Origin of the sequence: Nitrosospira briensis, assembly GCF_900115125.1 — a bacterium.
Classification (GTDB): Bacteria; Pseudomonadota; Gammaproteobacteria; order Burkholderiales; family Nitrosomonadaceae; genus Nitrosospira; species Nitrosospira briensis_A.
The window spans coordinates 797,719-1,028,404 of record NZ_FOVJ01000001.1 but is presented as its reverse complement, the minus strand read 5'-3'; the positions used below and the strand labels follow the sequence as shown (position 1 = coordinate 1,028,404).

The window sequence follows — 230,686 nt, the reverse complement described above, 5'->3', positions numbered from 1 at the left end:
ACCGTAATCATTCCAGCATTCACAGGTCTCGCAAAGGGTACGTTCCCACTCATACAGTTGCGCCTGGATTTGGCTCTGAGGTTAATTACAAATTGAAATTTCCCAAGACAGAAATTGCGCAAGTGCTTCTAAGTTTCAAAGGGGCATTCAGAACGGTAGGGGTCTTTAGCGCCATTATCAACTTGTTGATGCTGGTTCCAGCCCTGTACATGTTGCAAGTGTATGACAGAGTTCTAGCGAGCCGGAACGAAATGACCTTGCTGATGCTGACTTTGATGGCGCTTGGAGCCTTTATGTTCATGGGCGCTCTGGAGCTTGTACGAAGCTTGGTTCTGATCCGCATTGGAGCACAGCTTGACATGAAGATGAACAAACGCATTTATACGGCTGCGTTTGAACAAAATCTGAAGTGCGAAGGGGGTGCTGCCGGACAGGCGTTGCAGGATTTCACCACCATCCGTCAGTTTTTAACAGGTCAGGGCCTGTTCGCTTTTTTTGATGCCCCATGGTTCCCCATATATCTGGCTGTCATTTTCCTGTTTAGTCCGCTGCTAGGCTTATTTGCCTTGGCTGGAGCTACGGCGCTCATCGTTTTGGCCTTTGCCAACCAGGACTTGTCCAAAAAACCACTCGAGGAAGCAAATGTGGTAGCGATTACATCAAGCAACCTTGCAACCAACAACTTGCGAAATGCGGAAGTGATCGCCGCCATGGGTATGTTGGCTGACCTGATGGCGCGCTGGCTAAAGTTGAATGACCGCGTTCTGCAACTGCAAGCGGAAGCCAGCCAAAAAGCGGGAACGATCAGCTCAATTACAAAATTCGTCCGGGTTTCGATGCAGTCGCTCATATTGGGTCTGGGAGCCCTGCTTGTCCTGGAAGGGAAAGTTACGCCTGGAATGATGATTGTCGCCATGATTCTGCTGGGCAGGGCATTGAGCCCGGTGGAGCAGTTGATAAGTGTATGGAGAAGCTGGAGTAGCACGCGGAGTGCTTACCAGCGTCTGAACGAACTTTTGGTGGCGAACCCTGTTCGTGAAACAGGAATGCCGCTGCCAAAACCACTTGGGGAAGTGTCGGTGGAAGCTGTGACCGCGGCCCCCCCGCGTTCTCCAGTCAACGTTCTTAAAAACTTGAGTTTTACGATTGCGCCCGGTGATGTGTTGGGAGTCATTGGTCCCAGCGGTTCGGGAAAATCGACACTAGCGCGATTGCTCGTGGGCGTCTGGCCAGCCGCAATGGGTAAAGTAAGCCTGGATGGGGCAGATGTCTATTACTGGAACAAGGATGAACTGGGTCCGCACATTGGCTATCTGCCTCAGGATATCGAACTGTTTGCAGGAACGGTTGGGGACAATATCGCCCGGTTTGGGGCGGTCGATTCAGAAAAAGTGGTAATGACAGCTCGACGCGCAGGAATCCATGAAATGATCTTGCGCCTCCCCCAAGGTTACGACACGACTCTTGGAGACGGCGGAGCGGGATTATCGGGTGGTCAAAAGCAGCGCATCGGGCTGGCGCGCGCAATGTACGGTGATCCATCGTTCATCATGCTGGATGAACCCAACTCGAACCTGGACGAAGTGGGCGAGCAGGCATTGATTGAGGCAATCGATGAACTGCGCAAGCAGGGGAAAACCATTGTAATAATCAGTCACAAGAACAGTGTACTGGCTGCCACCACCAAGCTGTTGGTGTTAGTGGATGGAAAAGCACAATTGTTTGGCCCCACTGCTCAAGTCCTGGACAGGTTGAGGAGACCTCGCCCTCAGCCAGTGCAGCCGGTACAGTCAAGATAAGCCGGAAATAAAGAGGGAGTGTCTATCAGGGGACCCAAGTCCTGCTTTACGAGTTTGAGGCCATGGAGGGACAAAATGGAGATGAAGTTGCAGAGCAGCGGCAGTACCTATGGCTGCCCCCAGGAATCGCCGCTTTCAGGAGTAGACAGCGATGCTGTCCGGTACATCCGCCTCGGTTGGGGAGTCGTCATCGCGGGTATCGGAGGTTTTTTATTGTGGGCTTCATTGGCTCCGCTCGATAAAGGGGTGCCGCTTAGCGGAACTGTTACGGTGGCGACCAGCAGGAAAGCCATTCAGCATCAAACCGGTGGAACGATTGAAGACATTTTCGTGAAAGATGGAGATGTGGTTGACGCGGGTGCCGTACTGGTTCGCATGAATAGCGTGCAAGTCAAAGCCAACGCCGAGACAACGCGGGTCCAATATTTTGCCGCGCGTGCAGCAGAGGCCCGTTTGATTGCCGAGCGTGAGGGAAAAAAGACCATTGTTTTTCCCGCGGAGTTGGAAAAGATGAAAAACGACCCGATTGTTTTCAACTATATCGCGATGCAGCAGCATCTATTCAGCTCCAGACTATCGGGAATACAGAGCGAGTTGTCCGCAATGGATGAGAGTATTTCTGGCCTGAAGTTGCAAACCAGTGGTCTGGAGAAATCACGGGATAATAAAAAACAACAACTGGAATTTTTACAAGAGCAGTTGGGCGGGATGCGTGATTTGGCCTCTGAAGGTTACGTGGCGCGCAATCGATTGCTGGAACTGGAGCGAATGTACGCGCAGATCAGCGGCGCGATGTCTGAAGACATTGGCAACATCGGGCGCGGGCAGCGGCAAATTGCCGAATTGAAGCTGCGGCGTATCCAGCGCCAGCAGGAATACCAGAAGGAAGTGCGCTCGCAGTTGCCGGATGTACAAAAAGAAGCGGAGATGCTTGCCCACAAGCTAAGCGGTCATGATCACGACCTCGGAAACGTGCTGGTCAAAGCGCCGGTGGATGGCACAGTAGTCGGCTTGAACGTCTTCACTCGAGGCGGTGTAATTGCCCCCGGTTTTAAGATGATGGATATTGTTCCTCGAGATGATCCATTGATGGTTGAGGGTCGCCTGCCAGTGCATCTGATCGATAAAGTCCATCTCGATCTTCCGGTAGAACTTATATTTACCGCATTCAACCGCAATCTGACGCCTCATATGCCAGGAATAGTGACTCAGGTGTCGGCGGATCGCTTTGTTGATGAAAACACAGGAGAGCCTTACTACAAATTGCATGCCAAGGTGGCGCCTGAAGGGATAAAAATGATCGCTGGCTTGCAGATCAAACCGGGAATGCCAGTTGATCTGTTTGTGAAGACGGGTGAGCGTACGATGATGAACTACATCCTGAAGCCGATACTGGACCATTTAAAAATGGCTATGACGGAGGATTAGGATGGCTATTCGTGCGCGCCGTCTGATTATTCCAGCCCTGGGCCTACTGGCACTGTTTCCACCGAAGCAGGCAATGGCCGTAGGATTGGTGCAAGTCTACGAAACAGCGTTGGCGAACGACTCCGCTTATCGAGCAGCGATTCACGAAAACAGGGCGGGGCAGGAACTCGCGGCGATTGGACGATCTGCGTTGCTCCCCTCCCTCTCAGCAAGTTTTTCTATAAACCAGAACCAGCAGGATTTTACCCGTCAAGCCATCAACCTCCAGCGAAGCTATGAAAGTCAAACCGCTACCATTCAGCTAAGACAGCCGCTTATCAACCTGGGGGCATTCGCCGGCTATAGACAAGGCATTTCAAAAACGAACCAAAGCAACGCCGAATTCTCCAACCAGGCTCAAGAGCTTATCCTGCGCCTTGTAGGGGCCTATATTAATGTGAAGTACGCCGAGGATCAGTTGGTGCTAGTCACTGCACAACGGACAGCCTTGGAGGAGCAGCGCCGTGCAAACGAACGTTTGCTGGAAAAAGGTGAGGGTACAAAAACGGATGCCCTCGAAACACAGGCGAGATATGATCTCTCGGAAGCACAACTACTTGAAGCGCAGGACAATCTTGCAAACGCACGTTATGTGTTGGCCTCCATCATTGGCGAGGATGTCACGGAACTTGATCCATTATCGGATGATTTTCGGGTCAAGCCCCTGCAGCCGGGACGATTTGATGACTGGAAGGAAATCGCCCTGGAACATAATCCCGAGATTGCCACTCGGCGTCACGCGGTGGATGTGGCGCGGGAGGAAGTTAGCAAGCAGCAAGCAGGCCACTTCCCGCGGGTGGACGCTGTGGCAGCGATCGCGCGCAACAAATCCGATAACCCTCTTCTGGTTGGAATCGATGCGCTTACGCAAAGCATAGGCGTTCAAGTAAGCTTGCCTTTGTATTCCGGTGGTAACGTCAGTGCCATGACGAGCCAGGCAAAATCCGGCTACAAAAAAGCGAAAGCTGATCTTGAGACGAAAACGAATCAAATAACCGTGGAATTACGTAAACAGTTTAATCTTGCTTTGACAAGCACTTCTCGTATTGCCGCCCTTGTAAAGTCTGTCGATTCAGCGAGCTTTCTGGTGGAAGCCACCATGAAAAGCATCAAGGGTGGGGTGCGAACCAATCTGGATTTCCTTAATGCCCAGCAGCGGTTATTTGAAGCAAAGCGGGATCTGGCTGAGGCGCGTTATGGCTATCTGCTTGCCTATCTTCGGTTACGGAAGGCCGCAGGAATAGTCGGGATCAGCGATTTGCATGATATCGCCATCCATTTCACCTCCAGCGATACCTCACCGGTATCAATAGATGTGGCGTCAACCACGGGAAACAAAATGGAAACGGCTAATAGCGCAATTACGTATACTTCCAGGTAAAGGGAGGCAATCTAGTGAAAGAACCGCTTATCGCGTTAACCATTCACCATTTTTCCCAGACTGGTCATATCAAGAATGTGCAGATCACGCCCTGTCCGGGCTATCACCTTTTGTCTGGCTAATTCATTTAATTCGCGTGTTACCGCCTCACGATGGGTGCTGAGGCGACTAGCGAGCTCCGCGTGAGTTGGTATCGGGGAGATTACGCCTCGATTCGGTGCTGCTGGATGCGTTTTCGCAAGGCGTAGAAGCTCCGTACGAATACGGTCCGAAACTTTCAGTGTGCTAAGACTATAAACCCTGTCTATAAGATGCCTTACCTGACTTGTCAATCGCTTCAGAACAGCTAAATATACCTCTCTGTTTGAATGAGTGAGATCCAGGAAAGATTGTGTCGGCAGGGAGGCCAACACTGAATCTTTTTTAGCAATCACAGTTGCCGAACGAGTATGACCGTCAATTGCCGCCAGTTCTCCAAACATGTCTCCACTCGATAAGTCGTACAAAATAACCTCATGACCTTCCCGGGAATAATAGATAACCTGTATCATGCCTTGCACAATAAAAAAAGTACTATCATGCGGTTGCCTGATAATGACTTTCCCAGCCGCATATCTGTGCCAGTGGCAGTAGACAGCCACTGCTTCCAGCTCCGCAGGCGATAGATTTTGAAGTTCTTCGATACCTGCAAGTGGCCTGCCGCCTCGTTCAGCTGATGTATTTGCCGCGGCCATTCCCAACTCCTATTTTTTTAAATCGTTGAGTACACTACCGCCGCAGCCAACACAGCAACTTGTCAACTCCTCCATCGACGCGGTCCCTGATAGATTTTCAAACATTGTATGAGCGCAACGGTGAGGTCCAGATTCAGTCCTTCGGTAGAGGTCGGACGATGTTGCCCAGCAGCGCCCCCGCACTGGGATCTTCATTAGCCGCGCGCTTCTCTTTCGCCGCTGATTCATGTCGTTCTCCTTTAGAATTAAGAGTTATCCCTATACGGGCCTTGGTGAGTCCAGATCACGCATACAGTCGCGGCTCGGATTGAGGTATTGCACTCCTGAACCAAAGTGCGCAAAAGCGCAGGAATCAGTACGCCATCTACGCAGAACTATTAATGAGCCCGCCGGTATAACCGGAATTGCCGATGAGAGGGAAACCGCTTTTCTGGCGGAACGGATAATGAAAAAGAAAGGAAACCACACATGTATGCAGCCCATCTACTTAGCGCTATGGATGCGCCTGTGTCTGCTTCACGCATAATGCAAGCATGAAGCTCCGGCGAAAACTCATCCTGTTGGCTCTGGCGCCGCTCCTGCTGGTGCTTTGCACAGTTGCCTTGATGGTCAATCACCAGTCGGTCGACCTGGCTCGGGAGCAGCGTGAAGTAATCGAGCCGGCGTATCTCGCCAGCAAGCAGGACGAACTCAGGAACTACCTGATGCTGGCGCAGCATGCCATCGCCCCGCTGCATGGATCAGGCCGCACGGATGAAGCGGCACTGTCCGAAGCGAAGGACATCCTGCACCGGCTGGACTATGGAAATGACGGTTATTTTTTCGTGTACGACCTGCAAGGAAATCTGCTCGTGCATTCGCGCAAGCCGGAAATGATCGGAAAAAACAGGCTGGATTACCGCGACATCAATGGCTACCCGACCATCGCGATGTTGATCAGGAAGGCCCGCGAGGGGGGCGGCTTTGTTCAGTATGCAACGGAAAAGCCATCCACCGGCAAACCCGCCGTCAAGCTTACCCGCGCCGTCCTGCTCCCCAATTGGGGATGGGTACTCGGCACGGGCATCTACCTGGATGATGTGCATGGCGTGTTGGCGAAGGTGGATGAACAGGTGGCCGTCAACAACTACGACACTCTGCTGTGGATCGGCGTGGCCGCATCGCTGAGCATGGCAGTCATCATCGTCTGCGGCCTCATGCTCAACATCAGGGGTCGGCGCGAGGCGCAGGAAAAGGAGCGAGCCTGGCTGTCGCGCGAGCTGCACGACGGGATCTGTCAGCGGCTGGTGGCTGCCAGGCTACAGGCGAGTACCGGCCTCATCCAGCTTGCGGATGTCCCAGCGCCCTATACCCGGGCGAAAACAACGTTCCGGTATCTGGAGAGGGATTTGAGAGATGTCCTGCGGGAGACGCGGGAAATCTCCCATGGCCTGCATCCCATGATCCTGAAGGACCTCGGACTGTCGGCAGCGCTGCGCCAGCTTGTACATGACATGGATGACATCGTCACCCCTATGCACTTCCGCGCTCGCGGCCGGGTCGAAGGTCTTCCCATGGGCGCTATTCTCGCCTTCTATCGCCTCGCCCAGGAATGCCTGTCAAACGTCAAGCGGCATTCGGGTGCCAGCAGGGCAGTGCTGCGCCTGACAGGGAGCAGGCGCGCGGTGAGACTCATCACATGGGACAACGGCATCGGGTCCGATCCGGAACGCATAACTTCTGGTCACGGCTGCGGGGCAGGTTTGCACAACATGAAAGCCCGCGTGGAAGAAGCGGGCGGGTCGCTGACCATTACCTCCAGGCCAGGCAGCACGAAGGTCACCGCCACCATTCCCCGACCCCTTTTACAACGACTGATACCCAAAAATCATGCCCAACCTCCCCATTAAGATAATGATCGTCGACGATCACCCCATATTCCGGCACGGCATGCGAGGCCTGCTCGAAACCCAGACTTCCTTTAGGGTGATGGCGGAAGCCAGAAGCGCCAAGGAAGCGTGGAGTCTTCTGGAGAAAACGGATATCGACCTCGTACTGCTGGATATCAACATGCCAGGCACGGATGGCATCGAACTGGCCTCCCGGCTTCGAGCCCGTTATTCGCGGCTCCTCATACTCATGGTCACGATGCATAAGGAGGATGCGTACATCCGCCGGTCAATAGCGGCAGGAGCAAATGGTTACGTGATAAAAGATGCTGAATCGCGGGATATTTTTAAGGCGATTCGTACGGTGGCGGGGGGAAACAGGATTTTTCCAGATAAATACCAACCCGAACCGGATCTGACGCTGAGCGAGAAGCGGGTGCTGTGGCTCACCGGCCACCACAAATACGATACCGCCAGGATCGCAGCCAGAATGGAGATAGTCGAGGCCACCGTAAATACCCACCGGCACAATATCTGGCAGAAACTGAAGGCGGTCCTCCCGGAAGAGGAAACGAGCAATCCCAATCTGCTCGTCATCCTGGGGGTGGAATATCGCTTTCGCTGCCCAGAGTATCCATCGGAATGATCCTTGCTGCCGGAAGCAGCAGACAGCAACTTTCGGTCGCCCTGGGCAGGCACTGACGGGCGCATTATCCAAATAGTTGAGGTTTTTTTTAAGGAGAACGAATCCTGGAGGCCTGGTATCAGTGAATATTGATTGGAATATTCATATATTGATATCAACAATACCCCTGCTACATTTGTGCCCACTGCGGGTTTTAATAAATCCCTGTAGACTTGTCAGGACATGAAAAAAGAGCACAAACGTTATAGTTACTACGTTTGTGGCCTTCTTCTTTGGATACTTTTGGTGGGCGGTACTGGGATCGAACCAGTGGCTTCCACCGTGTGAAGGTGGCACTCTACCGCTGAGTTAACCGCCCATCGGTTAGTCGACAGATAACCGGTTGGGGAGGCGCAATTAGAGCATAAACACGCGCTTTCGGTCAACGCGACCCGGCCCCTGCAAGCGATGTAATCCGACGGCGAGCGACGTAAGTCACGGCTGACCCGGTATTTCACGTAAAATAGCGGGCTTTCACCTCGGCAAGTCCATCCCCTCATGATCCGCACCCGTTTCGCTCCCAGCCCCACCGGCTATCTCCACATTGGCGGCGCACGTACCGCGCTGTTTTCCTGGGCTTATGCCCGCAAGCACGGCGGCAAATTCGTTCTTCGGATAGAAGATACCGATCTGGAACGCTCCACGGCGCAATCGACTCAGGCGATACTTGATAGCATGGCCTGGCTGGGGCTCGATTATGACGAGGGGCCGTTTTACCAGATGCAACGGTTGGCTCGCTATCACGAAGTGGCGGAACAGTTGTTGCGTTCAGATAAGGCGTATTACTGTTACGCCAGCAAGGAAGAGCTGGATGCCATGCGCGAGCAGCAGCGCGCGGCGGGTCTGAAGCCGCGGTACGACGGGCGCTGGCGTGATTCAAGGCAAACGCCGCCCGCAGGGGTGAAGCCGGTGGTGCGGCTGAAGAGTCCGCAGGAAGGGGAGGTGACATTCAGCGATTTGGTGAAGGGTGACATTACCGTAGCTAACAGCGAACTTGACGACCTCGTGTTGTTGCGCGCCGATGGCGTGCCGACTTACAACTTCGGCGTGATGATCGATGATCTGGATATGAATATCACCCATGTGATTCGAGGCGACGATCACGTCAACAACACGCCGCGCCAGATCAATATCCTGAAAGCCCTCGGGGCCCCATTGCCGCAGTACGCCCATGTGCCGATGATACTGGGGCCCGATGGCGAGCGGCTGTCCAAACGCCATGGCGCGGTTTCGGTAATGCAGTACCGCGAAGACGGCTATCTGCCCGAGGCGCTGATAAATTATCTTGCCCGTCTCGGCTGGTCGCATGGTGACGAAGAAATATTCAGCCGCGAACAACTGGTCGAATGGTTCGATCTTTCGTCGATCAACCGTTCGCCGGGCAAATTCAATCCGGAAAAACTGCAATGGCTTAACCAGCAATATCTGAAGATGGCGGACAGTGCGCGACTGGCTGAATTGGTGGCGCCCTTTCTTGAGGAAAACGGTTGCAACACTTCAGCGCCCGGCTTGCCAGACCTGCCGAACGTGGTAAATCTGCTCAAGGAACGGGCCACTACCGTCGCAGAGCTGGCGGATGCCGCGGTATATTTCTTCCGCCCACTGGAGCCTGCTCAGGAACTTAAGGCGCAGCATTTCACCCCGGAAGCCAGGCCCGTCATTCTCGAACTGAGGGAGAAGTTTGCCGCAGTCGAATGGGAAAGCCACGCCATTCACGACGCAATCAAGGCTGCCGCCAGCGCTTCCGGCATGAAGATGCCCAAAATAGCTATGCCGTTGCGGGTAATGGTGACAGGGACAGCGCAAACCCCGTCCATCAATGCAGTGCTGGAGGTACTTGGCAGGGAGGAGACGCTGAAGCGCATGGACGACCAGTTGACAGGTTTTCCAGCCTGATTTTGCGGACTCAGCATATGGCCGCACGCAACCCGCGTTTTATGCGTTCATACTATACTGACGCTTTACGTTGACTGGGCTGGGACGGCTCAGTATAATTCGCGTTCATTTTGTCGGGGGTATAGCTCAGCTGGGAGAGCGCTTGCATGGCATGCAAGAGGTCAGCGGTTCGATCCCGCTTACCTCCACCAGTTTCAGGCACTCGCAACGGTAGCAAGCAGTTTTATTAGTCTTTTTGTCCCCATCGTCTAGTGGCCTAGGACATCACCCTTTCACGGTGAGTACAGGGGTTCGAATCCCCTTGGGGACGCCAGTTCATCCTCAACTGCTTGAGTAGAAATTATACCCGAGCAATCAACAGGTTCAGTTTTCATGTGTCGCATACTGTTACACGTGAAGGGTGGACACGGCTTCTCAAATTCACGTATTCAGCCGCAACGGGACATACTATTTCCGCAGGCGCGTTCCTAAAGACCTCCTAAGTCTTTACCCCTCCTCTCAAATGATTTTCAGCCTTAAAACCAAGGACCGGAGGGAGGCGGAGAGACTTGCACGCATTGAATCCATTAGGCTCGTTCAGGAATTTCAACGGCAGAGGAGTTATCTCGCTGCCCATGCACTGGGCAATCTGCCCACAAAGATATTGAGCGTATATGCAGGTCACGCGGGAAGCAATGTTGGGAGCACCTGTGGTTCGGGCCCTTGGTTGCGCGATTAGCTGAAGAGATGGAGCGGTTAAAGCACGAGGTATTGAAAGCTGTAAACCTTTGAAGCCGCCAGCCGTAAAGAAGTTGGAACAATTTCTATTGAGAAGAAAAATGATACCGGATTATCAGACATTGATGCGCCCTGTGCTTGAGTGCGTCGCAACCGGGGAAAATTCCAATGCTAGCGTTGTAGAGAAACTGGCAGATCGGTTTAAGTTAACCGGCGAAGAGCGCGCCGAACTTCTTCCTAGTGGCAAACAGACAAGATTCACTAATCGAGTCCATTGGGCGAAGAGCTACCTCAAACAGGCTGGGCTGGTTAGCAGTACGCGCAGGGGATATTTTGTGATTACTGACAAGGGACGTGCTGCCCTTGCAAATACTTCCAACGTAATCAATAACGCATTTCTTGAGCAATTCCCGGACTACCAAGATTTTAAAAACCGAGCTAGGGAAGCAGATATCGATTTAACTTCCCCTCTAGCAGAAATTTCGGAATCACTGGCTGAGCCTTCGACGCCGGATGAAACCCTGCGCGAGGCTCATCGGAAGATTACCGCCACCCTCGCAAGCGAATTACTAGATCGTCTACGGAACAGTCCCCCAGCTTTCTTTGAAAAACTGATTGTTTCGCTTCTCTTGGCAATGGGATATGGGGGGACTTCTAAAGAGGCGGGGCGAGCACTAGGAAAGAGTGGCGATGATGGGATCGATGGTGTGATCGATCAAGACCCGCTGGGAGTGGATCAGGTTTACTTGCAGGCTAAACGCTATGCAGAGGGGAATAATATTGGAGCAGGAACTATACGGGATTTTTACGGGGCTTTGAGCCTCAAGCGTGCCCACAAGGGAATTTTTGTTACTACCTCAGCTTTCAGTCAATCCGCAGTACAGACCGCTCGGGATCTCCACTCGCGCATCGTGCTCATTGATGGCATTCAGTTAGCTCAACTAATGATCAGGTACAACATAGGCTGTAGAAATGAAGAAGTGCTGTACCTAAAGAAGGTTGATGAGGATTTCTTTGAGTAGATTCCTGTCACTTACCATCCAAATTCTTTGATGTTCAGGCATATTCCATATACGCATTTCTGGCCGTTACGGGTTCGGCCGCCAGTGACGTAAGCGTTGCATGCAGTTGTTTTGTTGACGAGCTTCTTCGCGCCGAGGCGTCGTCTAAAACTTCTTGCGTCTTCACGGCTCAGGTAACCAACAACCATCCCCTCTATATCAACCCGGATCGCCTTGTCATCGTAAGGATTGTCATTCTCCGGAATGAGGAATGCACGATATTCCTTGCTGCGAACATGCTCGTCATTGGCTCCAGCCAATAACTTTATCGCCGACTGATAATGCAGTTCCCCAACGATGTCGAATTCATCGGAATGCTCCGGCCACTCATAAACATTCTGGGGAATCGGGTTTTTGCGCAGAGGCATATGGGATGAAACTCGGGATTGATACAAAAACCAGCAGACGGCAATAAGAATGACGGCTACGAAAAATTCAAACACTCTTGGCTCCTTATCGGGGGAGTGGCAATAGCGCCACTGCAAGACCGATTTTACGAGCCTGGATCGTCTGCCGCCTACTGTACCAAGGTACACCGGCGAGAGAATGTAATTACTAAAATCTTTTGCCTTGATAAGGGCGGAACAATTCGAAATTTTTCGTCCAATAAAAAACCCGCCGAGGCGGGTTTTAAAAGGCGGAGGATAAGCTGGTAAATCAGATCTACAACTTGTCAACTGCATCCTTGACCGCTTCCTTCGCGTCTCCCACTCCTTTCTGTGCTTTGCCTTCCCCTTGTTTGGCGAGGCCCTTTATTTGCTGTTCTTCACTTCCTGTTAACTTGCCGACTTCTTTTTGTACTTTACCGGCGGCATCCTTCGCTGTCCCTTTGACCTGATCTTTATTCATGATAAGTTCTCCTTTGAAGGAATTGAGTAACAAGGAACTCAGATTACCAGATGAGCTTTACTCAGACTGTTCGGTAGGACACACACTCATTATCTTTCGCAGCTTCTGAAGCCGGCAGGATTCGCGTGACGCGGGAATTCCTTCAGTTCGACAAATGAAAAACCCGCCTGATCGGCGGGTTTTTATTGTAGAGCGAGTATTCTCAGGCCGATTCTGCTACTTCTTCACCGGCTTAGTAAGATCTTTTTAATCATCTATGACATTCAAGGTGCCCGGCAGGTGGATATTCTTGGGATGGAGTTGGCACCAAATGACGAAGGCACCGACTTTGTCAGCCTTGAATGTGATGGTTTTGGTTTCCCCAGCCTTGATCACTTCCTTGATTCCATATTCATCGATCGAAAATCCCTCGCTGATAGGCGATTTGTTGTTTATGGTAATCTTTACGGAATCCCCTTTTTCTACAACCAGGGTCTCGGGCTCATTGAGAACATTAAAAGCGCGAATGTTCTTGACAGTTACCCCTTCAACGTTAAGCTCGGGAATCGTGGTGTCATAGGCATTGATAACAACCGTGAATTTCTGGTCCTTTGCCTGCGCAGTTCCTACTAACAACAACCCTAACGCAAGACCTGCAAACACTGTTTTGGTTATTTTCATCATTACTCTCCTTTCCTCAAGGTTACGTTTTAATTAATTGGCATCGAAGGAGCAATACTCTAAATGGGATAATCGCGGATGTCAATCGCAAGCTGTCCCAGGAAATATGGACTCGAGGTGCGATTTTCTGCCCGCTTGGTCAACCAGGGCACTCGAGCGTATCCGGCATCCAAGATTGTCGAATTGGCTGCCCGGATAAATGTTGAAGACGTCAGGCGTGCCGTAGAGGCGGTCTCTTTCGACGCCGCCTCAACACAAAAGTCCGTCATCAGCGGGTTTGGCAGGGGCAGGATAGTACGCCGGGCTGCCGGTATATTCCGTGTATGTTCAATCGTTCTTTGCGCTCGGCAATCTCCTTGGCGAGCGTACCGTCGGCCCTCGTGACCGGCATTGTGAAGAAGAGGGCCGACCTGTCCAGCTGTGGTCCAACTTTCCGAATTCCCGAAACCACTTCTATGGGCGGGGCACGCATATCCCTTTGCAGTCAAGGCCATCTTTGGTGGGATCGCAATTGTCAGAGGTATCATCCACGCATACCATGCCACCAATACATTCAATTCTGGTCGGTCCACCACACGGTTGCTTGATTTTGCTCTGCTCGCCACCACCCGCGACACACTTGCCTGGACAGTTGAGGCCGTCTTTGGTGGGGTCGCACTTGTCTGCGGGATCATCGACGCACGACATGCCGCGCGGACAAGTTATGGCGCTGGGTCCGCCACAGGGCAATTGTTTCATTTTCCCGTCAGCGGATTTTGCCGTGGATTTTGATGTATCCGGCTCAGACATTCCATCCTGAGCATAAACAGCGCCGCTAAAACCGATCGTTATGGCAAGCAAGGCTATAAATCTGGCAGTCATGCTGAAAATCGAATAAGGTTTCATAGATGGCTCCAATTAAGAAATGGGCGTCGGAAATTCCCTCTTCTTGTTCGCTATCGTTAACCAGTTTTATCCAGAGGGATATTAAAAACAGTAAAAACAGCATAAGTCCCAAATAATTTTAGGAATGGGGGTTGCATGGTTCTGTGCGGTGCCGCACCATTTGCAGAGTTTTCATTCGGGTGGAAGCAGCTTCGCAGTTATCTCTTGACGGCCTTTGATGGTCGTGAATTCAAGGAATCATCGGCATGAAGTTATTGACAGCACTGAGCGAGGGTTGGAGCAATGAAGAACTGAAAGCTTCGGTTGAAGCTTACGTCGAGATGCAGCGAAACGAGCGGGCAGGGCATCTCATCATAAAACAACACTACTACAGTAAACTGGCGAAGACGTTCGGCCGAAGTGAAAAGGCGTTCGAGCAGCGCATGCAAAACATTTCGTATGTGCTCTCGCTAATGGGGCGCAGTTGGCTGACGGGTCTGAAACCGGCAAAAAACGTGGATGCCGATATCGCGGATCAGATCGAAAAATTGCTTACCCAGCTTGAAGGGCAAAAAGTGGCGCGCATTGCTGCTTTCGAGATTACGGTGCGAGAGAAAGCCCGGCAAAAGAACGATCACAAGCCAAGCGGCAATCAGAACCCGAAGCCCAGGCGTGTACTGGTCACACAATTTCAACGGGACGCGGCAGTTAAAGCCTGGGTTTTACAACAGGCGGAAGGTATTTGCGAATGCTGTGAGAAACCCGCGTCGTTCAGGGGAACCGACGGCCTGCCTTACCTGGAATTGCACTACGTTCGGCAATTGGCGGAGGGAGGGGCGGACACGGTGTCAAATGCGGTTGCGCTTTGCCCCAATTGTCACCGGGAAATACATTACGGCGCCAACGCTCAGGCATTGGCAGCCTGGCTATACGATAACGTCCCCAGATTAAGCCTGGACTGAGCTGGATAGCGTGCTTTTACCGCTACATTTTCTTGCGAGAATGGGCTATATGATTTATTGTAGAGTAACTTATGCAAAGTAACTGTGGCGGCTGTTTTGTAGCAACATCGTGCAGGCGTAGTCAGATCAGGCTGGAGGATTAACTCGAATAACACATTCATCCAATTCAAGGATACCCCATGACAAAAAAAATCAAACCATTGACATTAATTACGGCAGTATTGGCTTCGATAGCATCGATTTCTACTTATGCAGCGCCGGTCGCAACGCCTGGAACAGAAGGTTTGCCGATCTTTGCCAGCACGGCGGATACTGTGGCGACAATCTACCAGGGACATTCCGCAACTTACGGTAATGACCTCTATCTCATGCTGGATTCCTCGGGGAACCCAGGTAACGATGGCGATCTCTCCAATGATCTGTTTGTCTTCAACAATTTTGGTTCGACTGTCGGCGAGACCAAAAACCTGGGGCCATTTGCAAGCGGAACAGAGTTGATGTTTCGCTTGCATGTAAACAATACAGGTCAGGATTTTTTTACCGGGCCGGCTTCAAGCAACGCAGATGGACAAGTTCATGCAAGGGTTGAGCAGAATTGGCTACCGAATACAACGCTGGTGAGTTTCGAAGATCTGTACGATACCACTGGCAATTCGAGCGAATATAACGATTTGAGTTTTTCCCTGACCAATACCTCTACATCTCTGGTACCGGAACCTCATGTTTATGCAATGATGTTAGCGGGTCTCGGTTTTGTAAGCATGGTGATCAGGCGCCGTAAAAACGATGACGTTATCGGCGGGTCGCATTGCAACTCATAGCAACCCTCCGGATTTAGAGGCGTTTCCAAGATGAGTGGGCCGCAGCCTGTGTCTGCGGCCGCTGCTTTTACGGTTCTACACCAGTTGAGCCGGAACTCACTCGCCGTATAAGCGCATCGCTGAGGGCTTGTTCAGAGACCTGAGTTCACATACAGCGTCTTGCAGCGCATTTCGAAAATCCATATCCAGCAAATGGCGGATTTTCAATGCTACGATGAGTTGATTGTCGTTCTTCGTCCTGCTCCAGTGCTCCATTTGCAAGCTTTTCTCTATTGCGTCCGCTCGTCTCTCATCGGAAAGGTAAAAGAAATCACAGCAGCATTTGCGTTCCGAAGCGAGAGCGGGGGGTGTTCTGCAGTAGGCGCAGGCGGCGAAAAGTGCAGCTGAGGGCGTCGAGAGAGGTTCGAAGCCAATCTCCACGGTATTTACAGCCGAGTGTTCATTGGCCGGTTTTACACCGATAATCAGCGCTGCATAGCTTCTGTTCGTGCTACTGTCACGAACCTGGCCGAGAGTCGCAGCGCAAATCCGAATTTGCAAAAGGAGTGTTTGCAGTCCAAAGCCGCGCCACTCCTTTTTTACATAACACATTCCCAGTTCTTTCTCGCTTGGATCGGCAAGATCAAAAACGCCTGCGCCAGCCATGAAATTCCCGACAGCATTCTCCACTACGAAAAAAAGCCCATTCTCAACGGCTGACTTGAACTTGTCATAGGGTCGCGATAGCAAATTTGCCGATTCTTCCAGCGGCAGATTTCTGATCGCCTCGCCATATTCCGCCAATATATGTTCAAGATCGCCGAGGCAGGCGGCCCTGATCGTTGCATGCATTGTCACCATGTCCGGGCTCCTGTTGCGCTGTTTGCGCTCTTAAGTTCCGCCAATCCACTTTTACATATCGAATCCCAATCCAGTTCAACGTTCCCGCCCCTTCCAAACGCCGGCACGCGGTATCTTCATTCGTACACCCGGACACACGCGCGGCTTTTGAACGGAAGAGCCCGGTCTTTGTTAATCGCCAGGTAGCGACAGCGCTATATAAGGGCGACAGGACGAAAAATCAATTCAAGGTACGGAGGCAATTCCGCTATTTTAATGAAGTGGCATTGCGTTTATTAAAGTAATGAATTGACATACAAGAGAAATTCATCTAAATATAACTCCATCATGCAAGCAATAGTATGATGTACGTTTGACGAATGGAGGCGTTTGGATAATGGTTACCATAGCGCAGTATCGGCAGATTTGCGGAGAGTGGAACGGTGATTTTGCGGAATTTTCGTGGATTGTCGAGCACGGCGATATTGCCGGGGTTTCGCAGCGCGCAATCGCGGATGAATTCGAGTTCGCCTCCTCGACGGTTTGCCGATGGGCGGCAGGCGAGGCGCTTCCCCACAAACGCATACAGAAACTGGTGGTAGCAAGCCTGGAGAAAAAAGCTCGGCGGCTTGAAAACGCTGCCGCCAACGCCGTGCCTTTACCGCGAAAAACCGCTGGTCATGAAGAGCCTCAAGGAGAGCCTCAGCCGCAGAGCTGAAACCAGGGCACTATGGGAAACGTAACCAGGCGAGCCGGTTTTATCATGCTTTCATGAGTGCATACGAAGTCAATTTTGATGGGCTGGTCGGGCCGACGCATAACTACAGCGGACTGGCAGAGGGAAACGTTGCGGCAAGGAAAAATGCGCTGACGGACTCGAACCCGCGGGAAGCGGCTCTGCAAGGCCTGGCAAAAATGAAACATCTTTCCGACCTGGGAATCAGGCAGGGCGTATTGCCGCCGCAAGATCGTCCCGCGGTCGATATGCTCAGGAAGCTGGGCTTTTCCGGTGATGATGCGAACGTCATTAACTTGGCGTCTGCGGCGGCGCCAGGGTTGTTGCGTGCATGCTGCTCGGCCTCCAGCATGTGGGTTGCAAACGCTGCAACCGTTTCGCCTGGCGCGGATACGGAGAATGCAAAAGTACACATAACGCCGGCGAATCTGCCATCCCAGTTCCATCGAAGCATCGAGCCATCGGCCACGGCCGGGGTTTTGCAACGCGTATTTAACGACGAGCGCTATTTCGAGCATCACGATCCCCTCCCGCCCAATCTTTATCTTGCCGACGAGGGTGCGGCCAACCACATGCGCCTGTGTCAAAGTCACGCCGAAGCGGGGCTGGAAATATTCGTGTTTGGCCGATCCGCGAATCGCGAAATGCCAAAACCGCGTAATTTCCCTGCGCGCCAATCCCTGGAAGCGAGCGAGTCCATTGCCAGGCTCCACCGCATCAGGCATTCAAAAGCACTGTTTGTACAGCAGAACCCTGTTGCGATCGATGCCGGCGCGTTTCACAATGACGTGCTTGCAGTGACGAACTGCAACGTCCTGCTCTATCACGAAGCGGCATTTTACGACCGGCTGGAGGTGGAGGAAAAAATAACAAGGGCTTGCGATTATCCGGTGCACTTCATAAGGGCGAACGAACCGGATATTACCCTTGCCGAGGCAATAAGCACTTATTTGTTCAACAGCCAGCTGATCAGTCTTGCAGACGGAAAAATGATGATCCTGGCGCCGTCCGAATGTCAGGAATCCGATTCGGCGCGGACTTTTCTCGAACGTGTCGTCCGGGATGCAGCCAATCCCATCACTCGCGTGGAATACGTGAATTTACGCCAGAGCATGAAGAACGGCGGTGGGCCGGCTTGCTTGCGGTTGCGTATCGTACTCGCCGAGCCGGAAATGGAGCGGGTAATGAAGAACAGCAGGGTTATTCTCGACGAGAATCTCTACAATGAACTTAAAGCATGGATCGAGAAACATTATCGTGACCACATCTCGCCGCCGGATTTGGCAGACCCCTTACTGCTTCGGGAGAGCCGAACCGCGCTGGACGAGCTTACTCGTATACTGGCGCTTGGGCAGATCTATGATTTTCAGAAACCATAGCTTGATCTCATGATAGGGTTGTAGACTGGTCTCACAAGGTTTTCCGGCAGGATTTCGCTGGTTGGCCGGATTTCAACAACGAAGCTCTGCAGGGGAGAAATTATGGCCATCACACTTAATCACACTATCGTGCCATCGCACGACAAGGTGGGGTCCGCAAGATTCTATTCGAGAATATTCGGTTTTGAATATGTCGGCGATTTTTCCCATTTTGTAGTTGTGAAGGTAAATGATACGCTTTCCCTCGATTTCGATAACAAGGAAAAGTTCGAATCGCTTCACTATGCATTCAAAGTATCGGAGCAGGAATTCGACGAGATATTCGATCGCCTGAAAGCGGAGAATATCAAATACGGCAGCGGTCCTTTCACTCCGGAAAACATGAGCATCAACCATAACGATGGCGGGCGCGGCGTCTATTTTCGCGACCCCAGCGGGCATCTTCTGGAAATGCTGACCGTGGATTATAAAATGCCCGAGAAGGCATGAACGGAAGGACGGGAAGAGCTTTCTATGGAGAACAAATACTGCCGCGTCTACAGCGACGGATTTGTCCGTTTTATGCTATCCCGCGGCCTCGCCTGCGCGTTCCATGCTGTTGCTTTCCTCGCGTTGTCCGATCACCTGAAATGGCTGCGTATCAGGATAATGCTTCCGACTCCAGGAAATGATGGCCGTCAGTACAGGCGACAGGCTCTCTCCCTTCTCCGTCAGGAAACACTCATAGCGTACAGGGCTCTGTTGGTAAGGCTGTCTGGTAATCAGTCCCGCGGCTTCCAGTTTCTTCAGCCGATGCGCGAGTATATTGGACGCGATTTTTTCCGGCGAGGACAAAAACTCCTGGTAGCGTCTCTTGCCTAGAACCAGATCCCGAATGATCAGCAGCGTCCATTTATCGCCAAAAATATCCAGCGCATTCGTAAGCGGGCAGCAGGACCGTTCAAAAGCTGAATTTACTTCCACCACCCCAGGGTCTTTCATAAGCTTGCTTACCAGGAAAAATTGTCGAGTAAATACTATAGTATAGTTACTTGCAATTTGCAATATATTAAGATAAGCTGCGTTCGCTTGCTTATTGAAAGTCATTTGATACTCAAAAAATCAGGATTGCGCCCGTATTTTTCTTAACGCGCTGGCATATTACCGGCGTTATTGGAGTAAAAAATGTCAGACAAATCATCTTGTGCCGGCCGTGAAGGACCCATAGACAAATCCCTTCAGCCGCTATTGATCCACGGCTTGAAAGGCATTGAAAAAGAAGGGCTTCGTATCACGCCGAGGGGATCGATCTCGCTGTCGCCTCATCCGGTTCAACTGGGCGCTGCATTGACTCATCCCCATATTACGACAGATTATTCCGAGGCACTGCTGGAGTTGATTACGCCGGCATTATCCGACGAAAGCAAAATGTTGGGTTTTCTGACGGACCTGCACAAATATGTGTGTGTAAATATCAATGACGAACTGCTGCTGGCAGCAAGCATGCCTATAGGTGACCTAGGGGAAATTTCCATCGCCCGCTACGGCACATCCAACGTGGGGAGGATGAAGCATCTATACCGGCAGGGCCTCAGCTACCGCTACGGCCGTTGCATGCAAATTATCGCCGGAATTCATTTCAACTACTCACTTCCGGAAGCCTTCTGGCCGCAATACCAGCAAGTCATGAAGCATAACGGCGACCTGCAATCGTTTACGGCTCATGCCTATATGGGAATGATCAGGAATTTGCAGCGTTTTGGCTGGCTTATTCCTTATTTGTTTGGTTCGTCCCCGGCGGTCAGCAAAAGCTTCATGGATAGCCGCAACTCCGCCTATTCCGCTGCATTGGAAAAATTTGACGAGACCTCGTATTACAAGCCTTTTGCCACCTCTTTGAGGATGAGTGAGCTGGGCTATGCAAGTCCCGTTCAGGCGATGTTTCATATCTCCTTCAATAATCTTGACGAGTACATAGGTGACCTGAGCAGAGCCACATCGATTCCTTATCTGGATTATGAAAGAGTGGGAACCAAGGTGGGCGACCAGTACCGTCAACTAAATACCAATTTCCTGCAAATCGAGAACGAATATTACACGTCAGTGCGGCCCAAACAGGTGACAAGGCCCAATGAGAGGCCGCTGCAGGCATTGAGAAGCAGGGGTATTCAATATATCGAAGTACGTTCGTTGGATATCGACGTCTTCGAGCCAGCGGGAATCTCCATTGAAACCGCCCGGTTTCTTGAAGCCTTCAGTCTGCTCTGCCTGTTCTCCCGAAGTCCCGCTCATGGCGTGAAGCAGTATGAGGAGATTAACCACAATACATTGTCTGTCGCCAACAAGGGACGAGATCCCGCATTGAAGTTATTGAATAACGGACGGAAAGTTCTACTGCGGGACTGGGCATCGATGCTCTGCGAGCAAATGCAGGAGATCTGCGAGGTGCTGGATAATGGCAATAGCGATAAACGTTACACGAGAGCGCTGCATAAACAAATGGAAGTCATTCGCTATCCCGATTTAACTTCTTCCGCAAGAATGCTGGCGGAAATGAGGGACCAGAGGCTGTCGATTACCGACCTGGTATTGCAGAAATCCCGCGAATACAAAAGTTACTTTCAGAATTCCGGACTGGATGCTTCGATAAAGAAAGATTTTGATTTGCAGGTTGAAGCATCGCTTGAGCAACAGGAACGATTGAACAACGCCACCGAAATTCCTTTTGATAAATACCTGAGCGATTATTTTTCTCAGGACGGCGCGGCCAGCAAAATTTACTCGCCGGAGCACGTTTCTCCTGGCTCGGGGTATGGTAATAATGGCCATGCTGCAAAGCGCTCTTGCTAACGGCTTGAGCAGGGATTACCTGAGAAATTACGTTGAGCGGGTCAAGCGGCAATATTATCCGGATTTGCAGCCGGCCTGATGTGGACTAAAGCCTCATCGAAAGCTCACAAGCGGAATTGTTATGATCGCGCACGAACGTTTGCATTACCACCTATACTGTTAATGGCGCGTGGCTGATGCTTTCAGATCTGGTAATAAATAAGAATAAAAAATAATAGCTCAGCCAATGGCTCGTTAAAATTTAAAGGCTATCGCGTAGCAGGAGACATTTTATGTTCGGCATGTTCAACGATACCCCTGTAGTCGGCAAGGCCAATGCATTAATCGAACGCCCGCCGCAGGACATATTCAATTTCGTTGGCGCAAATTTCCTGAAAAACTATCCCCGGTGGTCGCCGGAAGTCGTTGAATTGAAACCGATTACCGAAGGACCGGTGAAAGTGGGAACCGTTTGTAAGCAGGTTCGCGTTGATCAGGGTAGACGCTCGGAGTCGACATTCAAGGTCATGGCTTTTCAACCGAGCAAGCGCATTTGCTTCGAGGGGGTATCCAACCCCTATCGCTGTGATTATATTTTTGAAGCAACCAGCCCTGCATCTGCAAGCCGTATTACCTTTACTTTCGAACTGCTTAGTCTCGACATGTTCATGAGGCCTTTCGAGAAGCTTATCCGGGTTGCGGTCCAGGAGGGTACCGAAAAAACGGTAAAAAATATCAAGAAACTGGTTGAAGCAGAGGTTGCGGCTCCTGACCATAACTGATCCTGTCCATTTAATTTATTTTTCTATTGGCATCGGTTTACTAAACTTAAATGGAATATAGGAGAGAATAATGCTTTTCGTGGATCATAAGGACTCCGGATTAATCCCCAGAATTCTGTGCGCTATTCTGGATTCCTGCGTCAATGGCGTAACGCTGGCCGATCCCGACATGGAAGATATGCCGCTTGTTTATGCCAACAGCGCATTTACCATGATGACGGGCTATACGAATGAAGAAACCATCGGAAAAAATTGCCGTTTCCTGCAGGGCGCGGACCAGAATCAAGTGGAGAGAATCCAGCTGCACGAAGCGATAAAAAATACGCAAGCCGCCGAGGTTACGCTTAGAAATTATCGAAAAAATGGGGAGTTGTTTTATAACCGCCTGTCGATTACACCATTGTTCGATTCCAGTGGGCGCGTGCTCTATTATCTGGGCGTGCAATATGATGTAACCAAACAGATTCTTGCCGAGGCGGAAATCAAACGGCTGAATGATCGTCTGGAGGCCTTGGCGAAATAAGCCATGATTTTGACCGTACGGTAGTCCTCAAGCTCCTTTTTTATTCCATTGCATTCTTGCCCGGCTCCATCTTTTAGCCGCTACCGAGAAGTGGCTTTCAATGTGGGCGCTTCCTTATGCGTCTCCCCATGCTTTAGTGCCTGTCCCCTGGATATTACCGAGTCGATAGCGGCGTCGACATGGCATTCACTTTCGTATAAGGTTCATCCCGGCAGGTACCGGAAAACCAGGGTCAATGCCGGGAGATGTTAAAATAACCGTCATCTGCTTATTGCTGAGCTTCCGCATGATCCCTTAAAATTCGTGTAGCGCTCGGAAGACCGGGTAGGACCGCGATGACAGACGAGTGTCCGGACTCATCGCCAGCGCAAGGTCGTCAGTTCATTCTGATTCATGTCTCAAGAAGAACCTGAGTGCTTGTTATGTATCAGTAAAGCAATTTATTCCAAGGGAGGCGTTCGTGAAGAATAGCCTGGTTGCGGGCATCGTTATGATTACAGTGCTCGCAGGATGCAGTAGCGTACCCGAAAGAGGTGGCGCTAAGGTCGTGCATGTGCCAGGGGCTCAAGTAGACCTCGGCAATACGCCAATGGTAAAAAAAACTCTGTATGCCCAGTACAATCAATGGAAAAATACCAGGTATCAAATGGGTGGCTTGAGCAGAAGCGGTATTGATTGCTCCGGTTTCGTTCACGTGACGTTCAAAACGAAACTTGGCGTCGTGTTGCCGCGATCGACAGAGTTTCAGGCACAGTTGGGCGAGAGTGTACACAAAGATCAGTTGCGGGCAGGTGATCTGCTTTTTTTCAAGACCGGCATAAAGGACAGGCATGTAGGCATATATCTGGAGGACGGCAAGTTTCTCCATGCCTCAACGAGCCAGGGCGTCACCATCTCCGAACTGGATGAAAGCTACTGGAAGTCCGCATACTGGAAGGCGAAGCGGCTAGATATCTGATGCGTTATCTTTCCGCAGATCTCCCTGGTCGCGCTATGATGCGCTGAATCAGCCTCACTTATCGCCGGTGCCCTATTTTTCCCTGCCTTCCCGGTATTCTGCCGCGATTTACTGCATCTCATCGCATTTAGCCGTATTTGAACGCATCCGTTTGTGCGTGACCTTTTTGCCGGGTGGCGGATGAAGCGGGGTCGGCCGCTGCTTTCCAGAGTAAACAATATCAGGGCATCATGTCATTAGCCTGGCTCGTCATTCTGCCGTTCGCAGGCAGCCTCTGTGCCGCATTTGTCCCATCGCATGCCCGCAATGCGGCAGCCTGGCTCGCGGGTACCGTCGCGGTTGCCTGTATTGCCCTCGGGATACAGTTCTACCCCCAGATAGCCGAAGGGGAGGTGGTGCGGGCAACATTTCAATGGGCGCCGGCGGTGGGACTGGATTTCAAGCTGCGCATGGACGGCTTCGCATGGCTCTTTGCGATGCTGGTAACCGTGATGGGCGCGCTGGTAATACTGTACGCGCGATACTACATGGCGGCACAGGATCCGGTACCGCGTTTTTTCTCGTTCTTTCTCGCTTTCATGGGCGCGATGCTCGGCGTGGTGCTATCGGGCAATCTGATTCAACTGGTTGTGTTCTGGGAATTGACCAGCCTGACATCGTTCATGTTGATAGCATATTGGTATCACCGTTCCGACGCGCGTCGCGGCGCCCGCATGGCGCTGACCGTCACTGCGACGGGCGGACTGTGTCTTCTGGCGGGAATGCTGATACTGGGGCGCATTGTGGGCAGCTACGATCTGGACGTCGTGCTGGCTTCGGGTAATCTTGTCCGTGCCCATTCCTGGTATCTGCCGGCGCTGATCCTGATTGCGCTGGGCGCGCTGACCAAAAGCGCTCAATTTCCGTTTCATTTCTGGCTGCCGCATGCAATGGCGGCCCCAACACCCGTATCTGTCTACCTGCATTCCGCGACCATGGTCAAAGCGGGTGTATTTCTGCTGGTACGGTTATGGCCGGTGCTCGCCGGCACCGAAGCCTGGTTCTGGATTATCGGCAGCGCAGGTCTTTTCTCACTGGTGCTGGGCGCATATGCGGCGATTTTTCAACAGGACATGAAGGGCGTGCTGGCTTACTCGACCATAAGTCACCTTGGCCTGATTACGCTGCTGCTTGGTCTCAACAGTACGCTTGCGTTGATTGCAGCCATATTTCATATTATGAACCATGCGACATTCAAGGCTTCGTTGTTCATGGCTGCGGGCATGGTCGACCACGAAACCGGGACGCGTGACCTCTCCCGGCTGAGCGGACTGTATCGGGCGATGCCTATTACCGCCACGCTTGCCGTGGTTGGGGCGGCATCGATGGCGGGCGTGCCATTGTTCAATGGCTTCCTCTCCAAGGAGATGTTTTTCGCTGAAACCACATTTGTAAGCGGTAATGTGATTACGCGTATTGGCTTGCCTACGATGGCTGTGATTTGGGGTACGTTCAGCGTTGCGTATTCGCTACGGTTTATCCTGCAAGTATTTTTTGGACCGGCAGCCAAAGATCTGCCAAAAAAGCCGCATGAGCCGCCACGCTGGATGCTGCTTCCCAGTGGGCTGCTGGTGACAGCCTGTCTGGTGGTGGGGATGTTTCCCGCAACCATTGAGCCTTACCTGGATATAGCGTCGCGATCCGTACTGGGACCGGGCATACCATTTCATAGCCTGGCGGTATGGCATGGCTTGAATCTGCCACTCATCATGAGCCTGCTGGCAATGGCCGGCGGCGTCGCGCTATATCGGGCTCTGGGCAAATACCAGCAGGGCACGGCGGTGGTGCCGCTGATCAATCGTTTCGATGGGCAAAGCATTTTTCAATTCCTGCTAAAAAAACTTGAATCATTCGCCGGGACCTTGACGCGATGTTTGTCCACCGAGCGCCTGCAAGTGCAATTGCTGCTTCTGATTTGCGCGGTATTTGCGAGTGCGTTGATACCATTCTCAAATGGGGGATTGCCGGCGGGCAACCAGCCCGTGGCGCCGGTCCATCCCGCATTCGCGCTCATGTGGCTGGTCGGCGGGGCTTGTGCAATAGGCGCAGCAACGCAGGCCAAGTATCATCGCCTGGCAGCGCTGAGCCTGTCGGGTGGCGCCGGGCTGGCCACCTGCATGACTTTTGCCTGGTTTTCCTCACCTGACCTGGCGCTGACGCAACTTATTGTGGAGGTGGTAACGCTTGTCCTGCTCCTGCTTGGGTTGCGCTGGCTTCCGCCGCGTTATAAATCCGTTGACGATAAAGTCGTTCCGCTCCAGACGCGTCTCCGCGCCCGAACCCGGCGGCTCCGCGACATGGCGCTGGCCCTTGTTGCCGGGGCAAGCTTATCCGCGTTGAGCTATGCAGTGTTGACCAGGCAGGCGGGGGAGGGCATTTCGAACTTCTTCCTGGAAAATTCACTGCCGCTGGCCGGCGGCTCCAACGTGGTCAATGTGATCCTTGTCGATTTTCGCGGCTTTGATACGCTCGGCGAGATCACGGTACTGGGCATCGTGGCATTGACCGTCTTCGCGCTGCTGCGGCGATTCAGACCGGCTCCCGAGAGCATGGGGCTACCGGTCCAGCAGCAGGTGCAGGACGCGCAAATCCCCGGGTGGACGCCAGATCCGCGTGCCTTGCTGCCCGAGGGACCGATGATGCTGCCCGGTGTGCTCGTGCAGTTGCTGCTGCCGATTTCCGGCATGGTGGCGGTTTTTTTTCTACTGCGTGGGCATAATGAACCCGGTGGCGGGTTTGTGGGCGGACTGATCGTGGCAACGGCGGTTATTCTGCAGTACCTTGTGGGAGGCACTGCCTGGGCGGAATCCCGTACCCGCATTTTCCCGCAATACTGGATCTCCGCCGGGCTGTTATGCGCGGCGGGAGCAGGCTTGTCAGCCTGGCTGGTATCGCGCCCATTTCTGTCAGCCATGGCTTGGCATGCGCGCTTGCCTGTGATCGGGGAGGTGCATCTTTCCACCGTATTGCTGTTTGATCTGGGTGTCTTTCTGTTGGTGATTGGCGCCACGGTGCTGATCCTGGTGGCGCTCGCCCACCAATCGCGGCGCGGACACCGCAAGCCAGCCACTGCTCATGAGGAACCTGAGGCCGCGGTGCCGGCAGCTACGCCCCGCGTGGCGGAGATTACAGCCGACCTTGCGCAGCCACACCCGATCTCGCATGCCTGGGCCCCGGCCCCAGCCCCTAAGGAGGGCTAATGGAAATTACCTATGCTTTGGCCATCGGTGTATTGACAGGGTCGGGCGTATGGCTGCTGCTGCGTCCGCGTACTTTCCAGGTCATCATGGGCCTCTCTTTGCTTTCGTACGCGGTAAATCTGTTCATTTTCGGTATGGGACGGATCATGGAAGGCGGCGCCCCCATCATCGATACGCTCAAGCAGATCGATCCATCCCTTTACGACGATCCAGTGCCCCAGGCGCTGGTGCTGACAGCGATCGTGATCGGCTTTGCTACGACAGCGCTGTTTCTGGTCGTGTTGCTCGCTTCTCGCGGCTTGACAGGCACCGATCACGTTGATGGCGATGAGTCGGAACCATGAACGATTGGACGCAGCTGCTGCAGCATCTTCCCGTATTTCCGATAGTCATCCCGCTGGTGGCGGGTGCGTCGATGTTGCTGTTCGTCGAAGCGCGGCGCACCACACGCACCATTATCGCGCTTATTGCCACACTCGCAAATCTGGGGGCGGCGGCTGGGCTGGCCTATGTGGCAAGCGGAGCGATGCCCGGGCTCTGGCCCGAGGGGATCGCCGTTTACCTGCTGGGTGGCTGGGACGCGCCGTTCGGCATCGTGCTGGTGCTGGATCGCTTATCGGGGGTAATGCTGCTGCTCAATGCAGTGTTGGCGCTGACGTCACTGGTGTACGCGCTGGCGCGCTGGAAGAAGATGGGGCCGCATTTTCAATCGTTGTTCCAGTTCCTTGTCATGGGGATAAACGGCGCATTCCTTACCGGCGATCTTTTCAATCTGTTCGTGTTTATCGAAGTGCTGCTGGCTGCTTCCTACGGCCTGGTCCTGCACGGGCTGGGAGAGGTCCGGGTCAGGGCAGGCCTGCATTACATCGCCATCAATCTGGCTGGGTCCTTTATCCTTCTGATCGGTATTTCCTTGATCTACGGCGCAAGTGGAACGCTGAACATGGCGGACCTCGCTGCCCGCCTGCCGGCACTGGCGGAGGGTGACCGCATTTTATTTGAAATTGGTGCGGCGATCCTGGGCGTGGCGTTTCTACTCAAGGCTGGCGCTTGGCCGTTGAACTTCTGGCTTCCGTCTGCTTACGGCGCTGCCGCCCCCCCGGTGGCGGCAATATTTTCGATCATGACCAAGGTCGGCGTCTACGCGCTGCTGCGGCTGGGATCCTTGCTGGCCGGCCCATCCGGTGCCGGCGCGCCGGCTCCCTTCAGCGATGGCTGGCTGTTTGGAATTGGATTGATAACGCTTGCGCTGGGCACCGCCGGCACGTTGACCGCTCGTCAACCGCAGCGGCTTGTAGCATATTGCGTCATTTCGTCCGCCGGCACCCTGCTGACAGCTCTCGGGCTCGGCGGGGCCGGGATGAAGAGTGCGGCACTGTTTTATCTTGTCAGTTCGGTGCTGGCGACCGGTGCTTTTTTCATGCTGACCGAGATGATCGAGCGCACGCAGCGGTCAGGCGAGGGTGCCCAGGCTGAACCGTTTGAATCGTTTGGCCCGGAAGACCAGATTGATCCCTCGCTTCCTGATGAAGACGTGGGAATCGTGATACCGGCTGCCATGGCGTTTCTGGGTATGAGTTTCATTGCGTGTACGCTCCTGGTAACCGGGCTTCCGCCGCTCTCGGGCTTCATTGCCAAGTTCCTGCTTCTGTCAGCGGCGCTGGATTCTCCACTACTCGCGACACTGCCCGTATCGGTATGGGTGTTGTGGGCTGCAGTGCTTGGGTCGAGCCTGATTGGCGTTATCGCACTATGCCACATGGGCGTGCGGCTATTCTGGAGTTCGGAGGAGATCGTTACACCCCAGTTGCGCCTGATCGAAGCCGCCCCGGTGGCTGTGCTGCTGCTATTGACCGCAGCGCTGACTGCAGGGGTGGGTCCGGCCATGGATTACCTGACTCTTGCCGGTAGTTCTTTGTCCTCGCCGCAGATGTACATCGACGCGGTATTGACCGGTGGTCCCCCAATTGTTTCACATGAAATAAAGGGAGGTGGGCAATGAAGGGCTGGCCATCGCTGACGCTGTTCACAGCGTCCCTGTACGGCTTCTGGCTCCTGCTCAACGATACTTTTGCGCCCGGCCAGATGGTCCTGGGGCTGGTACTGACGATCGCCGTTGCGCTTGGAACGGCGGCCATGCGGCCACTACGCGCAAGGCCTCACCATCTATTCGCCGCGATCCGGTTGCTCTTCGTGGTGGTGGGCGATATCATCCGCTCCAATTTCGCTGTAGCAGGCATTATCCTGGGGTCAGTAAAACGGCGCTCCAATTCAGGCTTCATGAAGATTCCGATGGATCTGCGCGATCCATACGGGCTTGCGGTGCTCGCCTGTATAATCACGGCAGTGCCCGGCACCGTCTGGGCCGGGCTTTCGGCCGACGGCCGCGCCTTGACGATTCATGTGCTGGATCTACAGGATGAGGAAGCCTGGGTCCGCACGATCAAGTACCGCTACGAGCGTCCACTGATGGAGATTTTCGAATGACTGCACTGCTGCCATGGGCGATATCCTTTGCCTTGATTGCTTTCGCATTTGCCATGATCTGCGCCGCAATCCGCCTGCTGCGAGGACCGGCGGCGGAAGATCGCGTGCTGGCCCTGGACACCTTGTACGTCAATAGCATGATGACGGTACTGACGCTGGGCATCCAGTACGGGGCCAGGTTATATTTCGACATTGCCCTTTTGATCGCCTTGTTTGGTTTTGTCGGCTCGGCCGCGATGGCGAAGTTTTTGCTGCGCGGAGAGGTAATCGAGCCATGAGTGTCGAGAACATTCCAGCGTGGGCAGACTTGCTGGCTTCATCGCTGCTGGTATTGGGTTCGGTGCTGGCTCTGATCGGATCAGCCGGCTTGCTGAGGCTACCTGATTTATTTTCGCGAATACATGGGCCTACCCTGGGCAATACGCTTGGCCTGGGCTGTGTGTTGCTGGCGTCGATATTGATTGCCTCAATATCGGCGGGCCGGCTCGTTTTTCAGGAGATACTGATTACACTGTTTGTCGTGGCTACGTCGCCCCTCACCGCGATGCTGATTATACGGGCGGGAATGTACCGCGAGCGAGTTGACAGAGGGAAGAAAGCGACGCCCCAGCAGGATACAATGCATTGATTTCACGAAAACCATAACGTCGTGTCGAAAACAGTGCGGTGGCATGCGGCGATCCGTGGTAATTCACATGCTATCTTTCCAAGATATCAGCATATGGCAGTGACTTGGGCGCCCCCTGATCCTTACTCGTCCTCATCCCTTTTCGGCGAATCGTTATTTTAAGAATACTATTACGATCTCTTATGCTGCCATCAATCGAACAACGCCTTTCCCTTGAGCTTGCCGCCAAATCCTCACAGGTTGCAGCCGCTATCACCTTGCTTGATGAAGGCGCGACCGTGCCGTTCATCTCCCGTTACCGGAAGGAGGCGACCGGCGGGTTGGACGACATTCAACTGCGCCTGCTGGAAGAACGACTGCGCTATCTGCGCGAATTGGAGGATCGGCGCGCCGTGATTATCGCGTCAATCGAAGAGCAGGGCAAAATGACACCGGCCCTGATGGCTTCGCTTTCGAATGCAGAAGATAAGGTGCGGCTGGAAGACCTGTATCTGCCTTTCAAGAAAAAGCGCCGCACCAAGGCGCAAATTGCGGTGGAGGCGGGGCTGCAGCCGCTGGCGGATTCGCTGCTGCAGAATCCCCTGCTAAACCCCGAGGACGAGGCCGGCAAATACCTGAAGCCCGCGTTTACCACCGATCAGGGTAATAACCCCGGTGTGGAAGATGTCCAGGCCGCGCTGGATGGTGCGCGTCAAATCCTGATGGAACGTTTTGCGGAAGATGCGACATTATTGCAGTGGCTGCGCGAATATGTGCTGGCGCACGGCGTGGTCGAGTCAAAAATCGCCAATGGTAAAGAGCCCGGCAAAGAAGAGGCCGGCGCGAAGTTTGCGGATTATTTCGACTATTCGGAAACGATCAGCACCATCCCTTCCCACCGTGCCCTGGCGATGTTCCGCGGCAGACGGGAGGAAATCCTGAGTGTCGGCCTGCGCCTGGATTCAGAAGCGGAAAAGGCGAAATGGGACGCGCCGCACAACCCCTGCGAAGCGCGTATAGCTGCACACTTCGGTATCCGGAATCAGGACCGTCCAGCTGACGCATGGCTGAGCGATACTGTGCGCTGGACCTGGCGCGTTAAAAGTTTCGTTCATCTGGAAACCGAGTTGATGAGCGCTCTGCGCAAGCGCGCCGAAACCGAGGCCATCGACGTATTTGCCCGCAACCTGAAAGCGCTGCTATTAGCCGCCCCCGCCGGGCCGCGAGTCACGATCGGCCTCGACCCCGGCTTGCGCACTGGCGTGAAGGTGGCGGTGGTGGACGCGACGGGCAAGGTCATGGAAACCGCCGTTATTTATCCGCATCAGCCAAAGAATGACTGGGATGGATCGCTTCATGTTCTGGAAAAGCTCGCTGAAAAATATAAGGTGTCGCTGATTTCCATCGGCAACGGCACCGCGTCGCGGGAAACCGACAAGCTGGCAAAAGACTTGATCAAGCTGCGCCCCGAGCTCAAGCTGACTTCGGTCGTGGTGTCGGAAGCGGGCGCATCGGTCTACTCCGCTTCCGAGTTCGCCTCGCGAGAACTGCCCGGCATGGATGTGTCCCTGCGCGGTGCGGTTTCCATTGCTCGCCGCTTGCAGGATCCACTGGCGGAACTGGTAAAGGTCGATCCAAAATCCATCGGTGTCGGCCAATATCAGCACGACGTTGGGCAAACCCATTTGGCGCGCTCGCTCGACGCGGTAGTCGAGGACTGCGTCAATGCTGTGGGAGTGGATGTGAACACGGCCTCGCAGCTTCTACTGGAGCGGGTTTCGGGACTCAACAGTACGGTTGCGCAAAGCATCGTCGCCTATCGCGACATGAAGGGCATGTTCACCTCACGCGCATCTTTGCGCGATGTTCCGCGTCTCGGGGAAAAGACCTTTGAGCAAGCGGCAGGCTTCCTGCGCATCATGCATGGCGATAATCCGCTTGATGCCTCGGCAGTGCATCCCGAATCGTATCCGCTCGTTCAGAAAATCCTTGCCGATTTGAAGCAGGACATCAAGACCGTCATCGGTAACAACAAATTATTGCATTCGCTGAATCCATCAAAGTATGCGGATGAAAAGTACGGCATACCGACAATCACTGACATCTTGAGCGAACTCGAAAAGCCGGGCCGCGACCCGCGCCCGGAATTCACCACCGCAGTATTCAAAGAGGGTGTGAACGAGATCAAGGATCTGCGTGCGGATATGATACTGGAAGGCGTGGTGACCAACGTCGCCGCGTTCGGCGCATTCGTCGATATCGGCGTGCATCAGGATGGGCTGGTGCACATTTCCTCCCTTGCAGACAGATTCGTGAAAGACCCCCATTCTGTCGTCAAGGTTGGGCAGGTCGTAAAGGTCAAGGTGATGGAGATTGATGAAAAGCGTAAACGGATCGCGCTGACCATGAGGCTGACGGATGCCGTGGGGCAACGGTCCCAACGCGAGAACAAACCTGAACAACGTGTTGGCCGGAAGGATGATTTACCCCGGCCTGAACAGCAACAGCAAAAACCGGAACCAAAGCCCGCTAATGCAATGGCTGCGGCTTTTGCGAGATTGAAGGGCTAGCTCACATGCCTGTTTCTTGAGGCTAAGCGGCGCGGTGGGAAAGTGAATTCACCATTAATTTGTAAAACATGGCAGTTCCGAGCGCTTTGTCAGGGGGGCAAGGACTGAGTCTACTCGGCTATGCTTGAGAAGCCCGCTACCCGTCGACCTGTACCGACAACGATATCGGACTGACCGGTGGCACGGTGCAACTTTGCTAGGTTATCCAGGCTTAGCTTTGCGTTGGGGTGGTCTGCGCTGCCAGATGTCTCGAAGATGGCCAGTGCGCGCTTGTAGAGCGGCTCGGCCTCTGCGTACTGCCCTTGGGTATGGTGGAAGAATGCGAGGTTGCTCAGGCTTGTTGCCATGCTGAGACGATGGGAACCCCCGGCTTTTCCGAAGACTGCAACTGAGCGCTGATAGAACGGCTGGGCCTCGGCGTGCTTGCCCTGCGCGCGATAGAGTTCTGCGAGACGGCTCAGGTCATGGCCTACATCGGGATGGTCGAGACCGAGCAGTTTCTCATGGATAGTCAGCGCGCGGTTGTAGAGGGGCACGGCCAGTGCATATTGACCTTGTGCGTAATAGAGTTCGGCCAGGTAGCTCAAGTCCTGGGCCACGCCAGGATGACTTGAGCCGAGCGATTTTTCCCGAATTGCCAGTACGCGCTTGTACAGCTGCTCCGCTTGCGCATATCGGCTTTCCATTTGATAGATCAATCCCAGGTTGTGAAGGCCCGTGGCCATGCCGGGATGCTCGACGCCAAGCACTTTTTCCCGTATCGCCACTGAGTGCTCGTAGAGGGGTTTTGCTGCCCTGTAGTCGCCCTGAACACAATAGAGTTCTGCGAGGTTGTTCATGGTTTGTGCCATATCCGGATGGTCAGGTCGGAGAGACTTCTCCCGTATGGCCAGTGCACGTTTGTAGAGTGGCTCTGCCTCTGCGAACCGATTCTGGGCCCGGTACAGTTCAGCATGGCCATTAAGGCTCATAGCCACGAGGGAATGGCGGGGGCCGAAGAATTTCTCCCTGATTGCCAGCGCGCGTTTGTAGAACGGTTCCGCCTCGGCATATTTGCTGTGGCCTCGGTAGAGCTCCGCGAGGTTATTCAAGCTCGTCGCAGTATCGGGATGGTTAGCGCCATATTCTTTTTCCGCTACTGCGATAGACTTCTTGACAGCAGCCACTGCCCTTTCATAGTCGCCTTTCTTGTAAAGTGATATTGCTTCTTCACTAATGGTCCGCCACTTCGTCTCATGCGAAAGAGCAGGTTGTGCAATGCCGAGCACGAGAGATAAAAAGAGGGCGCGCATAAATGTCTTCATGGATTTTTAGACCCGGCTCTGGCTGGCTAATAAAGAATGAATCCCAGCTGCCATGTTCTCCATCCCAACAGAGACATACTCTGAAACATCTGAATTCAACCACTCGATGCGGGCGGATTCCAGTTCTTTTTCGAATGCCTCCGGAAACGCTTTCCGTTCATATGGTGATGAAGCTTTAACCAGACAGGCAAGCAAAGCCAGTAATGCGAGATTCTCGCCCTTTAGTTCACATATTTTCACGGTGGCTTCTTGCAAATCTTTCATTTGAGATTCCTGTGTGATTGAAGGGAGTGCGCATATCACAGCTTATCACGTTGGTACCCTTGCTTTCTTTAGCTGAGTGGATTTGTAAAAATCATCGGGTCGAATCATGTATCTGAACAATGAATGAAGAAATGGTTCGTCACGGATATTGATGATATTCAGCGCAATGATCAGGGCAAGGCCAAAGTGAATTGGGATCTTTACGGTTTCGCGGAGCAGCGCGCGCCGGTGTAGGGGACCGCAAGGATTTGTGGAAATAGGCAATACGACCAATAATTACAACCCAATTCACCTATAAATCCGCTATCTCTTCCTGAGATAAGCATACGCACCGCCAAGAGCAATTTGAGTTCGAGTATATGACGATCCAAGGAGCAATTCGCGGCGTGAGGTCAGATAGTCCTTCTTCTCAGACCGTGCAGCATCGGGTAAAGCGTTCATTTAGTTTGATGCAAAATTACCTCCGCTTGAAACATCAATACTTCCATGCTATGAAGCTGAGTAAGCATCAATAAAAAGTGCAGTTGCAGTTAGCTTAACTTCCGATGGGCGGGTAGTTAATCAAGTAGTCAACGCCGCGAGAGCCGATACTTTTCAGGCTGTCCCAAACACAGCAGCCATATATTGCTGCGGGATTGGTAATAACGGAGGCTTCGCATGCATTCAATGAAGAGAATAATGGTTGCTACCGACATGTCCTTGCTTGCTCGCCGCGCGGAAGCTCGCGCCGCCATGATGGTACGCGAACTGAACTGTGAACCGCTGGATGTGCTACATATAGAGGATCCTTCAGCATTTGAATCTCTGCATAACATAACTCACTCTTATGAGGAATCAACGGGTAAGAAAATTGCGGAAACTGCACGTACTCTTCATGAGCATTACGGTATAGCGGTTACTACAACGACAGTGGATGTTGGACGCGTTCATACTGCGATCGTCCGCCATGCCAAATTTATAGAAGCGAGGTTGGTTGTGCTGGGCGCTCACGGAGGAAGCTTCATACGAAAAATGTTCGTCGGTTCGACTGTAGATAAGGTACTGCGCCTGCTGGATCGCCCTGTGCTGATTGTGAAGCAGGAACCTCAGTCATCTTATCAGCAGGTGTTGGTCGCAGTGGATTTCTCCGAGTCTTCCAGACGCGGGATAAAGATCGCGATGCAGATTGCTCCGCATGCAAAGTTAACGGTTTTGCACGCGTTCGAGGCTCCCCTTGAAGCAAAGATGCGCTTTGACAAGGTAAGCGAAGATACGATTCTCGCGTACCGTGCGCAGTTGAGAGCACAAAAGGATCAGAAACTAAGAGAATTTGTTTCTGAATGGCAAGGCTTGGATGGGTCTCTAATCATAGAGTTCGGCCCTCCCGCAACCATGATTGCGGCAAGAGCAGCATCACTAGGAGCGGATCTCGTTGTTACCGGCAAGCACGGGCAATCTGCGTGGGAAGATATGCTGCTGGGAAGTGTTACAAGGCAGGTGATCCAGGAAGCGGGTTGCGACATACTGGTGGTGGAGCAGGTGGAGCCCACCCCCGCAGACGGCTAATTCGCAGAGAATGGCGCGGAGAATTTGACACATGATCCTTGGAGCCATCCTTTGGCGCAGTGTGTTGCTTGCAATGCTATGGTGCATACTCGCGGAAGGTAATGTCGGCAGTTGGGGTGTAGGCGCGATCAGCACCGCCTTGGCCTTAGCAGCGAGTCTCGCCGTACTGCCGGTGGGAGCCATACGGTTTTCTCCGCTCGGCCTAGTCTTCTTCCTGATTTATTTCATCAGCAAATCCTTTCGCGCGGGGGTGCGCGTAGCGCTGCTGGCAGTGCAGCCGCGTCTTGATATTCATCCGGGTATAGAGACAGTGAGCCTGCGCCTGCCCAATGGTGTAGGGCGGGTGATCCTGATAAATACAATAAATCTGCTACCGGGTACTCTCGTTCTAGGCTTGAACGCAAGCACTTTGCAGCTGCACGTCCTGGATATGCGCAGTTCAATCGAAGGGGAAATCCGTATTGCTGAAAAGCGTATAGCCAAAATGCTGGGTCTAAGTCTGGATCAATCATGAGCGAGTTAGCGTTGATCTTGGCGATTTTTCTCCTTGCCAATCTTCTGGTTGCCCTGTTGAGAGTGACGCGTCGCCCCACCCCCGCCGACCGCATGCTGGCAGCCCTGCTTTTTGGCACCACCGGCGTGGCGTTGCTGTTGCTGCTCGCCTATGCGGAAGATGCGCCGGTTCTGGTGGATATCGCGCTGACATTGGCATTGCTTGGCGCGGTTATCGGCGTGGCCTTCGTTCAGCGAGGCTGGAACCAAGAACGGGAAGAAGAAAATGGACGTTCCTGAACTGTTGAGCAATATTCTTTTCCTGATCGGATCGGTCTTCTTTTTAGCTGGCACCATCGGCTTGCTACGCTTCCCTGATGTCTATACACGATTGCATGCCTTGGCCAAGGTCGACAATCTGGGCCTGGGTTTTACCGTGCTGGGCCTGTTGATTCAGGCGCCCGGTGTGCTCCCGGCTTTGAAACTCATACTAATTTGGCTGTTGGCACTGCTCGCTAGTGCGACGGCAAACTTTCTCATAGCTCAGCGCGCATTTAATCGAGGTATTGTCCCGTGGGATGCGTCGGAGTCCGAAAAATGAGCGTTCTGGCGCTCGATCTGCTTCTGGTGACGGCGCTGCTTTGGAGCGGGTTACAGTCACTCGTTTCTAGAAACCTGTTTCGAAGCATTGTACTTTTTATCGTTTTTGGCCTGTTCATGGCTCTCGCCTGGGTGCGGCTCGACGCTCCTGACCTCGCCCTGACGGAGACGATCATAGGTGCCGGCATCACAGGGGCGCTTCTGCTCAACGGAGTCGGTCAGTGGCACGCAAAGCAGCGGAACAAATTGAAATGAGGCAACTGGCCGTCACATTCATCATTATTCTCTGCATTGCCTTCGGACTGCTTTTATTCCTGGTGATGCTGGACCTGCCGGCGCCTCATGTTCATCTGGCGGTACAGGTGAACGAAAAACTTGCTGAAAGCGGAGTAATCCATCCAGTGACAGCAGTGCTGCTGAATTTCCGGGGATATGACACGTTGCTGGAAGTGGTCGTGCTGTTCGTGGCCCTGACCGCCATGCTGACTCAGGCGAAAGGGCGAAATTTGCAGCACATAACCACAAAGCCCTGTTCTGTTCCAATGCAGATTGAGGTTCTGCAATGGCTGACGCGTGTGGTCGTCCCGCTGGCAATCATGGTCGCGGGGTATCTGTTATGGGCGGGAGCATATCGGGCGGGTGGCGCTTTTCAGGCCGCCGCTGTGCTGGCAGCAGCAAGCGTGTTGCTCAGACTGGCCAGCATGCTTCACACGACCGGCCTACCGGGACCTGCATCGCGGATAGGGTTGCTGGCCGGTCTGCTATTCTTCTTCGCCGTGGCGGCAGCGGGGACGATAACAAGGCAACAAGGCAGTTTGCTGCAGTATCCGGACGACTGGGCAGGACTTCTAATTCTGTTTATTGAAGCTGGACTCACTTTTTCGCTCGGGCTTATCCTTGCGAGAACGTTCCTGACACTTGCCGATGACGATGATACCCGCGGGACCGAAAGATGAGCACGGCACTCCTGTTCCCTCTGACAGGTGCCGCACTGTTCGTGATGGGTGTGGCCGGGTTACTCCTTCAGCCCCATCTGCTGCGCAAAATAATTGCGTTCAATATCATGGGTAGTGGCATCTTTCTGATACTGGTGGGTCTGGGTCAGCGTGGAGGTTCCCCCGACCCCGTATCTCAGGCCATGGTTCTCACCGGCATCGTCGTGTCTGTCGCTGCTACCGGGCTGGCGCTGGCGCTGGCGCGGCGCCTGCTTGATCTCACGGGTAAAATGCAGTTACCTGTACCTGGGGAGGATGCTGCCCGGGACGGACCGGATGCCTGATGTCATACCCTGGCTAATCCTGGTCCCGCTTGTCTGGGCATCCCTGGCTTTTCTGAGGGGTCCTGGACGCGGCGGGCGGCTTGCCTTAGCAGGCCTTGCAGTTCAAACGGGCCTGGCGGTAAAGCTTGCCATGCAGATTAGCATCAGCGGGGTACAAAGCCATGCCGTAGGCGGCTGGGGCGCACCCCTTGGTATCGATCTGTATGCGGATGGGCTGAGCGCCATCCTGCTCCTGCTTACTCAGGTGGTCGTGCTGTTGCTCGTCGTTTATGCCCGAGCCTATTTCATTGCTCACCCCGAAGGTGTCAGCTATTTCTGGCCTCTGACAGGCTATCTGCTTGCGGCCATGAACGCCCTGTTCCTGTCCGCCGATATCTTCAACATCTACGTTACGCTGGAACTGCTGGGCCTGACGGCGGTGGGACTGGTAGCAGCAAGAGGTGGCACGGAGTCAGTCGGGGCAGCCATGCGTTACCTCTTGGCCGGCCTGATGGGCTCCGGATTGTTCCTGCTGGGTGTGGCGTTGGTGTACGGCACCTATGGCACCGTGTCCATAGCTGTGCTTGCGCCCCTCATCGAAGCCGAAGCGCCATCCGCCGTATTCGTTGCTGTGGGAGCGATGCTCGTGGGCCTGCTGCTCAAAACGGCCCTGTTCCCATTTCATTTCTGGCTGCCCCCAGCGCATGGCGAAGCGCCTGCACCGGTTTCGGCTTTGCTCTCCGCCCTGGTCGTCAAGGCCTCGTTTTATCTCATCCTGCGCCTGTGGCTGCAGCCGTTCGCACCGCTCGTGACGACGGCTGCAGCACAACTGCTGGGCTTATTGGGCATGGCGGCCATACTTTGGGGTTCCGCCATGGCGTTGAGTCAGACGCGGCTAAAGATGCTGATAGCTTATTCTACGGTGGCCCAGATCGGGTATCTCTTTCTGTTGTTTCCCCTTGTTACCGTCACCAGCCAGGAAGCGGCCGAAAGTGCCTTGCAGGGCGGTGTGATGCAGGTGGTGACACACGCTCTGGCGAAGGCGGCCATGTTTGCTGCAGCAGGCACGGTGATTCTGTCTCTGGGACGAGATGACATCGGCGGCCTGGGAGGCGTAGCCAGTCGTCTTCCGGTGAGCATATTCGCTTTCGCCCTCGGTGGCATCACGCTTGCGGGTCTCCCTCCCTCGGGTGGGTTTATTGCCAAGTGGCTGCTGATCGACGGTGCCCTAAACAGCGGGCAGTGGGGCTGGGTTGTCGTAATGATCTCAGGCGGACTCCTGAGCGCGGCTTACGTTTGCCGTGTGCTGCGCCGGGCTTTCTTACCCATGGAGGCAGGGGCGCGATTCAATTCGCCGGCACGAGCGCTGGAGTGGTCCGCTTTCACGCTCGCGCTGATGAGCCTGCTGCTGGGGGTGCGATCTGCCGAGGTGCTAATCCTGCTGGGGATCCGATGAACCTCAATGAAGCCCTGCCGCTGCTCGTGCTTGGAAGTTCGCTTGTACCGGGACTGATCATATTTTTTCTGGCGGAAACACGTTTCCGCCTGCGCACGGCATTGAACCTCGCAGGCGCGATAATCAAGCTGTTGCTCATCGGTTACATGATATGGGGGGTGATGGATAATCAGAGCTATCATTTCCGTCACACTGTTCTGCCCGGACTGGATCTGGCGCTTAAAGCAGACGCACTGGCGATACTGTTCGTGAGCCTGTCAGGAGCGCTTTGGCTACTGACTACACTTTATGCCATCGGCTATCTGGAGGACTCACCCCACCGCAGCCGGTTTTTTGGTTTTTTCAGTCTCTGTGTGACCGCTACCGTGGGTATAGCCATGGCAGCCAATCTATTCACGTTCTTTTTCTTCTACGAGTTGCTGACGCTGTCCACCTATCCGCTGATCGTTCACCGCGGCACTGATGTCGCCATCCGTGGCGGAAACACATATCTGGCCTACACACTCACGGGCAGCGCAGTCCTGCTTACAGGTGTGGTCTGGCTCTACGATCTGCTGGGACAGGTCGATTTCACCTATGGGGGCACTGTTGCCTCGCTGGGATCCGAATACGACGGTCAACTTAAAATAATTTTTGTCTTGCTTATCGCCGGATTAGGCGTAAAGGCCGCCATTGTTCCCTTGCATGGCTGGCTTCCGCAGGCAATGGTAGCCCCAGCGCCTGTCTCTGCCCTTTTGCATGCGGTAGCCGTGGTGAAGGCGGGAGCGTTCGGCATCGTGCGGGTAGTGTACGAGGTTTATGGCGCGGAGTTTTCCGAATCGCTCGGTGTACTTCCTCCTCTTGCCGTAGCAGCTGCGGTGACGATCGTCTGGGGCTCATTGCGTGCTATCTGGCAGGATAATCTCAAACGTCGGCTGGCCTATTCCACGATCAGCCAGATCTCCTATATCATCCTCGGCACTGCCATGTTAGGCCTGATTAGTACGGTTGGCGGCGTAGTTCATCTCGTTCATCAGGGCATCATGAAAATCACCCTCTTTTTCTGTGCCGGCAATTACGCTGAAACTCTGGGCGTTCACAAGATAAGCGGGATGAATGGCGCCGGGAGGCGCATGCCGTTGACCTCGGCAGCTTTCAGTATTGCGGCATTAGGAATGATGGGGGCACCACTTACCGCAGGCTATGTTAGTAAATCTTATCTCAGCGAGGGCGCGCAACAGGCGAACATAATCTGGGCCGAATGGGTTCTAACCGCTTCAGGCGTGCTTAACGCAATCTACTTTTTGCCGATCCTCTACCGGCTTTGGTTCAAAAGCCAGCCGCCCGCCTGGCCTCGGAAGCATATCCAGGCACGAGGCGGAAAGGAAACCGCCTGGCTCCTGCTGATCCCTCCCCTCGTCACTGCTGCCGCGACTTTAGCAGCAGGGATATTTTCCGAATCGAACTGGAGCCCGCTCTTCTGGGTAAAGATTATTGCTGTGAGGGAGTATTCCCCTTGAACTTTCGCTTGGGTATCTTTTTGGCTAATTTAAGTCCTTCCGTGGAGAGAGGCACGGCCATAACTTGTTACACCTGCCTCAAGGATGCACAATACTTTTGCCAATAAAACACGATATTCGAGGATACGCAACGTACAATCGCGTCGAAGGTACTCACAGATAGCGGAATGCCAGCGCCGCAATGATGGTTGGCGGTAGTGCGCCCCATAACAACCCCAATGGATGAACCGTTTCATCCTCAAAGTGCCCGCGCAAGATGGCGATTCCAGCTGGATTAGGAGCGTTGGCGATGATAGTCAGGCCGCCCCCCGTGACTGCTCCAGCGACCAAGGCATACTTGAAGTCATTGGACAGACCTTCGACCAAGGAGCCGAGGTAGGTCAGGGCTGCGTTGTCAGTGAATGCGGTCAGAATGGCCGCGCCAAAGAATACTGCGTCACTACTCATGCTCATCAGAACCGGCTGTAGCCACCACTGCTGCTGCCCGCCCAAGACGACCAGGCCTGCCAGAAAGAAGGCGACCAGTAATCCCTCGCGCAGGATCAGGCGATCCTGGTGACGCTGATAAGCATGGGCCACCCCGAGGAAAAAGAGGAATAAGCCCATGAATATCGCAGGGTGATGAGCGAACACCACGACGCCCGCAAGAAATGCCAAATGGATAAATACCAGGACGAAAGGCACCGATTCGCTGTGCCCGCCATTGTCCGTAGACTGCAGTTGACTCAATTCTTTGCGGAACAGCGCCGTTGCTCCGACGGCATTCAAGGTAACTGCAATTGCGGCTTTCCAGCCAAACGCCAACATCATAAATGCAATATCCCAGTTCCATTTTCCGGCTACCATCAGCACGGGCGGTGCAGCAAAGGGTGTCAGTGTGCCCCCAATGGAAATATTGACAAACAACACACCCAGCGTGGCGTACTTGAGGCGCGATGAAATGCCTCTCGCAAAAATACGATCGGCCAGGATCAAAGCACCCAGCGTCATAGCCGCAGGCTCGGTGATAAACGAACCTAGTAGGGGCACCAGCGCCAAGACCGTGAAATAGAATCCCATGCTTCCGGGCAAGGGGACGATGCGAGCCACTATGCGTACCCCAACCATTGCAGTTTGCAGGATCGGACGAGTGCCGGCGATTACCATGATGGCGAAGACGAACATCGGCTCGGTGAAGTTGCGGGAGTCGATGTAGCGCGTTGCTACCGTTGAACCATCGATGGCAAACATTGCCATCATCAGAATTAAGGCCCAGAAGCCAAACACTACTTCCACTTCACCCAGCAGGTGCCACAGTCCGGCATGGACAGGTCTGGTATGCGCCAGGCGCTCAAAAAACTTGGTGGAGAAGGTGTGCAAAATGGCAATAGCAAATAACGCTGAGCTGATCAGTTGAATGGCGGTTGGTGTCACAACTTCTCCTTCGGATCGTTATAGGAATCAAGCGCGCGCCGAAACGCCGCTAAAGAAATGGATCTGTTTTTTTTATTGAATTTCCAACTTCCCTATGTTTTTGTATAAAGGAACAGCAATGCTTTGCAAATATAAACTCAAGCCCAGATACACGCACGTTACGGATGCCCATCTTTTAGAGGATCACGCGATCCAGGGGATGTGCTTGCTCGATGCCGCTACGGAGACTTAAGCATGAATAAAAAGGAACATAAAAGCAGTCCGACACGCCCAATTGCGAAGACCGATCTTGCGGCCTATTTTGGCAAACCCGGGTCTGGTTTTCGCGATCGTCTCTTTGTAATTATCTTCGAGGCCGAAACCCGTGCTGGACGATGGTTCGACTTTTCGCTGATTGCTGCCATTTTGTTGAGTGTGGCTGTGGTTATGCTTGACAGCGTTTCCTCGATTAGCAGCCGACACGCTGCAGCCCTGAATGCTCTAGAGTGGTTTTTCACCGTTGCGTTTACAATCGAATATATCGCTCGGCTGGCATGTGTGAAACATCCAGTACGTTACGCCAGAAGTTTTTATGGAGTAGTGGATCTTCTCGCGATTCTTCCAACCTATGCGGCTTTTTTCATCCCGGGGCTGCATGCATTAGTCGATCTTCGCCTTCTGCGATTGCTACGGATGTTTCGCCTTTTGAAACTTGCCGCCTATGTAGAGGAGTACTCGTTGCTAGGTAGCGCACTGTTAGCGAGCAGGCGCAAGATTGTGATCTTTCTGTCCGTGGTAGCGATCGTGGTCGTTGTAAATGGTACGTTGCTATATGTAATCGAAGGAGGCCCAAATTCTCCATTTAGCAGTATTCCTACATCAGTTTATTTCGCGATTACAGCGGTCACAACCGTGGGATTTGGAGACATTACACCCCAAACTGATCTGGGGCGCGCGATCACTTCAATCACTATGCTGGTTGGGTGGAGCGTTCTGGCTGTTCCGACTGGAATTATCACTTCAGAAATGACGGCCCAGCGATTTGCACCCAAGCCAAACACCCGGACGTGCCCAGAGTGCTTGACAACGGGATTGGAAGAGAACGCAAAGTTTTGCAGGAATTGTGGTGTGAGGCTTCCATTCTTCTCACGCAATTAGAGGAGTTGCCATAAAAATTCCTTACTGCTATAGATGCTATAGATTAAATCAAGAACTGCTAAGTCTTTGTGAATAATTATTCTAAGATCTGTTAGAGACAATTTCTCTTTTTCTCCGAAACGTCTAGTATTGAAGGTCCCTGAATCCAGATACGGGGGCGGACATGAGTCGAACCATGATTCTCTCATCAAGCTGCCTTGCGCGCACTGGCATTCAAGTAGATTCGGGTCCTTTTCCTTGCTGGAAAAACCGCACACCTCATGATGAATCCAGGTATCTCGATGTGGTTAAAAAAAAGAGCTCGCTGTTACGCCATACTCGGCCCCGAGAATGCGGAACTAAAATCGGCAAAAGCGTGAAAGGGAGAGTTCGTGGACATTCACGGCCCTGACGGATCCACTGGAATCCCCCTTACGAAACCGTGGGCTTCATGGAGGGGATTTGGCGAGGAGAGCACTGATCTGTGCCGGCGCAAAGGGGATTTAAAGGAAATTCAAGTGCGTTGCACCCGCAAAGCTTCGCAGATCACAAGCCATGACGGGTAAAGCGCATCGCCTCAAGCGGGAATTTCCTTCCCCATTGCCGTTTTTACCGTGCTACATGAACTCCATTCCCCATCGCTGGGGAATGCAGAGCGCGAGATTTCAAAAAGTTCGGTGGTCGCTCTACGTGCCGCCCTGCGTTACTGTCTTTCCAGAAAGGCGTTCGCCTGGACTAGTTCGGCGCGCTCGGTATCATGACCGGCGGCTAAATTCTGGAGCCTGGCATAATACTCCCGCGCTTCCTTCAGCTTGCCTGACCTTTCCGCAGCGCAAGCGGCACCATAAATGCTTCGTAACAGGTTGGGGTCACGTTTCAGGGAACGCTCGAATTCGGCAAACGCCTCTGCCGGACGGTGGAGTTCAAGCAGCATCTCCCCGAGCAGTTCGCGAGAAGGGGCAACGTTCCCGGGAGTCACAGGGTGCTTGTCGCTGGCCTCTTCAGCTTTCGCGGCGGCACGCATCAACTGCTCCGCCTCGTCGCTGCGTTTCTCCGCAAGGGCAAGCCATGCATTGATTGTCTTCATTTGAAAGTCCGCCTGACCTGCCCAGTAGTCCTGTTTAACCGCATTCATCATGTCCTTGAGTGCTTGCAGCCGCGCTACATCTGCGCGTGCGGCCGCAATGTGCCCGCTGCGCGCGGCGCCCAGGCCTCGGGCAAAGACGAGAATCGCTTCGGCTTGCGGGAACTTGTTCCATGCCAGTTCGGCGGGCGATAGTTCGAGCGCGGCAGCCCCTTCGAAATCACCACGTTCCAGCGCGAAGCGGGCTGGTATTGCGGCAAAGGCATATGCGGCCGGCAAATTCTCCACCTTGACCCGGCGGATTGAAGCCGCTTCCTCCACCAGCCGTCGGGCTGCCTTGTCCTGTGCTTGCTGGAGATGTGCGAAAACCATGTAGTCCATGGCGTGCAGTGCGTCATACGTGCCAATGCCGAGGGTCGCTTCCTTGAGTTCACTCTTGGCGGCAGCATAAGAGGCTTGATTGCTTTGCACCATCTCATGCCAGAGTCCAAGGCGGCTGAAGATGTGCGACGGCATGTGGAGCGCATGGGGCACCGATGGCGCGATGTTGGCATAGGCTCTGGCGGCGGGAAGGCCCTTTTCAGCCAGCTCGGCATAATCATAAGTATGGATCAGATAGTGAGCGGCTCCGGGATGGTCTGGATACTTCTCGAATAACGGCTCCAGAATATTCGCCGCCCTGTGCTGGTTGGCGAAGGTTTTATCAATCGGCACCGCAGTAGCGTTGAGCACGAGTGCATAGAGGATCCTTGCTTCCATATCGGCCGGGTTGCTTGCTGCCAGGCCTTCCATCGCTTTTTCAAAAGCCAGTGCCCGGGTCCGGTAATCTGTCGTGTCCCAATCCTTGAAGAACGCGGCCAACGCGCGAATATAATCGCGTTCGCGCTCGCTCTTGACACCCAGTCGCTGCGCGTCGGCCACGCTTGACGCCCCCGCCTTCCATGCTTTCGGGCTGGGCGGCCAGGCGAATGGATTGCCCAGGGACATGAGGGCGATGCCCCAGTAAGCCATGCCGCATTGGGGATCATGGTGAACCACGGTTTGAAACGATTTGATTGCCGGGTCGAACCAGAAGGAATGGGATAGCGCCATGGCCCTGTTGAATTCCTTCTGGGCCGCCGGGTTGCAGCTAACCGGGAAGTTCACATCGCCCAGTTTTTCGTTGAGCGCATTTCCGGCGGGGTCATGCGTGTCGCGCGCCTGTGCTTCCAGTGTTCCGACGCAGAGCATTATCGTGAACATCGCGGCAGCGGTTTTTGCCGAAGTCATATTTTTTCCTGAAGCCATGAGTCAGAAATCGCCTAATCTTTAATAATATTGCAGGATCAGGATTGAGTATACACGGCGCGTTTTGAATACTGCGGAACTCGCCCGGTACGCGACGGCCTCTGAGCAGGGGACAGGCTGAGCTGTTTTCTTTCGAGAAAGCCTGCCGGCGCAGACATAATGATTGATCAGCTCTTCAACTGGCGCATCCGCCACCCGAGCAGGGCAAGCCCTGCCAGGAGCATTGCATAGGTTTCGGGTTCGGGTATTGGGGCATAGATGATTTCAAGTTTTGGCGCGAGAGCAGCGTCGCCCGCCGCCATCGCGCCATCCTTGGACCAGAAGCCCAGGAGCGATTGCCGGATGCCTTCTTCGTCGCTTTTCAACAGCCAGCCGTTATTCTGAGATGGGTTGTCAAGCCAATCCTGCACATCCGCAGCCATTGCCGCCGAGCTCCAGGTGTGAACTGATCCAGGGGTAAACGTGGTAAAAGCGGTGGATGCGCTTTCGATAGACGAGAAGTTTCCACCGTGAAGGTCGCTACCACCGCTCTGCCATTTGGTGGCCATTGCCGGATCGCTGTTGTAATTGGAGTAGTCCCAGGTCGAATCTCCATTTCCTCTGGGATAACCTTGGCCGGAACCGGAAATGCCGCTACTGGTCGGGCTACCGCTGCTGCCTTCGCTCCAGTTCTGGGCCACGTCAAACAGCCGAACAGTCTGCGGCACTCCGCTTCCGCCGCCGACCAGCCCCAAGGACAGGCTCATGGTTACACTATCGATTTTTGAACCGGCAGGAATGCTTGCCGCTGCCAGATCGAACTGCAGCAGGGTGCGCTTGTCGTTCAACTGGCCATCGGTTCCAGTAAATAGACCCGGTCCCATCCCGCTGGCATTTCCGGTATCAGCGCCATCCGAGGTCCCGAAAATAGTGGCATCTTTAAAGGCACTGATGCTGACTGTCTCCGCATGAACCGAAGCGGCGCCTATCATCAGGCCGAGCATGACCGTTCCGCAACGCATAAAGCGCAGTTTATCCCCAGCCGAGCGAATACCCGAGCTTGCCGGGACGGAAGGGGATCGAACCGAGGTTAAGGTAATTTCAGGGAACATGGAAACCTCCAAACAGTGTTTCAGGAAGGGATTGCAATCTCGCCAGACGGCGGGACCACTGGTATTAAATATAGCCCCGATTCCAAAAACTACAAGAAACACTGAAGTGGAGGTTCGCCTATGCCCGCCAGGCTTGTGCTATCAATTGTTACTCTCCCGAAGGCAGCCGTGCTGCGCAACTTTTACGACGAGTCATGCTAAGCCCAGATGCTGGAAATAGCCGGATAATCAGAGCTGAACTATGCCGTGAGCTAGTAGCTAGTATTGCAGTCTCTTCCCCTCAAACTTATTTAGCTCGCCGCTTCACCGCATAGCCGTACTGGGTCGGCCATATGGGCTCCACTCCCATTAAGTGCTGCGCTTTAAGGGCCCAGTAGGGCTCCCGCAGCAATTCCCGTCCGATAAAAACGAGATCGGCCTGGCCGCTGGTGATGATTTCATCCGCATATTGGGGATCGGTAATCAAGCCCACTCCGCCAGTGAGGATTTCCACTTCGTCACGAATGTGCCGGGCAAGTGGAACCTGGTAGCCCCTGGCGACAGGAATCTTCGCATCGGGGGTCGTGCCGCCGGAGGAAACGTCGATCAGGTCCACGCCGAGTGCCTTCAGCTCTCTGCAAAGAACGATCGATTGCTCTATGTCCCAGCCTCCATCTACCCAATCTGTTGCCGAGATTCGCACGAAAAAAGGCAGTTCCGGGGGAATAACGCCGCGCATCCGCTCGGCAACGCGCAGCAGAAGCCGGATGCGGTTTTCCAGGTTGCCTCCATAGTCATCGGTGCGATGATTGCTGATAGGCGAGAGAAACTCATGCAGCAGGTAGCCATGCGCGGCGTGAAGCTCGATCACCTTGAAGCCAGCCGCCAGCGCGCGTCGGGTTGCTGCTTCCCAGGCATCGATGCAATGCTCGATATCCGATTCCGACATAGCGGCCGGGATTGGATCTTTCGCGTCGAAAGGCAGGGCGCTGGGCCCGATAACCGGCCACCCGCCTTCTGCGGCTGTTTTCAGGCTGCGCCCACCCGCCCATGGCATATCGCAACTTGCCTTGCGTCCGGCGTGAGCGAGTTGGATGGCAGGGACCGCGCCCTGTGTTTCCACGAACTGTGCTATGCGCGCCAGCGGCTGGATATGCTCGTCTTTCCAGATTCCCATGTCTCCAGGCGAAATGCGTCCTTCGGCGGTTACTGCGGTGGCTTCGACAAACACGAGCCCCACGCCGCCGATTGCGCGGCTACCGAGGTGAACAAAGTGAAATTCATTGGCAAAGCCGTCCTGCGCCGAATACATGCACATGGGCGACATCACGACCCGGTTGCGGAAAGTGACGCCGCGTATGGTCAGGGGGGACATCAGATCCACTTCCGGGACTTCGCGGTCATGCTCGCTCTGGCACTGCGATTGGATGCCGCCCTGAATGGCGTTTGCGCCACTTGATGGTGAGGTATTTTTGTCCACGACGGACGATGTACCGGTAAGCGTGAGGGCTTCGCTCAAGGATGGGGCGCTTTCGCTCGGATTGTGTTTGTTCGGATCGTATTCGGACATGATCGTTCCTTCACAAAAGCGCCTGATGACTCGATCCAATCTTTCCGATAGCCAGGTGCGGTGTATGATTAGCGGATATCAAAGCATGCGTCTTTGAGCACCCGGTTTACCGAAAAATAGTGGAAAACACTTTTTTTGTATGCGCGTTACCGCACACCCGTGCGCCTACTGGCAGATTGACCCTGATAGCGACAATGCGTGTTCAACCAATATTCGGTTGAATTCGCCCGGTTCTTCAAAGGGAATTATGCGCCGAATGCTCGAACAATACGCCGTTTTGAAGGCGCTTCGGTGGAGCTGGCGCGAAATCAGGCAAACCAGCGTAAAAACGCAGCTGCGGCCAGCGCCGTCACGCCGAGCGAAGCAAGAAGCTTCCAGGCTGAGCGGCCCCGTTCGTCAGACCAGCGGGTTGCGCGCCGCACATATAGCATTGCAATCCAGAAGCCAGCTGCTGCGCATAGAATCTTGATCAGCAGCGCGGCAAAGGCTACACCGTGCAAGTCGGGCAACTTTTCATAATAATAATAGCTGACCGCGCTGAATCCTGTGCCGCTTGCCGCCTGAACTGCCCAACCCAAGCCCACCAGCCAGGCAAGCCTGCGCTGCACCGCGGCGGTCTGCACCGCCGGGTACAGCGCCAGGATCGGGAGGCCTGCCACGGCAGCGGCACCGAAATTGTGCACCAGCTGTACCATGGCGTAGTTCAGGTTTTCGAACACTATCGGCTGTCTACCCTACGGTGACACTGACGCATTTCTGCGGGCCGATCGGCGTGTGCGCCTTGTTCACCACCTTGATGCATATATCATGATTGCCGGCCGGGAGCGTTCCCAGGGCGTGGCTTCCTTTCAAATTACGCAATGTCAAAATTTCCTTGTCATCGATGTAGAGATGGGTATGGTCACCCTTGTCTCCCAGCGCAATGTCGTAGACAAGTTCGATATCCGTCTTTGGGCTGAATGTGGCACCCTCCTGCGGGGAGGAGATAGCAACCGAACCTTCAGCGGCAAGTGCAACCGGAATAGAGCAGCTAAAAGCAAGTAAAGCCGCCAGGGTGTAAAATTTGCGCATCATCATTCTCCTTGATGTTTGTCAGTTGATACTCGTGAATAAGCCATGTTACTGAACCAGAACTTGTAACCTGTAAAATCCGGCTCATCTCATCCTCTGGATTTTACCGATCGAATTATACCGCAGCCTTGCTTGGTCTCAGCTACTGGAGATTTTAGTAAAATAAGGCTGGCGGTTATTTAGCCCACTCCCTGATACGGAGCCGATGCCCGGTTCAACGACAATCGTGCCTGGCCCCCTCGCATCACCTCCCGCACCGTTTCTGCATTCCTCCCGCTGCGATCTTGGGAGGTTCAAAATTCCGCTTCCGAGAGCCCATACGTTTGCATATTACCCCCGTGAACTTTATAGAGCGTCATGGTAACCTTGCTGAATCGCTTGCCGCTGCCGGTCGCTATTTCTTCCAGGTTGAACGCCTGTGAGCGGGAGAGACCGCCGCTATCCAGATCGCGGTAGCGAATGTCGTAGCTTCCTGCGCGAATCTTGTCAAGTGTGAAGCTGCCGCCAGCAGGGATATAAAACTGGCGTACCGGATGAGCTCTGGCGCCAGCCACAGATACCAGCTTGACGAAGACATCGGAATCATTCTGCCTGTTGTCTACGGTCAGTTCCGAGAGGCCATCCGCATTGAGCAGAGAAAAGCCCTTGACATAACCGGGACCGGCGGGCCACGGTTGGCCGTTGGGTGCTGTTACCGGCCTGACATAGCGGGAATAGCGGGATTGGACCTGTGCGGGGCCAGGATCGACCGAAACAGGTGGATCAGGCGTGGCAGCCGCCCAACCATGAGGCTTGGGAGCCGACGGTTCTATGTCCGGTTTATCGGTCGCCCAACCAATTACAGCTACCACCAGGAGGCCGTAAAAAATCGGATGCGTGAAGATACGCGCCAGGATTGCAGTGCCGCTGCTGTACCACGGCGGCACTGCTTGAGCTGATTGTGCCATTGGACTGGCCCTGGATGCCTGCCCGCTTTCCGCCTGTTTGGCCATCATCTCTTGCTGTGTTATCCACTGATCGTGTTCCTGGCGTTTATACGGATCGGATAGCGTGTCGTAGGCGGCATTAATGATTGCCATGATACGGGTTGCTTCTGCGCTGCCGGGGTTTCGATCCGGATGATACTTCTGAGACAGTGTTTTATATGCTGCACGGATGATTTCAGGTGGTGCGTTTCGAGCGACCTTGAGATTATCGTAATGTGTGCGAATCTTCATGCGTGGAATCTGACATTGACACAAGCGCAGAACTGCGGCTTCTGGGTTAAACAGCTCCTTTTGCTGGAGCTGTTCCCAGCGGATTCCATTGACTCACCACGTGACAGGCATCCACGCACTGCATTATAGCACTGCCGGGCTTTGCAAAAATATGGTCTGCGGCAAGGAGAAATGTGGCAACCTGTTCCTCGCGATTACCATGACGTTACATACTTCAGGGGGGTGTAATGCTGAAAGTCTACAATTCGATTATTGTTCCCGCGCCGATAGAGCAAGTGTGGTCGAGGATATGCGATTTCCATGACTTCTCGTGGGCGCCGTCCCTGATTACCTCATGCGAGAAGGTGGGGGAGGGAGATGGATTTACGGCAGGTGCAAAGCGGCTATTGAATGGCGTGTTCCTGGATACCTTGATCGCCCACAGCTCCACGGAGAAGCGAATGATGTATTCCCTGAATGAAGGACCGTCTCCAGTCTCATCGAAGGAGATTCGCAATTACACGGGAGACTTGCATCTGCTGCCGGTGACAGTCAATGACACGACGTTCGCGGAATGGTCGGGATCGTGGGAGTCCGACACAGCCGATGCGGTCGAGTACATGAACTCCATATATCGTTCCCTCCTCGGGGATCTCGCGGCAGAGTTCGGCGGGAGACGTTGAGCGTCTTTGACATCACTGATGATCAGCGGGGATAACCGGATCACGAACCCTTATCTTGTAAATCGCGGGGCTGAGATATGGCTGCCTGTGCACCGGGGTGATCTTTTCAATATTGTCGCGCTATAGTTTGATATGATAACGCGTCATTTAATATGGAACGGATCACCTGAATGAAATTCAATCGGAAGAAAAGAAATGCCGCATGGCGATGCGTGGTACCAGCGGCACTGGCCCTGAGCATTGCTGCATGTGGCGACGGAAGCGCGCCCTCATCAACCGGTAATGGTGGCAGCAGCGGCGGTGGCGGCAAGTCGGAAACAGGCCCGACCACCGGGAGATTGCTGGATACCGCAGTAGGCGGCGTCGCCTACACGGCATCTTCCGGCGCCACAGGCAACACGGATGAGAAGGGGATCTATAAATACAGTCACGGGGATACGGTCGAATTCAAGCTCGGCAGCCTGGTTATCGGAAAAGTAAAGGGCGCAGCTATCATAACGCCCATCGAACTGGCTGGAGACAGCGCCAACAAGTTACAAAACCTGCTTATCCTCTTCCAGTCGCTGGATGTGGATGGCAATCCGGATAACGGGATTTCCATCCCGGCCGCTGCCGCGGCGGCGATAACCGCCTCAATCAATCTCGATGGCGATCCTGCCGCATTTGCAGCATCTGCCGAATTGCAGAAGGCAAGAGAAGCCGGCGGCGTTGCCGGTGCGGTGAAAACCGCGGAACAGGCCAGGGACCACTTCCTTTCCCAGGGAATAAGCCTGCTCAGTACCAATATCTGGGTTAGACACGATGATACATCCGCTTCCATTATCCGCTTTACCGCCGACGGTACCGGTGAGTATCTGGAAGGGGAAGCTACGCCGGATGACTCCTGCGATGCCAACCGGGTATGCGGCGGCAACCTTGTCAGCAAGGCCGGTGTGGAATACGGTGCGGCGCGGGTATCCGAATTTGATACTAGAGGGTTCAGGTTTGCCGGCAAGCCGGTAGTCGACACCAATCTTCACGCCGGGTTATCGCACCCCCGGCCCACATGGCGAATCCGTAGCGATGGCGTCGATCTGATTACCTCGGATATTGTGACGGTGCCAAGGGAAAGAAAACAAGCCAGCCTCTTTGGCGAACTCTTTCATATTGCCGGCACGCTGGAGATCAGTTCTTCGAAGGAGCCAATCAAGACGGAGGTCAAGGAAATCCGTTTTTCCAAGATGGAGAACGATCCCAAAGGCATTGTCGGAGCCTGGGCGACGGATACCGCAGCCATCAAGGTGCCGACCTATTTTTTCTTTTCCAATGGAAAATACATGCTGGTTGATCCCATCGGCGATCCCGAGCGCGAGGGCCATATCAGCTGCGGTGATCCGGGTGTCGAATTCGCGTCATACAGCCATGATGCCGGCAGCGGCGCTTTCAATATCAAATCATTTACATATGATACCAACGGTTGCGCGGGTTTTTCCGGAAACGAACCGAGTTCGTTCAAGCTGAGTGCCGACGGTAATACCGCAAAACTGGAAGCGAAGGATGGCGCCCCATTGACATTGCATCGGGTCTCGAAATAAGAAACGGTTTAACAAAGCGGTTCGTAGAAGGACGCGGCAGCATACCGGGATCACCGTGCTGACAGTCTCTGCTGTCCTTCTGCATAACCCTCAGGCTACGCGATGCCTGGCTGTATCACGCAGCTGGCGTACGCGGTCGTGGTTTCTTTTCACGCCCTCATATTGCAGGTCGAGAAGCGCGCGCAGATCGCCCGGCATTTCCTCCCTGAGCGCATTCTCATAAGCCGCTACTGCGGCGGCTTCCCCGCGTTCGCATTCTTCAAGCACGGCAAGATTGTCCCGGTCTGTTATCGCCGTCTTGAGGTCCACCCAGGCGCGATGCAACGTTCCCGTTACGGTGCCGCTGGTATCGGGATCACCTCCATACCGTCTTACCTCTGTGCTCAGCTTGTTTACCGCCTCTTCACAACTTTGTGCACGGTTGCGAAAATACAGCTTCAGCTCGGCATCATCCGCATCCTCCGCGCAAGTTCTGAAACCTTCCGCTCCGTCGCGAGAGATCTCGATCAGACCGTTCAGCATGCTTGCAATCCGTTCATTGTCCATATTATTTCTCCTGGAATAAGGTCTGTGATCAATTCAATTCTTGAAACAAACAGAATACGAAAGCTGATCCTTTTGGTCTGTACGTTGAACCACATTCCCTCGATGAGATGAAGAACGGGCGTGGGCTCGTAACGCTTGCTTCAACCGAAAATGAGAAGTTTTGAAACCCGGCCTTGCTTGAATCGTCACATTGGTTGTCGCGAAGGTACAAGCCTCCAGGTGATCCGTCCCACTTCCTCCCCTTCATAAACCTGGCGGGCAAAAAGCTCGAACTCATGCTGCCGCATTGCGTCCGGTATTTTTACAAGTAGCCGTAACGGGATTCGCGCTTTGGCGGGAAAGGCGATTTCCGGGAAGCTTCTGGGTCCGCAGGGGTGGATGGAAATGTAGACGACTCGTGGGCAGTCCGATTTGGCATAGGGTGCAAACGGCATGGAACGGGGACGCACCCGAAGCCGTTCAGCAAATTCCGCAGGTAATTCAAGTATGATCTCGGCGCCGGCGGGGAGCCGGGGCACGATCTCAAGCCGCATTCGCCTCGCCTTGTCGGGCGCGCCGGCTGCGATGAATGGCAGGGCCACATAACCAGGCGGCTCGGCGCGTGGAGGTGGCACATTGTTTATCACGTTGAAGTTGCGCCAGGTCACATTGTTATTGTTGCGGATGAACGTGGTGAAGTTGTCCCAATCCAGGAAATCCGCTGGTGTGGGACCAGGGTCCCGAGGCGTGTTTAGGATGCCGACAAAACAATAATGTCCAGGTGCGGGAATGGCTGCGGATGGCCAGGTAATGCCACTGGAGACGGTAAGCAGATCGCCCGTGGGCACGTTTGGCAAAGTCGTTGATCCAAGCAGAGTCCAGAGATCAGGCGTAACGAGTGTTGAGGGCGGCGCCCAGTAGACGGCGGCGCTCACGTCGCCGGCAACTGAACCGCCCCGGTTGCGCACGCGAACGTAGACGAAGTTGTCCTGCCCGGCCTCCGCCTCATAACCCAAACTCATATCGTTCTCCGTGCCGCTGCCTGCGCCGAAGGCGGCCTGAGGATCAGGCACCGTCATTTGCCGCAAAATGATGTCGGGGCTTGATGAGATGGCACCCAGGTGGGGATCACCGTTGTCACCGGCGAAATCCCGCAGATAAATATCAGGCGCCAGGTTGAGCACGGGTCCGTCGATAATCGCGCGCAGGTTGGGCATGACACCGATACGATCCACCGCCGGGTTTTGGGACGGCGTTCCATTTACGGGATCGGAAAGAATCATGCGTATTTGCCATGGCGCAAGCCTGTCCCCGGAAGCCGCCTCTACCAGGCCCTGTACCGCCAGCACCGTGCCGGTGACGATGGGTGAGGCGCTGGAGGTGCCATTGAAACCCGTCGTATAGAGATTGGTGGCGGTATTCGTGTCGTCGGAGGACAGCGTATCCACGTTTTCGCCCCATCCATAGCAGTCGATACGACTGCCGTGGCACGAGAAGCCGAGCCGCGCGTGGGGCGCCGTTGAGCTGGCCGCGCCGACGATAATTGCGCCGGAATCCATGAAATCCATGCTCGCTCGATTGAATATCTGTTGGCCGCCAGGATTGACGACGGTATCCAGGTCGACGCCGCCATTGCCGCCCGCCTCGACCACCACGATGCCGAGCGAAGTCGCAAGACGGATCACATCGAAAACGGCCGGTTCGATCTCGACGGGAACCAGGTTATAGCCGAACAGATTGGTTTGCGCTTCGAGCAGCAGCACATCTCCGAATTCCATGACCGCAATCGCATCGAGTATCGGTTGCGCGGTGCTGTATCCGCCTCCGGGCAGATGCTGACCTACGCATCGGATGGAAGCCAGCGCGGGCGTGATGCCGACGCAGCCAACAGCATTGTCCACGGCCGCGATTTCTCCCAGCACAGCGCTGCCGTGATAGTAGTAGGAGTGGTTCAGGCCGGAGATCAATGTAATGCCGTGCGCAGCAAGATCTTCATGATTGAATGTCCATCCCCACTCCATATCCACGAGTGCCTGTCCTGCACCGTCGCCCCCGGGAAAGTTCCAGGCATACTCGGCGTCGATGCCATCCGGCGCGGGGTCGAGATAGCCCTGGTTGGTGCTGCGAGGGTCATCGGCGGCATTGACGAACGGGGGCTCGACCGGTGGCGGCTCGACATAAGCCGTGGTAACCGATTCCCATTCAGACAACGCTTTTGCGAGTGCCTCCGCATCCATGCCGGGTGGCAGAGTGACGGCAAAATAAGCACCGAGGTTGGTGGCACGGAACGAGGAATCCAGCGTACGGGCCCGTTCCGTCAGCACCGCAAACTGCTCGGGCCTGGATGACAGCAGAGGTTCCAGCGTGATGCCTTGAAATTGCGCCGTCAACGCATTCCAGGGACCGACACCCATCGACTCCATCGCGCGGGCTGGGTCCTCCCGGGGCAACTGGACATGATCCTTGAATTTGACAATTACCCGGCGCCGATATCCCGGGACAATCTGTGCTTGTTCCATGCCCGGCGGAGTGGAATCCTCGCTTTCGTTAATGGCCATGGTTTTCCCTCGGAATTTAAAAACGGCTATTTAATGAATAGCATGTATCCGGGAAAATTCAAGCCGGGCCTGGTGTTTCAGGCGAACATGCGATTCTGGGTGGATGTGCTGAAGGTGAGTAATTTAGTATCGGCTGGGGGGACGCAAGGTTGAGTCAATTTCGGAATGGGCCACCGTGCAGCCACTGCGCCTGCCCTCTTGCCCCTTGCTGCCATGTCCACCGAACCGATCAGAACGGATAGAGAATTTGCCGCGGTCCGGCATTCCAAAGACAGTAGAAATTTATTTTCAGGTGTGTTGCAGAAGGCCGAGTAATCAGTCCCGGACTTCAGTGACGCAACCAGTAACTGACGCCGTTGAAATCGACGGGGCTGAACCGCGCATTTCCTCTGGATGGCTCTTCCATCGCCTTGTATTCTTCCATATAACTGTCGCGAACCAGTTCCGAGCCGGGTTCATATGTCGAAGCCGACGCAACTGCCTCGACGTTTTCCACAAATACTTTCAACGCCTTTAGCTCCTCTGAATATTCGTCGGAGCACCGGTAATTCAATTCCTGTTCCAGCCACTTGATGCGGGCGAATAAATCTTTCGAATTAATTGTATTGGCCATATTGGTAATTGGTCTGGAATCCATGAATTATTTCCTTACTCATTGAAAAAAATGGGGCGCATCATTTATTAATCGTATAGGTGGGAATCTCTTTAGTCCGCGAGGGGATCATACTTCCGATAGAGTGTTAATATTTATCGCGTCCTGATCAAGTATATACACTAAAAATTCTTCCGGCCCACCGGCGCGCGACGTACATTTTGAAAGAGAGGAAATCATGACCATAAAGGCAATCTATGTACAGCCCGGCGGCGGCTTTGAGCGCGTAACCCTGGGCACATGCGATTCATCCACGCCAAAAACGGGCGAGATTACGGTCAGGGTCCGCGCGAGTTCCCTTAATTACCATGATTATGCGGTAGTCAGCGGAATGTGGGCGCCGGCGGTTCCTCGTATCCCCATGTCGGACGGTGCGGGGGAGGTGATTGCCGTAGGTGAGGGAGTCAATGAATTTGCGATAGGTGATCATGTCGTCAGCACCTTCTTGCCAGGCTGGCTGGAAGGCGAGCCCGAGGTTGACGACATGGGCACCGTTCCAGGCGATGGCATCGATGGCTTCGCGCGTCAGCAGGTAACAATGCCCGCGACGGCGTTTACCCGAGCCCCGAAGGGTTACAGCCATGCGGAAGCGGCTACGCTTACCTGTGCGGGAGTGACAGCGTGGCGGGCGCTGATGGTGGACGGCGCATTGAAGCCAGGCGAGACGGTGCTGGTTCAGGGGACCGGTGGAGTATCGGTATTCGCTTTGCAATTTGCCAAGATAGCGGGTGCGACGGTCATCGCCACGTCCTCCAGCGACGAGAAGCTTGCCCGGCTCGAAACGCTGGGTGCGGATCATCTCATCAATTATCGCAAGCATGACAACTGGGGCGATCTGGTGCGCGGATTGACGGCGGGACGGGGTGTGGATCATGTCATTGAAGTGGGAGGACCGGCCACGCTGGCACAATCCATGGTGGCCGCTCGCATCGGCGGACATATCGCGGTAGTCGGCATCCTTTCCGGCACCACGGGAACGTTGCCATTGCTCTCTATGTTGACGCGGCAGTTGCGCCTTCAGGGCCTGGTCGTTGGCAGCCGCCGCCATCAAATCGAAATGATCCGGGCGATAGATGCTACCGGCCTGCGGCCGATAATCGACCGCCATTTTCCGCTGGAGGAGATCGTCGATGCTTTTCGCTATCAGGAAACCAATCGGCATTTCGGCAAGATATGTCTCGACATCGAGCCCTGACAATCGTTTTTTTAACCGATATGAAAAAAGAAATTGTCATAATCGGAGGGGGCTTTGCAGGGCTGAACCTGGTGCGGCATTTGGCCGATGAGGCGGATATGCATGTCACATTGGTCGACCTGAATAATTACAATTTCTTCCCCCCGCTGCTATACCAGCTGGCCACTGGTTTTCTGGATGTATCAAACATCTGCTATCCATTTCGCAAGCTATTCCACGGCAAAAAGAACATAAGCTTTCGTTTGGGTCGCTTGCAGAAAGTCGTTCCTGAAGAAAACAAGGTCATCTTATCCATTGGCGAGCTGTCTTACGATTACCTCGTCCTTGCCATCGGTACCGAAAGCAACTATTTCGGAATGGAAAACATCCGCAAGGGGGCGCTCCCCATGAAAACGGTGGATGACGCAATACGAATGCGGAATTACGTGCTTCAGGAATTGGAAGAGGCCACCATTGCTACGGACAAAGCCGAAAAGAAGAAACTTGCAACCGTTGTGATAGCCGGGGGTGGGCCCACCGGAGTCGAGATTGCAGGGATGCCTGCGGAAATGCGCGACAATATTCTGGAAAAGGATTACCCGGAACTGAGCAGGCGTAACGCCGAGATATACCTCGTCGACGGTGCGCCGGCATTATTAACGTCGATGAGCGAGGAATCGCAAAAATATGCCTATGAAGAGCTGGTGAAAATGGGTGTGGAAGTGCGCTTGAACAAGCAGGTAAAGGATTATATAAACGATACCGTGGTGTTTGCTGATGGGGAAACGATTCAAACCCGGTTCCTGCTCTGGACAGCAGGGGTGACCGGAAAACCACTGGATGGCTTTCCACCCGGGAGTTACGGACGGGGCAAGCGATTACTTGTGGATCAACATAACAGTGTGAAGGGAACAAACAATATTTATGCGGTTGGCGACGCGTGCCTGATGACGGCCGACAGGAATTTTCCCGAGGGACATCCGCAGCTTGCACAGGTAGCGCTTCAGCAGGGTGAGAACCTGGCTAAAAACATCAGGGCTTCATTTCATGATAAACCGATGAAGCCGTTTGCCTATCGCGATATGGGCTCCATGGCCATTATCGGAAGAAGTAAAGCGGTGGCCGACCTTCCCAAACCCAAAATGCACTTTAACGGTTATATCGCGTGGGCGACGTGGTTATTCGTGCATCTTTTTTCCTTGATCACCTATCGTAACAGAATAAAGACCATTTACAACTGGGCCGTGGCTTACTTCACGAAGGATCAGTCTTTAAGGATGATTATCAGGCCGGAAGTAAATGCAGTACAAAACAGGAAGCCGTAAGCCTGCCGGTTGCCCAAATCGCATAAAGTAAAAAATTATTCACTTCTTCCACGAGCAGCCACTTTGTCAGTCAGTGTGCCTTTTCACCCATACGACATAATGGTCCATCCAGTTCTGCAGGAATTTCCTGCTGTCTTCATTGCCGATGTTCCCGGCCTCATCGAACAGTTCCTCTTTAACGTGTATGAAAGCTTCCGGTTGGCCTAGCGTCGGCACATCCAGGTAGGCAAGCGAGTTGCGTAGGTGTTGCTGGGCAATGGCCGTGCCAATGGAGCCGATGGAAGCGCCGATCACGCCGCCGGGTTTGCCCGCCCAGGCGTTCTGGCCATAAGGACGAGAGGCGTGATCGAGTGCATTCTTGAGTACGCCAGGCATTGATCGATTGTATTCGGGTGTAACGAACAGAAGACCCTGCGCCTCCGCGATTTCACCCTTCAGCCGCTTGACAGGCTCGGCCGGGTTGTCATCGTCGTCCTGATTGTAGAGCGGGAGGTCGCCGATTTGCGATTGCTTGAAGGAAAACTCCGGCGGGGCCAACTTCATGATCGCATTCGCCAGTTTTTGGTTAAACGAGTCACGGCGAAGGCTGCCGACCACTACGGCAATTTGAAACTTGCTCATATCAGATTTCCTTATTAAAAAATTCTGGTTGAAGGTTAACATCTCGCGTGGGCGCACTGCCGACGACCATTTCCGCCAGAACGCAACCAAACTTGACTACCGGCGGGTGTTGGTCTAATAGTTAAATAGAGGCCGCCTTCTACTCATATAGTAGCAAAAAGATGAGGCTTTATCCGCGGCGAGTAGAGGTTTACCTGTAATCGCTCAAACTATGGGGGGAATGGGAAATGCTTGGCGACGGAAAATCAGTAGTCCTGTCGTTTGACGATGGACCGGCGCCCCTTGCCGCGCTCGAGAGCATCCTCCAAACGCTGGAGGAGAATGAGATCAAGGCAGAGTTTTATGTTGTTGGAGAGGAGGTAAGGCGATATCCAGGCGCGGCAAGCATGATTGTTGCCCAAGGGCATGATATCCAGAACCATTCATGGAGCCATGCGAATCTGGCAACGGAAACAAAGCCGAACGTGCGGTGGGAGCTGGAACAAACCCAGGACATTATCCGTGAATCGACTGGCGTAACGCCGACCAAAATCCGTCCTCCGTACGGTTCGGGAGGTTTCCGGGGCAACCTCGATCCCGAGTTGGTAGAGGTGGCGGAGCAATTGTCGCTGACCATCGTGACATGGGATATCGACACCGAGGATTGGAAGGCGCCCCAGGGTTTGGGCCCTAGGAAGATAAGCAACATCGAAAGCCAGTTTGCGCAACAACCGCGCAGGCAGTTATTCAACGTCCTCATGCATGTACAAGCCGGGACCGCCAGGGATTTGCCTTCCTTCATCTCCCAACTGAGGGAATGGGGATTCGCCATCGCAGAACCGTGATGAATCGCGGTAGCGAGCATGGCGGGTATTCCTTGGTCATGCCGCACACCCTCGGGTTGTTGGTGACGATGCTGTTATGCCCGGCAATTGCTTTCGCGCAGGAGGACCAGGAATACGATTGCAAGCCGGACATCAAGTATGAGTGCACGGCCGATCAGTGCGAAAAGATTACCAGTGATTTTCAGCACGCGGAGTCGTTCGCATACAGCACGAAAACCGGCGTGGTCTCGGCATGCCTGTGGACGAATTGCTATGCGGGCAAAGCGACGGTATTCGAGGACGCAGCCTCCGGCAGCCTTACGGTAATAGGTAGATTGGTTCCTTCGGCTCATCCTGGAAATAAACCGATACTCGTATCCTTGACAATGGAGGCGAGCGGTAACCATGATGCGCGCAACTTTACTGCCATATGGGGCTATCGAGGCGACAGCTTGACCTTCGACATGGGCAAGTGCGCAGTCAGAAACTCAGGGCACAGGTAGCCATGCTCTGTCGTACATGCCACACCGCGGCTGTGGACGCCCTCATTTGCCGCTAAGTCCAGCCCGCGCAGCCAGGCAGGTATTGCATTCCAATGCCGCAGGGTCAGCAAGGATAGCTGGTCGCTGGAATTCATTCGTCAATTCCGTCACTTCACCATACCGTTTAACGTGATTCTGCTTATTTGAGCGATAAAGCAGCGAAATCCGGCACCAGCAATACCTGCTGATGAGTTCTGCCTTGCTGACCGGTTTTTCTTGAAATCGACTGGAAGAAAAACTGCGGGATAGATAAATGTCATAAGTCTGAAAGGTTTATTTGTTACTTGCGTTCGTTTCTTCAATACGTTGCGAACTCCGATCACACATGCGAAACTTCGCGACTTCACACCTCTGCTGTTTATTAGCAAGACATGCCGGTTTTATGGGAGCGTTAATTTATGGAGAATATATGAATCGATTCATTTCGGCCGTAATTGTCTTGCTGGGTCTCACAGGCTATGCCTCTGCCAATGAAAAACCAATAAGCGAATATATGCGGGATGGTGGGGCAGCCCAGGAACGAGGAGACTGGGATGAAGCGCGACGCATTTATGCTCTCGCATTCAGCGAGGGAAATCTTGCCCAGGCCGATCCCCGCTTCAAAGCTGTTCTCCACTACGAATATGGCCGTTCTCTTGGCGTGACGTGCTCCTTCGAAGAAGCGGAACGCCAGCTCAATCTCGCCAATGACCTCGACAAGCATACTGGCGGGGTTTTCTATCTTTCCCTGACCGAATTGGCACGACTGAACCTGGAACAACGAAAGTTCGCTGACGCTGTGGCTTATCTCGAGCGCGTCATGGCGGAACTGGATCCCGTGATCACCGCAAGGAGAGTCCCCATATTTTATGCTAATGTTTTAGAGGATTATGCTTTGGCTCTTTCCGGGACCGGACGCGAAAAAGATGCCGAGGCAGCGGCGAAACGAGCTGTGGAAGTCAGGGGAGGCACACCGAAAGGGCATTTCGTCTTGGATCGAACACCCTACGGCAAGCACTGCGCTAAATCCTGATTCTTTACTACCGTTAGAGTGTCCGTCAAGTCAGATTTTGCCCCTGGTGGCAGCTCATTTCGGCTCTAGTCGTATACCGTCAGCTCAACGGCTTCATCACGAATGCGGATGGGTTAACAAGAGAAACAGAGGGAGGTGAATCAGGCCTTTTCGATTCGCTGAAGACGAAGCTATTGCTTTTTCACGCTTTGCGTGGGAAAGATTGCCTGAGTCATGGTGTAAATTACTGCCCCTAGCTGAACAGTTGTCGCGCCGAGTAAGGTCATGATGACCTTATTATCAATGATGCGATGATCCTGAGTGATAATCCTCGAGGCCAACTGAGAATAATCCGACCAGAAGCCGGTACCTAACGCAATCATGACAAAAATATTGGACCCGATGAACAACCAGACGATTTTGGAAGCAAACTGCTTTCGTATTTCGAGATCGCCCAGCGCAATCTGGTCTGATGTGGAAAACTTCTCAATTTCCTTGTTTAAACCGACCGCGACCGCGGATTTATTTGTTTGAGTTGAAGCTGACCCAACCAGCTCGATTTCGTCGTTTAAGCTGAACTGTTGAACTTCGTCTGCTGATCCGGGCGCTTCGCTTTCGGCTGCCAAATCAGACTTCTTCTCTTTTCTGGCTCCGCCATCCTTTATCTCCGGTTCAATCATTCCGCTACTCGATTAGAGAGATCTTTACCTGCTTGTCATCGGGTGATTGAAGCGTAATGGTATGATCGTCACGATTGCTGTTGCGTGCAGCAATACGAGAAAGGGCAATGGCTTTGCGGATGACGTCCGCATTGGTTTTCACGCCAAAGACTTCCTTGAGATCTTCGATTGCTTTGGCTGTGCCTGCATCGAGTTCGAAACTCTGGTTAGGCTGGGCCATGATATACCTCCTGAAGTATGGAGCACCAGATATGGAGTCCGACACAAGATACTATACTGTATAGATGCCAGTTTTTCCACAATTCGTCGTTTTAGATTCCGGGGGTTTCCTCTTCTACAAATTGATATTTATTATTGCATCTTTATATAACGAAAAGCGAATTCAGGAATGGGGCGTATTGTCATAGTACATGGTATCGGACAGCAATTTAAAGGCTCGCATACTCTTCACGAAGCGTTTTTGCCAGCGCTGCGTGACGGCCTCGATCGCGTCGGGGTGGATTTTTCCAAGCCCGAAGATTTGGTATGTGCTTTCTACGGCGATCTGTTTCGCAAAAAGAGCACAAAGAGCCTTATGCATCCTCCATATGAGGCTGTGGATGTTAGTGAAGGATTAGAGCAGGACTTATTAGCGTTATGGTGGCAGGAAGCCGCACAATCTGAGTCCCAGGTCCCCGGACCCTACTCGCAGACCAAATCACGCGCGCCCAATACCATTCAGCGCGCACTCAACGCGCTCAGTAAATCAAAGTTTTTCACTGAAGTAGCGGAGCGCGCGATGATCGGCGATCTCAAACAAGTGCGTAGCTACCTTGAAGATCAAAGTGTTCGCGAGCAAATTCAAGAACGCATTGTCAATGTAATGCAATCCGACTCTAAGGTCCTCATCGGCCACTCGCTAGGCAGCATTGTCGCCTATGAGGCATTGTGCGCACACCCGGAATGGTCCATTCAAACATTTATTACGTTGGGATCGCCACTCGGCATCCGTAATCTCATCTTTGATCGCTTGCGGCCATCGCCAGCGGAAGGTATGGGTATTTGGCCGGGCAATACTCAACAATGGATTAATATCGCCGACGGTGGCGATATAGTGGCGCTTGAAAAAGAATTACGTTCCAGGTTTGGCAATAGGGTCCATGATGAGCTAATCTATAATGGTGCAACCGCCCACGACATCAGGCCCTACCTCACTGCCCAAGAAACGGGACGTGCCATTGCGGCAGCAATCGGCGAACGATAGCTTAAAAAATGAAACGGCATATCTCATTGCGGCCGGCACATCGCACTATTCTTACATTGAAGATGCCGACCTGGCGTCAGTAAATGATGACATTAATTTAATCGTCGACTGTTTAACGAGTAACGCGCTCGGTTATACGAGGGTGTTGCCTGAACTGGGCACGGACCCTACCTCAACTGGGCTAAAGGAAGCGCTTGGCGCATGGTTTGGTGAGCCAAGGCGAACCCCGGCGGATAGGGTAGTGGTTTACTACTCTGGCCACGGCGAAACGCATCAGGATAGGCATTATTTACTAACCTCTGATTCCAGGTTAAATCGGCTAGCCTCCACCGCGTTCCCAGCGGAAGAACTCGTTCGAATTATTCTCGATTCCCCGGTCCAGCAGGTCATGATCATATTGGATACCTGTTATGCAGGTCAGGGGATTATTGACCTGACTTCACTAGCGGGTAAGGTAACATGTTCCCGCGCTTGGCAAGCTGAAATACCTTTCGGCTTCGTTTTTATCTCAGCTGCTCGTGCTAAAGATGAAGCTTCACAGGGCGCCTTCGCAAACGCCTTCACAGAAGCCATTCGTAACCCCAAGGGACAATTTGGCGGCAGAACTCAAGAGTATCTCGAAGCTCCATCGTTGATTAAATACGTGAACGAGATATTTGATCAGCGCCATCCTCATCAGAGCGCGGTCTGGAGTGTGGCCCCACCACTAAGAGAATTTCCGCGCTTCCTTCCCAACCCGCGCTACGATTCATCTACTCCCGAAGGTATTGATATTGAATCTCAACGGCAGCGCGACCTAATTGATCATTGGGTTCCGCGCGCACGTGGTGCAGAAGTCTATGGGGAGGTTTCATATTTCACCGGTCGTGAAGCAGCTTTGCGGGAGTTGGTGCAGTGGCTTAAAGCTACGCAATCTGGCGGTAAAGCCCATGTTGTGACCGGCGGACCTGGTACAGGTAAATCAGCGCTTCTCGCCCGCCTTGTAACGCTTTCTGATCCGCAATATCGCGAACCCATGGAAAACATGGGTGCTCTTAAAGCTGTTCCAGAAGATACCGTTCCTCCTCAAGGCGTTGTTGATATTGCAGTCCATGCGCGCCAGAAGTCGCTGGATGAAGTGGTCAGGATTATTGCGGCAGCCACGGGACTGAAGACAAACCGGGTAGATGAACTAGTTGAAGTCCTGGCAAAGCGTAATAAGCGCTGTACCATCGTCATTGACGCCCTGGATGAGGCAAAAGAGCGTGATGAGATAGCCGAACGATTATTAAGAAGACTTACTGGATTTCCGCATCTTTGGCTCCTGATCGGGACGCGGCCTGATACCCGGCCAGACCATCCTGGGCGCTGTGTTCAAAAACTAGGGGGCAGAACGATTGAGATCAACCTGAATGATGAAAAATATCTGGGCAGGGAGGACATCGCCCGTTATGTGATGCAACGGCTTTTAGCAGTGGATGAACCAGCCCGCGCTACGCCGTATCGTAATCGACCACAACTTGCACGCAGGGTTGCTGAGATCGTAGCCGCAAAAGCAGGAAAAGTGTTTCTGATAGCGCGGATCGTTGTGTCGACCCTGACTGAGAGCGATGAGCCGGTTGATACCGACCGTTACAAATTTCCTGATGAGGTAGGCGAGGCCTTTTGGGTGGACCTTGAACGCTTCAATTCACGGAAGGATATTGATCTCGACCGCAAGAAAGTGATGGCCTTACTGCGACCGCTCGCATATGCCGAAGGTGAAGGCATCCCGTGGGAAAATCTTTGGTTACCTCTCGCTAACGCGATTGCCGGACGGGGGCAGTCAGCGTCGGGAGCCTATGACAACGACGATATCGGTTTGCTACTCGATCATGTTGGCGCTTACGTCGTCGAGGCTCGGGAAGGCGGCATCTCAGTTTACCGTTTGTATCACGAAGCGCTGGCTGAATATCTACGGGATGAGAAACGTTCAAAGGAAATTCAGACTTGCATCGTTAACACACTTGTTGGTCTGGTACCAATGAATTCCTGCAACGAGAGCAGGGATTGGGTGAGCGCGCCAGCATATACCCGAAATTACCTATCCACACATGCAGCGGCAGCGAGCAAGCTAAGTGGATTGATAGATCTTCCTCTTTACCTCGTAGCGGCCGAGCCAAATCGGCTGCTACGAGCGATACAGCTAACCCATGAGCAATTGCCTGACGCGCCAACACGCGTATATCAAACAGGTTTTCATTACATGAGCACTAGTGCTGCTGCTGAACGTGCCTCCTATCTTGAGATGACAGCGCGGCAACTTACGGAAAATATTTTCGCAGATGGGTTTGCGCAATTGCGGCTCGGCCAGACATGGAGGGTCGTGTGGGCTCGGTGGCAGCACAGCGTGGCTCATCGTGTCCTAAAAGGGAATAGAGGTGAAGTACATGCGATTGTTACCGCTACTTACAATGGCCGACCGGTAATCATCTCCGGTGGTCAAGATAATACCATCCGAGTCTGGGATTTGGCTGCGGGCACGCTCGTGGGCGAGCCATTGAGGGGTCACTTAGGTGATGTGTTTGCCGTGACTGTGAGCGTACTCGATGGCCGACCAGTAATCATTTCTGGCGGTTGGGATAGGACCGTGAGAGTGTGGGATTTAGCCCTGGGCATTCCCCTGCGCGAATTGTGGGGCCATCGGGGCAGCGTGCTTGCTATAGCCGCAGGTACGCTCAATGGTCGATCTGTAATCGTTTCTGGCAGTGAGGATAAAACCATACAGCTATGGGATTTGGCTGCTGGCACACCTATCGGGGAGCCATTGGAGGGTCATGATGGCAGCGTATATGCCCTTGCCATAGGTATGCTCAATGGTCGGTCAATGATCGTTTCTGGCGGTGAGGATAAAACCGTACGCCTGTGGGATTTGGCTGATGGCACGTCCGTTGGTAAGCCATTAGAGGGTCATGAAGGCCGTGTGGATGCTGTAGCTGTGGCTATCCTCAATGGCAGTCCTGTAGCGATATCTGGCAGCGCGGATAAAACTGTGCGTCTATGGGATTTGGTTGAGGGCGCGCCGCTCGGAGAGCCATTAAAGGCTCAAAGCGGCGTGAATGCCATAACCGTGGGCACACTCGATGGCCGACCAGTGATCATCACCGGCGAGGGGGATAAAACCGTAAGGGTATGGGATTTAGCAGCGGGCGTACCCGTCGGCGAGCCACTAGAGGGTCATCAAGGCAGCGTAGAGGCCGTGGCCGTAAGTACACTGAATGACAGGCCGATGATCGTCTCTGGTAGTTGGGATAATACGGTGCGGATATGGGATTTGGCGGTGGAAACACCCATCGGTGAACGATCGAGGCATCATCAAAATATCGAGAATATCGTGAATACCGTAGCTGTGGGTACGCTCGATCGCCGATCAGTTGCTATCACAGGTGATTGGGATGGTATTGTGAGGGTGTGGGATTTGGGAGCGGGCACTCCCATCGGTGACCCATTTGAGAGTGATCAACGTTGCGTTACCCTAGCGGCGGGCACGCTCAATGGTCGGCTGGTAATTGTTTCTGGTGGTTGGGATAGCATGCAGGTATGGGATGTGGCGGGGGGCAAACCCTTGAGCCAGACATTTGGGGGTTATCACGGCGGCGTGAATGCTGTGACTGTGAGTCTGCTTGATGGTCGATCGGTAATCGTTTCTGGCGGAGAGGATAGCACCGTGCAGGTATGGGATTTGGGTGCGGGCACCCCCTTGGGTGATCCATTGCGGGGCCATGGAGGCAGCGTGTATGCGGTGACCGTGGGTGTACTTGATGGTCGATCGGTAATCGTTTCTGCCGGAGAGGATAGCGCCGTGCGGGTATGGGATTTAGCTGCGGGCGCACCCTTGGGCAAACCATTGTTGGGCCATAGGGGCAGCGTGTATGCCTTGACTGTTAGTACGCTTGATGGTCGGCCGGTGATTGTCTCAGGCGGCGGGGATAAAACCATTCGTATATGGGACTTGGCCTCCGGGGCACCCCTCGGCCAGCCATTGAAGGGTCATATAGGTGCCGTGACTGCCATTGTTGTGGTTAAGCTGGGTGATCGGCGGGTAATTGTTTCCGGTGGAAGGGATAACACTGTGCGGGTATGGGATGGTAGAGTTACAACTGTTATTGACTGCGGTTCAGTGGTAACAGATATTGAAGTTGGGCCTAATGCTAGCCTTGTTGTAGCCACTTGGAGTGGAATTATGATGTGCAGGTATTTGTTTAACATTTAACACCACTTTATTGGTAGGAGCATGAAATTGCACACAATAAAGCGTAGTCTAATCCATCAAAATTTCGGCCTCGTGCGCGACAAGATAAGAGGCTGATGAGATCCCGGACAAGCTTAATGGCGGGATGCTCTTAATTCAGTAACTCTAAAGCCAATAGAAATATAAAAAGACTACCGTTCTCCCGCCGCCTTCTTGCCCAGATACGCGGCCTGCCTAAGACCGAATATGGAAAGCAGCGTTGCATCGACATCCGGCATCGTAACGACCCGGCGGAACTCGATCTGCTCCATGAACTCGACAGCGGATATCGCGTAAATAATCACCGCGAGGATCGTGATTGCCACCATCTGGAAATCTCCCAAATCGGTTTTATCGGCATCGTCGGTTATTAGATTGATTGCTCTCGGTTGGGGAGCCGGAGCTTTCATATCGGGTTTACCTTCGGCCTTGCCTGTTGTGATCGCCTTTGCTGCGGTAAACGCGAGCACGCTGATGCCGGAAAGAATAAGCAGATTCTGCGGAATATCCACCTCGCCGATATAGTTCCAGCCAGCTGCGGCGATGCGATGAGATACGATGGCGACATACGCGCTGATAACGAGCGAGAACCAGAGAACCGTCTGGAATTTGGGACTGCTGTAGCGGTTGTCCTCCCCCAGAAATAGTTCTGTCGGATGGCCCCTGATGAAAACGAAAGCGATAATCAAAAGTAATATCAGTGCGCCCAAAAGCGAAGACCAGCGTGCAGCCCGGCTCACCGGCTTGCCCTGCCATTCCAGAGATTTCAAGTGGTTGATTCCATCCACTGCGTCGATGCCACCATCGCGAATGTAAGTTGCATTTATCCCGTCCCCAAGGCGCATTGCGGACACAAGCGGCTGGAATTGCGCAGATGCCTGGAGCGGTACGTTAACCTCGTTCTCCGGTTTGTCGGGCTGCCGAGTTCGAACTATAGCCATGACATAACGGCGGCTATTTTCTTGATTGTTCCGACAATGGTCTTACCGATGCCCCGGGTTTCGTGGACTATATTACCGTTGGGCCAGGCTCGTAAGATAGCCAAACCAGATCGCCGCGCCTTGGCTGAACCATTGAGAGCTTTTTTCCGGGAAGAAATTGCCGTACCTGCCCGCTCACTGATTTCACCTCCAGGGGTTCCACCTGGACAACAATACCCTCGAAGCTTGCTGATAAAGTATCGGAAGTTGAGCGGGATGCTATATTTTTACTTTGCGGCTGATGCGGGGGCTGCGGTTGCGAACTCGCATTCCCGTTAACGCTGCCTTGCGGAGGCGGTTCCTGTGCAAGGATGGGTGGCGCAAGCAGAAGAAACGCAAGTGTAAACAAGAGTTTTCTATTATTCATGTTAATCGATTCCGGAACAAACAGGAATATCCAGATTCTTGTGCAGCGCGTTACAGTCGTCAGAAACTCGTTGCCAGATACTCGAGCAAGAGCACAATGCCATATGCGCCGGATGGCAAAGCTATCGCGGCGCCGAATACCGGATGCTGAGTAAAGGGAAGAAAGGCGCCTCTACGGTTGTTTTTGATCGCGGCGATTACCCACTCGATCTGCCGCTTCTCTTTTCGCTCATCCGGTGTTTGGTCAGACAATCCGATAAGCCTGGCTTCAAGGCGTTCGATGGCTCGCCATTTGGCTGTTTCGGCCGACCGTCGTAATAACATGCTATTCAGGAAAATAAGTATCGCGCTGAGCGTAAAGATAATGACGAGCGCAGTCGAAAAATCCCAGTTATCGAGGTAGGTGTGGCGCGCAACGCCTAGCAACAGCATGATAATGAAAGGAAAGTAAATAAACTTACCGAGGAGGGCAGTGCGTTCCGCAATCAATTCGATGCCCAGCCATTCATCCAGGTTCTTCTCGCTAACGCCTCGCTCCTTGGCTATTTTTAGCCGGGTGCCGTCGGACCACAAAACTTTCCCCATGCCAATGCAGTCAACCCATTTCAGGCAAATTCTGGTGGCATCGATCACGTAGAATATCAGGACGAGCATCGCAACCGAACTGAACACCGTGCTCACATAATTGATTTTTGCGCAGGCCTCGCCCCGGCAAGGTATATAGGGAAAACCGAACAGTTCCAGCAACAGCCAAGCGACAGCGAAAGCAATGGCAACCTGTGGCACAATCCGCGCTGCGACCATTCTGATTTCGCTATGCATTGCGCTTCTCCACCATAGAAGCGCAGCGTCAATCTGGCCGCCAGCTTGCGGATGCCACCTGTGCAGTCCTACACAGCAGTCAAGGAACCTGGCGGAAAATATCAGAGGGATGGGATCGAGTCTATCCGCGAGCTTATCCTTGTCTTCGAATCCGAAGGCACGCGCCAGGGCTTTTTCGTTATCCTTCAACTTTTGCCAGGAATACCGGAGAAATACAAGGGTCATGGCAATAGCGAACAGGCGAATTACCACCGTTGGCCACGCACTGATTCCTTCATTCAACACAAAGGGCTCGTTTTCTGCGACATTCGGTATCGTCCATCTGATCCACAGCACCAGGCCGTAACAGATTGTTCCAATAACGATGGCCATTCCGAACAGTTTCCAGGCCAGTTTGGTAAAGACATTTGCCGCCACGCTACTGGTCAGCATAGCGGCCAGGATGAGAGAGATGACCGTGATGAACTCTAGGCCCGCCCGCTTCAGGCTCTGCCATGGGTCGGAATTTAGATCGGGCCGCGGTGGATGAATGCTTGAATAATCCCCGGACGCGGAGTTCGCACCGGGACTGATGTCAAAAGCGCCGTGCCTCCCGACTTCATACAATCGTGGGTCCGTGTTCCTGGAGAATTTTTTATCGGCATCTTCTCCCATCCTCAGCTGGAAATAATCCGCGCGGCCGGGCGATCTGAAGTGATCCAGAGCCCACAACGAGGCGTAAAACAACGAGGTCTGGTAACTATCCCGGAACGGCGGAATAGGAGTTTGAAGATCCTGTTGAAGTTCCAGTCCGAAGTGCGACGCAACGATGAGATTGCGCGTCCATTGCCATTGCGAGGGATGGGTCAGCCTGGCATTCAGATCGGTGGTAAAGAAGATCGCGCGTGGAAATATCGGACGCAATGCCTGCAATATTAACAACTTATCATACACATCGCTGCCCAGTACGCCGATTGCCCTGAATTCCTCGCCACGCTGCTCCTGCTCTTGCTTCAGGGACAACGCAAGCCTGCGAACGTAATCTAGCTGACTACGGCCTTCAGGCATCTCGGCCGGCATTTGCCGGGACTGCTGATTTTGGTGCTCCAGCAGGTTTGTTGCCTGAGTTGGCCCTGATTCCATGTCACTTGTCCTGGCTGGCAATTCTCCATCCAATCCCATCAGGTACGAGTATCGGGAAACCCAGTCGGGCCACTCGTCTTCGCGTAGTTTATTGACTTGGGCGGTGATTCCAGGGCTTTTGCCGAGACCGTTATTCTGGACCACAGCGGCAAATATGCGTGGCAAAGAGCGCCCATAAAGGGTGTCCCATTCTGAAATCAGTGCGACCCTATGTTTACAGGTATTGGCTGGACAGTCCTGCAAATCCACCGCACGGCGTTTCAATTCCTCGAAAAGCTGCTCTGCCAGCACGGTGTCAGTCTTGATCGTCCTGGTCAAATCGATTCCTGCGCACTCGAATATTTCCTTGACGGTCCTGCCTGTTTCTTTGACATTGCCAGCCTGATCCAAGTCAGGCGGATCGAGCGAATAATCCAGTAAAAAGGTACCGTCCGCCGTTGCCCAGGGGGAATAGAATTTCGCGTCGTTCAGTTGCCTGAATTGAGGAATACAAGCCCCGGCCTGGATGGCCTGCAGTTCTTTCATCATGGCGCTCAGCCCGGTCGAAAACCGGGGCCCCAGTATGCGATACATTGGTTTTATTTCAGGCGGAGTTTTGATGAACGCTCTATTCAACTCTTCCAGAAGCGCATTCAGGGACTGGAGCGGTTTCTCGCTGAAATCCTGGGCTTTGAGCCATAAAACGAGAACCTGCTTGCCATATGGTTCATCCCGGATTTTTGCCTTCGGGTGAAACAACTCCACGGGAACAAGTACGCTCGATTCATCCCTCTGTTGTCGCGCTGTCTTCTTTCTCTCTTCCTCCCGATCCCACCTGAAAACATGGATGTGGTCCCCTGATTCCGGCACATAGCCCGCCGCGCCCAACGCCGATATGAGGGCATATCGGTCGTTGAGCCTTGATTCGGCGCCGCTGGAATATGGGCTCCCGTCCACAAACACCGGCAGGATACGAACTTCCCGGAAGGTTCCTATGGATTCCTTGATGCGGGTAATGAAATCATTGATGCTTAAATCATTAATAGTTGCCGGTCCGGTTGTTTTACCGGACTCGCTGGACCGCTTTTGCTCATTGATACGATGTGTCGCGACAGCCTCGAATGGGTCTTGCCAAAGGCGCGCCTGCACCTGGTCCTTGTCCAGGGATAGATAGTTCGTCTTTTCCTTGTCGACTGGCCGGGAGGTTTTAAGCGCGAAGTCCTGATAGACGAGCAAGCCTCCTATCATCGTCACCAGGATAGCGAGCCCGGCTAGCGGCAGTCTGGGTTTCTCGTCTTGCTGTTCCGCCATAGGGTTGGCCTTTCGTTCCGGCGGCGCCGTGCCGTGCTTGACCGGTTTCAGGCCGTATGGAGTGGTAGAGTGGCAATTATGTATAGCATAAAAACCCGTAAAAGCTAAGGCGGGTCACCAATGGAAAATCGGCTTCGTAATGACTTCAACTATATGGGGGCGGTAGTCAGGAGAACCTTTCGGTGGATCGCGAGAGTGTACTTCAGTCCAATAGGCAACAAACCCAGAAGGGGTAAGATGCGGCTTGGGTATGGCTAACGGGAGAAATAGCTGACCCGGTTGCAACAAACGCCACTGCCCGGCCAACGATCTTGCGCCGGGCTTTTTTTTCTCGATTTCCTGCCGTTATAGTCATAATGTCATTCAGGAGTAGCAGCGTGCGTGCAAAGATCATTATCGTGGCATTGGTAATCGGCATGGTATGGAGTAATGAGCAAGCGTCGAGTAAAGCGGATGGCGGTGCCTCGGTTCGTATCGCCCTCGCGTCGGGGCAGGGGGAAAAGAAGTAGATTGGCAGGAACGGTAAGCTACTCAATTTTTACTTACAGGCGATTACGTGGCCTTTGATGTCGGTAGCGCGACCAATTAAGCAGGATTGAATTGCCATGCTGAATTTTCAGGTACGATTGCGTTACGTGGCGCTGACTCCCACATTGGGGATTGATCTCGTTGTCATACCCTGCGGAGGGGCGCGGGGTGAACATGACGCGGAAAATATAGCATGAACGGAACGACCTAATCAGGATGGTGCAATGCTGAAACAGTCGGACTCAAATAACGCAGAATTCAATCTGGAGCCCCAGAAAATCCCGGAAACCAGTACGTCAATATATTTGGCGTACCGCTATCGATCTTTCAGAATGTGGACGATTTCCGTCGCCGCACCCCGACATTTTTGATACCCGGGCATAACCCGGTCTACTCAGTTGTACCCCTGCGAAGTGTCAGCTTCGCATCATTACGAAGCTTCCTCGAACCTTACACTATCCAACTACTCCAGAGTAGTACCTTAGTCCAATAGGCAAGCCGCCTCGAAAGGGTAAGATGCAATTGGGGATGGGCTGGCGGCAAGAGCCAACTTCCCCACTGCAGCAAACGCCACGGCCCGGCAGCAGTGACCCTGCGCCGGGCTTTTTTTACGTACACCGCTCAAATTGTAATAATGTTGTTCAACAATGGAAACATGCGCGTGAAAATCATTATCGTGGCACTGGTAATTGGCATGACGTGGAGTGGGGAACGAACATCCACCGCGCCTGAGGGCGATTCCCCCATTCGTTCCACTCTCGCATGGGTGCAAGCCGGAAAAAAGTAAAAGATTTTTTTCATCAGCTTACAACCACGCCAGACCGGCGGGAGTCCGGCATCATTATTTAATCTTGTATTATGAATGGCAAAAATCCGTACTCAACGGGGAATTTGACGTAAAACAGGTCCACGTCTTCTGCCTGCAGCAAATCGAGAAACTGCGCGGCTTCCTCCTCGCTCAGGACGAAGCTCACCTCGACCGGAAGGTCAGCCGAGAGCTCAAGAAAGGTTTCTTCGTGCAACACTCCATGACGCCCGAAACCGGCTATCGCGCGCATGGCCGTGCCACCGTTAAAGCCGAATCTTTTTGCGCGTTCCAGGAGCCACTCGAATAAAAGAATGCCCTTGTGTTCGCGGTATTCGCTTACGTAGAATTTGAGAAAGGTCCCCTGCATGGTCTCCTCCTTTCCGTTTTCGTCCCCCCACTTCAGCTTTCAGGCCAACCTGCCCATGGCCTCCCGTATTATTGCTGCGCCAGCCATTTGATCGTCATTATCCCCAGGACTGTCATTGTCAAGGAACCAGCCAGGTGCGAAAAAACAATAATGCAGGCCCAGCCATATTGCTCCCGTAACAGCAGCGTAACCGTTTCAGCCGAAAAAGTGGAAAAGGTGGTCAACCCGCCAAGAAATCCGGTGATAATGAATAGCCGCGCTTCGGGTGGAAGGACGGTGTTATGATGAAAATATTCAACGGCAATGCCGACGAGATAACCCCCAGCCAGATTGGCTGTCAGCGTGCCCAGCGGAAGGGTGGGAAAGACCGGATTCAAGGCTATGCCAAACCACCAGCGCAACCATGCACCAAGCGCCGCGCCAGCCCCTACTGCCGCTATCGCGTAGACACCCATCAGTTCATCGGTTCTTGCAAGTTATCTGTTTTCCATTGCCCGGCTATATATTCCTTCCCGAGCCAAACCGTTAAGCTGGCAGCGTTTGGAGAATGCGCGCTGCGCTTCGGCCACGTTGCTTTCCTGCCCTTTCCAGGCGGTGAGAACCGGCGCTTGCAGCGCCCGCCCATAAGAGAAACTTAGTTGCCATGGCGGATTGGCATCCATGGCGTTCATGGCGTTCAGATTGTCCGTTGCGTCTTCCGCACTCTGGCCACCGGAAAGAAATACGATACCCGGAACCGCCGCCGGTACATAACGCCGCAAACAACGGACAGAAGCTTGAGCCACTTCCTCTGCACTGGTCCGCTGGGGGCACTTCATCCCTGGAATCACCATATTCGGTTTGAGCAACATGCCTTCGTACAGCACGCCATGCGCGTTAAGCTCCGAGAATACGCTCTCAAGCATTTGCGAGGTAATGACGTTGCACCGCTGGATGTCATGGGCGCCATCCATGAGCACTTCCGGCTCTACGATAGGCACGATATCAGCTTCCTGGCAAAGGGCGGCATAGCGCGCAAGCGCGTGGGCATTTGCGCGGATGGCGTATGCGGATGGCACATTCTGCTCGTCGATCTCGATCACCGCCCGCCACTTTGCGAATTTCGCCCCCAGCTGTTTGTATTCCGCAAGCCGGTCGCGCAAACCGTCCAGGCCCTCGGTGACTTTGTTACCGGGATGCAGTGCCAGCGCCTTTGCGCCTTTATCGACCTTGATGCCGGGTATGATGCCCCGCCCCGACAGCAGGTGTGCGAAAGGAATGCCGTCACGGGAGCTCTGCCGCAATGTCTCATCGAAAAGGATGACGCCGCCAATATAGCGCTCAATACCCTCTGTGGTGAATAGTATTTCACGATATCGACGGCGATTTTCCTCAGTCGACTCAACCCCGATCGGATCAAAGCGTTTCTTGATGGTGGGATTGCTTTCATCCGCCGCCAGAATACCCTTCTGCCTTGCAACAATGGCCTGTGCAACCGACTTGAGTTCATCAATATTCATGGGCTCCTGTCCTCCTGTAAAGGTGAAAATTTAATTACGGGGAGCCGGAGAAGGTGTCCATAGACGATGCTGAATAAGTTGCTGTTCAGTCCGCTTATTCGATCGGGCGTACTCCGAAAAAGCCCATCTGCCACACAATGAGCAAAGCGACGATGACTCCCGCAATCAAAACAAGGTATGGCCATACCGGTTTTTTCTCCGCGTACGGGTCGGACAACGAGCGGCGCGAACCTTCCGGCAGATTCGCCATCTTGGTCAAAGACTTGCCAAACGGAATATTGATGCGCGCCCGCGCATTGATCGCCCAGCCATTGGCATCCAGCACGGGGCCAAGGTTGCGTTTCTTCAACTTGAACCATGCCACGATCATGGACGGGCCGGAAATCAATAATATCAGGCCGATTATCGCCAACGGTATCTGCCAGAATTGCAAGCCCAATATCCCGCTGACCAGTGACGCAAGAATTCCACCGATAGCACCGAGCGCCAGCCCTATCGCTGCAAAAATCCCGGCAAATTTTCCTACATCGAAAGGTGTTTTTGGCGGTGCAGGAGGAGGCGCACCCGGTGCAGCGGGCGGGGGCGGCATCACCGCGGCAGCTAACAGCTTTTGATCCGCTGCGGCTGCTTTCTGCGCAGCCAGTTTCTCCAGTTGCTCGTTGATAAACTTGATCAGCTTCTTGTATGGCGACCAGAATGCCTGGCGGATGCTGATCGGATGGTCCACAATCCGCACGATGGTGGCATCCCAATCCTGGCCTTTCCTGTCATAAAAAATTCCATTTCTGCCTACCATCAGAAAATCCGAATCGCCATCGGTAAAGGCAGCCGCAATGCTCATTTTTTCCGTACCGCCCTTGCGTATGCAATCGCAATAGGCGAGATACAGGCCGCTCATATTGGCAAACTCCGCGTGTTTGCCAATATCCTCTACTCTTAAGCACAGATCACAACTGCGCCCATCGAGATACAGCGTGCCCAACTGGAAAATCGCTTTATCTCTCCCCGTATAAAAGCTGCGGAACGAAACAAAATTGTTTATCAGTTTGAAGAGGTCGCGGCTGTAGCGCAGCAGTTGTTCCACTGAACGTATCGCCTTTACCTCGTTTTCCACCGCTTTATCCTGGATAATCAGATCATTGATTACTTCTTGATGGTTGCTGCCGGATATCTCCCTCAAACGTGCCTTGCCTAATTGTTCGATACTGGAAGCCGGCTTGGCGCTTTGCCATGCTTCAAACGCCGCAAACTTGGCGCAAAGCGCATCCCACTCCGAAGCCAGCAGAACCTGCTTTTCGCCAAATAGTGGCACAATAGCTTGCGTCCGTAACGCGTCTATCTGTTTTTGCCATGCCGGGTTCAGGCCTGAAATCAGTGGCAAAGGCTTGTCCGGCTCCACCGTCGCCAGCGGGAAACTTGCTATATCTGTGTTGTGTGACGATAACGTTTGTGCTGCAATACTCTTGTAATCATCGGCGGAGCGGCTCAGCGGCGTCGCGGCGCGCCCGTCATAAGCGGCCAGTTGGCAGCGGGTGAAATAGTCGCTGACTTTCTCTTTGACAGCACGGAAGGCATCCGCGGCCTCCAGGGTTTTTTCCTCAAGAAACCTGATATGTGCATCACCGTCGCCCTTCGCCTGCCACTCGGAATAGGCGGCAACTTCCGCAAAAAAAGCATCGGTGGTTTCCTGGTCAATCCCGGCTTTTCCACTCCTGTCCGCTACCGAGCCACGACATTTGATTATGTCCTCAATCGTTGCGCGCAACGCGGCATCCGCACTCTGTCCGGCAGGAATTACACCGTCCCCGTTAAATTCCAGGCCCGCAACAAACTTCTCGATGTCGGACATATCCGCGAGAGAGATCTCTGCGGCATCGGCTTTGCCCAGCGTTTTCAGGATGTATTGCGCTGAAGCAAGCAGCTGTCGCCCTTCTTTGCTATTATCGTTTATGTCGGCCAGCGCGACACGATCCGAACCCTCGATCAGCAAATCGGGATTCCTCAGCAAATTGCCAGCCCATGCGATAGCTGCCAGCACCTCGGTCGCATGCACACGGGCATCGTCATCATGGTCGATCAAGTCGAGGGTTTTGGTATCGAACTCTATGCCGCGCGTCGGGCAACTCAATGCTACCCACAACTTTTGATCCAGCTCTTTTAAAGCCAGCAAGTCCGCGCCGTTATCGATTTGCACCTGATCAAAACCGCCAGCCCGGAAAAATTTCCATGTGTGTGAGGTGGCCACGCTTTCTCCTTGGTATTATTAATTTGTAAGGGCTATTGAGTTATAGACTTAACATCCGGGCATTGCAATAATGAAGGTTGGCGCTGCAATGAATTGCAATGGAAAGCAGGGAAATTATCGTATGCCGGGTCCGGTAACGCCATCGAAGCCGAGCTTTACCAATGCCTTCCGCTCAGCTTCAGCTTGTGCGCCCAGTGCAATTACGACAACGCCCTGGTCGTGCGCCAGCCTGCACAAGTTTTTCAGAAAGCGCTGGTTATTCTTGTTCTGATGGATGCCGTGCACGAAGGCGGCGTCTACCTTGATATAACCCAGGCCGAGACCCGTGAGTTGCCGAAGCTCGCTAAACTGGTGACCAAAATGCTCGATGCCCGTGCGGCAGCCGAGCGATCCGAAGGTATGACAGAAATCACGAAACGCTTCAAATTTGCGAAAGGCGCCATACTCCGGTACTTCAATCCAGAGCCGCCGGCACAGATCCGGAAACTGGCCCAGCAACGCTGCCAGTTTATTCCGGAACTCCCAGTTAGCGACGGTTTCAATCGAGAGGTTGACCGCGAGGTCATCGGTACCCGACTGCAATGATTCAATTGCATGGCGAATGACCGCCATGTCCAGGGGGCCGGTGAGACTGAGGCGAACTGCGATATTGACGAAGTCGCCTGCCTCCAGCCAGCCTCCATTGCGCTGGGCCTGCATGCGAACAAACGCTTCCTGATGCAATGGCGCGCCACTGCGTCCCACGACAGGGTAAAGAGCCAGCGTGAAGCGATCTTCTGCAAATGCATCCTTGAAAATATGCCGCCAATCGCCGATATTGACGGCCGGAGCAGGTGGATGACCGGGTTGCGCGGCAATAGCATGCCAGGCATTGACGCCCGTTTGCTCGGCGGTGCTCAGTGCAAGGTCAGCCTTGGCGAAGAGCTCGCCAAGCTTATCGCCGCGCTGGTAGCGAACGGCGCCAATGTGATACAGATCCTTCACGGCCTCCCCCGTTTGTAGGGACAGAGCGGTGAGTTCCCTTGTCAACTGGTTGGCGATGCGGCCCGCATCATCCATGTCGGGGATGAGAAGTGCAAAATCCGATCCATTCAGGCGGGCGGCGAGAGAAGCGGAAGATTCATTATCCGAAGAGGCTTCGGCGGCGGTCTTGCCCATGAGGGCCGCTACCTGCCGGAGCAGGTTGTTTGTCTCTGTGCGTCCCAGTTTCTGGTTGATCTCTTGCAGATTATTGAGGCGTACGAGGAAAAGAATACCATTTTGCCGCTTGCTCGCCTCTGCCGCTATATGTTCTCGAACAGCTTCCTCTTGATCCGGTTCGGCGACAGCTTTGCCATTCTCATTTGGAGCGATAAGCTGACCGCGCTCGACCGGGATAATAACTTCAGGAGCCGCTTCAATACCCTCGGCTGGGATGGCCGCTTCATCTCCCTCGCTTGCTGCGGTTGCCCCGGTTGAGGCGCCTTCGGTAGCGCTTGCGGTAGCAGCGACTTCACTTCCAGTGCCCGGGGCGGCGGGTGCCTCGTCTCCGCTTCCGGCAACAACCCTTGCGCTCACTCCAGGGGTGACATCTTCCCCGCTTATGCTTGTGCCGGGTGCAGCTTCTTTTTCCCCTGCATGGTCAGGGGTATCTCCGCCGCCCACAATTTCGGCAAGCCGGTTCATGAAGTACTCGCGATTGGCGAGGCCAGTGACCGGATCGTAATTTATCTGCTTATGCAAGGTTTCCAGCCGGGCTGTTTCCTCAATGGCCCTGTTATGCAGACGTCTTATCATGTCGTTCGTGGCCCGTGCAATGCTGCGGAGTTCGGGTATGCGAGGCTCGGAAATGGTGAGAAAGCGGCGTTCGGTAATAGCTTCAGCCTGTTCGACCATCGTGGACAACGGTTTTTTGATGCGTTGGAGCATCAGCATGCCGATGAGCCCGCAGGAGAGGCCAGCAGCCAGAAACCAGAGTAGCAGGGTTTCCGCTTGATTCCACAGGGCCAGATGGGCGAGCCGGGTCTGGCTTACTACCTTGATGACACCAAAATGCATCCAGCTGTCAGAGATCTGAGCCTGGCCCGGTTCAGCGCGAATAGGGAAGAGATCAACAAACCATTCGGGAACAGTAATGTCTACCCGGTCTTGGACCCTTTCTGTAATCACTCTGCCATCGGGCGAGGTGATCGAGATCGTTTCGTATTGGCCGCTGTCGAAAAGTGCCGCGATCTGCAAACCGATCGTGACCGGGTCCTTGCTTAGCTGGGAGATGGAATGCGCGAGGGAATTGGCGCTATCGATATTTTTCCGATGGAGTTGCTGCTCGAGATAGCTTTGCGTGCTGAGCAGGCTTATGGCAAAGCCGCCAGTAAAACTGGTCAGCGTTACCAATATGACAGTCAGCCAGAGTTGCCGGGAAAGAGACATTGAATGCCTTATTATTTTAGGAAGCCTCTGAATAACTCTGGATCAGTCCCCGATTTGCCTTTTAGGGACGCAACAGCGGCGTTATTTGAATATTTCATCGGTGCCCCGAGATTATCACGGACTGGACGATCGTTTCAATTTTGCAGGAAATCAAGGCAATGAAGAAGCGGCAGATGCGGAAAGAGCAAGCAGGGACGCCTGGCGCCAAAAGCGGTTGTGAGGCAATACCCTGCGTATCAATCGTATTGGAGACAGGCTTGGCGATTCTTTCGTCGTCTCGGCCTGCCATATGCGGGCAGCTCGTGAGCAGATCGCTTATGCACCTCCGTTGTTAAAGAGTGTTCCATGAAGCACGAAGGATTACTGGAGATTCTCTATGCACACCGCTTTTATTTCGCACCCCGATTGCCTGCTTCACGATATGGGTCCCTATCATCCTGAAAGCCCTGCGCGGCTCAAGGCAATAGAGGATGCGCTGACTGCTTGCGGCCTCATGGACAAGCTGGAGCGCCATGCTGCGCCATTGGCCACACGGGAGCAGTTGGAACGCGTGCACACACCCGGTTATATTGCTTCGCTCGACGTCAGTTCGTCCAGGGCCCGTTCCTCCGGCCTGGCATATCTTGATCCGGACACGGCGATGAACCAGCACAGCTTGAAAGCGGCTTATCGCGCTGCCGGGGCGGTAATACTGGCGGCGGACCTGGTGATGGGAAAGAAGGCGGACAATGCCTTTTGTAGTGTTCGCCCGCCGGGCCATCATGCAGAACGGGACAGGGCGATGGGTTTCTGCCTGTTAAACAATATTGCGGCCGGAGTCGCCCACGCAATGGACGCGCATGCTTTGGAGCGTATTGCAGTGGTGGATTTCGATGTGCATCACGGCAACGGCACAGAGGATATTTTTCGGGATGACCCCCGGGTCATGATGGTTTCGATATTCCAGCATCCCTTTTATCCCTATGGCGGCCTCACGGGACGGTCGGAACGCATGGTCAATATTCCGCTGGCGGCGGGCAGCGGCGGGGAAATATTCCGCAGGGTGGTGAGCGAATTCTGGCTGCCCTCGCTTGAAAGATTCAAACCGCAGATGCTATTTATTTCGGCCGGTTTCGACGCTCACACCGACGATGATCTTGCTTCCTTGAATCTTGTGGAAAGTGATTACGCATGGGTCACGGAAAGAATCAGAGAGGTAGCGCAGGTTCATGCCGCCAACCGGATTGTTTCGTCTCTGGAAGGGGGATACGCGTTGCCCGCCCTGGGACGGAGCGCAGCTGCTCACCTGAGAGTGCTCAGCGATTCCTGATAATCGATGCGCACGGATTTTGCTCCGGAATTGTTTCGTAACGCGGCTATTGTGTCTATGATTAGCATAGTAACGGATTTGCCACACTGCATTTGTACCTCCATATCAGGGAGACCAGGCGTTGAAGGTTAGCCATATATTGCGCGTTCTTGTTCTGCTGATCATTCTGGTGATCGTCGCCTTCATGATATGGAAAAAATATGCGGGTCCCAAGGAGAACATCAGGATCGGTGTGCTGCATTCCTTGTCGGGCTCTATGGCGGAAAGCGAAAAACCCTTGGTCGACGCTATCCGGTTCGCCATCGAAGAGGCCAATGCGGCAGATGGTATCAATGACAGGAAGATCGAAGCGGTAGTGGCGGATTGCAGATCCGACGCGGCCTATTGCGCGAAGGAGGCTGAGCGCCTGATCAAGGAAGAGCAGGTGCAGGCCTTGTTCGGCTGCTGGAACTCGGATTGCCGAAAACAGGTGAAACGAGTAGTCGAGGAACATAATCACCTGCTTTTTTATGCACTTCGGTATGAAGGTATGGAACAGTCGCCGAATATCGTCTACGGTGGCACTGTACCCAACCAGTTGGTCATGCCCGCCGTACACTGGGCCCTGGAAAATCTCGGCAAGCCGGGCGCTACGCACTCGCGCCGCAAACGCGTGTATCTCGTCGGATCGGATTACGTATATTCCCGCGTTGTGAATATACTCATCAAGGATTTACTGCTTGCGCACGACGCGATAGTCGTAGGGGAACGGTACCTTCCTCTGGGATCTGCTGTCGTGGACGATCTGGTGGCGGATATTGCCGGGCAGCAGCCGGATATCGTATTGAATACCATCAGCCGCACGGATAATGCCGTATTTTTTAGAACCCTCAAGAAAAATGGAATCACGCCGGACGAGATGCCGGTTTTATCGTTCAGCGTGACCGAGATAGGCCTGACATCTCTTGATACCGTGCCAATGGCGGGCCACTACGCTGCGCGCAATTATTTTCAGACAATACCAACACATCAGAATCAATCTTTCGTAAACCGGTTTCGCCACCGCTTCGGTGAGAGCGCCATCATCGATAGCCCGATGGAGGCTTCCTACATCAATATGAGAATGTGGATCCAGGCGGCGCTCGAAGCCGGTTCGGGCGATCTGGGCAAGGTGCAACGCACTATTCTGCGCCAGAGCCTTCCCGCTCCTGAAGGCGTGGTTTCACTCGATCCAGTGACGGGCCATGTATGGAAAGTGGCACGCATAGGCAAAGCCCGCAAAGATGGGCAGTTCGATGTAGTCTGGGATTCCGAGCGGCCGCTTGAGCCGGCTCCCTTCCCGACATACCGCTCCCGCGAAGAATGGGACGAGCTGCTGAAACCCATCCCGGGGTTGACGCCATGATGAGATTTACCTCGCTTACGCAGCGTTTTGCGGTGTGGTTCGTGGCGGTCTCCGTGCTACCTATCCTGATCATTGGATTCAGCCTTCTTCGCACTTTTGAAACCGAAACGCAGCGTACCGCGATCCGCCAGGTCTCGGCCATAGCCGACATGAAGGCGGAACAGATAGATAGCTATCTGCGGGAGCGCCTTCTCGACGCCCGGGTTATCCAGACTGCCAGTACTACACGCCTGGCGATGCGCGATTTTGCGCGTGCATATGCCAGAAACGGTGTGGGATCAGCCAACTACCGTGAACTGGACGCCTTTTACCGCGAACACTTCAAACGCTTTGTCGAGGACGCGGGTTATTACGACCTGTTTCTTATTTCCCCTCAGGGTGAAATTGTCTATAGCCAGGCGAAAGAAGACGATTTTGCCACCAGCCTCATCAGCGGCCCATATAAAAACAGCGGTTTAGGCCGTATTACGCGGAACGCGCTGAATACATTGCAGAACGGTGTGTCGGATTTTGAATATTATCCGCCATCGAAGGGGGCGATCGCTGCTTTCATGGCCTTTCCCGTCGTGGTTGAGGGAAAGCTTGAAGGCGTGGTTGCGCTGCAGATCTATAGCGAGCAGGTGTTTCAGGTCGTGACCGATAACGTGGGGCTGGGAGCGAGCGGGGAAACAGTGGTTACGCGGCTTTTGAACGAGGACAAGGCCCTGGTAATGGCGCCTCTGAAACATGAGCCCGATGCTGCGCTTGAGTACGAGATTCCTCTCAATAACCCGCCTTTTTCGATTGCGATACAAAGCGGGCTGCACGGCGAACGCGGAGGCGGTTTGAAAATGGATTATCGCGACAAGGAAGTCGTCGCGGCATGGCGTTATCTGCCTCGCATGAATTGGGGCATCGAAGTCAAAATGGACGCGGACGAGGTGTTTGCTTCGGTGAAACGCGTGCGCGATCTCGGTTTGCTGATTCTCGGCCTCACGCTTCTTGCCGCTATGCTGGGTGCGCTTTTATTCAGCCGGCGCGTCGTTACCACACTGAAAAAGCTCAGCCATGGAGCCCATCATATTGCCGCGGGCAACTTGCAGCAGCGCGTACCGGTAAAGGGATGGGACGAGATAGGGGAGCTCGCAAGCACCTTCAACACCATGACGGAACGCCTGAATGTCAGCAACCGTGAACGGGACGTTGCGGAAGACGATCTGCGGCAGCTCAACCAGGACCTGGAGAACAGGGTCGTTGCGCGAACCGCCGACCTCGAGCGCGCGAATGCCGCGCTGATCAGCAAGGAAGAGGAAACGCGCTCCATTGTCGAACACATGGTCGATTGCATCATTACCATAGACGATAAGGGAATCATCCGGTCGGTAAACCCAGTGATAGAAAAACTTTTCGGCTACACTCGGGAGGAGGTGATCGGCCAGAACGTTTCGATGCTCATGCCCGAACCCCATCACGGTGCTCATCAGAATTACATAGACAGGTATTACCGGACCGGACGAGGCCGGTGCGAATTCGACCATATTCTCAGACTTGAAGTCGAGGGGGTGCATAACATCGGCATGGGCCGTGAAGTAGAGGGGCGGCACAAGAATGGAGAACTGGTCGATCTCTACGTTGCCGTGAGCGAATATTTCGTTGGGGGCAAGCGCTATTTCACCGGTGTCCTGCGTGATATTCACGAACGCAAGCAGGCGGAGCAGGCCTTGCGCGGCAGCGAAGAGCGCTTGCGGGCGATTGTGGATAATCTGGCGGCATTCGTCGGGGAACTGTCGACCGACGGGGTGTTGGTCGAGATTAACCGCACGGCCCTCGATCTGGGCGGCCTGCGGAGCGAAGATGTCATAGGCAAGCGTCTTGACGAGACAGGATGGTTTTCTTACAGCCCGCAAGTGAAGGCGCGGGTCCGCAAGGACGTGGAGGCGGCTCTGCTTGGCGAGATAGTACGGCATGATCTCGAGATACGCCGGGCTGACGGCACGCTCATGACAATCGATTTCATGCTTGTGCCGGTTCGCAACGCCAGAGGTCAAGTGGTCAAATTGATACCTTCCGGCATCGATATCAGCGAAAGGATGCGTATCCTGACGGATCTTGAGCAGGCCCGCCATGAGGCGGAGCAGGCCAATCAGGCGAAATCGGTCTTTCTTGCGGCAATGAGCCATGAGATACGCACCCCGATGAACGGCGTGATCGGTATGGCGGACGTCTTGCAACAAACCAGTCTCAGTGGCTATCAGATGGAGATGGTCGATCTCATCCGCGAATCCGCCTTCGCCCTGCTGGAAATCATCGAGGATATTCTCGATTTCTCCAAGATCGAGGCAGGCCGGCTGGAACTCGAGAAGGCGCCGATGTCGATCGTGAGTGTGGTGGAAAAAGCTTGCGCCATGCTCGAAAGCCTGGCTGCGAGAAAGGGAGTGGAACTCACCTTGTTTCTCGATCCGGCCATGCCGGAAGAGGTGCTGGGCGATGCGTTGCGCTTGCGTCAGGTGCTGGTCAACCTTACCAATAACGCCATCAAGTTTTCCAGTGGACAGAAAGAACCCGGCCGGGTATCAGTACGCGCTGTGCTGGCAGACCGCACGCCGGATCAGGTGACGGTCGAGTTTCAGATCATCGACAATGGCATCGGCATGAGCGAGGAGACCCAGGCGCGGCTGTTCACTCCCTTTACTCAAGGCGATACCTCCACCACCCGCCGATTTGGCGGCACCGGGTTGGGTTTGGCAATCTCGCATTATCTGGTTGAATCCATGGGCGGTGAAATCAGGGTGAAGAGCGCACTGGCTCAAGGCTCTGTTTTTACCGTTCGCATGTCGTTCGTTCAACTGCCCGCGGCACCCGCCCTGAGCAAGGTTGTCGACTTGACGGGGATATCCTGTCTGGTGATCGGTGACGAAAAGGGCCTTGGCGACGATCTGGCGGTATATTTGAGATATAGCGGCGCTACGGTCGAGCGGGAGACGGATTTCAGGGCCGCTCCGAAGCGGATAGAAGCGCTTCCGCCAGGTTTATGGCTACTGATCATCGATGCGGGGCATGACGTTCCACCGCTTGAGGAACTTCGCGCCGCCTGCCATGCCCGGCCCGACCTGGACTCGCATTTCGTCGTTCTGGAGCATGGGCATCACCAGCCTGACATTGAGCCTCGCTTCGTTGTCATCAAGCGCGGGCGACGCCGTCATGAGCGCACTGAAACGGTGGACACGGTTACGCTGGATGGCGACGTCATGCATCGCGAAGCGTTTCTGCGAGCGGTGGCCATCGCGGCGGGGCGGGCACATGAAGAAGTGGAAGCGGTCCAACCAGACCAGGTCGAGCCGGTGATCGCGCCCTCGCGCGAGGAAGCTCGAAGGGAGGGGAGACTCATCCTCGTCGCCGAAGACAGTGAAATCAACCAGAAAGTCATCCGTCAGCAGCTTACTTTGCTGGGTTATGCCGCCGACATCGCACGTGATGGCCGTGAAGCGCTAAAACGCTGGGAGGGCGGCGAGTATGCGCTGCTGCTCACCGATCTGCATATGCCTGAAATGGACGGCTACCAGTTGACCGCGGCGGTCAGGCTTGCCGAGCAAGGCAAGGTCAGGCATCCCATCATCGCTTTTACTGCAAACGCTCTCAAGGGCGAGGCCGAGCATTGCCGCGCAGTCGGCATGGATGACTACCTGAGCAAGCCCGTCCAGCTTGCGCACCTGAGAGCAGTCCTGCATAAATGGCTGCCGCCTCCTGCGAGTACCGAATTGCTCGCGCTCGCCACTCCGGCGGCATCCGCCACCGGTATCGCCCCCGCGACAGCTCCTGCCGGGGAAAAACCGGTGGACGTAAGCGTCCTTGAGGCGCTCGTAGGTAACGATCCGCCGGTAATCAGTGAATTTTTGCAGGATTTCCGTACCAGTTCGGGGAAAATAGCAGCGGAGTTACGCGCCGCCTGTGAGGCGGGACAGGCGGAAGCCGCTGGCGCATCAGCCCACAAGCTCAAGTCGTCGGCGCGCTCGGTCGGTGCTTTGGCCTTGGGGGAACGATGTGCGGAAATGGAGCGGGCAGGAAAGGCAGGAGACATGCGGGAATTAAATGCACTATTGCCAAGTTTCGAGTCTGAACTGGCCGCTGTGGATAAATATATCGAATCATTGGCATAATTATGCTATGTATGGGACATTATTTTTGCCTGCGCACTCGCAAGGCCCTGGTCAACTCGATAACCGTCAAGACACGTGATGTGATATGACAGAACGATCCGAAGTCAGAATTCTGGTGCTTGACGATGAGGACTTCATGCTCAAGCTGCTGAAGCGCATTCTCTCGAATCTGGGGTTTACGTCGGTCACGCTTTGCGATAGCGGGCGTGCGGCCCTGGAGCGCGCCGCTGCCGCGGATGGGGCGCCCAACGTGATCCTGCTGGACCTCAACATGCCGGAAATGGATGGAATCGAATTCGTGCGGCACCTGGTGGACCGCCGTTATGCCGGAAGCCTCATCCTTGTCAGCGGCGAGGATGAGCGCATATTGCAGACCACCGAAAAACTGGTTCGCGCGCACAAAATTCCGATACTTGGTTACCTGCATAAGCCCGTCAAGCCGGATGCGTTAGCTGCGCTGCTTGAGAAATGGACTCCTCCTCAAGCTGAAGCGAAGGGATCGACGAAGAAAGTATACGTTGCGGATGATTTGCGGGCCGCTATCGAAAAAGGCGAACTGGTCAATTACTATCAGCCCAAGGTAGCGGTTACCACCGGCGACGTGGTTGGCGTCGAAACATTGGTGCGGTGGCGGCACCCGGTGGATGGCATCATTTTTCCCGATCAATTCATCAGTGTGGCTGAAGCGGCTGGTTTGATCGACGCCCTGACTCAAGTCGTGCTCACTGCCGCAATAACGCAGGCAAAAGCCTGGCAAGACGCGCAGCTGGCGCTCCGGGTGGCGGTCAACGTGTCGATGGATAATCTGGCATCTCTGAATTTTCTCAATTTTGTTGCCGATGCCACAGCCACGCTGGGAATTGCACCTCATAACGTAGTGCTGGAGGTGACGGAGAGCCGGTTGATGCAGGATACGCGCGCTCCGCTGGAGATTCTCACTCGCTTGCGCTTGAAGCGTTTCCGCCTTTCCATTGATGATTTCGGCACGGGACACTCTTCGCTCGCTCAGTTGCGTGATATTCCTTTTGACGAACTCAAGATTGATCAAGGTTTCGTGCATCGCGCCTGGAAGGACGAAACATTACGGGCGATGTACGATGCCAGCCTGGCTCTGGCAAGACAATTAGGCATGGAAGTCGTTGCAGAAGGCGTTGAAGACCGGGACGACTGGGATCTTCTGCGTCGCACGGGATGCGATCTTGCTCAGGGCGCTTTTGTTTCCCCGCCCATGCTGCCTGAACATCTGCCCGGCTGGATTGAGAGTTGGCGGGAGCGGGTACAAAAAGAGTCACTGATTGCCGGCAAGCTGAAGTGAACGTTGCGGTTGTTGAAGACAAATCTTGAACCCTGCGTCCGTGGCGCCTGAAACACAAGGAATTTCCTCTGCGTCGGGCAAATGCCTTGCCCTGTCAGGATGCTTTGAGTCAAAAGCTGTTATCGCAAACGGGCATCATATGTCCAGCGCCGCAGCTTTTTCGCGCGAATCCCGGTAGCGGCCGGATGAGCCGGATTGATGAGGATATTGTTTTCTTCCGGCACAATTACGGATGGTGCGAGCAAAAGGGCAGATGTTCCAGCCGTGACCCACCGGTTTCCCGCCTGCAAACTGGTTATGCCGGCCGGAATTGCATCCCAGCCCACATGGTCCCTGGTTTCCAGGGCGGTTGCTGTTTTCCAGACATCATCCGGGATCTCGACAGAAACCAGGTAGCGGTTGAGAGGTAAATCACCCGCAACCAGATGCACAATCGTCTCCAGGCAGGCCAGCGCAACCGAACTGCTGGTGTAGATCATCGGTGTACCAGGGCGATTCCATCGTCCACCTGTGCGGCGGGGGCCTTCTCCGCTCAGGTCGTCCGCGCCGTAATCGGGGGTATCGATACCAATACGCCAGACCAGAACGGTCAAGCGTAAGCTCCGCTTTGAATCCTGGCGATCAGGCCGGACACAAGCTCCTGACCCTCCGCGGTATCCATATACTCGGCAGGACACTGGCCCCCAAGCGCTGGTGCTGGCGTGTCGAGCCAGTCGGCCACCCACCTGGCTGCATCGAAGCCGCTCGCATCTCCGGATTGCTCGACCATTACCTGGACTTGCCCAACGAGCTTCGAGAATCCCAACACCCGTTCACCCTGGTCTGGCGAAAGCTGCTGCTTCGACCGTGCCCGGCGGTCGACGGTGGCTCGAGGCAAGCCCAGCACTTTGAAAAGGCGTTCCTTGGGCCTCCCGATGGTCTTGGCGATCTTCGCCACTTCGCCAGCCGGTACGCCTCTTTTGATGATCTCGATGCGCTCCACAGGCCCCAGGCGGTACACATCGGAAAAGTTGGTCACGCTCAGGGGTTTCCTGGTTTCAATAACATGCGTGCCGGTAACCGCCGCACGGGAACGTTTCAGTACCTTTACCCCTGCCACGGGTTTCTCAATATCGGTAGTCATATCATTACTCCATCCGAGCATTCATCATAGCTCATTTGAGTAATATATACCAAGTGCGGCTTGACAGCAAAGAGCGGGATAGGGGGGTTCGCGGAGCGCGAAAATCTGTATGGGATGCTGCAAAAGGAAGTGACTGGATGGCCAAAATAAAGGCGTGGCATGCGAAAGCAGCCGGGAGAAGCGGGGTTGCCTATTGTCAACTTTAAGCTTGCCTTCGCTACAACCTGCCGGGCGATCGCAAGCGGAGTCTTGATCCCCTTGTCCGGAGTGATGGCTGTTCCTGCCCAAGCCCGGGTATTACGATGTTCAGCATCCTTATTTTGCCTGCTCTTTTTCCCGCAAATGAAAGCAGGCCTGTTCCAAGGCTTCGACAGCTTGCTGGACATACCCTTCCCGGGCTTCACCAATGGCAATCTCCATCGCCTCGAAAACTTCCTTGTCGTGCCCCGCCTTCTTGCGCTCCCCGTATATCGATTTCTGAAGGTTGGTATAAGGATGTTCTTTATTGTGCTCTATTAATTTCTTTCGGGCTTCTTCGGTATGCCTGACCACGGCTTGCGGACTGCCTTCCCTGGCGCTCTTGATCGCCTCTTCCAAATGCTCCCCGGTCTTCTTGATATGGTCCTCCGCGTGAACCGTATCAGGGGCCGCAACAAAAGTAGCCAAAACCATGATCAAGCCATAAGCAGACATCTTCATCTTGATTACTCTCGAAGGATTAACGCAGTCTGCCGGTCCTGCAATATTGCTGAGTTTGACCCTGAGTCTGCCAAATAATTCATCATGCGTTATCGCTTGCTTTCGGTCCCCGTGCCGGGATTGACAGCTGGATATATTCGATCGCCCCAATCGCATCCTCCGTGGCTTGGGAAAGGCCACCTTTATTTAAGGATTCATTCACTTAAATAACAGAGGAATTTACTCAGGTATCAAATTAACACACGCCTTGTGAAAAATTCGTGAAGACAAGCACCACCTGTAAATAGGGTTTAAACAGGAGTTGGCGCCGGTTGGAAAAAACATTCCTGGGGCCGGCGCGAAAGGACTGGCGGTTCAAGAACAGGGAAAGTAGGGGGGACAGATTGCTGCAGCTCGCCGAGCGGGGAAAAAGCCTGGCGAGGAAAAACGATAAGGTTTCAATGCACCGCAGTAGGGGGGTGACGGGAAAATTGTGGTTCAGGCGTTCAGGACAAGCCGTTCAGGACAAGTGATTTGCGGTAAATACGATATGAGAAGTCGCACCACAACCGGAGTACTTTAGACTTCAATGTCGTGGCTAGCAGTCAGAAAACGTATCGGGATAGCGCGATGAATCCAGCAAAAAAATTAACTCGGTAACCATTGCGATAAGCCGGTTGGTCCAGCGCGCTGCTGGTGAACTTGGCGCGCCGGGTGTAAAATGACACATCGCTAAAACCAGACTACGCGGGGGCATGGTTTCCTGACCGCCAAGCCTCCACCCGCCTGCCTCGGAAACACAATGACTGCTTCTCCGTAAACCACTTCTTCACGTCCGTTCCCCTCGGGAAAGCGAACTTTGCCGGATCCCCGCTGGCGGCTTGCCCCGAGCACCTCATCACGATCCCGTTTGATCGTCTGAAGTATTCACTAGTGAATACGGAGTGATACTTTTGTACTTGTTTTGAAAGGATGTTTGTAATGAATCACCCGGTAAATAATAAAGGTCAGGCGGTATCCGCCCTGATAAGCCTCCTATTGTTTGCCGGTCTTACTGCAGGTGCGGCGTACGCCAATAACTTAACAAATTACCTCAAGGAAAGCCGTCTTGAACTGGGAGGCTGGATCAATGGCGGAGCCACCCATAACGCAAATAATCCCGCGGATGGCTTCAATGGTCCTGTTACTTTTGCGGACCGGTCCAATCGGTTTCAACTGAATCAGTTTAATTTATTCGTTCAGCGTCCTGTACCGTCGGGAGGCGCGGAATGGGGTGTGGGCGGCCGTTTTGATTTTCTGTTTGGTACGGACGCGATTTATACGCAGGCTTACGGCATTTCCGCGTTCGACGAAAATACCGGGGCACCATCGGACAGAGGCGACTGGGATCTCGATTTATGCTGTAAATCGACCCGGACTTATGGCATTGCGCTTCCGCAGGCTTACCTGGAAGCCTACGTGCCCTTCGGTAACGGGCTCAATATCAAGGCCGGACATTTTTATACGCCGCTCGGTTATGAGACAGTTCCTGCTCCCGACAATTTCTTCTATACCCGCACCTTCACTGTTACCAGCGGCGAGCCGTTTACCCATACGGGGCTGTTGGGCAACTATACGGTGGACGCCAATTGGTCCGTTATCGGCGGCGCAACCACGGGAAGCGCCAAGGGTGGCTGGGATGGAGGCTTTGATAAACAATGGGGCAACTGGGGGGGGGTGGCCGCCATTCTTTGGACCAGCGACGACAGGAGGACCTCGGCCAATTTGGGCGGGACTTATGGCGAGACAGCCACAAACGATCCGTGGATGATGTATAGCGTCGTCCTGCAGCATCGAATCACGCCGCGAACCCATATGGTCCTCCATCACACCTATGGCTGGGCCGCCGACATCAATCTACCCGGAGGAATCCGTAATGCGGAGTGGTATAGCATCAACACGCACCTGACTTACGATCTTTTCAGCGATTTGTCCATCGGCATTCGTGCTGAACGGTTTACCGATCGGAACGGTTGGCGGGTGGCCTCCCCCAACCGGATTCTATTCGCGACCAATAACAAAGGCGTCAGTTACGCGGGAAACATACCTTTTATCAGCGCACCGGCCAATTATTATGCAGTCACGGTAGGCATGAACTGGAAACCGGCGAGGAGGCTGAAAATGAACTGGAGATTTTTGGAAAAGCTGAATATCAGGCCAAATGTCCGTTATGACAGAGCGGATGGCATAAACAGGGCGTTCCGGCCGTTTGATGGGAGGAAGGACCAATTCCTGTTCTCTCTGGATGCCACCATCCCGTTCTGATACGTCGATGGAAGCAGCAACAGGCTGGTAAGCCTCAGCTGGGGTGAGCGCCAGCTGAGGGAAGGAAAGGTAAAAGCCTTATAATCCACTCACAGCATCAGGCCGTTGAGCATCATTGGCGGCATGATTCGTGTTGAGCTTTGCAGCCATCTGCCTGTGCGTCGCCGCGACTTGCATGGTTTCCTTGACTGTTTTCTTGTAATTGCGGATTAATGCATGAGTGTGTGATTGCAGGTCTTGTGCTCGTCTGCCATAAAGATAGGGTTTATCCTCATAGTGCTCCAGCAGTTCTTCTTTTTCTGCCAGCTTTGCCTGCAATTCGGCTGCGGCTTCTTCATAATGCCTTGCAACAGCCTCATGGTCACTTTGCGTGGAGGCAGTCTCGACCGCTGCAGCAATCTCGGGGGTGTCGAGCGGGCCAGCAGCCGTCGCGATGGGGCTCAGGATACCCAGCAAGCTCGCCAGGGATATGGCCTTGAGCATACTCAGGAATTTGGTTTCCATGATTCCCTCCGATCGTCCAATAAGTTAACTTAATCCTAACTCTATGGGTGCGAAGAGTATATTGGGGAAACCTTGGTTTTACCCTAAGGAAAACTATTAGGAAAACCAGTTGAAGTGCCCCAGGCGGGAGACAGGCTATCAAGGAGCGCATTTACACGCGCCGTCTCCGCGCGTTGCGCCAGGCGCATGGCGCCGCGATGTAGAGGACATCTGTTCAGTCCTGAATGAGCAGCGCAGCTGCCACACGCCTTCCTTCATCGGTCAGAATATTGTAAGTCCGACAGGCCGCGCTCGTGTCCATTACCTCAACGCCGATGCCTGATCCGATCAATGCCCTGGTCAGCTTGGGATGAGGGAAGCGTAGCCTGGCGCCCGTGCCGAACAATACCATTTCGGGTTGCAGCGGGAGCAGAAAATCGAAATGCTCCGCCGTGAGTTGCTCGAAAGTAGTAGCTTCCCAATTTTCAATGATGCGATCGGGCAATACGATCAGATTCTGCTCATGGCGTTTGCGGTTGACCAGGACGTAGCCGGCTCCGTAACCGGTAAATATATTTTGCTCGGAAAATGTAGAAAGGTGCAGCTTCAATCAAGGCTCCATTTGCGGCAGATTGGAGGGTCGGGTAACATTACATCTTTTTTGCTTCGCAATAAAGTTTTTGGTTGAAAAAAGCAGAAAATTGACCGTAAGGACCAGGGGATTTTACCGGGCTCGAGTTTGAAGCAGGAAGTTCTTGAATGGCAAAAACCCCTGCGACAGGGGTTGTTTTTTACTGACGCTTCATCAACGCTTTTGCGGATCCGATCTCCCCATATATGCAGCCCATCCTGAAATCCAGCAAGCTGGCGAACGTGTGCTACGACATTCGCGGGCCGGTGCTCGACCACGCCCGGCAAATGGAAGAGGAAGGGCATTACATCATCAAGCTCAATATCGGCAACCCGGCTTCATTCGGCTTTGATGCGCCCGAGGAAATTCTGCAGGATGTAATTCATAACCTCTCTGCCGCTTCCGGTTATTGCGACTCAAAGGGCCTGTTCGCAGCGCGAAAGGCGATCATGCATTACACGCAGGAAAAGCAAATTTCCGATGTGCGGCTGGAAGATATTTATATCGGCAACGGCGTTTCCGAATTGATCGTGATGGCCATGCAGGCACTGCTGAACAGTGGCGATGAGGTACTGATTCCCTCTCCCGACTATCCACTGTGGACGGCAGCGGTTGTGTTGGCGGGCGGGACCGCCCGGCATTATGTATGTGACGAGCAATCCGGCTGGCTTCCCGACCTGGAAGATATCCGTTCGAAGGTTACGTCGAACACTCGCGCCATCATTGTCATTAATCCCAACAATCCCACCGGCGCGCTTTATCCGGATGATGTGCTGCTGGGGATCATCGAGATCGCCCGACAGCACCAGCTCATCATTTATGCGGATGAAATCTATGACAAGGTATTATACGATGACGCAACACACACCTCGATCGCCTCGCTGGCGGATGATGTGCTGTTTGTTACCCTGAACGGCTTGTCCAAGAACTATCGGGCTGCGGGGTTTCGCTCCGGTTGGGCGGTGGTGTCGGGAACAAAACAGTTTGCCCGTGATTATATTGCCGGGCTCACCATGCTGGCTTCCATGCGCTTGTGCGCGAACGTTCCCTCGCAATTCGGCATACAGACCGCTCTCGGCGGCTACCAGAGCATCAATGACCTGGTAATGCCGACAGGACGACTCATGCGGCAGCGTGATCTTGCCTGGAAGTTATTGACCGATATTCCGGGCGTGACATGCTATAAGCCGAAGGCGGCAATGTATCTGTTTCCGCGTCTTGATCCGCAACTGTATCCGATCAAGGACGATCAGCAGTTTGTCCTGGATCTGCTCATCGAAGAGAAAGTGTTGCTGGTGCAGGGCAGCGGCTTCAACTGGCCGCAACCGGACCATTTTCGCGCGGTATTTTTGCCGAACAGCGATGACCTTACAGAAGCGATCGGGCGCATTGCAGAGTTTCTGGAGCGGTACCGCAAGCGGCATCGAACTTGAGCCGGACCTGAAAATGGACAAGAACACGGAAGGGAAAAAAGACGATGAGCCTTCAGCTGAAATGCCGGATATCTCCGGAAACTTTGTTATTACGCAAGATATGAAACCTATCAACGTAGGGCTGTTAGGCATTGGCACTGTCGGCGGTGGCACTTTCGCGGTACTCAAACGCAATCAGGAGGAAATTACCCGGCGCGCGGGGCGCGGGATCGTCATCCGCATGATCGCCGATCGCGACGTGGAGAAAGCGCGTAACCTGGCTGCGGATGATGTCATCGTTACTGACGATGCAAATTCGGTGGTAACGAATCCCGATATCGATATTGTGGTCGAGCTGATCGGCGGCTCTACCATTGCCAGGGAGTTGACGCTGAAGGCCATCGAGAATGGCAAGCATGTCATTACGGCCAATAAGGCATTGCTTGCCTCGCATGGCACCGAAATTTTTGCCGCCGCGCAAAGGAAAGGGGTAATGGTCGCATTCGAGGCCGCTGTAGCAGGCGGCATTCCGATCATCAAAGCCTTGCGCGAAGGATTGGCCGCCAACCGGATCGAATGGATAGCCGGAATTATCAACGGTACGAGTAACTTCATCCTGTCGGAAATGCGTGACAAGGGGCTGACATTCGATACCGTGCTCAAGCAGGCGCAAAAGCTGGGTTATGCCGAAGCCGATCCCACTTTCGATATCGAGGGAATCGATGCTGCACACAAACTCACCATCATGGCGTCTATCGCGTTCGGGATTCCCATGCAGTTTGACAGGGCTTACACTGAGGGCATTACAAATCTGACTCGCGAAGATATTCGCTATGCCGAGGAGCTTGGCTACCGCATCAAGCTGCTTGGCATTACCCGGCGTACCAGCCGGGGAATCGAATTGCGCGTGCATCCCACGCTGATACCGGCGCGGCGGTTGATAGCCAACGTGGAAGGCGTCATGAACGCCATCGTGGTGAAAGGCGATGCGGTAGGCGCGACCTTGTACTATGGGGCCGGCGCTGGCGCCGAACCTACTGCAAGTTCGGTTGTGGCGGATCTGGTGGATGTAACTCGCATGCATACCGCCGATCCCAGGCACCGCGTTCCGCATCTTGCTTTCCAGCCTGACCTGCTATCCAATACCCCTATCCTCGCAATGCAGGAGGTGGAGACTTCATATTATCTCCGGTTGCGGGTGATCGACAAACCGGGTGCACTGGCTGATATCGCACGCGTACTTGCCGATCTGGGCATTTCTATCGAGGCGATGGTGCAGAAAGAGCCAAGCGAAGGGGAGGACCAGGTCGACATCATCATGCTTACTCATCTGGCGATGGAAAAAAACATTGATGCCGCTATTGCGAAAATCAAAAAACTGCCTTTGACGACCGGTAAAGTGACGCGCATCCGGCTGGAACACTTGAGTAGCAAATAGTCCGATAAACAATCCCCGATACATCTATTGATTCGGCCGGAGAACACTATGAATTCTCGTCATTCCGGGCTTGACCCGGAGCCCAGACCAAGCCAGCAATGGCGTACTCCGAACGTCCCTGGATACGGCTTTCGCCGGTATGACATTAGTACTGTTTGCTCGCCGAATCAATAATACACCTCAGTGGCAATTCAAAATTTCACGTGCAGGCTAGTTTGTTTGCCAACCGGCCGAAGTTGATGGCTCGGCTGGACGTCCACTGCCGCTTCGTTAGAACCTGGCTGGTGATAATGAGACATGTGGATTATTGGGGGTAGAAGTTTCATATAAAAGCGTTTTCTGGAATTCCTGGTAAGCATATGCGCTATATCTCTACTCGCGGCGGCATGCCGCCAAAAAAGTTTTCCAAAATTCTCCTCGGCGGGCTTGCGCCTGACGGCGGGTTGGCGATGCCTGAAGCTTATCCGAAGATCGATTTCAGGGAACTGGAAAAGCTGCGCGAGCTGAGTTACTCCGATCTGGCGTTCGAGATCATCTCGCATTTTGCGGACGACATTCCCGCACCCGATTTGCGCGACATCATCTCGCGGACCTATACCGCTGAATCATTTCAAAGCGACGAGATTACCCCCCTTAAAACCCTGGAGCCAGGGCTGCACGTTCTTGGATTGTCGAATGGGCCAACACTGGCGTTCAAGGATCTCGCCATGCAACTGCTGGGCAATTTGTTCGAGTACGTCCTCGAGAAAACGGGGGATAATCTTAATATACTCGGCGCTACTTCCGGCGATACGGGACCAAGCGCGGAATATGCCATGAGGGGTAAGCGCAGCATCAAGGTATTCATGCTTTCTCCGCAAGGGAAGATGAGCCGGTTTCAGACAGCGCAGATGTTTTCCTTGCAGGACCCCAACATTTTCAATATTGCCGTTCGCGGCGTGTTTGATGATTGCCAGGATATCGTCAAGGCGGTCAGCAACGATTATGCATTCAAGCAGAAATTTCGGATAGGCACCGTCAATTCGATAAACTGGGCACGCATCGCCGCGCAGATAGTCTATTACTTCAAAGGTTATTTTGCCGCTACCCGTTCAAGTTCGGAGCAGGTTTCCTTCGCCGTGCCGTCAGGGAATTTTGGCAATATTTGCGCGGGCCATATAGCGCGCATGATGGGGTTGCCGATCAGGAAGCTGATACTTGCTACCAATGAGAACGATGTGCTGGATGAGTTTTTCAGGACCGGAAGCTATCGGCCCCGGGCTACTGAAGAAACGTTGCACACCAGCAGCCCTTCCATGGATATCTCCAAAGCTTCCAATTTCGAGCGTTTCATTTTCGATCTGACGGGGCGGAACGCGGGCAGGGTAAAAGAATTGTGGCGAGCAGTGGAAAAGGGTGGAGACGGGACAGTGAATGGCGCCGGGAGCGGTGCTTTTGATCTGGCCGGCACGCCCTTGTGGGAGAAGGTGAAGGAATTTGGTCTTGTTTCAGGAACCAGCAATCACGCGGCGCGCATCGCCACCATACGCAGGATTCATGAGCAATATGGCGTTTTGGTGGACCCGCATACGGCCGATGGCCTGAAAGTGGGACTCGAATACCGCGAAGCGGGCATACCGTTAATCTGCCTGGAAACCGCACTCCCGGTTAAATTTTCCGATAGCATTATTGAAGCTGTCGGGGAAGAGCCCGCGCGTCCCGCAGGGTACGAGAATATTGAAAACCTGCCCCAGCGGTATGTCGTCATGAATGCCGACGCCGACGCAGTCAAAGCATTCATTACCGAGCAGGTTGAACAGAGGAATGCCTGAACAAGTCCCTCGAGTGGATTATTTACTGAGCTTCACCTTCTTTTGCCGTTATTTTCTTAAAACAGGCTATTGTTCTCACAAAACGTTTTTTCCCTTTTTCTCCCTGGAATGGGCACTGAATACTTAACATTCTGCTACGTCACATTCCACACGTGCCCACTCGACCAAATCATCGGCGGTAGAGCCAACGCCGCCGCATACGATAACCAAGACCGTTTTATATTCTGATAACGCTGCAACTTTTTCGTAAACTGCGGCGAGCGCAACGCCGCAAGCAGGCTCAACGACGACGTCATGATCCTGCAAAAACTGCAAAGAAGCAGAAACAGCCGATTTGTCAGACAACACGACGCTCTCGATATGGTGATTCCTGGAGTACGCCAGTGCTTGTTCACAAACAATGCGAGCTCCTAAAGTCGTCGCAATACTCGATATGTTCGCAAGCTCGACAAGGCATCCTGCATTTAACGATTTCCCGTAGGAGTCGGCCCCTTCCGTTTCAACAGCGATGACGGGCACGTCTGCCCATCCATTCTGCGTCAAACCTTCTATAACGCCGCAAAGGAGGCCGCCACCGCCGACTGAGAGCACGATTGCGTCAGGCTTCAGGCCAGCACGGAATATTTCATCAATCAGACTGGCATGACCTCTCCAGAGCAGGGGGTCATTGAAAGGATGTATATATGCATCGTCGGGTTGCATGAGTGATAGTGCAAACCGGTGCGCGTCATCCAGGGACTTCCCCTGGACTATTACTTCCGCATTCTCTGAACGCATCAAGTTTACAGCCCGTTTTGAAGCTGTCTCAGGTACCACGATAACTACAGGCAGCGAAAGGCGCCGTCCGGCAAAAGCAACTGCCAGCCCGGCATTACCACCCGATGATGCAATGAAACGTTTTGCTCCTTGCTTTACATATTCTTCGCAGGCGTAGCCGATTCCTCGAGTTTTGAAAGAGCCGGACGGTTGCGCAGACTCCATTTTCAGCCAAATGGATTGGCCTGTTTTACGGCTGATCGGAAGTGATTTGATTAGTGGTGTTTCAATATGTAGCGGCATTCAAAGAGATCTCCAACGAGATGCGAACAGTTAATCTGCGGCCAGTGCCGCAGATTCAGGTCTTACCGCTTCATCCAGTTCCGGTCTGGTTCACCGCTGCTCCTGGAGCAATCCGAATCAATGTGACACCGTCGAAGCAATATAATTGCGTTTCGCAAGTTGCGCCACCGTCCTGTGGTGAAAAGCAGTTTCGGCGGCTTTCTCTGCTGCACGCTTGTATCTTTGCACCAGGGCAATGGCATGCGCCTGCCGATCCAGTCCGTGTCTCTCGTAAAGGTAGCTTTTGTCCCCGTAATACTGGAGCTGTTTCTCGTGTTCCGCTGCTATTTCCAGCAGTTTCCTGGCCCGGTCTTCATACCGCCTGGCAAGGCCTTCGTGGTCGACAAAATGCGCGAGATTTTGTGAGGACACGCTCGTGTCGTCCTTCTTTGCGTCAATTACACCGGTCCCCGAGCAGGCCGCCAACAGGCCCAGCGTGGATATAGCCGCTACAAACTTCCTTATTTCACTTTTCATGACAGATGGCCTCCAATGAAATAGATGAAGTGAAAGCCGCTTCATCCTGATGCGGTCCATGTCAGAATTGTACTTGGTATTTCTATAAATAAAAGTCACGTGTTTTGATTGTAATCATAATGCTTTACTTATGTATCATGTACCTTAAGTCTGACTGCAGACCCCACGGCCGTTAGGTTCAGCATTACGCGCCGGAAATGGAAAGGCGCCTGAGGCGGTATTGGAAACCTTCCATGGGCTACAGTTGGCGGGTGGATGAAACCTACGTGAAAATAAGAGGGGTGTGGACGTATCTCTACCGGGACACTCGATAAAAAAGGCCATGCGATTGATTTCTATCTCTCCACTACTCGCAAGCTGATCATGGCAAGCTCAAACGCTTGTTAAACCCGGTACGGGGCTTTAAATCGATGAAAACAGCCTACGCCACCATCAAAGGTTTCGAGCTCATGCTGATGTTCAAGAAAGGACAGATGGACATTTGGAAATGGGGCCAAGGCCTCACAGGAGAAATCTGGCTCATTGAAAGGCAATTCCTTATCTACAGGACATAATCAATCAGATCACACGCATCGTTCTCTGGTTTGTCCTTTTTTTGCAACAAAGCCTTTTCCTTCAATCCTCTACCAGTTTTACGCTGAGCTCATCGATTTTCTTTGCCGCCTCCGTTTTGGATAGATTTTCATCCATTTTTTCGCCAGCCTCTTCACTTAACGCACTTAGATAAGATTTTTGCGCATCGGTCATCGGTTCATCCTGCCAACCGCCACCAAGTGATCTATAAAGATCCACCATTGCGTCAAATTTCTTTTGTTGCGTTTCAATTAGATCTTGTTTGGCATCCAGGGTATCCCTTTGTGTCAATAGCACATCCAGGTAGTCCGTACGAGCAGATTTGAATAGCTGGTTAGCGACATCGATTGATTGGACGAGCGCTTCCACCTGGCTTGTCTTGAGCTCATAGTTTTTTTTGAGCTTATCGATGTTTGAAATTTGATTCGCTACTTCCACATAAGCATTGATAATACTTTGCTCATACTCATAAGCTGCCTGAATTTGCCTGGCACTGGCGTTTTTATATTCGGCTCTGATAGCGTACCTATTGACCAGTGGAGCTACTAGCTCTCCGGCAACAGCGGCCGCCAATGATTGTGGGGAATTGAACAGGTACTTAACCGCGAAAGCTTCAAACCCTACCGCGGCGTTTATGCTAAAGGAGGGAAAGAAATTTGCCCTGGCCACCTTTATGTTTAATTCCGCTGCCGATAGCTCAAGCTCCGCTTGCTTGATATCAGGCCTGTTTTGTAGCAATTGCGACGGAATACCTGTCATGAGTACTTTGGGGTTTTGCTCCATAAAACCACTGGAAGCACGCTGGATAGGCTGCGGCGTTCTCCCTAACAGGAAGTTGATCCGGTTTTCAACAACCGTAATATCCTGTTTAATTTTGTATATGTTGCTCTTGTTTTTTGCCACTTCTGCTTCATAACGTCTGACCGCAAGTGCAGTTGTTCTTGCATACAGCAGAAGTTGTTTAACCATCTCCAACGCATTTTCCTGAATCCTGATATTTTGCTCTAAATTCTCAAGGTGGTTGTCCAGGGCAAGCAGTTCATAGTACGAATGAGCAACGTCAGCTACCAGGTTGGTCACTAAAAAATTTTGACCTTCTTTCGATGCCATGTACTCCAGCACAGCCACTTGTCTCGCATTCCTCAATCTTTTCCATATATCTACCTCCCAAGTTGAAAATAGCTCAAATCGAAAATCGCCAAGAAACGTAGGAAAGGCATGGCCGGCTAATGGCAGATGCTCTTCAAGAGCGCCCTTGCGCGTAAACTCGCCGACTTTGTCTCCGCCTGCGCCAGCACGAATACCTACAAATGGCAAATATTCGCCTCTACGCCTTTGGATTTCATTTTGTGCAATGGTGATGCGCTGCAGCATGATATTAATTTCTTTATTATTGGCCACAGCTATGTCTAGCAAATCTAATAAGGCAGGGTCATCGAAAAAATCCTTCCGCATGACAGTCGCCGTATTGGTCGTTTCCAAAACGCCCGGTTCAAAAGCAGCAGGAAGAGGGGCATCTGCTTTTTTGATTGCTACTTTAGGAATACAGCCCTGCAACATCAGCCCTGACACGACTAAAACCATAAGCCGAAATGTTTTATTTTTCATTGTCATCCGGGCCGTAGTGATAAATTTCGGCTAGAGGATCAAGGTCTTCACCTTGAATTAATTTTTTACCCTCTGCCATTTTCGCAAAAATATAATAAAGTCCTGGAATAACGATGACGCCAAACACGGTACCGGTAAGCATCCCACCCAGTGCTGAGGTACCAATCGTCCTGTTGCCGACCGCTCCAGCTCCCGTAGCCATCGCCAGGGGGATCAACCCGGCTATAAAGGCAAATGAAGTCATCAAAATCGGCCGAAAACGCTCTTTTGCGCCCGCAATAGCCGCTTCTCTGACCGTCATGCCTTCGACTTGCCTCTGGCTTGCAAACTCGACAATCAATACCGCGTTTTTGCCGAGCAAGCCAATTAACATCACCATTCCCAGTTGGGAATAGACATCATTGGCAAGCCCTAATCCTTTTAACAATAAAAAGGCACCGAAAATACCAGGGGGTAGCGAAAATAACACGACCAAGGGTAAGGCAAAGCTTTCGTATTGTGCGGCTAGCACCAGATAGACAAACAGGATAACGACGGCGAAGATCAGCAGTGCTTCATTGCCCCGGAGGGCTTCGTCGAATGTCAAGCCTTCCCAGGCAACTTCAAAACCTCGCGGCAAAGTGGCTTCCGCAACCTCTTCGATTGCCTTGATAGCTGCGCCAGTGGTATAACCGGGTGCGGGCTCGGCCCGGATCGCCGCAGTGTTATAGAGGTTATAACGCGTCAGCTCGTTGGGCCCCTGCTTTTTCACCATAGTCATGAAGGAAGAGTACGGCACCATTTCGCCTTTATCATTTTTCACAAAATATTTCAACACATCTTCAGGGGCTCGCCTGAATTCCGGCGCGGCCTGGGTGTAGACCTTAAAAAAGTTATTGAAGCGAATAAAGCCCTGTTCATAAGTACTGCCGATCATGATGTCCAGGTGATTCATTGCATCTTCGATGGTAACCCCCTTTTGCATGGCCAGCCTATTGTCGATGACCAGTTCGTATTGCGGATAATTGGCCGCATAAAAAGTGAACAAGCCGGTCAATTCCTTACGTTCACGCATCGCATCCATGAACTTTTTATTAAGTTCATCGAATTCGAAGTAATCCGTGTCTAACGTCTTATCCACCAAGCGAAACGCCAGACCCGATGCCGCACCGTATCCCGGCACTGCCGGCGGTTGAAAAAACTCGATGATTGCACCCAGGTCATGGGCTTTTTCCTCCAACTCGTGGATAACTTGATTTACCGAATGTTTACGTTCCGACCAATCTTTCAGGTTGATAACAACAGTCCCTGCATTTGATCCACGGCCTTCGGTGAGTACTTCGTAGCCGGCTAAGGAAGAAATCGATTGTACGCCTTCGATTTCTGCGGCCAGCATTTCCAGTTGACGTGCCACTTTGTTGGTCACTTCGATGGTTGACCCGGGCGGTGTCTGGATAATCGCATAAATCATGCCTTGATCTTCTCCGGGAATAAAGCCGGAAGGCAAGGTTTTATCGACCACGAAAATGCCGAAGCCAAACCCGGCCAATACCAAAAGCGTGACAATGCGCCGGGTGACCGTGACATTCAGCAATTTGATGTAGCGGCCGGTGACCTTTTCGAAAAAAGAGTTAAAGCCATCGATGAAAAAATTTATCGGGTTTTTCCGTTTCCGCTGGCCGTGAGTGTTTTTAAGAATCATGGCACACAGTACCGGGGTGAGCGATAAAGCCACAATTGCTGAAATAGTGATCGACGACGCCATAGTGATAGCGAACTGTCGATAAAATACCCCGACCGGTCCTGGCATAAACGCAAGAGGGACGAACACTGATACCATGACCAGCGTAATCGCTATAATGGCGCCACCGATTTCCTGCAACACTTTTCGCGAGGCTTCATAAGGGCTGCAATGCTCGGCTGCCATTTTTGCATGCACTGCCTCCACTACCACAATGGCATCATCGACAACAATACCAATAGCCAACACTAAGGCAAACAAGGTGATGAGGTTGATGGAAAGCCCGAACGCAGACATGACGGCAAATGCTCCGACCAGCGAAACCGGTACCGCGAGGACGGGAATCAGGGTAGAACGCCAGTCGCCAAGGAAAATGAAAACCACCAAGGAGACCAGAATGAAGGCTTCCACCAATGTGTGCAGCACTTGTTCGATGGACGCCTCAACGAAACGCGACACATCGTAATTGATTTCGTAGTCCATGCCCTCCGGGAAGGATTTTTTCAATTCTTCCAGTTTTTTCTTTACATTCTCTATGACTACTTGGGCATTAGTGCCGTAGTTTTGCTTCAGTATGATGGACGCGGAAGGGAATCCGTCCTTATCAGAGAAAATATTATAAAATTCGCTGTCCAGAGTGACCTTGGCAACGTCTTTAAGGCGCAGAATCTCGCCTGTTGGAGCAGCCCGGAGAATAATGTCCTCATATTCTTCCGGCTTGTTAAAGCGTCCTTTATAAACCAGCACATACTCTTTGGACTGGGCGAGCATGCCTGTGCTTTGACCCAGCCGACCAGGTCGTCCGATAATGCTTTGAGTCGCCAGTGCCTTCATCACCTCTTCTGACGAGACGCTATAGGCTCTCATCCGTTCCGGATTCATCCAAATCCGCATGGCATATTGGCGGGAACCCAATATGGTTGCTTGGGCAATTCCAGTAATGCGTTGAATCTCCGGAATAACATTGACATAGGCATAATTAAATAAAAGCTTCTGATCGGCGTCTTTGTCTTTGCTGAAGAGGTTGACATACATGAGCATGCTGGGCTGGACGAAGTTTACAATCACGCCTTCCAACTGCACCAGTACGGGTAGCCTGCTCATCATCTGATCCACGCGCGTCTTCACGTTAACCATCGCGATATTAGGATCGACGCCTAAATTGAAATATACTTGAATGGTCGCTTCGCCGGCGCTGGTTGCATCCGAGGTGATGTATCTCATACCAGGCACGCCATTGATAGCGCGTTCCAAGAGGATCAGGGACGATTTCACCAGTACCTCGGCGCTGGCACCGGGAAATGATACTGAAACCGTGACCCGGGGCGGTGCAATATCCGGAAACTGGGAAACGGGCAATGATTTCATTGCTAACAAGCCCATGAATATGAACAACAGCGACAACACGATCGCCAGCACAGGTCTTTTGAGAAAAATACCAAACATGGCTTAATCCTGACTAAAAGGTTACTCGGTATACAATTTCATCAACTCTGAGCGAACCTCTTGGGGTGGCTTTAAATCGATCATCACCTTCTCTCCAGGACTAACTTTGCGTATACCCTCGAGCAAAATCCTGTCGCCGTCATTCAGGCCAGTTTTAACAATAAACATGTGGGGCAGTTCGGCCTCTATATGGATAAGCCTTTGCTCCACTTTTTCTTCTTTGTTGACGACGTAGACATAGATTTTATCCATGATTTCGAACGTCGCTTTTTGAGGGATGAGCATGGCGTTTGGGTAAGGTACGGTCATTAGGATTGTTCCTGTCTGACCATGCCGGAGAACTCTGTCCGGGTTCTCGAACAAGGCACGAAACTGAATATTGCCGGAGGTATTATAGAAATCACCTACAATTGTCTCAATGACCCCCGTATGATTGTAAATTTCGCCATTTGCCATCCTTAACTGCACTGTTTCATTGGTCTTGCCTTTTTCGCGCCTTACAAAATCCAAATATTTAGCTTCCGGGACGTTGAAATAGACCCACAACTGGGCGATATCAGACAGCTCCGTCAACAGATCATCTTCATCAAGAAGGCTGCCGATCCTGACAGCCAAATGATCCGTAATCCCATCAAAAGGTGCTCTGATATCGGTGAACCCCAAGTGGGTTTTCGCCAAGTTCACCTGCGCGCTGGCCTTATCTAATTTTGCTTTAGCCAAAGCCAATTCATTGGCTGATACGATATTTTTCTCAGCCAAGGCCTTGGTATTGAGGTATTCGATGTTCATATTTTGCGCTTCGGCTTCCGCAGTTAGAAGTTCTGCCTCATAGACGTTGGGCATGATTTTGAACATGGGCTGTCCCTTTTTTACCCATTGCCCTTCGTCTACAAAAATATGGGTTAAGTAGCCCTTTTCCAAAGAGCGGACTTCAATATGTCTGATGGCACGAATCTGACAGACATAGGGTTCCAGGATGGAAGTGTCCTCACGGAATGGTGTGGTTGCCGCATATTTTGGCATTTCTTCATGTGTCTCGGTTTTTTGGCATCCACTCAATACCAGAGTGGCGATTAAGCCTAGAACGACGGATAATTTAGTGACCATTTTCATGCCGTTTAGGTTGGTTGAAACAGGTTAAACAGCGGCCTGGATTTGTCGTGGGTCGATCTGAATACCGCGCCTTGACTTTAGTCATTGTCTCTAGCCCGCCAGCTTTAGCTGGCGCTTGTTTAGTGATTTGTCATGATTGGTATAGCAGGATAAAAAGTGTATCCTGACGCCCAGAAAAGATTATCACATTGATTTTGTGACTTTTATGTGAACAGCTTGTAAGGGAATAGTGGCGTCATTTCCGTGGGGAGTTGATTTTGGGTTGTGTCAGGTGGTATTGCAAATACGGGATCAGCTATCGTGATCTGGAGGAAATGATGCTGGAACGTGGTCTTGATGTAGGTCATACGACGCTCTACCGTTGGGTTCAGCATTACGCGCCGGAAATGGAAAGGCGCCTGAGGTGGTATTGGAAACCTTCCATGGGCTACAGTTGGCGGGTGGATGAAACCTACGGTGCATCAGGAGAAAGTGCTTGACAGCTACGATGACTATCGTATTGGGCAGGTGGACAGCAACCTCTTGATTCAGGGCATGATGATGCATGAGTTTGCGCGCTGCGGCGCGAGCGAGCGCGTACCGAGGAACCTCCGGGCACATCCCGAGAGACTCCAGGCAGGAGTTCCCCCCTGTTCCTGCGGGTGCCTTGAGACTACTTTTGTGAGACTTATGGAGGTCCATTCCGCCAAAATTCGACGGATAAAGCGCAGTTGCTCAATTTGCACATTGTTCGTCAAAAGCAAAAACCGGAATATCCTGATAGAAGAGGCCGTAGGTCATTAAAACATCATAAATATTCCATTGACAACTTAAGGGACGTTAAGTACATTTACTTCGCTCTCGGAACGAAGTTATTTGTTTTTCCTGGGGCCTCTTTAATGTGTTTGACTTTGATGCTTAAAAAAAACAACTCTCAATATTCGAGCTTGTTCAATTAAATTTTAGCAACTTCTATGGAGGGCAACATGGGATATCGTCTGATTGCAGCAGCTTCTTTTTTACTGCTTCCAGCTTCTGTTTTTGCTGCTGGGTATGGTGCGGCGGGTTGTGGGCTAGGTTCAGAGGTCATGGGATCAAAACCCGGGGCCTCACAGATATTCGCTGCAACTACTAATGGAACTTCCGGCAATCAAACTTTCGGGATCACTTCCGGAACCTCAAATTGTGGTGATCATGGTCTGTTGAAGACGAGCAAGGAGCGTGAAGTATTTGCAAAAGAGAATTACACCAGCCTGGTTAAAGAAATGGCGCAAGGAAAAGGTGAAAATCTTTATACCTTGGCGAGCATGTATCAATGTCCCGCAGCCACCCATCAAGAATTCGGATCGATGGTGCAGTCGAAGTTTGACAATTTAGTGGCGAGCGATCAAACAACCTCTGCAGAGTTACTGAGCAAGCTCGAAAGTCAATTAACCAGTCATCCTACCCTTGCTAAATCGTGTGACATCAAAGTGTCTGCATTGAATTAAAAAAATAAGCGGATATAGGTTTTACCTATATCCGCTTTAATACCGTTAGCTCCCCCTATCGTTCACTCGTGCCGTATGCTTGCGCTCTCGCCGCGCTACTTCTCTCCCTTTATTTCTCACCTGCAACTGCTCATTCCCAAGGCCCCCGCACCGCCGATTATCTAGGCGAGCTACAGCTTCAAGCCCGACAAAAAAAGTTGGCCGATGCCCGGATATGGCATCTACTTCTCAAGTACAAAAAAGAATTATTCGGTTTTACGAGTGAAGCGGACGGAATGGATTTTTTCAATTCTCCGCAGGGAAAGACTGATCCAGAGTCAGAGCTGGAAGCGACCCTTGCCAGCTTTTTCATGCCCTTATCCGCTGTTGCCGAAGGCAAAGAGCACCCTCAATGCAACTTTGCGGCGCGATTCAAGTGGTTGAATCACGAACTGGCCTTCGATCGCAATCGCCTCGAAATACAAGAATGTGATCGGCTCAACCGCTGGATGCAAACTTTAGCGCCAGTCGGAGCAACGTTGGTGTTCGCCTCTTACTTCATGAACAACCCTGCCTCTATGTTTGGCCATACCCTGCTGCGAATTGATAGCCGGAGAACAGGCAAGGGAAATAATTTAATAAACTATGGCGCCAACTATGCGGCGGTTCCCGATACGGAGAATGGGTTCCTCTACGCAGTGAAGGGTTTAATAGGTTCATTTCCAGGACGCTTCGCGATTTTCCCCTATTACACGAAGGTGCAGGAATATAACAACTGGGAAAGCCGGGATCTTTGGGAATATGAGCTTGAGTTTACCGAAGATCAGTTGAACACGATGCTTCTGCATTTGTGGGAACTGGGCGGTACTTACTTTGATTATTATTATTTCCAGGAAAATTGCTCATATCACGTGCTTTCCTTGCTAGAGATTGCCAATCCCGATCTAAGATTAAAAGATTCTTTTTTCTTCAGCGTGATACCTACTGATACGGTAAAAATTGCAATGGCTCAGGAGGGGCTGGTAAAACAGACCGTGTATCGGCCTTCAGTGCTTAGCCAAATGAACGATAAGCGACTCAGGATGGACAATGATGAGAAGCAGATATTAAAAAGCATGGTTAAAGGGGAAGTGACAGCAGATAGCCCAATTTTTGAAAACCTCCTCCCTCAATCGCAAGCTCTATTGTTGAATGCTTATATGGACTATTTGCAGTATTGGAGCATGCAAGAAAAGAGCAGCAATGAAGTAAAAATTCCACGCGCCGTTTTATTGGCTAGAAGCCGCTTGCCAGTTGCTGGTGATGAGGATACTAAAATTACCGGTTTTTCCAGTCGGCCAGACCAAGGCCATGGGACGGACCGATTTCAATTCGGAATTGGCCATAACGAGCGCGAGCCTTTCCTCGAGTTTGCTTATCGCCCGGCATATCACGACCTGATGGCCAAGGACGTCGGATATGATAAAAATTCAGAAATTATTTTCATGGACTTCAAACTCCGCTATTACCTGGAATCCGAACGGGTACGACTGGATCAGGCAAAGCTTCTCTCAATCACTTCACTCAATCCCTACGATTCCCTGTTTGCCAAACCTTCCTGGCGAGCAGAATTGGCAATAGACACGCTTAGAGATCGAAACTGCAACTATTGCAATTCTTTCAAAGGTACGTATGGGAGAGGTATTTCCTATCGGCCGGATTTTTTCTCCCCCTTGCTGCTATATACCTTTGCTGATCTAAAAGCGGAGTTTTCCGATCACCTGAAACAAAATTTTCGATTAGGTGGCGATGCTGAAGTGGGAATGTACTTCGACGCGACAGAAAACTTAAGAATTAAATTGGCAGGGAGCTACCAGGTTTTTCTCCTCGGTGAAAGCAAGCGTTTCTTCACCAGTCATCTCATTACTCGCTATGCGTTTTCACAAGATCTGGATCTAAGGCTGGAGTTGAACCGCTACGACCAGAATAACGAGGGAATATTATCATTCAATTATTTCTTCTAGAATCATCCTGGCTGGATCCGGTCTCCCTCCATGGATTGTAACTATAACGTTTTGTATGTATCACGCCCTTAATCCTTTTTCGCTTCCGTCCGCCAGGCTTCTCCCTGCTCTTCCCGGCGTTTGGTATCGATTCCAAGTTGCGCCAGAAAATTGATATCGTTGCTTACTTTTGCTGCTCGAGCTTTATAGAAAAGGCAGGGTTTGAGGAGCAAGACCGGCCTCGTTAGAGTTGTTTTATCTCTGTTTTTTGGGCGGCTTCAAAATTGGCGCTTGTCCAGGTCGCGACGGCTGTGCGTATGACTTGGGCTGGTGCAATACCGCAAAAGCTGGGATACTAGACTTCGCTCTTTCGGCTCGGCTGGAAAGCGCTCTGTCAATTGAAACTTGAAAACAGGTGTTATCGCCCTGTTTTTCTTCCCTGGTGTTCGCTCCCGCCACCTTTGTATCATCCCGGCAAACATGCTTTCAAGGCCTGAAAGCCATCAATAAGAGGGCACAAAATGCAGCTACGCGGATATAGCAAAAAACCAATATTGAAAGAGCCTCTGGAAGAAAGAGAAGCTATAAAAAACTGGAATCAAGAAATGAACTGTTTCTGAGGACATTGATGGAGAGTAGCGATGAATAAGGACTTTGTAGATACGGCACTACTATTGTGGGCGCAGATCGGCGGTCTTGTAACGGCCACACTGCGAATTGTATTGATTGTCATATTGGCATGGGGCTTGATCTTTCTGCTGCACCGCGCCATTCGTACCTTCAGCAATCGCATTGCGGTCCGCTTTGACGATCCCGAGATGGTCAAGCGGGCCGAAACGCTGGGCCGCGTGTTCCGTTATCTGGCCCTGGTGGTAGTATCAGTGATCGCCGGCATGCTGATATTGGGCGAACTGGGGATTTCCGTGGCGCCTATCCTGGGTGCCGCGGGCGTAGTGGGCCTGGCTGTCGGTTTTGGCGCGCAAAGCCTGGTAAAAGACTATTTCACCGGTTTGTTCATCCTGCTGGAGAATCAGATTCGCGAGGGGGATGTCGTCAAACTGGGCGAGCATGCCGGCTTCGTCGAGGTGGTGACGCTGCGCTATGTGCAACTGCGTGACTACGATGGCAACGTGCATTTCGTGCCAAACAGTCAAATTAACACCGTGGTCAACCTTGCGCGGGGCTTCTCGCAGTCGGTCATCGATGTTGGAGTGGCGTACCGCGAGAACACCGATGAGGTAATGGAGATAATGCGCGAGGTGGGCCGTAAAATGCGGGAAGATCCGATATACTCATTGCTTATACTCGAGGACCTCGAAATGGCGGGAGTTGACAGCTGGGCGGACTCGGCCGTAATGATCCGCTGCCGCTTCAAGGTCAAGCCGCTCGAGCAGTGGTCGGTTCGCCGTGAATATCTACGCCGTCTGAAACACGTGTTCGATGCGAATGGCATTGAGATTCCGTTTCCCCACATTACCGTATATGCGGGGGAGGATAAACAGGGGAAATCACCCGCGCTGCCCCTGCGGCTGCTGCGCACGAAGGCAGCTCCCTGACCCAGACCCGCCTCACTGTGTTTCGGTGAATGGCTGCCAAGGCGAGAGCGGCGTCAATGACCTTGCTCATCGACCCAAGTCCGGGCCTTTGCACTGGCGGCTTCATGCGCTTTGTTTTCATCATCCACCGGCTCTGCAAAGCTTTCGTACGCAACTGCGCCCTTGTCGTCGAGAATGCGGAACCGGCCGTTCCAGAGTTTGGTTGCATCGTCACGCTCCGGCCAGGCGGTAATCCGGTACCCCTTGTATTCATCGTTCATGGCGTCCTCCATTTTTGCAGATGAGCGATAACGGGAGAGGCCGAAGGGATTCCATGATGCGGCTCATCCCCTTCAAATTCAGCCTAGAACCGGAAGCTGGCGGCTGCTCCTGTTTTGGCCGGCATCTCGGAGGATGGCACAACGACGACCTCTCCCCCCCTTCTCAGCACCTGTTCTGCCATGTCGTCCAGCAGGTCGTCAACTTCGGGGCGCTCCATCTCGCTATGCATGACGCTGCCCGTTGCCTGGTCTACCCGCCCGGGTATGTGCCGCCCCGCTTCCACCAATAGGAATTCGATTCGACCCTGGATGGCTGCCTCGGCTATCGTTTCAATTTGGTCGAACCCCAATCCCTTTGATTTCGCATCAAGGAATTCACTGGTCAGTTTTTTCAGCCGTACCCGGAATTCGGGTTCCATAATCTCCCATGCCTTCTCTCGCAATTGGTCTATTGTGAGCGCCCCGGGGTCCATCTCGATTCCGTTCGGCACAAGGAAATTATTGTGGCTGACTTCCCGGAACAGGTGGTGGTACTGCGGCAGCGCCGCAAGAATGAGCTTCAATCCTGATGGACGCGAATGCTTTTCCAGAATGCTGCGATCCACCGACCGAAAAAATCGCTCGTCATCAATATCCAGTTCATCTTTCCGGGAACCGTGGGCATGGCGCATCGATGATCCCAAGGCCGTGCCTCCGTAGGATGAAACAGTTTGATGTGGCTCCGTCAATTCCGGCCCCAACGCCGCGGTGATCGTTCCGGGAACATCATCGGTTAATTCGATTTCATCCAGAACGTGCCGGTTACCCTCGAAGAGCTTAATCTCCCGTCTGTTCAGGCTAAGCACCTGATACCGGTCTATGGACTGCATAATGCGAAGCATTGGCTTGACGTGGAAACTGTCTGCTACCACAGCCAATTCCGGCACTGGTCGCTGAAGTTTGAAGGCGCGAAACAGGTTTGAGTTGCCCATAACTGCAAGACCGTCCTCAGTATGATTCCAGAAGCTGGCATCATCAGCCAGTTTTTGGAATGGGCCCAGGATATCCTCGGTCCGTTTTGACGAGTATTTTAGCCGGAGGGATTCCTCCAACACCTTGAGCTGATTCCGATACCGTATGGGATCTTGCTGATTCTCCGGATGCCGCCGGTGGGTGGGTTGATACAGGGATACGCAAGGGGGATCCTGATCCGCCAGGAACAAGGTAAGGTCATCGCGAGTGAGAGAATTCGACATCAGGTTCTGCTCCTTGCGCGGCCAAACTGGTTCTCAAGTGCCGTCTTCAGTTTTTCGGCTGCCCCTTTGATCGCGTCTTCCACGTTGGCCGCTGAATTGGTGACTGCCATCGGATCGAGTCCGGCCGGACGCGCCTCCATTAGACATCGTTTGTCCCGAGCCCCGGACTTGTCGTTGTTCACATCGCTCAAGTGAACCTCGACACGGGTGATTTGAGCTTCGAACCGGTCCAATATCCTGGTTACGGTCGATTCAACACGCCGTGAAAGTTCACTATCCATCTCTACGCTGCTACCACTGTTTATCTGAACCTGCATTATGCCTCCACTTGCTTTTGAGCATCGTTTACCCACTAAAGCATAGCAAAGGATGATTTTTTTGCAATGTTGGGGCTATTGCCACCATTAGAGTAAAAACCCAATCTGGATTTCAAGCTTGGAAGCCACTATCCAGAAAAATTTCTGCCTGAAGAGAGAACTCCATTGACTCAAGGAGGTCTTCACATTAAGATAACAAAGACTTCACACTTTCTTCACATTTCGATGTACTGAAAGTGTGCCATTTCAATGAAGGAGAAAGGATGATGAAAAAAGGGAGATTTCTCGGCATTTCCTATGTGCTGGGGATGATGGGGACGCTGTTGACCGTCTGGTTTTCATCCATAGAGGCTGCCGAATATGCAGGTGCTGATGCAGGGATCCACAGTGCTGTTACCTTAAGTAATCATGAAGCCATGGCAAGGTTTCACGAGGATGCCGCCATGGAAATGGAAGTCAAGGTGCAGGAGCAGAAACGGCTGCTTGAGCAGTACCAGGCTAAAAGCTATCTCTACGGCAGGCAAGCCCAGGATTTGCAAGGACACACCCATGCGCTGACACGGACATACGACAAGGCAGCGAAGGCTCATACCAGAGAAGCTGCATTGCATCGGGAAAGGTCGATAAAACTTGCTGAAGAAACCTTTTGCAACTTTCCGGAAAAGACCGGGCGCTGTTGAGGCCGGTTAAGTCATGTTAAGGCATTTTAGGGTCACGACGCATTTTTGGTACTTCGGATACCCTTTGCCTTTTGCGTTAATTTTATCGATGAACCGTTATCTATCAGTTTTTCTCAGCCGCAGGGCCTTTATTCTGGACCGGCCTTTGAGGCGCTTGGTTGCCAAGGTTGGAAGAGAACCGATAGCAACCTCCAGCGGTTCATGCGTGGTCCGTGCCAGAACCGGATCCCAGAACTGGTCCGTCTCGCGCCTATAAAGCCGTATTGGCTGAAAAATGTAGTTATCCCGTTTGGCGTTGTGCATGCACATCGATAGCGGGCCCTCCGATGTCATTACTTTGAAAACGCATGCACTGACTCGGTCCTCATCTAATCGCTTCGAATCCATAAAGTTGTGCATCACGAACGAGAGGGTATGAACATGCCCATGTGCGCGCAACAGATCGCCTTTCATCTGCCATGCTTTTCGGGCCACCCGATGCAGCAATGGCCACCATTGAGTCGGGTTGAATGCGAGCCAGCGTGCGAACGCCTTCACCGAGGCGCTGGGGTTCGCGCGGTCCAGCTTGATATCAGCGGTTGCTGCCTGCACGCGCGCGATTAGATCAGAGTCATCAAATGCATCGTAGAGCGACCCATTAGCTTCCAGGCACATTCCGTAGCGGCTGCAGGAGGGATGCCCAACCAGGGACGCGTCGAAGCGGATCGAGGTACCCGCCCCCAACTCTATCTGACGTGCCAAAGTTTCCTGAGTGATGCGCGCTCCGCGTTCACGCTGAACACCGCGGCCAGTATCGGCTTGAAGTTGAAACGAGGCTGTGCGAACCGAGGCAGCGTTGGCTGCGAAGAAGCGGACTACATCTGGAATCTCGTCGAAATTGTTATCGTGTACGGTCGTGTTGAACATGATAGATAGACCTAGCCCGCTCGCGCGGTCAATGAACTTACGGCGCAACACGTTGAGTTCGATCTCCGTGCGAAAACCTTTGATCTGCTGCGTTGTATCGACGTGAAACGCGACGTCCATAAGTCCTGCGCTCGCTAGTTGTCGAAGGAGCGACCGGGTCGCTCGCAGCCCGTTTGTCATCAGTGTCGGACGCAGGCCGAGCGACCGCACCTTGCGGACTATTGCCAGGAGTTCGTCATGCTTGCGCAGCGTGGGTTCCCCTCCCGTGATTTGAACATCGGTGTTTGATCCGAAGTGGGCACGAATCAGGTCGATGCGCCGGAAAATCTCTTCGATCGGAATATCCTGAACCGCTTCGGAGTTTTCCGAGAGGTAGCACAAGGTGCAGTCCAGATTGCAGCGTTGGGTAATCTCCAGCGCCACACAACCGATTGTCCAGCGTTGCCCGGATTGTTGATTCGGCCCAGCTAAATTCAAGCGAGCCAATGTCCGGGTCACGCGGTCCATGGCCTTGGCATTCGATGACGGCAACCGGTCGGGCGAGTACCGGGCGATTGCTTCAGGTGTCATATAACCCATAGGTCCCTCCTTGACAAGAATTCAGGGCATTTCCTATTGGAGTACCTGCTCCAAGTTTAATTCATCGTTGGCGTACTGCTTAAACTTGAAGATGCCGGGGGTCAGCTTGAGATACTGATTGACGCTCAGGGGGAAAAATGCAAGGCGGCGATATGATCGGCTTGGCCGCCTGATTACCGCTTTCGCGGGAATGACGATTTGGAGCAATTAAAGTCAACACATGGGGACGGTTCACGCATAAATACAACCGCTGGTTTACGTCCATACAGACGCCGGATTCACATGCGCTGCTTCCCCGCAGCAGCAAGAAAATCGTCGAGTATGGGCCCAGAGTCCAGCAGGTCGCTGGCGACGCCGTGGAATTCAGGGTGCCACTGAAACGCAGTCACATAGGAGTTTCCGCGCATGCGTATTGCTTCGATAACGCCATCGACATCGGAGACGGCTTCAACGACAGAGTCACGCCCCAGCCGCTTGATCGCCTGATGATGAATGCTGTTGACCATGGGTCTGTCATTACCTGCGTATAACTCCGCCAGTCTCGAGTTTTCTGCTATATGAATGGTATGGCGGTGCTGATCGTACAGTACCGCGTCCACATGTAAAATGGCGTCGGGATGTTCGGAGACGATGTCCTGGTAGAGCGTCCCACCCAAGGCCACGTTGATCAGTTGCAGCCCGCGGCAAATGCCCAACACAGGTTTTGCCTGTACAACGCATTCCCAGAACAGTTCCATTTCGTAGAGATCGCGCACGCGGTCGCCCGACCATTCCGGCCGCAGCGGTGTTTCACCGTACGAAATTGGGCTCACATCAGCGCCCCCTTGCATCACCAACCCATCTATTTCTTTGACATAATCGCTGATGCGCACGCTGGAACGCTCGACGCCGCCGGTTTCGATTGCCGGCAGCATGAATACCAGTGCGTGACGCCGCATAATCCAGTGCGCGACGGTCTGCTCTAGATATTGAAGGGTTTTATTGCGAAAACCCAGCTCCGCTGGGGGGTTATGTAGGATACGTGGCGACAGTCCGATACGTAACGGGCGCGTCATTTCTAGTCTGGGTGTAATGCATCAGGAATACTACTGCCTTAAAATAATTCGGATTGCCGCAATCCCGCTTCGTTCCATTGCTGCCTCGAAATCAGCCGTTTTCCAGCATCCGGTCTTTTTTATATTTAGTCCATTTATTAACAATAGAACATTTCTGAAGCACTACAATAAACAACTTCATTTTCCCATTAAACAATCTCATTTTCCCATCCACAACTCTGCCTGTAGCTGCATCACATCGGCTAGATTGTGCTCACGCGCATAAGCGTGGCGCAACCAGCTTGCGCCGTTGCCCGCGATAAGAATATCGCGAATACGCTCCATCGCCTCTACCGCGTGCAATTCCTGGGCATGGTCGGAAATGCGCGCCAGCATATCCGTTATGTCTTCGCGAATACTGCGTTGTTCGTGGGTCCGGGGATCGATGAACACGCCTTCAAGGCCGAAACGGCAGGCCTGGAAACGGTTGAATGTATAAACCAGGTAGTCGTCCTCTTCGGGTTCGATGCGCTGCTCTACCATGATGTAACGGGACATTGCCTGAATGTAGCAGGCAATGGCAGCGGCAATTTCAACAGTAAGCGGTGTATCACATACTCTGACTTCGATCGTGCCGAATTCTGGTTTGGGACGAATATCCCAATAGAAATCTTTCATTGATTCAACCACGCGGGTGCCGGCCATCTTTCCAAAGAACCGCTCGAATTCATCCCAGCGCAAGACGAAGGGCGCGCGCCCGCTCAAGGGGAAGGAAAATACCGAATTCAGGCGCGCCGAGGCAAATCCTGTGTCATGTCCCTGCACGAAAGGAGAGCTTGCCGACAGGGCGATGAAGTGGGGGACATAGCGCGACAGCATATGCATCAGATGAAGCGCCTCATCCGGCCCGGTACAACCGATATGGACATGCTGCCCGAATATCGTGAACTGTTTGGCCAGGTAGCCGTAAAGCTCCGACAAGTGGTGAAAGCGCGGCGCATCGAAAATCTTCTGTTCGCTCCAGTGCTGGAACGGATGGGTGCCGCCGCCCGCAATAGCGACATTGAGAAAGCGACCTGTATCGGAAACAACATCACGCAAGGCACTCAGCTCTTTGATCAACCCTCCATATTCCTGTTGCACCGAAGTGTTGATTTCGATCATGCTACGGGTCATTTCGGGTTTTATCTCGCCGGGATGAGCGCGTTTTTCAACACGGCGCAATATATCCGGCGCAGAGGAAGACAGGTTGTAGTCATTACAGCTGAGTAACTGCAATTCTAGCTCCACTCCGATGCTCAGGGGCCGAGAGGAGGCGAAGGGCATCAGGCTCATATTTTTTTATCCGGCGTTTCCCCGGTTATCTTCAGGGCCATTTGAACCACGATGGGTCCGGCGAGTTCAAGTATTACGATACAGCTCATCAGCACGAGCCCCAGTCCCGAGCCAAAGGCGGGGAAGGCCGTGGCGGTATCCATCGTCAGCAGAAGGGGCACGCTCGACATGGGTATAAGCGCCAGTCCCAGGGCTGTGGCCTGCCGCAAGCCGATACCGCTCTGATTCGCCAGCGCCAGCACCGCCAGGAGCTTGGCGATGGCGCGCACCGTAATAAGCAGCAAGACCAGAAGTAGGCTATAGCCGAACCCGCCGAGGTCGCCCGCGAGCCCATTGGCAATAAACATCAACACCACGAGGACCGCGCCTGCCGAACCAAAATGGGGCGGGAAGGTGTGGGTGCGCTTCCTGCGATAACGTGTAATGAGGCCGGCCGCCAGAAGTACGAGGATGGGGCTAAGCTTGAGCGTTGCAGCCATGATGGTCGCGAAGGCTATCATGCCGAACAGGACGAAAGAGAATGTTTCTTCGTGATGTCCCAGGTGGTGATGGAGGCGCTCGAAGGTCACACCGAACAGCACTGCCAGTAAAGCCGAACCGCCAAGGACGTAGAGCGGCGGCATCACGGTATGGATTAAGCTGGCGCCGGTCTCGCCATACATTGCCGCGACTGCAAATTTGTGGAAAATAACCGCATAGCTGCAGTTGAGCGCCGTCATGAGCATGAGCCGGTCGGTAACCTGACCCTGGGCACGTGACTCGGTTACGGTGCGCACGACAATAGCGGGCGAGGTAGCGATCACAATTGTGGCCACAACGGCTGCGGTGATGGCCGGGACATCAAACCATTTCAATAGCCAGAACACGACCACAAAAGTTGCGCTCGCTTCCAGCAAGCTGGTGGCGGCAATCCATGGATTGGCTTTAAGCCAGCGCAGATTTACCTTGCTTCCCAGCTCGAATAAAAGAATACCGAGCGCCAGGTCAACCACCAGCCGCCATTCGGTTGCAGGCACTTGCGGAATCAAGGCCAGTCCGCCGGGACCCAGCAATAGGCCGATGCCGATATAGCCGACAATACGCGGCAATTTCAGGTGGCGGACGAGCACCTCTCCTACCAGCACCGCGACAACGAGCGTAAGCGCAAGCCAGAGGGCCGGGCTGACCTCGAGCGGCCAGCCGGGGAGGTAAGCAGACCAGGTCATGGAGTACGGTAAATAAACAGTGAAAATAAATCCGTTTCGGTAGTTGCCGATGTTATTTTCGAGTGCATCCGGTCTCCTTCAGGATGAAATGCGGATGTTTCAGGTCTGTATCGGAAATTTACGGGACCCAAGCAGACCAAAGAAAGTGCAGTGCCAGTTCGCCGGGGTGACTGGATAACTTCGGAAGATGTTCCGATTATAAACCATGAATGGAAAGCGGGAACGTATGGGCGCCGATTGCTGTGCTACAACGTATATACGCGCTTGCCATAGCGAAGACGCCTGGCTGCGGGTGGAGCGTGTGCAACCGGAGCTGAAACAGTTAGCTCGCCATTTTCTCATGACTTCTCTTGCTTATGATAGGGGCGGCAATTGATAGGGTTTTGGACTCCGGGCTGGAACCGTTCGATGATTTGAGATGGATATGGGCGATCCCTACAATCTCCAGCGCTTCGCGGATGCCCAGCGACCGATTTACGAAAACGTACGCCGGGAACTGGGCAGTGGCAGCAAACGAAGCCATTGGATGTGGTTTATTTTCCCACAGTTAAAGGGTTTGGGCCGGAGCAATATGGCGCAATTGTTTGCAATCTCTTCGCGAGAGGAAGCTGCCTCGTATCTTGAACACCCGGTTCTCGGATCCCGCTTGCGTGAATGCAGCCAACTCGTTGCTGCCATCAATGGCCGTTCAATCGACGATATTTTCGGCTACCCCGACCACTTGAAATTCCGCTCTTCGATGACTTTGTTTGCGCAGGTCGCCGCTGACAACAAGGTTTTCAACGCTTGCCTCCAGAAATACTTTAACGGAGAACCCGATCCTGCGACGCTTGCTCAACTGTCATCCGAGCCGATATAAACGGCAGTAAAGGGTAGGGCGCCAGCAAGCGAAGGACGTTGGGCCGGAGGGCGGCTGCATCCAGGATACATCAGGACGAAGAGCAGTAATCATGTAACTGGGTTAACCCGTGTTCCGCACGATTGGGCTGCGCTCCGGAAAATCGTCCTGGTTTTATATGCCGATGCTGAAATGATTGACGCAGGGCGTCTTCGGGCTAAAAGTCGCTATTACCGGTATAACGCTGTTTTCCACGAAACACACTTGCGTAGCCGCCCCTGAGATGGATACGTGAATACCCTGCATAGTGGGGCTTGAGATCCACCAGTTATTGGTCATGGCAAAATGTCCCTGGGCGACAATAAAATTGTCAACGACTATCACCTGGTTGGACTGGTTCGTGATCTTCATGGTGCCTTGCACGGCAAAGTTCAGTTCATTGGGATAAGTTCCAGCGCTATCACAGACTACGGTCTGGCCATTGCCGGTTGCCGATTTAAACCAGTCTGCGACGGCAGCCGATTTTTTTCTCCCGGCATTAACCAGAATGTAGGCTTGATCATGGCCATCCTCCATTTTTATGCCAGATGTAACGCCGTGGTACGGTTGCTCCGCAGTTATCGAATGGCTTGTTTCTGTAAAACTGAAAGCTTTCATGCCGTTTATATCAAAATATACAAAATTGTCATGAGCGGTAGTCACGTTATTCTCCTTTTTAGTTTAACTCCCAAGCGTGGAACTTGCACACTCTGGATGACCCTACTTAATAGGTGTCCAAGGGTCTGGTTCATGGAGGCTACCAACCCATACCCGAAATCAAATTAAGGAATAGAAAAGGAAAACCCCCTCACTTCCGGGACCGGATAATTTCAAGGTGAAGCCAAGCCCCGAGACTACAGCGTCTTTAAGCTGAAATAACTAAGGAAACGCTGATTAATGACACCCCTTGGGGATTCTGGCTCCTTCCGGATAATCACGTGAGGAAATCGCGTCTACGCGTGACCTTTTCCCGTTATATATCCATAAACGAAGTCTTTGAAAAGCTGAAGGCAAGTTGCGTCCAGGAAATAAATCAGGGCGAGCGCCGGCTAAGGGGAAGCCCTGAGTAATAAAAATTTATTTCGAACTCGCAAAAAATTTTCCATTTCCTGTTCCTGCTACTTCTGCGTTGAATTGTTTCTCCTTGCATTCCCTTGGATACCCGCTATTTTTAATCATGAGGCATCGGGTTATGGTCGAACTGACAGGAGACGGGGGCCATGCAAACGAGACACATATACATAAAAATCGAGGAAATACCCAATTACAGCCCGGTCGCGCCAGACGACGCGGAACATCACAAGCACCGTCTCGACTGCATGAGGAACATGGGGCACGAGGATGCCATCATTCCCGAGGCAGAGGTGGATCGGCGCACGCTCAACGCCCTTGTCTACCGGGAATACCTCGATGGAGCCTATACCATACTCAAGGACGATCCGCTCATTGCCGCCGATGCCAATGAGCCGCGGGTGGAGCGGCGTATTCCGGGAGCGGTGATTTATACACAGCCTGGCGAAAGGCTCTACGTGCATGTGCTCAACGGCGACATCGAGCCGCACAGCCTGCACGTCCATGGCCTGCACTATGGCATCGACTCGGACGGCTCGTGGCCCTTTGGCGTGCAGGAATATGAGGGTCCCAACCGCAGCGATGCCATTTGCCCCAGCGAGCAGTGGTGTTATATCTTCGATGCCAGGGAAGATACGATTGGCTGCTGGCCTTTTCATGACCACCATATGCATATCGAGGAGGTCGTCAAGCGCGGGCTCTTCGGCGGCATTATCGTCCGTGATCCCCATTGCGAGAAGGTGGACCTCGAAGTTCCCATTTTCTTTCACCGCCTTACCGCGAATGTCGATATTGCTGAAGCAGCCTTCGACAGCGATACCCTCAACCCCGGCGATACCTTCGCACACGTCTTTAATGAGGAAGGCACCTTTGAATACTACTGCCGTTTTCATCCAATGCAGGGACGAGTGCGGGTCACGGCGGCAGGCCCTCTCACAGCAACCATCAATATCCTCGATACACCCGCCCGTTTTGAACTGGATGACGTTACGGTTGGAGTAGGGGCGGAGGTCACCTGGAACCATGCTGGCAACCAACCGCATACCGTGACCGAGCGTGCGGGAGCGGGGCTGGAGTCCTATGCCATCAATGGCCGCACCTTCGTGGGGAATACACCTACAATCGTCGCAGAGTCCGGCAAGCGCATACGCTGGTATGTGTTCAACCTGGACATGAGCATGGTATGGCACAATTTCCATCTGCACGGGCAGCGCTGGCGTTGGGGGACGGAGTGGGTTGACACTCGCTCGCTCGGCCCTGCTGAATCCTTCGTCGCCGATACGATCGTGCCGCCCGTCATTCTCGAACCCCTTCCACTGGATTGCTGCTGCAAGCCGCGTGAGAATGGCCAGAACCGGCCCGGCCATGAACCTGTGCACGGCGCGGAAGAAGAGGAGAATCAGCATGGAGGCCGTGCTCAACCGGCTCGTATCGGCGCTGCGCATGCCGCAGGAGCCAGGGCACACACCCATTCCCACCCTTCCCGTTTAGAATCTGAGGCATCCGACCCATCTTCCCATTCCGGAGGCCAGCACGAACATTCGCATGAGCATTCCGGGGAATGCGACAGCGCCTATCCGGATCGGCGGAGAGAATGCAAAAGATACCAGTTGCAGGGCGATTTCCTGATTCACTGCCACGTCGAGATGCACATGATGGAAGGCATGGCGGCGATATTGCGCGCCACCCAGGAAGTGGAGTTAAGCGAGGAAGAGGTGAAGCGGATCTGCTATCAGCTGCCAAACGTACGCATGCACGAATGCCCCGAGGTGGGTCACCACCCTTGCGGGGGCGATGGCGAGGACTCCTGGGAACTGCTGGACTCCTCACCCATCTTCACGGTTCATGGCGCGCTGCTGCATACAGGCCACGTACTGCTCTTTTCGGGAGCGGCGGAAAGAAACTATCCCCTGGAAGGCCGCATCTGGGACCCGACAACGAGACAGATCATGCCGGGTGTCATTACCCTTCCGGAAGATTTTTTCTGTTCCGGCCACATATTCCTGCCAGACGGCCGTCTGCTCGTGGTAGGCGGCGATACCAACGGTGCGGGGCACACCAATAACCGCTGCTTCATCTTCACGCCGGACACGACCAATCCGGATGCCGGTGCATTCTCGGCAACGGCCAGCATGGCTCATGCCCGCTGGTACCCGACGGCGGTCAGCCTGAGTGATGGACGTGTGCTGGCCTTTTCCGGTGGCCATCCCATTGCGGCGGAAGCCGAGGTCTACGATGGCACAAGCTGGGCTCCGGTAACAGGAGCGGATCGGACCTTTGAGGAGCTTTATCCCGGCCTACACCTGTTGCCATCAGGAGAAATCTTCTACACCCGCGCAGGGTGGGCGGGCGCGACAGGAACGCAAACTGCTTACCTGACCTTGACCGGGCCAACCAGCGGCAACTGGACCGATTATGGGCAGGAGCAATTCTACGACCGGCAGGAGGGCATGAGTCTGCTCACAATCGACACGACTGCCTCACCGGAGCGAACCCGCCTGTACATCTTCGGCGGCGGCGTATCCGGCCCGGCCACGGCGCGCAACAATGCTACCGCCGAAGTGATCGAATTCAGCGGCGGCGTGGGAGGATCATCCTGGCAGCGCATTGCCGACATGAATGTCGGACGAACCAATGTCAACGCGGTGGCACTGCCCACCGGCCGGATACTCATCATTGGCGGCCACAGCAATGGTCAAAAATGGTCCCCCACGCCCGTGCTTCCGGTCGAAACCTACAACCCGGATACGGATGAATGGACACCCGGCGCTTCCCTGAACTTCCCGCGCCAGTATCATTCGGTATGTATTCTCCTGCCGGACGGCAGGATTCTTGCCGCCGGAGGAGTCGCGCCCGGCACGGCTGATCCCGATCAGCACACCCTGGAGTTGTATTCGCCCGGCTACCTGAGCCTGGGGGCACGTCCTGTCATTTCGACCGCACCGCCAAGCGTGACCTACGGCACTACTTTCTCGGTCGAAACGCCGCAGGCAGCAAATATTGGCAGCGTCGCGCTGATTGCGCCCATTTCCGTTACGCACCATACCGACGCGGGGCAGCGCTACATCAAGCTGCCCATCAACTCGCGCACGGCAACCACCCTTGAAACCGCCGCTCCAGCCAATGGCAATATTGCCCCGCCCGGGTTTTACATGCTCTTTGTCGTGAACAACCAGGGCGTGCCATCGGAGGCGAGATTTGTCGCTATTTCGTGAGGATATAGGACGTGAAAGGACCTCGTTCGATGTCGGCTTTCCCGCATGAACTCCAGTGCCGTTTCTAGCTGTGTACGAACGCCAAGCGATGAGTCTATTCCCGGAAGATTTTTTGACACTTGATACCTTCGAGTTCCTTGAGCTGTGCCTCGAAACCGGTCGTTTGATCGATAGTTGAAGTTCTTACGTAGCCAATGATCATTTTTTCTCACACGGATTAAAGATGATGTGATAGAGGTCCGATCAGAAGTCAAAAATGTGTCTAGTGATAGGCTTTTAGGGGGGTAAATGATCTATCACTAGGGCTAGCCCTAACGAGAGATGAGATCCGGCCATATAAAGGCTAATTACCGATACGGGAGAATCCATCGAGAGCTGTACCATCATTACAACCTAGACTTATCCCAAACTCTTTCGCAGTTTTGTCCGTTTTGCGGCGAGTGGTCTTGTGAAATCTCAACTACCGTGAAAGGGTTACAACTCAGCTCCCAGAAAAGCAGCCATAAAAACCAGAAAGACGGTTTTGTATATTCTTTATGCCCTTCTCCATGTTGCTCAAGATTGACATGAAGCCTTTCCCTGCTATGAATAACGGTAAGGTTAATCTTTTCTGCATATTCTGGAGCAGACTCCCCACGTCGTCGGGGGGATTAAATAGATGGAGGTAAAAAATGTGGCAAGGAAAAAGAACGAAAATGTATCGGCACACGAAAACCTTTATTTTTTTCTGCATAATCGGTTTGGGATTGATTTCTTCTTGCGTAATGAAAACAACTACGCAACCTGCTGGACCTGACAACGGAAGTACTATTAATCTAGAAAAGATTACCTACTTCGATATAGCACACGCTTATCACGGGCTTCTGCTCGATAGGCAGTTCCGGGAAATCAAGCTGAGCAAAGCGGTCATCGAGCAGCTGCAGGATTCGATGATCCAAAGCCTTACCGCCATGCCTGAAGTGAGTACTGAAGAATCGGATGCTAAGCCCTATAAACAACATAGAAAAACAAAGCCACCCCTGGAAAAAAGCTATGTCAAAAAGGTGTTATCCGGGTTCAAGTTCTCTGATGACCAACGCATTTTAACCAAAAGCTTACTCATTCAGAAGGGAATTGATGTGGCCCTGCCTGACGAGAAGCTTGCATATCAATGGCGTTTTGATCTCATCCATGAGAGATCACTTGACTTCCTTCAGTTGGACTTAAGAAACTTAGATATTGATTTTAGTAGGTATCTCAACAATTACATTGACCCCAGGATTCTGGCTGCACTACTAGGAAGTCTGCGCATAGATAACTTTGTAGAAACGGGCTACATGAGGACTTGCAGATCAAACTCGGTCCCAATTCCCCCCAACTGGCCGGATAGTGGATGGGTAAACCGGGGGACCTTGCCATCCGAATACGCTTTCGCCGGTTCTCCTTCTAACCCGAATAGTGAGGTTTGGACTTATGTGGCGCCTGGAAACGCAGGATTGTGCTATGCCTTGCCGCGTACAAATACAAGCGGTTCCGTTGGCCTTTTAGGGATCATCTGCCAAAGCCAGACGACCGGTAAAGCATGCTTCTGGGACAATCTCAACGCTACAACGGGGAGAAGAATCACGGGCCGAGGGATTCGGCTACAGATAAATCAACTAAAAGATGGCTCAAATTTAGCTGAAAATTGCACCGAGTGTCATCGTGGCTTTAATGCGTTTGTTGTTCATCCACACACTCCTCTCGGCAGTCCGACTAACCGAGATCCCAGCGTACGATATACACCTATTGGCCAATCGACCTGGGCAAATCCGCCTGCATTTAGCGAGCTGGGAGCAGGCGCCTGCTCTGGCTGCCATGAAATTGCTGAGCCCACCCCCCGTTACTGTGGAATCCTACGCCAGGCAGCTGACAAAACGATGCCCTCAGCGGCGACGCCAGCAGGCTGGAATAGACCTACTGCAGCGTATGCGGCACATATCAGCTACTTAAAAACAAGATGTCCATAGTTTTTGCGCGACTAGAAATCAATGACCAAACAGCAGAGGGGGGAGAGAGACCTGGGGACTTTAGGCGTTGCTTTTCGCTTGGACTGCTGAACCCCCTTTAGTCTGATAAATGATTATTGAAAAGGAGGAATGCAATGAAACTTCCAATATTCCCAGTAGCCAGCACTGTCGCTCCCGCGGAGCACATTCACGATCTCGGCAAGCTTCTCTTTCCCAGAGCAGATTATGAAATGCTTGAGCGGGGTACTCGAATTGAGCTGACCAGCAAGAGCGGAAGCATTGAGATTGATGTTGCTCGAGGCGGTGTTTGGGCGGCGGACTTAAGTCGATTATGGCGGTTTGCCGGTGTCAATTCGAAAAAACGAGAGCTTATAAGTGCTGCCGATGCCGAACGATCAAGTTATGGGCTACTTACCAAGTACGGAGTCTTACCGCAACTGACCGGTCCCTTCCGGTTGAAAACCCGGACGAGCGGGACAACGACCGTTATTGCCACAAAGAATATGATGGATCGGCAAGTGTTTCAGGAAGACATCACAATTTTAATGGATGTTGAGATCGATGTTAGCGAATTTGGGGTAGGTGGTAAAGTTCTCCCCTTAGTTGGCGGAGGGGGCCGGTTCGGCGTTGCATTTGGCGAAGGCGGGCGACTTCTGGGGCTTCGGGGCGTTTGGCGTCCGGTGACTGGCGAGCCGGAGTTGCAGGAAGTTGTGGAGCAAACAAAAGCCGACCAGACATTTCGAGCAATGACCGCTTCCATGAAGATTGCCGAGTTTTCATCCGAACTCGCTTATTTCGCGGCACCTGCATTTTCAGAGCAGAATCTCCTCTATCCGGTTTATGTGTACAGCGCGGTTGCTGACTTCGAAGGCAATCGTGTTCCATTACGGAAAATAATTATTCCTGCAACGGAAGTAACTGTTCCTGCATCGCAGCCATTGCAACCCACGAGAACTCAGAATGCAAGGCCTTTCATACGCCCGCTGCCCGCTGACTTCCAACCAGTGCCCGGCCGGCCGCTTCCCCCGGGCATTGCAATAAACCGTCGCTTGCTTCGACAAGCCGGCCTGAAGTTTACCGATGTATTTACCATTGAATCCCTCAACGGCCCCCTCATACTCAATCCCAATTTCCCCGTAATCAAACTGAAGGAACTTGGCAATCTTTTAGGTTTTTATTCTGCGGGTACTTCCTGGATAGGCCTATCGGGCGGTCTGGCGGGGAGTCAGAACAATGCGCAGGGTTTTGTTGATGAATTAGCCGCGGCGGGATGGAGTATCCGTTTCAATTGGGGCGACGCGAACGCATGGGAATCAGATTGGCGCGAATTTAATGACGAGTGGGTCGATGCAGTTGATTTTGTTTTCTACACAGGACATGCGAACAGTGACGGGTGGGTATTTGCTGCACCCGATGATACTTTTCTACATTTTACGGAAACCGCTGGTGCCCCTGATCTTTGGGGTACCAAGAATCTTGAATGGGCCGTGGTTGCCGCTTGTGGGCCGCTACAAGATGATGTGGTTGGGAGTGGCGGGAATGTACTTGAAAGGTGGCGGAATGCGTTTGATGGATTACATATATTGATGGGGTATGGCCAGGTAACTTTCGATAACGAAGAGGAAGGGCAACGTTTGGCCCAATATGCGAAGGCCGGCTCAACGATTATCCAGTCGTGGTTTCGCACTGCGCAGGAGATACAGCCAGGAGAAATCTGGGCGGGCGCTTACTACTTAGGTGACGCTACAGGCTCGACGGAAAGCGATCATCTTTGGGGAACAGGGTCTGTCGGACCAGACGTCACTAATCCTACTTGGCGGGCCTGTTCCTGGGTACCCTGCTGAAATCGATCCAAGCGGATCAAGGGCAGCCAATTACTAACCGCATCCTATCCGGTTTAATAGGGGCAACTCCAAAGGGGCTTAGTGCGGTTTTCTATAAATATGCTATAAAAAATACCTAAAGAAAATGTTTAGTTATATCAATTTCATTTAATAATCTTTGAATTAGATACCGTTTTTCCTGAGCGCCGTAATGATAATGAAGTGAATTTTTTAATTAGCTTCTTTTCTTCATCGGATTTTTTATTTATAAAACTTATCTTTTTTAAATATGAAAATCAAAGATAAATTTGTCGGAAGCTTACCTTATTCAAGCGAAATTTTTGGGGTTTACCAGCCCTTGCTCGGATGGAAGTCAGAAAGAAAAAAAGCTAAATTCAATGCGGGCATTCAAGATGAAAGGATAAAGAGTTTTAACAAATCCCTAGATCAGATCCAATCTTCCACGAATTATGATCTAGATCTTGCTACTTGCAGTATTAATCTGAGGGAATGGAAAGCGGGCAGTATTGACAGTAATTTGAGCAAGGAAAATTATGGATATGGAAGCCTATTATTAAATGCTTTAGCCGATAAAGTTAAATCTTTTAATGAAACCTCCGATTGGGAAAGTGTTATCAATAAAGAAAATATCGATATTTTATTGGAGCAGGAATTAAGTAATACATTAAGGTCAGCCTTTACACAAGACTGCAAGTTCTTGGGTAATCATAATTTACGTCAGCAAATGCTTCAGGAAAAATATGGAAAGATCCTGAATTATGAATCCAAAGTCGCAGGCCTACTTGTTTTCCTGGCCTCACAAAAAGCTTTTGATTCACTCTATAAAATATTTAAAACCCCCAAAAAACCAATCTTCACTCCTTCGGATCGTTTAAATGACCCTTTAGATTTTTTTGATCCCCAAAAAGATTTACATAAAATTTCTCTGTCACCAGTTGGAATAGTGCATCTCTTCAGGCAATACTTCTTTGAATTTGAAACCTTTCTCGGTCCTGCAGTGGAGCATATCTGGTTAAGCCCGGGGGCAGAAGCAGTGCTTATAGAAATCCATACAAGAAAAACCGTAATAGAGAAAACTTTAGAGCAGGCATCTGAGACGATAATTAAATCTGAAAGCAGTCTAACGGAAAAGGATGAAATATCTGAGGCAGTTCAGGAAAACAATAAACAAGATTTGAAATTGGGTTTTACAGCATCAGTAAATCAATCTTGGGCTACTGGCAGTGCCAATGCTACAGGAAGCTTAGATTTTAATACTACGCAGGAAATTTCCAAAGAAACCTCTCATAAGAGAATGCGGGAGCAGACTGAAAAATTATCTTCAGAAATTAAAAAGAACTTCAAATCTACTTTTAAGAGTGTTTCGGAAGAGACCGCTACCTCTTCAAAAAAATATACGCTCAAAAATTCAACTAATAACTTGATCAATTATGAGCTAAGAAGAAAGATGCGTCAGGTGGGGGTTCAGGTACAGGACATCGGGACTTACCTGTGTTGGCAAACTTATGTGGATAACCCAGGATTGGGGCTAGGGCTCGCAAATCTCATCCATTTAGCTGCACCCGCAGATTTAGATAGCATTGCTCCGGCAGAAATTGCTCCAATGCCTGCGGAATTGTTTTCTGATGTTACCCTTCAAATTAGATTTGAGCCTATTAATGCAGATCCTAACGAATTTGGATTAAGAAAAGATCGCACATACATTAATGGCGTTGAAGAGGATCAGTCGGGAGATACCTATGTGGGTAATGACAGGATTAAGCACATACAAAATTATTCTATAAACCCTCCACAAACAGATTATCTGTTAAACAAGATATATGTAGTCTCTACAAATAATAACCTTTGCGATCTCTCCGTTATTCAAATTTCTGAGGACAACAATATAACCATCCAGTTAGAGATGGTGAATTTTAACAATCAGAATGAAATTCCAGTAAGCTTTAAAGCTTCCTGGATGCCATCTAAGGCGTTGAAACAAAAGATAATATCTGCTAATGATGCTGCCATTACAGCCTACGACAATAAAGTTGATCAATTAACTAAACAGGCATTTGTTGACGGATTAAAAGAAAGGGTAAATTTTGCAAGCAGAATCGAGAGCAGGAAGTTTGAGGAATTAAGGGAAGAGGAAAGGATCATTGTTTATAGAAATTTAATTAAATCCTTGATAGAAAGCACAAACAGCCCTGATTATAGTACGAGCACTTCGACCCAGCACATCATCGCTGAATTAATCAACTCTATATTCGATATCGACAAAATGCTTTATTTTGTAGCACCCGACTGGTGGAAACCTAAATTGACTACTCAGAGTTTTTCTTCGGGATTTTTATCTACATTAAATAGATCATTCGCTTCCTGGGGAGGGGCAATAAGGGATTCAAATTACAATATTACTGAAGAATCGGAACCGGCAAAGTTGGGAAGCTCTTTAGGTTGGTTATTGCAGCTTGATGGCGATAATTTAAGGAATGCCTTTTTGAATGCTCCATGGGTTAAGGCAGTAATTCCAATTCGTCCTGGTAAAGAACAAGCTGCCTTAAACTGGCTTAAACATACAGAAAGTGGGGAGGGTTTAACTGAAAATGATTTTTACACGGGAGATGAGGAAGAATTACAAGGAAAAACAATTTGGGAAGCACTAACTATACTTGCAGAAAAAGTAAGGGAAAAACATGCGGCAGGTAACAAGGTGGAATTACATCCTAAAAATGAGGAAATAAATGATGACAATAAGGTTTCCTCAACTCCTATTGATAAGGTTTATGAACATGGTTTTTATCCTCTCCAGGGAGGTTTTAAATTACAAACCTCGGGTCATTTTGAAATTTTTGACCAATGGGTAGAAATTTTACCTACAGATCAGGTAGTAGCTGTTGAGGTAGAGTATGACCCAGTAACCGGAATGCAAAAAGGTTTAAACGGTTAAGGTATGGGAGTTTATATTGACCTGAGTGGTAGGCAGGAGATTATTCATGATATCAGGTATCCTCGGGGGGGGGGAGAACCACTACACTGCCCACCAATGTTAGCCGAACTTCAAAATAATATATTTATAGATTTCCCCTGGTGGGAATGGGCAGTAAACGTCGTACACGATGACAGCCCGGAAGGCATTCCTCTTCCGGCTACTCCACAGAATTATAGAATGGGTATTGTTGTTAATCTTCTAACGGAGTTCTCGCTGTATGCTTTTCAGGATGGATCCGTGCTAGAGACACCGAAATACAGAAATGTCGCTCTAGACTGCCATCGTTCATCCATGCCCTTTTATTCACCGAAACATACAGAAGATGGAAGGGAGCTTCATTTTTTTTACGATGTAATATTTTCTAGTGAAGGAATTGCATCGCAAGATTCACCTACCGATTTCCGGAGAAGCTGGGGCATTCACTATCGTGACTATCCTGGCGTTACGGTTCCTTTGCTTAACCCGACGACGCAAGCCACTTTTCACCTTTTCTATGGCACCAGATCATTTCAAATATTTTATGTTGCCATCCCGAGACCGAGAGGCACTCCTCTATTCATGGCTTACTCTGACCCTTTTACCATAGAATTACTTGCTATCTTTCACCCTCCCAATCCAGAAACTCGTTTCCAAGTGGTCGTTGGAAAATCAGACTGCGGAAGTTTTGGGGGTAAGCTGGAGACATGGACGGTTCCAGAGGATTCGGCCTTTCCAATAGCTCCAATAGATGTGGATTCGTTTCAACTGCTGCCCCGCCCTACCGCAGGATCTGAAAATTCTGCAATTCACCCTGTGAGAGGGACGTTACCAGAGGGCGTAAATTGTCACCTCCGAGGGCGGCAAATTGCAAACGAAAGGGCTGCAAACTGGCATTCCCGCAATAGGTCATTTTTTGGGGAGGTGCCAATAAGAAGATGAGCGGCCAGTGTGAGAGTAAGATGCTGCGATTCAGGGTCAATTGCAAACGAAAGAGCAGCTACGGCAGCTGAATCGCGTGCCAGCTTCGTAATTGAAGCTCAAGCAGCACGGGAAGGAATGTTAAGTACCGGCAAAGGCTTTGATGTCGATGAGGTTCACGCGTACCTTAAGGCGCGCATTGCCGGCAACAATCCTGTAAAGCCGAAAGCCAAATCTCGGCAAGGCTGAGCTATTCGGAACGTGACCTTACCGATCTCGAAAGAATAACCGACTTTCTGATTGATCACATCCAGCGGCGGCAGCAGAGACGCTTGAATTAATCGAAGAAGCGGTAAGTCTATTAATCCGGCTATCTTGCCAAGGACAAGTGATGTGCTCCCGTAAGCTCCCCCGTAAAGGGTTTTCCGTATCCGTCTTTTACAGTTGATAACATATTTTATCAACTGTGAAATTAACTCATGAATTCGCTCATCCTAAAACCTCAAAACTCGGCTCAATATCGCCCAATTGAGCGAGGTGCCCGCAATCGAATGGTTCGCCAATATTGATAATCCGCAAACCCTGGGCGCTTACGAAAACGCGTACGCGGCTTCATGCGGTTTGTCGGCATCCATCAACCGGAGGATTTTCGCACCGTCACCCGATCCCACGTTTTGGCCTGACGCAAAAACGCTGGAAGTGCGGCAGCTTTAAAGGCGCCACCATCTGATATGGATCTTTCGGGAGGGCAAGAATTACCGGTTACATGCAGGCGAAGATCAGGGTCATGAGGAGACAATCAAACTGGTTGATAGCAGGCTCATGCCTAGTACTCACAGTGATGTGCTAAAGCAGCATTTGAGAGCCACGCGCGATATCCGGCGAGGCATTTGGAGCAGGCGACCCTGTAGCGACTTTACGCATCGCGTCGCCTTTTGCCTGTTTTCAAGCTACGATTTTGTAGAAAACCGCATTGACAAATCTATTGCCTTCACATCCTTGGTGAGGCTGCCGATGGAAATGCGATCCACGCCGGTTTTTGCTACCGCGCGGACATTATCAAGGGTGATTCCACCCGAGGCTTCCAGCATCGCCCCTCTGTTGGTCAGTCGCGCGTTCAATACAACCGCCTCGCGTAATGCACCCAGGTCGAAGTTATCCAGCAGAATCAACTTGGCTCCGGCATCCAGCGCCTGGCGCAGATCATCCAGCGTTTCCACTTCAATCTGAACGGATACTCCGGGCGAGGCGATTTTTTGGGCGGCGCGCAGGGCAGGCCCAATGCCGCCGGCAGCCATGATGTGATTCTCCTTGATCAGTATGCCATCGTATAAGCCCAGACGCTGGTTTACGCCACCCCCGCATCTGACGGCATATTTTTGAGCCACCCTGAGGCCTGGCAGAGTTTTGCGGGTATCCGCGATCATGGCACCGGTTGTCGCCACAGCATGCACATAACGACTCGTTTGCGTAGCGACCGCTGACAGCAACTGCAGGAAGTTAAGCGCAGTACGTTCTCCTGTCAGCAGTGCACGTGCGGGTCCGCTTATTTCACAGAGCCGCTGACCGGCGGCTATTTTGTCGCCATCTCGCGCCAGCCAGCTCACTTCCGCTTGCGGTGACAGTTGCCGAAAACAGATGTCGAACCAGAGAGTGCCGCATAACACCGCGTCTTCACGGCTGGTGACTGTGGCGGCCGCGCTTTCGCCAACCGGAATCAGGCTGGCCGTAAGGTCGCCCCCGCCCATATCTTCGGCTAGCGCCCGGCTGACGTTGTTCTTGATCTCGGTTTCCAGTTCGATGAAATTGTCGTAAAACATCTTTATTATGTTTACGGAATGAATGGAGTATTTTAGCTTGAATGCAATAGTGGAGGCGGAATGTCTGAGGTACTGAAAGTATTTTCCTACGGCTTTGGCACGATAGCGGGCTTGATCGTGGCAGGAACCATCTTGTTCTGGTTCATTAAGGACATTACCCAGAAGAAGCATTCAATCCTGCGCAACTATCCCGTTATCGGGCGCCTGCGATTTTTCCTGGAGAAACAGGGGGAGTATTTACGGCAATACTTCTTTTCCAGCGATCGGGACGAAATGCCCTTTAATCGGGCTACGCGATCCTGGGTATACAGGAACGCAAAGAACGAAGGCGGCATCGTTGGGTTTGGCTCCACGAATGACGTGCGTGAGCCTGGCTCGATCATTTTCGTCAATGTCGCCTTCCCGGTACTGGAAAGGGACCGGCTGCCGACCCCGTTGCAGGTTATCGGCGAGGGATATTGCGAGCATCCTTTTTATGCAAGGTCCATCGTCAACATCAGCGGCATGAGCTATGGCGCGATCTCCGCGCCCGCGGTGCGCGCATTGTCGCTTGGCGCGGCGGAAGCGGGATGCTGGCTGAATACCGGGGAGGGCGGGCTTTCGCCTTATCATCTGGAAGGCGGTTGCGACCTCGTTATGCAAATCGGGACGGCCAAGTATGGTATCCGCGATCATGACGGTAATTTTTCACCGGAACGGGCGAAGGAGCTCGCCAAAGTGGTCAAGGCGTTTGAAATAAAGCTTTCCCAGGGCGCAAAACCGGGCAAGGGCGGATTGCTGCTTGGAACCAAGGTGACAGAAGAGATCGCCGCTATCCGGGGTATCCCTGCTTATCATGATTCAATCAGCCCCAACCGGCACTACGACATCGGTAATGTGAACGAGTTGCTGGACAATATCGCCTATATCCGTGATCTTACCGGACGCCCGGTGGGGGTGAAGGCCGCTATTGGGGGCTGGTCTTTTATCAATGATCTGTGCGAGGCGGTGAGCCGCCGGGGCCTTGAATACGCACCGGATTTTCTCACCATTGACGGCGGTGAAGGCGGCAGCGGTGCGGCGCCGCAGACCCTGGTCGATCACATGAGCCTGCCGATTGCCGAAGCACTGCCGCGGGTGGTGGATGCACTACTGGAATCCAATCTGAAGGACCGCATACGTGTGGTCTCCGCCGGCAAGCTGGTGACATCGGCGCGAGCGGCGTGGGCATTGTGCGCGGGGGCGGATTTCGTTAATACCGCGCGCGGTTTCATGTTTTCACTCGGCTGTATCCAGGCCATGCGCTGCCACACCAATACCTGCCCTACCGGTATCACCACCCATAGCCGGCGCTTGCAGCGCGGCCTGGTGGTGATGGAAAAGTACCAGCGGGTCGCCAATTACGCCAAGAATATGAACAGGGACATCGACATGATTGCTTACTCCTGCGGCTTGCGCCACGCACGTCAATTGAAGCGCGAACATGTCCGTATTGTCGAAACCGCGGGTAAAAGCGTAGCGCTCAATATCTTGTATCCTTATCCGGAAACACGGTCGCTTTGAATGGCAGGGGCTGTGAACCGCGTCATCGGCGCAATGCGCTTCGCTTATTGACGCCCTACTTTTTTTACGTCTCTTCGTTCCAATGGAAGGGACAGGTGTGGCGCGCCATCTTGAAAATTCAGTTGCCTCCCTCATATAAGGGTCATACAGAACCCATAGAGGAATTGCCATGCGTTTCGACAAGTTAACCACGAAGTTTCAGCAGGCGCTGGCCGACGCGCAGAGTATTGCCGTGGGCCAGGACAACCCTTATGTTGAACCCCAGCATTTGCTGCTCGCGCTTTTACAGCAGGAGGATGGTGGCACGATTTCCCTGTTGCAGCGCGCCGGCGCGAATGTTCCGCCCCTGCGCGACGCGTTGAAGAAAGCGATTGAGCGTTTCCCGAAGGTGGAGGGAGCCGGGGGAGAAATCAATGCCTCGCGCGAGCTGGGAAATTTGCTCAACGTCGCGGATAAGGAGGCACAGAAACGGGGCGACCAGTTCATCGCGTCGGAAATGTTCCTGATGGCGGCGCTCCAGGATAAAGGTGAAACCGGCAACCTTCTCAGGCAGCACGGCGCGAACCGCACAGCACTCGAACAGGCCGTCAGCGAGGTGCGTGGGGGCGAGAATATCGGGGATGCTGAAGCCGAGGGTAGCCGCGAAGCCCTGAAAAAATATACGCTCGATCTTACCGAGCGGGCACGCATGGGCAAGCTCGATCCGGTGATAGGGCGCGATGATGAAATCCGCCGCACCATCCAGGTACTGCAGCGGCGCACCAAGAATAATCCTGTTCTGATCGGGGAACCGGGGGTGGGCAAGACGGCCATTGTTGAAGGCCTGGCACAGCGGATTATCAATGGTGAAGTACCTGAAACGCTCAAAGGCAAACGGGTCCTTTCGCTGGATATGGCAGCGCTGCTGGCCGGGGCCAAATATCGCGGGGAATTCGAGGAGCGTCTTAAATCAGTTTTGAAGGAAATTGCGCAGAACGAAGGCAGTGTCATCGTTTTTATCGACGAACTTCACACGATGGTGGGAGCGGGCAAGGCGGAAGGTGCCATTGACGCGGGGAATATGCTCAAACCGGCACTCGCACGCGGAGAGTTGCATTGCGTAGGTGCGACCACGTTGAACGAATATCGCAAATACGTCGAGAAGGACGCAGCGCTGGAGCGCCGTTTCCAGAAAGTATTGGTGGACGAGCCGACCGTGGAGGCCACCATCGCCATTCTGCGTGGGTTGCAGGAAAAATATGAGCTGCATCACGGTGTCGATATCACCGATCCGGCTATTGTAGCCGCCGCTGAATTGTCTCACCGTTATATCACCGACCGCTTCCTGCCGGATAAAGCAATTGATCTGATCGATGAGGCCGCGGCGCGGATTCGCATGGAAATCGATTCCAAGCCGGAGGTAATGGACAGGCTCGACCGGCGCGTTATTCAGCTCAAGATTGAACGCGAGGCGGTCAGGAAGGAAAAGGACGAGGCATCGCAGAGGCGTCTGAGCTTGCTGGAAGACGAAATCGCGAAACTGGAGCGCGAATACGCCGATCTGGAAGAAATCTGGAAGGCGGAAAAATCGCAGGTACAGGGGTCTCAGCATATCAAGGAGGAGATGGAGAAGGTCAAGCTGGAGATGGAGGCGGCGACGCGCAAGGGAGACTGGCAGAAAGTGTCGGAGTTGCAGTACGGCCGTATCCCGCAACTGGAAGCGCAATTGCAGGCGCAACTCAGCGCCCAGGCCCGGCAGGGCGATATGGCCGGTCAACCCGATGCGGCGAAAGGACCGAAATTGCTTCGCACCCAGGTGGGCGCCGAGGAAATCGCCGAGGTCGTTTCCCGCGCCACAGGCATCCCCGTCTCAAAAATGATGCAGGGCGAACGCGAAAAACTCCTGCAAATGGAACAGAAACTGCATGAGCGGGTTGTCGGACAGGATGAGGCGGTCCGGTTGGTATCGGATGCTATTCGCCGTTCCCGTGCCGGGCTATCCGATCCCAACCGTCCTTATGGTTCTTTTTTGTTCCTGGGGCCGACCGGCGTGGGCAAAACGGAATTATGCAAGGCGCTGGCTGGTTTTCTGTTCGATTCCGAAGATCATCTGGTTCGCATTGATATGTCGGAATTCATGGAGAAACACTCGGTTGCGCGGCTGATTGGGGCGCCGCCGGGATATGTAGGCTACGAGGAAGGCGGTTACCTGACTGAAGCGGTGCGCCGCAAGCCTTATTCAGTGATTCTGCTGGACGAGGTTGAGAAGGCCCATCCGGATGTGTTCAACGTCCTGCTACAGGTGTTGGATGACGGCCGCATGACCGATGGGCAGGGCCGCACGGTCGATTTCAAGAATACCGTTATCGTCATGACTTCCAATCTCGGCTCGCAGATGATCCAGCAAATGGCGGGTGATGATTACCAGGTGATCAAGCTGGCCGTGATGGGTGAAGTGAAAGCGTATTTCCGCCCCGAATTCATCAATCGCATTGATGAGGTGGTGGTATTTCACGCGCTGGCTGACAAGCACATACAATCCATCGCGCGCATACAGCTGCAATACCTGGAGGCGAGGCTGGCAAAACTGCAGATGAAGCTGGAAGTGACAGAGGCCGCGCTCTCAGAGCTTGCACAGGCTGGTTTTGATCCGGTTTTTGGTGCGCGGCCGCTGAAAAGGGCTATCCAGGCCCAAATCGAGAATCCACTGGCAAAGGAGATACTGGAAGGCCGTTTCGGCGCAAAAGACACCATTACGGTGGATTGCAGAAATGGCGCGATAGTGTTTTCGAAATCTTGATCGGCCGGGAGGCTTGGAACCCGAGGGCCTGATGGAGGTCTTAGAACGTAGAATTCGATGAATTTGTTTACGTGATGTGCCTTCACTTGGTGTGATGTGGCGAATATTCTTGTTGAAAGCGAGATTCGGGTAAAATAGGAGTTTTTACCCGGATTGCTGGCATGGATAATATTGCAACAAGAGGCAGCCTCGTCGCCATCGTCACGCCCATGCGTGAAAATGGCGAGCTGGACCTGGAGCGTTTTCATGCCCTGATCGATTTCCATGTGGCGGAAGGAACCGACGGAATCGTAGTGGTAGGAACCACTGGCGAATCCCCCACGGTGGATTTCGATGAACATAATCTATTGATCAGGACAGCGGTAGAGTGTGCCGCCGGGCGTGTGCCGGTAATCGCGGGTACGGGCGCGAACTCCACGCGGGAAGCCATCGATCTGTCTATTTACGCAAAAAATGCCGGGGCGGATGCAAGCCTGTCAGTGGTTCCCTATTACAACAAGCCGACGCAGGAAGGTCTATATCAGCACTTCAGGGCAATAGCAGAGGCGGTTGATATTCCACAAATTTTATACAATGTCCCGGGCAGGACGGTAGCCGATATCGCTAACGACACGGTGCTGCGCCTGGCACAGATCCCGAATATTGTAGGTATCAAGGATGCGACAGGGGACATGGGCCGCGGGTTCGACCTGCTATGCCGGGCTCCTCAAGGTTTTGCGGTTTATAGTGGAGATGATGCAAGCGCACTTGCAATGTTGCTGCTGGGCGGTCATGGCGTGATTTCCGTCACCGCGAATGTCGCACCGAGGCTGATGCATGACATGTGCGCAGCAGCGTTCGCGGGGGATCTTGCGGCTGCCCGCACGGCCAATGGCAAGCTCTCGAGGCTGCACGTGGATTTGTTTGTCGAGGCCAATCCGATCCCGGTAAAGTGGGCGGTGGCGCAGATGGGATTGATAGGAGCCGACCTGCGCCTGCCTCTGACGCCGCTTTCAGACCGATATCATCAGACTGTCAGGGAAGCAATGGGCAAGGCCGGGATAGCCGTATAAATGGCTTGCCGGAATTCAAGAGGGGTCAAGTGTTGCACATGAAATGGCGGATAGTGGTTGCGTTGTGTTTGGCAGTGACTGTGGCAGGATGCAACCTGCTGCCGGAAGCCAAGAAGATGAATTACAAATCAGCGGGCAAACTCCCACCGCTGGAAGTGCCACCCGATTTAACGGCGCCCGGTTCCGACGAGCGCTATGTTGTTCCGGATATCAATCCTACGGGAAGCGCAACGTTTTCAGCCTATGATAGAGAGCGCAACAAGCTGTCAGGCGCGAGCACCGGCGGCGCTTTTATTCTACCCTCTCTGGAAGAGGCCGGTGTGCGCATGGAGCGTTCGGGTACTCAGCGCTGGTTGGTGGTAAAGGGTGAACCGGAGGAAGTATGGCCGGTAGTAAAGGAATTCTGGCATGAATTGGGGTTTCTCATCAAGGTAGAGATGCCGGAAGCCGGCGTAATGGAAACCGACTGGGCGGAAAATCGCGCCAAGATTTCAGAGGACATTATCCGGAACACCTTGGGAAAGATTCTCGATTCGCTGTACTCCACTGCCGAACGTGATAAATTTCGCACCCGCCTGGAACGTGGGGAAGACGGTACGACGGAAATTTATATCAGCCATCGCGGCATGGATGAGGTAATGCAGGGGGACGTGCGTACCGTATGGCAGCCTCGTCCCGCTGATCCCGACCTGGAAGCCGAGATGCTTTCGCGGCTGATGATGCGGTTTGGCGTAACGGAAGAACGGGCAAGAACAGCGGTGGCAAATTCAGGCAGCGTGCAGGAGCGCGCGCGCCTCGACGGCGAAAAGGGCGGCGTGCTCAGCCTGAACGAGGCGTTTGACCGTTCCTGGCGCCGCGTAGGGCTGGCGCTCGATCGTATCGGCTTTACTGTCGAAGATCGTAACCGCTCACAGGGAATTTACTTTGTGCGTTATATCAATCCCGATTTGGACAGTGGTGCAGGGCCGAGCGTACTTTCGAAGCTTATGTTCTGGCGCGAGGAAGGGGAGGACGGACCCGAACAGTTTCGTATTCAGCTAAGTGAAGCGGGTACAACGGGTGAGAGTACCGATGTCACTGTGCTAAACAAGGATGGCACGCCGGATAAAACCAATAACGCAAGCAAGATATTGAAACTGCTACATGAACAGCTGAAGTAAGCTTTATTCAAACACTTCGGCAAAGCCAGGCAATATCAAGATGGGCAAGCGGAAGTCATGAGCGATACACTTGCAAACCTGCGCCAGAAAATCGAGAGAGCCAGGGACCTGCGTTCAGTGGTCAGCACCATGAAGGCGCTGGCGGCGGTGAGTATAGGCCAATACGAAAAATCCGTACGTTCGCTCGACGAGTATTATCATGCCGTTGAGCTTGGCCTGAGCGTCTGCTTGAGCACTAAGGCGCCCTCTGCAGATGTGGCAGACGTGGTAACGGTACCAGGTGAATGGAAAGTAAAAAAAGACACCGGCGTAACCGGTGCGGTCGTATTCGGTTCTGATCAGGGATTGGTGGGTCAGTTCAATGACGTGTTGGCTGACTACGCTGTTCATACCCTGGCCACAATACCGGGTAAAACGAAAGTCTGGGCTGTGGGCGAGCGGGTGCATGACCGCCTGGCTGATCGGAGTGTGCCGCTTGCCGGTTGTTTAACCGTTCCATTTTCGATCAAGGCTATTACTCCGCTGGTGGGGCAGATTCTCGCGCAAATTATTCTGCCGGGCCTCGAAGGGAGGGAGGAGAGGAAGGAAAGCGGGGGGAGGGAGAGCCGGGCAAGGCGCGGACAAGCCGAGCAAGGCGAAGGAAAGAACGGGCTTCAGACGCTTTATCTGTTCTATAACAGCTCCAGATCGGGGGAAATATACGAGCCCGTCGATCAGCAGCTCCTGCCGCTGGATGAAACCTGGCGAAGCACGCTAGCTAAACTGCCGTGGCCAACGAAGAATTTGCCGGAGGTTGTAGGCAGCGGGCCGGAAACCTTACGGACGCTGGTTCGCGAATATCTGTTCGTCTCGCTCTTCCGTGCATGTGCCGAATCACTGGCGAGTGAGAACGCAAGCCGCTTGGCCGCTATGGAGCGTGCCGAAAGGAATATCGATCAGCTAAGCGAAGATCTTCGCAAGACGTTCTACCGCTTGCGCCAAAGCAAAATTGACGAGGAATTGTTCGACGTCCTAGCTGGTGTGGAAGCGCTAAAGGGACCGGAACAGCAAAAGGGCCGGACGAGAGGGTAGTCTTTAACCTCCACGTTAGCCTAAAAACGAGCCCTGTTCAGGCGGACTGGGCACGAGTCGTCAGCCCGATTACATCCGTCAGGAACCGCATCAACCGAGAAACGCCAACTTGTTACACGCTGGTACGGTTTACCCGCCCCAGCATGAAATCCTACGCAGCTTGAATGTTTGATGCCTGCTTGCCCTTCGGACCCTGCGTGACCTCAAATGATACTTTTTGACCTTCTTTGAGCGTCTTGAATCCAGACATGCCGATTGCCGAGAAGTGTGCGAATAGATCGTCGCCACCGTCATCAGGGGTAATAAAGCCAAAGCCTTTCGCATCGTTGAACCATTTTACTGTACCAATTGCCATTTCCGCTTTCTCCTACGTATGAGTTAAAAAAACCCCCGTTTTCAGGGGTGATCGCATTTTGACAATGTTCAGGAGAGGAATATGTTCGCTACCGTACCTACGGTAGGGCCGCAAGGCGATATTTTCAGCGTGCCCGGGTCTGCTTCAATCAATGACTCTAAAACTTCTCTCGTGCGCATAGCTGTTTTCATGAATTTCATCTCTCTGTTTTACCCGCCCTTGTATAAATATTTCCCATAAAATCAATGTCCTGGATTATATTAAGGGGGGAAATATTATATTCCCCCGAGCCGGGGTTCCGCTCTTGAATTCGCCGGCAGAGCCAGAGCAGTGTTGTAAAAATATTTTCACTGATGCTAGACGAAAATGCATTCAACCCATAAGGGAGGCGAGAGCCGCTGCGGGATGAAGGCTGAATTTGAGGAAGATGCATATCATGCCCTGTCCGCGGAGGATGTTCTCGCTGGCATTGAGGCCAGTCCGACCGGCCTCAGCGCCACGGAGGCTGCTCAACGGCTACAACTCTACGGCGCAAACGAGCTTCCGTCCACCCCTGCACGACATCCCGTAGTTCGTTTCCTCTCCCATCTTAATAACGCGCTAATCTATTTCCTGCTTGCCGCGGCAGTCGTTACATGGAGTCTGGGGCATTTCGTTGATGCTTCAGTCATCCTTGCGGTTGTCCTTGTCAACGCAATCGTCGGTTTTATCCAGGAAGGAAAAGCAGAAAACGCGCTCAACGCCATCCGCAGCATGGTCTCACCTCAGGCCACTGTAATGCGTGATGGTCACCGCAGCAGGGTGTCCGTGGCAGATCTGGTTCCGGGGGACATGGTGCTTGTGGAGGCAGGGGACCGCGTCCCCGCCGATTTGCGCCTCATGCATGCTCGTGGCTTGCTGATAGAGGAAGCGATCCTGACCGGAGAGTCGGTCGCAGCGGAGAAAAGAGAGGACCCTGTGCCCGTTGAGGCGGCGCTCGGCGATCGGACGTCGATGGCCTATTTCGGCACAATGGTTGCCGCTGGACAGGGCAGCGGCGTGGTGGTCGCAACCGGCGTCAAAACCGAAATGGGCCGTATCAGCACCCTCTTGGGCAGTGTCCAGGAACTGACAACGCCGCTCTTGCGGCAGATCAATCGATTCGCCCGGCGCTTCACCTGGGTAACGATTTCGGGGTCGGCCCTGCTCTTCCTGTTCGCAGTCTTTGCCCGTGGTTTTGCCTGGCCAGATGCCCTGATTGCCATTGTTGCTCTCTCCGTTGGACTGATACCTGAGGGGCTCCCTGCCGTTATCACGATCACGCTGGCCATTGGCGTCCGGCGCATGGCGGCTCGCAATGCCATCATCCGCCGTTTGCCGGCTGTGGAAACGCTGGGTGCAACTTCTGTCATTTGTTCGGACAAAACCGGGACCCTTACCCGCAACGAAATGACAGCCCGACGGATCGTCGTTTCCAGTGATGAAATCCTGGTGAGCGGTTCCGGCTACTCGCCGGAGGGGGAAAAGCTCTTCGACGATGAAGGTGCGGCGATGCCCTCTAGTAGTCGAGGCCATGCCCTGACTTTGGTTCATACGGGGCTTCTTTGCAATGATGCACATCTGCGCAAATCTGCTGGTGCCTGGATCGTCAACGGTGATCCTATGGAAGGCGCGCTGGTAACGCTTGCCATGAAAGCGGGCTTCGAGCCGGAAAATATTCGCGCTGAATGGGCTCGCGTGGATGAGATTCCATTCGACGCCCAGCACCGCTTCATGGCCACGCTCAATCACGTTCCTTATGGACAAAAGGTTGTTCTGGTGAAGGGTGCGCCGGAGCGTTTACTTGAGATGTGTACGATGCAAGCAGGCGAAGATGGCGAAGTGCCCCTCGATCCGCAGCATTGGACAGGTCGAATCGCTGAGGCTGCGGCGGAAGGTGAGCGGATCCTGGCCTTCGCGATGAAGCCAGCGCCGGAATCGGCGGAACGACTGTCGTTCGCCGAAGTTGAGAAGAACCTCGTCTTTCTTGGCATCATAGGATTCATCGACCCGCCCAGGGACGAGGCGGTTGCGGCGATCGCCGAATGCCGCGCTGCCGGGATCGCAGTGAAGATGATTACAGGTGACCATGCTGCAACCGCAATCGCGATCGCGCGGCAACTTGGTATCGATGATCACCCGCGTGCGATCACGGGGCACGAGCTCGGTGATATGCGTGATGAGATGTTCGAGGCGACTGTGAGGGATACAGCCGTCTTTGCGCGAACGAGCCCTGAAAATAAGCTTCAAATCGTCAGGGCGCTTCAGAGGGGTGGGGCGGTGGTGGCCATGACAGGCGATGGCGTGAATGACGCTCCGTCTCTCAAGCAAGCAGATGTCGGCATTGCGATGGGGCAAAGGGGAACGGAGGCGGCAAAAGAAGCATCGCAAATGGTCCTGCTAGATGACAATTTCGCGTCCATTGTCTCTGCCGTTCATGAAGGGCGCACGGTCTACGACAATATTCGGAAGGTCGTCGCGTGGACGCTTCCGACGAATGGTGGCGAGGCGTTGATCGTCATTGCGGCAATTCTGTTCAACTTTACTCTGCCGATGAGCCCTGTCCAGATTTTGTGGATCAACATGATTACCTCCGTGACACTTGGGCTTGCACTGGCATTCGAGCCTCCCGAGCCAAACGTTATGCAGCGTCCCCCTCGCAGTCCGGATACGGGATTATTGACGCCATTCCTGGTGTGGCGCGTAGTATTCGTGTCACTGCTCTTCCTGAGTGGTGCGCTCTTGCTCTTCTTTAATGCGTTAAATCGCGGGCTGGACCTAGAAACGGCCCGCACGATAGTCGTGAACACGATTGTTGTCCTCGAAATTTTCTATCTCTTCAATGTTCGATACCTCCATATGACCTCACTCACCTGGCGCGGTGCTACGGGAACCCGGCCTGTGCTACTCGCAATCGGCGGTGTCTTCGTGGCTCAACTTGCTTTTACCTATTTGCCGATCATGCAGCATCTTTTTTCAACAAAACCCGTAAGCATAACCGATGGCATATTGATAATTTCCGTGGGTGTCATCGCCATGGTGATACTCGAAGGCGAGAAATACCTGATGCGCAGGTTTGGGTTACTAGATTAGAGATAAAAAACACATATACGTGGTAGTTATCAAATTATTCACCCGGATGAAGGATGATCTCTCATGAAAGCACTTGTATATCGTGGTCCAGGAAAACGTGAATTGGAAAACAAGCCAAAACCTTCCATTGAAAACGCTACTGACGCCATTGTCAAAATCTCGAAGACAACCATTTGCGGAACAGACTTGCATATCCTTAAGGGTGATGTTCCTACCGTCACACCAGGCCGGGTTCTGGGTCACGAGGGAGTCGGAATCATCGATCAAGTAGGCACAAATGTTTCAAACTTCCGTGTTGGTGACCACGTCCTGATTTCCTGCATCACATCGTGCGGTAAGTGCAGCAACTGCAAGAAAGGAATGTATTCGCACTGTGAAAGTGGAGGTGGCTGGATATTGGGTAATCTGATTGACGGGACTCAGGCTGAGTACGTCCGTATCCCATTTGCCGACAATAGCCTTTACCCCGTTCCCCCTGGAGCAGATGAAGAAGCGCTGGTTATGCTAAGTGACATTCTGCCGACGGGCTTTGAATGCGGTGTAGTCAACGGGCAGATCAAGCCCGGCGATACGGTAGCGATAATCGGAGGCGGCCCTATCGGACTTGCGACATTGTTGACGGCCCAATTCTACTCGCCAGCGGAAATCATTATGGTCGATATCGATGACAACCGCCTGGAGATCTCCAAAAAGCTCGGCGCCACCCAGACTGTCAACAACAGTGATGGCAAGGCCGCCGAGAAGGTGATGGCATTGACCAGCAACAAAGGTGTGGATGTTGCGATAGAGGCGATAGGAATACCCATGAGTTTTGATATCTGCCAGGCTATCGTCACTGCTGGAGGCCATATCGCAAGCATCGGGGTGCACGGAAAGCCGGTCCAGTTGGATCTGGATAAACTATGGTCTCAAAATATCACGCTGACAACCGGTCTTGTCGATACGGCGACAACACCCATGCTCATGAAAACGGTGATGTCAGGCAAAATCCAGCCCAAGGATCTGATCACGCACTATTTCCAACTGGAGGACATCATGGCGGCGTATGACGCATTCAGTAACGCGATGGAGGAGCGGGCACTTAAAGTAATTATCTCTAACCCCTCATGCCTTGCTTAGAGTAGGTAAAGGATGTTGATTCTTGCGCCGCCCCATAAACCCGATCAAGCCTAATCCGGCGAGCATCAAGGCATAGGTTTCGGGTTCGGGAACAATTGAAGCGCGGGCTATGACCTGGCCGTTGTTATTGATGTCTATCGCCTCGGTTAAAACTACCCCTTGAGGCAGGTCAACCAATGAACTAAGATCGGTCATTCCTTCACCATTGACACCAGTGATAAAGGCGTGGCGCTCACCAAAACGTTCAGCCGAGTACCATCCCACCACTTGCCCCGCATCATTGATGCCCAAGGCGGTACTGTAATCTCCACCCAGCGTCCCGAGGTCGGTCATCCCCACGCCATTGGGGCCGGTGATGAAAGCATGCGTAGCATCTGCGGCGGTTAGGGAATCCCCCACCACCTGCCCGCTATCGTTAATGTCGGTAGCATAGCTATTATGCCCCCCTAACGTGCCAAGGTCTGTAATACCCACGCCGTTGGGGCCTGTTATGAACGCATGAGACCCTCCTCCGACTGCGAGCGAAGCTCCTACCACCTGCCCGGTGTTATTAATGCTATTAGCATAAATCTCCTTATCACCCCAGGGAGACTCTCCGCCAAGATCGCCAATAAAATTCAGGCCCTCGCCATTAGGCCCGGCCAGGAACCCAAGGGCTCCATCCCTCAAAATCCGAGACCCTACCACCTGCCCGGCGTCATTGATGCCGTTGATGACGCCCCACCGACCCTGAACAACGCCTGGTTCTTCGGATACTAACTTTGGATCCGTACCATTGGGTCCAGTAACGAAGAAAGGCCCTGGAAAACCGAGATCCATCGAGCTGTAGCCTGCAACCTGTCCGGCATTGTTAATCGCGTCGCCCGAACGGATGACGTAATTAGAAGGCTCGGGAAAATTTGCGATCTCTCTTATGCCCATTCCATCGGGGCCCGTGATGAAGGCACGGGGTCCTGCCGAAGTGTAAAAACTGCCTGTCACCTGTCCGGCATCGTTGAGTGCGCTGGCGTATCCCCCACTTCCCAAATCAAGCCTGGTCCAAGTCTTGTTGTTCGTGTCAATAAGGTAGGGGACGCTTTGAGCAGTGGCATGAGTAACGAAGCTGAAGCCGGCAATTAATGTAAGAACGAGGTTACAGATTTTGAAGCAATGGCTGAGTATCATGGCGTGCTCCGATATGTAGGATCCATAATTTTAGATTAGGCAATAGGGTTTATTTGTCAAATCGAAATAAGAGCAAACTGAAATTTGTCTTCTTGGCGGGCGATTGTCGGCATCGACCGATCGGAGCTTCCCGCCCTGATCCAGAGCTATGGAAGGACATGCGTCCCTTGTAGCTTTTTTCCAGGCTTGAAAGCCTATTCGTGGCACTGCCGGCAGTTCGAATTCGGCATTGCTTGTCGGATCAAGTCCAGGCTAACGCAAAAATGTCGTAGTCGAGGTTTGATCTGCACCGGTTGTCAGATTTAAGTTACTGTCTTTGGCACAAAACCGTCCATTGCTACTGCTCAGTGCACGCGAAACCAGGAGCAGATGTCTTCCGCTAGATAGAGCGGTCGGCTCATTTACTTTTCCCTTAATTGATCTAAGCTGGATTGTGAGAAATGGAAGTTGGACAGTTATCTGTCGGATCCAGAGTTTGCAGAGTGTCGGCAGCTTCCATCCAATCCGGAAAGCCCCGGATCTCTGAAAACTTTCTCTTACTGGGGAGAAAATCATGAAAATTACCCGCAACTCTAAAATCCGGATCCTGATTCTGGCGGCAGCCCTGGGTATCGGACTGGGTTTTGTTTCCCCTGTCTCCGCGCAAGTAATACGCTCATACATTCTGAATGCCGACGGCAAAGGACTGACCGATCTCGGGACGCTCGGTGGAGATCGCGCTTTCGCCGAAGGCATCAATGACGCCGGGCGGGTGGTGGGGTGGTCTTGGACGGCCCCAGGGGTTGAGCGCGCTTTCATCACGGGCCCCAATGGGGTGGGGATGACCGATCTCGGGACGCTGGCTGGCGGAAGCACTTACGCGACTGGCATCAATGATGCCGGGCAGGTGGTGGGGGAGTCCTACACGGCCACAAGTCGTGGGCACGCTTTTATCACCGGCCCCGATGGCGTGGGCATGACCGATCTCGGGACGCTGGGTGGAGATCGCAGTGTCGCCCGTGGCATCAATGACGCCGGGCAGGTGGCGGGGTTCTCCCTAACGACCGGGGGTAATTTTTACCACGCTTTCATCACTGGCCCCAATGGCGTAGGCATGACCCGTCTAGGCCCACTGGGTGAAACTAGTTTCGCCCGTGGCATCAATGACGCCGGTCAGGTGGTGGGGTACTCCAACACGATCCCAGGCGGTGGTTGTTGTTACGCTTTCATCACTGGCCCCAATGGCATAGGTATGACCACTCTCGGGACTCTGCACGGAAACACTTTCGCCACTGGCATCAATAACGCGGGGCAGGTGGTGGGGTGGGCTTCCGCGGCCGAAGGTGCAGAGCACGCTTTCATCACCGGCCCGAATGGTGCGGGCATGATCGATCTGGGGACGCTAGGTGGACGTTACAGTTACGCCAGTGGGATCAACAATGAGGCCGGGCAGGTGGTAGGGTGGTCTAACACGGCAGAAGGCGCTGAGCACGCATTCATCACCGGCCCCAATGGCGTGGGCATGACCGACCTCAATTCGCTGCTTGAGTCGCCGGCCGGAATTGTTCTAACGAACGCCGTCGACATCAATAACCTGGGACAGGTCATCGCTACCGGAGTCCCTGAGCCTCACTCGTATGCTTTGATGCTCGCCGGCCTGATCCTGCTCGGATTCGTGGCGCCGAGAGATGCCTGCTGACATGAGAATACCGGGAAACCTGGTTCATATTGGTTGCCTCGCCCAGTCCTGCCACCGTGCTTCAACCGGAATCCGATTGACTTGCTTCTGGGCTGATGGCGCCCGGTACCCTGCCACAAGATTGCTAAGCAAAAGCTGATCAGAGCTGTGGAGCAGATGCCTTCCGCTGCATAGACCGCTCGGCTCATTTACTTTTCCCTTAATTGATCTAAGCTGGATTGTGAGAAATTGAAGTTGGGCAATTATCTGGCACAGGCGGGACGGTCCGCACGCTTCCATCAAACCTCGGAGACCCCGGATCTGTGAAACCTTCTCTTGCTGGAGGGGAAATCATGAAAATTAACCGCAGTTTTAAAATCCGGATCTTGATTCTGGTGGCAGCCCTGAGTATCGGACTGGGTTTTGTTTCCCCTGTCTCCGCACAGGTACGTTCATACATCCTGAACTCCGATGGCACAGGATTGGCTGATCTTGGAACGCTGACCGGCGGAACCACTTACGCCACTGGCATCAATGACGCCGGCCGGGTGGTGGGGTGGTCACGAACGGCCCCAGGGGGTGAGCGTGCTTTCATCACCGGCCCGAACGGCATGGGCATGACCGATCCCGGAATGCTGCGTGGGGAGCGCAGTGTCGCCTATGGCGTCAATGACGCCGGGCAGGTGGTGGGGTGGTATGATAGGACCGCAGGTGCTCGGAACGCTTTCATCACCGGTCCCAACGGCGTAGGCATGACCGATCTCGAGACGCTGGGTGGAGGTGGCAGTGTCGCCTATGGCATCAATGACGCCGGGCAGGTGGTGGGGAGTTCCCAAACGGCCGCAGGAGCTGGGCACGCTTTCATCACCGGCCCCAATGGCATGGGGATGACTGATCTCGGGACGCTGGGTGGATATGGCAGTATCGCCCGTGGCATCAATAACGCGGGGCAGGTCGTGGGAGACTCCGGCAGGGCCGCAGGTTTGCACCACGCTTTTATAACCGGCCCCAATGGCGCGGGCATGACGGATATCGGTACGCTAGGCGGGGATAGCAGTATCGCCTATGGCATCAATGATGTCGGGCAGGTGGTGGGGTGGTCTTTTACGACGGCAGGTTTGCATCACGCTTTTATCACTGGCCCCGATGGCGTAGGCATGACCGATCTCGGGACGTTGGGTGGGGAGCGGAGCGTCGCCTATGGCATCAATGACGCCGGGCAGGTGGTAGGAGGGGCGTTCACGGCCGCAGGTGACTGGCACGCTTTCATCACCGGCCCCAATGGGGTGGGCATGACCGACCTAAATTCACTGGTTGAATTGCCGGCCGGGGATGTTCTATTTGATGCTGTCGGCATCAATAATGCGGGACAGGTCATCGCCATTGTCCCGGAGCCTCATTCCTATGCTTTGATGCTCGCCGGCCTGATGCTGGTCGGATTCATGGCCATGCGAAAGCGCCGGATGGCATAAATACCCGCAAACCTGGTTCTTGCTGGTTGCTCCACCCCGTCCTTCCACGCGTGCGCTTCTCGGGATCCGATTGATTTGCTCCTTGAGTTGAGGGGCGCATGCCGCCCTGCCCAAGACGGGGCTCAGGCGAAAGCTGACCTACAACCATGGCTGAGCATACGTCTCCTTGTAGCTTTTTTCGGGCTTGAAAGTCTGCTCCTGGCCCTTGGCGCCGGTTCGAATCTAACACTGTTTGTCAGATCAAATCCAGGCTGATAAACATCAGATTGGTTATGAAGAATGTTTGGAGTTTCGCCCAATTCTGAACTCCCACCCCTTGGACTTCGAAGCATCCTGGTTCGGTGTCCGTAGCGCCGACCGTAAAGTTCGATACACCATTCCCATTTCCCCTAAAGAAAGAACTGAAAGTTGACACCAGTCAGCTTTTTTTTTGCTCCGTCCCATATGATCGGGATACAAATCCTCGATCTGAAATTGCGTCTGTTCTCCAGGCCAATGCGGTTTGCATGAATGGTGCTCGTCGGTTTGTGATTTTTCTCCCTGCGCCCGTCAGGGTGTAGCAACACTCGAAGACCGCCAATCTCAGAGCTGAATTTGCGGTCTTGCCTGCAGTTTCCCCGCTGATTCCCGCCCGGCTTCCCGCTGGAACAATAGCCAACAAAATTCGACAACATGGAGGAATGATAAGTGAAGCATTTTTTTAACAAGCCGCGACTATCGCCAATCAGCCCTGCCGTTTTACTTGCCATCGCAATGACAGCTCTTCCTCTGCCGCTTTTCGCGCAGGATGTAAGGACGCAAGCGTTGGAACAACAACTCCAGCAATTGGAAGCGACTCTGCGGGCCGTTCGGAATGAACTCGACCAGGTAAAAGCAGAATCTGCGAGAGAAGCGCAGAGGTTTATGAAAATCGAAAAAAAGTCGAGTTCAATTGAAGAGCGCCAGGTGCTGGAAGCACAGAGGGTGGCAAAAATCGAAGAAGCTGCGGGATCGGTGGAAAAACTTCCAAGCAATAAGAATCATATGCTGTTTTTCCGCGGTGGTTACGCTCGCAGCAACGAGCTCCGCAACGGCGTCTCCATACAAAGCGGCGGTGCTGGAGGCGCAGGAGGACAGTCAGATCGAAATGCGTGGTACATCGGAGCCGGCTTTGACTTTAATTTGACTAACGATGTCTGGGGGCTGCTTCCCAGGACGAGCATCGAGTCGGAACTGATGTTCGAATACAAGGAGTTTGCGTCCCGGGTAGCGGGTAACGCCCTTCCTCCCCCGGGGGCTGGCGTAAACGTCAGCCAGTTTACGTTGACAGCCGCGCCAAAGATCAAATTTTTTGAGGGCTCCAGGTTCCGGCCGTGGATTATCCCTGCGGGACTGAGTATCCATGTGATCAGCCCTCCTTCCGAGTCCATCATATTGATTCCGGGGGTCATGTTTGGCGCGGGGGCGGATTATAGAATCTGGAAAAATTTCTTTGTTGGTATTGATGGCCGGTATCACCTGACCAGCGGCAGAACCGACGGGGTCAAGGTGGATGGTATGACTGCCGGGGGGTACCTTGGAATCGGGTTCTAAAGAGATCGTTCACCATCGTGCATGCGTATAGATGCGCTTGGTTGACAATTTATATTAATGATCCAATCTGAATATAAGGAAGCCTTCAGCTTTTTTGTTCCGTTGGTTTACAGAATCCCTGAAAGGAGATCGGCATGGAAACAGGAAACGTCTATCCCCCTCGCTATAGCGGTTTTATTGTTATTCGAATGGCACAGGAAACCGCTCCTGCAAGTGAGTCGATGACAACATTGCGATCATTTGCCGCTGAGTGCAAATTGCATGGGATTGAGAAACTGCTTGATTTGTATGAAATCAAAGAAACACGGCCAGCGATACGTGCGTTGCTACCGGAAAAGATACGTGAACTTGAAAAACAGGCGGCTCAAACCGAACTGCCGCCATTACATAGCCTCACTTCTTACTGGAAACTCGATGTTCGCCATTGCCCTGAAAAATCAGAAGAGATCGTAAAACGTTTCAGTGCTCTCGATGAAGTGGAAGTTGCATATCGCGAATTGGAGGCTACGGATCCTGCGGTTAACCCGGCTGACGATCCTTATAATGCCAATCAAAACTACCAGGATGCGGCTCCCGTTGGAATAGACGCGCGCTGGGCCTGGACACAACCGAACGGCGAAGGTGCAGGTGTCGGATTTGTTGATCTGGAACAAGGCTGGTTTTTGAATCACGAGGATTTTGCAAGTAAATTGCCGGCTCTTCTATACGGTGATAACCGCGACGGCATTGATGGGTATGTTGGTAATCATGGAACTGCGGTTCTTGGCGAAGTTATTGCTGACGATAATACGGTTGGTGTTGTCGGAATCGCCCCATCGGTATCGTCCGTTAATGTGACAAGTCACTGGGATACTGCCAGCAGCTCATCAGGAAACGTGGCTGACGCGATCGCAGGAGCTTTGCCGACGCTGCAGGTCGGTGACGTATTATTGCTGGAGATTCAGAAAGGTCTTTTACCTACCGAAACCGATGTCGCAGATCTCGACGCAATACGGCTCGCCGTCGCTCTTGGAATCGTTGTGGTGGAAGCAGCGGGAAATGGTTCTTTTGATCTGGACAGCTACACAGATGGCGCCGGGAAATTCGTGCTCAGTCGAGGGAGTGCTGATTTTATGGAATCAGGGGCAATTATGGTGGGCGCCGCTCTTTCACCTTTGCCTCACAATCGCGCCGGTTTTTCGAATTTTGGCAGTCGCGTCGACTGTTATGGCTGGGGTGAAAATGTTGTAACCGCAGGTTATGGAGATCTCGATGGCGGCGGCGGTGATAACACCAGGACGTATACAAGTACCTTTAATGGCACCAGCTCGGCATCTCCTATTATTTCAGGAGCGGCACTTATTGTTCAGGGCATATATAGGGCAAACACAGGCGAACCTCTGTCGCCCCTCGAGATGCGTGCCCTGTTGTCGGACCGCGCTACGGGTACTGCTCAGGGCGGGGGAGTGCCTGGCAACATCGGTGTGATGCCGGACTTGCGTTTGATAATTGAAACTATTCTACCGAGACTGGTCACGATAATCGCAGATAGCGGTAACTTTGGCGAAGTATGCATCGGGTCCTTCAAGGATATGGTTCTGACCTTGAGCAATAGCGGCGGCAACATGCTCACTGTAACCAATATTACCTCTTCCGATGCTGCCGAGTTTCTCGTTCCGGGCGTTTTGTCATATCCCCTTACCATCGAAGCGGGGAACGCCATTGAAGTACCGATCCGATTCCAGCCGAATAGTCTTGGCCCAAAGGCAGAGACTATTACCGTGTTCAGTAACGATTCAAGCGGTTCGAAATCCGTGGAGGTATCAGGTAGAGCAAGGGCACCAAGGTTGGTTGCAATAATCGCTAATGCAGGCAATTTCGGTAACGCCTGCGTCGGGTCTTTTGTAGATCAGATGATAACTTTAAGCAATAGTGGCCGTTGCACCCTGACAATAACCAGCATCACTTCGTCCTCTGCCGAGTTTCTCGCCCCCAACGTGCTGGCATATCCAATTGCCATAGAAGCTGGCGGCTCCCTGCAGATACCCGTCCGGTTTGAACCGACTGGCTTCGGTGCAAAGGGGGGCATGATCACGATCATAAGTGACGATCCGGCAGGCGAAAAGAACATTTCAGTTTCCGGGAATGCGCCCTTCGGCAAACTCGTCGTCACAGGCTCTACATGCATCGGCGGCGTGACGGCATGCTGTCTTGGCGAGCGCACCATCTCCATCTGCAATGCAGGCGAATGCAAACTATACGTGACAAGCGTTGCATTCAAGCGCAAAAGCAGGCACTGGAAGCTAGTTAACAATCCTTTCCCGGCGACGCTTTTCCCCGGTTCGTGCCTGAGCGTCCTGATTCGATATAAGGCGACGGAAAAGTGCCCGAGGTCCTGCGAACTGGTTATCACGAGCGATGACCCGGAAACTCCCGTGAAAACTCTCGATGTCATGGCCTACACGATCTGGAGCGATTGCGGGTGTAAAAATTGTGACGATTGCCGCAGGGGTTGTGGCGGGAAACACCATGACGAATCCTGCAGTGCCCAGGGTATCGACGCCTGTTGCGAAGATGAGGGCCATGATCATGAAGAGGATGACGATGACGAAGGCTGACGCCGATTCCGGATGAAGTAACGACTACTACAGCTAATCTGCTCTGAGCAAATCAACCTTTACTTCATTCTGGCATGTTCCGTCCCGCTCGAAAACGGTGATATTTTCCAGCGTGGTTTGTGCGATGCTCGAAAGCGCTTCGACAGTAAAGAACCCCTGATGACCGGTGATCAGCACGTTTGGAAAAGTCAGCAAGCGTCCGAACACATCATCCTGTATCACCCGATCGGATAAATCCTGGAAGAACAGATCCCCTTCCTGTTCATACACGTCGAGTCCAAGGGAGCCAATTTTTGCCGACTTCAGTCCTTCAATCACCGCTTGAGTATCAATGACTGCGCCGCGACTGGTGTTGATCAGCATCACGCCGCGTTTCATCTGGCTGATCGCCGCCCTGTCGATCAGGCGATGTGTCTGAGGGTTCAATGGACAATGCAAGGTGATGATGTCGCTCTCGGCATAGAGTTCTTCGAGCGGTACATACTCCACGCCCAGGCTGATGCATTCCGGGTTTTCCCGGGGATCATGGGCGATCAGGCGACAACCGAATCCCCGCAGTATTTGCGCGACGGCCACGCCAATACGGCCGGTGCCGACGATACCGATGGTTTTGCCGCGCAGCTCAAACCCCAGCAGCCCCTGCAAAGCGAAATTCCCGTTACGCACACGGTTATATGCGTGGTGAAGGTGCCGATTCAGCACGAGTATCAACCCCACGCTATGCTCTGCTACCGAGTGGGGCGAATAAGCCGGAACTCTCACCACGCATAGCCCAAGGCTGCTGGCAGCCTGAACATCCACATTATTGAATCCCGCACATCGCAGCGCGATCAGGCGCGTCCCCTGCATGGCCAAAGTTTCCAGCACTGTGACGTCGAGCGTGTCGTTGACGAACACACAAACGGCGGGAAAGTCTCCGACCATTCGGCGCGTTTCATGGCACAGGTGCGAATCAAAAAAAATCAGCTCATGCCCGACATTCTGATTGGCAGCGGTAAAGAATTGGCGGTCATAGGACTGCGCGCTGCAAACAGCTACTCTCATGTAATTTCCTTGCTTGTCTTCCCGCCTTGTACCTCGCAGGGGAAGCTCGACGATAAAAATTTCCCTTGAATTCCTGCTGCTTGTTTATCCACAGGATAAACTGGTTTTTGCTGCGGGAGGACATTTTAAAAGGAAGGAGATTATCCGAAACTAACCGGTACTGACGAGCAATCCCGCATGCTTCGTCAGACACTACTTAAGAGTGAGCGGTTGGGCGTTGACAGCTTATTGATGAGGCCGGTGAGAACCCTGTCTCCTGTAACATATAATAAAAAATTACAGTAATCGAGCTTCCTGCGCTCGTATCACCAACTCATCCTGGCCAAACCGCTGTTCGAGCTTCTTTCGATAGTTGCGCCACCAATCCTCGTCCAGGTCCTTTACCATTACCTCATACACAATGATTTCGTCGCGAACTGTAAGCCCATCCTTCTTCTGCCACAAGCCGCTTGCGGGCGTACGGGTATAGGCAGTCAACCCTCCGAACTCGCGCACCAGTTCGTCACGAACCTGCTCGAAAAGAGCGTGCGGGAACTCCTCCCCGCCATTACTCCAGAGCGGCAGCAAAAGCTGTGTCATGTACACGGCGAACTCAGGCACCCCGAAAGAATTAATGCAGAATTTCTAAATGACCGCATTCATCATGGCCTTTGCAGCAGAAATTCGAGCAGGCCTTAAAAAGTATAGATAAAACGGGAGGCTAGCAACCAATCTGATTTCTTGTTGTTCAGCCGCGCTGGTCCTCCACCTATCTGCACCGCTTTATTAGAACTGAAGCTGTAATGAAGCTGAGGCGTTAATCGATAACGCCATTGCTTGTGCTCGTGGATCTCGTTGTTCATTTCTACTCCCAGCGTCAGGTTGCGGGAGAAATGATAGAAAAGATTATTGTTTATCAATGCAACGATATCCTCGCGCTTTCCGAAATCGGCCCATCTGATACCAAGCATGTTCAAAGTGCTCCACTTGTCAGAAATCCGCGCTCCGTTCAAATAGAGGATATCCGCGGAGTACACGTTTTCTTGTCTGCCATAGCGGCCCAGCGCCTGCCAACCATGGATCATCCGGCCCTTGAGTAGCTCGCCAAAAGTGCCCTGTAAACCGAATTTGTATTCTTCTAATGACGAGTTCTGGAATGGCAGTTCAAACTCAACCGCGTATCCGTCGGCAAATGCATATTCAATTTCCGGAGCCCATGCAAACTCGCCAGTTTGAGAAGACCGGGTTATTAATGTATTGACCTCAAGTTCTCCTTTGGGCGAGCCCAGCGGCCTCACCAGATCAAACACCAGCGGCTCGGGTATGCCCAACTCTTCGCTACTGAGAACGGCATCGTTTGGTTCCGCGTAAACTTTGCCTGCAAGGCCACAGGAAAGTACGGCCAATAGCATAATGAGGTAATGGAGATTTTTTGCCATCCCGGAATCTTTAAGTCTTACCTTTTTTATCTTGACTGGGGGTCCAGGTTCGCACACTCAGCTCATGGTTCATTGCAACAATCTGTTGACCATCACGTAGTCAACAGTATACGCATGCCGGCAAGGTGCAGCTTTGCCGAGGCCCCTGTCACATCGGGTCATCCGGTTTTTCCTCGAGAGTCGGGGCATCCTGATACGGTCTCGCGTCCGCTGGTATGTTTATCATAAAGGTTATTCCACGGTCAGTCCCGCTATCAACTACAACACTCCCACCGTGGCTTTCCGCAACACTGCGCACGTACGGCAAACCTATGCCCCAGCCTTCCTTAGTCCCTGAGTTTGCAGCTCCTGCTCTTCTGAATATCTGGAACAGGCCTTCGGTCTGTTCCAGAGGTATCGGCTCTCCTTCATTATGCACGCTTATCATGACACGCTCCTGTACCAGATTTATTTTGATCCTTACAGGAGTATCCGGAGCACCGTATTTAACCGCATTGCCAACAAGGTTCTCGATTGCCCTCTTGATTGCCTCACGATCCCACCAGACTCTGGAAGAAGATGCAATGAGTTGAAAACGCGGCCCACACGTAAATGCGAATTGTCCGCACACTTCCTCCGCCAGTTCTTGCACGTCGAATTCCTCCAGACGGAGCTGTAACCGTTCTCCCGCCTGAAAGCGGACGGAATCAAGCAAATCCTGAATCATTCCGTCCATGCGCATAAGGTTCTCGGTAATCAGTTCTGCCAACTCCTTTATTTTTGGTGAATCGGCAGAGCGTTCTATGAGCTGAGCAGCAGTGTGGGCATTTGATAATGGATTTCTGAGGTCGTGCGTAAGAGCGGCGGTAAATCTTTCGCGAAGCATGGATTGGGCAAGAGCGAAAGCATTCACGGCTCCGCGTATCGACTCATCAATAGAAGCATTGATCAGCAAGGTTTCCTCCTCGCTAAGCTGAACATTATTCTTCTTTAAAACGGCAAGAATCGTCCATCTCAGTATCTGATACTCTGATATAACCGAGTGAACGTTGTAGTTCGTCAGCCGTGCGCGTTCCCCGCCATGTTCCATGGCTATAGTGTTGCTTTCATCTCCTGTCGCCCTGGGGTAACCCGGCGTAATAGCTTCTGCAATGTTGTCGTACAGGGACGGGAAGGTATTGATCAGGATCGGGTGAGGCAGCCGTTCCGCTTCCTTGACCGATTGCCGAACCTTTTCTGCCCATTCCGCAAGAACTTCATCCCGAAGCTCCAGCATTCTTCTGGCAGTCGGAGAAAGTTTTTCAGGGTTGATATTCTGGTCTGTTGATAGGGTCATACATAACTCCCCTTGTCTCTAAATAAACCTTGCATAAACGCGAGGATACTCGAAGGCACGGCATCCAATGCAAACTTCCTCTACTGCATGAGAAAGATTATAAGAGATCGGCGCCGGAAAAGACTGGAGTTGGAGGCGCAAGAGGCAAATTGCAAGCTTCGAGGGTTCGCAAACGGGAGTCCCGCCGGACTGCTGCTGTAAGCGTGAAGGGCCTGGGCAAGAGGTTGAAACGAGCGTTGGCCCTGGTTGCACGTCCATTCCCCAGCATCGTTACCGCACGGGTTCAGGCTATTCCTCGGTAAGACGGGGATAACTCATTTATTGCCACGTCCCCGGAAAAACTATGCAGGGTGTAATGCCGGTTTTGAGGTCGACGCATCCCACCGTGCAGCATATTTTTACCATATGGGAGGCGCAGCACAAATAATCAAAATTGTTAGTTGTCAGGTTACGCTGCGCTGATCAGGCCTGCGCTTGCAGGTAACGGTGGAACCCGGAAGCCGGAATATGGCTGGATTACAGTGCGTGCGAAGACTCGCGCTGTCTCATACTATCCTCATGCGACAGGCGTATTTACGGTGCGAGCTTCGCGTCCATCGTGATGTTGGCCTTCATGAGCTTCGATACGGGGCAACCCTCTTTTGCCTTGTTCGCGGCCTCCAGAAACTTCTCCTCGTTTGCAACCCGTATTTTAGCCGTGACGGTCAGATGGCTTGACGTGATTTCGAATCCTTCACCTATCTTTTCAATAGTAACTGCGGCATGCGTTTCGATTCTCTCAGGTGTCATGCCCGACTCTCCAAGTATCAGAGATAGCGCCATCGAGAAACAGCCCGCATGTGCAGCAGCGATCAGTTCTTCCGGATTCGTGCCTTTGCCGTTTTCGAAGCGCGATTTAAAACCATAAGGCGCTTCCTTTAGCACACCGGTTTCTGTGGAAATGGCACCGTCCCCATCCTTGATACCGCCCTTCCAGACAGCCCATGCTTTTTTTGTCGTCATGATTGCTCCATTTCAGGAAAAAAAAACCTGCGGGTTCACGAAAATACGATGGGTGATTCCGTAACAGAAAATAGCGAGCATAATAAAAACCTTAGACTGCCCCGGTGGCCATGCCCAGTCTGTGCGCTGGCACACAAAACTGATCCGACGGAGGGCGATATGCCTCATTCTGATCAAAGAATAAGCGAGAAGCGGTTTTCGCCCGGCTTTCGCCCATGCATCATGTGGTGACATTCGCCATAGTCGCTTTTTTCCCCGAAAGCATCGGCAAGGGAGCGCTGCGAAGCGGGATAACTGCTTCTTTTCCATCTCCTGCTCGCTGAATTCATTCTTAAGCACTTCATATTCCTCATCAGATGCGTGAGTTTCAGAAACGCGTATGCTTCCCTCGGTTCAGGTCAGCGCGGCCGGCTCATGGTCAAAAAAGGTATCACGCGAGACCAACGGGCGTTGAACCGGCGTCGGTTTCACCTTCTTTGCGCAAATCCCCTGCATCGCAGGGCTTGCTGTAGTATCGGGAGTAGGTACAAACAATTTTAGCTGGGGCAGCGGTGGTTTCAGTTCCTTGGACTTTGCCGGGGGCCAGCTTCGATGCTACACCTGGCACACCCTTCACATTGGGCTGTTTGACTTTTCACAATGGTGAAATTCTATCGGGCACAGGTGCTGACAGCGTTAATTTCAGGCTCGCGATAAACTTCGATAATGTGCCGGAGAAAAATCTCGTTCTCGAGACACCTTTTCATCTGACCAATACCCCTAATGTGGATGATCCGGTGGCTGCTGCCGATTTCGTTTCAATCGGAAATTTCAACTTTACTTTTAATGTCTTCGAGGGAAACACTGCATCTGTCGACATCTTGGCCACGCTCTCGACCGGTCTTACCGCTACGATGGCTCAGGTTTGCCTGCTGAACGGGTGTTAACGTGAATTTGAATCAGATTGGGCGTTCCACAATATCGCAATGCCAATTATCGCTGACAGAGTCGAGCCCGCGAAAATTGCGATCTTCGCGGCTGCATAGTCGCTTTCCACGGAAAAAGCCTGGCTTGCGATAAAAAGCGACATCGTGAAGCCGATTCCTGCCAGGGCCCCGGCTCCGGCCAGCTGACGCCAGGAATAGGCGCTGGGCTTGGTCGCGATATTCAGCCATACAGCGATACCGGTAGCGGCGATAAATCCGATCGGTTTGCCAATGACCAGGGCTGCCGCGGTACCGACCATCAGTGCGACATGGCCGCTGAAAACATTGGAATCCATTACTACGCCGGCATTGGCGAGGGCGAACACCGGCAATACCAGGAAGCTCGATCGCGGCGCCACATGGCGGAGCATGCGGTCGGCGGGCGACTCCAGCCGGTCATGGATGGCATCCAGCGCCTCCAGCGCGGGCTCGGATGGGCCATACCGCATGACTTCCCTGCCGCGCTTGGTTTCCGCGGTGAGGATTGCGTCGGCTTGCAGCATCAGCGCGCGAAGATTGGGCGGCGGACGCGTCGGGATAAAAAGGGCGAGAATGATGCCGGCCAGGGTCGCATGCATTCCGCTTGCATGCACGCAGGTCCAGAGGCCGATACCGAGGAATACATAGGGCGAAGCGCGATATACGCCACCTTCGTTAAGCAGTGCCAGCAATCCAATAATGGCGACCGCACTCGCAATATACTCGATGTGGAGATTAGCGGAATAAACGACAGCGACAACAATGATTGCGCCGATATCGTCGACAATGGCCGCGGCAGTAAGAAAAACACGAAGCTCTACCGGGACCCGCCTGCCCATCATTGCGATCAACGCAACCGCGAATGCGGTGTCGGTCGCCATTGGTACGCCCCAGCCCAGGGACCAGGCCCCGGAGGAACCCGGCGGCCCTTCCGGCACCAGTATCAGATAGAGGATTGCGGGCACCGCCATTCCGCCAACGGCAGCGGCGACAGGCAGCATCGCAGACTGGCGGTTCGCGAGATGGCCTATTGTAAATTCTCGCTTTATTTCCAGGCCCACCACCAGGAAAAAAATCACGAGCAGCCCGTCATTTATCCAATCACGTAGTGAGAGATCGAAGCTGGCGGCGGCGAAAGTGAGTCCCAGCCGCAAATCCCACAATTCGTTAAAATCGGGGCCGATAACGGAATTGCTTAATATAACGGCGATTCCGGTGGCCAGCAACAGCATGATGCCGGTCGAGGGAGCCCATTTTGCGAAATCCAGCGCGGCGGAATGAACGACATGGCCCAGCGAACCCAGCATCGCCTCGGAGAGAGAGTTGACATCCCAAGGCCCGTCGTAACGGCGGTCATTGATGAAAAATGTCGGCGTTACAATCACGCCGCTGGCGGCCGCGCTGGCGATATCGGCATTTACGCGGGCTTTGGCCTGCGCAACATTGTCGTTGTTCACTGAGTCACCGTCTTCCGCATCGAGGCTCAGGTCGGCGGCTATCTTCTGCAGATCCTCCTTGCTCAGTTTGTCCGAGCGGTTCATCAGCGCGACATGCACGTTCCAGAAACGCGCAGGGTCGCTATAGGCTTCTACCAGCTCAGCTGCGCGGCGAGCAATAAAGCTGCCCTTCAGTGGACGGTGGCGAAAAACATAGCGCAGACGGCTACCGAACCGATTACGCAATTCCGCGACTCGCTCATGGGCTGCACGAGAGGAAGGATCGCCGTAGCTGCCGTATTCAACCAGTGTGATTTCGGCATCGGCCGGGCCAAGAACGTGGTCGTACCGCTCATCAACGGGACGGTCGAGCCGGTTTGGCGGGGTTTCGGGTGTCACGGCAGGGATCGCGCGTTATTGATAATGCCGCTGCAAGCCGAAAATTCAGGTGTCGGTTTAACGTAGCGCTCTATCTCCATGCCAAGCATGCGAGAACGCCCGTGCGATCAACAGATTAGCAACTCGCCCGAGGGGTCTGGGAACAGAGGCTGCGTAAACTCGTTGTTCTCGATGCGCTCTATTGCTCTCGATAACGCGTCTCGGAGCTCACGCGCCTGCTCCGCCTGCATTACGTACGGTCTTCCCGGGTCGGCTTCGGCCAGTTTTTGCTGCTCATGGGATAAGAACGGAAAGCGAACAGAGAGCAAGCCATCTACCGGCTCTGTCTTTATTTCCCACCCCGTAATTGGAAATTGAAAAAGATCATCGCTCATGAAAACTCCTGTCACGTCACTATAAAGATCGGAGTGTAGCAAAGCTCGTATGGCTTTTTTGTGGGATAGCGCACATACGGAAAGGGAAGGTGGTGCTATCACTACCTGGAGCCTCAAGGGGAAAGTCGCCGGTTACATCCGCCATCTCCAGGACAATGGAGGTCCCTTGCGGTTGACATTTCCGTCGCCAGCGGAGAGCTGGGCCACGCTTTCATCCCCAAGGCAGATCGAGGTATTTCAGTGTGGAGGCAAGCTCCGCTCTGAATATAAATATAAAAGGATATAAGGAGGTTCTCCAATGAAAGCTTTTCAATTCCGAGAGACCGCCGGCATGACCGGGCTGATCTTGCGCAACGATCTCGAAAAGCCGGCGCCTGGGCACGATGAAGTGCTTGTTCGCGTGCGCGCCACTTCGCTGAATTTCCGTGACTACATTGTCACACACGGGGAATATCCGGTTGGAATGAAGCCGGACGTCATCCCGCTTTCGGATGGTGCCGGCGATGTGGTCGAGGTGGGTAAAAACGTAAAAACTCTCGGGGTCGGGGATCGCGTTGCGGGGTGTTTTTTTCCGGATTGGATATCCGGGCCATTGACGCAAGAGGTTTTCATGCGCTCTTTAGGAGGGCCCATCGACGGGATGTTGGCGGAATATGTGGCGCTTCCGGAACGGGCCGCAATACCGTTTCCGCCACATTTGAGTTATGAGGAAGCTGCAACGCTCCCGAATGCCGGCGTGACTGCCTGGCACGCGCTGGTGGAGGCCGGGCGTATCCAGGCTGGCAACACCGTACTCCTGTTGGGTACGGGTGGGGTATGTCTGTTCGCCTTGCAGTTCGCCAAGCTGCACAGCGCGATCGTTATCCAGACTTCAAGCAGCGACGATAAGCTGGAGCGGGCCAAGGCAATGGGCGCGGATCATCTCATCAATTACCGGAACACGCCGGACTGGGACCAGGAAGTGCTGCGTCTGACCGGGGGCCGAGGTGCTGACATCGTGATTGAAGTGGGTGGCGCGCAGACGCTTGAGCGCTCTTTGAAGGCGGTGCGATTCGGAGGCATTGTAACGTTGATCGGCCTGGTTTCCGGTTTCGGGAAGATCGATCCCCTGCCGCTTATGCAGCGCTCAATATCGATGCATGGCATCAACGTCGGCTCTGCCGACATGTTCCGCGCAATGAACCGCGCCATTGATGCTTCTCGTCTGCGCCCTGTCATCTCCCGCACGTTTACTTTCGAGCATGCGACCTATGCGTATGCTCATCAGCAAGCCGGGCATTTCGGAAAGACCGTCATTACGGTTTGACCTGTTTCCATCCGGATAACCCAGCACGGGGTTTGCAGGCGGATTGATGCGAATTTTCGGCCCTGACAGCCTGTCCGGCTAAAGGAAATTGGCTGCAAACGCGTCTGACTGGTCCATATTTCGCCGCTTTTTCGGCCAATAGAATAACTATTGGCCTTCAAAATCAACAAAATCTGTCCGCACCCAATCGCTTTTTCGCTTCGATTCTTCAAGTCCGACAGGCTGCTAGATGTAAGGCGTCCACCAGCTCCCCCTGTGGCGCGACTTGAGCCCGGCGAACCACTGGCAGACGGGATAGAGCAGGATAACCACCGCTATCCATGTCAGGTAGACCACCGGGAGACCGAATCCCCACCAGGAAGAAAAGGTTTCGGAGGATGATGATTGAATATCTCCGCTCATTGCAAAAGCGACCGCAACGGCTAGCGCATGAATGACATACAGGTGAACCAGATAAAAAAACAGGGGCACACGGCCAAAAATCATCAAAAAACGCCCTATTGAACCCTGCGCCTGTTCGAATGCCGCGAGCAGCACGAACATTGGCCCGAGGGTCATCAGCAGGTACAACAGGGAAGGGGGATATTTCGTGGTGTTCAAGAAAGAAAGCAGCGTGAACAGACCGGTTTCCTGTCCGGACCACGGCACGGGGTCGCCATAGACGTTATAAGCCCGCAATATGACGAAGGCTGTGATGAGAACTATCCCGCAGGCAAGCGCTGCCTTTCTTCTTGTTTCTGATGCGGCCAGCATGACAGGCCCGAAGGCATAGCCTGCCGCCATTACCCCTATCCAGGGTATGAGTGGATAAATCACCGGGTAGTGCGGAATGTGAAGTACGCTCAGCGCCCATCCCTGCCATCCGTGGGTTCCATCTGCCGCCCGGAAATCATCGAGGCGTATCCCATCCAGGAGATTATGGGCGGAGATCATAAGGATGCCCACGCTGGCTATTGCCCATAAGGGCAGGTAAATGAGCGCGGAAAGCACGACCATGGACCAGCCAAGCGCCCAGATGACCTGCAAGCTCATCTGGTTATAGTCCAGGTTGAAATACCAGGAAAAGCGCACGACCGTGAGTTCGAGAATAACGAGCCAAAGTCCGCGGGTGAGCAAGCGGATGGCAAGTTGACGGCGGTCCTCTCCCTGGGCAGATAAAAAGGCGCTGGTGCCCGCAAGGAAGACAAACGCCGGGGCGCAAAGGTGCGTAACCCAGCGGGTCAAAAAAAGCATCAAATTGGTGCGGGAAAGATCGGTAGCGCTGAAATCGGCATCAGTGAAGAACCCGCGCACATGGTCCAGTGCCATGAGTACGATCACCAGTCCCCGCATAATGGCCACAGACATTATGTAGGAAGTAGTGGCTAGGGCCGCTGTCTGTGCGGCTTTGTACGGCATTGACCCGCTCATATTCCCTTTGAGTTAATTATCCCGCTGAGTTGTGCACGCTGGCGCGTTGTGGCTCAAATGTTGGGTTTGCCTTGCCCCCTTTTCGCGGGGAGAAGCATTTTTACATGGTTTTTTATCACTGGATTTCAAAGGACCGCTGCATATGCAATGTAGAGGTAGTACTTTGGTCCAATAGGCAGGGAGCGCAAAACGTGTAATATAGAGCTTGGAGGTGTTATTTTTCCTCCATGAAAGTGGGAGCTCGGCGCGGCCCGGTAGCAGTGATCCTGCTGCCGGGTTTTTAGTGATTCGGTTGTGCTCTATCCCGGTCGATTGTCGTCATCCGAATTTCGCGGGGGAGGGCAGAGTCCAGCCAGGCGTCTTCTGTGTCCTGGAACTCAGGCTGGTGTAACTTCCTCTGAAAAATAGCCGATAGAGGCGTTAAAGCGCTCTGATCTGGATTTTGCGGAAAGCTACCCGTCCAGTATGGGTTTGCAGGCCGATAAAACTTGGGTTGCTTCCCGTGCTCGGCTGGCCCCGCGCCGTGTCCGGGTTATCGTACTCGGTGATTTTTACACCATTGAGGAACACGATGTAATTTTGCCCCTGGACATGAATCTCGAATTCATTCCATTCGCCCACAGGTTTTACCGGGAGGTTGTTTGGGTCGTCCGGTGGGGCAAAGCCATAGATCGCGCCAGTCTTGCTCAGCGGTGAGCCATCGGGGCGGGCGAGCTGGTCGATCTGGATCTCGAAACCAAAATTAACCGCGACGTAGGCGGTGTTGTTGTAATTTTTACTGTCGGGGTGCGGAAAGCGGATGAATACCCCGGAATTGTCATCTTCGCGCCAGCGTAACCATTCCAGTTTAAGCACGAAATCATGAGGGGTCGGGTCGGTGTGCCAGAACATGCCGATGTCATTGCCGGGCACCGATTCCAGGGCGCCATTCACCACAAGGCGTCCGCCGGGAAAATTATTGGCCTGATTCGTGATGGTCGACATACGCCATTTACTCGCGTCTGCGCCATCGAAAAGCAGGTTGAATCCCGCGTCCGCTTTAAATGGCGCAACGGTAAGCCGATCAGCGAGACGGCGTGCCAGCGCAACTCCTGTGAGCATGGGATTGGGCGAGCCGACTGTCGGGAACAGGGCGGGTCCTGCGACATATGCGTTTTCGAGAAAGTGAAACCGTGCATCGGCATTGGTGACGGAAGTGTCCGGATCATCGCCCATGTTGAGCGGTCCTGCCTCGTGATGCGTGGTGCCCATGCCGTCGCGGCGTCCCCCTTCCCAGACCGGCTTATAGGGAACAATCAGGCTCAAGTCCGCCGTCGGTGCAACCGTCTGAGGACGATCGGGCGCCGTGAAGACAGTGAAGCTGTTTCCACCAGCGAACACCCTGGCAACATCGTCGGAAGCCTTATCCATTGCGTCCCACAGTTCGAAGTCGTTGCCACTGAGATTGTAGGTCACCAGGGCACGCTGCACGCCGACCTCGTCGGTTTCGTCATTTTTCAACGTGATGTTGCTGCCCGGATTCTGTTCCTGGGTTTCGCCGATGCCACGTATGGTGATGACTATCGTATGATCGTTCACCTGATGCAGGGGTAGCATGCTGTCCAGATCGGGAATTTTCTTGAAGAGTTCGGCCTCGGAGTCCGAGGTAAGTTTATCGAGACCCGCCGCAGTGATCTGCAAGTGAAAATAGCCCTCGCCCGACCCATCGGAAAAGGTATGCCTGCCCTTCACGAACAGTGCAGACGCCTGCAGTACTTTCACGGCTGGGCTGAGGCTGGACAAGGAGGTACGGGGAATGCTGATGGTGAGGTTGGAGCGCAGGTGCGCCATCAGGTTTTTGCCGATCCTGTCGTAATTCCTGATCCCCTGGAAGGAGAGCAGTGCAAGCCGGGCACTTTCTATCGTGCCCAGCGCGATAACGACATTGGCGGTGTCGGCCACGGGAATCGTCAAACGCTGCTTTTGAACGTTGGAGTCGTCGCCACAGATGGGCACATAGATTTCGCATTCCACGCCGGTCACGCGGCCAAGCCCATCCTGGATATTCGTGACAAGACGGATTACGCGGCAGTGCGGCACTACCATGAATCGCTTCTTGACGTTGTCGGGATAGCCAACGGCGTGCATGGACTCGGTGGAAGCGGCGCGCGACGCCTTGATGACCAGAGGCATGGCGCTGAATTTGTTGAAAGGAAACAATCCCGAGCCCTCACGGCTTTTAACGGCCAAGGGAGCTTCCAGTTTGAGCTGCTCTTTCATTGCGGCTGGTATGCCGGGGGGCAGATCCAGGTGCAAAGGAAGTTCGGCTGGCTTGATCGCTTCAGGGACCTCGTCAGCCTCGATGCCGTCGAATAAATGCTTGCGTAGGGCATCATGCATGGGACCACTTATAAAATCGTTCGTCTGGTCAGTACCGATTTGTTGCGCAGCCTCCGCAAAATACTTGTCATTCAACTCTGTCACAACGCTGTCGGGCCACCGGTCCCGTGGCATTTCCGTGTCGGTGCCGGTATCCAGTAATCGTGGGGACCAGCCGCCAAAATAGAGCGAGCGCCCTCCCAGGCAATAGGCCAATCCGGGAAAGCCCTGCGGCACTTTTGCAGGATCTGCGCGCCAGGGCAATCCCCAGACTTCGGCGCGAAGCCGGAACGGATCGTTTTCAGTAGGCGGCGGCACCCCGAGCCCGATAGGCGGGTAGTTTTGCACATGCTCGGTGAGCAGCAGCGAGCCGGAATCCAGCACCAGGATGCGGTGACTGTGGGTATGATCGGTCGAAAATAAATGCTGTGCGAACACGGGTCCGAAGCTGCCGCCACCAATCACGATTACATCAAAGGGCCGGGCGTCACTGGTCGGGGAGCCATCCGGCCGCTGTCCATTTTTATCGGTGCTGTTCAATGCTTCATCCATTCCATTGTTGATGTAGCGGCCCAGCACATCTTTGGTAAAGTCGGTGGTTTGGGGTTTACTGGCAGTCATATCGAAATCTCCTCGTTTCAGATCAGGGGGTATTTCACGGGCGGCCGATGAAACGGGAAAACAAGAGCGGAGCGCTCATTACCTGAATAACGGAAAATACTCCGGGGGACCGCGTTTCAGGGCGCACAGGAATCGCTGGCAAACCGCCCGCTTCCGGCGTGTTGAAGCGGTAAAATGATTTATTTATAGTTCAGAAAAAGGGAAATACAAGACTGTCGTGCCTTTCTAAGGATTTTGCCAGCCGCCATAGCGATTTCCAGCCCGGTACAACACTCTCCCGAAATTTCCTGAGCATTTCAATCTTGTCTTGGGTACAATGGGCAACTGCTCGGTATCAGCAAAAAGGAACCCGCTGTAAGTCACCCTGTCTACCAATTCAATTCGTGGCAGGATTATCCTGAACGTCCTTCCAGACGCTCAAGAAAGGTCAAGACCGTCCTGCAGTACCGCAGGGACAGCCTGTATCAGCAATTCTCGCTTTCGCAGCCGGAGCCCGGCTGTTTATAAACTGCAAAAATCGCTTCAATCAAGACACGCGCTCGGCTAAATTTTACGAAAGGAGTTTGACGGACAGATGGCCAGATGATTTTTAGCTCTCCGAAGTTCATCCTGCTATTTCTACCGATAGCGTTCTTCGGCTACTTCTTCCTGAATCGGATTAGATATGTCCTCGCGGGCAAGGCCTGGCTAGTGGGCGTGAGCCTGTTCTTTTATGCCTACTGGAATATTGCCTACCTGCCGCTTCTTCTCGGTTCCATATTTTTCAATTTCGCCGTCGGCACAAGTCTCTCCCGTAATCGGACGTCGAGCAATTCATGGTTTCCGCCCCGTTTTGTTCTTGCTTGCGGTATCGCCGCAAATCTTGCTTTGCTGGCATATTTCAAGTACGCCGACTTCCTGATCGACAACATCAATGCCGCTTTCGACGTTGGCCTCAACCTGCCCCAGATCCTGTTGCCGCTGGGCATCAGTTTCTTTACATTCACGCAGATCGCCTATCTGATCGACAGCCATCGCGGAGAAGCCAAAGAATACGATTTCCTCAACTACGCGCTGTTTGTGACTTTCTTTCCTCACTTGATAGCAGGCCCCATTTTGCATCATCGCGAGATGATGTCGCAGTTCGCATCACGCTGGACTCTGGCGGTGCGCTACCGGAATATCGCGCTTGGCCTGTTTATTTTCAGCATTGGTCTGTTCAAGAAGGTGGTCATCGCGGATACCTTTGCCATCTGGGCGGATGCCGGGTTCGATGGTGGAAAAAATCTCGATTTTTTCAGCGCCTGGGCGACGAGTCTTTCATACACCTTTCAGCTCTATTTCGATTTCAGCGGCTACTGCGATATGGCGATCGGTGCCGCACTCCTGTTCAATATATGGCTGCCCATCAATTTTAATTCTCCCTACCAGGCGCTGGATATACAGGATTTTTGGCGCAGATGGCACATCACGCTCAGCCGCTATCTGCGCGACTATCTCTACATTCCGCTGGGCGGCAGCCGTTGCTCGACGCCGCGGGTGTACTTCAACCTGATGGCAACCTTCATATTGGGCGGCCTCTGGCATGGCGCGAGCTGGATGTTTGTCATATGGGGTGCCCTTCATGGCATTGCGCTGGTGACGCATCGCGCATGGGGCGGGCTGGGCTTGAGTATGCCAAAAGCGGCGGCATGGCTGTTGACATTTAATTTCATCAACCTCAGCTGGGTTTTCTTTCGAGCCAATACCCTTGATGATGCGCTCAGGGTCATACGGGGAATGGTAGACATTCAGTCCGTTTTTGGCTTGCCGGTTTTGGACGTGTCGACCGACAGCCTGGTGTGGGGTGGCTGGTTTTCCGACCATCTCCTCAGATGGCTGCCTGCCGGCCTTGCCGCAAATATACTCTGCTTCACCGCAATCGCGCTTACGCTGGGAATTATCAGCCAGAAGAATTCGTTTCAATTAATGGCGGGTGGGCAGGGTGCCGTAAAGCTATCGGGCGCGCTCCTGTTGTTTTGCATTGCGATGCATTTCACGATGGTATCCACGAGCTCGGTATTTCTTTACTTCAATTTCTAGACGGCCAGCATGAAAAAAAGAGTATTTATGTTTGTCTGGGTGGCCCTGTTTGTGCTGGCGGTTGTTCCGGCAATCAACCTGAATATGGGAGATGGACAAAAAAAGAACACCGAACTGGAATGGTGGAGAGACTCCACGCTCTACAACCTTGATTTTGCGTCGGCCCTCCTGAACCGGTTTTTTTATCCCCACGGAATTTCCACCAATCCCGATCAGGTGTTGATAGGAAAGGACGATTGGCTCTACCTCGGAGAGCAGTACGACAATACGATTTCCAGAAATCGCCGTGGGGCGACTGTCGAGGACGCGGAGGTGGCCAGGATAATCGGGCAAGCAACGAATTCTTGGAGCGAATGGTTAAGTCAGAAGGGGGTGAGTAAGTTCAGGGTCATGCTGAGCCCGGACAAGACAACCATCTACCCCGAGTTTCTTCCCGGCTGGGCACAGCCTGCTACCGAGTCTGCAACTGATACCTTATTGAAGAATGTCAGCCAGGGGCTTTATATTGACACCCGAACTGCCTTGCGCGCGGCAAAATCCCGGTTTTCGGAATCGCTGTACTACAAAACGGACACACACTGGAATAGCCTCGGTGCCTGGGTCGCTTTTCAGGCCTTCCAGACGGAGATTGCCCGTACGGAAACGGACTTGCGCTGGCTGACCGAGCAGGATGTGCGCATATCGAATGTAAATGAACGCCAGGGCGGAGACCTGGCGAAATTCCTGAGGCTGAAAGAAATTTTGCGGGATGACGAGGTCGCCATTGATATCAAGAGTGAGTTGCCGGTTGAAACCGCGCAATATGATTTTGAAACCGGCCGCCTCAAGCGGTCTGGCGGGAATCCCGAGATTCATACTGCTCAGCGCCCTCTGCTTGTCAAGTCGAAAAATGCCTTGAATCAAAAGAGAGTTTTGTGGCTGCGGGACTCATTCGGGACCGCAATTGCCCCTTTTATGGCCGCCACCTTCAGCGAAACAGTGCAGCTTCACTACGACGCGGCGCATCCGGAGGTGTTCGCCCGGCTGGTGGAGGTTTACAAGCCGGATTACGTTTTCATAACAGTGGTCGAGCGGGGAGCCAGAAGGAAGAGGTTCGGAAGTTTTCCGCCATTGGCACTCTCATCGGAGAAGGCAGAAAATGCCACGCTGGCAAGCCAGGGAGTGTCCTTCTGAAGCCAACTGCTTATCGCTCGCACGTCGTTTCCGTGGACGGCTTGGGAGATGCTGATTTTGCAATCAGCCGGAGGTTTGATCAGGACATGGTTTACCAAGCACTGCGATCCAGTTTTTCCTTAGAGTTGGAAACCTGAATCCTTTGCCTCCTGTGTAGAGGCAAAGGATTGGCGATTTTCCATTGCTATCTTCATTGCTTCCTGCGTCCCTGCGGGAAAGACTTTGCGCGTTTCCCTGTCCCCTATAAGTTCGGGTATATCAACCTTCAGCTTGTTGCCCGAAATCTCGACACCGACGCTGAGATTTGTATTCTGCTTGATGGGCACACGCTCTCCATCCACAGCTTCAACAACAACATCGCCACTTTTGACGGTTTGTCCCCCCGGGGCGATTTCAATATTTTTCCCAATTAGCGTGACCTCCATTAAATATTCGGCGGTAAGCGAACTCAAGGTCTTCGCATGAATAGCTTTTCCACCGACCCTAACGACAGGGACGTGGCCGGCTGTCGGTAAGGCGATATTACCGCCTGCATCAATGAGCGTAGCGCTGACGACAAATTTATCGGGATCTGTCCAATGCAATTCCGCACGGCTCTGTTTTTCATCCGGCTTGATCCCGAGAGCGATTTCAGTGTGAAGGGATTCCGTAAATCTCTGAGGTCCGAGTTCGCAGCAACGGTGACTGTGTCGTCCCCCTTCTTTTCCCTTCTTCCTATCGTTCTCAGGTTTTTCCCCCTTCGAATAATAAATTCCCTCAACGTAGAGAGCGATGCGATATACACCCGGAAACGCATTACGCTTGATACGGGCAATCCAAGTACTGTCATCTTTTTGCTTGAATTCAATCTCTTCGTCCCTGATAGCAAATGCCCCCGGTTTGAGCCGTTCGTACTCCGCCAGATATTGCAGTAAATCGAAGGGATCTTCGGTATTTTCTCTATTGATGAATTGTCGTCTGGCTTTTACGGGCACAGTTTTGAGATCGGCCACCGCATTCCCTAAAGCGTGGTTAGGTGCCACCAAGCGGGCGACGAGCGTATGCACATCCTGTCTGCCGCCCGATGCATCGGACAACTGCAGCGTTAAGATAATGTCTTCCCCGGCAAATGGTGCTTTGGCTGTTGCTGTCAAGCTGGCTCGACGGCTCGTTCGCTTGAAAATGTTGATCGAGACTGCGCAGGGAGGTTCCGGAGAATTTGTGCTGATACCGTTTAATCCTGTCGCCAGCTGATGCGCTGGGCGGCCTGCGATAGCACGCACCGGTAGCCGTTCCGTGGGCTTTTGTGAAAACCTTGAGTAAAGCGCTCCGCGCACCGGAGGCGCACCGGCGGGCAGGACAAAATCCGAGAGACTGGGCATGACCATTAACGGCTCGGCGGGATCCGCTTTGTAATAAGCCATGAAATGCCAACGACCCACCCAGTCGTGAGTGTCTGCTCCGTTGCGATTAAGGAAAATGGTGCAGCGCCCCTGGTGTTGTTTCATGGTGACCAGGAAGGGCGCAAGTGTTTCGGTGGGGCTACCGTGACTGTGCCCGCTACCGGCAGGCACTCCCATATTTCCTTCCATGCGAGTATCGGCACAATGCATTCCACTTGGTGCCATCAGGCAGTAATCCCAGTTTCCATCCAGGAAATCGAACCCCTGAGCCGTAATCATGTACGCGTCTTCGGCGCTGGTCACGTCGAAACGAAAATGGACGTGTTCGCCTGGATAGAGATCGAAAACCGGATCAACCGATGGAGTATAGCCAAGAGAGGCGGCAATTGAATTCGTGTAAAACTTATCAATGGCTCCTGCATTTTCCCCATGATAGACTTGAGACACTCCTAGGGGGGCTGTTTTCCCTTTTGTCGCCATGTCAGCAATGGTCGCATAGTCCACTCCGTCCCATCCGCCCCCGATGCCAAAGCCCATCGCAAAGATGACCGTGTCCGGGAAAGCGGGAGTTCCCAGGCTGGACAGAGGCGGCGGGGCCGTTGCCATCCCATCCGTTAAAATGGACAGGTAGCGTTGCTCGCCAGCAGGCAGATTCACGAAGGGGGCACGTACTAGATTAATGTCGGTATCTGTTAAAGCGCCCGCTAACGGTGTGCCGCCTGCTGGCGATTGGGCGGCTATGTTGGTTTCGAAATTACTTTGGCTGATGGCTCCGCCATTTTTTATCACGCCAAAATTCGCACCGGGAAAGATCTGGGTAAAGGTATTACCGCCGCCGGCGGATCTAAAGGTCTCCACCCCCCCCACCACATAAGCCTCCGCCGCCGCATAAGCGGTTTCACAATCGTGCAGTAGGGCGGCGACACCGCGCTTGGCGGCTTCCCATTTGGTGATATTGGGGGCCATGCCCGTCATCGGATCAGGAGTCATTCCGTTCATGCTTCCCGTCTGATCGAGAGCAATACCCAGAATTACCTCTGTATCATGAGCCACCCCTAAAGCGCGATGGTCCAGAACATCCGCCGGATGACGAATGGATTCCGCCGTAAAGTCTGGTAAAACGATGTTCGTCTGTGCGTTGTTGGATGAATATCCGCCCAGACCGCCCACCCAAGGCCACATCGGATCATTAAGATTGTGGCCCTCAGGTCTGCCTGCCGCCGGATAGAACGCGTTCCCTTGGTGTCCGTCAATCTGCCACATGGCCCACAAACGGTCTATGTTGCAGTGATGCATAAAAAAGATCGGATCATTCGGAGATGAATTAGGATCACCCATATTTCCGCCCACCCAGCTGTGCATGCCGTTGTGCATTTGAAACACGCCGCCGCCCTCTAAAAAAGGTCTGAAACCGTTCGGGTTCTCATAATTCGGTCTCGACAGGCAAGTCTGCACATCAGCTTTGGTTTCCAAAGCGGTAAAAGCATCAAAACTACGTCTGAGTGTATTGCCATGCCCCTGTTGTAACTGAGTTTTCACACGCCAACCCGGAAGGCCAGCCGGACCACCCGGCCACCAAGCGGGCAGCGGGGTTGGATTTGTGCCTGATCCCGGCCTGTCGAAAGCAAAATAACCGGATCGAACCGTGCCGCCGCCCACACCGCCGGCTCCGCCATTTGGGCCCATGAAATTGTCTTGGAAAATTATGTTCTCTGTTGCGGCATGGTCTGTCCAATCCCAATATGGCAGGGTAACAGTCGGGTCTACCGCTTGGAGCGACTGCTCGAATCGCAGCAAGTAATACCGGTGCCAGGGGCCAAATCCAGAGTTCTGGTGCCCCATATTGATTGCTCCTCCTCCTGGAACATTGACAGACAGGGTATAGAGGTGAAGCGCCACAAATTGATCGTATACGCTAATCTGTTGAGCGGCAGGATCACCTGGATTGGCAATGGTATGTTTGAGTGTCAGAAGCGCTCTCAGGAAATTGTCTCTCTCTGTTGGCGTGAGACGGGCCGCATTTTTTCTAACACCCATTTGTAATTTCCTCTCAAAGGACAAAATATTCCAGAGTGATCCATCGGTTCTAGTTTAGATTTCCATTTTCCATTGCCATTCTGTTTAACACTCTTTGTAGTGCTATTCGACGATTCCGCTCCGACGCCAGGTTTACTATCGAGCTACCATTGCTCTTATTAGCTCACTTATTCCTGTTATTCATCATAGATGCCGGAAATCGGATGTCAAGGATAACTCCGAACGGGTTGCGCGAAAAAACAGGAGTAAAAAACCGATGCTTTTCAGGAAAAGCAGGTTGGTCGGGTTAGCACAGCGTAATCGGCAAGATCAGTTAGTGAAATACAGGATCAAGCAGTGAGATACAGGATCAGTCAGTGAGATACAGGATCAATTTGAAGGGGTGGGGCATGAATAACTGGGCGAATTGGACTCGAGGCTGTCGGCTTACGCTGCGCTAACCCGACCTGCCTCTACTACCTCTGGAGTCTGGCGCACTTGGGTGCCGGAGAGAGGAGCCCATTTCATTGAGTCACCTGGATAATTGATTTTTCCGGAAATCCGCCTATCCTGAACCAAGAGCAGCGGGATCGTGTCCTTTCAGCAACTCTGGTCAATGTCAATAATGTGCCGACATCGTAAACTTCTGTTCACCGTTATCTTGACGGTGCTGACTGGCGTGGCAAATGCAATTCCGGTTGATCCGGATGGCGTGGGCATTGATGCCGCTATAGACGTGCAACGCCTGGAGTGGCGTCCGGCCAATACGTTGATTACACCGGTCGGTAATGCCTCAATATTTACGCATCCCTTGGGAGATATTTTCCAGCTTTACAGCCATGCCTCGCTAAGCGAATTTCAGGACGGCAATGGCAGCCCCATCGGCAGCTCGGGATCGGACAGGTGGACATACATTGCCGGGTATCAGCAACAGGTGGTCTCGACAATTGGCGCCAACGTCGTGCTGGATGCTATCGGCGGAGGTGATAACTTCTTCAAGTTATATTTTGATGCCACGCCGAATGCGCACGCCGCCAATGGTACGGGCTACGGCCCTGATGCGACCAATACGGACCCGGTGCTCGTTCTGTCTGGCACGGTTAGCGCCTCTACCGGACAAACCGCTATTTCTGCCGTGAATGTTGCTCCGGGTAATCTCGACAATTACGGCCCTGATGATTACCCCGGCGTGGACAGTATCACGGCGTCAGGGAGTGGTTCCCTAACGGTAACAATTGAAAGTGTTGATCTGGCTTATTTTCCTGCAGGTCTGCCCCCAGGGCTCGGCCTGGATTTCCAGCTTGCCTTTGATTTGCCGTTTTTTCAAGCAGACCCTTCCTCATGCTTCAAAAATGGGGCTGGAGAATTGATTGACGGGGCGGGGCCCAATGCTCTGGATGGCCTGCAGTGCAACGTCAATACAGTAGGGGGCATTAATGGAATTGATGGGCAGAATCTGATCTTCATGACGGACTCGTCAGCACTGTTCAACGAGGTTTCGCCGGCACCGGAACCCGCGTCTTTGGCGCTATTGGGAGCGGGGCTGGTGGCAATGAGGATGGCAAGACGCAAGGGGAAGGGGGGAAGTCAAGTCGGCACAGACAATGCCATGCATGGGCTGCTGGCTCACTCTGCACCAGCCAGTCTCGGCAATTACCATATCAAAAAGTGCTATTGATTCAATTCATCCAGTTTCGCCGCCGCCAGGCAAACTGCTTCGCGCAGGGTTTGGCCGCTCGTCTTTATCTCGTCGCAGTATAAGGTGAAGCCGCCGCGATACTGTGGAGTAGGGCGGGTGTAGACCGCCTGGTCGCAGTATTCGCCCAGCCAGTCCAGTATTTCCCTGTCGGAGAGGTTGAGGGGGGCTGGCCGATGTTCGGTCCACAATTCTTTCCAACTCATCCAGCGCCCAGCCCCCTTTCCCATGTTAGCCCCAACTTTTCCCTTCAGTTAACGCACCCTTTCAAATCGGGCGGAATTCCGCGCCAGGCACGGCCTGGACATTTCTTTGTGCCTTTCCGTCTCCAGCCGCTTGTCTTTCCACGCCACCGGGGGCTTACTGGATCGAGGCTATGCCGGATCGGGCTACACATCTGTTTCGCGGTGCTACAAGCAACTCATCGAACCGGGAGTTGTTTTGCAGCATGGAGAGCATATTACAAGTAAATCTTGTAATTGTCAAGACAAAACTTGTAAGCTGCTACAATTCAAGGGGACGTATCAGGAAATTTATCTATTCGGCGGGAAGCAGAAAAACAGTACAAGGGTCACAAACCGGCGGAAGCCGGTATTCAGCGTTGCTCCAACGCACGGCACTGCTGATAGCTCGGAAATGACGATTCATCGCTATTTGCTGGCTGCGTCGAGTGTTGCCAACGGACGATGCGGGATCGCCGCGTTGTTACCGGCTTGGAATTCTCACGAAGGGCGATTGGGCGTCGCCGCGCTGATGGGCGCGCCCTGGGCCGTACTCCACAACGTGGTCATCCTTTAAAATCACCGAATAGTCCACTACGTCCCGATAGGAAGTGCCGAAAAGGGAGCGGGTGCCGCTGCTTCGGTCGACGTAAAGCAGTACTTCGTACTCGCCGCTGCGCTGGTAGCCATCCGGGTCGCCCGCAACTCTTATGACCTCCGCTTTTGTCATGCCCTCATACAGGCCCGTCATCTTTCCCCGAGTCGCACAGGAGGAAAGGATCAATATGCCGAGCAAGACCAAAATAGCAGATTTCATAGTGAGCTCCGGGGATATAAATAATCTGTTCAGGTTATTACTGCCGGTCAATGCAAAGATTCCGGCGATGCTAACTCTCCAATTCCTTTATAAGTAACGCAACTTCCGCCACTTCAGCTAAAACTTCCTTTACCGCATGTTCGAGGGTATAGCTGCGCTTTTCAGCTTCACGCAGGTGTTCCGGGAATCGCATGATGTATTGCTCCAGCCTTGCCCGCGCTTTTTCCGAAATATGAAAAGCAAACAGCATCTCCAGACTGTCGTAAGGCAAGTTGCTCTTTGAGCTGTTTGTAAAGGGTTTCATATCGCCAAGGGCCTTATCTAATCTGGCTTATCTGCCTGCCGGCCTTACCGGACGACTTTCTGTTCCGGCCCCCATTCGCGCCACGAGAGTTGCGAATTCCGCCTCGTCCCAAACCTTTCATAATCGCTGTCATGCTGTTCTTATCCCTGGTTCATCCATCCCGTACAGTTCTGCTAGCTGCGGCGCCTGTCGTTTTTTCGCCGGTCTATCTGATGCCTGTCATGCACCCTTCTATCGGACTGCCGTCTTTCCTCGACCCTTCGTTCCTGCCTCGGACATCCGACGCGGAGGAAATGCCGGAGACGGATGAGGAGCCATATCAGGCTTGGGCAGGGGTTTGAGATCCACCTCGGGCGCCACCTCGCCTACAAGAGCCTTGCTTATCGTCACAAGCCGGGCAGCATCTTCTTTCGACATGCGCCGCATTGCTTCGACAACCTGATTGATGAGCGGGTCGTTATTTGAAGCCGGCTTTTCAGCAGTGACTTTCGAGGATTCGCCGGAGGCTTTTTCTTCCTGCATGGCCGTTGCAGACTCTGAAGAGATTCCGAAATGCGTCAGTGCTGGCGGCAATTTGAGCACTTGCGCGATCTTGTTCAACCTTTTCCCCCGTGGCTGGGTTGCGCCCGCTTCCCATTGTTGGACGGCTTGCGGCGATACGCCAACCAGTTCGGCCAATTGAGATTGGTTCAAGTTGAGTTTTTCACGGCCCTCACGGATTATCTTCGCGATATTCATGCATTCATAATACAAGCAACGCTTGCAATGCGCTTACAAGAATTACTTGACAGGTACAAGTATTACTTGTAATAATGTCTCTATTGGAGGTCTGGTCAATAAAAAAAGTTCGTTTTTTTCGCCGACCAAGGCAATTGACCAGCTGATGTCCAATTACCGTCGAATAAATGGAGTTTCTGTGAACTATTATGAACGATATTGCGGCGACTACCAGCGCGATACCGCACACCTTTCTCTGGCTGAGCATGGCGCTTATACCATGCTGCTCGACACTTATTTCAGTGTTGAAAAGCCATTGCCTGAAGATCTGGCCAGCCTCTACAGGGTTTGCAGGGCAATGACGCGGCTTGAGCAGCAGGCGGTAAAGAACGTCGCCGAGCAGTTTTTTCCCGTTTCAGCAATTGACGGGTTGCGCCATAACCACCGCGCCGACCGCGAAATTGTAAAAGCGCGGCCAAAAATAGAGGCTGCGCGGATCAATGGAAGAAAAGGCGGCCGTCCTCCCAAAGAGAGTTCCCGGCAGGTCCCGCAGAGCGCCCCAAATGCATCTCATCGCATACCTGATGGGTTATCCACGGGTTCAGGCAATGCGATTACGGAAATACCCCCCGGGAAACCCGCTGGCAAAGCTCACCAGCGCCAGCACCAGCCCCAACACCAATTCCAACGCCAGTTCCATACAAACACAGGCTGCGGTTATGCAGACACTATCGATCTGCCGGAAGAGCAGGCGTACATGGATGGCCTTGTGCCTGATTCTGTTTCACCCGCGCCTCACCTCGTTATCAGCCCCGGGGTTCTTGAAACCGAGAGCCGGGGCGCGCTACCTCCGGGCCTGGCAGGCGCATGTTGTAAAGCCCTGGCCCGTCATGGCGTGCAAGGCTGCAATCCGCATCATCCGATATTGCTCGCACTACTGCAGGCCGGCGCAGTGGAGGATGAGTTTGTGCAGGCTGCGGCTAACGCGGCCGCCAAGGGAAAAGCAAATTTCGCTTATGTCATCGGCACGGTGAAGCGGCAACGCGAAGAGGCTGCGAAGCTGGTCTTGCACCAGGGGCGGATGCCCAACAAGCAGGAATTGCTCGAGTCATCCAATAAGGCGGCAACGGAAGGATGGGTGCCGCCGGAATTGAGGGACACCAGGCATGCAAACTGATGAATTCCAGAAATTCCACGAGGGTATTTCCGGCGTGATGGGATTCTACGGGAAAAGCGTATCCAGATTTGCGCTGGATGTGTGGTGGACAGCGCTCAAGCGATACGATCTTGCCGCAATCGTCGACGCTTTCAATCGTCATCTCGCAAACCCGGATGCCGGGCAGTTCGCACCCAAACCGGCCGACATCATCCGCATGCTGCAGGGTTCGACACAGGATGCCGCATTGAGGGCCTGGGCCAAGGTTGATCAGGCAGTGCGCCGGGTGGGTACCTATTGCGACGTGGTGTTCGACGATGCGCTGATTCATCGCGTAATCCAGGACATGGGCGGCTGGATCGCACTCGGCGCCAAAGCCGAGGATGAATGGCCGTTCGTGGCGAAGGAATTCGAGAACCGCTATCGCGGGTTTTGTTCCCGCAGCGAACGTCCACCTTATCCGCCGACTTTAGTTGGCATTGCAACGGCACACAACAATCTCAAGGGCTTCAAGAATGAAAAACCGGTTCTGATCGGAAACGAGCAGGCAGCAATGCAGGTGCTGCATGGCGGGACGGATCAGCCTGCGCTGGGATTGAAACGCATGGGCGAAGACTTCGACGAGGCCGTGGGCGAAGTGCTGTACAGCGAGAACAGGCGGATGGAAAAAGCAGGAAAGACCGCTTGAATCGATTACCTCTCCAACAAGGTGGAGCAGTTTTATCAAAAGGATGGAAGGCTATTCAAAACATGGAGAACGGGAATCAACAGAATGACAGAAGAATATCAGGACCGGGGCAGTAAATGAGAGCGAATACCAGTAAGGCGCGCGATAGCTGGTTGCATCTGGAGCGCTGGGAGTACGGAAACCCGGAAGAGGTGGCAGCACGCAGGCAAGCGCAATCGTGCCACGGCTGCAGATTTGAAGAAACAGTCCGTCTTGCCTCGCAATACTCGAAATATTGCGGGAAAGGACGAAAACATGGGAAACATTGTGCGTTATATCAACCAGAAGGAATATGACAAGTGAAATTCAGGAATCCGGAGCATGCCCTGAGATGGGCTTATGAAACCACCAGCAGGCCAATCGTGAAAATCTCTTCCGTCAACGTAATGCGCGGGCCTGAGGGGGCAGGGGAGACCGGCGCAGACGGGGAACTGACCGCCTACGACCGGCATGCCCAGGCGGCGTTGATACTAGCCTTGTGCGAGCGCGTATTATCTGACATGCATATAGCCTACATACGGGTTCAATACGGCAGGGAAGCAAGCGGGTTCGATTTGCTTGTGCGTCATCTCGCGGCAAATTTTGGCACGGGAATGCACAGCCGGAGAGGCGTCGAATTGATTATCCGGACCTATTGCGGGCAAAAGACGGGTTTGCGCGAACTCAGAAAAACCATGTCGTGCGGAATGCTCAAGGCCGCTTCACTTCGCAACCGGGGCTATGATGCCCTGGATATGATCCATGTGCAGGCCATGGATACATTGCAAAGAGAAATGGAGAACCGGGGTTTATTGGAGAATGCCGACGTGAGCCAAATGGCGTAGCTGGATCGCGACAAAGAGAAGAGGGCAGGAGGCGGGCTTCCGATAGAGGGCAACTGGCGCCCGGCCCAGGCTCCTGCCAACGCTGTTTCAATCATCCTGAATCTGATGGCTGGACGGAGTGTGTTCAATCCGCCCCGTAGCGAACTTATCAAAAAGGGAAAGGGCGGGAGATGTAAATGTTCTTGAGTATCAAAACGCTAAACTGAAAAATAGGCACGCAAGTGCCGGATTCAGGATCATGGTTCGCTAGCGCACAGAGTGATGCCGCGTGACGTGTAATGCTCAAAATCGGAGTGAAAACCGAATTGTTGACAGCTACCCTTTCAATTGAAGAGTTCAAGCCATGAAAACGAAAAAGAGCGTAATCGCCGCGCCAGTAGCGGCAAGCGTGATATTGATGTCGATACTGGCGGGATGTGAAACTCGCGACGAGCAGGATGAAGTCCGCACGGTCGATTGGTACGAGTCGCACGACGCCGAGCGAGCGGCAAAGCTAACAGACTGCATGACCAATCCGCGCATGCTTGACGCGACTCCGGATTGCATCAATGCCAGCCGGGCAGAGAACAACGTAAAAGCCAATACCAAGTGGGCGACGCCGGATGAAGGCGTCAGGACAGAGCCCGCCATCCCCTGACCGGGATTCGAAGCAGGCCAGCTTCGTGGAGGCTTTGCGGCTGCGTAGCCTCCGTTTCGATTTTGATTGTTGCACGGATGCCGGAGAATTGGCGCCGGACTTTGCCGGGCAGGGTGTCCCGCTGTTGCGGGGTACCCGGCCTCATCCTTTCTCCAGCGGGATTAGCCGGGCAGAAATCGCCGGGCGGATACGATCAGCAAACAGGCCGTGACAGGACGCCCTAGTGCTGAGGGACCGAACCCCGCCACTCGCCGGTTTCGTGCCCGCGGTTCTCGATGAAATCCTTGAAACGCTTCAGGTCTCCACTGGCACGCATCTTTACTATTCCCAGTGCATCGCCGACTTCTTCAACGAAGCCTTTGGGGCCGTAATCCATTTGCAACACGATACGGGTTACGGAATCGGAGATCTTGTAGAACTTGACGATTCCCTCGTTTTTAGCGCCGCTCGTGCTCCGCCAGGCAATACGCGTATCCGGGATCTGCTCCGTGATCTCTGCGTCCCATTGTTCTTCCTTGCCGCCAATTTCCGCCCGCCAGTGCACATGGGTGTCATCCAGCTGCCGCACTTCGATTACTCCTTTCATGAACTTGGGAAAATCTTCAAATTGAGTCCATTGATTGTATGCCGTGCTGATAGGCACATTAACTTCGATCGAATCTTCGATTGTTGAAGTCCCCGAATCACGATTTTTTTTCATCTTTTTGGATAACATGACTCCGCCTGCGGCAACCGCAGCGAGCGTTACAATTTTTCCTATCATTTGAATTTCCTCCAGTAAATATCTTCGGTATTCAGGAGAGCCTCGCATCCGCAGCTCCGCGGGATCTACCGCGGAAGCCTTGGAATTTTGAAAGACTACTCGACCAATGGAGACAAATTTGCCCGTATCTCACACTCGAGAGAGGGTTGAGCCAAACATATCGGACAAATTTACCTGTATGTAGATGATGTCCTCACACGCACGGATGATCTGTGCGGTTGTACACGTAGCGAAAAATTTCGGTAAGCGGGATCACTCCTGGTTCGTGCGCTATCGCACCGATGATTCGTTGCCGTGTCAAATACTCTTCCATTAACCTGAAATATTTTTACGGCACAGTAACAGCTGAAGAATAAGGAGGTTAATCGGCCGAATCCGGAAGCCGGCCGGCTGATCGTGACAGATAAACGCTGAATCATTACTGCCCAGCATATTCCTGTTTTATTTATGGAGATAATAAGATGAACGCTGATTACAAAGGATACTGCATCGTCACGGGATCGGAACGAGACGATCCCTCGGGCTCATGGAACGGCCGTTACCGGATTCTCGATGATAACGGCATGGTTGTTTATGAAAGCTTCGTCGAGCCGATGCAAGACGAGCATAAGGCGCACGAGGCAGCCGATGTAGAGGCCCGCGCCTGGATCGACAGGAATCCGCAGGAAAAATAACGCGGTCTCCGACGAGAGAGACAAATGAATATTGTTTAACACGGGGTCAGATTTCAATAATCGCCTTCAAAGGCAGGTGATCGGATGCGACGCGGGCGAGGCCGGTGGCATGCACTTCCAGCCTGGCGAGCCGGCGGCGCGGATGTACCCATAGGCGGTCCAGGGCCATGAAGGGCCGGCGGCCAGGGAATGTCGCGGGTTGCGGGGTCCGTTTGAAGTGCGCATGCAGCCAGCGCAGGGGGCGTCCCCAGAGAAACCATTCATTCAGGTCACCCATCAGCACATAAATATCGTCGAGGCCAATTTCGAACAGCTTGAGCAGCCGGCGAACCTGCTGGCGCCGCTCCCACGGCCTGAGCCCAAGGTGCGTTGCCACTACCTGCACCCGCCGCCCGTTGCCGGCGAAGGTGACATCGAGCGCTCCACGTGGTTCGCGCCCCGGCAAGGTCAGGTCAACGCGGTTGACCTTCAGGATGGGAAGTTTTGTCAGTATGGCGTTCCCATAGTGCCGGGTTTCGCGCTGAAGGGTGGGACCGGCAATGGGTGTCAGTCCTGTTTTGGCCGCCAGATAATCCAGCAAATCACAACCATCGACGTCATGATGCTCGACCTCTTGCAACGCTATTATATCCGCATCAATCTCCTGCAATACCCGCGCGACGCGGTCGGGCTCGAAGCGGCCGTCCGTGCCGACACATGCATGTATGTTATAGGTAGCGACCTTTAGCTGCATGGTTTACATGAAGAGCTCGAAATTTCCCGCAGCGAAACATAGGCCGTGACGGGCGCTTTACTCCCAACGTTTTTGCTGTTGCACACCGGGACATCATGCCCCGCATCTACTCAATCGGATTGCGCTCTCAGCCGATCGTTCCGATGCTTTTCTCCCCATTGCCAGAGCTTCCAGCCGCCGACGATAATGACCGCGATTACGGCCACTAATATCGCGAAGGCCGGCAGATCGGGTTTCTGGAGGGTCGCCGCCAGCCGGTCTGTAAACAGGGATATGCCAGTCATCCCGGGCAACATGCCAATGGCGCTGCCAAGGACAAAGTCGCGGAAGCGGATGTGGGACGCCCCGGCTATCATGTTGATGACTGAAAACGGCGCGAACGGGATGATGCGAACAATGATTATCGTCATTAAGCCGCGACGAGCCAGACGCTTGTTCAATTCCCTGAGCTTCTTGCCGGCGAACCGCCGCACTGTGTCACGGCCCAGCCAATGACCCAGCGCGAAGGTCAGTATCGCACTCAACAATGCCCCCAGCATTGAATATAGAAAACCCTGCCATGGACCGAATATCAGTACGCAGACAATGATGAGCACGGTAAGGGGGAATGCGACCAGACCGCTGACAATGAAAACGCCGAGTGCCAGTAAGGGGGCGCCGGGGGTTTGTTCCAGTTCGGCGGCGAAGCGAACAAGTTTGTCGACATCGACCCACTCGCGAAGAGGAGACAAATGCCAGGCGGCGGCCAACCCTATAATAGCCACCAGTATCGAGACGATCAGGAAGGTGTGGTTGCGTACCGGTTCCCGTTCCTCTTCAGGAACGAACTCTCTCATCAATTCGTCCGGATCGATCGGACGTCCCGGATCGACGATCTCTTCATCCGGCACCAGCGCATCCACATCGGCGGTAACGCGAAATGCCAGCGGACGCACAGTGCGTCCCGAACCGCGAAGAGATTCAATAGTGTTGATCAGAGAACGTTCCCGTTCCATGCATTCTTCTATCCTGCCTGCTTCCATGCCAAGATGCTCACTCAGCAAGCGGGTGCGAAAAGCATGTATCGCGCTGCGTATATGAGCCTTGCCGCTTGCCTCGAGAACAAGATCGCATTCGGTATCGAGACCCATGGAACGGTTATTCAAATTGGCGGAGCCAATCCGCAACAGTTCATCATCGATTATGATGATCTTGGAGTGTACGTTAACGCATTCATCGTCCAGACCAGGTATACAGGGCTCATAGAGCCTCAATCGTTTGTAGAGGTCCGCTTTCAGGAGTTGTTTGAATAAGCGCTCGCGCAGGACATCCATGGTATTACGCGACAACCAGCCGACAGTATGCTCGGGAAGGAGCAAAACGATTTCCGGCCCATCTTCCTCCTCCAGCCGCTTTGCCAGGGCAGCGCTTATCTTGCGCGCCGTGAAGTATTGGGCTTCGATGTAGATCGAATCACGTGCCGCCGCGATGGCATCCAGCAGGAGCCGCTCGACCTCGCGCACCTCCGCCTGGCTCTCGTACTCGGGAATGGTGCGGGCGATGGCGACCTCGGCATTTTCGAGATCAGGCTTCAGGTAGTCCGGCCAGTAGCGCCAACCAGGCCCTGGCTGGATATCTGGAGCAGGCAGCTTCTTGCCTGTCGCATGAAACCAGCGGTCGCGCGCAACCTCGCCCAGTGCGGCCGCCGCCGGGCCCGAGACCATCATCTGGATATCGTGATAGGGCTGTGGAACCGGTTCTGTTTCAAGGTCGCGCCGCCGGGGATCACAGGGCAGGTGCTCGGGCGTATCCCAGCGTCCCGTTGTCAAATCCAGTCCTCCCGCGAACGCCACCTGGTCATCAACCACGACAATTTTCTGATGATGGCACGCTCCGGTCGGATGGCGGTCATCCAGGCAAAAGTGCAGGCGCGGGTGGCTGCTCCATTTCTGCTTGTAAAGCGGCAGCCACTCCCTGTCCGGAGCAAAGATCATGACGAAGTCCCAATCGAGCACATGGATATGGAGTTGATCATTGCGCTCGACCATTGCGTTGAGGAAGTCGCCCAAGCCGACCGGGAGTCCGTCGGATTCTTCTTCCCGTATGAGGTTCACGCGGCTATCGATATCCCAGGCCATGATCAGCACTGAACGCCGCGCCTGTTTTACCGCTTCACGGAAAGCGCGAAAAAAATCCGCCCCATCGACGATAAAGGCGATCTGATCGGCGTGATCGATACGCCAGCAGTTATCTCCCGGCTTAAGAATGGTGGAACGGGTCATTGCTTTTTTACGTTCGCAGAAGGAAGCGTGATGAGCACTTTTGGAGGACTGACGACCTGCACCGTAGCGTCCGCGCTGGCGAGTGCTTGCGTAAGCGTGGCAAATTCCTCCAGGCCGGTGACAGTTGCGATTTCCGCCAGAAGTTCCGGTCCTCCTGAAGCGTCAATTTCTTCCAGTTGCGCCGCCGGTTTGCCAGGATGCAGCACCCGGAACAAAGCATGGTTATAGTTGGAGGGCAGCGTGACTTCTATACGCTCGCCCTTGTCCAGTAGTGACGGTATTGATGCTATCGTTTCATGCCCGTGCCACGGCAGCTTGATCAAAGGTTCTTTTTCCATTCCTCGTTCCTGATTGGTCCAATGGATGCAATGCCAGATTCGAGCCCGTGGGCGCAAGGCCCAATGGCGTCCCTGCTACGATGCCAGACCTAATCCTGCTCTTCCGTTCGTTGTCGTACATACATGGGCAGGATAGTCGCTCATCAGCGGCAGACGCTCCCCGCAATGACTGTCGGACCAAGATGCGCTAATCCAACGATCCCCCGGCTTGGCAGTATTGCTCTAGCTCAACCGTATTGATACTATGCGATCCCGTATTCAAGGATCGGCGAACACGTGCATTCACGTTGGTGATATTCGTGTTCCGCTTTTAATGGACAGGGATATCGGAGGCTGAAACATGTTCGCGGATATCTGAAGCCAATGTCGAATTATTCACAAAAGGGGAAACTATATATGTACGGTTCAAGCAAGGCCTTCAAAGTCGGTATTTTGTTTGTTGCAGGGGCAGGACTATTGCTTACAGGCTGCGCGACGACCTCGCCTGATGCGAGATTCAAGGAAGCGCTGCCGAAGGAACATTATCTGGCGGCGAACGACACCGCCGCTGTGAAAGTAGAGGGAGGGGAGGGCGTCACGATTGAGGAGCTTGAGAAACAACGACTGGCCTGAACCATATCGGGAAAGATCGATGCTCAAAAGATCCAGAATGGGGATACTCGTGGCAAGCGGGAATTCGAAATCGTGGTGCAGGTGACGAGATATGATAAAGGCAATGCTTTCGCGAGATTCATGCTTGCTGGTCTTGGACAAATACACATAGACGGCAAAGTCTCGGTTTTGCTGCTGCCGGACCGAAAGAAGGTTGCGGAATTCGACATCGACAAGACGTTCGCCTGGGGGGGAATCTACGGTGGCGTGACATCGATCGAGGACGTGGAGCAGGGGTTCGCGGAAGGAGTGGCAAAAGCGGTGACGAACGTAAAGGAGAATAAACAGGCTGCTGGCTACTAGCCTCGCGCAGCAAATGACATCGGATTACGCTGCGCTAATCCGACCTGCACCTCCATCTGCGTAATCCAACGAACTGTATCTAAGGTGAGGAAACGGAAGCAGTCTGGACTGGCGTAGCGTGATCCACCGAACCGTCTGAACCGCTGTCATTCACCGTTCATCATCACGTCGATGGTATTCAGCCGTTGCTGCAGGGTTTCGATTTCATCCAGCAACTGCAGGGCCAGCGCTACGCCAGCCAAATTGATGCCGAGGTCGTTTTGCAGCCGCAGCGCAACTCTGGCGCGTCGCATTTGATCGCTTGCGAAGCGCCAGAGATGAGGCTCGCGTTCTTCCTCCGATTCCGGGGTGAGCAGGCCCTCGTCGACCAGTTCGATAATGTAGCCTGTCTGCACGGCGCAGGCGTGGCTGAACTCGGCGAGCGTGAGAGCGTGTTGCTCGTCGATAATGATCGCGTTCCGCTCGGTTCGCGAGTCGGCTGGCTTCTCGCCTGACATCCCGGGCGGCTTTCTCTCCGTCATGTCTGCACTCCAAGTCTGGCCCTCGGGTTGAACGATTTAAACTGTTCGGCCATGCCGCGGTAGAACGCTTTCGCCGCTTCATCGTTGGCGGGTGGCGGAACAATGCGCAGCACGACATAGAAATCCCCCGGCGTTTTGCCGGGAATGCCCCGCCCTTTCAATCGCAGCTTGCGGCCGGTAGCGGACTCCGCAGGTATTTTGAGTTCGACAATTCCTTCCGGCGTAGGGACTTTCACGGTGGCGCCTAATGCAGCTTCCCAAGGCGCAACCGGCAGATCAAGATATACGTCGCTCCCATCGACGCGGTAATGGGAATGCTGGCGGAATTCGATTTCAAGATAAAGGTCGCCCCGTTTGCCCTGTCCACGGCCCGGTGCGCCCTGCCCGGCGAGGCGAATATACTGCTTGGGCCGGATCCCCCGCGGAATGGCGACATTAAGCCTGTGTTCGCGGGTCGATACATGTCCCTGTACATCGACCTCGGGCACCTGCAAGGTAATGGTGCGGGTAGCGCCGGTATAGGAATCTTCCAGATCGATCATTATCTTGGCGTAATGATCCTCGCCAGGGGCATGAAACGAGGCGCCGCCGCGTCCTCTACCGCCGCTCGCATTGCCTGCCGCACCGCCATATGCGTCATAGCCTGATCGAAAGCTTCGGCCGAACAAGGATTCGAAAAAATCGCTGTACTGGGACGCGTCGCCGCCCCCAAAACCCCGCTCGGAAAACTCGAAGCCTGCGTTCCAGTCTGGCGGCGGCCGAAATTCCTGGTTTGCTTTCCAGTTCGTGCCGAGCTGGTCGTAAGCCACCCGTTTCTCGGGATCCTTGAGCACTTCATAGGCCTCGCCCAGTTCCTTGAAGCGTGCTTCAGCCTGCGGTTCCTTGCTTACGTCCGGGTGATACTTCCGTGCAAGTTTTCTGTAAGCACGCTTGATATCGTCCTGAGAGGCGTCGCGCGCAACCCCCATGATCTTGTAATAATCCTTGTATTCCATTTATATTTATGTTTCCGGTGGGCAGGCAGTTAGCGGAACCTCCGCTTGAACCTCGTGAAAGCGAACTGGTATGACCTTCAGCGCCCTCGTCATTACAATCTTGCGACGAAGGCGCGCTACCAAAGGTTTATGCGAAGGTACCTTGGAAAAGCAAGCGCGATGTTTTGCTCAGACATTGAACTTGATTCTCCTTTTATACAACCAGAGTCGGCGTTCTGCAACCCGGCTGTCAGTGACTGCCGTGCGGAACTCCATGAGGCCATGCATCATCGCCGCTTTTCCAGCTGCGTGCGCGCCAGGCCAGCGCCAGCAGTAAAAGCCCTGAGACGATAGCGTACATACTGATCAACCATACCAGGGCTAAAGCTCCCGCACCGGGGAAGAAGAAAACAAATACCCCGAATGCGATCGAGATAATGCCATTGAGGATCAGGAAGCCTTCGCCGCGGATGGCCTTGCGCAAGCGGATCGCCATGACAATATCCACAATGCCGCTGCCCAGCGCGGTGGCGCCTATGAGTAGCACCAGCACCACAGCCGTCAGGTTTGGAAGCATGAAAACGACTATTCCTGCTCCGATTCCTACCAATCCTGCCAGGAGCATCAGCCACCAGTCACTATTATTTTTCCGGTTCTTCACAGCGGCAATGGCTGATGCCGCTCCTCCAATCAGCGCATAGGCGCCGAACATGACAAGCAGCCACATGAGGGTGATTCCAGGCCAGAATGCAGCGAGAACGCCAAATAGCAGCGAAACGATCCCGCGCAGGGCGAGCGAACGCCACGATTTGGTAAATAATTCGTTCATGATGTCACCTCTCTTTCAAGTACTGCGGTGAAAGCAAGTGTGAATGAATATGGAGCCGGATGTAGTGCGATAACCAACATAAGGACGAATGTTTTGACGCCTTGCTGACGCTACACGGGCGCTATGTGCGGTGGGGCACAGCCATTGAAGTGAATGAAAGGTACAGTAACCTGTTTCAGCTACCCGGATCCTCAAAACCTGAGGGGTTTTCCAAGTCCTGTAAGCGGTAGCCGATAACTTGATAATCGGGCGAGCCATGGTTACTGACAAGAAATCAGACGAGAAATCCCCTTCCGGGCAAACACCGCCGAAACGGGAAACGGGCATGCTGACAGAGAGGGTAAAACTGCCAAAAGCGAAATCGGAGCACCCGGAACAAGATCAGGCGGAGGGACAGCCCTTGCTGCCGCACGAGCGGGACGAGACAACCGGACCAGCCGGTACCGGTCTGGCTAACCAGGAGGGGCGTTCACGCGAAGTGATCGGGCAGGCGGCGGAAGACACCGAGCAAGGACTGAAAGATACGGATCGCAGGGGAATACCCTCTGATATCGTTGCTTCAGGCGTCCCGGGACCGGATACCGCTCCAAAGAACACGCCCGGAGGCAAGGACAAGAAAAGCGATAAGGGTTAAAAAGCGGGTAAGGCCGAAAAAGGCGACGGTTCGGCTTGATCTGCGAGGAAATGCCCGGACAGCCGAGCCGGGAGGCGGCTGTAAAGAAGCCGGGCATCGCCGCAGAACCGCCGGCATTGTGTAAAATTGACGCATTCAAAGGTTTAACTCTAATGAAAACGCATACTCAACTCATTTCAATATTGGCGGCTGCCGTTGTTTTTTCTTTTTCGAGCTTCTCAATCTCAAGCTTCGCTGAAACCGATTCATCAAGGCACAACCCATCGCTTCCAGCCGTGCAAACACAAGGTGATACAGAATTTCTGACGGGGGGAATCGGAAAAGATGAGTCGGACGCAATATTGCAGGAGGGAAAGGCATGGCCCTTGATGCTTGAACTGGCCCAGGCAGCCGACCCTCGTGCCCAATATATCAGTGATGTCCAGATAACCGTCAAGGATAAATCGGGGAACACCGTCCTGGATACCAGTGCCGAAGGCCCTTACATCCTGATAAAACTTCCACCGGGGAAATACTCGCTGGATGCCGTCTACGAATCAGTAAAACTTCATCGCCATCTGGACATCCGGGAAGGAAGTCATAAGAAGATCACCTTGCTCTGGCCCGCTGTAAAATAATTGACTCTCGTGTCTGGTTCGAAGTATTGCCGGCCCGTTCCCGTTGCAGGGGATGGCGATTCAGAAAGGGCGATCCCCGGGGTTTTCCGAACAATTCATCAGGATAACGGTCCCGCGGATGACCCTCGCCGAACTGAGGTTGCCTCGAGACGCGCAATGAAGAAGTAATCTCTCGCGACCTGCAAGTCTTGCGGTAACTGGTTCTCACTACAATTCCCGCAAGAGCCATTGAGTGTTGGCTCCAATTGCTTTTCACTCATGCCAAAGTATTTTCTTCGCTTGATTACGTTATCCGTATCCATGTTTTCCCAACCCAATAAATTTGCTGCCGCACTGCTCTCCCTGTTTTTTTTAGCAGGGAGCGCGGCGTTTCAGAGGGCTTGTGCGGATGAACCCGTGGGTGAAACCGTGCTTACGCCGGCTCAAGCCAAGCGCACGCTTTCCATTCTCCAGGATGACAAGCAGCGCGCGGAACTTGAACAGACGCTCAGCGCAATAGCACAAGCCACAGCTGCTGCGCCAGCCGAGCCCGCTGTGTCCGGCGAATTCGCCGGGCCGGCGGAAGGCGCCGACCGTGTCGTCCCCGTCGCCCCCGTTGCGCCCACGGCAGCAGAAGAAGCAGTGCCTATCGAACTGACTCAAGGCGGACTGGTTGATCAGGTATTCGATTTGATAGGACAGCGCCTGGATATGGTTGTGAATCAGTTGCAGTTCACCGCGCGCATGTTGCTTGAGGTCAAAACGGTGGGCCAGTGGTGGCAGTATAATCTGGGCGTGCCTGAACGACGGTCGGTCGTGCTGGAAGCGTTATGGGAGGCTGCAGTCATACTCGCAGGCGCGCTATTTGCCGAATGGTTGTTGCGACGCGCGCTTTCGCAGCTTCGCAAGCTGGTCGAGGACCGCGCGGCTGATCGCCAGATGGCAATAAACCGCAAAAAAGAAAAAGCGCAGGAAGCGGAAGAAACGGAGAGAGCGGGTCGCAATGCAACGCCTGTAGTCCATTCTCACGCTACGGTGGTACACGGGGCGCCGGCTGCGGATCGCCACTGGAGCCTCCTGCGCCGGTTTCCTTTTGCACTGGCGCACTGGATGCTTGAGCTGATCCCACTGGCCGCTTTTGTCGGAGTGGCCATCGCACTCCTGAATGCATTCGGCGGCCGGGATGCTATATTTTACAGCGCGACGCTGCCTGTCATTGGAGCTTACGCAACCACCCGCATTGTGCTGAGCGTGGTTCATCTGATGGCTTCTCCACTCGGGCAGGGCCTGCGCCTGATGCACATCAGCGATGGCGCGGCGGATTATCTGAATCGCTGGCTGCGGCGCATCGTCATCGTTGCCGTATTCGGTACTGCCATTGCCGATATCTCGCTTGAGACCGGCGGGACGCAGAACACGCATGACGCGCTTTCCAAACTGGTCGGGCTGGTTGTTCACGTCATGCTCCTGATCATGGTCTTTCGCAGCCGCGCCGCCACGGCGGCGGCAATACGCGGTATGGCTGCAGACAGTTCGGGTGCCTGGTCTGGCTTGCGCGGAATACTGGCCGACAGCTGGATTTTCGTCGCAACGTTCTTTATCGTCGCCACGTGGCTGCTGTGGTCCCTGGCGGCGAAAGATGGCTTCCAGAGCGTACTCAATTTTTTTGCGTTGTCTGCTGCCGTCATCGTCGGCGCCAGCCTGGTATCGATTTTTGTTTTGGGCGCCATTGACCGGGCGTTTATTGACGATCGTAAAACGAGGCTGGGGCAGGAGGAGCAGCCGGGGCAGCCGGAATCGGCAGGGCATATTGCTACCGAGGCCGCGGCTAAAAGCACCTATCACCTCCTGGTGCACCGGGCTGTCTCCATATTGATTGCCATCATAGCGCTTATCGTCCTGCTGCAGGTCTGGGGCGTGGATACGCTTTCATGGTTTGAAAGCGGGTCGGTGGGACGGCGGCTCGCCTCCGCGGTTGCCACGATTGCAGTTACCTGCGCATTGGCGGTGGCCGCATGGGAAGCTCTCAATACCACGATTTCCCGGCGAATCGACCAGTGGACGGAAGCTGGCGATGTTGCCCGTGCCGCGCGCCTGCGCACTCTCGTGCCGATGCTGCGTACCATGCTGTTCTTTGTTATCGCGATGGTCGTGCTGCTTGCAGCGCTGGATCAGTTGGGCATCACCATCGCGCCCTTGCTGGCAGGCGCCAGCATTATCGGCGTCGCTTTGGGTTTTGGGTCGCAAAAGCTGGTGCAGGATTTCATTACCGGCATTTTCCTGTTGATGGAGAACGCCATCCAGGTGGGAGATTTCATCACGGTGGCCAACGTGTCGGGAGCAGTGGAGCACCTTTCGATACGCACTGTCCGGCTACGCGCTCCCGATGGCTCGCTGCACGTGGTGCCTTTCAGTTCCGTCTCGACCGTCACCAATACCAACCGCGGCATCGGCAACGCTTCCATCAGGGTCAGCGTGACGGCCGATTCGGACGTTGATAAGGTATTTGCCGCTATCAGGAGCGTGGGTGCAGAGATGCAGGCTGATCCGCAATTCAAGGATCTGATACTGGCTGATATCGATATCTGGGGCGTGGATCAAATAGATGGCTCGATGATTACCATCCTCGGACAAATACGGACTCTTGACAGGGGTCGATGGCCGGTCCAACGCGGCTTCAACCGCCGTATTCTGCAGCGCTTCCGGGAACAGGGAATCCAGTTGGTCAATCCCCAGGAAAGGCAGGTGGTCACTCAAGCTTCCTCCGCTCCACCTGATGGGGAAAACTCGCGGAGCCTCGATACGCATACTGCGGAATAATGCAAGTGATCGCGAGATAAGCTCTTTCTTGACAGGGGTTGCGGGTGGTTGCTTGACTGGTTTGGATACTTTGGATAGCCTTTGGATAGAATTTGCGCCACCTTTAATCATACAAGAGAGAATCATATGAAACTAGAATCGCTGGCATTGCACCATGGATACAAATCCGAACCGACGACCAGGGCTGCGGCAGTCCCCATCTACCAGACAACCTCCTATACGTTCGATAATACCCAGCATGGCGCCGATTTATTCGACTTAAAGGTGGCGGGAAACATTTATACGCGAATAATGAATCCCACCAATGCGGTGCTGGAGCAGCGCTTGGCTGAGATGGAAGGCGGAGTGGGCGCCCTGGCGGTGGCGTCCGGCATGGCGGCAATCACCTATGCCATTCAGTGTATAACCAGCGCGGGCGACAATATCGTGAGTACCAGCCAGCTCTATGGCGGCACTTACAATTTGTTTGCCCACTCGTTCCCCCGGCAGGGCATAGATGCGCGCATGGTGTCCTACGATGATTACGAAGGTATCGAGAGGCATATAGATAACAATACCAAAGCGGTTTTTTGCGAGTCAATCGGAAATCCGGCGGGAAATATCGTTGATATCGGGAAACTGGCGGATATTGCCCACAAGCATGGTGTTCCGCTCATCGTCGACAGTACCGTCTCCACCCCCTATCTATGCCGGCCGTTTGACCTGGGCGCGGATATTGTTGTGCATTCGCTGACGAAATACATCGGGGGCCATGGTACGACAGTGGGCGGCATGATCGTCGATTCAGGTAAATTTGACTGGATAAGACAGAAGGAACGCTTCCCCTTGCTGAACGAGCCCGATCCCTCGTATCACAATGTTGTTTACACGGAGGCATTTGAAGCCGCTGCTTTTATCGGCCGCTGCCGGGTGGTGCCGCTGCGCAATACCGGCGCGGCGCTGTCGCCGCATAGCGCGTTTTTGATAATGCAGGGGCTGGAAACGTTGGGTTTGAGGATGGAGAGGCATTGCGAGAACGCGCTGAAGGTCGCGAAATACCTGGAGGAACATCCGAAAGTGGAATGGGTCAACTACGCGGCGTTGCCCGGCAGCAAATTTCACGACCTGTGCAACAGAATAAGCAAGGGGAAGGCTTCCGGGCTATTAAGCTTTGGCATCAAGGGCGGAGCAGCAGCCGGCCAGCAGTTCATCGATGCGCTGAAGATGATTTTACGGCTGGTCAATATCGGGGATGCAAAGTCGCTTGCCTGTCATCCCGCATCGACCACCCACAGACAATTGAATCAGGATGAGCTCAGGGCCGCGGGGGTTTCAGAAGGCCTTGTCAGGATATCGGTAGGGATCGAGCATATCGACGATATTATCGAGGATATATCACAGGCGCTCGATGCGGTTGCCTGAGTGCCGCGGCGTGCAATACAACGAAATGTCGCAAAAGCGGTTGTCAGTCCGTCACAGCAGCACGCGGGCTGGTTTGTTATCCTGCTTTTAGCCCTGTATCACCGGCGATTTTGCAAGATCTTCTACTCGAGCATGTTGGAAACGTTAGGCTTGCGGTATGAGCCAAGCTGCGGGGGGAAGTCAAGATCTGTCGAGGTAAACGAAAAAATGAGCAGAACCGTATGCCCGTTGTAATAGGTTTCGGCGAGGTATGCAGGGGTGGACTGGACAAAAGCGCCTGACGGCAATTCAAAGATATCCATGTAGAACTTTACGTACCCGGTCTGATACTCGGCTTTATAAAGCGCCAGCTCGGGAAGAGAAAAAGGAATGATCTGACTTCGCACGGGGGGCATCCCGAAAAAACTGTTGCCCAGCTCAGTGCCCAGGGCTTGCACGATTACATTGACGCGATGCGTCGCTTTTTCCTCGCTTTTCTGAACAGAATACCCCTGCCGTCCCAGCCATCCGGTCAAAATCTTTTGCAGAAGAGTCTGATCCGAGCTTATTCCGGCTGCTATGCTTATTCCTGACGTATCCAGTATCACGCTCGAGCCAGGAGGAATAGGCAGGCTGCCGTCAGCTGTGGCGGGAAGACTGCGCAGTACCGCTTCGCTGATGAGGAGTTGTTCGACAGGTGTTCTTTGAGACCGCGTTGCTTCATGCATGGTTGAACAACTCGTCATCAAGCCGATGGAAACCGCAACGAAAACCAGGGTTTTGAAGGTTTTGATCATGTCGTTTTCATGGTTTGTACCCGAGGCGTGCTTCAGCTTGAGCGCTGCAGTTCTGATAAAAGCGGCACTTAAAAATGCCGGAAATTATTATTTTTGGTCCAGGACGGCTACGCAGCTCCTTCAAGTGACGTCCCGTGCCAGACGAATGGCGGAAAACTGCCAGCATGTGCTGGCCGGAAGGAAATTACGAAAGCTCGAACGGATACGCTCTTTTGGAATAATGCAGGACCCGCCCCTCAGCACATACTGGTTTACCATCGACCTGCTGTTGTATTCCCCCACTGCCTCATTCCACACACGTGACAGAGGCTCGCTATCGTTTGGTTTCGCCTGGTTATAACCCGGGTAAGGGGAGTAGCTCGACCGCGTCCATTCCCATGCATCGCCATAAAGCTGGGCAAGTTTGCCGTTTTTGCCTGTATCCCCGGCGCTGGCGGGGGAGGGATGAAAACGGTTGTTATCCGCAAAGCACCCTTTGATTTCCTGCCGCGAAGCCGCATTTTCCCACTCGAATTCCGTGGGGAGCCGGGCGCCGGACCAGCGCGCGAATGCGTCGGCCTCATAGAGCGACATGTGTATGGCAGGAAGGTCGGGATTCATCGGCATCGGGCCGCTGAGCGTAAATTCTTCCCACCCGCCGTCATTCCGGCGCCAGTAGAGCGGATGACTGCATCCGCTGGCCTTTATCCAGTCCCATCCTTCGACAAGCCATACGCTTGGTTCATCGTATCCGCCTGCCTCCATGAACTGGAGGTATTCTCCGTTCGTTATGAGGCGTGAGGCCAGCTGGTAGGGTTGCAGGTGCTGCTTATGCCGGGGTGACTCATTATCGTAGCTGAACCCCTCTCCCTGGTAACCGGCTTCAACGAGGCCTCCATCGAAGGTGTGCCATTCGAGAGGGGAGGTTCCAGCACGATCCGACTGTAGCGCCTGAGGTGAGTTGTAACACGGATTCAGCGGGCTCTGCGAGAACAGATGCTTGATGTCGGTAAGAATGAGCTCCTGATGCTGTTGCTCATGATGCATGCCGAGGACGAACAGCATGCGCAGCATTTCGTCTTCCGCGGATTGGTTCAACAGCCGGTCCATGCGTTCGTTGACGTTCCGCCAGTAATCCCGCGTAACCGGCAGGGAAGGCCGTGTAAACAGCCCGCGCTTCGGGTTCGGATGAGGTTGTCCTGACGGGTTGTAGGAACTGAATATCGTATCAAACGCATTGTGAAAGGTTTTGAACGGCTTTTCGTAATGCCGGAGCACGAAATTTTCGAAGAACCACGTTACGTGGCCCAGGTGCCATTTCACCGGGCTGGTCTCCGGCATCGATTGCACGCAGCAGTCCTCGTCGAGCAATGGCTCGACCAGATCCTTGGTGCGGTTACGAATAGCGGTATATTGAGGAAAAAGCGAAGAAAGAGTCACAAGGCCTCCTTTGGCAATGTCAGTCTTTACTGGAAATTTCCGGTTTTCGCGCCGCTCTGGCCATGCTGGGCTAAAGAGCCAGTGGATTCCAGGCGAACGGCAGTTCTACGCCCTTTTCGCGGGCAAGCAGCCATTCTGTGTGATTCGAGCGTTGCAATCAAGTATGGTTCGCCCATACTCGTTCAGGCAATGCGAAAAACACGGTATCTCTCAACCAAATTGACCCGGTCAAGTGGAACGTCAGGATGATTCGATGTTCTAAATCATCAGATATAAGGCGAAGCAAGCCTGATTCAAAGCGGATCGGTACTAACGCGATTCTCGCATCCATCATTGTTTTTGGCGGTCGCTGCCACGGCCGGAGTACAGGAGTGAGTTTACGTGAAAATTAAACAGATATGCCTTATCCTCTTAACCTTGGGGTCAATTTCCGCCGGCGGTGCATGGGCGCAAGAAGGTGATGGCGGCGGAGGTGATGGCGGCGGCGGAGGTGGCGACGGGGGTGGAGGAGGCGATCATGGCGGTGGCGGGCACCATGGCGGTGGCGGGCACCATGGCGGCGGCAACCATAGCCACGGCGGCCATCACCACCACGGCGGTCACCACCACGGGGGTCACCATCATCATGGAGGCCATCGTCATCTCGGTATTTCGGCTTTTTATGGGATAGGCGGCTTCTATCCTGGCTATGGTTATGGTTATGGGTATGGACCTGGATTCGGGCTGGGTTATGGCGGGTATTACGGTGGCTATGGTTACGGCGGATACGGTTTCGCGCGGCCTTATTATCCTCCCCCTTATTACGCCTACCCTCCGGTAGTTGCCGCGCCGATGACGCCGCCGGTCTATATCGAGAAACAGGACCTTGCGCCACCGCCGGCACAGAAGCCAGCCTCTTATTGGCACTATTGCAGAAACCCGGAAGGGTACTATCCATATATACAGAAATGCCCGGATGGCTGGCTGCAAGTCGCTCCTCAGCCCGCAACCCAATAACCAAGGAATGAACATGTCCACAATTCATAAATCGGCTCCTTTCCTGCTGGCGTCTTCTTTACTGGTTTCCTGTGCAAGCATACCCAGTGGCCCGAGCGTGATGGCCTTGCCGGGTACGGGCAAAAACTTTGACCAGTTTCGCGATGACGACGCCTACTGCAGATTGTATGCCCACGAGCAAATCAGGGGCGAAACCCCGAATAGAGCTTCGATAATGAGCGGCGTGGGAACCGCCGCGGTTGGTACCGGGGTGGGCGCGGCTGCGGGGGGCGCTTTCGGTGGAGGCACCGGTGCTGCGATTGGCGCGGGAAGCGGCCTCTTGCTGGGAGGGTTGATGGGATCCAATACTGCCAGCGCTTCAGGCGCGATTCGCCAGCAACGATATGATATGGGTTACACGCAGTGCATGTACGGCAAGGGCCACAGGGTTCCCATTTCAGGGCAGATCATGGATAACTCCGGTAACCGGCCCTCGGGAACATCAACGCAACCTTTACCCGGCGCAGCGACGCCGCCACCACCGCCGCCCGGCAATCCACCGCCTCCGCCTCCACAGTAATGGGGCCCCGCGCGGAGATGAGCGGTAAACTCAAGGCTTAGGCGGAAACTTTATTCGGCGGATCATCTTGTCCAGATGAAACGCCGCTTTTTTGTTGGCGCGTTCGTCTTCATTATTGAGTTCTTTTTGCACCATTTCCGCGAAAGCAACCAGGTCCTGTCGAGGATAAGCCTCCTGCACGCCGCTGTCCTGGAAGAATTCAGCCACCCAGCGCGCGTCGAGTTCGGTGCTTCCGTATTCACGCACATACTCGTCTGCCGCCATTTTGACGTAGTCCGTCAGCTTGGGCATTTTGTTCTCCACGAATTATTTGAACCCAATTTAGGTCTACCATGAACGGGTGTCAATAATCTCTATTCCATTCGAGGAAAAAATGAATCACAGCAATCTTGAGCATAGCTGCAGGGTTCCCGATCTGCCGAATCCTGTCGACCTCTGCGATATGCAATTCGACAACAGTTTCGTGCGCGAACTGCCGGGCGATCCGGTTACGCATAATGTGCCGCGTGCGGTGCACAACGCGTGCTATACGCTGGTTGATCCGACACCGGTGCGCGGGCCGCGGCTGCTGGCCTGGGCGGACCCGGTGGGAGAAATGCTGGGCATCTCTCGCCCGGTCTCGCCTGTTGATCCCGCAGTAGAGGTGCTTGGCGGCAATCGTGTTCTTCCAGGCATGCAACCCTACGCTGCGCGTTATGGGGGCCACCAGTTCGGCCATTGGGCCGGACAGCTGGGCGATGGCCGGGCCATTACGCTGGGCGAAGTACTCAGCCCGGACGGCGTACGCCGGGAGTTGCAGCTAAAAGGGGCCGGTAAAACGCCATACTCGCGCACAGCGGATGGCCGTGCCGTGCTGCGCTCCTCGGTGCGCGAGTTCCTGTGCAGCGAAGCCATGCATTATCTGGGCGTGCCGACTACTCGTGCATTGAGTTTGGTGGCAACTGGTGAAACAGTGGTGCGCGATATGTTCTACGACGGGAATCCGCAGGCTGAAACGGGGGCTATCGTGTCCCGTGTGGCGCCTTCATTCGTTCGCTTCGGCAACTTCGAAATACTTGCGGCGCAGAATGAGCCCGAAACGCTCAAGCGGCTGGCCGATTACGTAATAGGTGAACATTTCCCCGAGTTGGGTGGGCAGGCTCCTTTTACGCCGGGCATATATGCCATGTGGTTCGAGGAAATCTGCCGGCGTACGGGAGTGCTCATCGCCCATTGGATGCGCGTGGGCTTCGTCCACGGCGTGATGAATACCGACAATATGTCGATACTGGGCCTTACAATAGATTATGGCCCCTATGGCTGGCTCGAAGGGTTTGATCTGCAGTGGACGCCCAATACCACGGATGCGCAGGGGCGGCGTTACTGCTTCGGCAACCAGCCCCGGATCGCGCAATGGAATTTGACCCGGCTCGCCGGTGCCCTTACTCCGCTGATCGAGGACAACGCCGTGCTGGAGCATGGGTTGACGGTCTTTGGCGAGACCTTCAATAACACGTGGCGGAAGATGCTGGCTGACAAGCTCGGACTGGCCTCCCTCGAACACAAGGATGATGACACATTGGTCAGCGACCTGTTCGAACTACTGCAGCAGGTCGAGACGGATATGACGCTATTTTTTCGCTGCCTGATGGTCGTTCCCGTGGATGGCTCGCCGGAAAGTCCGGCTGGCAATGCGGATCATATCGAGGATAGCGCGCTGGCGGAATTTTTTCGCCCGGCATTTTATGACGAGCAGCAGGCTTTCGCGCACGCGCAATCCAGCAAGCTGACTGGCTGGCTGCGGCGCTATATCGCGCGAGTACGCCTTGAGGGGGAACGTGGAAGTATTCGTTATCAGCAGATGAGCCGCGCCAACCCCAAGTATGTGCTGCGCAATTACCTGGCGCAGCAGGCAATCGAAGCGCTGGAGCAGGGAAATGCGGAAGTCATCGAGCGGCTTATGGAGGTACTGAAATATCCTTATGACGAGCAACCCGAGCATGACGAGCTGGCGGGCAGGCGTCCTGAATGGGCGCGTAACAAGGCGGGATGTTCGGCATTGTCGTGCAGTTCCTGATTTTGACGTCTTGCTAGCTCGGACATAAAGATCGGAATGGGCAATTTCGGGAGGGTTTGGAATAGGTTCGATTAAATGCCGATTAGTTGTAATTTCTGTGAAAGTTTCCCTCCCCGTGCACCGGGGAGGGAAACTTTCATCTGCCGGGCATTAAAGCGTCTTGAGATACTCAAGCAGCGCTTTTTTCTCGTCTGCCGACAGCATGGTTCCAAACTCATGGCCGCAGCGGCTGTTTCCTGAATTGCGATCGCTGCAATCCGTTGTCTGCAATGTATAGTCGAACCGCCGTCTGGTCGACAGCAAGGCCAACATTAACAATGTCATACTCCGGGCCGACTTTGAACGAACTGACCCGGTCGGCTGCCGGCTTCAGCAATTCGGCGAGCGTTGGCATCGAGCCATTATGCAGGTACGGAGCCGCAGACCAGATGCCTTCAAGCACGCGGGATTCGTATGCATAGGAAGGCTGGGCGCCGGGCGGAGGCGCAATAAATGCTTCCTTCAGGGACTCCGTCTCCGGCGTAAATAGCGATTGCACACCTTTCACCTGTGCCTGACCCTCTGGTTTCATCAAAACAGGAACATAATGCTGGAGAATGGACCCGATCACCGACGTTCCCCGTACATTGAAGGCGGTATCGAGGGGTTTGAGCGGCGTGGCGACAAAGGGAATCTTTGCGCCCTCGAGCACGCCGGTTTTGACGGTCCACCCGAGTACGTCATATTCCCTGGGGTCCGTACCCACATCCATGATCGGTGTAGCCCAGGTTTTTTGATTCAGGAAACGGGTTTGTCCAGGTTTCTTTCCATGGCATTCGATGCAACCGCCCTGCTCGGTTTTGCGCGCAAAAATCACCTTGCCTTTATTCGCGAGTGCCTGATTTACCTTCCACGGCCACTGGGGCGGGCTAATCTTTCGAACCAGGTTCGAAGATGACTGTGCCTGACCAGTAAGGCGCAAGTGACATGTGTTGCTAAAGCGTTTTCGTTGTCGCCGGTCAGCGACACGCGTATTAGATAATAGAACCGCGCCGGTGAGTACCTGCAAGATCTTACAAGTATGAGCGGATCATCTCGGACTGCTGGTTTGATACCGCTAAAAAAAAATCGCGCGATCTCTTTGGCGTTAGAATGATCGCAGATTCAGACACGATAAACGAAGCGGAATATTCCAGTGACAACCTACATCCATATCCTCGGAGATAGCGAGACGGACATCTGGGGCTTGAGCGGGCGTGAGCGCCTGGAGCGGATGTTAAAAGGATTCAGCCAGACGAAAACTGTCGATAGTCCCGATCAGGTTCCGGAGCAAGCGCCGGCGGTATTTTTACGCGCAGATCATTTATTTGATGCCAGGGTCCTGTCGGCGTTGATTAATGCGCGAGAGAACCTCGTGCTAAACAGTGACGCAGGCCAACCGGTCGCAGTCCGGGTCATCGACGGAAACATGCGCGATGCGCTGGCGAATTTCATGGGCGAGGGAGAAGGAGAGACTTTCCCGGACCTGCCGCGCTATACACTGAAGGATTTGAATCTGCTGGGGCTTCAGCAAAATCTCAAGAAAAGGGATCTGCCCTACGTGTTGCCCATCAACAGGGTTAACAGCCGGCAACTGGAGTCGGAATTATTTGCCAGGTCATACAAAAGCGTCACCGACCTCGTGACGAAATGGCTCTGGCCCATGCCCGCGTTCTGGGCTGTTCGCGCTTGCGTACGCTTCGGTATAAAGCCAAACCAGGTTACGCTGCTGAGTCTTGTGTTTGCAGTGCTGGCGGGGGTCGCCTTTTGGCATGGGCACTACGGGGTGGGCCTGGTGATGGGATGGCTGATGACCTTCCTGGATACCGTCGATGGGAAGCTGGCCCGGGTAACCGTCACCTCAAGCCGTCTGGGAGATGTGCTCGATCACGGCCTGGATATTATTCATCCTCCGCTTTGGTATATAGCCTGGGGTGTAGGCTTGACAGCAGGACTGGTGCACGTTTCCGACTTGCAAATAATGTTCTCGTTGATACTCATCGGTTATATTGGCGGCCGGTTGTGTGAAGGAGCTTTTCAGTTCTGGATTGCGTCATTTGATATTTTTATCTGGCGCCCGGTGGATTCGTTTAACCGGCTGATTACTGCCCGGCGTAATCCCAACCTTATCCTGCTGACATTCGGCTGGTTTATGGACCGGCCGGACATCGGCCTCTGGTCGGTAATTATCTGGCATCTTCTTTCAACAGTCTTTCTTGCTTTCCGTGTAATGATGGGCTGGCAAGCGAAGCAATTTCAAAAGCCCTTGCGATCATGGTTCGAGGACATTGTTCCCGGTGAGGATGAAGGAAAGCTGGCGGTTCGTATTTTTGCACCGCTGGCTATCAGGAAAGATGATGGAAAGCTCAAGGATAAATAGGTCGAGGTCCGCCATATCGGCCCGCCTGGTTTTTGCGTAGCCATGCGCGTGGCGTTTGTTCGCCAACTACCAGGTCCGTGCGGCAGGCTTACCTGTATCACAAGCAGGCTATCGATCCTGAATGAGGTTCAACTGCCCGATTCAGGATCAGGGTCTTTACCCAGATACCCTTGTGCAATGCGGTGATATATTCGCCGCAGCGGCTTGCCGTCGCGCGTGGCTACTTGCTCCTGTATCGGACCCGGTTGTACGAGCATCCGGTCTATGTCATCGATTCTTCGGGTACGCGCGAGCTCGTGGCTCCTCATGCCCACCAGGATGATTGGCCGGGACGTGGCTGGTTCAGAAGGGTGCCAGAAATCATACATGGCGCCGCTGTCGCCAAACATATTGCGCGAACGTATCTCCATCGGCTTGCCATTGCGATTGTAAAAGGCCAGGGAGGACGCTACCGACCATTTACTCATGCCCACGACAAGAGGCTCTTGCCCGGTTTCCTGTCGAACTTCCGCTACCACCTGCTCGATTTCCTCCGTGGCCTCGCGCCAGAAATAGTGTTCCGACAAAAAGCCATAGGGGAAGCCGGGAATGCCGAGCACCACGTAGTGCAGTACCAATGCGTAGAAAAAGACGCAAACTGCAATAGTGGGTTTCCAGGCCGCTCTCACGCGGCGCGAAAGGGTACTGAAATCGCCCGCCTGGCCTATCAACCATGCCATCGTGGGCAGCAGCGCGAGCCATGTCGGCCCGGTCCAGTGGAACCGCTGCGACTCGGAAATGCTGAGAACGAAAAAAACTGCCAACGGCAAGCCGGTTAACACTCGTACGAATAGGCGACGCCGGCGCGCAACGGCGCTGTTGTCGCGCTCGGCGCCTGGCCAGAACGACATGGCTGCGGCAAGCAAGCCCACCGGGGTCAACAGGACCATAAGGTGGAGAAATAACAGATGTGCCGCAAATTGATTTTCACTTCCTCCCTTGACCCGGTTTGACTGGAACATAATCGAGGCCCAGTCGTTCTCCATGTTCCAGATGATGACAGGTGAGAACAGCAGCAGGGCAAGCCCGGCGGCGAGGTAAGGCTGCGGACGGCGCAGCCAGCGGCGCGAGGCCGGGTCCAGGATCACAAACAGCAACGCAGCCGGCCCCAGCAGGCCCAAGGTATACTTGGACAGGATGCCCAGGCCGAATGCAATACCCATGCCCAGCCAGGCGGAATTTTGATCGGCGATCAACGCCCGTTCCATGTAGTAGAGTGTGGCAGCCCAGGCCGCAACCAGTGGCGCATCCGTTGTCATCACCATGCCGGTGGAAAAGTAAAACGGTAGTATCGCCAGCAGCAGCACCGCGCGCATTGCGGTGGATTCGTCATACAGGTTGCGTGCGAGCGCGTACACATAGCCCATTGTTACAAGGCCGCAAATGAATGCACCAATGCGGACGCCGAACTCCGTATTGCCGAAGAGCGCGGTGCCCAGCCAGATCAGCCAGGCAATCATGGGCGGGTGATCGTAAAAACTCAGATCCATGTGCTGCGCGTAATTCCAGTAGTACGCCTCGTCGGGAATCAGCTGCGCTTGTCCCAGGTAGACCAGGCGCAACAGTATGGTAAAGGCGACAATACCAAGGGAAGCGACCCGCCAGCGCACGTTCGCGGAGGGAGGATTTTGCGTGACAGGGAATACGTAGAAGGCGGCACCGAGATAGCAGATGGCGGCCGTAACGGCAACGGCGGGAAAAATAGCCAGCATGGGAGGCATATGCCAGCTGAAGACCAGCAATGCGAGGATTCCACCACGCATCAGCAAGGCGAGTAAGCCGACAGTGAGCAAGCGGCCAAAGTGGCGCCATCGCTGATCCTCCGCGTGGCGGGGCCAGAACGGCCATTTCGAATCGAGAAAGTAGTTCAACGCAGCGGCGGCGAAAAAACTCCCCATATGCGCCAGCGCGAGACTCGCGCCAAGGCTCGTGAACAATTGAAATAACAGCACGTCGGTGACGACACCAGCCATCCCGGCCGCCGCAAATCGACTGGCGCTGCGGAAGGGGACCGTACCGCCCGCCAGCGTCATCACGCGTTGCAGATGAATCGGTAGATGACGGAATGACAGTTTGGAAGTATTCATGCGATCACGAAAAGAGATGGGGCGCTTTTAAAACACCGGTAGTTCGAGCAGAATCCTCTGCACGCGTGCGCGCACCACGGGCTTGGGGGCCATTGAAGCACGATGGAATTCATGATTGGTTTCAGCTACCGCCCGTTACCTGAAAGGCATGGAGCCCTGGAAGTGCCAAGCCTGGTACCCGATATGATGCTAGGCGGACAGACGATCTGCATAGTAGTGCTGAACGGGATCGAGTTTATGATCAAGGTTGTATACCAATGGACGTCCCGTGGCTACGGTAACCTTCATCAACTGGGAAACGGACAATCCGTCCAACTGCATGATCAATGAGCGCAAGACATGCCGGTGAGATACGACGAGAACCCGTTTGCCAAGCAGGAGCTCGGGTGCGATTGCTTCCTGCCAATAAGGCAGGACGCGCGAGAAAGTCTGCTGCATGCTTTCCGAAAGCGGCAACTCATTCTTGTCGACCTCTGAATAGCGGAGCTGATTTCCCGGACAACGCGCATCACCAGGGCGCAGTGGGGGGGGTATCGCGGTAAACCTCAATTGGGGGCCAAGGACGGGCCATATGCCGAATTTCCCGATAGCGTTAATACGATGAACCCCCTCCAGCGCGCCATAGTGGCGCTCATTCAAGCGCCAACTCTGCCGTGTAGTCACCTTGTCAAGCCCCATCGACGATAGCAGGATGCGTAATGTATCAGTGGCTCGTCTAAGTTCCGAAGTAAAGCATATGTCGAATTCACAACCCGTCTCCTTGAGCAGGCGACCCGCCTGCTCCGCCTGGTGTTCACCCCGCTGACTCAGTGCAACGTCATTCCAGCCGGTAAAATACCCATCCCGGTTCGAGATGCTTTCCCCATGTCGCAACAGGACGAGTTGTGTCATCGTTGGCTCATTTCGTGAATAATTTCTATAGTATATCCGGCTAAAATTTTACAATCTAACTGGTCAATGAGACCAATCGGTCCGGGAACGCTGCCAGTATCGAAGGCTTGCCGTACTTTGGTTTTCTCGAATAAGAGACCAGCAGGATTTTAGCAATTAATTGTAGAGCAAAGCAGCAATCTGAAGCTCTTTTCGACAATGGCAAAGCAGTACCAGGCCTCGCGAACATGCCATTACCCGAATTCATACGCAACTAAGGCGTTAATTTCGGAAAGTTCGAATTACGAAACAAACGGTTTATGTCCAGCAGGGCAAAATGTAATCAATGATACGTTGGTTGGTTTCAGCATCGGTTTCATTCGACTGGCGGAGGTCGGGCGCTCCAGGCCAACCAAAGTCTATAAACTCCAACCCGTTAAAATGCCTTGTCTTCGCGTAACGTGGAATAACATGGAAGTGCACGTCCGGGTCAACCATCATCAGCATCAGATAATTAAGCTTATCGTAATTAAAGGCTTTTGCTAAAGCGGGTTCCAGCTGTGCTGTTATTTTGTGAAGCTCGACAAAACTCGTTTGACTGAGTTTGGAGAATTCGTGAACTGGCTCATGGGCGGCGAGAACCAGGGAACCAAGCGTTAACTGGACGGGGCGGAGCATGACGGTCCAGTACTGATATTGACGAATTATTGTCTGGGGCGCCCCGAATTTTCGCATTGTTGGGTTAAAGATCGGTGCATCCGGCGGCGAACTAACCATTCAGTAATCCTTGTGCTTTTTCTCGTAACGAACGGGCAAAGTCGAAGTGACTGATTAACCCGTGCAAAGGAAGTTATGCAGCGTTTTGTCTTGATCTGTTTTGCTGAAAAGTGCTTCGGCCTTGGCCAGATCCCCGACAAAATCGATTTCACACCAGAGGTGCCCTGGCACTGAACACGTACTCACCAGTTGTCTGGAGGCCAGGGCATCCACGATGGAGAGATACCAGCAATTAAGCCTTGCCTGGTCCCGAAGCGCTTCCTCGACCGCGTTGCTGAACAATTGCGGCCCGCGCTCCCGAAAAAAGATAAGACCGATGGATTCGCAGTCTATTTGATCGGCGGACAAGCTCTTGCTTACGTGCCTGACCCATCCATTCTCATCCAGTTGCACCTTCATGTCGTCGGTATCATAGCTGGGTTTGTGGCTGACACTGAGAGTAATGGGAGTGGAGACGGAGTTCAACACCTGTACCAACAGCGCTTTATCAAAAATAGTATCTCCATTCAGGAGCAGAAAGTCGTGGTCCATGACAGAACGTGCGATCCAGCAGCTGGCCAGGTTATCCGCAACTTCAAAGAATGGATTGAAAATCGTACTGATCTGCGCTTGCTTCGCATAGCGTTGCAACTGAGCTTCAACCAGGCTGGATTTGAAACCGGTCACCACAGCGATGTCATGAATCCCGGCAGCGAGCAGCGCTTCAATCTGCCATTCAATAACTGGCTTGCCTCCGATCGGCAACAGGCACTTCGGGATGTTTTCGGTGAGCGGCAACAATCGCCGGCCCTGGCCAGCGCTGAGAATAATCGCTCTGATAGCGTTCTTTTCCTTGTTGCCAGTCATGTCCAATAGCCTTCTGACGGTTCAAAAATTCCAAAAACCATGCGTGCTGAACCTGCTTTCAGCATCACATCTACTTTGTCGTGCCTCACTACGGCATCGCGGCACTCTACTGGTAAACGCATATTCGCGAGTGTACAATTACGCCCTTTTCGCCCGTTTTCGCGCACCAGTTCCCGAATTCGGCGGAAACTTCCCGGTTCAGCACTTGTACAGGTATTTCGTTATCCATGCAAAATGGTACTCTATCTGAAAAATCGTACGACTTCATACTTGGGTTCCATGCCAGCTCTCCCTTCGTGCAGCATTATCGCCGCGTCCAACGCTGACCGGGCTGACCCGGCCGCCCAAACCTTGTGATGGATAATTAAATGATCGATATACTGTCGCCCCTTACCACGCCGAAGCCAGACGCCTGGGTATGAAAGCTCTTTTTTTTCTCCGCCATTATAACGATATTGATCACATTACCCCAGTAATCTACAAGTGGGTTCATTCGGGTCATACCTGCGATATTGTCCTGATAGGCAGGTCGCGGTTCAGCAATGACTATCGTATTGAATTTCTGCGCGAGCTCGATGGCGTGCGCATGGCCTACATCAGCGACCTGTTGCCGCGGCTCGAATTTGCCCGCTGGTTTCTGCAGACGCTGCTGCTGATCCGCAAGGTACGCCGTCCTTACCTGGCGTCGATAACGGCGGCGCTGGTCAGATTCTATGACGACAAGAAACGCGCGCCCGTATGGCACAGCACTGCCAGGCGCCTGCTGACCCGCAGTTTTGGGGATGCCCGTGAAGGGGCCGGTGAAGGCGTGGTGGTGTTCGACTGGATCGAACGGAACTCCTCCATATGCGTGGAATGGGTATCGGTCGTACTATCGATGGCGCGCGCCATGGGGCTTGGCACCGTATCGCTGCCACATGGAGACAGCCCGCATGCGAGCCAGCTGATCCGGCGCGGTGAATTACGCCTGGAGCCGGACACGACCTTTGCGAATGCAGGGATATTTGACAAAGTGGTGGTCCCGAATGAACTTTGCTCGGTTCGTTTTCGTCCCTTCATGGACAACCGCAAGCTAGCCGTCCTGGGGTCGCCGCGTTACTGCGACGAGTGGCTTGCCAAGCTGGCCACATTGATGCCGCCCTCGCCGCTGACCCGTTCCGGCAGCCGGCTTAAAGTCGTCATCTTTCTGAGAAAGAGCAACTTTTCTACCTTCTGGGAAGAAGTGGGTGAAGTGGTGCGCATAGTCGCCAGTTTTCCGGGCGTGGAACTGATCATCAAGCCGCATACGCGCGGTGGCTGGCAACAATCGCTGACCAGCGACGCCTCCCTGCGGCGCCTGCCCAACGTGAGCGTAGCCGGCGACATTCACTCCATACACCTCTTGAACTGGGCGGACGTAATCATTGACCTGGCCACCTCGGTGGTATTTGAGGCGGTCAAGGCGAAGAAGCCGGTACTAGCCGGAGACTACCTGCATGCGGGACGTTCTGCCCTGGCGGAATATCTGCCGGAGACGGAACTGCGCTGCCGGGATGATGTTTATCGGCAGATTGAAAAATTTCTTGCTCATGGCTGTAATGATTTTTATATCGAAGCGCACCACCAGCGTTTCGTGAAGGAAATGATCGATGTGGGAGACGCGGACGTGCTGTCCCGCTATGTGGCGCTGCTGGAGGAACAAGGGAGGTCCGGATCCAGCCAGGATCAGCCTTATCGGGAAGAGCGTCCCATGAATCTCGCTTTTGGATGATTTCATAACGGCGGGCCTTTTCCAAGGAAGATTACCAAGGGTCATGCCGATCCCCGATTTCCGGTTCCGAAACCAGGGAGCAAGGAGACGTCGTGAATGACTGGTGGCAGGAAATCTGCAACATGGTGGCGTCTGAGTTCTCAGACCTTCCTACCCTGACCGAATTTGCCAGGATCACTTTACGCCTGCTAATCGCCGCGATGCTCGGCGGGCTGCTGGGCCTCGAGCGGGAGCAAAGCGGCAAGGCAGCGGGAGTTCGGACACATATGCTGGTAGCCGTGGGCGCGGCGCTCTTCGTCCTCGTTCCTCAACAAATGCAAATGTCCGATGAAGCCCTGTCGCGCATCATCCAGGGTGTTATTACCGGGGTGGGATTTCTTGGGGCAGGAACCATCATAAAAAGCACGCGTGAAGAAACGGTGATAGGCCTCACTACCGCCGCAGGGCTATGGCTGACGGCAGCGATCGGCATTGCCGCTGGGCTTGGGCGAGAAGCCTCCGCCGTATTGTGCGCCGTCCTCGCACTGATCATATTGCATTTCCTGCCTAAAATCTGGCCGAAATCAGAGGGGCATTGACGATCCAGAAAACGGATTTAGCCCTGGTTCAGGTTCGACCCCCTGTGAGTCGCGAGTAATGCCCATTATCTGGGGTAGGCGTTTTCTTTCCAGGCGCACTCACCCCTTGGCAGGCTCGGACTTTTAGCGAGCCCGGCACCTCACGCACACCCGGTCTTAAATTGAAGTTGCTTCTTTACTTGCCATTCACTGCGGCTTTCAACGTGGCGCCTGCCTTGAACGCAGGGATTTTCGACGCTGCGATTTGCAGTTCTTCACCTGTTCTGGGATTGCGTCCGGCACGCGCCGGGCGCTCCCGCACTTCGAAGGTTCCGAAACCGGGGAAGGACAGCGAATCACCTTTTTTCAGGGTGTCGGAAATGACTTCGATTAGCGCGCCCAGAGTGCGTTCTGCATCAGCTTTGGTTGAGCCGGTCTTTGTCGCAATGGCGTCGATGAGTTCTTTTTTGGTCATTTTGGTATCTCCGTTTTCGTATGTGGAAAGGACTGCTCGCGTTTTTTTGTTTTCTTTTGCTGGGATCAATTGTAAGGTAATCAAGCTGGACCAATTGGACTTAAATCTACTTCGTACGGAACAATTTATTTCGCGAGGCGTGAAACAAAACCCTCGAAACCGTTTTACAGTTCCTTCGGTTGTCGTTACGGTAGTACTTGCCTGCTTTAGAAAACACCGTTCGCCATTTTAGCCTTAAGATTATCCGCCGTAGCAATTCATGCTCATATTTTTTTCCTCCGTATGCAGAAAAATTAACCGGCCAGGAGGTGAAAATTGCCGATGGCGACACGTTGCCTGGCCCGGATGCCCGACGGCCTGTATGGTGTGACATGGCGCAAGGAGTTGAATTAATGACAAGCTCCCCATTAAAAAGGGGAAAGTCATCTTACGATTCTTTGGAATAGGGAAAAAAGGGCTATCATGGTTCGGCTTGAGGGCTTGGGCAGATGAGGCGCGTGTGCTTCCTCCTGCCACTTCACGGAAAGAAGACTTCAGGAACGTAAATCAATGGATGTAACCTCCATGTCCCGCTGGACCCGGACGAAGATCGTATGCACCCTGGGTCCGGCCACAGATGCACCTGGCGTTATCGAACGCTTGATCGAAAGCGGCATGGATGTTGCCCGCATAAACGCATCGCACGGCGATCATGCCGATCATGCCAAACGCATTCAGCGAGTCCGCCATGCGGCGCAGCAATGCGATCAGCCGGTAGCTGTTCTTATTGATCTGCCAGGTCCGAAATTCCGGCTCGGTGACCTGCCGGACGGATGCTGCAAGCTGGTGGAAGGCTCGATAGTCATGCTTGCCGAGGAGGGCGATACGGCAGACGCGGCCGGCGATCGGAGAGAGGGTAGCAGTTTTTTGCCAGTGCGCAACCCTGAGTTGCTGGCGGCTCTGCGGGCACAGGAGCGAGTGTTTCTTGCAGACGGCTCGGTCGAGCTCAAGGTGAAAATTGCTGCCAGCATCAGTAATCGCGTCCAATGCGAAGTGCTCATTGGCGGCACAGTGCGCTCCGGCTCTGGCATCAATGTGCCCGAATCCGCCTTGAATGAGTTGGTGCCGACAGACGATGATCGCCGCCATCTCGCGTTCGCAGTATCGCAAGAAGTGGAGTGGGTGGGTGTTTCTTTCGTGCAGTCGGCGAGCGATCTTGCCCGCGTACGAGCGCTGCTTCCCTCAGGGGAGCAACCCCTGCTGATGGCCAAGATAGAGAAGCGCAGGGCGCTTGCCAATCTTGATGAAATTGTCGAAGCAGCGGACGGCGTGATGGTGGCCCGCGGAGACCTTGGCGTCGAGACTGACCTGGCCGAGATTCCCATTGTGCAGAAACGGATCATTACCGTAGCCAATGCCTGGGCACGACCGGTTATCACGGCCACGCAAATGCTTGAGTCGATGGTGGAGCACGAACATCCCACCCGAGCGGAAGTCACCGATGTGGCCAACGCGATGCTTGATGGCACGGATGCGGTAATGCTGTCTGCCGAGACGGCCATTGGCCGGTTTCCCATTGCTGCCGTAAAGATGCTTCATCGCGTGCTGGCAGCCACTGAAGCGGTACATCGCATTTCTGAGTCTTGCGAGCCGAAGGATGCCGGGCCACTGGCTGACAAGCTGCACCCGTATACCTCCGGTTTCGCGAAGGACGCTCTGAACGTTGCCGCCTGCCAGCTCGCCGTGCGCGCGGGCGCCCGCGCCGTGGTGGTCTCGATCCCCAGCATGGCGGGCGCGTTGACCATCGCCCGCTTCCGACCCGATGTTCCGCTGGTCATGATTACGGACTCCGGGCGGTTATATCGCACTCTGTCACTGGTGCGTGGAGTGGCGCCGCTTTTCTCTACCGCCCTGGATGGGGTTGAGCTTCAGCCGTGCATCGCCCAGGCCCGGGAATGGTTATTCTTGCAGGGACTCGCACAGCCCGGCGATCAGGCAGTGCTATTGTCTGTCTCCGGTCTTCCGGGCAACAGTGGAGGGGAGGCTGATACCTTGCAACTTGTGAGGATGAGTCGGTAAAAGGTTTACCATTGGAGATTTCATGCGTCGCCACAGCAGCTGACGGATGGCTGCCTCATTTGCTTTCAAAACTGCTTCTAGCCAAATATTTTCGGCCCAGGATGGGCAGGCGATTGAGGGGTTTAGGGAGTATGGAAGTAAAATCCGGTTTAGGTCCCCTGTTATCCTGCAGGAGACGTGACACGGTAGCTGGATGGCCGTTGAATAGTCTGGCGCATCCGCTGCGGTCTTCTGTCCGGAAATGACCAGCCGCATGATCTCTTGCTGCTGATGCGTATTGAGTTTTGGGCACCGGCTTCCAGCACGCCCTTCCTTGCGTGCGGCAGCCAGGCCATCGCAAATACGTTCGATCAGACTTCACGCCCGAATATCCCTCCAAGGATTTTTCTGTCGATATGCTTATTAAGATAAGCTGCCCCAAACCCCCCGAAGAGTTCCTTCTTCGTAACATCCAGTTCCGATTCTTTGGCCGCCAGTATTTCACGGGTAGAAGGACGCTCGCACATTGCATCATAAAACGTCTGTAATGCGGGATCGTCTCGAAACAGATGCATCTCGGGTATTTCGAACAGTTCGGAAAACATTTGGCTAAGCTCGAGCGTATAGAACAACTGGAAATCCGGCAAAAAAGGCTCTTTGCCAAGCAGGAACGGCGCCATTTTCGAGCCATTAACCAATCTGGGTAGCCACATTTTGCTTAACAGAACAGAGCAAAGATTATAGATATGCCCTTCTTTTTCGATTTTCAGTTTCCATGCTTTTGGAAAATATGCGCTGACAACAAACCAGTTAAAGAATGGACCCGCAATGGAGAAAGTGATGAAGTCATTCTTGGCATCGACCTCTGCACAGAGCATCGGATCATCAACAGGATAAAACTTTCGTGCTTCTGGATAGATTCTCGCGAGATAACGACAGATCGCGTGACTTTCTGAAACATCCACACCGTTGACATCTGTGAGAGTAGGGATTTTCCCAAGAGGATTTCGTTCCATATGCTCTGGCGTGAGCGTGCTCCCCTGAAAGGGAGACACTCGTTCATAACGATAAGGTAGACCGGTTTCCGAGAGCATGTGTGCGACCTGACTCATATAAGGTGAGAGCCAGAATCCGTACAGCGTACGCTCGACATTTGATTGATTGGACATGGAGAATTCCTTTTGCATAGCAGTTTAATGTTAAGTAGGTCCCTTACTAGGGGGGCGTACTGACGTGCCCCCGGTAGTAATGCCAGAGGCAATCCAATAAAAGTTGAGTTAAAAATTGACTTTCATCTATCTCACAGCCTTGATTTCCTTTTGCATCGTCTAATTTCGCTATTCTTTATTCGCTTCATTCTCTTTACGTAGAGATAATCGTATTTCCACCATGAATTGCACCGGATCCCGTTCGAATCCTTGAATCAGATTCTCGTGCTTGTCACTTTCAGGAACATACTTTGCACCCCAACGTACCAGCTCCATGATTGGAGGCGCCAGATCGACGCATTTTTCAGTAGGCATATAAATAATCTTGCGCGCATTAGCGGGATCGGGGCGTCGAAAAAGGAGGTGGCATTCCTCCAGCTTTTTCAGGCGATCAGAAAGGATATTAGTCGCGATTTTTTCCGGGGAATTTTGAAAATCCCCGAAGTATCGCTTACGGAAGAAAATGAGATCACGAACGACAAGCAGCGTCCATTTGTCGCCCAATATGTCCAGAGCGCAACTGACTGGACAGGAGGAACGGCTGATCTGGTTTGATTTCTTCATAACTTCGCGCTCGCCTGCGGATTAACCTGCTTTTTGCAACCAGGAATTATACTTGCATTCTGCAATTAATGTAGGTCCATGAGTGTAATAAAGTAAAGAAGCACTCTTCCTGCGTTTCGGGTGTTCTCGATACCGCATTATCCCCGGCGCCTGGAAGCCCGCCAAACTTGTACCCGCTCGGATTTCATAAGTTTGTAACCAAGCAGGCTAAGCAGCAGCAGTGCAATCAACGGACCGATTGCAGCGCGAAAAATATTCGCGTAGTAACAGCTGGATAGACGAGATAATCCACCATCTCGACCTTGCCGCCAAGGCCGATACCAACATGCGTTTGTTGTCCGGCGGCTGAAGCGGCGCGTACTGGTAGAGCAGGCATTGGTCCACAAACCCCCGGTAATCGTTTTGGATGAACCCACCACAGGTGTAGATGTGGAATTGCGGCAGGCCCTGTGGCGCTTCATCAAGCAGTTAAACCGCACCGGTCATACCATTGTGCTCACTACGCATTATCTGGAAGAAGCAGAGGCTTTATGCGACCGCGTGGCGATGCTCAAAAATGGCAGTATCGTTGTGCTCGATAGCGTCAGAAATCTCGTCGGCAACATTTCCGGACACCGGATACGACTGCGGTTATCTCCCGATACGCTGCCGGCGGCGTTACAGGTACTGGCAATCAGCCACGATCAGGGCTGCTAGGTTCTGGCAATCAAGGAATACTCCCAGCTGGAAAATGTGATTGCAACATTACGCACAACCCAGACTCAAGTCCTGGAACTGCAGATATTGCAACCTGATCTGGAAGAAGTGTTCGTAAAGATCATGCACGATGCAGAGAGTCTGGAATCTGCATCGGTATGAATGGATTTCTTACACTGCTCTACAAGGAACTGCTACGGTTCTGGAAAGTTGGGTGCCAGACCGTATTTGCGCCCATGCTGTCCACCTTGCTCTATCTGTTGATTTTTTCTCACGCTCTGGAAGAACGGGTCAGGCCATATCCCGGTGTAACCTACACCGTTTTTCTAATTCCGGGACTGGTGATAATGGCCATGTTGCAGAACGCTTTCGCCAACTCCTCATCAAGCCTGATTCAATCGACGGTCTCGGGCAATCACATCTTCATGCTGTTATCGCCGCTTTCTTACCAGGAAATATTCACTGCCTATGTACTGGCATCGGTCGTTCGCGGTCTCGTGGTAGGACTGGGTATTTACGTGGTGACCCTGGGGTTTTTTGAACTTCCCCTGTACTCGTTCGCATGGGTATTCGCATTTGCCTTGATGAGCACCGCGTTGCTGGTCGCCTTAGGCATCATTGCGGAATCTGGGCAAAAAAAATCGAGCAGCTTGCTGCGTTGCAAAACTTTATCGTCCTGCCACTGACGTTTTTATCGGGGGTTTTCTATACGATCCCGTCGTTGCCTCCACTTTGGCAGGGATTATCGTATCTGAATCCGTTTTTCTACATGGTAGACGGGTTTCGCTACGGCTTCTTTCGCGCCTCGGATGTTTCACCCTACCTCAGCCTTGGGACTCTGATGGCATGTTTCCTGGCAGTATCGTGGTGGACATTGCGAATGCTGAAAACAGGGTACAAAATCCGAAAATGATCCGATCTACGACTTCCGGTTTTACGTTCCATTACTCCCTGAACCCCTGAATCGGTAAAAGGTTTCCCATTGGAGATGTCGTGCGCCGCAACAGCCTCATTTGCTTTTAAAACTGCTTCTAGCGCCAAATATTTTTTTCCATGATCAGGGGATTTATGACAACAGCGAAGAACGGGCTGTGTTGTCCAGGTTTTCAATCAAGAAACCCGAAAATCCGCCAACTCGATTTTGTGTTTTTTTAGCTTGGCGTAAACCGCGCGTGACGTGATTCCCATGTTTTCAGAGACTCTCTTTATATTTCCGGAGTTTTCTTTCAAAGCGGTTTCAAGGAAGGATTTTTCAATTTTGGTAAGAGCCTGTTCTTTTTCGTCTTTCCATTCACCCCTGTTTTTTGCTTTAGCCGGGAGCTCTAAATCCAGTTCAGTCATTTCTTTTCCGGTGACAAACAGGATGCTGCGCTCAAGGATGTTTTCCAGTTCACGAACATTACCCGGCCAGTGATAAGCCCGGATTTTCTTCATGACTTCGCGGCTTACTGATTCGACCTGCTTGTTATACCGCTTATTCAAGCGCTGCATGATCAATTGCACGAGATAAGGCAAATCTTCCGGCCGTTCGGCCAGAGGAGGAATACTTAAACGGACTACATTGATGCGATAGTACAGGTCGTTGCGAAATCGATCCTGCTTGACAAGATCTTCCAGGTTTTGATTTGTTGCCGAGATGATTCTTACATCAACCGCCAATGTTTGTTTGCCGCCAACTCTCTCCAATTCTCCTTCCTGGATTACACGAAGCAACCTGGTTTGTGCTGCCGGCGACAATGAATCGACTTCATCCAGAAACAATGTACCGCCTTCCGCCCGCTCGAAATAGCCCTGGTGTACTTCTATGGCTCCTGTAAAAGCGCCTTTTTCATGTCCAAACAGCGTGCTTTCAATCAGGCTTTCCGGAATTGCGCCACAATTAATTGCGATGAATGGTTTATGGGAGCGATCGCTCATCGCATGTATGGCGCGTGCTATCAACTCTTTACCTGCACCTGTTTGGCCCTGAATCAGTACTGTTGCCGAAGTGGGTGCAATAACCTCGATTGATTGCAGTATTTTCTGCATCATTGGCGATTTTGCGATGATTGCAGGGGGCTGATGCTTCTCCGATATTTTTTTGTTCTGTTTCTGCCAAAGCCTTTGCATGCTTGTTTCAATTCGACACTGCAACTCCTTGGCATCGTTAATTTCCTTGACCGGCGTCGTATCGGTATATTCCATTCCCCGCTGCCCTTTTGCTGCCTGTGGGTTGGTGTAAATACATACATCACATTTGCCATCCTTGCGAGCTATGCTTTTTTTGATGTCAACTTTGGCATAGCCAAAGTTTCTGGCTGCGATGCCTCCGAATACGCTGGAAGTCATTCTGCATAATTCGGGAAAGTTGGTAACCTGTTCGCCAAAGGGACAGCGCGAATTGGTAACGGTAATGCAATCCTGATTACTGGAAACCAGTGAAAATTTTCCACCGATATTGTTCTTGATGCCGAGGATGAGCTCGGTATAGCTTTCATTATCGAGTTGTTCATTTCTTTGAGTATTTTCCCGATAAGTTTCTTCAAAAAAGCATCCTGCGGTTTGGGCTATATGCTCAATCAACTGTTCGCAATGTTTTTGTCCCTGTTGTTCGCTCGCATGCATCAACTCGAGAATAAAGGTTTGCAGAAAAAAATCCGGGGTTAACTCAGAAAGAGGATTGTCATTCATGAATTGTGGCCTACGTATGAAGTTGAACTTCACTGATTGAAGCACAGCTTCACTACGATGACAAGAATGAAAAGCTAGATGCTTGAAAATAAGGCATTTTTATTTCTGTTCTTCCTGGCATGGGATTTGCATGCAGTACTATTGCATCGCCGATGTGCGGGTTAAATATCCGTTTATGAATTCCCTTCAGTTCTACCGGAAAAAGTAGTTCACTTTAGGGATGTTGTTAAATTGAAAACAATTAACGAGGAGACTCAAAATTGAAAACTCTCCAAGAGGAGCTGAGCACACGCGTCGAAGCATACGATTTCTGGGCACAACGTCGCCGTCATGGACCGGACGGACATAATAACCGGAAGCTGTGGGTACTTGCCTGTATGGATGAACGTCTGCCGGTAGATGAAGCGCTTGGTATCCGTGTAGACAGTCCGGTAGGTGGTGGAGATGCGCATTGCTTCCGTAATGCCGGAGGAATTGTCACGGACGACGCAATCCGCTCGGCAATGCTGACTTGTAATTTTTTCGGGACGACGGAAATCGTCATCGTGCAGCATACGCAATGCGGCATGCTGTCTGCGAACGCTACTGATCTGGAGAAAATGTTGCGTGACAAAGGGATCGACACCGACATGATTCCAATGGATCCCACATTGCCCGAATTGAAGCTGGAGAAGGGCGCTTTTGCAAAGTGGATCGGAATGATGGATGACGTGGATGAAACCTGCATGAGGACAATAGAAGCATTTAAAAATCATCCGCTCATTCCGAAGGATGTAGTCATCAGCGGTTGGGTTTGGGAAGTCGAGACGCGTCGGTTGAGAGCGCCGACAAGAGATGGCGAGAAGCGGGCCAGGACCGACGTCACCTCGGCACAATTCGGGATCCAGGGGAAACAACCGGCGCGCTGGAGCTAAGCTCAAGAGAAACCGGGAACGTGGTCACTTGCCACACGAGGTGACCACGTCTTGACGTTCTAATGGATATGGGAATTCTAAATGCCGACTTACGACTACTTGTGTACGGAGTGCAAACTTCAATTTGAAGTACGCCATTCAATCCACACGCCTAATCCGGATTGCCTGGCATGCGGAAGCTCGACAGAAAAATTGATTCTTTCTGTTCCTGCCATGCATGGGGAAATGGCGCGAGGGCGGGATCAAGCAATGCGTTCGCTTCAGCCAAAAGCCGAACTGGCAAAACATCGGCACGGACCAGGGTGTGGGTGTGGGCAGGCTTAACTCCCCCTTGTCTAGAAGGTAGACCGCAGATGAAACCAAATATCGAGGCATTCTTCGACCCGTACACATGGACGGTGAGTTACGTCATTTACGACGAACCTGGTGGCAGCTGCGCGATTATCGACCCGGTGCTGGATTACGACTCGAAATCAGGCAGGACACGCATGGCATCAGCAGACAGAATAATCGCCTTCATCAGCGAAAAACGACTGAAGACGGAATGGATACTCGAGACGCATGCGCACGCCGATCACCTCACCTCCGCGGACTATCTCAAGAACAAGCTGGGCGGCAGAACGGCTATCGGAAAGGAGATTCCCGAGGTTCAGAAGACTTTCAAAAAGATTTTCAATCTGGGACCGGACTTTACGCCGGATGGCGGTCACTTCGATCATCTCTTTGCCGACGGTGAAACATTCAGTATCGGCAGGATGACCGCGATGGCGATCTTGACGCCGGGCCACACCGCGGCGGACCTGTCTTATCAGATAGACGATGCAATTTTTGTGGGCGATACGCTTTTCATGCCCGATCTCGGCACTGCGCGCGCTGATTTCCCCGGGGGGGATGCCCGCCGCCTGTTCCAGTCGATACGCAGGCTTCTGGCCTACCCAGTGGAAACGCGTCTATTCCTGTGTCATGACTATGCTCCCGCAACCCGCTCCACCCGATGGGAGACTACAGTCGGCGAACAGCGCGCTCATAATATCCATGTGCAAGATGGCATCGGCGAAGACCAGTACGTAGCCATGCGGCAAGCGCGGGACGCCTCGCTCGACATGCCCAATCTCCTGCTTCCGTCGATTCAGGTGAACGTGCGCGCCGGGCAAATGCCTCCTCCCGAAGATAACGGGATTTCATACCTGAAAATACCACTGAATGTGATCTGAAACGCTGGAGAGCGATGATCGCGGGTGCGGGCCGAGCAGGAACAATGAAAGAAGGAGAACGAAAAATGAACCAGCGTACCCGAAACAACGAAACACTCGCAGTTCCGATCGACGCCGCATGCAACTGGAGCGGACACTTTGATGTCGTCGTGATCGGAGGAGGCGCGGCAGGCATAGGGGTCACAGCGAGCCTGCTTCGGCGTCAGCCCTCCCTGCGCATAGCAATCGTCGAGCCCAATGACAGGCATTATTATCAGCCCGCCTGGACACTTGTGGGAGGAGGCGCTTATGACGTGGCAAAAACCGTGCAACCCATGGCCAGCGTCATTCCACCCAAGGCCACCTGGATCCAGGCCGTTGCGAACGGTTTTGATCCGGACTCGAATCTTGTTCATCTGACAGACGGCCGTTCTATCGGCTACAGGCAACTCGTGGTGTGCCCTGGCCTGCGCCTTGCGTGGGAACAGATCGAGGGGCTGGAGGATACGCTCGGGGAAAATGGCGTAACCTCCAATTATCTTTTTGATCTGGCCTCGTATACCTGGTCGCTGGTAAAGGGGCTCAAGGACGGGAAGGCCATTTTCACCCAGCCGCCCATGCCGATCAAGTGCGCGGGCGCCCCGCAGAAGGCAATGTACCTGTCATGCGACCATTGGTTGCGGAAAGGGATGCTCGACAACATCAGTGTCGAGTTCAACAGTGCGGCGCCCGTGCTGTTCGGCGTGGCAGCCTTCGTTCCGCCATTAATGGAGTACGTGAAGCGCTATAACGCAAATCTCGTATTCAACTCCAATCTCGTCAAGGTAGACGGACCAAACAGGGTCGCCTGGTTTGATATCCGCCAGCCCGACGGAAGCATCGAACGGGTGGAAAAGTCCTTCGACATGCTGCACGTTTCGCCACCCCAGGCGGCACCGAGTTTTGTGCGTAAAAGCCTATTGGCGGATGCCGCCGGATGGTGTGAGGTCGACCACAGGACGCTGCGGCACCTCCGCTATGCGAACATCTTTTCTCTCGGAGATGTGTGTTCCGCCCCTAATGCGAAGACCGCCGCTGCCGTCAGGAAGCAGATTGTCGTGGTCGCGGAAAATCTCCTGGCTGTCGGGGAAGGAAGGGACCCGGCAACGCTCTATGACGGGTATGGCTCATGTCCGCTCACGGTCGAAAAGGGCAAGGTCATTCTTGCGGAGTTCGGGTTTGGTGGCAAATTGCTACCGACTTTCCGGCTCGATCCGACCGTTCCGCGTTACCTGGCGTGGCTGCTCAAGGCAAAGTTCCTGCCGTGGTTTTACTGGCACGGCTTCCTGAAGGGCCGCGAATGGCTTGCACGCCCGGGCAGCATCACCTGAGTACGGTGACAGTGTTAATAGTCGCCGCACTTTTTGGCGCCCTGGTCGGCGTGATACTCGGGCTGACCGGAGCAGGCGGCGCCATCATCGCCGTTCCGCTGCTTGTTTTCGGATTGCAATTGCCGCTGACGGAGGCCGCGCCCGTCGCGCTGCTTGCCGTCAGTGTTTCCGCCGCCCTTGGCACACTGCTGGCGCTGAAAAAGGGGAAGGTAAGGTACAGGGCCGCTGGCTTCATAGCGTTAACCGGTGCCTTGACCTCGCCGCTGGGGATATACGTCGCCCGGCAGATGCCCGACGCGGCCTTGAGACTCCTGTTCGCCGTGGTGCTCGGCTATATCGCAATCAAAATGTTTAGACGGTCGGGAAATCATTATGCGAAAGCTCCAACCGCATCCTCGGCCGCCACGCCGTGCCAACTCGACGATTTCAGCGGGCGTCTGATCTGGGACGCTCGCTGCGCGAGATTGCTCGCGCTCTCCGGGATTGCGGCCGGCTTTCTCTCCGGCATGCTCGGAGTGGGAGGTGGCTTCATCATTGTGCCCGCACTTCAAAAAGCTACCCTTCTTCACATGCGGGCCATCGTGCCCACTTCCCTCGCGGTCATTGCGCTGGTGTCCGGGGCTGGTGCTTTTACAGCGGCATTGACCGGAAGCATGAATTGGTCGATTGCTCTGCCCTTTGCAGGGGGTGCGCTGACAGCAATGCTGGCAGCAGGCTGGTTTGGCGATCACTTCACGGGTCCGGGATTGCAAAAAGCGTTTGCCATTCTTGCGGCGGTCGTGGCGACTGGCATGGGGGTCAAGGCCATAGCGGCGGTGACAGGGATCAGCGGCTGAAACGAACGCCGGATAAGATCCAGGTTCATTTTCCACTCGCTTATGAAGCGACAGCCCCCTGATACCTTCATTTTCAAGTATTCAGTCTCTTCTTCTCTATTTGGCATCTTTCTCCTCGACTGGAATTTCCTATTCAAAGATTCATCTCCATTTCTCTTGTAATGTCTTTATTCCGGGCGTAGAATAAAAATAGACTGATCGGTCTATTATTGATGCCCTCTTTAATGCACCTGGCAGGATCGCAAAAAGGACCTGGAAACAATTGGCGGCACATAGCTCCCACGAGCGGGGCAAAGCCGCGCCTGTCAATGCAGATTGTGGAGGAATAGGTTGGCAAAGGAAAATCGCAAATCGACTCAAGAAAAGTTGCTGTTGGCCGCGCGCCGCTTGTTCTGCCGGGCCGGGATCCACGCGACGGGCATTACACGGATTCTGGAGGAAGCAGGCGTGGCGCGGGGCAGTCTCTACAAGCACTACGGCTCGAAAGAAAATCTGCTCAAGGCGGTGTTCGATACGGAAGCGAACATGTGGTTTCACTGGTTCGACCTGGATCTGCCGAATCTGGAGTGCTCCGTCAGGGAACGCATCCTGGCCCTGTTCGACCTGCTGGAGAAATGGTTCGAGAAGGAAGACTTCTTCGGCTGTGTATTCATCAATGCCGTGGCGGAGCATGAAAAGGATAGCCGCTGGGTAAAGGATGTGGCGGGGGCGTACCGGGACCAGATTATCGATCGCTTGAAGGCGTTGGTCGTGGAAAGCGGGGCCAGGGATTCGGAAGTGGTCACCCAGAAATTGGGCCTGATCATCGAGGGGGCGATCGTGACTGCCATGGTCACCCAAAACAGCAAAGCCGCGCATATCGCACGGCTTGCCGCCGAGGACGTCCTGCGGTGCACGGAGTGCTCCCCCTCTCTCTCGGAGAGCCCTGCACCGTTCGCCACGGATAGCGCAATGGAACCGGTTTAATCAGGATTTTTACAGGAGAGATCAGTGGACAGCGTCTGGGCAAATTTATCGACTGGCATGCGGCGTTTCCTGGTCCTGGCCGGATCACTTGCGGTTGTGGTCGCGGTTGGCTGGCAATTTCACGTGAGTTCCCAGGGAGATCAGTCAAACACCTATCCGAAGGGCTTTCGTGGCGGTACCTGCACCATAGAGTCCGAATCCCTGGTGATTGGGTATTCCGGTTATTTCATTCCTGGAAACTATGAAATCCCCGAGAACACAAGCAGCGCGATGTCCGTTCCTGTCCTGTGCGGAAAAATACCCGGTCCCGGACTACTGAATGTCACTGTTGATCTTCTTTACCCGGAATCTGCGCGAAAACAGCCCCTGGCCATGAGCCTCGTAAAAATGGAGGGCAGCACCCCGTCGAAAACACTTGTGACGATTCCTGCGGGCATCTATGAATCCGGCATCATCACACAGGTACTGAATATCCGCGAAACGGGGGAATACAGGCTTTATCTATCCGGGAAAGACAGGAATCAGACCGATTTCACGCTGGAAATCCCCATCACGGTGGGAACGTCCTTGTATGAAAGCATCGCTCAATTCTGGCCCTTGCTCCTTCTCATCGCGTCCGCAGTTCTTTTCAATATTTTCAGAAGACTTTAAGGAGAATTTTCATGAAATTCCAACAACTGAGGAATGCAACAATCATTATCGAGTATGCGGGGAAAAAGATTCTGGTTGATCCCATGCTGGCAGAAAAAGGGGGGTTTCCGGGATTCGACGGAACCATCAATAGCCACATACCCAATCCCCTGGTCGACCTGCCCATTCCCATGGACGAGATTCTTGATGTTGATGCGGTCATCGTTACCCATACTCATGCGGATCACTGGGACGATGCAGCCATAAAACTGGTGCCCAAGAACATGTTGATCTTTACGCAGAACGAGAAAGACGCAGCGGAAATCCGGGCGCAAGGATTCAGCAATATCCGGGTTCTGGGGGAGAATACTGTTTTTGACGGCATCACGCTAATCAAAACCCCTGGTCGCCATGGTGGAGAAAAAACCATGGAAGAGTTTGCGGAGCTATTGGGGCATGTGTCCGGAGTCGTATTCAAACATCCGAATGAAAAAACGCTCTACATTGCCGGGGATACGGTCTGGTACGAGGGGGTCGAGGAAAATCTGAAGAAATATGAGCCCGATGTCGTTGTCTTGAACAGCGGAGACGCTCAGGTACTGGGCTATGAGCCCATCATCATGGATAAAGAGGATGTTTACGAGGTTTATAAAGCCGCTCCCAAGGCAACCATTATTGCGAGCCACATGGAATCTGTGAACCACGCCATGCTATCGAGGAAAGAACTGCAGGAGTTCATCAGTGAAAAGGGTATGACGCAACGCGTATTGGTGCCTGCCGATGGTGAAACCTGCGTTTTCTAACGGGATTCGCAATGACGGCGTGATACCTGCGGCGATTCCGGGGAAGAAGGCGTCTGGCGCCTGCAACCCATCAACATCTCGCAACGCCAGGCTCACGCTCCGCTGAAAGGCACGGTTAAGCCCGTTGCATTTCTCATCCTTCATCGGTTGCATTTACTGGAGAATTTTCGAATGGCAGGTTATGTTGGCGATGTCGCCATCGCTTACGATCGTGATCTCGGACACGTGCTTTTCGAGCACTATGCAACTGACATTGCGCGTCGAGCAACGCAAAGACCGGTCCGCAACATGCTTGAAATTGCGGCGGGCACGGGAATAGCCAGCCGGCAATTGCGCGATGCGCTCCCCATGGATGCGCTGCTGACTGCGATCGACATCAGCGACTCGATGATGGACGTCGCGCGCGCAAAATTTCTTCCCCACGAGCAGGTCACGTTCCAGATCGCCGACGCTACTGCGCTGCCTTTCGACGATGAGGCGTTCGAGGCGGTGGTCTGCCAGTTCGGAGTGATGTTCTTCGATAAGGATGCGGCATTTCGTGAGGTGCATCGGACGTTGAAGCGCGGCGGCCGGTACCTGTTCAGCGTTTGGGACTCGCGGCACTACAATCCGTTCGCCAGCCTGACTTTCGAAGTGATGAAGCAGTTCTTTCCATCGGATCCACCCGGGTTCCTTGAGGCTCCTGTTTCCTGTTTTGAAATCGACCCTATCAAGGAAACGCTTATTCGTTCAGGTTTTGAGCAAATTGTCATCTCGGTTCAACCGCGGGAATACGATATTCTGGACGTGCCGGCCTTTGCTCGCGGGTTGGTCTTCAGTCCGCTCATCGAAGAAATAAGAGAGCGTGGCGGAGACCCCGAGAGGATCATCGAGGCACTGGTGGAAGCTCTGACAAGGGAGTTTGGTTCGAACCCGACGCGCTACCCGATGCAAGCCATACTATTCGAAGCGGAAAAGACTGATCGTGGAGTAAAAAATCGATAGCATGGATGAACGACCGGCCGTGCTACTGCATACACTGAGACGCTGAACACAAAGGAGTCACTATGACTGATCACAAAATTGCGAAGGCGCACAGGCAGCGCGTAACGGCCTCTTCATCCAAGGTCATTACTTAGAGGCCAGCCAGCAGCTGCAATCCCGGAGATGTGAGTATTACCTGTGTTACCGCTCTAAGGCTGATGCGCTGCAGCGGGTTTTCAGCGACCTTTATTCCCGGACTAGGAATCGCTTGCGACCACTACGCGGTTGCGGCCACTTCTTTTTGCTTCATACATGGCCGCGTCGGCGCGCTCAAGCAATGATTCCTTGTTTTCGCCTTGTCTCAGCATCGCCACTCCCAGGCTGAGGGTTACCGGAATATTGTATTGCTTTACATGAAAGGGAGCCTTCATGACGCCTTCGCGTATCCGCTCGGCTATCGCCTCTCCCAACGCCAAGTCGGTGTTCATCATCACGATGACAAATTCTTCTCCGCCAAACCGGCCGATCAGGTCGAAGTCACGCGTGGCTGACTTAATCCGGCCTGCCACATGCCGCAGGACAAGATCGCCCACCATATGCCCGTAGGTGTCATTGATCTTCTTGAAGAAATCGAGATCGGACATGATCAGGCACAAGGGATTGCTCTCGTGGCCCCTGCGCCGGGCACGGTTGATCTGTTGCTCGAGCGATTCCATCAGCTTGGCATAGTTCATCAAGCCCGTGAGTTCATCGATCGAAGTTCTCCTCCGCAAGCGGAATGTCTCCTGGCGCAGCTTGTCCAGGTCCCCCTCCAGTTCATCCAGTTCCGGCAGGCGATAACCTTCCGCGGTCAGGTACAAATCGAGAGAGGTAAGTTTCAAAACAGCGTTCAGAAAAGGCCACAGGGTCGTGGCCCTGTCATTGAATTTTTCGGATAGCGCTTCTATCAGGATTTCTTGCGTGAGGAAATAAGGGAGATGCAAAAGGCTGAGGTGGATTTTTGCGCGCGCGAAAGCAGCGGCTGTAGCCAGGCGCTCTTCGAAGTATTCCTTTGTATCGAAATCAAGGCCGAAGCGCCGAAGCCGATTGATCCAGGCCCGCTTGAAAGATTTGGCGCCGAAGCTCCTCTCGATCAATGAGAAGCCCCGGGTGCGCGCGAAGGCGGTGAAGCAGCGATCCACCAATTCATCGGCACGTCCGGCGATCACCTGCGTACGTATGCGGTCCGCAATCGCACGGTGCTCTTCACCGAGTCGGAGCATGGAAAGCACTTCCTGGATTCGCTTATCGTCAAACCCGAGCGCCGTGCAATGAGGTGTGGTTTCAGCGTTCATTCCTGCCCCGAACATTTATCCCGGAGGAGAAGCAACCCTGATCGACCGGCGCATGGAAAAATGACCGTACAGTCGAGCAGGTTGCAACGCAAAGAATAACGCATTATTCTCAGCAATTGCTATTCTTGGTATATCCCTGCCATTTCCCGGGAACGGAGTGCCTGATCCGGATGGAGCTTTCATGAATATCAGCCGTCACATAGTACTGGGATCCGTCATTGCCTCTTTTGTATTGGCGGGATGCGCATCACCGAAAAGATCTTTTTTAGGCGCTTCGCTCCCCAAGGTTGCGTACAAGGATATAGAGCAGAGAAATAAACCGCTTCAGCTAAAGCTCATTGTCGAGTTTCAGCGAAATGGAGAGCACTTTCCCAAGGGAGACATACCCCTGAAAGACTACGCAGCATCGATATTGCGGGATTCGGGCGTTATCATGCCCGTCGACGACGACAAGGCGGAGGGGCAAATCAGGGTAGTCTTGAATAATGTCGCGGACAGCGGCACCGTTGCGGCGGAAGCATCCCGCACGGGCTATCCGTTATGGATGATTGGGAAAACCATCACCGATGCCTACGAATTGTCGATGTTTATCTTGCTACAGGAGAAGACAATCAGCCGGACCGGTATCAAACAGGCTGTTCATACCGCTATCGGCAACATGAGCATACCTGACGATATCCAGACTTTTCCCCAGGACCAGGCGTTCCCCCGCGTACTCGAGCAAATGCTTCTTCGTTCCCTGCAAGTCATGCAGCAAAGCGGAGAACTTGTATGGCAAGGCATGCCAGCCGTTGTGTTATTCGAGAAACAATCCAGGTAGCGTTCAATTTGCGGGCTGTGATGCTCCACCTCAAATTTAGAGGTGGTAAATAGTATCCTCCGTTGCTGGGGATCGTTAAGGGTGTTGAGCTCCTGTTTGGCAGCAAAGACCCGGCAGGGGTAACTGCCAAACCTCAGGGCATCTCGCTGATAGTCCAATACCCATCGATTGACCGCATGACTTCGACGAATTGCGCATAGTCAACAGGTTTCGCCATATATCCGGACACGCCGAAGTCGAAGCTGTTTATCTTGTCCTGCTGTTCATCCGACGTGGTCAGTACCACCACTGGAATGCGCATCAGTTGCTCATCACCTTTAACCGTTTGCAGGAATTCGATGCCGTTCATGATAGGCATGTTCAAATCGAGGAAAATGATGCAAGGCTTCTCGTTGTCCTCATCCCGGAGATAATTTAGTGCATCCTCCCCGTTTTCCAGGTGCACGACATGATTTGTAACGTGGACCTGCTTGAGCGCCCGGATTACCATCATCATATCCACCCGGTCGTCTTCGACGAGGAGAATCGGTTTGTTCGTGACCCGCATGATCTTTTTCCTTTGAACCGCGCCCAGCCAGTTGAAGCCTATAAGCCAAAACGGAAATCAAATTACCGTCATCTTGCTTCGATAATTTTTACGAATCTTATCTTTCCACCTAGAGTTCTCCGTCGCCGTCTTACCAATGGAATTGGACTGCCGCGATAGCGCTTCGGGACAGCTCTACGCCTCGCGGGAAGCTTTGCTACGCCGGCCCATAAAACTCCAATCGCTCAACGGGCTCTGGTTCAATGACCGGGCAGGAAGTGACGATACAGCGGCTCGGTCGCGGGCCCCTCGATTACCGTTCCGTCGGGTGCGAAACGGCTGCCGTGGCAAGGACAATCCCAGCTGCTTTCCACGGCGTTCCAGTGCACTTTGCATTTCATGTGCGTGCAGACGGGAGAAACAGCGAACAATGCACCATCCGGATCCCGGTAAGCCGCAAGCGATACATCCTCGAACTTTACCATTGCTGCCTTGCCGGGCATGAGCTGGGATAGTGGAATTGACTCCCGATCGGTCACGTAATCCTTGACCAGGGATTTGAGCACGGTCACGTTTTCCTCGGCCAACCCCTTTGCGCCCTTCAGCGGTGAAAAGCGGCTTGCCTTGACGATGGGCGCGAAGACGTTATCGCGGCCGGCAATCTGATCGGCGATAAGCGATGCGGCAACCGTTCCATAAGTCAGGCCATCGGTTGCAAAACCGGTTGCAATGAAGCAACCCGTGGCATCCCGGCCAATGTAGGGCAAGCCATCGGCGGCGCTATAGTTCTGGGCGGACCACCGGAACTCCGCCTCGGGTACCTTGAAATTCGCATGCGCAGCGGATTCGAGCCGGTCCATGCTGATGCTCGTGTCTTGTTGCCCGGTCTTGTGCTCTTCCCCGACACAGACGAAAAACGACTCATTATCCACATCCAGGCTGCGTACCGAGAGCCGCTCGACGCCGCTGCCCCAGAAGATACCCTCCGGAAACGAGCCCCGGGGAATTCGGGTGGCGAGCCCATATTCGCGTTTTACCGTCATTTCCGCCTGCACAAGATGCATGCCGATAGGCGAGTGGGTAGCCAGCACGATTTCCCTGGCTTTTACCTTGCCGTTAGCCGTGCTTACGACGTGCTGATCTGTATCCACTCCAAGGACGATCGAATTTTCGAAGATTCGGCACCCCCGGTTTGCGGCCTCGCGTGCAAGCCCCTCGACATAAGCCTGAGGCTGAAATTGTGCCTGGTTATTCAGGACGAGCACGGGTCCGTGCGGCTGCTCAAAGGGGGTAGGCAAGGTCTTCTCGAAATGTGCTCTCAGCCCTGCCTTGAGCGAGCCTTGATACTCGTTTTCTATGGAGGTCTGCGCGCTTGCCGATGTTGCGTAGCGGTAGAGCGCGCAGCGCCGAAATTCACAGGGAATATTGAATTGCCGCACACGCTGCTCGATCTGCTCGACCGCTTTGCGGCGAGCGGTGCTGACAGCGTGGGCGACGTCCTCGCCCCACCGGTCGACGATGGTGCGAATGCCGCTGCTGATGGTTTCATAAAGGTTGCCCGTTGAATTGCCGGTGCTGCCGCAGCCGACATCCCGAGCCTCCAGCAATATGACGGAAGTGCCTTGCTCCACCAAATTCAACGCCAATGTAATTCCCGTGATACCGCCTCCCACAATCACCACGTCGGCAGTAGCCTCTTCCTGCAGAATGGGAAAAGCTGTTTTTGGTGCCGTGGCGCGCCAGACAGAGGTTGTGTTCATGATAATTCCTCTCGGTATTCAAAACATTATCAAAACTTCCCCGATTACG

198 protein-coding genes, 3 tRNA genes and 3 pseudogenes are annotated in these 230,686 nt (G+C 53.4%); 115 read left to right on the top strand and 89 right to left on the bottom strand.

The annotated features are described in order from the left end of the window. Positions 1-92: 92 nt before the first annotated feature. The 3 genes from BMZ14_RS04640 to BMZ14_RS04630 all read left to right on the top strand — a co-directional run bounded on the left by BMZ14_RS04640 (position 93) and on the right by BMZ14_RS04630 (position 4,647). Positions 93-1,799 carry a type I secretion system permease/ATPase gene (locus BMZ14_RS04640; protein WP_074795118.1) on the top strand — a complete coding sequence of 569 codons (1,707 nt, stop codon included), beginning with the start codon at positions 93-95 and terminating at the stop codon, positions 1,797-1,799. A gap of 75 nt (positions 1,800-1,874) precedes the next feature. Further along, a complete protein-coding gene (locus BMZ14_RS04635) occupies positions 1,875-3,227 on the top strand; it encodes an HlyD family type I secretion periplasmic adaptor subunit (RefSeq protein ID WP_218144976.1) in 1,353 nt (450 codons plus the stop codon). A 1-nt stretch (position 3,228) separates the two neighbouring features. After that, positions 3,229-4,647, top strand: a complete 1,419-nt coding sequence (locus BMZ14_RS04630; RefSeq protein ID WP_074795116.1) for a TolC family outer membrane protein — start codon at positions 3,229-3,231, stop codon at positions 4,645-4,647. 35 nt (positions 4,648-4,682) lie between these two features. On the opposite strand, the gene BMZ14_RS04625 is transcribed toward BMZ14_RS04630, so the two are convergent. Next, positions 4,683-5,381, bottom strand: a complete 699-nt coding sequence (locus BMZ14_RS04625) for a Crp/Fnr family transcriptional regulator (RefSeq protein ID WP_074795114.1) — start codon at positions 5,379-5,381, stop codon at positions 4,683-4,685. Between the two features lie 533 nt (positions 5,382-5,914). On the opposite strand from BMZ14_RS04625, the gene BMZ14_RS04620 reads away from it, so the two are divergent. Together BMZ14_RS04620 and BMZ14_RS04615 are read left to right on the top strand one after the other, a co-directional pair. Further along, positions 5,915-7,270: a cache domain-containing protein gene (locus BMZ14_RS04620; protein WP_074795112.1), complete on the top strand. Its 1,356-nt coding sequence runs from the start codon at positions 5,915-5,917 to the stop codon at positions 7,268-7,270. 4 nt (positions 7,271-7,274) lie between these two features. Continuing rightward, positions 7,275-7,895: a response regulator transcription factor gene (locus BMZ14_RS04615; protein WP_177186906.1), complete on the top strand. Its 621-nt coding sequence runs from the start codon at positions 7,275-7,277 to the stop codon at positions 7,893-7,895. A 283-nt stretch (positions 7,896-8,178) separates the two neighbouring features. On the opposite strand, the gene BMZ14_RS04610 is transcribed toward BMZ14_RS04615, so the two are convergent. Next, positions 8,179-8,253, bottom strand: a tRNA-Val gene (locus BMZ14_RS04610). 179 nt (positions 8,254-8,432) lie between these two features. On the opposite strand from BMZ14_RS04610, the gene gltX reads away from it, so the two are divergent. From gltX to BMZ14_RS04590, 5 genes are all read left to right on the top strand, one after another. Continuing rightward, positions 8,433-9,830, top strand: coding sequence for a glutamate--tRNA ligase (gltX, locus tag BMZ14_RS04605; protein ID WP_074795107.1), 1,398 nt, complete (start codon positions 8,433-8,435; stop codon positions 9,828-9,830). Positions 9,831-9,945: 115 nt separating this feature from the next. After that, positions 9,946-10,021, top strand: a tRNA-Ala gene (locus tag BMZ14_RS04600). Positions 10,022-10,067: 46 nt separating this feature from the next. Further along, positions 10,068-10,143: transfer RNA gene (locus tag BMZ14_RS04595), tRNA-Glu, on the top strand. Positions 10,144-10,230: 87 nt separating this feature from the next. Continuing rightward, positions 10,231-10,548: a DUF6538 domain-containing protein gene (locus BMZ14_RS15595; RefSeq protein WP_371265577.1), complete on the top strand. Its 318-nt coding sequence runs from the start codon at positions 10,231-10,233 to the stop codon at positions 10,546-10,548. Between the two features lie 49 nt (positions 10,549-10,597). Next, positions 10,598-11,569 (top strand): restriction endonuclease, encoded by a 972-nt coding sequence (locus BMZ14_RS04590; protein WP_218144975.1) that lies wholly within the window; start codon positions 10,598-10,600, stop codon positions 11,567-11,569. An 11-nt stretch (positions 11,570-11,580) separates the two neighbouring features. Here the strand turns inward: BMZ14_RS04590 and BMZ14_RS04585 are convergent, their stop codons facing one another. The 4 genes from BMZ14_RS04585 to BMZ14_RS04560 form a co-directional block, all read right to left on the bottom strand. After that, positions 11,581-12,291, bottom strand: a complete 711-nt coding sequence (locus BMZ14_RS04585; RefSeq protein ID WP_143071881.1) for an HIRAN domain-containing protein — start codon at positions 12,289-12,291, stop codon at positions 11,581-11,583. Then, positions 12,272-12,457 (bottom strand): CsbD family protein, encoded by a 186-nt coding sequence (locus BMZ14_RS04580; RefSeq protein ID WP_074795102.1) that lies wholly within the window; start codon positions 12,455-12,457, stop codon positions 12,272-12,274. The genes BMZ14_RS04585 and BMZ14_RS04580 overlap by 20 nt, the downstream gene beginning before the upstream one ends. A 246-nt stretch (positions 12,458-12,703) precedes the next feature. Further along, positions 12,704-13,120 carry a nitrosocyanin gene (locus tag BMZ14_RS04575; RefSeq protein ID WP_256208385.1) on the bottom strand — a complete coding sequence of 139 codons (417 nt, stop codon included), beginning with the start codon at positions 13,118-13,120 and terminating at the stop codon, positions 12,704-12,706. Positions 13,121-13,570: 450 nt separating this feature from the next. Further along, positions 13,571-14,002, bottom strand: a complete 432-nt coding sequence (locus tag BMZ14_RS04560; protein WP_074795096.1) for a hypothetical protein — start codon at positions 14,000-14,002, stop codon at positions 13,571-13,573. Positions 14,003-14,247: 245 nt separating this feature from the next. Between BMZ14_RS04560 and BMZ14_RS04555 the strand changes: the two genes are divergently transcribed. Beyond that, positions 14,248-14,943 carry an HNH endonuclease gene (locus tag BMZ14_RS04555; RefSeq protein WP_074795094.1) on the top strand — a complete coding sequence of 232 codons (696 nt, stop codon included), beginning with the start codon at positions 14,248-14,250 and terminating at the stop codon, positions 14,941-14,943. A gap of 179 nt (positions 14,944-15,122) precedes the next feature. Then, complete coding sequence (locus BMZ14_RS04550; protein ID WP_074795092.1) at positions 15,123-15,764, top strand: PEP-CTERM sorting domain-containing protein; 642 nt, start codon at positions 15,123-15,125, stop codon at positions 15,762-15,764. Between the two features lie 96 nt (positions 15,765-15,860). Here the strand turns inward: BMZ14_RS04550 and BMZ14_RS04545 are convergent, their stop codons facing one another. Further along, positions 15,861-16,604 carry a GNAT family N-acetyltransferase gene (locus BMZ14_RS04545; protein ID WP_074795090.1) on the bottom strand — a complete coding sequence of 248 codons (744 nt, stop codon included), beginning with the start codon at positions 16,602-16,604 and terminating at the stop codon, positions 15,861-15,863. Positions 16,605-16,980: 376 nt separating this feature from the next. Here BMZ14_RS04545 and BMZ14_RS04540 point away from each other — a divergent pair, with 376 nt between their 5' ends. From BMZ14_RS04540 to BMZ14_RS04530, 3 genes are all read left to right on the top strand, one after another. Further along, a complete protein-coding gene (locus BMZ14_RS04540; protein ID WP_074795088.1) occupies positions 16,981-17,301 on the top strand; it encodes a hypothetical protein in 321 nt (106 codons plus the stop codon). 53 nt (positions 17,302-17,354) lie between these two features. Beyond that, entirely contained in the window at positions 17,355-18,698 is a 1,344-nt protein-coding gene (astB, locus tag BMZ14_RS04535) for an N-succinylarginine dihydrolase (RefSeq protein WP_074795086.1), read from the top strand. 102 nt (positions 18,699-18,800) lie between these two features. Further along, positions 18,801-19,187 carry a VOC family protein gene (locus tag BMZ14_RS04530; protein ID WP_074795084.1) on the top strand — a complete coding sequence of 129 codons (387 nt, stop codon included), beginning with the start codon at positions 18,801-18,803 and terminating at the stop codon, positions 19,185-19,187. Between the two features lie 75 nt (positions 19,188-19,262). Here the strand turns inward: BMZ14_RS04530 and BMZ14_RS04525 are convergent, their stop codons facing one another. Beyond that, the gene (locus tag BMZ14_RS04525; RefSeq protein WP_074795577.1) at positions 19,263-19,679 is read right to left on the bottom strand and encodes a winged helix-turn-helix transcriptional regulator; all 417 of its coding nucleotides are present in this window, start codon (positions 19,677-19,679) and stop codon (positions 19,263-19,265) included. 183 nt (positions 19,680-19,862) lie between these two features. On the opposite strand from BMZ14_RS04525, the gene gshA reads away from it, so the two are divergent. The 11 genes from gshA to BMZ14_RS04470 all read left to right on the top strand — a co-directional run bounded on the left by gshA (position 19,863) and on the right by BMZ14_RS04470 (position 32,672). Further along, a complete protein-coding gene (gene gshA / locus BMZ14_RS04520; RefSeq protein ID WP_074795082.1) occupies positions 19,863-21,527 on the top strand; it encodes a glutamate--cysteine ligase in 1,665 nt (554 codons plus the stop codon). 272 nt (positions 21,528-21,799) lie between these two features. Next, entirely contained in the window at positions 21,800-22,288 is a 489-nt protein-coding gene (locus BMZ14_RS04515) for an SRPBCC family protein (RefSeq protein ID WP_074795080.1), read from the top strand. 70 nt (positions 22,289-22,358) lie between these two features. Next, entirely contained in the window at positions 22,359-22,811 is a 453-nt protein-coding gene (locus tag BMZ14_RS04510; protein ID WP_074795078.1) for a PAS domain-containing protein, read from the top strand. A 460-nt stretch (positions 22,812-23,271) separates the two neighbouring features. Then, the gene (locus BMZ14_RS04505) at positions 23,272-23,769 is read left to right on the top strand and encodes an NlpC/P60 family protein (protein ID WP_256208384.1); all 498 of its coding nucleotides are present in this window, start codon (positions 23,272-23,274) and stop codon (positions 23,767-23,769) included. Positions 23,770-23,999: 230 nt separating this feature from the next. Beyond that, a complete protein-coding gene (locus BMZ14_RS04500; RefSeq protein ID WP_074795573.1) occupies positions 24,000-27,008 on the top strand; it encodes a monovalent cation/H+ antiporter subunit A in 3,009 nt (1,002 codons plus the stop codon). Next, positions 27,008-27,352, top strand: a complete 345-nt coding sequence (locus BMZ14_RS04495; protein ID WP_074795076.1) for a Na+/H+ antiporter subunit C — start codon at positions 27,008-27,010, stop codon at positions 27,350-27,352. The genes BMZ14_RS04500 and BMZ14_RS04495 overlap by 1 nt, the downstream gene beginning before the upstream one ends. Next, positions 27,349-29,010 carry a monovalent cation/H+ antiporter subunit D gene (locus tag BMZ14_RS04490; protein WP_074795074.1) on the top strand — a complete coding sequence of 554 codons (1,662 nt, stop codon included), beginning with the start codon at positions 27,349-27,351 and terminating at the stop codon, positions 29,008-29,010. Before BMZ14_RS04495 ends, BMZ14_RS04490 begins: the two co-directional genes overlap by 4 nt. Next, positions 29,007-29,495 (top strand): Na+/H+ antiporter subunit E, encoded by a 489-nt coding sequence (locus BMZ14_RS04485; protein ID WP_074795072.1) that lies wholly within the window; start codon positions 29,007-29,009, stop codon positions 29,493-29,495. The genes BMZ14_RS04490 and BMZ14_RS04485 overlap by 4 nt, the downstream gene beginning before the upstream one ends. Next, positions 29,492-29,773, top strand: coding sequence for a K+/H+ antiporter subunit F (locus BMZ14_RS04480; protein ID WP_074795071.1), 282 nt, complete (start codon positions 29,492-29,494; stop codon positions 29,771-29,773). The genes BMZ14_RS04485 and BMZ14_RS04480 overlap by 4 nt, the downstream gene beginning before the upstream one ends. Then, positions 29,770-30,123, top strand: a complete 354-nt coding sequence (gene mnhG / locus BMZ14_RS04475) for a monovalent cation/H(+) antiporter subunit G (RefSeq protein ID WP_074795069.1) — start codon at positions 29,770-29,772, stop codon at positions 30,121-30,123. The genes BMZ14_RS04480 and mnhG (BMZ14_RS04475) overlap by 4 nt, the downstream gene beginning before the upstream one ends. Positions 30,124-30,305: 182 nt before the next feature. After that, entirely contained in the window at positions 30,306-32,672 is a 2,367-nt protein-coding gene (locus BMZ14_RS04470) for a Tex family protein (RefSeq protein WP_074795067.1), read from the top strand. Positions 32,673-32,782: 110 nt separating this feature from the next. Here the strand turns inward: BMZ14_RS04470 and BMZ14_RS04465 are convergent, their stop codons facing one another. After that, a complete protein-coding gene (locus BMZ14_RS04465; RefSeq protein ID WP_074795065.1) occupies positions 32,783-33,976 on the bottom strand; it encodes a tetratricopeptide repeat-containing protein in 1,194 nt (397 codons plus the stop codon). Between the two features lie 6 nt (positions 33,977-33,982). Then, complete coding sequence (locus BMZ14_RS04460; RefSeq protein WP_074795063.1) at positions 33,983-34,240, bottom strand: hypothetical protein; 258 nt, start codon at positions 34,238-34,240, stop codon at positions 33,983-33,985. A 657-nt stretch (positions 34,241-34,897) separates the two neighbouring features. Here BMZ14_RS04460 and BMZ14_RS04455 point away from each other — a divergent pair. Genes BMZ14_RS04455 through BMZ14_RS04415 form a run of 9 tightly spaced genes read left to right on the top strand, consistent with a single transcriptional unit; the run spans position 34,898 to position 41,090 of the window. Then, a complete protein-coding gene (locus BMZ14_RS04455; protein ID WP_074795061.1) occupies positions 34,898-35,785 on the top strand; it encodes a universal stress protein in 888 nt (295 codons plus the stop codon). Positions 35,786-35,816: 31 nt separating this feature from the next. Then, a complete protein-coding gene (locus BMZ14_RS04450; protein ID WP_074795059.1) occupies positions 35,817-36,299 on the top strand; it encodes a Na+/H+ antiporter subunit E in 483 nt (160 codons plus the stop codon). After that, positions 36,296-36,577, top strand: coding sequence for an MrpF/PhaF family protein (locus tag BMZ14_RS04445; RefSeq protein ID WP_074795057.1), 282 nt, complete (start codon positions 36,296-36,298; stop codon positions 36,575-36,577). Before BMZ14_RS04450 ends, BMZ14_RS04445 begins: the two co-directional genes overlap by 4 nt. Beyond that, complete coding sequence (mnhG, locus tag BMZ14_RS04440; RefSeq protein ID WP_074795055.1) at positions 36,564-36,878, top strand: monovalent cation/H(+) antiporter subunit G; 315 nt, start codon at positions 36,564-36,566, stop codon at positions 36,876-36,878. The genes BMZ14_RS04445 and mnhG (BMZ14_RS04440) overlap by 14 nt, the downstream gene beginning before the upstream one ends. Then, a complete protein-coding gene (locus BMZ14_RS04435) occupies positions 36,875-37,132 on the top strand; it encodes a Na(+)/H(+) antiporter subunit B (RefSeq protein ID WP_074795053.1) in 258 nt (85 codons plus the stop codon). The genes mnhG (BMZ14_RS04440) and BMZ14_RS04435 overlap by 4 nt, the downstream gene beginning before the upstream one ends. After that, positions 37,099-37,833, top strand: coding sequence for an MnhB domain-containing protein (locus BMZ14_RS04430; RefSeq protein ID WP_143071880.1), 735 nt, complete (start codon positions 37,099-37,101; stop codon positions 37,831-37,833). Before BMZ14_RS04435 ends, BMZ14_RS04430 begins: the two co-directional genes overlap by 34 nt. Continuing rightward, entirely contained in the window at positions 37,830-38,156 is a 327-nt protein-coding gene (locus tag BMZ14_RS04425) for an NADH-quinone oxidoreductase subunit K (protein ID WP_074795049.1), read from the top strand. The genes BMZ14_RS04430 and BMZ14_RS04425 overlap by 4 nt, the downstream gene beginning before the upstream one ends. Then, positions 38,149-39,591 (top strand): complex I subunit 5 family protein, encoded by a 1,443-nt coding sequence (locus BMZ14_RS04420; protein ID WP_074795047.1) that lies wholly within the window; start codon positions 38,149-38,151, stop codon positions 39,589-39,591. Before BMZ14_RS04425 ends, BMZ14_RS04420 begins: the two co-directional genes overlap by 8 nt. Continuing rightward, positions 39,588-41,090 (top strand): complex I subunit 5 family protein, encoded by a 1,503-nt coding sequence (locus BMZ14_RS04415; RefSeq protein ID WP_074795046.1) that lies wholly within the window; start codon positions 39,588-39,590, stop codon positions 41,088-41,090. The genes BMZ14_RS04420 and BMZ14_RS04415 overlap by 4 nt, the downstream gene beginning before the upstream one ends. Positions 41,091-41,243: 153 nt before the next feature. On the opposite strand, the gene BMZ14_RS04410 is transcribed toward BMZ14_RS04415, so the two are convergent. Beyond that, the gene (locus BMZ14_RS04410; RefSeq protein ID WP_074795044.1) at positions 41,244-42,503 is read right to left on the bottom strand and encodes a putative Na+/H+ antiporter; all 1,260 of its coding nucleotides are present in this window, start codon (positions 42,501-42,503) and stop codon (positions 41,244-41,246) included. Positions 42,504-42,737: 234 nt separating this feature from the next. Here BMZ14_RS04410 and BMZ14_RS04405 point away from each other — a divergent pair, with 234 nt between their 5' ends. Further along, positions 42,738-43,640: an ion transporter gene (locus BMZ14_RS04405; RefSeq protein WP_074795042.1), complete on the top strand. Its 903-nt coding sequence runs from the start codon at positions 42,738-42,740 to the stop codon at positions 43,638-43,640. Positions 43,641-44,322: 682 nt separating this feature from the next. Here the strand turns inward: BMZ14_RS04405 and BMZ14_RS04400 are convergent. From BMZ14_RS04400 to BMZ14_RS04375, 6 genes are all read right to left on the bottom strand, one after another. Further along, positions 44,323-45,972, bottom strand: coding sequence for a tetratricopeptide repeat protein (locus BMZ14_RS04400; RefSeq protein ID WP_074795040.1), 1,650 nt, complete (start codon positions 45,970-45,972; stop codon positions 44,323-44,325). A 185-nt stretch (positions 45,973-46,157) separates the two neighbouring features. Further along, entirely contained in the window at positions 46,158-47,081 is a 924-nt protein-coding gene (locus BMZ14_RS15395; RefSeq protein ID WP_074795038.1) for a DNRLRE domain-containing protein, read from the bottom strand. Between the two features lie 286 nt (positions 47,082-47,367). After that, positions 47,368-48,630, bottom strand: coding sequence for an NADH:flavin oxidoreductase/NADH oxidase (locus BMZ14_RS04390; protein WP_256208379.1), 1,263 nt, complete (start codon positions 48,628-48,630; stop codon positions 47,368-47,370). A 308-nt stretch (positions 48,631-48,938) separates the two neighbouring features. After that, positions 48,939-49,325, bottom strand: a complete 387-nt coding sequence (locus tag BMZ14_RS04385; protein ID WP_074795036.1) for a hypothetical protein — start codon at positions 49,323-49,325, stop codon at positions 48,939-48,941. A gap of 34 nt (positions 49,326-49,359) precedes the next feature. Beyond that, positions 49,360-49,707: a hypothetical protein gene (locus BMZ14_RS04380; protein ID WP_256208378.1), complete on the bottom strand. Its 348-nt coding sequence runs from the start codon at positions 49,705-49,707 to the stop codon at positions 49,360-49,362. 287 nt (positions 49,708-49,994) lie between these two features. Continuing rightward, the gene (locus tag BMZ14_RS04375; protein WP_074795032.1) at positions 49,995-50,918 is read right to left on the bottom strand and encodes a J domain-containing protein; all 924 of its coding nucleotides are present in this window, start codon (positions 50,916-50,918) and stop codon (positions 49,995-49,997) included. 227 nt (positions 50,919-51,145) lie between these two features. On the opposite strand from BMZ14_RS04375, the gene BMZ14_RS04370 reads away from it, so the two are divergent. Then, positions 51,146-51,580, top strand: a complete 435-nt coding sequence (locus tag BMZ14_RS04370) for an SRPBCC family protein (protein WP_074795030.1) — start codon at positions 51,146-51,148, stop codon at positions 51,578-51,580. 170 nt (positions 51,581-51,750) lie between these two features. Next, complete coding sequence (locus BMZ14_RS04365; protein ID WP_074795029.1) at positions 51,751-53,154, top strand: adhesin; 1,404 nt, start codon at positions 51,751-51,753, stop codon at positions 53,152-53,154. A gap of 90 nt (positions 53,155-53,244) precedes the next feature. Here the strand turns inward: BMZ14_RS04365 and BMZ14_RS04360 are convergent, their stop codons facing one another. The 3 genes from BMZ14_RS04360 to BMZ14_RS04350 form a co-directional block, all read right to left on the bottom strand. Beyond that, the gene (locus BMZ14_RS04360; RefSeq protein WP_074795027.1) at positions 53,245-53,700 is read right to left on the bottom strand and encodes a ferritin-like domain-containing protein; all 456 of its coding nucleotides are present in this window, start codon (positions 53,698-53,700) and stop codon (positions 53,245-53,247) included. A gap of 185 nt (positions 53,701-53,885) precedes the next feature. Beyond that, positions 53,886-56,237, bottom strand: coding sequence for a S8 family peptidase (locus BMZ14_RS04355; RefSeq protein WP_074795025.1), 2,352 nt, complete (start codon positions 56,235-56,237; stop codon positions 53,886-53,888). Between the two features lie 328 nt (positions 56,238-56,565). Next, positions 56,566-56,874: a hypothetical protein gene (locus tag BMZ14_RS04350; RefSeq protein ID WP_074795023.1), complete on the bottom strand. Its 309-nt coding sequence runs from the start codon at positions 56,872-56,874 to the stop codon at positions 56,566-56,568. A 193-nt stretch (positions 56,875-57,067) separates the two neighbouring features. On the opposite strand from BMZ14_RS04350, the gene BMZ14_RS04345 reads away from it, so the two are divergent. Together BMZ14_RS04345 and BMZ14_RS04340 are read left to right on the top strand one after the other, a co-directional pair. Next, positions 57,068-58,084, top strand: a complete 1,017-nt coding sequence (locus tag BMZ14_RS04345; RefSeq protein ID WP_074795021.1) for a zinc-dependent alcohol dehydrogenase family protein — start codon at positions 57,068-57,070, stop codon at positions 58,082-58,084. Between the two features lie 20 nt (positions 58,085-58,104). After that, complete coding sequence (locus BMZ14_RS04340) at positions 58,105-59,388, top strand: NAD(P)/FAD-dependent oxidoreductase (RefSeq protein WP_074795569.1); 1,284 nt, start codon at positions 58,105-58,107, stop codon at positions 59,386-59,388. Between the two features lie 66 nt (positions 59,389-59,454). Here the strand turns inward: BMZ14_RS04340 and BMZ14_RS04335 are convergent, their stop codons facing one another. Continuing rightward, a complete protein-coding gene (locus tag BMZ14_RS04335) occupies positions 59,455-60,009 on the bottom strand; it encodes an NADPH-dependent FMN reductase (protein WP_074795019.1) in 555 nt (184 codons plus the stop codon). 227 nt (positions 60,010-60,236) lie between these two features. Between BMZ14_RS04335 and BMZ14_RS04330 the strand changes: the two genes are divergently transcribed. The 3 genes from BMZ14_RS04330 (at position 60,237) to BMZ14_RS04320 (ending at position 62,366) form a co-directional block, all read left to right on the top strand. Further along, positions 60,237-60,833: a polysaccharide deacetylase family protein gene (locus tag BMZ14_RS04330; RefSeq protein ID WP_074795017.1), complete on the top strand. Its 597-nt coding sequence runs from the start codon at positions 60,237-60,239 to the stop codon at positions 60,831-60,833. Then, positions 60,833-61,315 carry a hypothetical protein gene (locus tag BMZ14_RS04325; protein WP_074795015.1) on the top strand — a complete coding sequence of 161 codons (483 nt, stop codon included), beginning with the start codon at positions 60,833-60,835 and terminating at the stop codon, positions 61,313-61,315. Before BMZ14_RS04330 ends, BMZ14_RS04325 begins: the two co-directional genes overlap by 1 nt. A 448-nt stretch (positions 61,316-61,763) precedes the next feature. Then, the gene (locus BMZ14_RS04320) at positions 61,764-62,366 is read left to right on the top strand and encodes a hypothetical protein (RefSeq protein ID WP_083396621.1); all 603 of its coding nucleotides are present in this window, start codon (positions 61,764-61,766) and stop codon (positions 62,364-62,366) included. Between the two features lie 170 nt (positions 62,367-62,536). Here the strand turns inward: BMZ14_RS04320 and BMZ14_RS04315 are convergent, their stop codons facing one another. Beyond that, positions 62,537-63,025: a hypothetical protein gene (locus BMZ14_RS04315; protein WP_074795011.1), complete on the bottom strand. Its 489-nt coding sequence runs from the start codon at positions 63,023-63,025 to the stop codon at positions 62,537-62,539. A 4-nt stretch (positions 63,026-63,029) separates the two neighbouring features. Further along, entirely contained in the window at positions 63,030-63,245 is a 216-nt protein-coding gene (locus tag BMZ14_RS04310; protein ID WP_074795009.1) for a hypothetical protein, read from the bottom strand. 168 nt (positions 63,246-63,413) lie between these two features. Here BMZ14_RS04310 and BMZ14_RS04305 point away from each other — a divergent pair, with 168 nt between their 5' ends. Together BMZ14_RS04305 and BMZ14_RS04300 are read left to right on the top strand one after the other, a co-directional pair. Continuing rightward, positions 63,414-64,268: a PGAP1-like alpha/beta domain-containing protein gene (locus tag BMZ14_RS04305; RefSeq protein WP_074795007.1), complete on the top strand. Its 855-nt coding sequence runs from the start codon at positions 63,414-63,416 to the stop codon at positions 64,266-64,268. Further along, complete coding sequence (locus BMZ14_RS04300) at positions 64,183-68,499, top strand: caspase family protein (protein ID WP_083396620.1); 4,317 nt, start codon at positions 64,183-64,185, stop codon at positions 68,497-68,499. The genes BMZ14_RS04305 and BMZ14_RS04300 overlap by 86 nt, the downstream gene beginning before the upstream one ends. 170 nt (positions 68,500-68,669) lie before the next feature. On the opposite strand, the gene BMZ14_RS04295 is transcribed toward BMZ14_RS04300, so the two are convergent. From BMZ14_RS04295 to BMZ14_RS04285, 3 genes are all read right to left on the bottom strand, one after another. Then, positions 68,670-69,458: a hypothetical protein gene (locus tag BMZ14_RS04295; RefSeq protein WP_074795003.1), complete on the bottom strand. Its 789-nt coding sequence runs from the start codon at positions 69,456-69,458 to the stop codon at positions 68,670-68,672. Between the two features lie 67 nt (positions 69,459-69,525). After that, complete coding sequence (locus BMZ14_RS04290) at positions 69,526-69,864, bottom strand: hypothetical protein (protein WP_074795001.1); 339 nt, start codon at positions 69,862-69,864, stop codon at positions 69,526-69,528. A 59-nt stretch (positions 69,865-69,923) separates the two neighbouring features. Continuing rightward, the gene (locus BMZ14_RS04285) at positions 69,924-73,097 is read right to left on the bottom strand and encodes a hypothetical protein (protein WP_074794999.1); all 3,174 of its coding nucleotides are present in this window, start codon (positions 73,095-73,097) and stop codon (positions 69,924-69,926) included. 377 nt (positions 73,098-73,474) lie between these two features. Between BMZ14_RS04285 and BMZ14_RS15390 the strand changes: the two genes are divergently transcribed. Then, entirely contained in the window at positions 73,475-73,606 is a 132-nt protein-coding gene (locus BMZ14_RS15390; protein WP_256208371.1) for a hypothetical protein, read from the top strand. A 680-nt stretch (positions 73,607-74,286) separates the two neighbouring features. Beyond that, positions 74,287-74,412 carry a hypothetical protein gene (locus BMZ14_RS15385; RefSeq protein ID WP_256208369.1) on the top strand — a complete coding sequence of 42 codons (126 nt, stop codon included), beginning with the start codon at positions 74,287-74,289 and terminating at the stop codon, positions 74,410-74,412. Positions 74,413-74,470: 58 nt separating this feature from the next. Here BMZ14_RS15385 and BMZ14_RS04280 read toward each other — a convergent pair whose 3' ends face one another. The 5 genes from BMZ14_RS04280 to BMZ14_RS15250 form a co-directional block, all read right to left on the bottom strand. Continuing rightward, positions 74,471-74,800 carry a DUF190 domain-containing protein gene (locus tag BMZ14_RS04280; protein WP_074794997.1) on the bottom strand — a complete coding sequence of 110 codons (330 nt, stop codon included), beginning with the start codon at positions 74,798-74,800 and terminating at the stop codon, positions 74,471-74,473. A gap of 68 nt (positions 74,801-74,868) precedes the next feature. After that, positions 74,869-75,255: a fluoride efflux transporter CrcB gene (gene crcB / locus BMZ14_RS04275; RefSeq protein ID WP_074794995.1), complete on the bottom strand. Its 387-nt coding sequence runs from the start codon at positions 75,253-75,255 to the stop codon at positions 74,869-74,871. Between the two features lie 21 nt (positions 75,256-75,276). Beyond that, positions 75,277-76,299: a class I fructose-bisphosphate aldolase gene (locus tag BMZ14_RS04270; protein WP_074794993.1), complete on the bottom strand. Its 1,023-nt coding sequence runs from the start codon at positions 76,297-76,299 to the stop codon at positions 75,277-75,279. Between the two features lie 94 nt (positions 76,300-76,393). Beyond that, positions 76,394-78,544: a hypothetical protein gene (locus tag BMZ14_RS04265; RefSeq protein ID WP_074794991.1), complete on the bottom strand. Its 2,151-nt coding sequence runs from the start codon at positions 78,542-78,544 to the stop codon at positions 76,394-76,396. A 114-nt stretch (positions 78,545-78,658) separates the two neighbouring features. Beyond that, positions 78,659-80,953 (bottom strand): EAL domain-containing protein, encoded by a 2,295-nt coding sequence (locus BMZ14_RS15250; protein ID WP_256208368.1) that lies wholly within the window; start codon positions 80,951-80,953, stop codon positions 78,659-78,661. Between the two features lie 376 nt (positions 80,954-81,329). Here BMZ14_RS15250 and BMZ14_RS04245 point away from each other — a divergent pair, with 376 nt between their 5' ends. From BMZ14_RS04245 to BMZ14_RS04230, 4 genes are all read left to right on the top strand, one after another. Next, the gene (locus BMZ14_RS04245; protein ID WP_074794989.1) at positions 81,330-82,262 is read left to right on the top strand and encodes a histone deacetylase family protein; all 933 of its coding nucleotides are present in this window, start codon (positions 81,330-81,332) and stop codon (positions 82,260-82,262) included. A gap of 121 nt (positions 82,263-82,383) precedes the next feature. Then, positions 82,384-83,646, top strand: coding sequence for an ABC transporter substrate-binding protein (locus BMZ14_RS04240; RefSeq protein ID WP_074794987.1), 1,263 nt, complete (start codon positions 82,384-82,386; stop codon positions 83,644-83,646). Continuing rightward, positions 83,604-87,782 carry a PAS domain S-box protein gene (locus BMZ14_RS04235; protein WP_256208367.1) on the top strand — a complete coding sequence of 1,393 codons (4,179 nt, stop codon included), beginning with the start codon at positions 83,604-83,606 and terminating at the stop codon, positions 87,780-87,782. Before BMZ14_RS04240 ends, BMZ14_RS04235 begins: the two co-directional genes overlap by 43 nt. A gap of 85 nt (positions 87,783-87,867) precedes the next feature. Next, entirely contained in the window at positions 87,868-89,097 is a 1,230-nt protein-coding gene (locus BMZ14_RS04230; protein ID WP_074794983.1) for an EAL domain-containing response regulator, read from the top strand. 119 nt (positions 89,098-89,216) lie between these two features. On the opposite strand, the gene BMZ14_RS04225 is transcribed toward BMZ14_RS04230, so the two are convergent. From BMZ14_RS04225 to smbP, 3 genes are all read right to left on the bottom strand, one after another. Continuing rightward, positions 89,217-89,690, bottom strand: coding sequence for an RES family NAD+ phosphorylase (locus BMZ14_RS04225; protein WP_074794981.1), 474 nt, complete (start codon positions 89,688-89,690; stop codon positions 89,217-89,219). Then, on the bottom strand, positions 89,687-90,220 hold the full coding sequence (gene parS / locus BMZ14_RS04220) for a type II RES/Xre toxin-antitoxin system antitoxin (RefSeq protein ID WP_083396619.1): 534 nt from the start codon (positions 90,218-90,220) through the stop codon (positions 89,687-89,689). Before parS ends, BMZ14_RS04225 begins: the two co-directional genes overlap by 4 nt. Before the next feature lie 315 nt (positions 90,221-90,535). Next, positions 90,536-90,919, bottom strand: a complete 384-nt coding sequence (gene smbP / locus BMZ14_RS04215) for a small metal-binding protein SmbP (RefSeq protein WP_177186905.1) — start codon at positions 90,917-90,919, stop codon at positions 90,536-90,538. 960 nt (positions 90,920-91,879) lie between these two features. Here smbP and BMZ14_RS04205 point away from each other — a divergent pair. Beyond that, complete coding sequence (locus tag BMZ14_RS04205) at positions 91,880-93,202, top strand: porin (RefSeq protein WP_074795565.1); 1,323 nt, start codon at positions 91,880-91,882, stop codon at positions 93,200-93,202. A gap of 78 nt (positions 93,203-93,280) precedes the next feature. On the opposite strand, the gene BMZ14_RS04200 is transcribed toward BMZ14_RS04205, so the two are convergent. Beyond that, the gene (locus BMZ14_RS04200) at positions 93,281-93,706 is read right to left on the bottom strand and encodes a hypothetical protein (protein ID WP_074794975.1); all 426 of its coding nucleotides are present in this window, start codon (positions 93,704-93,706) and stop codon (positions 93,281-93,283) included. Between the two features lie 214 nt (positions 93,707-93,920). Beyond that, a complete protein-coding gene (locus BMZ14_RS04195; RefSeq protein WP_074794974.1) occupies positions 93,921-94,295 on the bottom strand; it encodes an Mth938-like domain-containing protein in 375 nt (124 codons plus the stop codon). A 227-nt stretch (positions 94,296-94,522) separates the two neighbouring features. On the opposite strand from BMZ14_RS04195, the gene BMZ14_RS04190 reads away from it, so the two are divergent. The 3 genes from BMZ14_RS04190 (at position 94,523) to thrC (ending at position 98,977) form a co-directional block, all read left to right on the top strand. Next, positions 94,523-95,749: a pyridoxal phosphate-dependent aminotransferase gene (locus BMZ14_RS04190; protein ID WP_074794972.1), complete on the top strand. Its 1,227-nt coding sequence runs from the start codon at positions 94,523-94,525 to the stop codon at positions 95,747-95,749. Between the two features lie 100 nt (positions 95,750-95,849). Continuing rightward, on the top strand, positions 95,850-97,166 hold the full coding sequence (locus BMZ14_RS04185) for a homoserine dehydrogenase (RefSeq protein WP_074795563.1): 1,317 nt from the start codon (positions 95,850-95,852) through the stop codon (positions 97,164-97,166). A gap of 359 nt (positions 97,167-97,525) precedes the next feature. After that, entirely contained in the window at positions 97,526-98,977 is a 1,452-nt protein-coding gene (thrC, locus tag BMZ14_RS04180; protein WP_074794970.1) for a threonine synthase, read from the top strand. Positions 98,978-99,100: 123 nt separating this feature from the next. Here the strand turns inward: thrC and BMZ14_RS04175 are convergent, their stop codons facing one another. Continuing rightward, positions 99,101-100,036: a pyridoxal-phosphate dependent enzyme gene (locus BMZ14_RS04175; protein WP_074794968.1), complete on the bottom strand. Its 936-nt coding sequence runs from the start codon at positions 100,034-100,036 to the stop codon at positions 99,101-99,103. Positions 100,037-100,153: 117 nt separating this feature from the next. Continuing rightward, a complete protein-coding gene (locus BMZ14_RS04170) occupies positions 100,154-100,552 on the bottom strand; it encodes a hypothetical protein (RefSeq protein WP_256208366.1) in 399 nt (132 codons plus the stop codon). 176 nt (positions 100,553-100,728) lie between these two features. Here BMZ14_RS04170 and BMZ14_RS15675 point away from each other — a divergent pair. Continuing rightward, positions 100,729-101,106 (top strand): annotated as a pseudogene (locus tag BMZ14_RS15675) (DDE-type integrase/transposase/recombinase); the annotation flags it as partial. Between the two features lie 61 nt (positions 101,107-101,167). On the opposite strand, the gene BMZ14_RS04150 reads toward BMZ14_RS15675, so the two are convergent. From BMZ14_RS04150 to BMZ14_RS04140, 3 genes are read right to left on the bottom strand one after another with little or no spacing between them, the layout of a single operon-like run. Next, positions 101,168-102,739 (bottom strand): efflux transporter outer membrane subunit, encoded by a 1,572-nt coding sequence (locus BMZ14_RS04150; RefSeq protein WP_083396617.1) that lies wholly within the window; start codon positions 102,737-102,739, stop codon positions 101,168-101,170. Further along, positions 102,723-105,899 carry an efflux RND transporter permease subunit gene (locus BMZ14_RS04145; RefSeq protein WP_074794964.1) on the bottom strand — a complete coding sequence of 1,059 codons (3,177 nt, stop codon included), beginning with the start codon at positions 105,897-105,899 and terminating at the stop codon, positions 102,723-102,725. Before BMZ14_RS04145 ends, BMZ14_RS04150 begins: the two co-directional genes overlap by 17 nt. Positions 105,900-105,920: 21 nt before the next feature. Continuing rightward, the gene (locus BMZ14_RS04140; RefSeq protein WP_074794962.1) at positions 105,921-107,006 is read right to left on the bottom strand and encodes an efflux RND transporter periplasmic adaptor subunit; all 1,086 of its coding nucleotides are present in this window, start codon (positions 107,004-107,006) and stop codon (positions 105,921-105,923) included. A 257-nt stretch (positions 107,007-107,263) separates the two neighbouring features. Between BMZ14_RS04140 and BMZ14_RS04135 the strand changes: the two are divergent. From BMZ14_RS04135 to BMZ14_RS04115, 4 genes and pseudogenes are all read left to right on the top strand, one after another. After that, positions 107,264-107,467: pseudogene (locus BMZ14_RS04135) on the top strand (IS6 family transposase); the annotation flags it as partial. 510 nt (positions 107,468-107,977) lie between these two features. Continuing rightward, positions 107,978-108,481, top strand: coding sequence for a DUF3015 domain-containing protein (locus BMZ14_RS04125; protein ID WP_074794959.1), 504 nt, complete (start codon positions 107,978-107,980; stop codon positions 108,479-108,481). A 68-nt stretch (positions 108,482-108,549) separates the two neighbouring features. After that, positions 108,550-110,463 (top strand): Lnb N-terminal periplasmic domain-containing protein, encoded by a 1,914-nt coding sequence (locus BMZ14_RS04120; RefSeq protein ID WP_074794957.1) that lies wholly within the window; start codon positions 108,550-108,552, stop codon positions 110,461-110,463. A gap of 620 nt (positions 110,464-111,083) precedes the next feature. Beyond that, entirely contained in the window at positions 111,084-111,998 is a 915-nt protein-coding gene (locus tag BMZ14_RS04115) for a mechanosensitive ion channel family protein (protein ID WP_074794955.1), read from the top strand. Positions 111,999-112,051: 53 nt separating this feature from the next. On the opposite strand, the gene BMZ14_RS04110 is transcribed toward BMZ14_RS04115, so the two are convergent. From BMZ14_RS04110 to BMZ14_RS04100, 3 genes are all read right to left on the bottom strand, one after another. Beyond that, entirely contained in the window at positions 112,052-112,258 is a 207-nt protein-coding gene (locus tag BMZ14_RS04110) for a hypothetical protein (protein WP_074794953.1), read from the bottom strand. A gap of 83 nt (positions 112,259-112,341) precedes the next feature. Beyond that, complete coding sequence (locus BMZ14_RS04105; protein WP_074794951.1) at positions 112,342-113,493, bottom strand: baeRF3 domain-containing protein; 1,152 nt, start codon at positions 113,491-113,493, stop codon at positions 112,342-112,344. Beyond that, positions 113,493-113,810 (bottom strand): HPF/RaiA family ribosome-associated protein, encoded by a 318-nt coding sequence (locus tag BMZ14_RS04100; protein ID WP_074794949.1) that lies wholly within the window; start codon positions 113,808-113,810, stop codon positions 113,493-113,495. Before BMZ14_RS04100 ends, BMZ14_RS04105 begins: the two co-directional genes overlap by 1 nt. Before the next feature lie 263 nt (positions 113,811-114,073). On the opposite strand from BMZ14_RS04100, the gene BMZ14_RS04095 reads away from it, so the two are divergent. Next, positions 114,074-114,490 carry a hypothetical protein gene (locus BMZ14_RS04095; protein WP_083396615.1) on the top strand — a complete coding sequence of 139 codons (417 nt, stop codon included), beginning with the start codon at positions 114,074-114,076 and terminating at the stop codon, positions 114,488-114,490. Between the two features lie 96 nt (positions 114,491-114,586). On the opposite strand, the gene BMZ14_RS04090 is transcribed toward BMZ14_RS04095, so the two are convergent. The 4 genes from BMZ14_RS04090 to BMZ14_RS04075 all read right to left on the bottom strand — a co-directional run bounded on the left by BMZ14_RS04090 (position 114,587) and on the right by BMZ14_RS04075 (position 119,549). Further along, the gene (locus tag BMZ14_RS04090; RefSeq protein ID WP_074794948.1) at positions 114,587-115,975 is read right to left on the bottom strand and encodes a radical SAM protein; all 1,389 of its coding nucleotides are present in this window, start codon (positions 115,973-115,975) and stop codon (positions 114,587-114,589) included. Between the two features lie 278 nt (positions 115,976-116,253). After that, positions 116,254-117,030, bottom strand: a complete 777-nt coding sequence (locus tag BMZ14_RS04085; protein ID WP_074794946.1) for a gamma-glutamyl-gamma-aminobutyrate hydrolase family protein — start codon at positions 117,028-117,030, stop codon at positions 116,254-116,256. Positions 117,031-117,228: 198 nt separating this feature from the next. Next, complete coding sequence (locus tag BMZ14_RS04080) at positions 117,229-118,344, bottom strand: YbdK family carboxylate-amine ligase (RefSeq protein ID WP_074794944.1); 1,116 nt, start codon at positions 118,342-118,344, stop codon at positions 117,229-117,231. Continuing rightward, the gene (locus tag BMZ14_RS04075; RefSeq protein ID WP_074794943.1) at positions 118,341-119,549 is read right to left on the bottom strand and encodes a cation:proton antiporter; all 1,209 of its coding nucleotides are present in this window, start codon (positions 119,547-119,549) and stop codon (positions 118,341-118,343) included. The genes BMZ14_RS04080 and BMZ14_RS04075 overlap by 4 nt, the downstream gene beginning before the upstream one ends. A 424-nt stretch (positions 119,550-119,973) precedes the next feature. Between BMZ14_RS04075 and BMZ14_RS04070 the strand changes: the two genes are divergently transcribed. Beyond that, entirely contained in the window at positions 119,974-120,408 is a 435-nt protein-coding gene (locus tag BMZ14_RS04070) for a DUF1810 domain-containing protein (RefSeq protein ID WP_074794941.1), read from the top strand. Between the two features lie 153 nt (positions 120,409-120,561). Here the strand turns inward: BMZ14_RS04070 and BMZ14_RS04065 are convergent, their stop codons facing one another. After that, positions 120,562-121,089, bottom strand: coding sequence for a hypothetical protein (locus BMZ14_RS04065; protein WP_074794940.1), 528 nt, complete (start codon positions 121,087-121,089; stop codon positions 120,562-120,564). Positions 121,090-121,646: 557 nt separating this feature from the next. Between BMZ14_RS04065 and BMZ14_RS04060 the strand changes: the two genes are divergently transcribed. The 6 genes from BMZ14_RS04060 (at position 121,647) to BMZ14_RS15020 (ending at position 133,129) form a co-directional block, all read left to right on the top strand. Continuing rightward, the gene (locus BMZ14_RS04060) at positions 121,647-124,712 is read left to right on the top strand and encodes a galactose oxidase-like domain-containing protein (protein ID WP_074794938.1); all 3,066 of its coding nucleotides are present in this window, start codon (positions 121,647-121,649) and stop codon (positions 124,710-124,712) included. A 671-nt stretch (positions 124,713-125,383) separates the two neighbouring features. Next, the gene (locus BMZ14_RS04050) at positions 125,384-126,700 is read left to right on the top strand and encodes a hypothetical protein (RefSeq protein ID WP_143071878.1); all 1,317 of its coding nucleotides are present in this window, start codon (positions 125,384-125,386) and stop codon (positions 126,698-126,700) included. 134 nt (positions 126,701-126,834) lie between these two features. Beyond that, a complete protein-coding gene (locus tag BMZ14_RS04045; protein ID WP_074794934.1) occupies positions 126,835-128,544 on the top strand; it encodes a DUF6345 domain-containing protein in 1,710 nt (569 codons plus the stop codon). 268 nt (positions 128,545-128,812) lie between these two features. After that, complete coding sequence (locus BMZ14_RS04040) at positions 128,813-131,476, top strand: hypothetical protein (RefSeq protein WP_074794932.1); 2,664 nt, start codon at positions 128,813-128,815, stop codon at positions 131,474-131,476. Between the two features lie 3 nt (positions 131,477-131,479). Continuing rightward, positions 131,480-132,436 (top strand): hypothetical protein, encoded by a 957-nt coding sequence (locus BMZ14_RS14730; protein WP_218144970.1) that lies wholly within the window; start codon positions 131,480-131,482, stop codon positions 132,434-132,436. A gap of 507 nt (positions 132,437-132,943) precedes the next feature. Continuing rightward, positions 132,944-133,129, top strand: coding sequence for a hypothetical protein (locus tag BMZ14_RS15020; RefSeq protein ID WP_074794931.1), 186 nt, complete (start codon positions 132,944-132,946; stop codon positions 133,127-133,129). A 236-nt stretch (positions 133,130-133,365) separates the two neighbouring features. Here the strand turns inward: BMZ14_RS15020 and nadC are convergent, their stop codons facing one another. Further along, positions 133,366-134,235 carry a carboxylating nicotinate-nucleotide diphosphorylase gene (gene nadC / locus BMZ14_RS04030; protein WP_074794929.1) on the bottom strand — a complete coding sequence of 290 codons (870 nt, stop codon included), beginning with the start codon at positions 134,233-134,235 and terminating at the stop codon, positions 133,366-133,368. 60 nt (positions 134,236-134,295) lie between these two features. Here nadC and BMZ14_RS04025 point away from each other — a divergent pair, with 60 nt between their 5' ends. From BMZ14_RS04025 to BMZ14_RS04005, 5 genes are all read left to right on the top strand, one after another. Next, positions 134,296-135,777 carry an FMN-binding glutamate synthase family protein gene (locus tag BMZ14_RS04025; RefSeq protein ID WP_074794928.1) on the top strand — a complete coding sequence of 494 codons (1,482 nt, stop codon included), beginning with the start codon at positions 134,296-134,298 and terminating at the stop codon, positions 135,775-135,777. 169 nt (positions 135,778-135,946) lie between these two features. Further along, positions 135,947-138,556, top strand: a complete 2,610-nt coding sequence (gene clpB / locus BMZ14_RS04020) for an ATP-dependent chaperone ClpB (protein ID WP_074794926.1) — start codon at positions 135,947-135,949, stop codon at positions 138,554-138,556. 161 nt (positions 138,557-138,717) lie between these two features. Beyond that, positions 138,718-139,608: a 4-hydroxy-tetrahydrodipicolinate synthase gene (gene dapA / locus BMZ14_RS04015; protein WP_074794925.1), complete on the top strand. Its 891-nt coding sequence runs from the start codon at positions 138,718-138,720 to the stop codon at positions 139,606-139,608. Between the two features lie 38 nt (positions 139,609-139,646). Further along, a complete protein-coding gene (gene bamC / locus BMZ14_RS04010) occupies positions 139,647-140,768 on the top strand; it encodes an outer membrane protein assembly factor BamC (protein ID WP_074794923.1) in 1,122 nt (373 codons plus the stop codon). 57 nt (positions 140,769-140,825) lie between these two features. Then, entirely contained in the window at positions 140,826-141,839 is a 1,014-nt protein-coding gene (locus BMZ14_RS04005; protein WP_074794922.1) for a F0F1 ATP synthase subunit gamma, read from the top strand. Positions 141,840-141,990: 151 nt separating this feature from the next. Here BMZ14_RS04005 and BMZ14_RS04000 read toward each other — a convergent pair whose 3' ends face one another. Next, positions 141,991-142,194, bottom strand: coding sequence for a cold-shock protein (locus BMZ14_RS04000; protein ID WP_074794920.1), 204 nt, complete (start codon positions 142,192-142,194; stop codon positions 141,991-141,993). Between the two features lie 366 nt (positions 142,195-142,560). Between BMZ14_RS04000 and BMZ14_RS03995 the strand changes: the two genes are divergently transcribed. After that, on the top strand, positions 142,561-145,305 hold the full coding sequence (locus BMZ14_RS03995) for a cation-transporting P-type ATPase (RefSeq protein WP_256208364.1): 2,745 nt from the start codon (positions 142,561-142,563) through the stop codon (positions 145,303-145,305). Between the two features lie 63 nt (positions 145,306-145,368). After that, positions 145,369-146,424 carry a zinc-dependent alcohol dehydrogenase family protein gene (locus tag BMZ14_RS03990; protein WP_074794916.1) on the top strand — a complete coding sequence of 352 codons (1,056 nt, stop codon included), beginning with the start codon at positions 145,369-145,371 and terminating at the stop codon, positions 146,422-146,424. Here the strand turns inward: BMZ14_RS03990 and BMZ14_RS03985 are convergent. Then, positions 146,410-147,588, bottom strand: a complete 1,179-nt coding sequence (locus tag BMZ14_RS03985; RefSeq protein ID WP_143071876.1) for a PEP-CTERM sorting domain-containing protein — start codon at positions 147,586-147,588, stop codon at positions 146,410-146,412. The two genes, BMZ14_RS03990 and BMZ14_RS03985, sit on opposite strands and share 15 nt — an antisense overlap. Before the next feature lie 553 nt (positions 147,589-148,141). On the opposite strand from BMZ14_RS03985, the gene BMZ14_RS03980 reads away from it, so the two are divergent. The 4 genes from BMZ14_RS03980 to BMZ14_RS03965 all read left to right on the top strand — a co-directional run bounded on the left by BMZ14_RS03980 (position 148,142) and on the right by BMZ14_RS03965 (position 154,886). Continuing rightward, on the top strand, positions 148,142-149,266 hold the full coding sequence (locus tag BMZ14_RS03980) for a hypothetical protein (RefSeq protein WP_083396614.1): 1,125 nt from the start codon (positions 148,142-148,144) through the stop codon (positions 149,264-149,266). 332 nt (positions 149,267-149,598) lie between these two features. Continuing rightward, positions 149,599-150,717, top strand: coding sequence for an HAF repeat-containing PEP-CTERM protein (locus BMZ14_RS03975; RefSeq protein ID WP_083396613.1), 1,119 nt, complete (start codon positions 149,599-149,601; stop codon positions 150,715-150,717). 687 nt (positions 150,718-151,404) lie between these two features. Further along, on the top strand, positions 151,405-152,289 hold the full coding sequence (locus BMZ14_RS03970) for a porin family protein (protein WP_074794914.1): 885 nt from the start codon (positions 151,405-151,407) through the stop codon (positions 152,287-152,289). Positions 152,290-152,423: 134 nt separating this feature from the next. Continuing rightward, positions 152,424-154,886 (top strand): choice-of-anchor D domain-containing protein, encoded by a 2,463-nt coding sequence (locus tag BMZ14_RS03965; RefSeq protein ID WP_074794912.1) that lies wholly within the window; start codon positions 152,424-152,426, stop codon positions 154,884-154,886. A gap of 33 nt (positions 154,887-154,919) precedes the next feature. Here the strand turns inward: BMZ14_RS03965 and BMZ14_RS03960 are convergent, their stop codons facing one another. The 5 genes from BMZ14_RS03960 to BMZ14_RS03940 all read right to left on the bottom strand — a co-directional run bounded on the left by BMZ14_RS03960 (position 154,920) and on the right by BMZ14_RS03940 (position 159,665). Further along, positions 154,920-155,930 carry a 2-hydroxyacid dehydrogenase gene (locus tag BMZ14_RS03960; protein WP_074794911.1) on the bottom strand — a complete coding sequence of 337 codons (1,011 nt, stop codon included), beginning with the start codon at positions 155,928-155,930 and terminating at the stop codon, positions 154,920-154,922. Between the two features lie 276 nt (positions 155,931-156,206). Further along, positions 156,207-156,530 carry a hypothetical protein gene (locus BMZ14_RS03955; protein ID WP_218144969.1) on the bottom strand — a complete coding sequence of 108 codons (324 nt, stop codon included), beginning with the start codon at positions 156,528-156,530 and terminating at the stop codon, positions 156,207-156,209. A 74-nt stretch (positions 156,531-156,604) separates the two neighbouring features. Beyond that, positions 156,605-157,348, bottom strand: a complete 744-nt coding sequence (locus BMZ14_RS03950) for a hypothetical protein (RefSeq protein WP_256208363.1) — start codon at positions 157,346-157,348, stop codon at positions 156,605-156,607. Between the two features lie 148 nt (positions 157,349-157,496). Then, a complete protein-coding gene (locus BMZ14_RS03945) occupies positions 157,497-158,663 on the bottom strand; it encodes a sensor histidine kinase (protein WP_074794908.1) in 1,167 nt (388 codons plus the stop codon). A gap of 573 nt (positions 158,664-159,236) precedes the next feature. Continuing rightward, positions 159,237-159,665 carry an OsmC family protein gene (locus tag BMZ14_RS03940; protein ID WP_074794906.1) on the bottom strand — a complete coding sequence of 143 codons (429 nt, stop codon included), beginning with the start codon at positions 159,663-159,665 and terminating at the stop codon, positions 159,237-159,239. Between the two features lie 551 nt (positions 159,666-160,216). Between BMZ14_RS03940 and BMZ14_RS03930 the strand changes: the two genes are divergently transcribed. Further along, positions 160,217-160,591, top strand: coding sequence for a choice-of-anchor K domain-containing protein (locus BMZ14_RS03930; RefSeq protein WP_074794903.1), 375 nt, complete (start codon positions 160,217-160,219; stop codon positions 160,589-160,591). Here BMZ14_RS03930 and nhaA read toward each other — a convergent pair. Together nhaA and BMZ14_RS03920 are read right to left on the bottom strand one after the other, a co-directional pair. Then, the gene (nhaA, locus tag BMZ14_RS03925; RefSeq protein ID WP_074794901.1) at positions 160,588-162,444 is read right to left on the bottom strand and encodes a Na+/H+ antiporter NhaA; all 1,857 of its coding nucleotides are present in this window, start codon (positions 162,442-162,444) and stop codon (positions 160,588-160,590) included. The genes BMZ14_RS03930 and nhaA overlap by 4 nt on opposite strands. A gap of 107 nt (positions 162,445-162,551) precedes the next feature. Next, complete coding sequence (locus tag BMZ14_RS03920; RefSeq protein ID WP_083396612.1) at positions 162,552-162,818, bottom strand: hypothetical protein; 267 nt, start codon at positions 162,816-162,818, stop codon at positions 162,552-162,554. A gap of 298 nt (positions 162,819-163,116) precedes the next feature. Between BMZ14_RS03920 and BMZ14_RS03915 the strand changes: the two genes are divergently transcribed. Continuing rightward, entirely contained in the window at positions 163,117-164,124 is a 1,008-nt protein-coding gene (locus tag BMZ14_RS03915; protein ID WP_074794900.1) for a zinc-dependent alcohol dehydrogenase family protein, read from the top strand. Between the two features lie 225 nt (positions 164,125-164,349). Here BMZ14_RS03915 and BMZ14_RS03910 read toward each other — a convergent pair whose 3' ends face one another. Continuing rightward, positions 164,350-165,471 carry an acetyltransferase domain-containing protein gene (locus BMZ14_RS03910; protein ID WP_218144968.1) on the bottom strand — a complete coding sequence of 374 codons (1,122 nt, stop codon included), beginning with the start codon at positions 165,469-165,471 and terminating at the stop codon, positions 164,350-164,352. 483 nt (positions 165,472-165,954) lie between these two features. Further along, positions 165,955-168,513: a 3-keto-alpha-glucoside-1,2-lyase-like domain-containing protein gene (locus BMZ14_RS03905; protein WP_074794896.1), complete on the bottom strand. Its 2,559-nt coding sequence runs from the start codon at positions 168,511-168,513 to the stop codon at positions 165,955-165,957. Between the two features lie 582 nt (positions 168,514-169,095). Here BMZ14_RS03905 and BMZ14_RS03900 point away from each other — a divergent pair. Beyond that, positions 169,096-170,574 carry an MBOAT family O-acyltransferase gene (locus tag BMZ14_RS03900; protein WP_074794894.1) on the top strand — a complete coding sequence of 493 codons (1,479 nt, stop codon included), beginning with the start codon at positions 169,096-169,098 and terminating at the stop codon, positions 170,572-170,574. Between the two features lie 9 nt (positions 170,575-170,583). After that, the gene (locus BMZ14_RS03895; protein WP_074794892.1) at positions 170,584-171,747 is read left to right on the top strand and encodes an alginate O-acetyltransferase AlgX-related protein; all 1,164 of its coding nucleotides are present in this window, start codon (positions 170,584-170,586) and stop codon (positions 171,745-171,747) included. 119 nt (positions 171,748-171,866) lie between these two features. Here BMZ14_RS03895 and BMZ14_RS03890 read toward each other — a convergent pair whose 3' ends face one another. After that, positions 171,867-175,166 carry a tyrosinase family protein gene (locus BMZ14_RS03890; RefSeq protein ID WP_074794890.1) on the bottom strand — a complete coding sequence of 1,100 codons (3,300 nt, stop codon included), beginning with the start codon at positions 175,164-175,166 and terminating at the stop codon, positions 171,867-171,869. A 595-nt stretch (positions 175,167-175,761) separates the two neighbouring features. On the opposite strand from BMZ14_RS03890, the gene BMZ14_RS03885 reads away from it, so the two are divergent. Continuing rightward, positions 175,762-176,823, top strand: coding sequence for a PEP-CTERM sorting domain-containing protein (locus BMZ14_RS03885; protein WP_083396610.1), 1,062 nt, complete (start codon positions 175,762-175,764; stop codon positions 176,821-176,823). Here BMZ14_RS03885 and BMZ14_RS03880 read toward each other — a convergent pair. The 4 genes from BMZ14_RS03880 to BMZ14_RS03865 all read right to left on the bottom strand — a co-directional run bounded on the left by BMZ14_RS03880 (position 176,817) and on the right by BMZ14_RS03865 (position 178,921). After that, entirely contained in the window at positions 176,817-177,047 is a 231-nt protein-coding gene (locus BMZ14_RS03880) for a hypothetical protein (protein ID WP_256208362.1), read from the bottom strand. The genes BMZ14_RS03885 and BMZ14_RS03880 overlap by 7 nt on opposite strands. Positions 177,048-177,546: 499 nt before the next feature. Beyond that, entirely contained in the window at positions 177,547-177,879 is a 333-nt protein-coding gene (locus BMZ14_RS03875) for a hypothetical protein (protein ID WP_074794885.1), read from the bottom strand. 70 nt (positions 177,880-177,949) lie between these two features. Continuing rightward, positions 177,950-178,183: a hypothetical protein gene (locus BMZ14_RS03870; protein ID WP_074794883.1), complete on the bottom strand. Its 234-nt coding sequence runs from the start codon at positions 178,181-178,183 to the stop codon at positions 177,950-177,952. Between the two features lie 231 nt (positions 178,184-178,414). Beyond that, positions 178,415-178,921 carry a helix-turn-helix transcriptional regulator gene (locus BMZ14_RS03865; RefSeq protein WP_074794880.1) on the bottom strand — a complete coding sequence of 169 codons (507 nt, stop codon included), beginning with the start codon at positions 178,919-178,921 and terminating at the stop codon, positions 178,415-178,417. Between the two features lie 178 nt (positions 178,922-179,099). Between BMZ14_RS03865 and BMZ14_RS03860 the strand changes: the two genes are divergently transcribed. The 4 genes from BMZ14_RS03860 to BMZ14_RS03845 all read left to right on the top strand — a co-directional run bounded on the left by BMZ14_RS03860 (position 179,100) and on the right by BMZ14_RS03845 (position 182,244). Further along, positions 179,100-180,077 carry a YdaU family protein gene (locus BMZ14_RS03860; RefSeq protein ID WP_177186904.1) on the top strand — a complete coding sequence of 326 codons (978 nt, stop codon included), beginning with the start codon at positions 179,100-179,102 and terminating at the stop codon, positions 180,075-180,077. Then, complete coding sequence (locus BMZ14_RS03855) at positions 180,067-180,744, top strand: DUF6475 domain-containing protein (RefSeq protein ID WP_074794876.1); 678 nt, start codon at positions 180,067-180,069, stop codon at positions 180,742-180,744. The genes BMZ14_RS03860 and BMZ14_RS03855 overlap by 11 nt, the downstream gene beginning before the upstream one ends. A gap of 338 nt (positions 180,745-181,082) precedes the next feature. Next, complete coding sequence (locus tag BMZ14_RS03850) at positions 181,083-181,607, top strand: hypothetical protein (RefSeq protein ID WP_074794874.1); 525 nt, start codon at positions 181,083-181,085, stop codon at positions 181,605-181,607. A 343-nt stretch (positions 181,608-181,950) separates the two neighbouring features. Continuing rightward, the gene (locus tag BMZ14_RS03845) at positions 181,951-182,244 is read left to right on the top strand and encodes an EexN family lipoprotein (protein WP_074794871.1); all 294 of its coding nucleotides are present in this window, start codon (positions 181,951-181,953) and stop codon (positions 182,242-182,244) included. Between the two features lie 220 nt (positions 182,245-182,464). Here the strand turns inward: BMZ14_RS03845 and BMZ14_RS03840 are convergent, their stop codons facing one another. Then, complete coding sequence (locus tag BMZ14_RS03840; protein ID WP_083396609.1) at positions 182,465-183,007, bottom strand: SRPBCC family protein; 543 nt, start codon at positions 183,005-183,007, stop codon at positions 182,465-182,467. Positions 183,008-183,468: 461 nt separating this feature from the next. Here BMZ14_RS03840 and BMZ14_RS03835 point away from each other — a divergent pair, with 461 nt between their 5' ends. Then, positions 183,469-183,681 carry a PH domain-containing protein gene (locus tag BMZ14_RS03835; RefSeq protein ID WP_074794868.1) on the top strand — a complete coding sequence of 71 codons (213 nt, stop codon included), beginning with the start codon at positions 183,469-183,471 and terminating at the stop codon, positions 183,679-183,681. Between the two features lie 46 nt (positions 183,682-183,727). Here BMZ14_RS03835 and BMZ14_RS03830 read toward each other — a convergent pair whose 3' ends face one another. From BMZ14_RS03830 to BMZ14_RS03820, 3 genes are all read right to left on the bottom strand, one after another. Then, positions 183,728-184,414, bottom strand: coding sequence for an endonuclease/exonuclease/phosphatase family protein (locus BMZ14_RS03830; RefSeq protein WP_074794865.1), 687 nt, complete (start codon positions 184,412-184,414; stop codon positions 183,728-183,730). 110 nt (positions 184,415-184,524) lie between these two features. Continuing rightward, positions 184,525-186,675, bottom strand: coding sequence for a VTT domain-containing protein (locus BMZ14_RS03825; protein WP_074794862.1), 2,151 nt, complete (start codon positions 186,673-186,675; stop codon positions 184,525-184,527). Beyond that, positions 186,672-187,013: a hypothetical protein gene (locus tag BMZ14_RS03820; RefSeq protein WP_074794859.1), complete on the bottom strand. Its 342-nt coding sequence runs from the start codon at positions 187,011-187,013 to the stop codon at positions 186,672-186,674. Before BMZ14_RS03820 ends, BMZ14_RS03825 begins: the two co-directional genes overlap by 4 nt. Positions 187,014-187,409: 396 nt before the next feature. Here BMZ14_RS03820 and BMZ14_RS03815 point away from each other — a divergent pair, with 396 nt between their 5' ends. Continuing rightward, positions 187,410-187,625 (top strand): hypothetical protein, encoded by a 216-nt coding sequence (locus tag BMZ14_RS03815; protein ID WP_074794856.1) that lies wholly within the window; start codon positions 187,410-187,412, stop codon positions 187,623-187,625. Positions 187,626-187,628: 3 nt separating this feature from the next. Continuing rightward, positions 187,629-187,967 (top strand): DUF4410 domain-containing protein, encoded by a 339-nt coding sequence (locus tag BMZ14_RS03810; RefSeq protein ID WP_083396608.1) that lies wholly within the window; start codon positions 187,629-187,631, stop codon positions 187,965-187,967. A 146-nt stretch (positions 187,968-188,113) separates the two neighbouring features. Here BMZ14_RS03810 and BMZ14_RS03805 read toward each other — a convergent pair whose 3' ends face one another. The 3 genes from BMZ14_RS03805 to BMZ14_RS03795 form a co-directional block, all read right to left on the bottom strand. Then, entirely contained in the window at positions 188,114-188,488 is a 375-nt protein-coding gene (locus tag BMZ14_RS03805) for a chaperone modulator CbpM (RefSeq protein ID WP_256208361.1), read from the bottom strand. Beyond that, positions 188,485-189,483 carry a DnaJ C-terminal domain-containing protein gene (locus BMZ14_RS03800; protein WP_074794851.1) on the bottom strand — a complete coding sequence of 333 codons (999 nt, stop codon included), beginning with the start codon at positions 189,481-189,483 and terminating at the stop codon, positions 188,485-188,487. The genes BMZ14_RS03805 and BMZ14_RS03800 overlap by 4 nt, the downstream gene beginning before the upstream one ends. 229 nt (positions 189,484-189,712) lie before the next feature. Further along, entirely contained in the window at positions 189,713-190,291 is a 579-nt protein-coding gene (locus BMZ14_RS03795) for an HdeD family acid-resistance protein (RefSeq protein WP_074794848.1), read from the bottom strand. A 256-nt stretch (positions 190,292-190,547) separates the two neighbouring features. Here BMZ14_RS03795 and BMZ14_RS03790 point away from each other — a divergent pair, with 256 nt between their 5' ends. The 4 genes from BMZ14_RS03790 to BMZ14_RS03770 all read left to right on the top strand — a co-directional run bounded on the left by BMZ14_RS03790 (position 190,548) and on the right by BMZ14_RS03770 (position 195,742). Then, positions 190,548-190,925: a hypothetical protein gene (locus tag BMZ14_RS03790; protein ID WP_074794846.1), complete on the top strand. Its 378-nt coding sequence runs from the start codon at positions 190,548-190,550 to the stop codon at positions 190,923-190,925. 152 nt (positions 190,926-191,077) lie between these two features. Further along, positions 191,078-191,542 (top strand): flagellar hook assembly protein FlgD, encoded by a 465-nt coding sequence (locus BMZ14_RS03785; protein ID WP_074795547.1) that lies wholly within the window; start codon positions 191,078-191,080, stop codon positions 191,540-191,542. Positions 191,543-191,821: 279 nt separating this feature from the next. Further along, positions 191,822-194,341 carry a mechanosensitive ion channel family protein gene (locus tag BMZ14_RS03775; protein WP_218144967.1) on the top strand — a complete coding sequence of 840 codons (2,520 nt, stop codon included), beginning with the start codon at positions 191,822-191,824 and terminating at the stop codon, positions 194,339-194,341. A gap of 126 nt (positions 194,342-194,467) precedes the next feature. Further along, complete coding sequence (locus tag BMZ14_RS03770) at positions 194,468-195,742, top strand: O-acetylhomoserine aminocarboxypropyltransferase/cysteine synthase family protein (RefSeq protein WP_074794837.1); 1,275 nt, start codon at positions 194,468-194,470, stop codon at positions 195,740-195,742. Between the two features lie 122 nt (positions 195,743-195,864). On the opposite strand, the gene BMZ14_RS03765 is transcribed toward BMZ14_RS03770, so the two are convergent. Next, positions 195,865-196,518, bottom strand: a complete 654-nt coding sequence (locus tag BMZ14_RS03765) for a hypothetical protein (protein ID WP_074794834.1) — start codon at positions 196,516-196,518, stop codon at positions 195,865-195,867. A 120-nt stretch (positions 196,519-196,638) separates the two neighbouring features. Further along, positions 196,639-197,937 carry an ergothioneine biosynthesis protein EgtB gene (egtB, locus tag BMZ14_RS03760; RefSeq protein WP_177186903.1) on the bottom strand — a complete coding sequence of 433 codons (1,299 nt, stop codon included), beginning with the start codon at positions 197,935-197,937 and terminating at the stop codon, positions 196,639-196,641. 381 nt (positions 197,938-198,318) lie between these two features. Between egtB and BMZ14_RS15015 the strand changes: the two genes are divergently transcribed. Beyond that, positions 198,319-198,933 (top strand): hypothetical protein, encoded by a 615-nt coding sequence (locus BMZ14_RS15015; protein WP_177186902.1) that lies wholly within the window; start codon positions 198,319-198,321, stop codon positions 198,931-198,933. Between the two features lie 13 nt (positions 198,934-198,946). Then, entirely contained in the window at positions 198,947-199,492 is a 546-nt protein-coding gene (locus BMZ14_RS03750; RefSeq protein ID WP_074795545.1) for a hypothetical protein, read from the top strand. A 30-nt stretch (positions 199,493-199,522) separates the two neighbouring features. Here the strand turns inward: BMZ14_RS03750 and BMZ14_RS03745 are convergent, their stop codons facing one another. Further along, complete coding sequence (locus BMZ14_RS03745) at positions 199,523-199,783, bottom strand: hypothetical protein (RefSeq protein ID WP_074794829.1); 261 nt, start codon at positions 199,781-199,783, stop codon at positions 199,523-199,525. A gap of 82 nt (positions 199,784-199,865) precedes the next feature. On the opposite strand from BMZ14_RS03745, the gene BMZ14_RS03740 reads away from it, so the two are divergent. Next, on the top strand, positions 199,866-201,548 hold the full coding sequence (locus BMZ14_RS03740; RefSeq protein WP_083396606.1) for a protein adenylyltransferase SelO: 1,683 nt from the start codon (positions 199,866-199,868) through the stop codon (positions 201,546-201,548). Positions 201,549-201,762: 214 nt separating this feature from the next. Here the strand turns inward: BMZ14_RS03740 and BMZ14_RS03735 are convergent, their stop codons facing one another. Then, positions 201,763-202,509 carry a c-type cytochrome gene (locus tag BMZ14_RS03735; RefSeq protein ID WP_218144966.1) on the bottom strand — a complete coding sequence of 249 codons (747 nt, stop codon included), beginning with the start codon at positions 202,507-202,509 and terminating at the stop codon, positions 201,763-201,765. A 213-nt stretch (positions 202,510-202,722) separates the two neighbouring features. Between BMZ14_RS03735 and BMZ14_RS03730 the strand changes: the two genes are divergently transcribed. Beyond that, the gene (locus BMZ14_RS03730) at positions 202,723-203,946 is read left to right on the top strand and encodes a CDP-alcohol phosphatidyltransferase family protein (RefSeq protein WP_074794826.1); all 1,224 of its coding nucleotides are present in this window, start codon (positions 202,723-202,725) and stop codon (positions 203,944-203,946) included. Between the two features lie 128 nt (positions 203,947-204,074). On the opposite strand, the gene BMZ14_RS03725 is transcribed toward BMZ14_RS03730, so the two are convergent. The 4 genes from BMZ14_RS03725 to BMZ14_RS03710 form a co-directional block, all read right to left on the bottom strand. Next, complete coding sequence (locus BMZ14_RS03725; protein WP_143071874.1) at positions 204,075-206,072, bottom strand: glycosyltransferase family 39 protein; 1,998 nt, start codon at positions 206,070-206,072, stop codon at positions 204,075-204,077. A 189-nt stretch (positions 206,073-206,261) separates the two neighbouring features. Next, a complete protein-coding gene (locus tag BMZ14_RS03720) occupies positions 206,262-206,963 on the bottom strand; it encodes a 2,3-bisphosphoglycerate-dependent phosphoglycerate mutase (RefSeq protein WP_074794821.1) in 702 nt (233 codons plus the stop codon). Positions 206,964-207,260: 297 nt separating this feature from the next. Further along, positions 207,261-207,719, bottom strand: a complete 459-nt coding sequence (locus BMZ14_RS03715; RefSeq protein WP_074794818.1) for an HIT family protein — start codon at positions 207,717-207,719, stop codon at positions 207,261-207,263. A 54-nt stretch (positions 207,720-207,773) separates the two neighbouring features. Next, positions 207,774-208,565, bottom strand: coding sequence for a phosphocholine cytidylyltransferase family protein (locus BMZ14_RS03710; protein WP_074794815.1), 792 nt, complete (start codon positions 208,563-208,565; stop codon positions 207,774-207,776). Positions 208,566-208,983: 418 nt separating this feature from the next. Here BMZ14_RS03710 and BMZ14_RS03705 point away from each other — a divergent pair, with 418 nt between their 5' ends. Both BMZ14_RS03705 and BMZ14_RS03700 read left to right on the top strand, forming a co-directional pair. Then, positions 208,984-210,315: a hypothetical protein gene (locus tag BMZ14_RS03705; RefSeq protein ID WP_074794812.1), complete on the top strand. Its 1,332-nt coding sequence runs from the start codon at positions 208,984-208,986 to the stop codon at positions 210,313-210,315. A gap of 92 nt (positions 210,316-210,407) precedes the next feature. Next, positions 210,408-210,893 (top strand): MgtC/SapB family protein, encoded by a 486-nt coding sequence (locus BMZ14_RS03700; RefSeq protein ID WP_074794809.1) that lies wholly within the window; start codon positions 210,408-210,410, stop codon positions 210,891-210,893. Positions 210,894-211,068: 175 nt separating this feature from the next. Here the strand turns inward: BMZ14_RS03700 and BMZ14_RS03695 are convergent, their stop codons facing one another. Next, positions 211,069-211,416, bottom strand: coding sequence for an HU family DNA-binding protein (locus tag BMZ14_RS03695; RefSeq protein ID WP_256208358.1), 348 nt, complete (start codon positions 211,414-211,416; stop codon positions 211,069-211,071). 480 nt (positions 211,417-211,896) lie between these two features. Between BMZ14_RS03695 and pyk the strand changes: the two genes are divergently transcribed. Next, the gene (gene pyk / locus BMZ14_RS03690; protein WP_083396605.1) at positions 211,897-213,405 is read left to right on the top strand and encodes a pyruvate kinase; all 1,509 of its coding nucleotides are present in this window, start codon (positions 211,897-211,899) and stop codon (positions 213,403-213,405) included. Between the two features lie 350 nt (positions 213,406-213,755). Here pyk and BMZ14_RS03685 read toward each other — a convergent pair whose 3' ends face one another. From BMZ14_RS03685 to BMZ14_RS15375, 3 genes are all read right to left on the bottom strand, one after another. Next, positions 213,756-214,571, bottom strand: coding sequence for a glutathione S-transferase family protein (locus tag BMZ14_RS03685; protein WP_083396604.1), 816 nt, complete (start codon positions 214,569-214,571; stop codon positions 213,756-213,758). Positions 214,572-214,721: 150 nt separating this feature from the next. Beyond that, entirely contained in the window at positions 214,722-215,096 is a 375-nt protein-coding gene (locus BMZ14_RS03680) for a winged helix-turn-helix transcriptional regulator (protein WP_256208357.1), read from the bottom strand. 286 nt (positions 215,097-215,382) lie between these two features. Beyond that, positions 215,383-215,532 (bottom strand): hypothetical protein, encoded by a 150-nt coding sequence (locus BMZ14_RS15375; protein ID WP_256208356.1) that lies wholly within the window; start codon positions 215,530-215,532, stop codon positions 215,383-215,385. Between the two features lie 26 nt (positions 215,533-215,558). Between BMZ14_RS15375 and BMZ14_RS15370 the strand changes: the two genes are divergently transcribed. From BMZ14_RS15370 to BMZ14_RS03670, 3 genes and pseudogenes are all read left to right on the top strand, one after another. Beyond that, entirely contained in the window at positions 215,559-215,852 is a 294-nt protein-coding gene (locus BMZ14_RS15370) for an ATP-binding cassette domain-containing protein (RefSeq protein ID WP_256208355.1), read from the top strand. Between the two features lie 36 nt (positions 215,853-215,888). Further along, on the top strand, positions 215,889-216,014 hold the full coding sequence (locus BMZ14_RS15365; RefSeq protein ID WP_256208354.1) for a hypothetical protein: 126 nt from the start codon (positions 215,889-215,891) through the stop codon (positions 216,012-216,014). Then, positions 216,011-216,765, top strand: a pseudogene (locus tag BMZ14_RS03670) (ABC transporter permease). Before BMZ14_RS15365 ends, BMZ14_RS03670 begins: the two are co-directional and overlap by 4 nt. A 197-nt stretch (positions 216,766-216,962) precedes the next feature. Here the strand turns inward: BMZ14_RS03670 and BMZ14_RS03665 are convergent. After that, positions 216,963-218,522 carry a sigma 54-interacting transcriptional regulator gene (locus BMZ14_RS03665; RefSeq protein WP_074794797.1) on the bottom strand — a complete coding sequence of 520 codons (1,560 nt, stop codon included), beginning with the start codon at positions 218,520-218,522 and terminating at the stop codon, positions 216,963-216,965. A gap of 260 nt (positions 218,523-218,782) precedes the next feature. Here BMZ14_RS03665 and BMZ14_RS03660 point away from each other — a divergent pair, with 260 nt between their 5' ends. The 9 genes from BMZ14_RS03660 to BMZ14_RS03620 all read left to right on the top strand — a co-directional run bounded on the left by BMZ14_RS03660 (position 218,783) and on the right by BMZ14_RS03620 (position 226,218). Continuing rightward, positions 218,783-219,436 carry a beta-class carbonic anhydrase gene (locus BMZ14_RS03660; RefSeq protein ID WP_074794794.1) on the top strand — a complete coding sequence of 218 codons (654 nt, stop codon included), beginning with the start codon at positions 218,783-218,785 and terminating at the stop codon, positions 219,434-219,436. A gap of 81 nt (positions 219,437-219,517) precedes the next feature. Then, a complete protein-coding gene (locus BMZ14_RS03655; protein WP_074794791.1) occupies positions 219,518-219,760 on the top strand; it encodes an FmdB family zinc ribbon protein in 243 nt (80 codons plus the stop codon). A 29-nt stretch (positions 219,761-219,789) separates the two neighbouring features. Continuing rightward, entirely contained in the window at positions 219,790-220,650 is an 861-nt protein-coding gene (locus tag BMZ14_RS03650; RefSeq protein ID WP_074794789.1) for an MBL fold metallo-hydrolase, read from the top strand. 65 nt (positions 220,651-220,715) lie between these two features. Beyond that, entirely contained in the window at positions 220,716-221,999 is a 1,284-nt protein-coding gene (locus BMZ14_RS03645) for an NAD(P)/FAD-dependent oxidoreductase (protein WP_218144965.1), read from the top strand. Continuing rightward, complete coding sequence (locus BMZ14_RS03640) at positions 221,969-222,835, top strand: sulfite exporter TauE/SafE family protein (protein WP_074794786.1); 867 nt, start codon at positions 221,969-221,971, stop codon at positions 222,833-222,835. The genes BMZ14_RS03645 and BMZ14_RS03640 overlap by 31 nt, the downstream gene beginning before the upstream one ends. Positions 222,836-223,165: 330 nt before the next feature. After that, positions 223,166-223,801 (top strand): TetR/AcrR family transcriptional regulator, encoded by a 636-nt coding sequence (locus BMZ14_RS03635; protein WP_074794783.1) that lies wholly within the window; start codon positions 223,166-223,168, stop codon positions 223,799-223,801. Positions 223,802-223,825: 24 nt separating this feature from the next. Then, positions 223,826-224,452: a hypothetical protein gene (locus BMZ14_RS03630; RefSeq protein ID WP_074794780.1), complete on the top strand. Its 627-nt coding sequence runs from the start codon at positions 223,826-223,828 to the stop codon at positions 224,450-224,452. A gap of 11 nt (positions 224,453-224,463) precedes the next feature. Further along, positions 224,464-225,234 carry an MBL fold metallo-hydrolase gene (locus tag BMZ14_RS03625; RefSeq protein ID WP_074794777.1) on the top strand — a complete coding sequence of 257 codons (771 nt, stop codon included), beginning with the start codon at positions 224,464-224,466 and terminating at the stop codon, positions 225,232-225,234. 171 nt (positions 225,235-225,405) lie between these two features. Continuing rightward, the gene (locus tag BMZ14_RS03620) at positions 225,406-226,218 is read left to right on the top strand and encodes a class I SAM-dependent methyltransferase (protein WP_074794774.1); all 813 of its coding nucleotides are present in this window, start codon (positions 225,406-225,408) and stop codon (positions 226,216-226,218) included. 236 nt (positions 226,219-226,454) lie between these two features. Here the strand turns inward: BMZ14_RS03620 and BMZ14_RS03615 are convergent, their stop codons facing one another. Then, complete coding sequence (locus BMZ14_RS03615; protein ID WP_074795537.1) at positions 226,455-227,531, bottom strand: GGDEF domain-containing protein; 1,077 nt, start codon at positions 227,529-227,531, stop codon at positions 226,455-226,457. A 181-nt stretch (positions 227,532-227,712) separates the two neighbouring features. On the opposite strand from BMZ14_RS03615, the gene BMZ14_RS03610 reads away from it, so the two are divergent. Continuing rightward, positions 227,713-228,351 (top strand): hypothetical protein, encoded by a 639-nt coding sequence (locus BMZ14_RS03610; RefSeq protein ID WP_177186901.1) that lies wholly within the window; start codon positions 227,713-227,715, stop codon positions 228,349-228,351. A 133-nt stretch (positions 228,352-228,484) separates the two neighbouring features. Here BMZ14_RS03610 and BMZ14_RS03605 read toward each other — a convergent pair whose 3' ends face one another. Further along, a complete protein-coding gene (locus BMZ14_RS03605) occupies positions 228,485-228,898 on the bottom strand; it encodes a response regulator (RefSeq protein WP_074794770.1) in 414 nt (137 codons plus the stop codon). 239 nt (positions 228,899-229,137) lie between these two features. Continuing rightward, positions 229,138-230,637 carry an FAD-dependent oxidoreductase gene (locus BMZ14_RS03600; RefSeq protein WP_074794767.1) on the bottom strand — a complete coding sequence of 500 codons (1,500 nt, stop codon included), beginning with the start codon at positions 230,635-230,637 and terminating at the stop codon, positions 229,138-229,140. Between the last annotated feature and the right edge of the window lie 49 nt (positions 230,638-230,686).

Bases quoted from the DNA above. Each gene is read 5' to 3' on its own strand.
- BMZ14_RS03950 (WP_256208363.1), bottom strand. From the start codon at position 157,348: ATGGCAAAAAATCTCCATTACCTCATTATGCTATTGGCCGTACTTTCC.
- BMZ14_RS03980 (WP_083396614.1), top strand. From the start codon at position 148,142: ATGAAAATTACCCGCAACTCTAAAATCCGGATCCTGATTCTGGCGGCA.
- BMZ14_RS03905 (WP_074794896.1), bottom strand. From the start codon at position 168,513: ATGACTGCCAGTAAACCCCAAACCACCGACTTTACCAAAGATGTGCTG.
- BMZ14_RS03825 (WP_074794862.1), bottom strand. From the start codon at position 186,675: ATGACCCGTTCCACCATTCTTAAGCCGGGAGATAACTGCTGGCGTATC.
- BMZ14_RS04115 (WP_074794955.1), top strand. From the start codon at position 111,084: ATGAATAAGGACTTTGTAGATACGGCACTACTATTGTGGGCGCAGATC.
- BMZ14_RS04175 (WP_074794968.1), bottom strand. From the start codon at position 100,036: ATGCCGCTACATATTGAAACACCACTAATCAAATCACTTCCGATCAGC.
- BMZ14_RS04390 (WP_256208379.1), bottom strand. From the start codon at position 48,630: ATGTCCGAATACGATCCGAACAAACACAATCCGAGCGAAAGCGCCCCA.
- BMZ14_RS03765 (WP_074794834.1), bottom strand. From the start codon at position 196,518: ATGATCAAAACCTTCAAAACCCTGGTTTTCGTTGCGGTTTCCATCGGC.
- BMZ14_RS03655 (WP_074794791.1), top strand. From the start codon at position 219,518: ATGCCGACTTACGACTACTTGTGTACGGAGTGCAAACTTCAATTTGAA.
- BMZ14_RS04400 (WP_074795040.1), bottom strand. From the start codon at position 45,972: ATGACTTCGGCAAAAACCGCTGCCGCGATGTTCACGATAATGCTCTGC.
- astB (WP_074795086.1), top strand. From the start codon at position 17,355: ATGAGTGCATACGAAGTCAATTTTGATGGGCTGGTCGGGCCGACGCAT.
- BMZ14_RS04305 (WP_074795007.1), top strand. From the start codon at position 63,414: ATGGGGCGTATTGTCATAGTACATGGTATCGGACAGCAATTTAAAGGC.
- BMZ14_RS03640 (WP_074794786.1), top strand. From the start codon at position 221,969: ATGGCTTGCACGCCCGGGCAGCATCACCTGAGTACGGTGACAGTGTTA.
- BMZ14_RS03705 (WP_074794812.1), top strand. From the start codon at position 208,984: ATGAAAGCTCTTTTTTTTCTCCGCCATTATAACGATATTGATCACATT.
- BMZ14_RS03600 (WP_074794767.1), bottom strand. From the start codon at position 230,637: ATGAACACAACCTCTGTCTGGCGCGCCACGGCACCAAAAACAGCTTTT.
- BMZ14_RS04560 (WP_074795096.1), bottom strand. From the start codon at position 14,002: ATGAAACCTTATTCGATTTTCAGCATGACTGCCAGATTTATAGCCTTG.
- BMZ14_RS04540 (WP_074795088.1), top strand. From the start codon at position 16,981: ATGGTTACCATAGCGCAGTATCGGCAGATTTGCGGAGAGTGGAACGGT.
- BMZ14_RS04325 (WP_074795015.1), top strand. From the start codon at position 60,833: ATGAATCGCGGTAGCGAGCATGGCGGGTATTCCTTGGTCATGCCGCAC.
- bamC (WP_074794923.1), top strand. From the start codon at position 139,647: ATGAAATGGCGGATAGTGGTTGCGTTGTGTTTGGCAGTGACTGTGGCA.
- BMZ14_RS04360 (WP_074795027.1), bottom strand. From the start codon at position 53,700: ATGGACAATGAACGGATTGCAAGCATGCTGAACGGTCTGATCGAGATC.
- BMZ14_RS03685 (WP_083396604.1), bottom strand. From the start codon at position 214,571: ATGCAAAAGGAATTCTCCATGTCCAATCAATCAAATGTCGAGCGTACG.
- BMZ14_RS04070 (WP_074794941.1), top strand. From the start codon at position 119,974: ATGGGCGATCCCTACAATCTCCAGCGCTTCGCGGATGCCCAGCGACCG.
- BMZ14_RS04125 (WP_074794959.1), top strand. From the start codon at position 107,978: ATGGGATATCGTCTGATTGCAGCAGCTTCTTTTTTACTGCTTCCAGCT.
- BMZ14_RS04190 (WP_074794972.1), top strand. From the start codon at position 94,523: ATGCAGCCCATCCTGAAATCCAGCAAGCTGGCGAACGTGTGCTACGAC.
- BMZ14_RS03740 (WP_083396606.1), top strand. From the start codon at position 199,866: ATGAATCACAGCAATCTTGAGCATAGCTGCAGGGTTCCCGATCTGCCG.
- BMZ14_RS03990 (WP_074794916.1), top strand. From the start codon at position 145,369: ATGAAAGCACTTGTATATCGTGGTCCAGGAAAACGTGAATTGGAAAAC.
- BMZ14_RS04350 (WP_074795023.1), bottom strand. From the start codon at position 56,874: ATGGATTCCAGACCAATTACCAATATGGCCAATACAATTAATTCGAAA.
- BMZ14_RS03880 (WP_256208362.1), bottom strand. From the start codon at position 177,047: ATGAGTTGGAAAGAATTGTGGACCGAACATCGGCCAGCCCCCCTCAAC.
- BMZ14_RS04320 (WP_083396621.1), top strand. From the start codon at position 61,764: ATGAATCGATTCATTTCGGCCGTAATTGTCTTGCTGGGTCTCACAGGC.
- BMZ14_RS04170 (WP_256208366.1), bottom strand. From the start codon at position 100,552: ATGAAAAGTGAAATAAGGAAGTTTGTAGCGGCTATATCCACGCTGGGC.
- BMZ14_RS03895 (WP_074794892.1), top strand. From the start codon at position 170,584: ATGAAAAAAAGAGTATTTATGTTTGTCTGGGTGGCCCTGTTTGTGCTG.
- smbP (WP_177186905.1), bottom strand. From the start codon at position 90,919: ATGAAGATGTCTGCTTATGGCTTGATCATGGTTTTGGCTACTTTTGTT.
- BMZ14_RS04340 (WP_074795569.1), top strand. From the start codon at position 58,105: ATGAAAAAAGAAATTGTCATAATCGGAGGGGGCTTTGCAGGGCTGAAC.
- BMZ14_RS04435 (WP_074795053.1), top strand. From the start codon at position 36,875: ATGAGCGTTCTGGCGCTCGATCTGCTTCTGGTGACGGCGCTGCTTTGG.
- BMZ14_RS03985 (WP_143071876.1), bottom strand. From the start codon at position 147,588: ATGATACTCAGCCATTGCTTCAAAATCTGTAACCTCGTTCTTACATTA.
- BMZ14_RS04335 (WP_074795019.1), bottom strand. From the start codon at position 60,009: ATGAGCAAGTTTCAAATTGCCGTAGTGGTCGGCAGCCTTCGCCGTGAC.
- BMZ14_RS03645 (WP_218144965.1), top strand. From the start codon at position 220,716: ATGAACCAGCGTACCCGAAACAACGAAACACTCGCAGTTCCGATCGAC.
- BMZ14_RS04085 (WP_074794946.1), bottom strand. From the start codon at position 117,030: ATGACGCGCCCGTTACGTATCGGACTGTCGCCACGTATCCTACATAAC.
- BMZ14_RS04580 (WP_074795102.1), bottom strand. From the start codon at position 12,457: ATGAATAAAGATCAGGTCAAAGGGACAGCGAAGGATGCCGCCGGTAAA.
- mnhG (WP_074795069.1), top strand. From the start codon at position 29,770: ATGAGTGTCGAGAACATTCCAGCGTGGGCAGACTTGCTGGCTTCATCG.
- BMZ14_RS03795 (WP_074794848.1), bottom strand. From the start codon at position 190,291: ATGAACGAATTATTTACCAAATCGTGGCGTTCGCTCGCCCTGCGCGGG.
- BMZ14_RS04280 (WP_074794997.1), bottom strand. From the start codon at position 74,800: ATGCAGGGGACCTTTCTCAAATTCTACGTAAGCGAATACCGCGAACAC.
- BMZ14_RS04060 (WP_074794938.1), top strand. From the start codon at position 121,647: ATGCAAACGAGACACATATACATAAAAATCGAGGAAATACCCAATTAC.
- BMZ14_RS04470 (WP_074795067.1), top strand. From the start codon at position 30,306: ATGCTGCCATCAATCGAACAACGCCTTTCCCTTGAGCTTGCCGCCAAA.
- BMZ14_RS04555 (WP_074795094.1), top strand. From the start codon at position 14,248: ATGAAGTTATTGACAGCACTGAGCGAGGGTTGGAGCAATGAAGAACTG.
- BMZ14_RS03835 (WP_074794868.1), top strand. From the start codon at position 183,469: ATGAACGCTGATTACAAAGGATACTGCATCGTCACGGGATCGGAACGA.
- BMZ14_RS03605 (WP_074794770.1), bottom strand. From the start codon at position 228,898: ATGCGGGTCACGAACAAACCGATTCTCCTCGTCGAAGACGACCGGGTG.
- BMZ14_RS03805 (WP_256208361.1), bottom strand. From the start codon at position 188,488: ATGACGGAGAGAAAGCCGCCCGGGATGTCAGGCGAGAAGCCAGCCGAC.
- BMZ14_RS14730 (WP_218144970.1), top strand. From the start codon at position 131,480: ATGGGAGTTTATATTGACCTGAGTGGTAGGCAGGAGATTATTCATGAT.
- nadC (WP_074794929.1), bottom strand. From the start codon at position 134,235: ATGTTTTACGACAATTTCATCGAACTGGAAACCGAGATCAAGAACAAC.
- dapA (WP_074794925.1), top strand. From the start codon at position 138,718: ATGGATAATATTGCAACAAGAGGCAGCCTCGTCGCCATCGTCACGCCC.
- BMZ14_RS04140 (WP_074794962.1), bottom strand. From the start codon at position 107,006: ATGGTCACTAAATTATCCGTCGTTCTAGGCTTAATCGCCACTCTGGTA.
- BMZ14_RS03845 (WP_074794871.1), top strand. From the start codon at position 181,951: ATGAAAACGAAAAAGAGCGTAATCGCCGCGCCAGTAGCGGCAAGCGTG.
- BMZ14_RS03910 (WP_218144968.1), bottom strand. From the start codon at position 165,471: ATGTCTGTGGCCATTATGCGGGGACTGGTGATCGTACTCATGGCACTG.
- BMZ14_RS04495 (WP_074795076.1), top strand. From the start codon at position 27,008: ATGGAAATTACCTATGCTTTGGCCATCGGTGTATTGACAGGGTCGGGC.
- BMZ14_RS15395 (WP_074795038.1), bottom strand. From the start codon at position 47,081: ATGTTCCCTGAAATTACCTTAACCTCGGTTCGATCCCCTTCCGTCCCG.
- mnhG (WP_074795055.1), top strand. From the start codon at position 36,564: ATGGACGTTCCTGAACTGTTGAGCAATATTCTTTTCCTGATCGGATCG.
- clpB (WP_074794926.1), top strand. From the start codon at position 135,947: ATGCGTTTCGACAAGTTAACCACGAAGTTTCAGCAGGCGCTGGCCGAC.
- BMZ14_RS04465 (WP_074795065.1), bottom strand. From the start codon at position 33,976: ATGAAGACATTTATGCGCGCCCTCTTTTTATCTCTCGTGCTCGGCATT.
- BMZ14_RS04005 (WP_074794922.1), top strand. From the start codon at position 140,826: ATGAGCGATACACTTGCAAACCTGCGCCAGAAAATCGAGAGAGCCAGG.
- BMZ14_RS04245 (WP_074794989.1), top strand. From the start codon at position 81,330: ATGCACACCGCTTTTATTTCGCACCCCGATTGCCTGCTTCACGATATG.
- BMZ14_RS04345 (WP_074795021.1), top strand. From the start codon at position 57,068: ATGACCATAAAGGCAATCTATGTACAGCCCGGCGGCGGCTTTGAGCGC.
- BMZ14_RS03790 (WP_074794846.1), top strand. From the start codon at position 190,548: ATGGTTACTGACAAGAAATCAGACGAGAAATCCCCTTCCGGGCAAACA.
- BMZ14_RS04295 (WP_074795003.1), bottom strand. From the start codon at position 69,458: ATGGCTATAGTTCGAACTCGGCAGCCCGACAAACCGGAGAACGAGGTT.
- BMZ14_RS04095 (WP_083396615.1), top strand. From the start codon at position 114,074: ATGATGAAAAAAGGGAGATTTCTCGGCATTTCCTATGTGCTGGGGATG.
- BMZ14_RS03865 (WP_074794880.1), bottom strand. From the start codon at position 178,921: ATGAATATCGCGAAGATAATCCGTGAGGGCCGTGAAAAACTCAACTTG.
- BMZ14_RS04550 (WP_074795092.1), top strand. From the start codon at position 15,123: ATGACAAAAAAAATCAAACCATTGACATTAATTACGGCAGTATTGGCT.
- BMZ14_RS03615 (WP_074795537.1), bottom strand. From the start codon at position 227,531: ATGAACGCTGAAACCACACCTCATTGCACGGCGCTCGGGTTTGACGAT.
- BMZ14_RS04375 (WP_074795032.1), bottom strand. From the start codon at position 50,918: ATGAAGATTCGCACACATTACGATAATCTCAAGGTCGCTCGAAACGCA.
- BMZ14_RS03870 (WP_074794883.1), bottom strand. From the start codon at position 178,183: ATGAAACCCTTTACAAACAGCTCAAAGAGCAACTTGCCTTACGACAGT.
- BMZ14_RS04370 (WP_074795030.1), top strand. From the start codon at position 51,146: ATGCTGAAAGTCTACAATTCGATTATTGTTCCCGCGCCGATAGAGCAA.
- parS (WP_083396619.1), bottom strand. From the start codon at position 90,220: ATGACTACCGATATTGAGAAACCCGTGGCAGGGGTAAAGGTACTGAAA.
- BMZ14_RS04380 (WP_256208378.1), bottom strand. From the start codon at position 49,707: ATGATGATGCGCAAATTTTACACCCTGGCGGCTTTACTTGCTTTTAGC.
- BMZ14_RS04525 (WP_074795577.1), bottom strand. From the start codon at position 19,679: ATGAAAGACCCTGGGGTGGTGGAAGTAAATTCAGCTTTTGAACGGTCC.
- BMZ14_RS03785 (WP_074795547.1), top strand. From the start codon at position 191,078: ATGAAAACGCATACTCAACTCATTTCAATATTGGCGGCTGCCGTTGTT.
- BMZ14_RS04490 (WP_074795074.1), top strand. From the start codon at position 27,349: ATGAACGATTGGACGCAGCTGCTGCAGCATCTTCCCGTATTTCCGATA.
- BMZ14_RS04635 (WP_218144976.1), top strand. From the start codon at position 1,875: ATGGAGATGAAGTTGCAGAGCAGCGGCAGTACCTATGGCTGCCCCCAG.
- BMZ14_RS04205 (WP_074795565.1), top strand. From the start codon at position 91,880: ATGAATCACCCGGTAAATAATAAAGGTCAGGCGGTATCCGCCCTGATA.
- BMZ14_RS04290 (WP_074795001.1), bottom strand. From the start codon at position 69,864: ATGAATAATAGAAAACTCTTGTTTACACTTGCGTTTCTTCTGCTTGCG.
- BMZ14_RS03650 (WP_074794789.1), top strand. From the start codon at position 219,790: ATGAAACCAAATATCGAGGCATTCTTCGACCCGTACACATGGACGGTG.
- BMZ14_RS04315 (WP_074795011.1), bottom strand. From the start codon at position 63,025: ATGATTGAACCGGAGATAAAGGATGGCGGAGCCAGAAAAGAGAAGAAG.
- BMZ14_RS03625 (WP_074794777.1), top strand. From the start codon at position 224,464: ATGAAATTCCAACAACTGAGGAATGCAACAATCATTATCGAGTATGCG.
- BMZ14_RS04480 (WP_074795071.1), top strand. From the start codon at position 29,492: ATGACTGCACTGCTGCCATGGGCGATATCCTTTGCCTTGATTGCTTTC.
- BMZ14_RS03965 (WP_074794912.1), top strand. From the start codon at position 152,424: ATGGAAACAGGAAACGTCTATCCCCCTCGCTATAGCGGTTTTATTGTT.
- BMZ14_RS04625 (WP_074795114.1), bottom strand. From the start codon at position 5,381: ATGGCCGCGGCAAATACATCAGCTGAACGAGGCGGCAGGCCACTTGCA.
- BMZ14_RS04040 (WP_074794932.1), top strand. From the start codon at position 128,813: ATGAAAATCAAAGATAAATTTGTCGGAAGCTTACCTTATTCAAGCGAA.
- BMZ14_RS04075 (WP_074794943.1), bottom strand. From the start codon at position 119,549: ATGACCTGGTCTGCTTACCTCCCCGGCTGGCCGCTCGAGGTCAGCCCG.
- BMZ14_RS03815 (WP_074794856.1), top strand. From the start codon at position 187,410: ATGTACGGTTCAAGCAAGGCCTTCAAAGTCGGTATTTTGTTTGTTGCA.
- BMZ14_RS03820 (WP_074794859.1), bottom strand. From the start codon at position 187,013: ATGGAAAAAGAACCTTTGATCAAGCTGCCGTGGCACGGGCATGAAACG.
- BMZ14_RS04110 (WP_074794953.1), bottom strand. From the start codon at position 112,258: ATGAACGATGAATACAAGGGGTACCGGATTACCGCCTGGCCGGAGCGT.
- BMZ14_RS04455 (WP_074795061.1), top strand. From the start codon at position 34,898: ATGCATTCAATGAAGAGAATAATGGTTGCTACCGACATGTCCTTGCTT.
- BMZ14_RS04270 (WP_074794993.1), bottom strand. From the start codon at position 76,299: ATGAATATTGATGAACTCAAGTCGGTTGCACAGGCCATTGTTGCAAGG.
- BMZ14_RS04200 (WP_074794975.1), bottom strand. From the start codon at position 93,706: ATGGAAACCAAATTCCTGAGTATGCTCAAGGCCATATCCCTGGCGAGC.
- BMZ14_RS03840 (WP_083396609.1), bottom strand. From the start codon at position 183,007: ATGATAGGAAAAATTGTAACGCTCGCTGCGGTTGCCGCAGGCGGAGTC.
- BMZ14_RS03900 (WP_074794894.1), top strand. From the start codon at position 169,096: ATGATTTTTAGCTCTCCGAAGTTCATCCTGCTATTTCTACCGATAGCG.
- BMZ14_RS04285 (WP_074794999.1), bottom strand. From the start codon at position 73,097: ATGGCGGAACAGCAAGACGAGAAACCCAGACTGCCGCTAGCCGGGCTC.
- BMZ14_RS04450 (WP_074795059.1), top strand. From the start codon at position 35,817: ATGATCCTTGGAGCCATCCTTTGGCGCAGTGTGTTGCTTGCAATGCTA.
- BMZ14_RS04310 (WP_074795009.1), bottom strand. From the start codon at position 63,245: ATGGCCCAGCCTAACCAGAGTTTCGAACTCGATGCAGGCACAGCCAAA.
- BMZ14_RS03855 (WP_074794876.1), top strand. From the start codon at position 180,067: ATGCAAACTGATGAATTCCAGAAATTCCACGAGGGTATTTCCGGCGTG.
- BMZ14_RS04615 (WP_177186906.1), top strand. From the start codon at position 7,275: ATGATCGTCGACGATCACCCCATATTCCGGCACGGCATGCGAGGCCTG.
- BMZ14_RS04385 (WP_074795036.1), bottom strand. From the start codon at position 49,325: ATGGTACAGCTGGTGCACAATTTCGGTGCCGCTGCCGTGGCAGGCCTC.
- BMZ14_RS04025 (WP_074794928.1), top strand. From the start codon at position 134,296: ATGTCTGAGGTACTGAAAGTATTTTCCTACGGCTTTGGCACGATAGCG.
- BMZ14_RS03945 (WP_074794908.1), bottom strand. From the start codon at position 158,663: ATGACCCTATCAACAGACCAGAATATCAACCCTGAAAAACTTTCTCCG.
- crcB (WP_074794995.1), bottom strand. From the start codon at position 75,255: ATGGGTGTCTACGCGATAGCGGCAGTAGGGGCTGGCGCGGCGCTTGGT.
- BMZ14_RS03620 (WP_074794774.1), top strand. From the start codon at position 225,406: ATGGCAGGTTATGTTGGCGATGTCGCCATCGCTTACGATCGTGATCTC.
- BMZ14_RS03715 (WP_074794818.1), bottom strand. From the start codon at position 207,719: ATGGTTAGTTCGCCGCCGGATGCACCGATCTTTAACCCAACAATGCGA.
- BMZ14_RS04330 (WP_074795017.1), top strand. From the start codon at position 60,237: ATGCTTGGCGACGGAAAATCAGTAGTCCTGTCGTTTGACGATGGACCG.
- BMZ14_RS04045 (WP_074794934.1), top strand. From the start codon at position 126,835: ATGAAACTTCCAATATTCCCAGTAGCCAGCACTGTCGCTCCCGCGGAG.
- BMZ14_RS03665 (WP_074794797.1), bottom strand. From the start codon at position 218,522: ATGAATGACAATCCTCTTTCTGAGTTAACCCCGGATTTTTTTCTGCAA.
- BMZ14_RS04000 (WP_074794920.1), bottom strand. From the start codon at position 142,194: ATGGCAATTGGTACAGTAAAATGGTTCAACGATGCGAAAGGCTTTGGC.
- BMZ14_RS04050 (WP_143071878.1), top strand. From the start codon at position 125,384: ATGTGGCAAGGAAAAAGAACGAAAATGTATCGGCACACGAAAACCTTT.
- BMZ14_RS04080 (WP_074794944.1), bottom strand. From the start codon at position 118,344: ATGAGCCTGATGCCCTTCGCCTCCTCTCGGCCCCTGAGCATCGGAGTG.
- BMZ14_RS04485 (WP_074795072.1), top strand. From the start codon at position 29,007: ATGAAGGGCTGGCCATCGCTGACGCTGTTCACAGCGTCCCTGTACGGC.
- BMZ14_RS03940 (WP_074794906.1), bottom strand. From the start codon at position 159,665: ATGACGACAAAAAAAGCATGGGCTGTCTGGAAGGGCGGTATCAAGGAT.
- BMZ14_RS04585 (WP_143071881.1), bottom strand. From the start codon at position 12,291: ATGCAGTTGACAAGTTGTAGATCTGATTTACCAGCTTATCCTCCGCCT.
- BMZ14_RS04090 (WP_074794948.1), bottom strand. From the start codon at position 115,975: ATGGGTTATATGACACCTGAAGCAATCGCCCGGTACTCGCCCGACCGG.
- BMZ14_RS04235 (WP_256208367.1), top strand. From the start codon at position 83,604: ATGGGACGAGCTGCTGAAACCCATCCCGGGGTTGACGCCATGATGAGA.
- thrC (WP_074794970.1), top strand. From the start codon at position 97,526: ATGCGCTATATCTCTACTCGCGGCGGCATGCCGCCAAAAAAGTTTTCC.
- BMZ14_RS03875 (WP_074794885.1), bottom strand. From the start codon at position 177,879: ATGAAATCTGCTATTTTGGTCTTGCTCGGCATATTGATCCTTTCCTCC.
- BMZ14_RS03710 (WP_074794815.1), bottom strand. From the start codon at position 208,565: ATGACTGGCAACAAGGAAAAGAACGCTATCAGAGCGATTATTCTCAGC.
- BMZ14_RS03720 (WP_074794821.1), bottom strand. From the start codon at position 206,963: ATGACACAACTCGTCCTGTTGCGACATGGGGAAAGCATCTCGAACCGG.
- BMZ14_RS03975 (WP_083396613.1), top strand. From the start codon at position 149,599: ATGAAAATTAACCGCAGTTTTAAAATCCGGATCTTGATTCTGGTGGCA.
- BMZ14_RS04425 (WP_074795049.1), top strand. From the start codon at position 37,830: ATGAGCACGGCACTCCTGTTCCCTCTGACAGGTGCCGCACTGTTCGTG.
- BMZ14_RS04105 (WP_074794951.1), bottom strand. From the start codon at position 113,493: ATGTCGAATTCTCTCACTCGCGATGACCTTACCTTGTTCCTGGCGGAT.
- gltX (WP_074795107.1), top strand. From the start codon at position 8,433: ATGATCCGCACCCGTTTCGCTCCCAGCCCCACCGGCTATCTCCACATT.
- BMZ14_RS03610 (WP_177186901.1), top strand. From the start codon at position 227,713: ATGAATATCAGCCGTCACATAGTACTGGGATCCGTCATTGCCTCTTTT.
- BMZ14_RS04100 (WP_074794949.1), bottom strand. From the start codon at position 113,810: ATGCAGGTTCAGATAAACAGTGGTAGCAGCGTAGAGATGGATAGTGAA.
- BMZ14_RS04185 (WP_074795563.1), top strand. From the start codon at position 95,850: ATGAAACCTATCAACGTAGGGCTGTTAGGCATTGGCACTGTCGGCGGT.
- BMZ14_RS04575 (WP_256208385.1), bottom strand. From the start codon at position 13,120: ATGATGAAAATAACCAAAACAGTGTTTGCAGGTCTTGCGTTAGGGTTG.
- BMZ14_RS03750 (WP_074795545.1), top strand. From the start codon at position 198,947: ATGTCCACAATTCATAAATCGGCTCCTTTCCTGCTGGCGTCTTCTTTA.
- BMZ14_RS04545 (WP_074795090.1), bottom strand. From the start codon at position 16,604: ATGGTGACAATGCATGCAACGATCAGGGCCGCCTGCCTCGGCGATCTT.
- BMZ14_RS03770 (WP_074794837.1), top strand. From the start codon at position 194,468: ATGAAACTAGAATCGCTGGCATTGCACCATGGATACAAATCCGAACCG.
- BMZ14_RS04415 (WP_074795046.1), top strand. From the start codon at position 39,588: ATGAACCTCAATGAAGCCCTGCCGCTGCTCGTGCTTGGAAGTTCGCTT.
- BMZ14_RS03725 (WP_143071874.1), bottom strand. From the start codon at position 206,072: ATGAATACTTCCAAACTGTCATTCCGTCATCTACCGATTCATCTGCAA.
- BMZ14_RS03800 (WP_074794851.1), bottom strand. From the start codon at position 189,483: ATGGAATACAAGGATTATTACAAGATCATGGGGGTTGCGCGCGACGCC.
- BMZ14_RS04515 (WP_074795080.1), top strand. From the start codon at position 21,800: ATGTTCGGCATGTTCAACGATACCCCTGTAGTCGGCAAGGCCAATGCA.
- BMZ14_RS04145 (WP_074794964.1), bottom strand. From the start codon at position 105,899: ATGTTTGGTATTTTTCTCAAAAGACCTGTGCTGGCGATCGTGTTGTCG.
- BMZ14_RS04445 (WP_074795057.1), top strand. From the start codon at position 36,296: ATGAGCGAGTTAGCGTTGATCTTGGCGATTTTTCTCCTTGCCAATCTT.
- BMZ14_RS04365 (WP_074795029.1), top strand. From the start codon at position 51,751: ATGAAATTCAATCGGAAGAAAAGAAATGCCGCATGGCGATGCGTGGTA.
- BMZ14_RS04620 (WP_074795112.1), top strand. From the start codon at position 5,915: ATGAAGCTCCGGCGAAAACTCATCCTGTTGGCTCTGGCGCCGCTCCTG.
- BMZ14_RS04510 (WP_074795078.1), top strand. From the start codon at position 22,359: ATGCTTTTCGTGGATCATAAGGACTCCGGATTAATCCCCAGAATTCTG.
- BMZ14_RS03745 (WP_074794829.1), bottom strand. From the start codon at position 199,783: ATGCCCAAGCTGACGGACTACGTCAAAATGGCGGCAGACGAGTATGTG.
- BMZ14_RS03885 (WP_083396610.1), top strand. From the start codon at position 175,762: ATGTCAATAATGTGCCGACATCGTAAACTTCTGTTCACCGTTATCTTG.
- BMZ14_RS03960 (WP_074794911.1), bottom strand. From the start codon at position 155,930: ATGAGAGTAGCTGTTTGCAGCGCGCAGTCCTATGACCGCCAATTCTTT.
- gshA (WP_074795082.1), top strand. From the start codon at position 19,863: ATGTCAGACAAATCATCTTGTGCCGGCCGTGAAGGACCCATAGACAAA.
- BMZ14_RS15375 (WP_256208356.1), bottom strand. From the start codon at position 215,532: ATGCCTGCTCTACCAGTACGCGCCGCTTCAGCCGCCGGACAACAAACG.
- BMZ14_RS04230 (WP_074794983.1), top strand. From the start codon at position 87,868: ATGACAGAACGATCCGAAGTCAGAATTCTGGTGCTTGACGATGAGGAC.
- pyk (WP_083396605.1), top strand. From the start codon at position 211,897: ATGGATGTAACCTCCATGTCCCGCTGGACCCGGACGAAGATCGTATGC.
- BMZ14_RS04530 (WP_074795084.1), top strand. From the start codon at position 18,801: ATGGCCATCACACTTAATCACACTATCGTGCCATCGCACGACAAGGTG.
- BMZ14_RS04420 (WP_074795047.1), top strand. From the start codon at position 38,149: ATGCCTGATGTCATACCCTGGCTAATCCTGGTCCCGCTTGTCTGGGCA.
- BMZ14_RS04405 (WP_074795042.1), top strand. From the start codon at position 42,738: ATGAATAAAAAGGAACATAAAAGCAGTCCGACACGCCCAATTGCGAAG.
- BMZ14_RS03915 (WP_074794900.1), top strand. From the start codon at position 163,117: ATGAAAGCTTTTCAATTCCGAGAGACCGCCGGCATGACCGGGCTGATC.
- BMZ14_RS15250 (WP_256208368.1), bottom strand. From the start codon at position 80,953: ATGTCTCTTTCCCGGCAACTCTGGCTGACTGTCATATTGGTAACGCTG.
- BMZ14_RS04500 (WP_074795573.1), top strand. From the start codon at position 24,000: ATGTCATTAGCCTGGCTCGTCATTCTGCCGTTCGCAGGCAGCCTCTGT.
- BMZ14_RS04630 (WP_074795116.1), top strand. From the start codon at position 3,229: ATGGCTATTCGTGCGCGCCGTCTGATTATTCCAGCCCTGGGCCTACTG.
- BMZ14_RS04355 (WP_074795025.1), bottom strand. From the start codon at position 56,237: ATGGCCATTAACGAAAGCGAGGATTCCACTCCGCCGGGCATGGAACAA.
- BMZ14_RS03920 (WP_083396612.1), bottom strand. From the start codon at position 162,818: ATGAGCGATGATCTTTTTCAATTTCCAATTACGGGGTGGGAAATAAAG.
- BMZ14_RS04150 (WP_083396617.1), bottom strand. From the start codon at position 102,739: ATGACAATGAAAAATAAAACATTTCGGCTTATGGTTTTAGTCGTGTCA.
- BMZ14_RS04300 (WP_083396620.1), top strand. From the start codon at position 64,183: ATGGTGCAACCGCCCACGACATCAGGCCCTACCTCACTGCCCAAGAAA.
- BMZ14_RS04460 (WP_074795063.1), bottom strand. From the start codon at position 34,240: ATGAAAGATTTGCAAGAAGCCACCGTGAAAATATGTGAACTAAAGGGC.
- BMZ14_RS03995 (WP_256208364.1), top strand. From the start codon at position 142,561: ATGCATTCAACCCATAAGGGAGGCGAGAGCCGCTGCGGGATGAAGGCT.
- BMZ14_RS03890 (WP_074794890.1), bottom strand. From the start codon at position 175,166: ATGGGTGTTAGAAAAAATGCGGCCCGTCTCACGCCAACAGAGAGAGAC.
- BMZ14_RS03830 (WP_074794865.1), bottom strand. From the start codon at position 184,414: ATGCAGCTAAAGGTCGCTACCTATAACATACATGCATGTGTCGGCACG.